At 54.0% G+C, this 230,686-nt stretch carries 184 protein-coding genes and 4 tRNA genes (2 of these 188 cut by a window edge); 98 read left to right on the top strand and 90 right to left on the bottom strand.

Annotation, left to right across the window (positions count from 1 at the left end; all coding sequences use genetic code 11):
- The 3 genes from LA756_RS25315 to LA756_RS25305 form a co-directional block, all read left to right on the top strand.
- Positions 1-286: the 3' portion of a sigma-70 family RNA polymerase sigma factor gene (locus tag LA756_RS25315; RefSeq protein ID WP_224437505.1), read on the top strand. 227 nt of this gene lie to the left of the window's left edge; the window shows 286 of its 513 coding nt (coding positions 228-513); its start codon lies beyond the left edge, outside the window; it ends in the stop codon at positions 284-286.
- Complete coding sequence (locus LA756_RS25310) at positions 283-1,845, top strand: LamG-like jellyroll fold domain-containing protein (RefSeq protein WP_224437504.1); 1,563 nt, start codon at positions 283-285, stop codon at positions 1,843-1,845. The genes LA756_RS25315 and LA756_RS25310 overlap by 4 nt, the downstream gene beginning before the upstream one ends.
- A gap of 186 nt (positions 1,846-2,031) precedes the next feature.
- Positions 2,032-6,951 (top strand): c-type cytochrome, encoded by a 4,920-nt coding sequence (locus tag LA756_RS25305; protein ID WP_224437503.1) that lies wholly within the window; start codon positions 2,032-2,034, stop codon positions 6,949-6,951.
- 292 nt (positions 6,952-7,243) lie between these two features.
- Here LA756_RS25305 and LA756_RS25300 read toward each other — a convergent pair whose 3' ends face one another.
- Complete coding sequence (locus LA756_RS25300; RefSeq protein WP_224437502.1) at positions 7,244-9,193, bottom strand: glycoside hydrolase family 32 protein; 1,950 nt, start codon at positions 9,191-9,193, stop codon at positions 7,244-7,246.
- Positions 9,194-9,491: 298 nt separating this feature from the next.
- A complete protein-coding gene (locus LA756_RS25295) occupies positions 9,492-10,940 on the bottom strand; it encodes a Gfo/Idh/MocA family protein (RefSeq protein ID WP_224437501.1) in 1,449 nt (482 codons plus the stop codon).
- A 261-nt stretch (positions 10,941-11,201) separates the two neighbouring features.
- On the opposite strand from LA756_RS25295, the gene LA756_RS25290 reads away from it, so the two are divergent.
- From LA756_RS25290 to LA756_RS25280, 3 genes are read left to right on the top strand one after another with little or no spacing between them, the layout of a single operon-like run.
- Positions 11,202-13,643: a DUF1592 domain-containing protein gene (locus LA756_RS25290; protein WP_224437500.1), complete on the top strand. Its 2,442-nt coding sequence runs from the start codon at positions 11,202-11,204 to the stop codon at positions 13,641-13,643.
- A gap of 3 nt (positions 13,644-13,646) precedes the next feature.
- Positions 13,647-15,041, top strand: coding sequence for a DUF1552 domain-containing protein (locus LA756_RS25285; protein WP_224437499.1), 1,395 nt, complete (start codon positions 13,647-13,649; stop codon positions 15,039-15,041).
- 3 nt (positions 15,042-15,044) lie between these two features.
- The gene (locus LA756_RS25280) at positions 15,045-16,181 is read left to right on the top strand and encodes a hypothetical protein (RefSeq protein ID WP_224437498.1); all 1,137 of its coding nucleotides are present in this window, start codon (positions 15,045-15,047) and stop codon (positions 16,179-16,181) included.
- A 130-nt stretch (positions 16,182-16,311) separates the two neighbouring features.
- On the opposite strand, the gene LA756_RS25275 is transcribed toward LA756_RS25280, so the two are convergent.
- Together LA756_RS25275 and LA756_RS25270 are read right to left on the bottom strand one after the other, a co-directional pair.
- Complete coding sequence (locus LA756_RS25275; RefSeq protein ID WP_224437497.1) at positions 16,312-16,752, bottom strand: carboxypeptidase-like regulatory domain-containing protein; 441 nt, start codon at positions 16,750-16,752, stop codon at positions 16,312-16,314.
- Between the two features lie 34 nt (positions 16,753-16,786).
- The gene (locus LA756_RS25270) at positions 16,787-17,764 is read right to left on the bottom strand and encodes a DUF1559 domain-containing protein (protein WP_224437496.1); all 978 of its coding nucleotides are present in this window, start codon (positions 17,762-17,764) and stop codon (positions 16,787-16,789) included.
- A 262-nt stretch (positions 17,765-18,026) separates the two neighbouring features.
- On the opposite strand from LA756_RS25270, the gene LA756_RS25265 reads away from it, so the two are divergent.
- Positions 18,027-19,541 (top strand): metallophosphoesterase, encoded by a 1,515-nt coding sequence (locus LA756_RS25265; protein WP_224437495.1) that lies wholly within the window; start codon positions 18,027-18,029, stop codon positions 19,539-19,541.
- A gap of 5 nt (positions 19,542-19,546) precedes the next feature.
- On the opposite strand, the gene LA756_RS25260 is transcribed toward LA756_RS25265, so the two are convergent.
- Both LA756_RS25260 and LA756_RS25255 read right to left on the bottom strand, forming a co-directional pair.
- Complete coding sequence (locus LA756_RS25260; RefSeq protein ID WP_224437494.1) at positions 19,547-22,036, bottom strand: molybdopterin-dependent oxidoreductase; 2,490 nt, start codon at positions 22,034-22,036, stop codon at positions 19,547-19,549.
- A 179-nt stretch (positions 22,037-22,215) separates the two neighbouring features.
- Complete coding sequence (locus LA756_RS25255) at positions 22,216-23,358, bottom strand: aminotransferase class V-fold PLP-dependent enzyme (protein ID WP_224437493.1); 1,143 nt, start codon at positions 23,356-23,358, stop codon at positions 22,216-22,218.
- Positions 23,359-23,640: 282 nt separating this feature from the next.
- Between LA756_RS25255 and LA756_RS25250 the strand changes: the two genes are divergently transcribed.
- From LA756_RS25250 to LA756_RS25220, 7 genes are all read left to right on the top strand, one after another.
- The gene (locus tag LA756_RS25250) at positions 23,641-24,168 is read left to right on the top strand and encodes a sigma-70 family RNA polymerase sigma factor (protein WP_224437492.1); all 528 of its coding nucleotides are present in this window, start codon (positions 23,641-23,643) and stop codon (positions 24,166-24,168) included.
- Positions 24,165-25,826 carry a LamG-like jellyroll fold domain-containing protein gene (locus tag LA756_RS25245; protein ID WP_224437491.1) on the top strand — a complete coding sequence of 554 codons (1,662 nt, stop codon included), beginning with the start codon at positions 24,165-24,167 and terminating at the stop codon, positions 25,824-25,826. The genes LA756_RS25250 and LA756_RS25245 overlap by 4 nt, the downstream gene beginning before the upstream one ends.
- Entirely contained in the window at positions 25,813-28,710 is a 2,898-nt protein-coding gene (locus LA756_RS25240; protein WP_224437490.1) for a DUF1553 domain-containing protein, read from the top strand. Before LA756_RS25245 ends, LA756_RS25240 begins: the two co-directional genes overlap by 14 nt.
- A 30-nt stretch (positions 28,711-28,740) precedes the next feature.
- Positions 28,741-30,147 (top strand): DUF1501 domain-containing protein, encoded by a 1,407-nt coding sequence (locus LA756_RS25235; protein ID WP_224437489.1) that lies wholly within the window; start codon positions 28,741-28,743, stop codon positions 30,145-30,147.
- A gap of 308 nt (positions 30,148-30,455) precedes the next feature.
- Positions 30,456-31,424 (top strand): DUF1559 domain-containing protein, encoded by a 969-nt coding sequence (locus tag LA756_RS25230; RefSeq protein WP_224437488.1) that lies wholly within the window; start codon positions 30,456-30,458, stop codon positions 31,422-31,424.
- 119 nt (positions 31,425-31,543) lie between these two features.
- Positions 31,544-31,972: a carboxypeptidase-like regulatory domain-containing protein gene (locus LA756_RS25225; protein WP_224437487.1), complete on the top strand. Its 429-nt coding sequence runs from the start codon at positions 31,544-31,546 to the stop codon at positions 31,970-31,972.
- Between the two features lie 86 nt (positions 31,973-32,058).
- On the top strand, positions 32,059-32,868 hold the full coding sequence (locus tag LA756_RS25220; RefSeq protein WP_224437486.1) for an AraC family transcriptional regulator: 810 nt from the start codon (positions 32,059-32,061) through the stop codon (positions 32,866-32,868).
- A gap of 91 nt (positions 32,869-32,959) precedes the next feature.
- Here LA756_RS25220 and LA756_RS25215 read toward each other — a convergent pair whose 3' ends face one another.
- The 6 genes from LA756_RS25215 to LA756_RS25190 all read right to left on the bottom strand — a co-directional run bounded on the left by LA756_RS25215 (position 32,960) and on the right by LA756_RS25190 (position 39,149).
- The gene (locus LA756_RS25215) at positions 32,960-33,355 is read right to left on the bottom strand and encodes a hypothetical protein (protein WP_224437485.1); all 396 of its coding nucleotides are present in this window, start codon (positions 33,353-33,355) and stop codon (positions 32,960-32,962) included.
- A 92-nt stretch (positions 33,356-33,447) separates the two neighbouring features.
- The gene (locus LA756_RS25210; RefSeq protein ID WP_224437484.1) at positions 33,448-34,353 is read right to left on the bottom strand and encodes a DUF1559 domain-containing protein; all 906 of its coding nucleotides are present in this window, start codon (positions 34,351-34,353) and stop codon (positions 33,448-33,450) included.
- Positions 34,354-34,990: 637 nt separating this feature from the next.
- Positions 34,991-35,962 carry a DUF1559 domain-containing protein gene (locus tag LA756_RS25205; RefSeq protein WP_224437483.1) on the bottom strand — a complete coding sequence of 324 codons (972 nt, stop codon included), beginning with the start codon at positions 35,960-35,962 and terminating at the stop codon, positions 34,991-34,993.
- Positions 35,963-36,088: 126 nt separating this feature from the next.
- Positions 36,089-36,493: a carboxypeptidase-like regulatory domain-containing protein gene (locus tag LA756_RS25200; RefSeq protein WP_224437482.1), complete on the bottom strand. Its 405-nt coding sequence runs from the start codon at positions 36,491-36,493 to the stop codon at positions 36,089-36,091.
- Between the two features lie 167 nt (positions 36,494-36,660).
- Positions 36,661-38,031, bottom strand: coding sequence for a tetratricopeptide repeat protein (locus LA756_RS25195; protein WP_224437481.1), 1,371 nt, complete (start codon positions 38,029-38,031; stop codon positions 36,661-36,663).
- Entirely contained in the window at positions 38,028-39,149 is a 1,122-nt protein-coding gene (locus tag LA756_RS25190) for a VCBS repeat-containing protein (protein ID WP_224437480.1), read from the bottom strand. Before LA756_RS25190 ends, LA756_RS25195 begins: the two co-directional genes overlap by 4 nt.
- Before the next feature lie 344 nt (positions 39,150-39,493).
- Between LA756_RS25190 and LA756_RS25185 the strand changes: the two genes are divergently transcribed.
- Positions 39,494-39,733 carry a transposase gene (locus LA756_RS25185; protein ID WP_261362062.1) on the top strand — a complete coding sequence of 80 codons (240 nt, stop codon included), beginning with the start codon at positions 39,494-39,496 and terminating at the stop codon, positions 39,731-39,733.
- Positions 39,734-39,837: 104 nt separating this feature from the next.
- Here the strand turns inward: LA756_RS25185 and LA756_RS27385 are convergent, their stop codons facing one another.
- The 5 genes from LA756_RS27385 to LA756_RS25160 all read right to left on the bottom strand — a co-directional run bounded on the left by LA756_RS27385 (position 39,838) and on the right by LA756_RS25160 (position 42,375).
- Positions 39,838-40,242: a DUF4279 domain-containing protein gene (locus LA756_RS27385; protein ID WP_224437479.1), complete on the bottom strand. Its 405-nt coding sequence runs from the start codon at positions 40,240-40,242 to the stop codon at positions 39,838-39,840.
- A 306-nt stretch (positions 40,243-40,548) separates the two neighbouring features.
- A tRNA-Asn gene (locus tag LA756_RS25175) sits at positions 40,549-40,621 on the bottom strand.
- 162 nt (positions 40,622-40,783) lie between these two features.
- Positions 40,784-41,206 (bottom strand): ATP-binding protein, encoded by a 423-nt coding sequence (locus LA756_RS25170; protein WP_224437478.1) that lies wholly within the window; start codon positions 41,204-41,206, stop codon positions 40,784-40,786.
- 162 nt (positions 41,207-41,368) lie between these two features.
- Positions 41,369-41,728 carry an STAS domain-containing protein gene (locus LA756_RS25165; RefSeq protein WP_224437477.1) on the bottom strand — a complete coding sequence of 120 codons (360 nt, stop codon included), beginning with the start codon at positions 41,726-41,728 and terminating at the stop codon, positions 41,369-41,371.
- 197 nt (positions 41,729-41,925) lie between these two features.
- Complete coding sequence (locus LA756_RS25160; protein ID WP_224437476.1) at positions 41,926-42,375, bottom strand: hypothetical protein; 450 nt, start codon at positions 42,373-42,375, stop codon at positions 41,926-41,928.
- Between the two features lie 193 nt (positions 42,376-42,568).
- On the opposite strand from LA756_RS25160, the gene LA756_RS25155 reads away from it, so the two are divergent.
- On the top strand, positions 42,569-43,546 hold the full coding sequence (locus tag LA756_RS25155; protein WP_224437475.1) for a hypothetical protein: 978 nt from the start codon (positions 42,569-42,571) through the stop codon (positions 43,544-43,546).
- Between the two features lie 27 nt (positions 43,547-43,573).
- On the opposite strand, the gene LA756_RS25150 is transcribed toward LA756_RS25155, so the two are convergent.
- On the bottom strand, positions 43,574-43,939 hold the full coding sequence (locus tag LA756_RS25150; RefSeq protein ID WP_224437474.1) for a hypothetical protein: 366 nt from the start codon (positions 43,937-43,939) through the stop codon (positions 43,574-43,576).
- Between the two features lie 257 nt (positions 43,940-44,196).
- On the opposite strand from LA756_RS25150, the gene LA756_RS25145 reads away from it, so the two are divergent.
- Together LA756_RS25145 and LA756_RS25140 are read left to right on the top strand one after the other, a co-directional pair.
- Positions 44,197-44,592 carry a response regulator gene (locus LA756_RS25145; protein ID WP_224437473.1) on the top strand — a complete coding sequence of 132 codons (396 nt, stop codon included), beginning with the start codon at positions 44,197-44,199 and terminating at the stop codon, positions 44,590-44,592.
- A 203-nt stretch (positions 44,593-44,795) separates the two neighbouring features.
- Entirely contained in the window at positions 44,796-48,644 is a 3,849-nt protein-coding gene (locus LA756_RS25140) for an MFS transporter (protein WP_224437472.1), read from the top strand.
- Here the strand turns inward: LA756_RS25140 and LA756_RS25135 are convergent.
- Positions 48,641-49,714 (bottom strand): hypothetical protein, encoded by a 1,074-nt coding sequence (locus LA756_RS25135; RefSeq protein WP_224437471.1) that lies wholly within the window; start codon positions 49,712-49,714, stop codon positions 48,641-48,643. The two genes, LA756_RS25140 and LA756_RS25135, sit on opposite strands and share 4 nt — an antisense overlap.
- A gap of 171 nt (positions 49,715-49,885) precedes the next feature.
- On the opposite strand from LA756_RS25135, the gene LA756_RS25130 reads away from it, so the two are divergent.
- Positions 49,886-51,106 carry a HEAT repeat domain-containing protein gene (locus LA756_RS25130; protein WP_224437470.1) on the top strand — a complete coding sequence of 407 codons (1,221 nt, stop codon included), beginning with the start codon at positions 49,886-49,888 and terminating at the stop codon, positions 51,104-51,106.
- 18 nt (positions 51,107-51,124) lie between these two features.
- Here the strand turns inward: LA756_RS25130 and LA756_RS25125 are convergent, their stop codons facing one another.
- Together LA756_RS25125 and LA756_RS25120 are read right to left on the bottom strand one after the other, a co-directional pair.
- The gene (locus LA756_RS25125) at positions 51,125-51,427 is read right to left on the bottom strand and encodes a hypothetical protein (protein ID WP_224437469.1); all 303 of its coding nucleotides are present in this window, start codon (positions 51,425-51,427) and stop codon (positions 51,125-51,127) included.
- Positions 51,428-51,913: 486 nt separating this feature from the next.
- Positions 51,914-51,995, bottom strand: a tRNA-Leu gene (locus LA756_RS25120).
- Between the two features lie 196 nt (positions 51,996-52,191).
- On the opposite strand from LA756_RS25120, the gene LA756_RS25115 reads away from it, so the two are divergent.
- From LA756_RS25115 to LA756_RS25070, 10 genes are all read left to right on the top strand, one after another.
- Positions 52,192-52,857 carry an HAD family phosphatase gene (locus LA756_RS25115; RefSeq protein WP_224437468.1) on the top strand — a complete coding sequence of 222 codons (666 nt, stop codon included), beginning with the start codon at positions 52,192-52,194 and terminating at the stop codon, positions 52,855-52,857.
- Between the two features lie 145 nt (positions 52,858-53,002).
- Entirely contained in the window at positions 53,003-53,776 is a 774-nt protein-coding gene (locus LA756_RS25110) for a hypothetical protein (protein WP_224437467.1), read from the top strand.
- 190 nt (positions 53,777-53,966) lie between these two features.
- Positions 53,967-54,212: a hypothetical protein gene (locus LA756_RS25105; protein ID WP_224437466.1), complete on the top strand. Its 246-nt coding sequence runs from the start codon at positions 53,967-53,969 to the stop codon at positions 54,210-54,212.
- Positions 54,213-54,651: 439 nt separating this feature from the next.
- Entirely contained in the window at positions 54,652-56,412 is a 1,761-nt protein-coding gene (locus LA756_RS25100; protein ID WP_224437465.1) for an Nramp family divalent metal transporter, read from the top strand.
- Positions 56,413-56,603: 191 nt separating this feature from the next.
- On the top strand, positions 56,604-57,827 hold the full coding sequence (locus LA756_RS25095; RefSeq protein ID WP_224437464.1) for a glycosyltransferase family 4 protein: 1,224 nt from the start codon (positions 56,604-56,606) through the stop codon (positions 57,825-57,827).
- A gap of 48 nt (positions 57,828-57,875) precedes the next feature.
- Positions 57,876-60,716 carry a PD-(D/E)XK nuclease family protein gene (locus LA756_RS25090; RefSeq protein WP_224437463.1) on the top strand — a complete coding sequence of 947 codons (2,841 nt, stop codon included), beginning with the start codon at positions 57,876-57,878 and terminating at the stop codon, positions 60,714-60,716.
- Positions 60,713-63,877: an exodeoxyribonuclease V subunit beta gene (locus tag LA756_RS25085; RefSeq protein ID WP_224437462.1), complete on the top strand. Its 3,165-nt coding sequence runs from the start codon at positions 60,713-60,715 to the stop codon at positions 63,875-63,877. Before LA756_RS25090 ends, LA756_RS25085 begins: the two co-directional genes overlap by 4 nt.
- Positions 63,874-65,133 carry a DNA repair exonuclease gene (locus tag LA756_RS25080; RefSeq protein WP_224437461.1) on the top strand — a complete coding sequence of 420 codons (1,260 nt, stop codon included), beginning with the start codon at positions 63,874-63,876 and terminating at the stop codon, positions 65,131-65,133. The genes LA756_RS25085 and LA756_RS25080 overlap by 4 nt, the downstream gene beginning before the upstream one ends.
- A complete protein-coding gene (locus tag LA756_RS25075; protein WP_224437460.1) occupies positions 65,130-68,681 on the top strand; it encodes an AAA family ATPase in 3,552 nt (1,183 codons plus the stop codon). The genes LA756_RS25080 and LA756_RS25075 overlap by 4 nt, the downstream gene beginning before the upstream one ends.
- 1 nt (position 68,682) lies before the next feature.
- Positions 68,683-69,096, top strand: a complete 414-nt coding sequence (locus LA756_RS25070; protein ID WP_224437459.1) for a gamma-glutamylcyclotransferase — start codon at positions 68,683-68,685, stop codon at positions 69,094-69,096.
- On the opposite strand, the gene LA756_RS25065 is transcribed toward LA756_RS25070, so the two are convergent.
- The 5 genes from LA756_RS25065 to LA756_RS25045 all read right to left on the bottom strand — a co-directional run bounded on the left by LA756_RS25065 (position 69,081) and on the right by LA756_RS25045 (position 74,899).
- Positions 69,081-70,103, bottom strand: coding sequence for a YafY family protein (locus LA756_RS25065; protein WP_224437458.1), 1,023 nt, complete (start codon positions 70,101-70,103; stop codon positions 69,081-69,083). The two genes, LA756_RS25070 and LA756_RS25065, sit on opposite strands and share 16 nt — an antisense overlap.
- Positions 70,104-70,219: 116 nt before the next feature.
- A complete protein-coding gene (locus LA756_RS25060; protein WP_224437457.1) occupies positions 70,220-71,605 on the bottom strand; it encodes an excinuclease ABC subunit UvrC in 1,386 nt (461 codons plus the stop codon).
- 92 nt (positions 71,606-71,697) lie between these two features.
- Positions 71,698-72,540: an arsenite methyltransferase gene (arsM, locus tag LA756_RS25055; RefSeq protein ID WP_224437456.1), complete on the bottom strand. Its 843-nt coding sequence runs from the start codon at positions 72,538-72,540 to the stop codon at positions 71,698-71,700.
- Positions 72,541-72,647: 107 nt separating this feature from the next.
- Positions 72,648-72,932, bottom strand: coding sequence for a helix-turn-helix transcriptional regulator (locus LA756_RS25050; protein ID WP_224440435.1), 285 nt, complete (start codon positions 72,930-72,932; stop codon positions 72,648-72,650).
- Between the two features lie 149 nt (positions 72,933-73,081).
- On the bottom strand, positions 73,082-74,899 hold the full coding sequence (locus tag LA756_RS25045) for a phospho-sugar mutase (protein ID WP_224437455.1): 1,818 nt from the start codon (positions 74,897-74,899) through the stop codon (positions 73,082-73,084).
- A 268-nt stretch (positions 74,900-75,167) separates the two neighbouring features.
- On the opposite strand from LA756_RS25045, the gene LA756_RS25040 reads away from it, so the two are divergent.
- Positions 75,168-76,463 carry a phosphoglucosamine mutase gene (locus LA756_RS25040; protein WP_261362061.1) on the top strand — a complete coding sequence of 432 codons (1,296 nt, stop codon included), beginning with the start codon at positions 75,168-75,170 and terminating at the stop codon, positions 76,461-76,463.
- 19 nt (positions 76,464-76,482) lie between these two features.
- On the opposite strand, the gene LA756_RS25035 is transcribed toward LA756_RS25040, so the two are convergent.
- The gene (locus tag LA756_RS25035; protein WP_224437453.1) at positions 76,483-76,995 is read right to left on the bottom strand and encodes a hypothetical protein; all 513 of its coding nucleotides are present in this window, start codon (positions 76,993-76,995) and stop codon (positions 76,483-76,485) included.
- 434 nt (positions 76,996-77,429) lie between these two features.
- Between LA756_RS25035 and LA756_RS25030 the strand changes: the two genes are divergently transcribed.
- Both LA756_RS25030 and LA756_RS25025 read left to right on the top strand, forming a co-directional pair.
- Positions 77,430-78,389, top strand: a complete 960-nt coding sequence (locus LA756_RS25030) for a DUF1559 domain-containing protein (RefSeq protein ID WP_224437452.1) — start codon at positions 77,430-77,432, stop codon at positions 78,387-78,389.
- A gap of 102 nt (positions 78,390-78,491) precedes the next feature.
- Positions 78,492-78,917 (top strand): hypothetical protein, encoded by a 426-nt coding sequence (locus tag LA756_RS25025; protein ID WP_224437451.1) that lies wholly within the window; start codon positions 78,492-78,494, stop codon positions 78,915-78,917.
- A gap of 47 nt (positions 78,918-78,964) precedes the next feature.
- Here the strand turns inward: LA756_RS25025 and LA756_RS25020 are convergent, their stop codons facing one another.
- From LA756_RS25020 to LA756_RS25005, 4 genes are all read right to left on the bottom strand, one after another.
- A complete protein-coding gene (locus LA756_RS25020) occupies positions 78,965-79,591 on the bottom strand; it encodes a hypothetical protein (protein WP_224437450.1) in 627 nt (208 codons plus the stop codon).
- Positions 79,592-79,826: 235 nt separating this feature from the next.
- Positions 79,827-80,555 (bottom strand): hypothetical protein, encoded by a 729-nt coding sequence (locus LA756_RS25015; RefSeq protein ID WP_224437449.1) that lies wholly within the window; start codon positions 80,553-80,555, stop codon positions 79,827-79,829.
- A gap of 114 nt (positions 80,556-80,669) precedes the next feature.
- Complete coding sequence (gene serS, locus LA756_RS25010; protein WP_224437448.1) at positions 80,670-81,950, bottom strand: serine--tRNA ligase; 1,281 nt, start codon at positions 81,948-81,950, stop codon at positions 80,670-80,672.
- An 81-nt stretch (positions 81,951-82,031) separates the two neighbouring features.
- The gene (locus LA756_RS25005) at positions 82,032-83,402 is read right to left on the bottom strand and encodes a dipeptidase (RefSeq protein ID WP_224437447.1); all 1,371 of its coding nucleotides are present in this window, start codon (positions 83,400-83,402) and stop codon (positions 82,032-82,034) included.
- Between the two features lie 230 nt (positions 83,403-83,632).
- On the opposite strand from LA756_RS25005, the gene LA756_RS25000 reads away from it, so the two are divergent.
- From LA756_RS25000 to LA756_RS24965, 8 genes are all read left to right on the top strand, one after another.
- The gene (locus LA756_RS25000) at positions 83,633-83,947 is read left to right on the top strand and encodes an ATP-dependent Clp protease adaptor ClpS (protein WP_224437446.1); all 315 of its coding nucleotides are present in this window, start codon (positions 83,633-83,635) and stop codon (positions 83,945-83,947) included.
- Positions 83,948-84,014: 67 nt separating this feature from the next.
- Entirely contained in the window at positions 84,015-85,295 is a 1,281-nt protein-coding gene (mtaB, locus tag LA756_RS24995) for a tRNA (N(6)-L-threonylcarbamoyladenosine(37)-C(2))-methylthiotransferase MtaB (RefSeq protein ID WP_224437445.1), read from the top strand.
- Positions 85,296-85,483: 188 nt separating this feature from the next.
- Positions 85,484-86,437, top strand: coding sequence for a chemotaxis protein (locus LA756_RS24990; protein ID WP_224437444.1), 954 nt, complete (start codon positions 85,484-85,486; stop codon positions 86,435-86,437).
- Between the two features lie 187 nt (positions 86,438-86,624).
- Entirely contained in the window at positions 86,625-87,743 is a 1,119-nt protein-coding gene (locus tag LA756_RS24985) for a hypothetical protein (protein WP_224437443.1), read from the top strand.
- Positions 87,744-87,883: 140 nt separating this feature from the next.
- Positions 87,884-88,525, top strand: a complete 642-nt coding sequence (gene rdgB / locus LA756_RS24980; protein WP_224437442.1) for an RdgB/HAM1 family non-canonical purine NTP pyrophosphatase — start codon at positions 87,884-87,886, stop codon at positions 88,523-88,525.
- A 132-nt stretch (positions 88,526-88,657) separates the two neighbouring features.
- On the top strand, positions 88,658-90,013 hold the full coding sequence (locus LA756_RS24975) for a M20 family metallopeptidase (RefSeq protein WP_224437441.1): 1,356 nt from the start codon (positions 88,658-88,660) through the stop codon (positions 90,011-90,013).
- The gene (locus tag LA756_RS24970) at positions 90,013-90,384 is read left to right on the top strand and encodes a hypothetical protein (protein ID WP_224437440.1); all 372 of its coding nucleotides are present in this window, start codon (positions 90,013-90,015) and stop codon (positions 90,382-90,384) included. Before LA756_RS24975 ends, LA756_RS24970 begins: the two co-directional genes overlap by 1 nt.
- 50 nt (positions 90,385-90,434) lie before the next feature.
- Positions 90,435-90,947: a hypothetical protein gene (locus tag LA756_RS24965; RefSeq protein WP_224437439.1), complete on the top strand. Its 513-nt coding sequence runs from the start codon at positions 90,435-90,437 to the stop codon at positions 90,945-90,947.
- On the opposite strand, the gene LA756_RS24960 is transcribed toward LA756_RS24965, so the two are convergent.
- Genes LA756_RS24960 through LA756_RS24940 form a run of 5 tightly spaced genes read right to left on the bottom strand, consistent with a single transcriptional unit; the run spans position 90,944 to position 97,169 of the window.
- On the bottom strand, positions 90,944-91,963 hold the full coding sequence (locus LA756_RS24960; RefSeq protein ID WP_224437438.1) for an ABC transporter ATP-binding protein: 1,020 nt from the start codon (positions 91,961-91,963) through the stop codon (positions 90,944-90,946). The two genes, LA756_RS24965 and LA756_RS24960, sit on opposite strands and share 4 nt — an antisense overlap.
- Before the next feature lie 24 nt (positions 91,964-91,987).
- Positions 91,988-93,046: an ABC transporter ATP-binding protein gene (locus tag LA756_RS24955; protein WP_224437437.1), complete on the bottom strand. Its 1,059-nt coding sequence runs from the start codon at positions 93,044-93,046 to the stop codon at positions 91,988-91,990.
- A 10-nt stretch (positions 93,047-93,056) separates the two neighbouring features.
- On the bottom strand, positions 93,057-94,229 hold the full coding sequence (locus LA756_RS24950) for an ABC transporter permease (RefSeq protein WP_224437436.1): 1,173 nt from the start codon (positions 94,227-94,229) through the stop codon (positions 93,057-93,059).
- Positions 94,230-94,254: 25 nt separating this feature from the next.
- Positions 94,255-95,178: an ABC transporter permease gene (locus tag LA756_RS24945; protein ID WP_224437435.1), complete on the bottom strand. Its 924-nt coding sequence runs from the start codon at positions 95,176-95,178 to the stop codon at positions 94,255-94,257.
- Positions 95,175-97,169 (bottom strand): peptide ABC transporter substrate-binding protein, encoded by a 1,995-nt coding sequence (locus LA756_RS24940; protein ID WP_224437434.1) that lies wholly within the window; start codon positions 97,167-97,169, stop codon positions 95,175-95,177. The genes LA756_RS24945 and LA756_RS24940 overlap by 4 nt, the downstream gene beginning before the upstream one ends.
- 499 nt (positions 97,170-97,668) lie before the next feature.
- On the opposite strand from LA756_RS24940, the gene LA756_RS24935 reads away from it, so the two are divergent.
- A complete protein-coding gene (locus tag LA756_RS24935; protein WP_224437433.1) occupies positions 97,669-98,154 on the top strand; it encodes a helix-turn-helix transcriptional regulator in 486 nt (161 codons plus the stop codon).
- A gap of 93 nt (positions 98,155-98,247) precedes the next feature.
- Here the strand turns inward: LA756_RS24935 and LA756_RS24930 are convergent, their stop codons facing one another.
- Complete coding sequence (locus LA756_RS24930; protein WP_224437432.1) at positions 98,248-98,850, bottom strand: TlpA disulfide reductase family protein; 603 nt, start codon at positions 98,848-98,850, stop codon at positions 98,248-98,250.
- Positions 98,851-98,974: 124 nt separating this feature from the next.
- On the opposite strand from LA756_RS24930, the gene LA756_RS24925 reads away from it, so the two are divergent.
- The 3 genes from LA756_RS24925 to LA756_RS24915 all read left to right on the top strand — a co-directional run bounded on the left by LA756_RS24925 (position 98,975) and on the right by LA756_RS24915 (position 101,207).
- Positions 98,975-99,478 carry an RNA methyltransferase gene (locus tag LA756_RS24925; protein ID WP_224437431.1) on the top strand — a complete coding sequence of 168 codons (504 nt, stop codon included), beginning with the start codon at positions 98,975-98,977 and terminating at the stop codon, positions 99,476-99,478.
- A gap of 167 nt (positions 99,479-99,645) precedes the next feature.
- Positions 99,646-101,064: an ABC transporter substrate-binding protein gene (locus LA756_RS24920; protein WP_224437430.1), complete on the top strand. Its 1,419-nt coding sequence runs from the start codon at positions 99,646-99,648 to the stop codon at positions 101,062-101,064.
- 70 nt (positions 101,065-101,134) lie between these two features.
- Positions 101,135-101,207: transfer RNA gene (locus LA756_RS24915), tRNA-Ala, on the top strand.
- A gap of 69 nt (positions 101,208-101,276) precedes the next feature.
- On the opposite strand, the gene LA756_RS24910 is transcribed toward LA756_RS24915, so the two are convergent.
- From LA756_RS24910 to LA756_RS24900, 3 genes are all read right to left on the bottom strand, one after another.
- A complete protein-coding gene (locus tag LA756_RS24910; protein ID WP_224437429.1) occupies positions 101,277-103,916 on the bottom strand; it encodes a M1 family aminopeptidase in 2,640 nt (879 codons plus the stop codon).
- 98 nt (positions 103,917-104,014) lie between these two features.
- Positions 104,015-105,433 (bottom strand): sigma-54 dependent transcriptional regulator, encoded by a 1,419-nt coding sequence (locus LA756_RS24905; RefSeq protein WP_224437428.1) that lies wholly within the window; start codon positions 105,431-105,433, stop codon positions 104,015-104,017.
- Between the two features lie 6 nt (positions 105,434-105,439).
- A complete protein-coding gene (locus LA756_RS24900; RefSeq protein WP_224437427.1) occupies positions 105,440-106,849 on the bottom strand; it encodes a HAMP domain-containing sensor histidine kinase in 1,410 nt (469 codons plus the stop codon).
- A 290-nt stretch (positions 106,850-107,139) separates the two neighbouring features.
- Here LA756_RS24900 and LA756_RS24895 point away from each other — a divergent pair, with 290 nt between their 5' ends.
- Positions 107,140-108,291: a VCBS repeat-containing protein gene (locus LA756_RS24895; protein ID WP_224437426.1), complete on the top strand. Its 1,152-nt coding sequence runs from the start codon at positions 107,140-107,142 to the stop codon at positions 108,289-108,291.
- Between the two features lie 69 nt (positions 108,292-108,360).
- Here the strand turns inward: LA756_RS24895 and LA756_RS24890 are convergent, their stop codons facing one another.
- The 3 genes from LA756_RS24890 to LA756_RS24880 all read right to left on the bottom strand — a co-directional run bounded on the left by LA756_RS24890 (position 108,361) and on the right by LA756_RS24880 (position 111,896).
- Positions 108,361-110,202 carry a UbiD family decarboxylase gene (locus LA756_RS24890; protein WP_224437425.1) on the bottom strand — a complete coding sequence of 614 codons (1,842 nt, stop codon included), beginning with the start codon at positions 110,200-110,202 and terminating at the stop codon, positions 108,361-108,363.
- Between the two features lie 354 nt (positions 110,203-110,556).
- Positions 110,557-111,045 (bottom strand): peptidylprolyl isomerase, encoded by a 489-nt coding sequence (locus LA756_RS24885; protein WP_224437424.1) that lies wholly within the window; start codon positions 111,043-111,045, stop codon positions 110,557-110,559.
- Between the two features lie 221 nt (positions 111,046-111,266).
- Complete coding sequence (locus tag LA756_RS24880; RefSeq protein ID WP_224437423.1) at positions 111,267-111,896, bottom strand: PHB depolymerase family esterase; 630 nt, start codon at positions 111,894-111,896, stop codon at positions 111,267-111,269.
- A 652-nt stretch (positions 111,897-112,548) separates the two neighbouring features.
- On the opposite strand from LA756_RS24880, the gene LA756_RS24875 reads away from it, so the two are divergent.
- A complete protein-coding gene (locus LA756_RS24875; RefSeq protein ID WP_224437422.1) occupies positions 112,549-113,832 on the top strand; it encodes a hypothetical protein in 1,284 nt (427 codons plus the stop codon).
- Positions 113,833-114,003: 171 nt separating this feature from the next.
- Here the strand turns inward: LA756_RS24875 and LA756_RS24870 are convergent, their stop codons facing one another.
- Both LA756_RS24870 and LA756_RS24865 read right to left on the bottom strand, forming a co-directional pair.
- On the bottom strand, positions 114,004-115,467 hold the full coding sequence (locus LA756_RS24870; RefSeq protein WP_224437421.1) for a DUF1501 domain-containing protein: 1,464 nt from the start codon (positions 115,465-115,467) through the stop codon (positions 114,004-114,006).
- 32 nt (positions 115,468-115,499) lie between these two features.
- A complete protein-coding gene (locus LA756_RS24865; protein ID WP_224437420.1) occupies positions 115,500-118,595 on the bottom strand; it encodes a PSD1 and planctomycete cytochrome C domain-containing protein in 3,096 nt (1,031 codons plus the stop codon).
- Positions 118,596-118,619: 24 nt separating this feature from the next.
- Here LA756_RS24865 and LA756_RS24860 point away from each other — a divergent pair, with 24 nt between their 5' ends.
- Positions 118,620-118,760, top strand: coding sequence for a hypothetical protein (locus LA756_RS24860; RefSeq protein ID WP_224437419.1), 141 nt, complete (start codon positions 118,620-118,622; stop codon positions 118,758-118,760).
- 64 nt (positions 118,761-118,824) lie between these two features.
- Here LA756_RS24860 and LA756_RS24855 read toward each other — a convergent pair whose 3' ends face one another.
- Entirely contained in the window at positions 118,825-120,417 is a 1,593-nt protein-coding gene (locus tag LA756_RS24855) for a C25 family cysteine peptidase (RefSeq protein ID WP_224437418.1), read from the bottom strand.
- Positions 120,418-120,640: 223 nt separating this feature from the next.
- On the opposite strand from LA756_RS24855, the gene LA756_RS24850 reads away from it, so the two are divergent.
- The 13 genes from LA756_RS24850 to fliM all read left to right on the top strand — a co-directional run bounded on the left by LA756_RS24850 (position 120,641) and on the right by fliM (position 135,128).
- Positions 120,641-121,951: an adenylosuccinate synthase gene (locus tag LA756_RS24850; protein ID WP_224437417.1), complete on the top strand. Its 1,311-nt coding sequence runs from the start codon at positions 120,641-120,643 to the stop codon at positions 121,949-121,951.
- A gap of 186 nt (positions 121,952-122,137) precedes the next feature.
- Positions 122,138-122,851 carry an isoprenyl transferase gene (locus tag LA756_RS24845; protein ID WP_315858366.1) on the top strand — a complete coding sequence of 238 codons (714 nt, stop codon included), beginning with the start codon at positions 122,138-122,140 and terminating at the stop codon, positions 122,849-122,851.
- Positions 122,833-123,750, top strand: a complete 918-nt coding sequence (locus LA756_RS24840) for a phosphatidate cytidylyltransferase (RefSeq protein ID WP_224437415.1) — start codon at positions 122,833-122,835, stop codon at positions 123,748-123,750. Before LA756_RS24845 ends, LA756_RS24840 begins: the two co-directional genes overlap by 19 nt.
- A gap of 183 nt (positions 123,751-123,933) precedes the next feature.
- Positions 123,934-124,896: a PhoH family protein gene (locus LA756_RS24835; protein WP_224437414.1), complete on the top strand. Its 963-nt coding sequence runs from the start codon at positions 123,934-123,936 to the stop codon at positions 124,894-124,896.
- Positions 124,897-125,079: 183 nt separating this feature from the next.
- A complete protein-coding gene (locus LA756_RS24830) occupies positions 125,080-127,185 on the top strand; it encodes an HD family phosphohydrolase (protein ID WP_224437413.1) in 2,106 nt (701 codons plus the stop codon).
- 10 nt (positions 127,186-127,195) lie between these two features.
- Positions 127,196-127,678 carry an rRNA maturation RNase YbeY gene (gene ybeY / locus LA756_RS24825; protein WP_224437412.1) on the top strand — a complete coding sequence of 161 codons (483 nt, stop codon included), beginning with the start codon at positions 127,196-127,198 and terminating at the stop codon, positions 127,676-127,678.
- 3 nt (positions 127,679-127,681) lie between these two features.
- Complete coding sequence (locus LA756_RS24820; RefSeq protein ID WP_224440434.1) at positions 127,682-128,977, top strand: hemolysin family protein; 1,296 nt, start codon at positions 127,682-127,684, stop codon at positions 128,975-128,977.
- A gap of 35 nt (positions 128,978-129,012) precedes the next feature.
- Complete coding sequence (gene recO / locus LA756_RS24815) at positions 129,013-129,765, top strand: DNA repair protein RecO (RefSeq protein WP_224437411.1); 753 nt, start codon at positions 129,013-129,015, stop codon at positions 129,763-129,765.
- Positions 129,766-129,804: 39 nt separating this feature from the next.
- Positions 129,805-131,091 carry an outer membrane protein assembly factor BamD gene (gene bamD, locus LA756_RS24810; protein ID WP_224437410.1) on the top strand — a complete coding sequence of 429 codons (1,287 nt, stop codon included), beginning with the start codon at positions 129,805-129,807 and terminating at the stop codon, positions 131,089-131,091.
- Positions 131,092-131,113: 22 nt separating this feature from the next.
- On the top strand, positions 131,114-131,665 hold the full coding sequence (gene lptE, locus LA756_RS24805; protein WP_224437409.1) for an LPS assembly lipoprotein LptE: 552 nt from the start codon (positions 131,114-131,116) through the stop codon (positions 131,663-131,665).
- 44 nt (positions 131,666-131,709) lie between these two features.
- Positions 131,710-132,627, top strand: coding sequence for a dihydropteroate synthase (gene folP, locus LA756_RS24800; protein ID WP_224437408.1), 918 nt, complete (start codon positions 131,710-131,712; stop codon positions 132,625-132,627).
- A gap of 152 nt (positions 132,628-132,779) precedes the next feature.
- Entirely contained in the window at positions 132,780-134,054 is a 1,275-nt protein-coding gene (locus LA756_RS24795; protein ID WP_224437407.1) for a glutamate-5-semialdehyde dehydrogenase, read from the top strand.
- A 42-nt stretch (positions 134,055-134,096) separates the two neighbouring features.
- Complete coding sequence (fliM, locus tag LA756_RS24790) at positions 134,097-135,128, top strand: flagellar motor switch protein FliM (protein WP_224437406.1); 1,032 nt, start codon at positions 134,097-134,099, stop codon at positions 135,126-135,128.
- 317 nt (positions 135,129-135,445) lie between these two features.
- Here the strand turns inward: fliM and LA756_RS24785 are convergent, their stop codons facing one another.
- The 4 genes from LA756_RS24785 to LA756_RS24770 are packed head-to-tail and all read right to left on the bottom strand — an operon-like array spanning position 135,446 to position 139,766.
- A complete protein-coding gene (locus LA756_RS24785; RefSeq protein WP_224437405.1) occupies positions 135,446-136,696 on the bottom strand; it encodes a hypothetical protein in 1,251 nt (416 codons plus the stop codon).
- A 14-nt stretch (positions 136,697-136,710) separates the two neighbouring features.
- Positions 136,711-137,616, bottom strand: a complete 906-nt coding sequence (locus LA756_RS24780) for a hypothetical protein (RefSeq protein WP_224437404.1) — start codon at positions 137,614-137,616, stop codon at positions 136,711-136,713.
- Positions 137,613-138,830, bottom strand: a complete 1,218-nt coding sequence (locus LA756_RS24775) for a formylglycine-generating enzyme family protein (protein ID WP_224437403.1) — start codon at positions 138,828-138,830, stop codon at positions 137,613-137,615. The genes LA756_RS24780 and LA756_RS24775 overlap by 4 nt, the downstream gene beginning before the upstream one ends.
- Before the next feature lie 42 nt (positions 138,831-138,872).
- Positions 138,873-139,766 carry a hypothetical protein gene (locus LA756_RS24770; RefSeq protein WP_224437402.1) on the bottom strand — a complete coding sequence of 298 codons (894 nt, stop codon included), beginning with the start codon at positions 139,764-139,766 and terminating at the stop codon, positions 138,873-138,875.
- A gap of 412 nt (positions 139,767-140,178) precedes the next feature.
- Between LA756_RS24770 and LA756_RS24765 the strand changes: the two genes are divergently transcribed.
- From LA756_RS24765 to LA756_RS24755, 3 genes are all read left to right on the top strand, one after another.
- Positions 140,179-140,604 (top strand): hypothetical protein, encoded by a 426-nt coding sequence (locus LA756_RS24765; RefSeq protein ID WP_224437401.1) that lies wholly within the window; start codon positions 140,179-140,181, stop codon positions 140,602-140,604.
- Positions 140,605-140,765: 161 nt separating this feature from the next.
- The gene (locus LA756_RS24760; protein WP_224437400.1) at positions 140,766-141,146 is read left to right on the top strand and encodes a hypothetical protein; all 381 of its coding nucleotides are present in this window, start codon (positions 140,766-140,768) and stop codon (positions 141,144-141,146) included.
- A gap of 79 nt (positions 141,147-141,225) precedes the next feature.
- Positions 141,226-142,353 carry an aminopeptidase gene (locus LA756_RS24755; protein WP_224437399.1) on the top strand — a complete coding sequence of 376 codons (1,128 nt, stop codon included), beginning with the start codon at positions 141,226-141,228 and terminating at the stop codon, positions 142,351-142,353.
- A gap of 6 nt (positions 142,354-142,359) precedes the next feature.
- Here the strand turns inward: LA756_RS24755 and LA756_RS24750 are convergent, their stop codons facing one another.
- The gene (locus tag LA756_RS24750) at positions 142,360-143,376 is read right to left on the bottom strand and encodes a sugar nucleotide-binding protein (RefSeq protein WP_224437398.1); all 1,017 of its coding nucleotides are present in this window, start codon (positions 143,374-143,376) and stop codon (positions 142,360-142,362) included.
- A 368-nt stretch (positions 143,377-143,744) separates the two neighbouring features.
- Between LA756_RS24750 and LA756_RS24745 the strand changes: the two genes are divergently transcribed.
- A complete protein-coding gene (locus LA756_RS24745; RefSeq protein WP_224437397.1) occupies positions 143,745-145,430 on the top strand; it encodes an HD-GYP domain-containing protein in 1,686 nt (561 codons plus the stop codon).
- On the opposite strand, the gene LA756_RS24740 is transcribed toward LA756_RS24745, so the two are convergent.
- The 3 genes from LA756_RS24740 to LA756_RS24730 all read right to left on the bottom strand — a co-directional run bounded on the left by LA756_RS24740 (position 145,427) and on the right by LA756_RS24730 (position 147,992).
- Positions 145,427-146,326 (bottom strand): folate-binding protein YgfZ, encoded by a 900-nt coding sequence (locus LA756_RS24740; protein WP_224437396.1) that lies wholly within the window; start codon positions 146,324-146,326, stop codon positions 145,427-145,429. The two genes, LA756_RS24745 and LA756_RS24740, sit on opposite strands and share 4 nt — an antisense overlap.
- Positions 146,327-146,349: 23 nt before the next feature.
- The gene (locus LA756_RS24735; protein ID WP_224437395.1) at positions 146,350-147,582 is read right to left on the bottom strand and encodes a hypothetical protein; all 1,233 of its coding nucleotides are present in this window, start codon (positions 147,580-147,582) and stop codon (positions 146,350-146,352) included.
- An 80-nt stretch (positions 147,583-147,662) separates the two neighbouring features.
- Positions 147,663-147,992 carry an Hpt domain-containing protein gene (locus LA756_RS24730; protein ID WP_224437394.1) on the bottom strand — a complete coding sequence of 110 codons (330 nt, stop codon included), beginning with the start codon at positions 147,990-147,992 and terminating at the stop codon, positions 147,663-147,665.
- A 418-nt stretch (positions 147,993-148,410) separates the two neighbouring features.
- On the opposite strand from LA756_RS24730, the gene LA756_RS24725 reads away from it, so the two are divergent.
- Positions 148,411-148,935, top strand: a complete 525-nt coding sequence (locus LA756_RS24725) for a hypothetical protein (protein WP_224437393.1) — start codon at positions 148,411-148,413, stop codon at positions 148,933-148,935.
- Positions 148,936-149,056: 121 nt separating this feature from the next.
- On the opposite strand, the gene LA756_RS24720 is transcribed toward LA756_RS24725, so the two are convergent.
- Positions 149,057-151,021 carry a fructose-bisphosphatase class III gene (locus tag LA756_RS24720; protein WP_224437392.1) on the bottom strand — a complete coding sequence of 655 codons (1,965 nt, stop codon included), beginning with the start codon at positions 151,019-151,021 and terminating at the stop codon, positions 149,057-149,059.
- Positions 151,022-151,231: 210 nt separating this feature from the next.
- Between LA756_RS24720 and LA756_RS24715 the strand changes: the two genes are divergently transcribed.
- A complete protein-coding gene (locus LA756_RS24715; protein WP_224437391.1) occupies positions 151,232-152,149 on the top strand; it encodes an SGNH/GDSL hydrolase family protein in 918 nt (305 codons plus the stop codon).
- A gap of 222 nt (positions 152,150-152,371) precedes the next feature.
- Positions 152,372-154,123: a DUF1598 domain-containing protein gene (locus tag LA756_RS24710; RefSeq protein ID WP_224437390.1), complete on the top strand. Its 1,752-nt coding sequence runs from the start codon at positions 152,372-152,374 to the stop codon at positions 154,121-154,123.
- A 15-nt stretch (positions 154,124-154,138) separates the two neighbouring features.
- Here the strand turns inward: LA756_RS24710 and LA756_RS24705 are convergent, their stop codons facing one another.
- Complete coding sequence (locus LA756_RS24705; RefSeq protein WP_224437389.1) at positions 154,139-155,248, bottom strand: FAD:protein FMN transferase; 1,110 nt, start codon at positions 155,246-155,248, stop codon at positions 154,139-154,141.
- Positions 155,249-155,357: 109 nt separating this feature from the next.
- On the opposite strand from LA756_RS24705, the gene LA756_RS24700 reads away from it, so the two are divergent.
- The gene (locus LA756_RS24700) at positions 155,358-156,323 is read left to right on the top strand and encodes a cytochrome c (RefSeq protein ID WP_224437388.1); all 966 of its coding nucleotides are present in this window, start codon (positions 155,358-155,360) and stop codon (positions 156,321-156,323) included.
- Here the strand turns inward: LA756_RS24700 and LA756_RS24695 are convergent.
- On the bottom strand, positions 156,320-157,639 hold the full coding sequence (locus LA756_RS24695) for a hypothetical protein (protein ID WP_224437387.1): 1,320 nt from the start codon (positions 157,637-157,639) through the stop codon (positions 156,320-156,322). The genes LA756_RS24700 and LA756_RS24695 overlap by 4 nt on opposite strands.
- 65 nt (positions 157,640-157,704) lie before the next feature.
- A complete protein-coding gene (locus tag LA756_RS24690) occupies positions 157,705-158,253 on the bottom strand; it encodes an ATP-dependent Clp protease proteolytic subunit (protein ID WP_224437386.1) in 549 nt (182 codons plus the stop codon).
- 268 nt (positions 158,254-158,521) lie between these two features.
- On the opposite strand from LA756_RS24690, the gene LA756_RS24685 reads away from it, so the two are divergent.
- The 7 genes from LA756_RS24685 to LA756_RS24655 all read left to right on the top strand — a co-directional run bounded on the left by LA756_RS24685 (position 158,522) and on the right by LA756_RS24655 (position 165,454).
- A complete protein-coding gene (locus LA756_RS24685) occupies positions 158,522-159,088 on the top strand; it encodes a hypothetical protein (RefSeq protein ID WP_224437385.1) in 567 nt (188 codons plus the stop codon).
- Positions 159,089-159,312: 224 nt separating this feature from the next.
- Positions 159,313-160,812: a hypothetical protein gene (locus tag LA756_RS24680; protein WP_224437384.1), complete on the top strand. Its 1,500-nt coding sequence runs from the start codon at positions 159,313-159,315 to the stop codon at positions 160,810-160,812.
- A 123-nt stretch (positions 160,813-160,935) separates the two neighbouring features.
- On the top strand, positions 160,936-161,577 hold the full coding sequence (locus LA756_RS24675; RefSeq protein ID WP_224437383.1) for a hypothetical protein: 642 nt from the start codon (positions 160,936-160,938) through the stop codon (positions 161,575-161,577).
- 446 nt (positions 161,578-162,023) lie between these two features.
- Positions 162,024-162,551: a hypothetical protein gene (locus LA756_RS24670; RefSeq protein WP_224437382.1), complete on the top strand. Its 528-nt coding sequence runs from the start codon at positions 162,024-162,026 to the stop codon at positions 162,549-162,551.
- A gap of 267 nt (positions 162,552-162,818) precedes the next feature.
- Positions 162,819-163,487 (top strand): hypothetical protein, encoded by a 669-nt coding sequence (locus LA756_RS24665; RefSeq protein WP_224437381.1) that lies wholly within the window; start codon positions 162,819-162,821, stop codon positions 163,485-163,487.
- Positions 163,468-164,502, top strand: a complete 1,035-nt coding sequence (locus LA756_RS24660; protein WP_224437380.1) for a hypothetical protein — start codon at positions 163,468-163,470, stop codon at positions 164,500-164,502. The genes LA756_RS24665 and LA756_RS24660 overlap by 20 nt, the downstream gene beginning before the upstream one ends.
- 43 nt (positions 164,503-164,545) lie before the next feature.
- Entirely contained in the window at positions 164,546-165,454 is a 909-nt protein-coding gene (locus LA756_RS24655) for a sugar phosphate isomerase/epimerase (RefSeq protein WP_224437379.1), read from the top strand.
- Here the strand turns inward: LA756_RS24655 and polX are convergent.
- The 5 genes from polX to LA756_RS24630 form a co-directional block, all read right to left on the bottom strand.
- Positions 165,451-167,187 carry a DNA polymerase/3'-5' exonuclease PolX gene (gene polX, locus LA756_RS24650; protein WP_224437378.1) on the bottom strand — a complete coding sequence of 579 codons (1,737 nt, stop codon included), beginning with the start codon at positions 167,185-167,187 and terminating at the stop codon, positions 165,451-165,453. The two genes, LA756_RS24655 and polX, sit on opposite strands and share 4 nt — an antisense overlap.
- A 146-nt stretch (positions 167,188-167,333) precedes the next feature.
- Complete coding sequence (locus LA756_RS24645; protein ID WP_224437377.1) at positions 167,334-168,443, bottom strand: hypothetical protein; 1,110 nt, start codon at positions 168,441-168,443, stop codon at positions 167,334-167,336.
- 234 nt (positions 168,444-168,677) lie between these two features.
- Entirely contained in the window at positions 168,678-169,286 is a 609-nt protein-coding gene (locus tag LA756_RS24640; RefSeq protein ID WP_224437376.1) for a hypothetical protein, read from the bottom strand.
- Entirely contained in the window at positions 169,273-169,713 is a 441-nt protein-coding gene (locus LA756_RS24635) for a hypothetical protein (protein WP_224437375.1), read from the bottom strand. Before LA756_RS24635 ends, LA756_RS24640 begins: the two co-directional genes overlap by 14 nt.
- Positions 169,710-171,023: a hypothetical protein gene (locus LA756_RS24630; protein WP_224437374.1), complete on the bottom strand. Its 1,314-nt coding sequence runs from the start codon at positions 171,021-171,023 to the stop codon at positions 169,710-169,712. The genes LA756_RS24635 and LA756_RS24630 overlap by 4 nt, the downstream gene beginning before the upstream one ends.
- A 147-nt stretch (positions 171,024-171,170) precedes the next feature.
- Here LA756_RS24630 and LA756_RS24625 point away from each other — a divergent pair, with 147 nt between their 5' ends.
- The gene (locus LA756_RS24625; RefSeq protein ID WP_224437373.1) at positions 171,171-172,433 is read left to right on the top strand and encodes a PQQ-binding-like beta-propeller repeat protein; all 1,263 of its coding nucleotides are present in this window, start codon (positions 171,171-171,173) and stop codon (positions 172,431-172,433) included.
- A gap of 49 nt (positions 172,434-172,482) precedes the next feature.
- Here LA756_RS24625 and LA756_RS24620 read toward each other — a convergent pair whose 3' ends face one another.
- Entirely contained in the window at positions 172,483-172,767 is a 285-nt protein-coding gene (locus tag LA756_RS24620; protein WP_105354087.1) for a DNA-directed RNA polymerase subunit alpha C-terminal domain-containing protein, read from the bottom strand.
- A 252-nt stretch (positions 172,768-173,019) separates the two neighbouring features.
- On the opposite strand from LA756_RS24620, the gene LA756_RS24615 reads away from it, so the two are divergent.
- The 3 genes from LA756_RS24615 to LA756_RS24605 all read left to right on the top strand — a co-directional run bounded on the left by LA756_RS24615 (position 173,020) and on the right by LA756_RS24605 (position 178,520).
- The gene (locus LA756_RS24615) at positions 173,020-175,311 is read left to right on the top strand and encodes an ATP-dependent helicase (protein ID WP_224437372.1); all 2,292 of its coding nucleotides are present in this window, start codon (positions 173,020-173,022) and stop codon (positions 175,309-175,311) included.
- Between the two features lie 9 nt (positions 175,312-175,320).
- The gene (locus LA756_RS24610) at positions 175,321-176,775 is read left to right on the top strand and encodes an NADH:flavin oxidoreductase (protein ID WP_224437371.1); all 1,455 of its coding nucleotides are present in this window, start codon (positions 175,321-175,323) and stop codon (positions 176,773-176,775) included.
- A gap of 236 nt (positions 176,776-177,011) precedes the next feature.
- Positions 177,012-178,520 carry an FHA domain-containing protein gene (locus LA756_RS24605; RefSeq protein ID WP_224437370.1) on the top strand — a complete coding sequence of 503 codons (1,509 nt, stop codon included), beginning with the start codon at positions 177,012-177,014 and terminating at the stop codon, positions 178,518-178,520.
- Between the two features lie 7 nt (positions 178,521-178,527).
- On the opposite strand, the gene tadA is transcribed toward LA756_RS24605, so the two are convergent.
- A complete protein-coding gene (gene tadA, locus LA756_RS24600) occupies positions 178,528-178,977 on the bottom strand; it encodes a tRNA adenosine(34) deaminase TadA (protein ID WP_224440433.1) in 450 nt (149 codons plus the stop codon).
- A gap of 142 nt (positions 178,978-179,119) precedes the next feature.
- Positions 179,120-180,127, bottom strand: coding sequence for a DUF1559 domain-containing protein (locus tag LA756_RS24595; protein ID WP_261362060.1), 1,008 nt, complete (start codon positions 180,125-180,127; stop codon positions 179,120-179,122).
- Between the two features lie 262 nt (positions 180,128-180,389).
- Between LA756_RS24595 and LA756_RS24585 the strand changes: the two genes are divergently transcribed.
- The 4 genes from LA756_RS24585 to LA756_RS24570 all read left to right on the top strand — a co-directional run bounded on the left by LA756_RS24585 (position 180,390) and on the right by LA756_RS24570 (position 183,671).
- Positions 180,390-180,695 (top strand): hypothetical protein, encoded by a 306-nt coding sequence (locus LA756_RS24585; protein ID WP_224437369.1) that lies wholly within the window; start codon positions 180,390-180,392, stop codon positions 180,693-180,695.
- On the top strand, positions 180,695-181,837 hold the full coding sequence (locus tag LA756_RS24580) for a cysteine desulfurase family protein (protein WP_224437368.1): 1,143 nt from the start codon (positions 180,695-180,697) through the stop codon (positions 181,835-181,837). The genes LA756_RS24585 and LA756_RS24580 overlap by 1 nt, the downstream gene beginning before the upstream one ends.
- 524 nt (positions 181,838-182,361) lie before the next feature.
- The gene (locus LA756_RS24575; RefSeq protein ID WP_224437367.1) at positions 182,362-182,553 is read left to right on the top strand and encodes a hypothetical protein; all 192 of its coding nucleotides are present in this window, start codon (positions 182,362-182,364) and stop codon (positions 182,551-182,553) included.
- A 602-nt stretch (positions 182,554-183,155) separates the two neighbouring features.
- Positions 183,156-183,671, top strand: a complete 516-nt coding sequence (locus LA756_RS24570) for a hypothetical protein (protein WP_224437366.1) — start codon at positions 183,156-183,158, stop codon at positions 183,669-183,671.
- A 132-nt stretch (positions 183,672-183,803) separates the two neighbouring features.
- Here LA756_RS24570 and LA756_RS24565 read toward each other — a convergent pair whose 3' ends face one another.
- From LA756_RS24565 to pilM, 7 genes are all read right to left on the bottom strand, one after another.
- Positions 183,804-185,003, bottom strand: a complete 1,200-nt coding sequence (locus LA756_RS24565; protein ID WP_224437365.1) for an AI-2E family transporter — start codon at positions 185,001-185,003, stop codon at positions 183,804-183,806.
- A gap of 204 nt (positions 185,004-185,207) precedes the next feature.
- The gene (locus tag LA756_RS24560; protein ID WP_224437364.1) at positions 185,208-185,675 is read right to left on the bottom strand and encodes a DUF423 domain-containing protein; all 468 of its coding nucleotides are present in this window, start codon (positions 185,673-185,675) and stop codon (positions 185,208-185,210) included.
- Between the two features lie 55 nt (positions 185,676-185,730).
- Entirely contained in the window at positions 185,731-186,144 is a 414-nt protein-coding gene (locus LA756_RS24555; protein ID WP_224437363.1) for a four helix bundle protein, read from the bottom strand.
- A 100-nt stretch (positions 186,145-186,244) separates the two neighbouring features.
- Positions 186,245-190,315 carry a general secretion pathway protein GspD gene (locus LA756_RS24550; RefSeq protein WP_224437362.1) on the bottom strand — a complete coding sequence of 1,357 codons (4,071 nt, stop codon included), beginning with the start codon at positions 190,313-190,315 and terminating at the stop codon, positions 186,245-186,247.
- Between the two features lie 459 nt (positions 190,316-190,774).
- Positions 190,775-192,973, bottom strand: coding sequence for a hypothetical protein (locus tag LA756_RS24545; protein WP_224437361.1), 2,199 nt, complete (start codon positions 192,971-192,973; stop codon positions 190,775-190,777).
- A 68-nt stretch (positions 192,974-193,041) separates the two neighbouring features.
- Positions 193,042-194,733, bottom strand: coding sequence for a hypothetical protein (locus LA756_RS24540; RefSeq protein ID WP_224437360.1), 1,692 nt, complete (start codon positions 194,731-194,733; stop codon positions 193,042-193,044).
- Positions 194,734-194,736: 3 nt separating this feature from the next.
- A complete protein-coding gene (gene pilM / locus LA756_RS24535) occupies positions 194,737-197,061 on the bottom strand; it encodes a pilus assembly protein PilM (protein ID WP_224437359.1) in 2,325 nt (774 codons plus the stop codon).
- A gap of 475 nt (positions 197,062-197,536) precedes the next feature.
- On the opposite strand from pilM, the gene LA756_RS24530 reads away from it, so the two are divergent.
- Both LA756_RS24530 and LA756_RS24525 read left to right on the top strand, forming a co-directional pair.
- Positions 197,537-200,350, top strand: coding sequence for a hypothetical protein (locus LA756_RS24530; RefSeq protein WP_224437358.1), 2,814 nt, complete (start codon positions 197,537-197,539; stop codon positions 200,348-200,350).
- Between the two features lie 162 nt (positions 200,351-200,512).
- The gene (locus tag LA756_RS24525) at positions 200,513-201,004 is read left to right on the top strand and encodes a ferritin-like domain-containing protein (RefSeq protein ID WP_224437357.1); all 492 of its coding nucleotides are present in this window, start codon (positions 200,513-200,515) and stop codon (positions 201,002-201,004) included.
- 72 nt (positions 201,005-201,076) lie between these two features.
- Here LA756_RS24525 and LA756_RS24520 read toward each other — a convergent pair whose 3' ends face one another.
- Complete coding sequence (locus tag LA756_RS24520; protein ID WP_224437356.1) at positions 201,077-201,361, bottom strand: hypothetical protein; 285 nt, start codon at positions 201,359-201,361, stop codon at positions 201,077-201,079.
- Positions 201,362-201,682: 321 nt separating this feature from the next.
- Between LA756_RS24520 and LA756_RS24515 the strand changes: the two genes are divergently transcribed.
- The 4 genes from LA756_RS24515 to LA756_RS24500 all read left to right on the top strand — a co-directional run bounded on the left by LA756_RS24515 (position 201,683) and on the right by LA756_RS24500 (position 206,707).
- Complete coding sequence (locus tag LA756_RS24515; RefSeq protein ID WP_224437355.1) at positions 201,683-203,980, top strand: TolC family protein; 2,298 nt, start codon at positions 201,683-201,685, stop codon at positions 203,978-203,980.
- A complete protein-coding gene (locus LA756_RS24510) occupies positions 203,907-204,908 on the top strand; it encodes a YafY family protein (RefSeq protein WP_224437354.1) in 1,002 nt (333 codons plus the stop codon). Before LA756_RS24515 ends, LA756_RS24510 begins: the two co-directional genes overlap by 74 nt.
- A 93-nt stretch (positions 204,909-205,001) precedes the next feature.
- Complete coding sequence (tmk, locus tag LA756_RS24505; RefSeq protein WP_224437353.1) at positions 205,002-205,643, top strand: dTMP kinase; 642 nt, start codon at positions 205,002-205,004, stop codon at positions 205,641-205,643.
- A complete protein-coding gene (locus tag LA756_RS24500; RefSeq protein ID WP_224437352.1) occupies positions 205,640-206,707 on the top strand; it encodes a DNA polymerase III subunit delta' in 1,068 nt (355 codons plus the stop codon). The genes tmk and LA756_RS24500 overlap by 4 nt, the downstream gene beginning before the upstream one ends.
- 174 nt (positions 206,708-206,881) lie before the next feature.
- Here LA756_RS24500 and rpsI read toward each other — a convergent pair whose 3' ends face one another.
- Entirely contained in the window at positions 206,882-207,229 is a 348-nt protein-coding gene (gene rpsI, locus LA756_RS24495; RefSeq protein WP_261362124.1) for a 30S ribosomal protein S9, read from the bottom strand.
- Positions 207,230-207,485: 256 nt separating this feature from the next.
- The gene (gene rplM, locus LA756_RS24490; RefSeq protein WP_224437351.1) at positions 207,486-207,947 is read right to left on the bottom strand and encodes a 50S ribosomal protein L13; all 462 of its coding nucleotides are present in this window, start codon (positions 207,945-207,947) and stop codon (positions 207,486-207,488) included.
- Positions 207,948-208,472: 525 nt separating this feature from the next.
- On the opposite strand from rplM, the gene LA756_RS24485 reads away from it, so the two are divergent.
- The 3 genes from LA756_RS24485 to LA756_RS24475 all read left to right on the top strand — a co-directional run bounded on the left by LA756_RS24485 (position 208,473) and on the right by LA756_RS24475 (position 211,644).
- Positions 208,473-209,681: a Re/Si-specific NAD(P)(+) transhydrogenase subunit alpha gene (locus LA756_RS24485; RefSeq protein WP_224437350.1), complete on the top strand. Its 1,209-nt coding sequence runs from the start codon at positions 208,473-208,475 to the stop codon at positions 209,679-209,681.
- Positions 209,682-209,904: 223 nt separating this feature from the next.
- A complete protein-coding gene (locus LA756_RS27380) occupies positions 209,905-210,162 on the top strand; it encodes an NAD(P) transhydrogenase subunit alpha (RefSeq protein WP_369123657.1) in 258 nt (85 codons plus the stop codon).
- Between the two features lie 75 nt (positions 210,163-210,237).
- On the top strand, positions 210,238-211,644 hold the full coding sequence (locus LA756_RS24475) for an NAD(P)(+) transhydrogenase (Re/Si-specific) subunit beta (protein WP_224437348.1): 1,407 nt from the start codon (positions 210,238-210,240) through the stop codon (positions 211,642-211,644).
- Positions 211,645-211,672: 28 nt separating this feature from the next.
- Here the strand turns inward: LA756_RS24475 and LA756_RS24470 are convergent, their stop codons facing one another.
- Positions 211,673-212,173: a hypothetical protein gene (locus LA756_RS24470; protein WP_224437347.1), complete on the bottom strand. Its 501-nt coding sequence runs from the start codon at positions 212,171-212,173 to the stop codon at positions 211,673-211,675.
- A gap of 214 nt (positions 212,174-212,387) precedes the next feature.
- On the opposite strand from LA756_RS24470, the gene LA756_RS24465 reads away from it, so the two are divergent.
- Both LA756_RS24465 and LA756_RS24460 read left to right on the top strand, forming a co-directional pair.
- Positions 212,388-214,094 carry a PP2C family protein-serine/threonine phosphatase gene (locus tag LA756_RS24465; RefSeq protein WP_224437346.1) on the top strand — a complete coding sequence of 569 codons (1,707 nt, stop codon included), beginning with the start codon at positions 212,388-212,390 and terminating at the stop codon, positions 214,092-214,094.
- 93 nt (positions 214,095-214,187) lie between these two features.
- Positions 214,188-214,272, top strand: a tRNA-Leu gene (locus LA756_RS24460).
- 51 nt (positions 214,273-214,323) lie between these two features.
- On the opposite strand, the gene LA756_RS24455 is transcribed toward LA756_RS24460, so the two are convergent.
- Complete coding sequence (locus tag LA756_RS24455) at positions 214,324-214,596, bottom strand: hypothetical protein (RefSeq protein WP_224437345.1); 273 nt, start codon at positions 214,594-214,596, stop codon at positions 214,324-214,326.
- Positions 214,597-214,708: 112 nt separating this feature from the next.
- Entirely contained in the window at positions 214,709-215,989 is a 1,281-nt protein-coding gene (locus tag LA756_RS24450) for a beta-ketoacyl synthase (RefSeq protein ID WP_224437344.1), read from the bottom strand.
- A gap of 334 nt (positions 215,990-216,323) precedes the next feature.
- On the opposite strand from LA756_RS24450, the gene LA756_RS24445 reads away from it, so the two are divergent.
- Together LA756_RS24445 and LA756_RS24440 are read left to right on the top strand one after the other, a co-directional pair.
- Entirely contained in the window at positions 216,324-216,806 is a 483-nt protein-coding gene (locus LA756_RS24445; RefSeq protein WP_224437343.1) for a division/cell wall cluster transcriptional repressor MraZ, read from the top strand.
- A 379-nt stretch (positions 216,807-217,185) separates the two neighbouring features.
- Positions 217,186-218,253 (top strand): DUF1559 domain-containing protein, encoded by a 1,068-nt coding sequence (locus LA756_RS24440; RefSeq protein WP_224437342.1) that lies wholly within the window; start codon positions 217,186-217,188, stop codon positions 218,251-218,253.
- Between the two features lie 243 nt (positions 218,254-218,496).
- Here LA756_RS24440 and LA756_RS24435 read toward each other — a convergent pair whose 3' ends face one another.
- The 3 genes from LA756_RS24435 to kdsB form a co-directional block, all read right to left on the bottom strand.
- A complete protein-coding gene (locus tag LA756_RS24435) occupies positions 218,497-218,907 on the bottom strand; it encodes a DUF1844 domain-containing protein (protein WP_224437341.1) in 411 nt (136 codons plus the stop codon).
- 78 nt (positions 218,908-218,985) lie between these two features.
- Positions 218,986-220,647 (bottom strand): CTP synthase, encoded by a 1,662-nt coding sequence (locus tag LA756_RS24430; protein WP_224437340.1) that lies wholly within the window; start codon positions 220,645-220,647, stop codon positions 218,986-218,988.
- A 184-nt stretch (positions 220,648-220,831) separates the two neighbouring features.
- Positions 220,832-221,605, bottom strand: a complete 774-nt coding sequence (gene kdsB / locus LA756_RS24425) for a 3-deoxy-manno-octulosonate cytidylyltransferase (protein ID WP_224437339.1) — start codon at positions 221,603-221,605, stop codon at positions 220,832-220,834.
- Between the two features lie 198 nt (positions 221,606-221,803).
- On the opposite strand from kdsB, the gene glmS reads away from it, so the two are divergent.
- Complete coding sequence (gene glmS / locus LA756_RS24420; protein WP_224437338.1) at positions 221,804-223,669, top strand: glutamine--fructose-6-phosphate transaminase (isomerizing); 1,866 nt, start codon at positions 221,804-221,806, stop codon at positions 223,667-223,669.
- Between the two features lie 13 nt (positions 223,670-223,682).
- Here glmS and LA756_RS24415 read toward each other — a convergent pair whose 3' ends face one another.
- The 7 genes from LA756_RS24415 to LA756_RS24385 form a co-directional block, all read right to left on the bottom strand.
- Positions 223,683-224,183: a DUF423 domain-containing protein gene (locus LA756_RS24415; protein ID WP_224437337.1), complete on the bottom strand. Its 501-nt coding sequence runs from the start codon at positions 224,181-224,183 to the stop codon at positions 223,683-223,685.
- A 10-nt stretch (positions 224,184-224,193) separates the two neighbouring features.
- Positions 224,194-224,571 (bottom strand): hypothetical protein, encoded by a 378-nt coding sequence (locus LA756_RS24410; protein ID WP_224437336.1) that lies wholly within the window; start codon positions 224,569-224,571, stop codon positions 224,194-224,196.
- 153 nt (positions 224,572-224,724) lie between these two features.
- Positions 224,725-225,696: a DUF1559 domain-containing protein gene (locus LA756_RS24405; protein ID WP_224437335.1), complete on the bottom strand. Its 972-nt coding sequence runs from the start codon at positions 225,694-225,696 to the stop codon at positions 224,725-224,727.
- A gap of 368 nt (positions 225,697-226,064) precedes the next feature.
- Positions 226,065-226,448, bottom strand: coding sequence for a hypothetical protein (locus LA756_RS24400; RefSeq protein WP_224437334.1), 384 nt, complete (start codon positions 226,446-226,448; stop codon positions 226,065-226,067).
- 40 nt (positions 226,449-226,488) lie between these two features.
- Positions 226,489-227,475 carry a DUF1559 domain-containing protein gene (locus tag LA756_RS24395; RefSeq protein WP_224437333.1) on the bottom strand — a complete coding sequence of 329 codons (987 nt, stop codon included), beginning with the start codon at positions 227,473-227,475 and terminating at the stop codon, positions 226,489-226,491.
- Between the two features lie 123 nt (positions 227,476-227,598).
- Complete coding sequence (locus LA756_RS24390) at positions 227,599-227,946, bottom strand: hypothetical protein (RefSeq protein WP_224437332.1); 348 nt, start codon at positions 227,944-227,946, stop codon at positions 227,599-227,601.
- A complete protein-coding gene (locus LA756_RS24385) occupies positions 227,936-228,955 on the bottom strand; it encodes a DUF1559 domain-containing protein (protein ID WP_261362059.1) in 1,020 nt (339 codons plus the stop codon). The genes LA756_RS24390 and LA756_RS24385 overlap by 11 nt, the downstream gene beginning before the upstream one ends.
- 240 nt (positions 228,956-229,195) lie before the next feature.
- Here LA756_RS24385 and LA756_RS24380 point away from each other — a divergent pair, with 240 nt between their 5' ends.
- A complete protein-coding gene (locus LA756_RS24380; RefSeq protein WP_224437331.1) occupies positions 229,196-230,395 on the top strand; it encodes a helix-turn-helix domain-containing protein in 1,200 nt (399 codons plus the stop codon).
- Here the strand turns inward: LA756_RS24380 and LA756_RS24375 are convergent.
- On the bottom strand, positions 230,392-230,686 hold the 3' portion of the coding sequence (locus tag LA756_RS24375) for a sugar phosphate isomerase/epimerase (RefSeq protein WP_224437330.1). It continues 689 nt past the right edge of the window; 295 of the gene's 984 nt are visible here — the last part of the coding sequence; the start codon falls outside the window, past its right edge; its stop codon occupies positions 230,392-230,394. The two genes, LA756_RS24380 and LA756_RS24375, sit on opposite strands and share 4 nt — an antisense overlap.

Here is a 230,686-nt window from a genome sequence, read left to right as displayed (position 1 = left end):
CGACCGCTTACTTTTGGACGACGATTTAGTCGCACTGATTGCCTCGGAAGCGGAAGACGATGCCACCGAGGTCGTTCAAGAGCAACGCCAAGCCATCCGCGCCTGTTTAGATAAGTTTCCGACCGAACACCGTAAGCTTTTGCTCGCCCCGTATACCCGCGACGAAGCCGTCAAAGAAATGGCAGAAGCGGCCGGCAAAACGGCCAACAGTTTATATAAGCGTTTAGGCAGACTTCGCGTCAAACTTCACGATTGCGTTCGCCTCCAATTGGCGGCTACCTCATGAGTCATTCATCGAATCAGCAAATTCACGAAGCAATCGAGCGTTACTTTCTCGATCCCAATTCGCTTACCCGCCAGGAACAAGCCGACTTGATCGATGCGCTGCGGGAAGATGCCGAGGCCCGAGCTCGGTTCCGACGCGCTGCTCAGATCGATGCCCAACTTCGTTACGAATCAAGCGGTGAAGAACCTCCAGTCGTTCCGCCACCGCATCGCTCGCCGGTATCGTCCCCGCTTTCCCGCTGGACGCTCGCGATTGCCGCAACTTTGTTAATAGCAGCATCGGTCGCGTATTGGAATTGGCCGCAAGCGAAGCCGATCGACTCCGATCCGATTGCCGGACCTACCCCGGAAGAGATTGCCCCAGACGTAACGCCAGCGACATCAACGGCGATTGCCATGCTGGATGTCGGCCACAATCAACACTTCGCGGAAGGCCTTGGCCCGGCAGGCAACGAGTTCTTCCCCGGCGATTACCATCTGACGGAAGGAGCTGTAACGCTCGACTTCCAAAATGGAGTGGCTGTTTCGGTGGAAAGCCCTGCGAAGTTCTCGATCATCGACGGCATGCATATGGAACTGCAAACCGGACGGGCCCGCGCCATCGTTCCGGAAACAGGGCATGGTTTTGTCATCGCCACACCGACGATGGAAGTCGAAGACCTCGGCACCGAGTTCGGTGTGTTTGTCGACGAACAACAAAACCAAGAGCTGCACGTTTTCGCCGGCGAAGTTCGCTTGAAACAGCCCAATCAAGCCTCAGAACTGCTCACCGAGAACTCGGCGTTGGCCTGGAATGCGGAGAGCCAACGACGTTCGATTTCGCCTGACGATCGCGCCTTTGCGACCAGCACGTCGATCGGTTATCGCCGCTGGCTCGATCATAGCCGCATGCTGCGTAGCGATCCTTCCGCCCTCTTTTACTTCGACTTTGAAACCGACTCGCGTGATAGCACCCAAGTCGTCAACCTGGCCGAATCGACGGTCGTGCCGGATGGCTTTCTCAATGGCGGCATCTGGGCCACCGGACGTTGGCCTGAGAAAGGGGCGTTGCTGTTTGAAAACCGCGGCGATCGTATCGAGCTCGACATTCCTGGCACCTATCACCAGGTCACCATCATGGGCTGGGTGCAGATGAATCGCTTCGATTACGCACTGCAGTCGTTGTTCAACACCATCAACTACGACCCCGGCGAACATCACTGGAACCTGCAACGGAATGGAGCTTACCGCATCGGTGTGAATTCGGAATATAACCACACCGCTCCGAAATCGATCCCGCAATTTCAGTGGACGCACGTTGCTGCGCAGCTCGACAGCGTGGCAAAAGAGTCGGTCTATTACATGAACGGCGAAGAGATCGCTCGGTACAACTGGAGCACCGGACGCGCCATTCGATACGGACCGAGCAGCATCGGCGCTTATGGTTACACCAACCGTCACGGCAAGATTGTCTTCGAGCGTGAACTGCGCGGCCGCATCGATGAATTTGGCTTATTCGGCCGCATTTTGTCCGCTTCAGAAATTCGTGAAGCGTACGAGGCTGGTAGAAACTTTCAATAGTTATTTAAGTCGTTTCGCCTGCGGAGCCATCAATCTCGAAAAATAAATGTACGATTTGACGTCATGCCTAGGCGTCGCCGGACACTATAGTTAGTTTAGTAGAAAACCCGCGCTTCTCATCTTCGATCTCCCACAGAATTACCCACCTCCGGAACAGAACAGTCGAACCTCGATAATTAGGATCCTATGCGAAACTTCATCCTGCCAGTTGTTGTCGGTCTCGCGTTGGCTTGGACCGGCCACATACAAGCTCAGTCGTTGAAATTGGAAAAGGGAGATCATATCTCCATCATCGGCAATAATACGGCCGATCGAATGCAACACCATGGTTGGCTGGAAACCTACATCCACGCGTTGCATCCGGAACATGATCTGACGTTCCGCAATTTGGCGTTCCCCGGCGACGAACTGAAACTGCGTCCCCGCGAGGACAACTTCGGCAGCCCTGATCAGTGGCTCGCGAAGAACGAAACCGACGTCGTCTTCGGCTTCTTTGGTTACAACGAAGCATTGAAGGGACCAGAGTCGGTCGACCTCTTCAAGAAGGATCTCGCCGAAACCATCGACGGCATGCAGGCCCAGAAGTACAACGGCGAATCAGCTCCGCAGGTCGTCATGTTCTCGCCAATCGCGCACGAGAATCTGTACAACCGCCATCTGCCGGATGGATCGAAGAACAACCCAAATCTGGCTTTGTATACCGAAGCGATGCAGCAAGTCTGCCAGGAAAAGGGCGTCTTGTTCGTCGACCTCTTCACGCCTTCGCAAAAGCTGTACGCCGACGCTGAAAAGCCGCTCACCATGAATGGCGTTCACCTGTTGGACCACGGCAACAAAGCAATCGCCCAAGTCATCATTCCGCAGCTGTTCGGCCAAGAGGCTCCTGCCGATTCGGATGCAATCGCCAAGCTTCGCGATGTCGTACTCGACAAGAACTACTATTGGTTCAGTCGATATCGCGTGGTCGACGGTTACAACGTCTTCGGTGGCCGCTCGAAACTGGCCTGGTTCGGGCAGTCGAATGCTGACGTCATGCTGCGTGAAATGGAAATCTTCGACGTCATGACCGCCAACCGCGACAAGCGGGTTTGGGCCGCTGCCCAAGGGGGCGATCTGGAAGTCAAAGACGACAACATCCCCGAAGAACTGATTGTGAAGTCGAACCGCGAAGGGGATATGGCCGACGGAAGTTTCTCGTACCGAACCGCCGAAGAAGGCCTTGAAAAACTGAAGCTGCACCAAGACTTGGAAGCGAATATCTTTGCTTCCGAAGAGATGTTCCCCGAACTGATCAACCCTGTGCAACTGGCCGTCGATCCTAACGGGCACATGTACGCTTCGGTCTGGCCAAGCTACCCACACTGGAACCCCACCGAACCACGTCTCGATCGGATAGTTTGCCTGCCGGACGATAACGGCGACGGTGTCGCGGATCGCTGTGTGGTCTTCGCCGACGAACTGAACAGCGTGACCGGTTTCGAGTTCTGGGGAGGCGGGATGCTTGTCGCCGCGCTGCCGGAACTATGGTTCCTGAAAGATACCGACGGCGACCTCAAAGCCGACGTAAAGATCCGCGTTCTGCAAGGGCTTTCCAGTGCCGACTCGCACCATTCGGCCAACGCTATGGTGCTCGGCCCCGATGGTTGGCTCTATTGGTCTCGCGGTGTCTTTAACGTCGCCACCATGGAAACCCCAACGCAAACTTACCGATCTACTCGGACCGGCGTCCATCGTTTCAATCCTCGTACGTTCGAGATGGAATTCCACTTCCCGATCGGTCCGAATCCGCACGGTGACGTCTTCGATCAATGGGGTTACCAGTTCGCCAACGATGGCACGTCCGGCACCGGATCGTACGTCAACATCGGCAAAGGGATCGGCAATAAACAATGGTTCGATAAGCGTGTTCGTCCCGTCGCTGCGACCGGATTGATCGCCAGCAGCCACTTCCCGGAACATCTGCAAGACAACTTCCTGATCTGTAACTGCATCGGTTTCCTCGGCGTGTTGAATCACGAGATCGAGTACAACGGAGCCGACATCCGTGCCAAGGAAGTCGAACCCATCCTGGTCTCGTCCGATCCCAACTTCCGACCGAGCGACGTCGAAATCGGTGCCGATGGTGCCCTGTATGTCGCCGACTGGGCCAATGCTTTGATCGGGCACATGCAGCACAACATGCGTGACCCGAACCGCGATCACCAGCATGGACGCATCTTCCGCGTCACGGCCAAGGATCGTCCACTGTTGACTCCCGTTCGCTTGAAAGACAAGCCGCTGCCGGAAGTCCTCAGCGCGTTCTACGCCAAGGACAACGCCACACGATATCGTGCTCGTATCGAACTGAGCGGGCGCGATTCGGAAGAAGTTCAGTCCGCGATCGCAACGTTCGTGGCCGACAAAGACGTGCAAAACCCAGCCGACGCCATGGCAATGCTCAATTGCTTGTGGGTGTTGGAAGAACATCGTCTGCCGAACATCGAACTGGTCAAAACGGTGGCTAAAGCAAGCGAACCACGCGTGCGTGCTGCCGCCATCCGAACGCTCGGCCACTGGGCCGATTCGATCGAAGGCTGGGAGCCCGTGTTGCTCGACGCCGCCCAAGACGACTCGCCGCTTGTCCGAGCTGAAGCGATCAAGTCGGCCGTTGCGTTTACCGGTCCTGCTGCAGCCGAAGCAGTCTTCGAGGCCGCTTCGCACGAGATGGATCCTGAACTGACCAAAGTTCTGCAGTACGCTCAAAGCCAGATCAACGTCGACAACATGTTGGCCGAAGCCATTCGCTCTGGCCGGAAGCTTTCCCCTGCCGCGACCAGCTACGCGCTGCAGAAGGCCAGCTCCGATCTGCTGCTGAAAATGGATCGCACTCCAGCCGTCTATGAAGCGATTCTCACGCGTGGGGGTATCGCCACCAAGCCGCGGATGGAAGCGATCGCCGCGTTGGCTTCCACCAACAATCGTTCCTCGCTGGACGAATTGGTCACGTGGATTTCGACCGCCGAAGGGAAGAACCTGCCGAGCTTGAACGATCTGGCTCGTCTGCTTCCGCAAACTGGCAAAGCTGACTTGGCCAAGTCGCACTCGCAGTTGGCCAAGCTGGCTTCGACGACCAGTTCCCCTGTCGTTCGCCGCGCCGTTTACACCGCGTGGATTCAAAGCGGCGGAGCGGAAGCGGCCTGGCAACATGCGACGCAGTCCCCTGCCCTGCTGGCCGATCTGCTAAACAGCACCCGTTCGACCAACAAGTCGGCCGAAGCGGCTTCGCTGTATGCCAAGATTCGCCCGCTGATGTTCGAGCTGCCTTCGAACCTGCGTCCGGAAAGTGGTTCAACGGTCACCGAAGGGCCTGCCGTGGCGTTCGACTACTACGAACCAGCTCCGGCCAAGAACGTGGCCATCGAAACGTTGAACGCAACCAAGGCGACGTTCTCTGGCCGTATGGACAACTTCAACAAGTACGTTCCCAAGGGCAAGCAGGATGTCTTCGCGACGAAGCAAACCGCTTCGATCATGATCCCTGCCGCTGGCGAATATACCTTCTTCATTACGTCCGACGATGGTTCGCGGATGTATGTCGATGGCAACTTGCTGATCAACAACGACGGCCTGCACGGCATGGTCGAAAAGAACGGCAAAGCCAGCCTCACCGCAGGTCCGCATGAAATCGTCGTCACCTATTTCGATAATGGTGGCAACGATGGACTACGAGTCATGTGGGCAGGCCCAGGTATCAAGAAGCAGGCCATCCCCGCTTCGGTGCTTCGCGCCGCGGGGAACGTCGACCTTCGTATCGCCGCCATTCAAGCCATCTCGGCATGGCCTGGTCACGAAGAGCCGAAAGCGGCTGACTTCGCCAAGCTGACCACGATCGAGCCGCTACAGTCGGCCGGTCTGACCGCACTGACGACATTGTCGCCGAAGCTGGTTGCCGAAACGCTTCCCGCCGACAGTCAGGCCACCGTGCTGACGACGCTGCTTGCCAAAGCCAGCGAAGCTTCGCCGGTTGAAAAGCAAACCAAGCAGTACGCCAAGCTGCTTAGCCTCGGCGAAGCACTTGTCGCCAAAAGCATGGCCGAGAACAGTGGTTCGCTCAATCGCCAACTGGTCGATCTGCGGAACAGCATTCCTGTGAAGGCCGATCCGAAGGTCATGGCAATGGGCAAGGAAATTTTCCTTCGCGAAAGCCACTGTGCCACGTGCCATCAACCCCATGGCCAAGGGATGCCGAATCTTTACCCACCGATCGATGGCAGCCTCTGGACGACTGGTTCGGAAGATCGCCTGATCTCGATGGTACTGGACGGCATGCACGGCACCATCGAAGTGAAAGGGAAGACTTACAGCAGCCCTCCACTGCCACCGATGACCGGTTTCCGTCAGCTGCTCAACGACGAGGAAATTGCCGCCGTGCTGACTTACGTGCGGAACTCGTGGTCGAACCGAGCGAAGCCAGTCGAAGCGTCGCAAGTCGCGAAAATCCGTGCGATCGATCGCGGTGACGCAACGTTCTGGCACGTCAACGACTTGATGGCCAAGTACCCGCTGGAAGATGGCCGCAAGCCGATCGAAGCGACCGGCGACAGCTGGGTACCGAAGTTCGTCAAGCAGTGGACGTTTGAAGATCTCGATCCGAAGAAGGTCGCCGCCAAGAAGCGAAATTTCGTCGTCGGTCAGGTCTACTTCAATCGCCTCGGTTGTGCCCAGTGTCATAAAATCGGAGAAGTGGGTGGCGACTTCGGCCCCGATCTGACCCGGTTAGGCAAAAAGAAGGCCACCGCCGAGCATGTCTTGGAATCGATCGCCGATCCGGCCAAGAAGATCGACGACAAGTACAAGATGCAAACCGTCCTGACGATCGACGGCAAAGTGATTTCCGGAATGGCAATTGCCGATCGACCAGATCGCCTAGTCCTGATCACCGATCCGGAACAGCCAGACAAACCAGTCACGATCATGAAGGAAGATATCGAAGAACGGTCCAACACCGCTTCGACAATCATGCCTGGCGGAATGCTGAACTGGCTGACCGAAGAAGAGATCTACGACCTGACCGCCTTCGTCCTTGCTGGCGGAGACGAAAAGGACAAGCTGTTCCAAGACAAGTAACCCTTGCCCGAACAGCCCCGATCCAACGCAAATCCCTGCCGCAGCCCAAGCTCGGCAGGGATTTTTTATGTGGGCGATCGAAATTGATTCGTTTCAGATCGCAGGAGGTTTTAGCCACAGAGGACACAGAGATCACCGAGGGAAGAGTGTTGGATCAATCGTTTGTCGAATGGTGGCTAACAAAAACGAATCGGGTAGCCCGGTTTGCTTGCAAACTGGGGAGGCGAAGCCGAACGGAGGTCTTAGCGTACGGCTAACGTTGCTTGGAAACCTCTCGTCGCATCGGTTCGTCCTACCAGGCCGAGTTCAAACGGTGGACTTCCAGCGAGTCAATCTTCACCACTCCGGGCGACTTGATCGACAGCGTCGTTTGCTTCGGATCGATCTCAGCGTTGAACGTGGCAACGTACTCGCCATCGTTGGTGAAGAGCTCGATCGATGCGCGATCGACTAAAACGCGAAGCTTCACCACGCCGTCGACAACAGGAGCTGGCACTTGATGTCCCTGGTAATCGACCTGGCCGTCTTGGAACATCAGCTGCTGCCCACGCAGATCGATCAGCAGTTGGGTCTTCGCGTCAGCCTCGAAAGCGATTTGAAAATCGATCAGCTCAGCCTGGAAGTTCTCCAGCTTCGCGGCGGCGGCTTGCACGTCGGTTCGCTCAAGCGTGAGTCCTTCGCCGTACAGCTTTTCAATCTCTTCGATCGGCCAACGAAACAGCTTGACGCCGTCGGCAGTGGTCTTTAGCTGCATCGTTTGCGGAAAGCTCATCTGCTGATGAAACGGCATATTTTCGCGACGAAACGGAACGTTTTCGCCCCGCATCCACCCGATGATTACCGCCCGATCATCCGGGCTGTTGTTGAACGTCTGCGCGGCATAAAAGTTGGGGCCATAGTCGCCACGATGAACCACTTTGTCGGTGGTGAACTGCTTGCCGTCGAAGTCGCCCACTTCGTATTCAAAACTGGCATCGTACAAAACCCACTTTTTGTTGTTTTCGTCGCCGTCGATCGGCAGCTCGATCAAGTCCATGCATTCGAAGACCCAGTTACGATCAAACTGGCTGACTTCCGTCCAGGTCTTCAGATCGTCTGAGTTAAAGAAGAGCACGCGGCCAGGCTCTGCTCGCTTGACCCACAACACCATCACCCATTTTTGCGAAGGTTCGTGCCAGAAGATTTTGGGATCGCGTTCGCCGTCGTCGTACCCCTGATTCGGGACAACCGCTTTCCCTTCGTCCCACAGCGTGAACGTCCGGCCCTTGTCGTTGCTGTAGGCAAGTGCCTGATAAAACGGACTGCGTGCGAAGGTAAACGCAGCGACCAACGTCTTGTTATCCCCCTGCTGAACGCCGAGGCTGTTGTTGTGATCGACCACCGCAGTGCCAGAGAAAATGGTCCCTTCGTCATAAGGCAAGATCGCATGTGGCAGCTGCTTCCAGTGCACCATATCCTTGCTGACGGCGTGCCCCCAAGTCATGTTTCCCCAAACGGTATCGACAGGGTTGTGCTGAAAGTATAGGTGATATTCACCGTCCAAATAGACCATACCGTTAGGATCGTTGAGCCAGTTTCGCAGCGAAGTGAAGTGAAATTGCGGCCGATAAGTTTGGTCGTAGCCGACCTCTTCGTACGACGCGAATGTCTTGAGGTTTGGCCCTTTGAAGATATCTTCGGCAGGTCGTCCCTGCTTTTCGTCGCTGGCTCGGATGTCGTCCACGTTGATGTGTCCCCATCCCCCGGTGCGTTGATCGACGATCTGCAAAACGCCAGACTTTCCTTGCATGTCTTGCACATCCCAGTAAACACGTTGCAGGCGTTCCGATCCGCCAGGCTTCCGATTGGGCCCAGTCGCCGTGCGAACGACTTGCCCATCGACCAGCAGATTCAAACAGGTCTCTTCCTCGTAGCCACCGCCACCAATCAGAAAGGTGATGTAGCGACGATTCAGCTTAATGGCTGGCGAAGTCAACGTACCGGTCGATTTGTCGCCCTCAAAAAAGCTGTTGACCAACCGCTTTCCTTGAAAGCCGCTGACCGCCATCTGACCAGGCAAGCTACCCATTGCAGGTTGCGTGCCGAACGCGTTGCCTTCGACGGTCCAGTCACCATAAGAAGCTTGCTCGAAGTCGGCGAGGATCAAGTCGCTTCGCTCAGCATCCTTCGCAAAGACCAAACCGACAGGAAGCAGCCCTGCCAAGAGACCAATAAGAGCAAACCAGTAGCAAGAGCGAGGCATCGATGAACCTGGGGCTGAGGGGGAGAGAGAATGGCCGAAAGAAGGCCATTCATTTCAAGCGACGGCAGAAATCGCTTTAGCGACTTCAATTATAACGAAGTATGCGCACAGTCTACAACAACTTTACGCGACTTATTCACCAAACGATCGCCCACGTACCCAAAGCATCCATCAAATCGAGGGGGCCTGACTCGAAAACAAGGGCCGACCGTTTTCCGTTGGCAGCATAACAAAACAAACGCCGAAGGATACCTTCGGCGTTTGCGAGTTGTCGAATTGTTCGGAAATCTCAAGCGACTTAAACTTTTGCCGCATCGGGAATCTCAAATCCCTTGCGGTTTTTGTCTTTCAGCAATGCATTGGCAGCTTCCGCATGATCGCCGGTGTGGCGTTCCGACTTCGGATCGAACGTTAGCATTGGCCCAACAGTGTACTTGGCACTGTCTTTCACGCCGACGCCCTTATCCATGATTTCGTGAAGACGACCGAAGTGTTCTGCCGCGTCCGCGTTGTCACCGAACTTGCCCGCTTTGGCGTTGAACGGAACCTCTTCGCCCAAGCGGTACGAGTTGTTCATCAGGTGTCCCAGGACGCATGCGTAATGGGCATCCTTCACGTTACCGTTGGCCATGGCCGGATCGTTCGCTCGCACCGCGGCAATGAAGCTACCCCAGTTGCCGCCGGGGGTGACGTCGCCGTGGCCGGTACTGACTTTTTCACCCTTGTCGCTGCCTTTGGGATAGTACATACCACGCACGATTCGACCACCATCTTCGAAGTAATATTCGTTTTCGATCTGACGTTCGTATCCTTTGTAGTTCACGTTTCGCACGTTGAAGAAGACATACTGGCCATTGGGATACTCGGCCATGGCGAACATTGTGTTCGGTGTTTCGCCTTGGTCGTCCCATTGGAAGCGGCCGCCGATTGCCATCGCGCGAACGGGATGGGTTTGATCTTTATCGATCGCCCAGCGAGCGACATCGAGTTGGTGCGTGCCCTGGTTGTTGAGGTCGCCGTTGCCGGTTTTCCAGAACCAGTGCCAGTTGTACGGATGGTAGTTGCCGTGGAATTCAGCGATATCGGCAGGACCGCGCCACAGATCCCAATCCAGTTGCTCTGGCGGCTGCGAGACCGACTTGTCTCCGATGCCGCCGCGTGGCTTGCAGCAGTAGCCGTACGAGATTTTCAGCTTGCCCCATTTGCCAGATTGAATCGCTTCATGCAAACCGGCAATCTTGGAATCGCTTCGTCGCTGCGTACCATGTTGCACGACGACGCCATACTTATCTTGTGCCGCGACCGCGACACGCCCTTCGGCGACGTCATGACTCATCGGCTTTTCGACATAAACATGCTTGCCCGCTTGCGCCGCTTGGATGGTCATCAGCGAATGCCAGTGGTTCGGTGTGGCAATCGAAATGGCATCGAGATTAGGATCGTCCAACGCTTCGCGATAGTCGCGGACGCCTTTGACTTTGAACTTGCCGTCCACTTTGTCTTGGACCGCTTTAACCGTTTTCGCGAGAACTTTTTCATCCGGATCGATCAGGTAAGCGATCTCGACGTTATCTTGCCCCAACCAACCATCGATGTGATTGCGACCACGGCCATTGAGACCTGCGACGGCAATACGGACGCGATCATTCGCCCCTTGCACGGCCCCAGAAGCGGCAGTTCCCGTCAGGATCAGTCCAGCACCAGCAGCGGTCGACTGAAGAAACGTTCGACGATTGAAAGACGACATGGAATGCTCCATTGAAGAGAAATGTTGGCAGGTCGTTCATGCGTGCAAGCATGTTCAAAGTAAGTGAGACGTATTCTGACGGTTTCATGTACGCCCGTCAAATTTCATGATCTGCGCATTAGCATATACCCAAGGGTAAAATTAGCCCGAATAGCATGTTTTTCGATTGACGCATCACCAAAAATCGATCTAACATAAGGGCTCCCCACCTTTTGGGAGCATGCGTGCTTCCTCTCAGCCCTCCTTTACCCCTGCCGCGTGATGATGATTCGACAGCTCGCCTGTGTCGCTTTCTCGCTATGGATCTGCAGTTTCGCACTGCGTTCACTCGTCGCGGCCGAAGCGTCGCCTCCCAACTTTCGCGATTCCGTAGGTCCTTACATCCAAAAGAATTGCGTTCACTGCCATGGCCCCGATTCGCAGCAAGGGGACTTTCGCGTCGATACGCTTTCGGAAGATGTCGGCGGTGGCGATTCGGTCAATCGCTGGCGCGAAGTGATGGAGAAGATCAACAGCGGCGAGATGCCCCCGGAAGACGAGCCCAATCGTCCCTCGGCCGAGGAAGGGGCGAAGATCGTGGAATGGCTGGCCGCTCGAATCGAGGAAGGTCGATCGGCGCGAATGGCCAAGCGTCAGCCAGTTTCGTTTCACCGACTAACACGTACCGAATATGCCAACACGGTGGAAGACCTGCTTGGCGTTCGTTACGGTGTTGCCGACCCCGGCGGTCTCAACGAAGACGCCGAGTACCACGGCTTCGATCGGATAGGCTCGGTCCTTTCGCTGTCCGCATCGCACATCGAAAAGTACTACGCTGCGGCCCAGGAAGTTCTCGATCAGGCCTATCCCGACAAGCCTGTCGAAAGCACCATCCTTCGCAAAACGGCCCTCGATCTCCGCGGCGGTCCCAGCAACGAGCAACGCAAGGAACTGGAAGAGCAAGGACTCGCCGATAAAGTCCGCGTCGACATGTGGCCTGGCCATCGCCTGCAAGGGGGTCGCCCTGGGCCCAAGGGAGAGATGATTAACAACGGCGGCTACTTCAAAGTCCGCATTAAAGCCAGCGGCATGAAACCGCCCGGGGGTAGAGCCCCTCACCTGACGCTCTATGCGGAGAAAATCGATCGACTCATTTTCGAGCAAGACATCCTTGCTCCCGAAGACGAACCGATTGTTGTCGAACATATGTGCTATCTTCCACCTCGCACGACATCGTTCGATCTTACCAACGATGTGCCTGGCCCTTCCAATTTACCTCGCTCTGGTCGCTCCGGAAGAACGCCCTTCTTCAGCCTCAAAGAAGGACGCATTCCTTGGCAAATCAAACTGACGGACGAAGAAGGTGTACCGCTTTATCCCTTCCTGATCATCGATTGGGTTGAATGGGAAGGTCCCATCATTCCCGATGATGTCCGAGCCAAGCGAGCCCTCTTCATGCCCGACGATGCGGCACCGCGTGAGGAAGTACGAGCATCCCTGGCCAGGTTCTGCGAGGCTGCGTTCCGACGGCCTGTCGCTACCGATGAAGTCGATCGTTATTTCGCGATTGCCGCAGCGGAGCTTGAGTCAGGCACTAAGATGCGCGACGCCCTGAAAACCGCGATGCTGGCAGTGATGTGCTCGAAAGACTTCTTGTTCCTAGTGGAAGGCAATGCGAATGAACCGGTCACGACGCTGAACGACTTCGAGATCGCCAATCGCTTGTCGTACATGCTTTGGAGCACGATGCCGGATGACGAGTTGTTTTCGTTGGCAAAAGCAGGAAAGCTTCGTGACAAAGCAGTTCTTAAGCAGCAATTCGATCGCATGCTGCACGACCCTCGTGCCGAAAAGTTCAGTTCCGAGTTCCCTCGACAATGGTTGCAGCTCCACAAGCTTGGCATGTTTCCGCCCGATAAGACGCTCTATCCGGATTACGATTCGCACTTAGAGCGAAGCATGCAAGGCGAAACGACGGCCTTCTTCGCAGAGGTGTTGAATCAAAACCTGAGCTTGGGTGAGTTCCTCGATTCCGACTGGACGATGGTCAATCCACGTCTGGCAATGCACTACGAAATTTCTGACATCGAAAAAGACGAGTTCCAACGCGTTTCACTTGACGAGGAAGACCATCGAGGCGGACTTCTAACGCAAGCGGCCATTCTTTCGCTTACGTCGGATGGCACGCGGCACCGCCCTGTCCATCGAGGCGTGTGGGTGATGGAATCAATTTTTGGAAAATCGCCTCCTCCCCCGCCAGCGAATGTTGATCCGATCGAACCGAACCCGGTTGATTCTCCCAAAGCGACCATTCGCATGAAGCTGGAAGCCCACAAGCATGACGCCAACTGCGCGGCTTGTCATCGCAAAATCGATCCCCTGGGATTGGCCTTCGATAACTTCGACGCAATCGGCCGTTGGCGAACCGAAGAGGTCGTCCAGAAAGGAACTGGGGCGAACCCCAAAGTTGACGCCAGCGGAGTTCTTCCGGACGGGCGAACGTTTGCGGGGCCGAAGGAATTTCGTCAGCTGCTGAGTTCCAATGTGGATCAATTCAACGATACGTTTATCAAGAAGCTTGCCACCTATACGCTTCGTCGCACCATGACGGTGGACGATCGAGAAGATCTCGAAGCGATCGCTGCCGAAAGTCAGGCCAGCGACTACCGCGTGCGAGATCTTCTAGAAACGTTTGTTCTGTCGGACCTTTTTCAGAAACGGTGACCCATGGCCTACTTCAACTCACGACGATGGAAGATCAACCGCCGACACGTCCTGCGGGGCCTGGGTGCCAGCATGGCGTTGCCACTTCTTCAATGCATGGATCCCAGTCAACTTCTGGCCGAACAAAAAGCGGTCGAAGCCGATGGCAACGCCAAGCCGAAGCGAGCCGTTTTCATTTACGTCCCCAATGGCGTGAATACGCTGACATGGCAGATTCAAAATGCCGGGGCCGAATATGAATTGTCTGGTCCGATGAAATCGCTGGAAGAGCATCGTCAACAGATCACGCCGATCAGTGGACTGCACCATCCCAACGGTTTGGGGCAGGCTCACGAATGCGACAAGATCTGGCTTACCTCGGCAAAGATCAGCCAAGAGGGCGGAGCGTTTCGCAATTCGGTTTCAGCCGATCAACTGATGGCGGAAGCCACGTCGCGACATACGCGTTTTCCTTCGTTAGAACTGGCCGTCACCGGAGGGACGCTGGCCTGGTCGCGTGACGGGATCCCTTTGCCAGCCGAGCGACGCCCGAAAGCGATCTTCGATCGATTGTTCGGCGAAGAAAAAGGTGGCCTCGAAGTCGCCAAGAAGAACCTTAATCGCCGAGGGAGCGTGATCGATGCCATCCTGGAAGATGCCAAAGACTTCCGTGGTAAGATCGGCACCGAAGATCGCAACAAGCTGGACGAGTATCTGCACGCAGTTCGTGACGTCGAGCTTCGTACGCAGCGTTCGTACGATTGGCTGGAAATTCCCAAGCCAGAAGTCGCCGCGGAAACCAAAGCGAAACTGACACGCAACATTCCCAACACCGACGCTGGCGACTTATATCGCACGATTTACGACTTAATGGTCCTGGCGCTGCGTACCGACATGACGCGCGTGATTACCTGCATGAGCGGCAGCGAAAGCAACGGTCTAGCCATTCCTGAGATTGGTGTGGCCCAGACGCGTCACGAGCTTTCGCATCACAATGGTGACCCAGAACAGTTGCGTCGTTTGACCGAAACCGACACGTTCCTTGTTCAGCAATTCTCGTACTTCCTGAATCGTTTGAAGTCTTACCAGGAAGATAACGAAACATTGCTCGACCGTACCATGGTTCTCTTTGGCAGCGGCATGGCTTACGGCCACAGTCACGGAAATGCCAACTTACCAATGGTTCTCGCTGGCGGATCATCGATGGGCTTCCAGCATGGAAAGCATATCGACTTCAATCTGCCGAGCCTCGGTCAATACAACATGGACGAAGCGAAGAAGCATTACCAGGTTTGCTCACGCCCCGTCGACAGCGATGCATTGCTGAGCAACTTGCTGCTGACGATGGTCCAGCGAATGGATGTCCCTGTCGATCGATTCGGCGATAGCCATCGTGTCATGAACGAGTTGTTGGGGTAATTAATGCGATACGTAAAATTAGCTTCGGTATTGCTGCTGGCGTGCGTCGCTTCGCCAGCATTCGCCCAACAAGACTTTCGCACCGATGCCAACAACGACGAAAAGCTTCCCTGGTTTCAAACCGTTCCCGGAGAGTTTCCACCGGAAGGTTCCGCCCATTACTTCTCGGGTGAACTAGTCGGGAAGGATCATATCCATCGAACGGCGACGCTTCGCGTATCGCGTACCGATGCCCAGCGACGCAGCCACTGGGACTTGCCAATCAACATACGGCTCCTTCCTTATGGCTCGCTCTCTTACCATGGTGCGCCTGCGGCGTTGAAGGACATTCCTATCGGAACGCATTTGCATGGCTGGTTCTACGTCAAAGACGAAGGGGAAGAAACGCGTTCTATCTTCTACAACCGCAAAAGCATCGAATCCGATTTCACGAAGGCATTTCGGCTGGAAGATGACTTCTCGTACTACCAAAACAAGAAGCAACTATGGACGGTCGATCGTATCGATCTTGATTCGATGAAACTAACTCTTACGAGTGCCCCCAAGGATCAAAGCGACAGCGAAACTATCGAGCTCGATTTGAATCCGGCAACTCGTGTTTATCTTGGCAAGCAAATTGGTACGCTGAACGATTTAGCACCGGGCCAGAAGGTTTTGTTCAACCTGACTTGGGCGACACTCTACGGGATTGGACGTTGTACGGACTTGTGGCTCGATGAAGAAAGCCGCCAAGTCGCCTCGGGTCAGCAGTTGGCTCAACATCGCCTTCACCAGAAAGACCGAGGCCTGGCTGGTATTATCGACGCCGTTGATAACCAGAAACGCATTCTTACCGTCACACTTTTTGGTGGAGTCGATCCGGCGCTGTTAGACGACCTCCAAGTGAAAGCTTCGGCCGCTGTCGTTGTTAGCGAACCGACGTTGCAAATTTACGATCAAGTCAACGATCGCAAATCTGGCCCGATTCTAAGCAAGACCGATGTCGCTCCTAAGCCGGGGAGCAGCGGAGTGCAAATCCAAGTTCAACCGTCGCTGCTGCTGGAAGGTTATCGACCTGGGCGGATCGTCCGCATTTTTCCTTCCAGCTGGCCAGTCCAAACGCTTCCGGAAGAAGAAACATTGTGGCCAGAACGTGACTAAGCTTTCGAGGTTTAGTCACCCAATGCTCTACTCGGCTTGTTGTACAACGATTAGCTTATCAACGAGAAAAGCCCCGACAATGCGAGGCTTTTCTTCTATTTTGTCTGTGTGGGGAATCACCGCGTAACAGCTACGGCTGCATCTCGATATCGAAGCTATTCTCACCTGCTCCGATGGAAACCGACAACGGTGTCGTCTGATGCGAACGATACTTCTTCGGGATGTTGTCCATCTCTTTCAAAACCATCCCAGGCTCAGAGTTCGGAGGGGGATTGGGGTCGGTAATTTCAGGAGGAAAGACGACGACCTTATATTCGCCCGGTGGCAAGCCTCCCTTATGCGTCGTGGCCAGGTATGTGCCATCCGCTTGAATCTCGGTATCAATCCGCACGCCTGTTTCATAGTTCACGATCGAAACCATCCCGTCATCAAGCGGTGTTCCTTTGTAGGAAACCGTACCAGACAACTTACCCGCGGGATCTGCAGGATCGTTGCACCCCAGAGCCCCCGCAAGAAAAGCGATTCCCAGCAGGGCTCCGATCCATCCTTGTGATAATCCATTGAATTTCATTGGTCTTCAAAACCTTTCAGGAGAAGCGGATAAGTTACGGAATCGTAACGACATTACCGTCGTCTCGATTGGCAAGGTTTCGAAGCAATGCCAGTTGGGTCGTCTCTGGCAAAAAGTGAACGCTTCCGTCGAGGAACAAGAACTGAGCGCCACCAGGATGCTCTGAATTGATTGGGTTATTACAGCGATCGTTCCCCATCGTGGCACCGTTGTAGGTGTTTGTTCCAATCGGCGAAACAATTGTTGTGAAGTTGTAACAGCGACGACTGTGGTCGTGCCCGCTGTACCAGGTATCGGCACCGTTGGGTGATGTCGCATAATTCTTGCCCATCTGGAAACCGCTGTTTCGGCTATTGCGAGCGTCGACAATCGCGCCGCTGCTGTTAAATGTCCGTCCCGAACTCTCGCCGATAAGTAACGTATTGGACGTGCCATCTGTCGCGTCACGGAAACCATGTACCGTATTGGGAACTAGCATGCCCCCACCGCACACAAGCCCCATTTGTGTGTTATTCGGATCGCATGTTGAGTGGCCTTCAGCGCCAGCGATCGGAATGTAGTCGGCGATCACAATGTCGGTCCCTTGCTGATTGGTCACATCCGGCAAAGCGCTCGACGGACAATTGATCCATACCGGATTGAAATCGGCAAATGCTGCACGCGTTGCCGCGGAACTGGTGCTCGTGCTACCCAGCCAGAACCATTGCATCGCAGGAATTCGATCGTAGACATTGCCTGCTTCCATATACGGCAAAATATGAACCCAGGACGAGTTGCCATGTCCAGTCAATCGAAGTGACCCCGGCGGCAACGTGTTGACCGTATCGTGATAGTTATGAAAAGCCAGCCCGACCTGCTTTAGGTTGTTCGAGCACTGCATACGACGAGCAGCCTCACGAGCTTGTTGTACGGCCGGCAATAACAGTGCGATAAGCACTCCGATAATGGCAATCACCACCAGGAGTTCTACTAGGGTGAAACCTCGCTTGAGGTAAGAAAAGCGATAAGACACGGAACCTCTCCCGACAATGAAGCGCCTAGATTTTTGCGATTTTTGTTAATATATTTCAACCAACCTCCTGTTTCAATCCGTAACAAAGCCCCAAAGGTATGCTATCCTCCATAATGCCTTTTGGTCTGGTAACTGAAGTTTCGGATTGTATGCCTACCCTGAGGCACAAGCCGGCCGTCCGATCACCGTGGTATCGATACGCTATATTTTGAAGAATCGCCGGATCGCGCGAAAAGCTTCTCGCGAAACTTCAAGATGTGAAATGACCGATACAAAGTCTGCTGCCATGTTTGCTCGAATTGTCTTCTCGCTTTTCGCCTGTCTTACTGTTCTGCCAACGCTGGCGATTGCGGAAGAATTCCTGGTCGTCTCAGACATTCACTTCAAGCCGTTTGCCGACTTGAACCAGAAGCAGTTTCGAGTGCTGCAAGATCTTCCTGCCGAGCACTGGCCGGAGTTTTTGCTGAAACGAAACGACACACCCAGCCGTCCAGGCAGCGACAGCAATTTTGCTCTCATGAGTTCTGCGTTAGATGCAGCGAAGAAGAGAGTGCCTGATCCAGCGTTTATTCTTTATCCAGGCGACTTTATTGCCCACCATTGGCAAGAGGATTACGACCAACTTGCGGATGAATCGATCGCCGAGAATCCGAAGGCGTATCGCGAATTCACTATGACGGCCATCGAAGTGATCGCCATCGAATTCAAAAAACGTTTTCCGAAGACTCCAGTGATCGCAACACTTGGGAACGATGACTCATTTTGTGGCGACTACTGGATCCAACCCAATGGTGATTTTCTGACCCGTTTCGCCCAGACCTGGCATCCGATGCTTGACGACGCTCTTTCGCAGGAAGCGTTTGAAATGACGTTCAACAAGCTAGGCGTCTATCAGGTCGATATTCCCAAGCTTTCGGCTGACCGCGTGATTGTGCTGAACACGGTGCTCTGGTCAGGCAGCTACTGTACGAATTACTTCTCGCCAAAGAAAAGCAATTGCTGCGAATGCACTAACGGGGGAACTAATCCAGGACACCAGCAGTTGGATTGGCTCGAAGCTGAATTGAAACGAGCTCGAAAACAAAATCGACGTGTTTGGCTACTGATGCATGTTCCCCCAGGCTTGGATAGCTACGCCGAGGAAAAAGCCAACGGGCATAGCTTGGCGGCAGAGATGTGGAAACAAGAGTTCATGACGCGCTACCTGCAATTGATCGAAGAGTATGAGGACATCCTGCATGCTTCGTTCACAGGACACACTCACATGGATGATTACCGTATCGATCAAATTAATGATCATCCAGTCCTACTTCACAAGATTGCTCCGGCAGTGAGCCCGATCTTTGGAAACAATCCTGCTTTTCAAGTCTTTCAAGTTAACCAACAATCGTCCGTCATCGAGAACTGGGAGACGTGTTATCTTCCACTAAGCTCTGTTAAATCGCAGCCAAAATGGCAGCGCGAGTACGACGGTCAGGCGACCTACCAAGTCAATGCACTAACGGCAACGGAGATGACGAAGCTCTTTCGAGATATGCGAGAAAACCCTTCATCGCTTCAAGCATCTGCCTTTCGAAAGCTTTATAGTGTGAGTGCCAATTCGATCGCCTCAAAAGACTTGCCGATATATCTATGCACGGTTTTGAATGCAACGTATGCACAATTCGCTAGGTGCCTGACCGAACATCAACTCGCAAAGCCTACCCAAGCGAAAGAACCGGTCGAGGTTCGCCTGCGTGCCGAATCGCATTCCCAGAAGGCTGCTCAGCAAAACTAAAGTGCTTAGGCTGGACGAACACGACACGCAAAGCACTTGTACGCTTGCTGTCCACTAAGGGTGTCGTAGTGGGAATCGTCTGTTAAATGATTGGCAACTTCGTAGCGAGGAACCCCAAAGACATCGCCCACATCCTGGGAAGGGCCGAAGGTATTGGGAACGAAAATCGTATCAGCGCGAATCCCTTCCCAGAGCAATACCGTTCCGTGGACTGTCCCATGTGGACTTTCGACGGCAATGCGATCTCCCTGCGAAATATCGAGCGCCGCGGCAACGGACGGATGAAGCTGAATCAATCGAACTCCATTGAGCTGTTTTCCGGTTCGTGTCCATTGCGTCATGCCTGCGAAGTGAACCACGCTCGGACGACCGATGATTCCCATCAACGGGTACGCTTCGTGAAGCTTCGTATTGTCGGCGTTTTCGAGCACAGACATTTCGGTCGTAGCATGCCGATGAATGGGATTCACGATCAAACGCTTTCTCTTCGTCAATACAGGATGGTGTCCTGTCACTTCTGGATGAGTGTAGAACTTCGGCAAGGCGTGATGCCCACTCGGAGCAAGCTCGCGTTCGATCGCTTCGGTGTAAACTTCGATCTTTCCAGACGGGGTAAGAAAGCGTTTTCCAGGATGCCCCAACGATGTTGCGGCTTCGTACCATGCAGGGCTATCTGAATACAGCGTACTGACACCGGGATGTGACTCCGCCGGACATGGCCATTGCAATGGCGTGTCGCGGGAACGCATTCGGCTAGCCGTCATTCCGCCCATGCCCGGCGTGTTTTCGACAAACGTTTGCCAAAGGTTTTCATAGTTTCTCCATTCACCAGGAAAGGCTTCGGTCCAGTACGAAGCATCGTGCCTGGTATCCCGTTTGGCAATCTCATGTGCTAAGTCGATCCAAATTTCCCAATCGGGCTTAGATTGTCCCACGCGCGATGCGGCTGCATTCTGCCATCGAATCGCACGATCATCGCGACGCATATAGACGCCATCCATTTCAAGACCGCTACAAACAGGGAGAATGATATCGGCATACCAGGCACTCTCTTCCATGAACAAGCCGGTGTAGACGAAAAACTCGAGCTGCTCGAACGCGGCATGCACTTTGGAAGTACTGGAACTCGAAAGCAGCGGGTTGCCCATCACGATAAGAGCGCGCATGCGATAGGGACGGTCGTGCAAGATCGACTCTGCAAACCAGTCTGGTCCGACAGGCATCGCTGGCACTTCTGTGGGTGGCGTCGGAGTCGACATAGGAGGCAAGTTTAGCCCGCCTGGCCAAGTGTTGTGCATGAAGTTGCAGCCTCCGCCTGGCACCCCCACGTTGCCAGTTATTGCGGCCAGAATCGCTAGAACTCGATACGTATCGAATGCGCTAAGTTGATGAGAGATCCCCGCATTGCAGAAAATCGCTGCAGGTTTGGCCTTCGCGTACTGCTCCGCCAAAGCGCAGATTGCGTCTTCTGGTATGTCGCAAACATCGGCCGCCCACGAGGTCGTGTATCCCTGCACGCGGACATGACTGACCAATTGGTCAAACCCTAACACCCATGACTTCACGAATTTTTTATCGTAGAGATTGTGATCGATGATATGCCGGATCATTCCCCAAACCAGTGCCATGTCGGTATGAGGTTTAGGTGCCAGATGTGTATCGGCGAACGATGTCGTCGGCGTGGTTCGAGGATCAACTACTACCAACTGAGCATTACTTTTATCCCGCTGGCGAAGAAGATGGGCAAACGTAACGGGATGCGTTTCAGCTTGATTCGTCCCAAAGAAAAGGAACATTTCGGAACTGCCGAGATCTTCTTTTCCTGTCGATTCGTCGACACCATATCCGTTGGTAAAATTTCCTAATCCAAATGTCATTGCCAAAGCGTTGCCGCCGGCATCGTTGCATACTGGGCCAACGTCGGTATCGTTCGGGCTCCCCAGCATTTGAAACATTCGATGAATCAGCGAGCCAACCCCTCGAGGCAATCGTCCCGAAGTTCGACTCACGATCGTGTGTGCTGCTCCTTCGTCTCTCAATGAAATCAACTTGTCGGCAATCGCCTCTAGTGCTTCTTGCCAACTGATAGCCTCGAATCGGGAAGTACGATCTCCCTTCTTACCAGCTACTCGACGAAGCGGCGTTTGCAATCTTCGCTCGTTGTAAAGCAGTTCGGTCATCATCGGACCTTTGACACACAGCACGCCATTCTGAACCGGATCCGACTGGACGCCTTGGATGTCGATGACTTGTCCCGCTTTCACGTGGACGTCTAATCCACACAACGAATTGCAGAATTGGCAAGCCGATCGGACAACAGAATCAGCCTGAAGCGCTGGCGATGCGACCGTAAAGTCATACTCGAGGCTTGGCTGTCGAATGGCTTCGGGCTCTTCGGCATTGACGGCGTGTCCGATCGCTCCAAGCCCGGCGGCACCGACAAACGTTCGCTTCAGCCAGTCACGGCGATTTGTATTGAATGAGGGATTGCTCATTCGGGAATGTCCTTTTGCAGGGCAGATTGCAACTCGCTCTTACATTCTTACATACATCAGAATATAGAGCGACAGGCTTACCTACGCAAGGATTTCTATGCGGAAGCCTTATCCAGCTTTGCCGACTCTAAAGATGAATTGACCGCAAGGAACAGATGGAAGCCGCTCGAATCCTTCACCTAGCGTAGATCGGCAAGGGCTTGCACCAGCGTCTGAATATCTTTCTCGGTGGTATAGGCATGGGCAGAAACCCGAATAAATGTGCGGTCTTGCCACCGAATTACAGGAACTTCGATCTGGTGCTGATCGTAGAGCTCCGCTTTCAGTTGGGCGGCATCACGTTGTTTTGCTGTGATATCGATCAACCCCATCTGGAAGAAGTAGGAATCAGGATGCACCCGTTTGATCCCCTCAATTTCAGACGATAACGAGACTGCCTGTCGCACTAAGTCTCGTGCTCGCTGCCGAGCTTCCTCAGTAAAGTGAGCTTTCTGCCAGTCCATGGCGGCGGTTACGGAAAGGTAGGCAGACGGATCGTGCGTGCCCAGCCATTCGTGATATTCGAGGAATTCGTTTTCCCGATGAAACGTCTTCTCAGGGCCCCATCCCCAACCAACAACCAATGGTTCGATCATCGCTTGACGATCTTCGCGAACATAGAACAAGCCAGATCCTTTGGGAGCACACATCCACTTGTGACAAGTGGCCGTGTAAAAATCGGCACCGATTTCATGTAGGTTGATATCGATCTGCCCAGGCGCATGGGCCCCGTCGATCATCGTTAGAATGCCAGCTTCCTGCGCACGTTGGCAAATCTCTTTTACTGGTAATGCCAGCGCCGTCGCAGATGTGATGTGACTGATAAAAATCAGCTTCGTATTCTTTGTCACACCTTTCCAAAAGGTATCAACGATTGCTTCGTTCGATTCCACTGGTAAAGGAATTGCTTGTTCGACAACTCGAAAACCTTTCTTTTCGGCGGCAAATTGAAATGCAAAGCGGCACGCTCCGTACTCATGGTCGGTGATCAACACCTCGTCACCGGAAGAGAGTGGCAAGCAGCGTGCGATCGTGTTCGCCGCAAACGTGGGATTCGGCACAAAGGCAACTTCAGTGGCCGTTGCCCCAAGGTACTCCGCAAGCCGTTTTCGAGCATCGGCGAGCAATCCTGGCAGTTCGCGTTGCAGAAAACGAACCGGTTGTCGCTCTAATCTCATCTGCCATTTCTGGTACTCCTCGATCACCGTTCGTGGACAAGCACCAAACGAACCATGATTGAGAAAGACGACCTCGGGATCGAGAACGAATTCGTTGCTTATCATTCCACGTGACAACCAAAATGCGAAGCGTCGGGCTAAATCTCCAATACCTATAAAGCCACTGTCCTATTTATCATTCCGCGCGGAAAGAGGGGGCAAACAAACTTCGACGTCGGGAAACCGAAAGCCACTTGGTGCATTTGCGTCACACGATTGTCCATCTCCGCCATGCTTACCGAGCTTTTACCTACTCACTTCCTATTACACTGAGAACGAACGCATTTTTTCGCTTTTTTCTGTAACCAGGCACGTTCGTCCGGTAAATACCGTTGGAAAGGACAATCCATGGCGGAATTAAGCCCTACCGAGCAATTCATTCAGTTGCTTACCGAAAATCAGAATCGGCTTTACAGCTACATCTTTTCACTGATTGGAGATCGAAGTCACACAGCCGATGTCCTACAGGAAACGAACTTGGTCCTGTGGCGAAAGATTGATCAATTTGATCCACGCAAGCCATTTCTTCCGTGGGCATTTTCGATCGCTCGTTTTCAAGTGCTGGCCAATCTTCGTGATCGCAAACGAGACCGCATGTTGCTCGACTCCGAATTGGTCGAGTCGTTGTCCGGCGAAGCTGAAGCGATGGCGGGCCAGATTGATTCAATCCGAGAGGCACTGGGACGATGCCTCCAGACGTTGAGTTCTACGAATCGCCAACTGATCCAGCGCCGATATTTCGAGGCCAAAAGCTTAGACGAGATGGCAGAAGACTCGAATCGTTCTTCTGGCGCAATCAAAGTCGCGTTGCTCCGAGTCCGCAAACGCTTGGCCGAGTGCATTCAACACCGATTGACTGCTGAAGGAAACGCATGAATAACGAATTCACCGAACTCGAATCACTGCTGATGGAATGGGAGGCCGGTACCCTTTCCGATGCGGAGACAACTCGGCTTCAAGCGATTCTGAAAGAAAGCCCAGAAGCCAGAAACTATTACCTGCAATGGCAAGCACTGTCGGCCGCGTTTGATGTCGAGTCGGATGCGGTACCTTCCAGCGACATCGATCTAATTGGCCATTCGCTTCCTGTCTCACGGAATCGATTCGTCGTCAAGACGTGGGCGACATTCGCTACGTTTTCCTTGGCTGCTTCTATTTTAGTAGCCGCACTTATAACTTGGTCCATCTTCTCTTCGGGCAACGGCAGTGGTGACAAACACGCTCCGATCGCGAATCAAACTCCTGGTACGGAACGTAAACCTACCCAAGAGGTCACTTCGCAAGGAGTTGCCCTGCTAACACGACTGGTCGACCCGGCTTGGCCGAATTCTAACGCAACTCAGCAAGTAGGCGATGCCCTGAACCCGGGCCCTTTTCGTCTCGATCGTGGCATCGCGCAGATCGAGTTCTTTTGCGGTGCGACAATCGTCCTGGAAGGCCCAGCCGATATTGAATTGCAGTCTTCTAAACAAGCTCGCGTTCGACGCGGAAAAATACGAGCAATCGTTCCGCCTGCAGCACGCGGGTTTTCTCTCGATGCTGAAAAGATCACCGTAGTCGACCTCGGAACGGAATTCGGCATGTCGGTCTCTGCAGATTCGGTCGACATCCAAGTCTTTGATGGAGAAGTAGAGCTTCACCCTGAATCGAAGGCCATTCGACGAATCACAACCGGGCAAAGCGTAACGATGGGGAACAGCGGAGATCTCGCAGATACTCCGATGCAGCCAGATAACTTCATCGGAATTGACGACCTGGAGTCACTTAGCGAGCAACAAGACGATCAACGTTATGCCCGTTGGAAAAGTTGGTCCGATGCGGTGCGGAAAGACACGCGTCTGATTACGTACTATACCTTCGATCAACTCGATGCCTGGCAGCGACGTTTACCGTGCAGCTTGGAGCCTGTGAACCGTGACTTGGATGGGGCTATTATCGGAGCCAAAGTGGTCGAAGGACGCTGGCCAAGCAAGAGCTCGCTCGAATTTAAGCAGCCGGGCGATCGCGTCCGCGTCGATATCCCAGGCGAGTTCAATTCACTTACATTCGCATGCTGGACACGCATCGACAGTTTGGATCGGATGTTCAACTCACTGTTCCTCACCGATTCGTACGACATGGGAGAACCTCACTGGCAGATCCTGGATTCAGGCCAACTTTATTTCTCGGTTCGCCCAGTCGATCGGACTGAGAAAACTGGCCCAAAAGACTTCAAAGCAATTTCTCCCTCGTTTTGGAATCCAACGTTGCAAGGGAAGTGGATTCATCTCGCCGTCACATGCGACTGGGACTCACGAACGATCACCCATTTCATCAATGGCCGTGAGTTCAGTCGGCACATCGTGCCTGCGGAACAAATGCCCTTATCCGCACAGATCGGAGCTGCTTCGATCGGAAACTGGGAACTACCGACGCTTTCTGACACAAAGTTCGTCGTACGTAACCTGAACGGCCGTATCGACGAATTCATGATTTTCTCTTCTGCACTAACGCCCGCCGAAATTCAAGACATCTACGACCATGGCAAACCCTAAGACTTTTATATTTCCTGTTGTGCTGACTCTTGCACTGCTCGGAAGTTGGTTATCGCTGAAGTACGCCGTCGCCGCGGAGCTGCCCCCAACCGAACGAGAACAAGCAGAGAAGCTGTTCACCTTGAAGGTACTCCCTGTCTTACAGTCGAAGTGCTTTGGCTGCCATGGGAGCGATGCCGCTCAGGTACGCGGCGACCTCAATCTTCTGACACGCGAAGAGATGCTTGTTGGCGGTGAATCAGGAGAGCCCTCGTTGGTGCCTGGCAAACCAGAAGAAAGCTCGCTGTATCAAGCCGTCCTGTGGAACGGGTACGAAATGCCCCCGAAGGAAAACGACCGACTTAGTGATGCTCAGATTAAAGACTTGCACAGTTGGATTTCTGCCGGAGCCCCTTGGCCGTCACCCGATCGTCAGCAAGCCATTCGCAGTGCCGAATGGAATGACGAAACCAACGAAGAGGGCCAACTTGTTAGAACAAGCGGTGGCACGTCGGAAGAATGGACCAACCGTCGCTATGCACCGGAGGACCTTTGGGCCTTCCAAAAGCTTCACAGTAAGCAGCATCTTCTACCACAAAACCAAACACTCTCGGATGCTATCGATCATTTCATCTCGAAGAAACTAGCTGAGACCAATTTACCTGTTGCTGAGCAGGCGGAACCACGCGATCTGATTGTCCGTGCAACATGGGATCTGATTGGCCTACCCCCGACGCCCGAAGAGATCGATCGCTTCGAGGCAGACTACTCGCAAAATCAGGAGGTTGCGTGGGAAGAACTCATCGATCGCCTTCTTGAAAACCCTCGCTATGGCGAACACTGGGCTCGTCATTGGCTGGACGTGACGCGATATGCCGACACCGGCGGAATGGCTAACGACTATGAGCGGTCCAACATGTGGCGCTACCGAGATTACGTGATTCGCTCCTTCAACGAAGACAAACCGTACGACGAGTTCGTCGTAGAGCAATTGGCCGGCGATGAACTAGCCGACCAGTCTGTACGCAAGCGAAACGAAGGAAACCAAGACAAAGTAAATCGCGCCCAACAGAATGGCAATTACAACGAACAAGAATCGGAATGGATTATCGCCACTGGTTTCCTAAGGCTTGGCGCATGGGATAACGCGATGATCGAAAAAGAAGAAGCGAGACAAATCTATCTCGACGACCTGGTCAACATCACCGGCCAAGCTTTCCTCGGACAGACGATGCGTTGTTGTAAATGCCACGACCATAAGTTCGATCCGTTACCAACACGCGACTATTACCGAATGTACTCAGCATTCTCGACGACCTATATGGCCGAACGAAACGTGCCATTTCTCCCGGAGGAGAATCAAGACCGATTCACCGAGGAAAAACATCATGTTCAGCAGATGTTGGACTTCGCCGTTCAAGAGAAAACCAAGCTTGTTGAGAAACGGGAAGCTGTCGCCAAGCAGTGGTTTCAAGAACGTAACTTACCGTACAAGAATGAATCGGAACGTCGAAATCTACCAGACGAAGAAAAGCCACCGCGACATTGCGGACTGGATCACGTCGAGCAAGGACAACTTAAAGTTCGAGAGCAGGATGAATGGATCTGGACTCGCCGCCTGGAACGTTTCGAGCCTATGGCGCAAAGCGTTTACAACGACTCGGCGTCTCAGTCGGGGGGAACATTTGCCCGTAAACTTCGGATTAAGCGAACCAAGCCAGCCAAATCCAAACTGGCCCAACATATCTTCATTGGCGGATCTCTAACAGCTTTGGGTGACATCGTTCGACCTGGGGTACTGAGTGCCGTTGGACTTCCAACCAATTCTTCCAGCGAAACGCCTTACCTTGTTTCCTCAGAAATAGATGGCCGTCGACTTGAACTAGCCCGGTGGATTGCTCATCCCGAAAACGGCCTCACTTCCCGAGCTATCGCCAATCGCATCTGGCAATATCATTTCGGCCAAGCGATAGCAGCCAATCCCAATAATCTCGGTGCGAAAGGTGGCAAGCCATCGCACCCAGAATTGCTCGATTACTTAGCAGCGGATTTCGTTGACAACGGCTGGACAATCAAGCGTTTGCATCGCGCCATTATGCTCTCGGATGCCTATCAGCGATCATCAACGCCGAACCCATCGGAAGAACTTGCGAAGCTCGACCCCAACAACCAAATGCTTTCCTATTTCCCACGACGACGACTGAGTGCCGAGGAAATTCGGGACGGCATTCTTTCCATTACCGGCGAGTTGGTCCATTGCGACGGCGGATTGCCTGTCATGCCGGAAATCAATATGGAGGTTGCTCTCCAGCCACGGATGATTCAATTCTCGTTGGCGCCTGCGTATCAACCATCTCGAACACCAGAAGAGAGAAACCGCCGGACAATTTACGCCTATCACGTTCGCGGCCAGGCCGATCCGTTCACAGAACTATTCAATCAACCCAATCCCAACGAATCTTGCGAACTGCGAGAATCGGCGGCGGTTACCCCTCAAGTATTCACACTACTCAACAGCGATACCATGATCGATCGATCGATTGCACTGGCTGTTCGCTTGGAATCCATGGAGGACTCCCTAGACGAGCAAATTGACTTAGCGTTTCGTTTAGTTCTCGCTCGCCATGCAACTGAGGATGAACTCCATCGCCTCTCTCGCTACGTTTCCGATATGCAGAACTATCATGCGAAGTCTCAGCCGCAACCAGTCGCCTACCCTCAAGAGATCACGCGATCGTTGGTGGAAGAGTTCTCAGGCGAGCCCTTTGAATACACCGAAATACTGCCTGCGTTTGAAGAATATCAGTATGACACCAAGCCGGCCGACGTCTCTCCAGATACACGAGCATTGGCCGACCTTTGCTTGCTACTTTTCAACACAAACGAATTCATGTACGTCGACTAAGTGAACTGGAACCGCGCGGAAGGTAATCCTATGTATCATCAAAATATCACACGCCGCGAGGCTCTTTGCGGGTTGGGTGCTTCGCTAGGAAGCGTTGCTTTTTCAACGATATTGGCTGGCAACTCGGCGGCATCGACCATTTCGGACTCACCGCTCGCACCTAAAAAGCCCATGCATACGGCTCGCGCGAAGAACGTGATCATGTTGTTCATGGAAGGTGGGCCTGGTCACATGGACACCTTCGATCCTAAGCCGGAGCTAAGCAAACGTCACAAACAAGAATCAAAGCTGACCGGCGGCTTGGAGAAAGGCTTTAAGTTTTTCGTCGGTAGCCCCTTCAAGTTCCGACAAGTTGGCGACAATGGAATCTCCATGTGCGATCAGTGGGAGCACTTGGCCGACCCATTCGTCGTGAACGAGCTTTGCAATTACCGCGGATGCCAGGCCGAATCGCTCAATCACCCCGAAGCTCTTTATCACATGAACACCGGCAGCCGCCTCGGTGGAGATCCTGCGCTCGGGGCTTGGGCAACGTATGGATTAGGAACTGAAAACCAAAACCTGCCTGGCTATGTGGTGATGACTGAACTGGCATTGCCCCAAGGTGGCCCTGGCAACTGGAGCAATGGCTTTCTTCCCCCCAATTACCAAGGGACGCGATTAAGACCAGAAGGATCCCCGATTCTCGACTTAGCCCCTCCTTCTTTCAAAACCCGCGAGCACCAACGACGTGCGTTAAATGAATTGGCAGTTTTAAATTCCAACTATCAACAGTCGCTTAGTGATGACGATAAGCGATTGCTGGCACGCATGGAAAGTTACGAGTTAGCGTTCCGCATGCAATCGGAAGTGCCAGACGTTATCGATCTTGCCGGGGAAACAACGGCAACGCACCAAATGTACGGATTGGACCAGCCGGAAACGAAAGCCTTCGGCAGACAATGCTTGATGGCGCGTCGGCTCGTGGAGAAAGGAGTGCGATTCGTGCAGGTTTTCAGTGGCGGCTGGGATAGTCACGACTACCTAGAACGGGGACACACTTCCCGCATCAAGAGTGTCGACAAACCGATCGCTGCGTTGATTCGCGATCTCAAACAGCGAGGACTTCTGGAGGATACCTTGGTGATTTGGACTGGGGAGTTTGGACGTACGCCTGACAACAACAAACGTGGCGGCGTCTACTCGTTGGGGCGAGGCCACAACAACCAAGCGATGACAATGCTCATGGCCGGCGGTGGAGTTCGACCAGGGGTTGTCGGTGCCACCGATGAACTGGGACGGTCGGCGGTTGAGTGTGTTCATCCGATTCGAGACTTGCACGTCACATTGCTTCATTTGCTCGGGCTCGATGACAACAAGCTCACCTATTTTCACGGAGGACGTTTCAAGCAACTAAGTCAATTCGGTGGACAACTCATACCGGAATTGATCTCGTAGTAACGATTCCTAAATGTCGCGTTTTCACCAAAGCTCGACCAGCTTCGACAATTTTTACCGTTGCAAATATTTTCCTGACTTCTGTTTTCTACGAATGGATACGATGAATTGCGTTGGATCACGATCCAACGCAAAGGACGGCAGCCAGGTTTCATGCTGCCTCAAATTCACCAAAGACCGTTCGCCTCTTCACAATGCCAACAGCCCTTCCGTTTTTCGCGATTGGCGATCTACCGGAATCCCTTTTTCACAATGACTTTTCTATCGCTCTTCTTCGAACTTTCTTCCACTCAGGAGATCTTTCAGACATGCCCATCTCACGTCATCGATCTGCTTTCACCCTCGTAGAACTATTGGTGGTCATTGCCATCATAGGAGTATTGATCGCGTTGCTTTTGCCAGCCGTTCAGCAGGCTCGAGAGGCAGCGCGAAGGATGCAATGTAGTAACAACCTGAAACAACTCGCGCTCGGCTTTCATAACCATCACGACACGTTCGGAGAATTCCCGCCTGCATTTCGAGAAGATATCGACGTTGATAGTAATCAGCCAAACTGGGCCTGGGGGGCGTTTATCTCCCCGTTTATTGAAAACGGCAATGCGACAGATGCCGTCAACTTCCCACAAGGTACCGCACTGCAGGCAATGGATGATACGACCATGCGGGCCGTCTTGGCTCAGCCTGTCGACGCATTTCTCTGCCCTAGCGACACAAGTAGCGGAATCAACGATGTTCGACGAGTTAGTGCCAGTAGTGGTCAGCACTCGACGGCACTTTCTAACTATGTCGGAAACCTGACTCACGAACGGTACAACTACAAAGAGTGGGGAACCGGTTCCTGGCAGTTGCAAACCGGCATGATGGCCGCAGGCACTCAGTTCGGCATGCGTGACGTAACCGACGGAACCTCAAACACAATCCTGTTAGGCGAAAAGGTCTTTGAAAACCTTGGCCCTCAATGTGGAACCAATGGAAGTGGCGTTCCCTACGTTGCTCGAGCCGGCTTGCTTTATGTGGCGCGAGGCTCCGGATCGACCAACTGGCGAAGTGCTAACGACGTCACGTTTAATGGCGACGGCGGAATCAACGATTGCTCTATTTGGGAATTCCCACAAGGTGCCTCAAGCCGACACCCTGGTGGCGTCCAGTTCGCGTTAGTCGATGGATCCGTTCGCTTCGTTGCCGAAACCATCCAGCATGCCAACGATGTTCTGCCAAACTCTACCTATGAATACTTGCTGTCTCGCAACGACGGCCAAGTCTTGGGCGAGTTCTAGTTCGAGGTCAATCCATGGCGAACGGTTGTTGCTGGTTCATGTAATCGGCAGCGAAATTAACTGGCAACAACCGCTTCTTTCTACTCATCTCCCCAACATGTGTTTCGAGGATATTGGCGATGCGAACTCCCTCAATCTCATTGTCCATTCTGATTGGCTTAGCACTTGTAGGTATGACTGGATGTTCCTCTGACTCCAGTCAGTCCGTCGTTCAAGGGATTATCACCCTCGATGGAAAACCACTCCCTGGCGCGAGCGTGACTTTTCAGCCTCAGCCATCCACGCCCGGCCAGACGGCAAGAGGTCGCACTGACGAGTCTGGCAAGTACACCCTGAAAGTACGCAATAAAGAATCTGTCGTGCCTGGCGAATATCGTGTTGAGATTAAAGTCGTCCATGAAATTACAAACCAAGAAGGTATGGTTGTAGGCGAGAAAGAAGACCCCAAGCTAAAAGTCGCTCGCCGATTCAATGACAAGACGGAGCTGATCGCGGATGTCCAGCCTGGTAATGAAAACGAATTTAATTTTGACGTCTCTTTGAAGTAGTCTTCGAGGACCAACGAAGTCCTCGCTATGCGTGGTACTTCATGTCTTACTCGTCTGAAAAACGCCCCAATCAATCGAATCGACCTATGATCCAATCAACCACATCGCGTAGCCCTGAATCGCCAGGCAAACAACTTCCCGACTGGCAACAAATCCAAAGCGACTTCTTCCAACGCATGGGCGGTGATCAGCAGCTACGCCATTTGTTTGAACTTATGCCTGGCACGTTCTTTTTCATGAAAGATGAAAAGAGCCGGATGATCTGCGCCAGCCGAGCGATTCAAAAGCGATTAGGCGTCGACTCAGAAGCCGAAGTTATTGGCCGATCCGACTACGAGTTCTTTCCTCCTTCGATAGCCGACAACTTCGTTCGCGACGATCGCAAAGTCATGGAAACAGGACGAGCGATGGTGAATCATGTCGAGATCTGGTACAGCGAGCAGCGTATTCTCGATTGGTTTGTCACGAACAAGCTTCCGGTTCTCGACAAATCTGGCCGCCCAATCGGCGTCATGGGAACCGTCCACAGCTACGAAGGCAAAAAGCAAGAATTGCTGCCATTTTCTCGAGTCAGTGCCGCGATAGAACACATACGCCAGCACTTTCGCCGCACGATCGCTATTAGTGAATTGGCGGAATTGGCCAAACTTTCACCACGACAACTGCAACGTGCATTTCGTGAGACCATGGGAACCGGCATACACGAATTCATTCTTAAGACGCGTGTCGAAAGTGCTTGCCACGAACTACAGACAACCGAGACTCCGATCTCAGAAGTAGCCAAGCAACATGGCTTTTGCGATCAAAGCGCGTTCACAAAGACCTTTCGACGCATTACCGGAGTGACGCCTGCTCGTTTCCGTAAAGAATCAGCTTTACGAAAATCGATTCGGTAATCGATACTAACTCGACAGTACCTAATAAAAAAACCTCGCATTGAGTCTATGCCGAATGCGAGGTTTCTCAATTATCTCAATTGAGTGGCGGTTACTTCTTCAGATGAAAGTCGATGTTGTGCTCACCCGCTGCCACCTCCTGCTGCAACGTTGTTTCGCTGTTGTACTTTTTGGGGACGATGGGCTCACGAGCCTCGATCTCTTCCCCTGGAATATTGCTAATCGGAGGTGCTCCTGGAATCTTACGCGTTCCTGTAATCAAAACCTTGTAATTACCGGGTGGGCAAACGACCTCAAACTCACCATTCTCGATGATTCCAACTCCTATCTCCGAGTTACCCTCAATCGGCTCAAAGAAAATCTGTCCCATTTCGACAGGAACTCCGTCCATCGAGACTTGCCCAGAAATGTGAGCGGTAGAAGAGTGGCTGCCACAGCCGACGAGCAGCGAAAGAAACATTGTTCCAACAAGAGCTCCAAAACGCATGGTTAAAATTCCAATGGGGTTTGATGAATCATTCCTACCTTGCAGCGCGGAGATAGGAGTCGAAAGATGACGCCAGCAAGTTGAGAAGTGGCCTAGAAACCGCTCACGGGGTTACCATCGTTCCGGGCACCCAAGTTTCGATAGGTCGTTATATTGACCGTCTCGGCAATGAATCGAACCGATGCGTCAGCCAAAGTGAATTGAACTCCGCCGGGGTGCATGCTACGGGCATACGTTACCGATGTCTGGCCTGAGTCATCCACACAGGGCGAATGAAGTATCGATCCACATCCTCCTCCATAGGCAACATCGGGGGCTGTTGTGTTTGGGCCTTGATAACTACTGAAAGCGATTTCCATATCGTAGCCATTGAAATAATTCGCGGTTAAATCACGCTCAGAACCGGTTAGAACGGCCGGCGATTGCAGCACCTCACCGAACAGCAACGTATTGGAAGTACCGTCTGTGATGTCAGCGAAATCGTTCGCCGAGCGAACGTAGAAGATTCCGTTCAAATTTGTTCCGCCGCCTGCGAAATCTGTTGAGCCAGCGCTAACGACATAATTTCCTTGTAAACCTTGTATGCCCTGCTTTCCTCCGTTCGGATCGGATGGGCATACCATCCCTTCGACAATCGTGGAACGGATTTCGAGTGTGGCCCAGTCCGGCGCAGCATTGGTACCAAAGAACGGCTTGAGGCGGTCATACAAAGCGACCTGTTCGACGAAGGGCAACATCGTTGGATACCACGTGCCACGGTTCGGGTGACTTCGGTTTCCTCGCACGTCGTTGTACTGTGCATAGGGAAATTGCTGAAACGTATCGTGATAGTTATGCATTGCCAGTCCGAGCTGCTTTAGATTATTGCTGCACTGGATTCGACGAGCGGCCTCGCGTGCTTGTTGAACCGCGGGCAAAAGCAAAGCGACTAACACCCCGATAATTGCGATTACCACAAGCAACTCGACGAGCGTAAATCCCAATGGTCGACGACTCATAAACGGACCTCAGATGAATGAAGGAGAATAGTCAGATCAGAGAGAAGCAAAATGCAGGCATCGAGTGGGAAATCCGAGACCATTTGCCCGATTTGCAACCCAACTCATAAAACCTGACTAGCATTCTGTGAAGAGTTCAGAACGCGTCAACAAAAAACAGATAAAACCCAACAAAATGGTTTGGTCCTGTCCGGTATTGGTACAAATGCGACACGCGATTAATTGAAATCAAAGAGAAACTGCTCTTCGTTTTGGTGCCAATAGAATGCTGCTTGTCGCAGCCCGACCAGGCAGCCTCGAATAATCCACCTGAGTATCTTCGCTTGTTACGCTTGCTTCCGTACCTCACATAGGCCTGGGCACTTCAGATTGGGTTGTGCAACAACATCGTCCCCAACGCCATTTCGCATTTGGGACACTAATCGCATAAAACGGCAGACTACCTCAATCTGCCACAGAACAATGATAGATTTGGAACAGGAACCGGCAGACTGGGAGCACGCGGAGAAAGGTAAGTCCAAACCTCTCGCCGAAACCATACACCCAAGAAACGAAAAAACGCCCAGAGCTCTCACTCTCGGCGTTTTGACTGATGAAGATGGACCAACGGGCGGCAAGACTTCCGCTGGTCTTGCGGTTAATACTTGCCCAATACTTCGCCATCGCTTCGATCGCGTAAGCGACGATAAGTTGCCAGTTCGATCGTCTCTTGTAGAAACCGAACCGATCCGTCGCATTGGACCGACATGATCCCTCCGGGATGCGTGCTACTGCTGATCCAGTCGTGCCCCCAAGTAGCACCAGATCGATTGATAAGCATATTTGCGCCCGACCCACCGAAGCTGACAATGTCGTGAGACGTCACTCCGGGATGCCATGTTTGGGCACTGCTAGCATTACGGGCCCCAATCCATAGACCACCGGAAAAATCGCAGACCTGACCTCCACAGTTCGTGGTTCCCGTTTGCTTCGTGGCACAGGCCTCGCCAACCAGCATCGTATTGGACGTCCCATCGGTAATATCACGGAGACCTAATTTAGAATCCGCCCACATTACTCCTTTCTTGTCGCGAGCCGCGTTGTTACCGGCGTTGGTCTTATAGTTTGATTTACCGAAACCTCCGCGGCGGCTGTTCAGAAGCGGCATTGTATCTGAGGGACAACTGTATGCCTCCAATCCGATTCTCGACGAGTCGATCGGGTCGCTCAGGGTGTCGTCATGATTCTTGTCATACCAGTTGAAAGCAAACCCGCCCGTTTCCGTACCAATCTGATCGTGCAATGCACTCTGCTCAATGAAAGGCAGGATCAGCACGTTCCAAGCAAGCCCGTTTCGATTATTGGCCGAATCAACGTCGGTATTCATATCTGGATTTGTGTCAACAAACGCAGGCGGCAGAATGTTGAACGTATCATGATAATTGTGTATTGCCACACCGATCTGTTTTAGATTGTTCGTACAGCTCATTCGACGTGCGGCTTCTCGTGCCTGCTGAACGGCAGGTAGGAGCAAAGCGATCAGCACACCAATAATGGCAATAACGACTAAAAGCTCCACCAAGGTGAAGCCAAGTTTCCTAGACGGAATACATTGTGTTGGGACGTTCATGGGTAATTACCAATGGAAAGCTGGGATGCAGGGTGGGAGTAAACTAAATAAAGTGATGTGTTGAGCGAGACAATCAGGCCCATGTTTCATCCAATGGGCATTCGCCTCACGGTCGTAACCCACATACTATTTGGAGACGAGACTAAAATCGTGGGTGTTTTCCCCCTCCGTCACGTCGACCGTCAAAGTCGTGTCACGGTTGTATTTCGGAGGAATGGGATCGCGGTATCCCGGTCCCGGAGGTGCATCCATAACCGTTTCAATTCGAACCTTGTTGGTACCAACTTCGGCACCCATCACTCCGTCACGATATTTGAGTTCGTAGTGCCCTTGTTCGTCCGTCTTGGCAAACGATACTTGCCCACCTTCCGATTCAAAGGAAACGGAAACATTTGCCAAAGGCTTATCATTCAGGGTGACGGTTCCGCTTACTTCTCCGAGGTTAGGCAGATTGTCATCTCGACTGGCGCAGCCTTGATGGAACATCATCGCAAATAGAAACCAAAGGAAAACAAATGCTGACTTCTGCATGGGGTGAGACTCGTAACGGCAGGGCAAATAACTTTAGACCGCAAGAAGGGTACGGTCGAGCCATACCATAGTACTTCAATCGGAATTACCTGTAAAGTATGAAAAAACCGCCTTGCCTCCGGCAAGTCAGGCCTGATAGACGCATAGTTAGTGATATGCGAGATTTGCTATTCTCTCTGTCTTAGGTAATTGATCTTATCGAGCGCTTTCCCATGCCGTGGATCGAGCTCAGAGCATTTCTGATATGCTTTCGTGGCCTCATCAAGTTGATCTAAATGAAAATACATCTCTCCGAGGTAATACCATGCATCGGCAGAGTCAGGATTGATATCGATCGCTTGTTGAAACTTGGGAATGGCTGAGCGGAGTCGGTTTCGACGATAGTGTTCCAGACCTTGTTTAAATGCCACCTGACTGCGATGGAAGCTCTGCCCTACACTTCCGTGATCGGCAAGCTTCTCGTGAAGCGAAATACTTGGATTCAGCCTTAACGCACGTTGCCAGCATTCAATGGCCTGGGTTGGGTCATTCAACAACAGGTAGGCATCGCCAGCAGCCTCTAAGGTAATCGCGTCAACTCGGCCTTCGGATTTCAATTTCGCCACGAGGTCGAGAACCTCTTGCGGCTGCTGCTTATGGATCATTGCTTGTAACATGGCATCGACAAACGGTTTGGCAGCGAACACGCTTGAATCGCCAATCACGGAAAACACTTCATGAGCAATGACTTCAACCCGGTCCCAGTCTTCATCTTCGCGAGCTTCTGTCAGATCGGTAACACGGGCATCGATTCCGGTCTGAGCGTTTAGCGGAGCGACGTAGTCTGTATTGAAGTTCAGCGAAACGAGATAGGCAGAGCGGTCCACCATTGACTTGGCCTTAAAAGCGGCTCGTCGATCGCCCAGGGCATCTTGGGCACGCTGGTCGAGAAAGTGAAACCCTAGGGAGAACGGAATGTTTGCCAGATTTTCGCGAATCAAAGGCAGCGCCTTTTCGGCATTTCCGGAGCGAATCCATAGCTTTGCCTGCTGATAATCGGCTGCCGGATAGCCTGAATTCTGCTGAAACAGCAGATGGGCCTGTTCTTCATCCTCCATTCGAAGCGAGTTTCGCCCCATGGCATACAAAGCATAGACTTGCATCGCTTGCTCTTCAGGAGTCAGCGCTGCCCCTTGTACGACCTTGCCATAGGCGACATTGCTTTCCTCCATACGGCCAGTCCTATCGAGGCAAAACGCGAAACCGAATTGCGACTTTAGATGGGAACGATCTTCTCGAAGCGATTGCCGAAAGGCCAACTCGGCATGAGAGTAAAATCCCTTTCCCAGCAAACCTTCACCCAAGCGATACCATTGATCAACGCTGCCATCCTGCGCATCATCCGCAAGCACTTCAAGCTGTGGGATGATTGAAGGATCGTTAAGTTGCTCTTTGGGCAACAGCGGAATGGTAGTGGCTACCTCTTGCCGTAAGTAAATGCCTGCTGCCACTAATTCGACCAACACGATAGCAACAAGAATTGTGATAGAAACCCTCATGGCTTAGCCTCAAAGCGATTGAGCCAGGTACTGATTCTCCCCAACTTCCGATGAGGGCGTCGAACATTGAGACTGCCAGCAGCAATGTCAGGCAGTCCATCACCGTCCAGGTCCCCCGTAGCAACAGTTACCAAGTGCAGAGGGGCCGCGGCAATTTGCCAAGTCTTGAAGTTTTGCTGCCCATCATTTTCCAACCAGACAATGCTGGCGTTATTCGGCTCAAGCCAGTTATTGGTCAAGCTCACTAACACAATATCCTCGTTTCCGTCGCCGTTAAGGTCATCCACAGCAGCGGCGTAAGTGCCCCCTAAATCGGATATGCGATGAGGTTCAAACTGCCAATCACCACAGTTTTCAAACCAGTAGCAACCATGGTATGGCTGCGGGTAGGCATCGAAGTCTTCCAGGTTGTCTCCTACCGGTAAAACCAAATCCAAGTCGCCATCCTGATCCAGATCGCATTGAACCAACCCGGCACTTCCCAGGTCAGGATTGATTGTCATCCAGAGTCGTCGTTTTTTAAACTCACCATCTCCTAGGTTCTCCAGGCCCCATAGCTCTTCTTCATCTTGGGTCACAATCGCGGCAATGTCGAGATCGCCATCCTGATCGTAGTCGCCAACCGGTACGTGAATGGTGCCAGGCCCGCTCAGAAGTTCATGATCGCGAAACTTGAAATCTCCCTGGTTTTCCAGCCAAAGCACACTTCCCCGAGAGTACCCAAACACGGCCACCGCAAGATCGAGATCGTCGTCTCCATCGAAGTCTCCAAACTGCACGTCGGCAACACGCCGCACGTCGTCGAGGATCACATGCCGGCGGAATTCCCCGTCGATGTTCTCAAACAATTCGACCCGGCCAATGACATGATCGTCAGGCATGATATTACCTAAAACCGAGACAATAAGGTCATTGTCGTTATCTTGATCGATATCGACGACCGTCGCGTGGGCCGGCGCGGCGACATCGGCAACCAGCGTCGATTCAATCCAGCTGCCATCGTTATCACGTTCAACCAGAAGGACCCGACTTCCGAGGGCATCACATACCAGCAAATCGTTAACTCCATCTCTATTGAAGTCAACGATTTGAACATTTGTGATTTGGGGAAGCCCCATGACTTCCGCCTGAGTAGGCTGGTACTCGAAGGGCAATTCCGAAGGACTGTATGAGTCTATTTTCGAGTAGAGTTCATCAGAATCTAACGGCGTCCTCAGTGATGGCCCCACAAGCACGGCAATTAAAGGAATAGCTAAAGCTAAGAGAATTAAGGCACTAAGACGAAAAAGCATGAGCAAGAGGTGGTCCCGAAAGTATCCAAAATAGCCACATCAATGGAACGAGATGGTGAGCAGCAAAGCGAGGTGAGTCCTGGATTTTGCCAGATCAGCGTAGAGGTAGACAAGCCTAGTACGTCACGGCCTACCGGTCATCCAACACAAACGCTTACGTCGAACGAATCATGCAGACGCTGCAGACGGAATGTCTGGATCACTTCATCGTCTTTGGCGAACAGCACATGGACCACCTGGTGCAGGAGTTCGTAACACACTATCACGAGGAGCGGCCGCACCAGGTTAAAGAGAATGATCTGCTGATTCCGGATGATGTGCCTACGGCTGGCATTCTATCGATCAGCTCCGTCAATTGTCGCGAACGTCTGGGCGGTGTACTGAAACACAATCAACGCCAAGCGGGGTGAAGTCGTTCGCGAAGACTCATCCTCCTCGACAATCAACCTACCCACCGTGCCCCCTGCTGCGCTCATGCTTGCGCCACTGTCCGAAAGTCTTGGCTATCGCAAACTCACTCTGGTACAGCATTGATAATTAGATGGATTGGTAACCGCGATAATCTAGTGATCAATTCGTGCTCGAGGCAACAAGAATTTATAAGACGACCGGGAATTACCGCTAAGTAGCAGATAATATCCATTCTCAAATCACACGATTCATTAAGTGCCAACACTTTGGAATTCTCAAGTATTTCCAATAGTGTTTCTACACACTTATCGAGCCCCATGGGATCCGAAGTCTCGGCATCAAAAAAACAAATTGAGTCTTCGTGAGTTTTACTATTCTTTGATTGTCTACTTATCGGATCTCCCTTGCGAATCGCCTTGCTAGGTACGGCGTTTATCAACGACGAAATATCGTCGACCCGCAAAGTTTCTGAATAGACACGCAATATAGCCCTGTTCTTAGTGCTCATATGACCTAATTCAAATAATCCAAGATATTGCCAATTGAATCTCCAAGACCGCCACCCGGAACCTTCGGGTAACCCGGCAGTTAACCCAAGTAGGCTATCCAAGAGAGAGCGCGAGAGTCTATCCGCCGAGAGTGGCAGATTGTCTTTAACAGCCGCGTCCGTGCGATCGATAGAGAACTCTCCCCGAGCCCCCGCCAAGACGCAACTCGCTACCAGATAACCCCAAACGAAAAAACGCCCAGAGCTCTCACTCTCGGCGTTCGTCGTTAACTGGTTTGTCGGCGGAAAATCCGCCCAAAAGAAAGGCTCCCCCGGCAGGACTCGAACCTGCGACAAGGCGGTTAACAGCCGCCTGCTCTACCAACTGAGCTACAGGGGATCAGAGGAACAGCTAAGTTTACTTTTTTCCTTCGCCCTTTCAAGGGCACCTAAGAGGAAAGTTTTGGGCGTCTTTACTTAGGCTGGTAGGTTTGTATCGATGGAGGCGGGAGCCGAGTCAGAGGTTCGCGGTTTCCACCTGCTTGGCAGCCGAAAATGGTGGTTACGAACGGACTTTTACCATCCGGATCGAGTTTCCCTTTTCGTTGTACTCGACTTCGCTCATGTAGGCTTTGATCAACATGACACCGCGGCCGGACGGGACATCCAGGTTTTCGTCCAGGGTCGGATCCGGAACGGCATCTGGCTTAAAACCAGGCCCTTCGTCGGTAATGTGAATCATGACGCGTTCTTTGCCAACACGCATGTCGACTTCGACGGACTTGTTAGGGTCCTGTTTGTTCCCGTGCTTGATTGCATTAACAATCGCTTCTTCCGCGGCCAAATGAATCCCGAAAGAATCGTGCGAAGCCCATTCAGCGCGGTCCAATTGCGATAGCAGTTCTTTGATAAGACGCTGACCTTCCGCCGTATCGCTAGGAATGGTTTCCTTGTTGGACCACAGCCAGTTGTTGTCGTCGCCCATAACTAAGCGCAATCACGAATGGGAGGAGTATTACCGGAAAAGCCAATCAGAAACGCCTTCTTCCTGACTGATGTCCGCTGGCCGCTAGACACCTCGCCAAAAGACGGGTGATAGCACTAGTTTATCGTTAAATACCAATCGCTGGAAACAACACCATCGTTGTTAACCACGAAAGGCTGCCAATGCATCAGGCACATCATCCTTAATATCAAAGAGCTTATTCAGCCGGGTAATGGCAAATACTTCCATAATCTCCGGTCGAATGTTGCTCATTTTAAGGTGTCCATCTTGCTGTTTGACCTGTTTATCGAGGCTAATCAGCTTGCCCAACGCAGAACTCGATAGGAATTCGACGTGGGAGAAGTTCAGCAAAATGCTTCGCTTCTTATCGACCTCGACCAGATCGCTAAACTCTTGCCCAATCTCTTGAATCTGGACGTCATCCAGGATCTTGCGATCCTTGAACTCGACAACGGTAACGTCCTCCACCTCGGATACTTTGAGGCGTTTATGGTCCGACATTGCTTTTGTTTCCTTTACCTGAAGACTTCGCAGAATTCTAATGCAGCGGGAATTGCGAACACAAAGGAAAAATACGCATTCTGAGAATCTTACAGGCCACGACAGCGCCAGAATCGTCTCAAACGCTAAACCCTATAATACTTTTCACTTACGCACTGTCAACGACAAAAGGAGATGTCAGGCTAGCGTCCTACTGTTTATTCCCCGCGTTTGCCGCTCAGAACGACGTGCTTCATTAGCAGATAATTGCTACCACGGTACTCCGTAACGACCCCGGATACCATCCAAACGAGCTCGCCTGTCGAGGTTTCCTGAGATTGGACAACTCGCTCCATCATCCGATTTTCTAATATTTTGACAACAACTCCATCGTCATCCGGAATGAAGCTAAGCCGGTCGCCGATCCACTCGAACGTACCTTTGGCATCAACAATCTCGGCTCCTTCCCGTAGACGGTGCTTTTTCTCTTGCTGTTGCTGGGCCAGTTTTTCGCGGTCCGTTATCGGAGCGGTTTGTTCTTCAGATTGGGCAGCCGAAGGTGGCACAATCATGGTCGCGTAGGCCACGATTACGACGCCAAAAATCAATAAAACCCCAGGCACATTTCGATTCATCGCCACGACTCTCGCGCTCGTTTTGGAACTCACAGACCCTCTTCCGGAAAAGTGTAGCTCGCAAATCGACGTGTTGCTTTATCTATGCATCATGATGCCCAAAAACATCAGCAATCGCTAACAAAGACATCTCGAGCTATCCCGATGCAACGCATAACCCGCACTTAGAAAACAACTTAGATCGAACTTGACGATCCTCTTCCCTGTGCTGGCATGACGTCTGCAAATGGAAATGGAGCCCTACTCCTTACTCATTGCAGGCAAGAAGACGATCATGCTCGATACCGCGACTTCATTTTCACTTGCCCCATTTTTTGTGGCGTTTTTGTTCGTCCTGGGTGGCTTTATGACGTTGGCGTCGGGGCATTTGATGGCACAAGACCTCAGCTCATCTGCCATCGTGGAATTGACCACCGCCAGCGGACGCACCTTTCGAGGGTCGATTTCCCCAAAAAGCGATTTCAGCACTGTACATGTTGTCACATCACGTGGTTCGATGTCGATCTCAAGACCGATTGCCTGGACAGCGATTCGCGAACTAACCATCAACGAATCGCCAGCATCGTTTGAGAAACTGGCAACGCTGATTGCGAGAGTTCAGCAAGACGACAACAGCAAAGAACCAACGCCTGGCTATCTAGTAGTCGGCCCTGCTTCCAAACCTGTTTTCAGCGAGCGTCCAGAACCTCGGCAAGAGATAAAGCCGCAGAGTGCTCCGGTTAGCAATCTTTCCGCCTGGGCGACGTTCAAGAACTGGGACCGCAATCCGTCTGTGGATGGACTTGAAGTGACATTCAATGCGGAAGATGCCCAAGGTCTTCCGACGACCGTTCGCGGTCATTTGGAGGCGGAACTATACGCGTTCCAAAGTGCCACGTTCGACACTGTTCCGCATGGACAAGGGGCGCGATTCATCAAGATTGGAAGCTGGAGCATTCCACTCGACAAGACGTTTGCTCGTTACGATTCTCGTGTGGCACGACTTCCCTACCAATCGAATTCGCCTGCGAACGACGGTAGTATCTCCCCGTTAGGAACGCTTGTCGTAAAGTTGGTCGTCCCCGGGCAAGGTACGTTTACGACCAGCATGGAAGACGTTCGTTTACGACCCTACAGTGCGATTCGCGATGCCAATGAATTGCGGGGGAATCCTCGTTATCCAGCAAGCGAAAACCCTCGCTACGCTCCCTATGTAACTCCGTAGGGTTGGCGCAATAGTGCTGCAATGCAGCTAACCAGGCTTGGGCATCGCCAAGCTGTGCAGCACGAGAACCGCTCCCATCGAGATTAAAGCCCAACCGAGCCACTGGGGTGGCTTGATGGTCTTCTTTGCGGAAACGACGTTGGCATCTTCAGCTGCAGCGACGAAAGCGGTCGGGACATCACTCGGTTCCGCTTTTTTGGCGGCAAAGCGTTTGGCCAGGAAGTGACTCGCCTCTTGCGTTAAAGTGACCGAGTCGACCATTCGAAATTGAATGCCGAGGGCCAGCAGAACGACCCCGATCATGAAATATTGATTGCGATTGATTTCCACGGTCAGCTCCGCTGATTCGTTGAAACTCTTAGGTTGGGTGTAAATGACGGAAGGACCCGTCACATCTTTTCTTCGTGATGAAACGTCCGGCCAGTTCAACGATTCCTCTAACGGACAGATCCTTGCTGCTATGCCTAATGCTTCGACTGTAGGGGTCTTTCGGTTTGATGCGGTCAAACCAGTTCCTACCCCCATTTGTCAGCTGAAATGTTCACTTAGATGCGCTGCATATCGAATTCTGCAACCTATCCATGAATGGAACCTGAGGGGCGAGACTCCTCAGGAAGACGAAACATAGTTATCTCACCTGGGAAGAAATTATGAGCACATCCACACCATCCCGCGGTCGGGCACTTGTTTGCGATGACTCGATGTTGATGCGAAAACTCGTGATTGATTCGCTTACCGAAGACGGTTGGACGATCGTCGGCGAAGCACAAAACGGCCAAGAAGCGGTCGAGAAATACCAGGAACTGAAGCCAGATGTCGTCACACTCGATATCGTGATGCCCGAACACGATGGCATTTTCGGCCTGGAACAGATCATGAATTTCGATCCAGACGCGAAAGTTGTCATGGTCAGTGCGTTAAACCAAACGTCGCTCGTAGCGGAATCGGTGCGAAAAGGAGCTCAAGACTTCATGGTCAAGCCGTTCCTGCCTGAACAACTGCAGGAAACGATGCGACGCCTCGTCGATGCAAATCTGCCTACCTAAAGCGAGCCAGACGGGAAAGTCCCTCAAACATCTCAAGTCGATTTCCCGAAAACTCTTACGTGTCTGCCATGCGTGAGAAGAAAATACGCGTAGAAAGCGTTGGCAATTGATGCCGATAGCAGGCTTGTGGCGTTGGTTAAACGCCGCAAATCCGCTAGTCTTACGGAATTGCAATCATCGCAAGCATCGCGCGGAATAGACGTATGGCCCCTGGCGTCCATGAACCCACCATCCGAGAACACGACGACGAACTGAACAGTCTGACGTCGACGAGCTTTATCGGCCTGGTTTTGACGCAATTCTTTGGTGCCGCGAACGATAACATTTTTCGTTGGTTCGCCATTGGCATCGGAAAAGAACAGCAACCAGAGCATGTCGGTACCATCCTAATGGCAGGAACGGCCTGTATGGTCGCTCCTTACCTGATTTTTGCGCCGCACGCAGCTTTTTTCGCCGACCGTTATAGCAAGCGAAGCGTGATCGTGGCTTGCAAGATCGCGGAAATCGTGATCATGATCCTCGGCATCATGCTGGCTTGGAGCGGGCAACTGTTCTGGCTCTTCAGCGTCGTGTTTTTCCTCGGTGCCCAAAGTGCGATGTACGGCCCAGCCAAACTGGGGGCCATTCCCGAGATTCTCAAGACAAAGCATATCTCGTCGGCAAATGGCATAATCGGTCTGGCTACCGTCGTTGCGACGGCACTAGGGACCGTGGTCGGTAATCTCCTGAGCGACTGGACCCACCAGGGAGAGACCAACTTATGGTTGGCCGGCCTGATCATGGTCGGGTTCGCTATCGTCGGTATCGGGACCAGTTTGTGGATTCAGAAACTTCCGGTAAATCAGCCGGGGCTTAAGTTTCCCTGGAACCCATTTCGCAGCGTGGTCAAAGACCTGAAGGCTTTAAAAGTCAACAGCGGCATTTTCTACGTTGCGATGGGCAGCGCATTCTTTTGGACGCTGGCCGCATTGGCTCAGTTGAACATCGATCAATTCGCTGCCGAAAGTGGTACGACGACTCAGGCCGACGTGGGCCCTTTGCTTGCGGTGCTTGTCGTGGGGACTGCAGTGGGGTGCATTCTTGCCGGCTATTGGTCGCAAGGGCACGTCGAGATGGGAATTCTCCCCCTGGGCGCAACTGGTCTGGCCGTCTGTTCGTTTTTATTGTTCCTCTGTCCATCCCCCATCGTCGGTGCTGATGGCAACTGGAACTTTGTTTTCTTTATTGCCAGCGTTCTTTTGTTCTTAATGGGTACGTCGGCGGGCCTCTTTGAAGTTCCCCTTGCATCGTTCCTGCAGCACCGTGCGCCTGCGGAAAAACGTGGCACCATTCTGGCTGCGACCAACTTCCTCACGTTCGGCGGCATTCTTTTGGTCTCGGTGATCTTCTCGATTCTGCGAACGCCAGTTTACGAGGGAGATGTCCGCAACATCGATCAAATCGCCCAACTGGAAGTTTCTCCTGAGTTTGCTGAGGAAGTTACCGAACGCTCTACGCAGTTCCGAAACGACATCGTCGCTGGCCGCAAAAACAAAACACCACTAGAAATCGCCGATGGCATTTCCTCGAGCGACGCAGAAAAGACGTACGCGTTTGCCTCGCTTTTGATGACGCAATTGCACCAAGCGTTCGTCGATCAAAATCCGATCGATCGAAGCGAAATCATCGACAAATACCCTGACCACAAACAGCTTGTGGCGGAAATCTATTTTCAAGCCACCAACTTACCGCTGCTCAGTTCGCGGCAGATTTTCCTGCTGTGCAGCGTGGTGACCATTCCGATTTTGTTTTACATCCTTTATCTGCTTCCGCAGAACTCGCTGCGGTTCCTTGTTTGGCTGGCAAGCGAAACGTTCTACCGCATTCGGGTCCACGATCGCGAAAACCTGCCGGCAGAAGGGGGAGCCCTTCTCGTTTCCAACCACGTATCGTGGCTAGATGGTGTGCTACTGATGCTGACAAGCAGTCGCCCAGTTCGAATGCTTGTTTGGGGCGGCAATTTTAAGAGCGAATGGTTCCGGAAATTTGTCGAGTACCACGGGGCCATCTTGATCGATAAGGGGCCTAAGGGAATTCAACGGGCTCTGCAAAGAGGGCGAGAAGCGATCGAAAACGGCGAACTCGTCTGTGTGTTCGCGGAAGGCGGAATTACGCGTAGCGGTCAGATCCAGGGCTTCAAACCTGGGCTCCTGAAGATGGTCGACGGGACATCAGCTCCGGTTGTCCCGGTCTTTATTGACGAGTTGTGGGGAAGTATCTTTTCTTTTAGCGAAGGAAAATTCTTCTGGAAAATTCCTCGCACCTGGCAAACCCCTATCTCCATTCACTTTGGCGAACCGATCGAGCCTCCCTACGGGATTCACGTCATTCGCCAGGCAGTGCAACAACTAGGAGCAGTCGCCTTTCAGCGACGCGTAGATCGAGTGATTCCTCCAGCCAAGACAATGCTCCGAATCTGTAAGAGACGCCTATTCAAATCAAAAGTGGCGGACTCGACTGGTGCCGATCTGTCCGGCGGCATCTTCCTGACACGCATCCTTGTGCTTTATCGCCTGCTGAATCGACACGTTCTGAAGCCACGAAAAGATGAGCCATATGTGGGCGTTCTGCTGCCACCTTCGGTAGGTGGCGCGGCGACGAATGCTGCTTTGGCACTCGATCGTCGTATCGCGGTCAACTTGAACTACACGACCGACAACGACGTGATGAACTACTGCATTAAAAAGTGTGGTATCAAGTCGGTGCTAACGAGTCGTAAGTTTATGGAACGTTTCGACTGGGATCTCGACTGCGACGTCGTTTACCTCGAAGACCTCAAAGATAAGCCGACTGCTTGGGACAAAATCAGCAGCCTGTTTGCCGCGTTTGTCGTGCCGAGCTGGATCCTTGATCGTGCGTACGGCTTGAACAAGATTGGCCCGAACGACACGCTCACGGTTATCTTTACCTCCGGTTCGACAGGCACTCCCAAGGGCGTTCAACTTACCCACGCGAACGTCTCGTCTAACGTTCAAGCGATCGAGCAAGTTGTTCACCTCAATCGCAAAGACGTGATCATCGGCATCTTGCCGTTCTTCCACTCCTTTGGATATACGGTCACGCTTTGGACACTGCTGGGCATCGACGTGAAGTCTGCCTATCACTTCAGCCCGCTTGAACCGAAAGTCATCGGCAAGCTGACCAAGAAGCATGGTGGAACAGCAATTCTCACCACCCCTACCTTCCTGCGAAGCTACATCCGCAAAGTGGAAGCGGACGACTTCAAGACGCTGGAAATTGTCGTGGCCGGGGCCGAGAAACTTCCTATCGACTTGTGTCAAAGCTATGAAGAAAAGTTCGGTGTTCGTCCCGTCGAAGGATACGGATGCACGGAACTTTCCCCATTGGTTTCCGTCAACATCCCGCCGGCACGTTCGATCGATAACTTTCAGATCGACCGCAAAGAAGGAACCGTCGGTCGCCCCATTCCGAATGTCGCCGCGAAGATCCTGGATCTCGATACCGGCGAAGAAAAAGGTGTGAACGAACCAGGCATGCTCTGGATCAACGGCCCCAACGTGATGAAGGGCTATCTCGACATGCCAGAAGAAACGGAAGCCGTGCTTCATGACGGTTGGTACAAGACCGGCGACGTTGCGATGATCGACGAAGACGGCTTCCTGAAGATCACCGGACGAATGAGCCGCTTCTCGAAGATCGGCGGCGAAATGATTCCGCACGTCCGTATCGAGGAAGTCATCCTGGAAATCCTAGGGCCAAGCGAAAGCGAAGACCTTACGGTTGCCGTCACCGCTGTCGAGCACCCGACCAAGGGAGAACGGATTATTGTTGTCCACACGGCCTTGGACAAAAAGCCGGAAGAGATTCGCCAACAGATGAAACAAGCTGGCTTGCCGAACCTTTACATTCCGTCGGCAGACAGCTTCATGGAAGTCGACAAGATTCCAATTCTCGGAACCGGCAAGCTTGACCTGCGAGGGCTAAAGGAGACTGCCAACGCTCAATTTTCCGCAAGCGGATCCGAGGCAACTTCTCAAACCGAATCGAACTAACGTCGTAGTTCTGCAAATCGCTTGCGGGGCACAGGCCCTAATGCGACCGATGAATCACCTTCGGTCTGCGGTTCGACAGCGACACGCTCCAATGGCTTCGCGGCTAGCGTTTGATTGCCGCTAGGCAACAATGCCGGCTCGCTCACGGTAGCTGCTGCCAACGGAAGTGGTTCTTCTTCACCCTGCTGCGTTAACTGCTGCTGAAGCCCGCGGTCGGCGATCACTTTGCGTTGATAAACGCGTGTCACAACATCGCTAAATTGCTTTCGCACGGTCGGATCGACCTTCTCTAGCCGACCTGCCAGATTGTGCATTCCGGTAACATTGTCTTGGGCATTCTTCGAGATCTTGCCAATGAAAGAAGACGTTTCCGCGAAGTTGAAATCGGCCGTCTTGCCGATCAGTGGATGCAACGTTCGAGCCAGGAAGTCAGCTCCACGGCTCTCGAATTTGACAAATACATCCAGCCGATTGGAAACAAATGATTTACCTTCGGCCGCATTCGTATAACCAGACTGCAAGACAAGCACACAGTTGGCCATGATTCGTTTTGGTGCCAACGGACCTTCGTAATACCCTTGAGCAAAGAAGATATTCGTTTGCCCATCGGCATAGATGATGTCCACATTGCTGACGGTGCCGGCGCCGTCGTTGGCATGGAACGAGGTGGGACTTCTGCGCTGCACTTGAACGTTGGTGATTCCCATTAGCTCCCAGATATTCACGACCACTTCCGGATAGCTGACCAGGAAAGCGTAAAGCTCAGGGTCGCAGTCAATCACTTGAACTGGCAGGCGACGGAAGATGCTCGGATCTTTCACCACTTCCGAAACACGGTTTTGGTCTTGTTGTCGCAATTGCCGGAATGGAATCTGCCGCAGCGCATCTTGCTTTTCTTCCCGGCTGAAGCTGACCAGTTCCGCCTCGGGAGAAACCGTCGCTTCTTGAGCAAAAGCCGGCGATGCCAGCATCAGCAACAGGGTACAGAGGAATGCTGAAACGGCGCACGAAAAACGTGGCGAAACTCGGGGAAGGCAGGTTGGATGGTTTGATTGTCGAAAAATCGGCATGCAAGCATTCCCCCTTGGCGTTGCGATGGCTGAGATGGCCTTACCCTTAATTCGGTTGAATCGCTATGATCGCCACAATCATTCTCAGATTCCTAAACCGAACGCCCTGCTAGCACTGAATCACTTGCCGTAAAAACGCAGATTGGTGCGTACCCTAGCCGAGCCCTTCCCATGTCTATAGTGCCGGAAAACCCGACCCGTCCCATCCGAAGCGTTGTTATTCTGGCAGGCGCAATCTTGCTAGCAATCGGCGTCGGTAGTTTTTGGACAAAGACTTATTGGATCCCTGATCGCTTTGAGACACTGATGCTCGATGCGCCGGAATCAGAAATTTCGGAGCGTATGGGCCACGCATTCGATCATTCTCAGGCACCCTTTCAAGATCTCGCCAAGTGGATGGCATCGGATCGGGCAGTCATTGCTATCGAGGCTTCGCATCTAGCTGAAAGCAAAATCGAACTTTGGAAAACCCAACCAGCATCTCAGATAGCACCACAAGTAATGACATTTTTAGATGCCTTACAGCATCATATCGATCAATATCCACAAGCAACGCGTCATCGCATTCATCAGATGACCCAAGAGATAGCCGGCTGGAATCTGGGAAATGCCACTGCTGAACGTGGACAAATCTTACTAGCCTTAGAAGATCTCATTCGACGCACGAAGAGTTCCGTTCCCATCAACGCTACGGCAGCCAACGATGCGATGCTAAGTGAACATTTAGCAGCTACCGATCAGAACATTATCTCTTCGCACGATCTCACCGCCCAGGTCACTGCGGAGTTCAATTCGCATCACAAAATCGAGCTAAACAATGGGTTGCCATGGACTACAACAGGACTTCCGAGCCTGACACCATCGCAGAACAATAAACCAATCGAATCGAATACCATCGTGCATAACGATTCAGAGGTACTTCCTGCCAACCGACGCGTATCAATCGGGCAGCCTCTGAAACTTCCTACACTAATCGACAATCCCAAGCAGCTTAATAGCGAGATTCGGCCTCCCCATAAGACAATCGATTTCAGCCGGCTCACGACTTTGGAAGTCATGTGGAAGCTGCATGCCCAGTCGACACAAATTACAGATCTGGCACGTCAAACGTTGATCGAACGCAGGTTCAACGAGGACGACTTGGCATTAGCGGCCCAACTCACTAATCCAGATGTTGCCATACGATTGCAACTGGTACAGCGGCTACCATCGTTGCCAAGAGCCGATCGAAAAGACTGGCTCTACTACATGACCAAAGATCCCGACGCGGATGTCCGGTACGGAGCCGCGGCGGCCCTGCTTACTTCGACCGATCCGCGACTTTTAAGACGTTTAAGAGCGGACATGGCAACAGATCCCAGTCCGCGAGTGCAAGCCTTAATTACTAGATGAAAGGCTTTTGGAAGTTGACTAGTGAGTCAGCTTCGAGAGCATTTCCATGGCCTGCTTGGCACGGCCAACGCCACCTAAGCTATCCACAAATTCTTTTGCCGTAATAAGATCTTCGGCTGTAATCTTACCGGTCTTGGTTGGTCCCTGAGCTTTTCGCTTGTCCATCGATTTGATGGTGCTCACATATTGGGGAGTCACATCCTTGTATCCAGACTTCTTCAAAGCGTCTGCAACCACCGAAGGCGAAGCCTCTGGGTTCTCTTGTTGATAGTTGCGAATAGCATCTGCTTTGGAAGGTTTGTTGGTAGCGCGTTTTGCCATACTAGTTACTTTTCTGTTTGAACGCTGGTTCAACTGTTTGGATATGCCTTGCCCAAGGCCCACATTCAAGTCTATACGCCGACTGATAGATCGTCGACGATTGAATATCAGATTGCCGTTAAACCGCAATTGACGGATCTTCGACTCTGTTACTACGGTCAGCTAATTCTTAGTGGAAACCGCTGAGCCATTGGTAATCCGTCAATATACAGCTACATCAATTATGGAATAGCCGCTCTATAAGCAGCAGCTCGGCAATTCCTACAGAAACCGCACAATACTTGCAAGTTCTTGCGTAACATTGAAGTAACATGCTCCTACGTGGTTAATACCGTTTAGTTGCATGCGGGGGTAAAGCTAGAAAAGTTTGAAAAGCGCAAAGTGATACTCGCGCCTGTTGAAAATTACTTTGCCATCACCAGAACCTACCCCAACGGGGGTAGCAGATGCTTTCGGATAAACTGCATCTGATGCGATTAAAGAAAGTGGGGATGACAGGAATCGAACCTGCACTCCTTGCGGAACTAGATCCTAAATCTAGCGCGTCTGCCAGTTTCGCCACATCCCCTGGCTTATCAATGCTCGTTAATTTCCGAGCACTGCGAGTGAAGATCAGAAGTATATCACGACCTCCCTACCGTTGGCAACGTGGCCCCCTCTTGGGCAGTTGCCATAAAGATGCGAAAACCGAATGGTAAAGGAAACCGCCTGGTCACCCCATTTACCTGACCCCATATCGCTCGCTTCTAACTGCTTAATTTGCCATGCCTGAATTGAATGCCATTGTCTTCGATATGGATGGGACCATCCTCAACACGGAGATGCTTTATCCCAAAGTTTCTACCGAAATCCTTCGCCGGCGGGGTCTCCAGCTCACCCAGCCACTAACCGATGCCATGATGGGTCGTCCAGCTCCGGTCGCTTTTCAAGTGATGATCGACTGGCACGACTTAGCCGATTCCATCGAAGCTCTGTCGGCTGAGTCGGAGGAAATTTTCGCCGACATCCTGGAAACGTCACTCGGCCTCATGCCTGGCTTTACGGAACTGTTCAAATCGATTGTCGAAGCCGACTATCCCATTGCTGTCTGCACGAGTGCTCGGCGCGACACGGCAATCGACTTATTAGGCCGGTTTAATATTACGCCGGATCTACAATTTGTAATTGGTGGCGACGAGGTCGAACATGGCAAACCTCATCCCGAAATCTATCTAACCGCAGCCGAGCGCCTCGGGTTTACTCCCCATCAACTGGTCGTTTTCGAGGACAGCCAAACGGGCTGCAAAGCGGCAATCGACGCTGGTACGCATGCCATTGCCGTACCTGGCGACCATAGTCGCAAACATGCCTTCGATGGGGCTCAATTTGTTGCCGATACGCTGCACGATCGTCGCATCTACGAACTACTGGAAATCCCATTGCCAACCTAATCTATTTCGCGTCGATAGTACGTGAAATCAAGATTCTGCCGAAGTCGATTGACGAAACGGAAAGCCCCCCTTTAAACTGCAGGGGTGCATCCCCCATTACGCACAGTGTCGGACACTGCCCTCCCCCGCAAAAAGGATTGACGCGATGAAAAATCTCGCCATCGTCCAAATCGACGACGAAATCGCTTTGGCTCCCGGTACCCCTACCAGTTCCGGAATTCTTCCCAGCAAACTGGCGGCCCGAAAACTGAATTCGGCTCCTCTCGTCGAATGGCTCGTCCGTCGTATTTCCGAAGCGGAATTAGTGGACGGAATTGTGGTCGTCATGCCGGACACTCAGGCCTATCACGACTTGGCCGGTTTGATTCCGCTGGACATTCCTTGCCATTTCAGCAAGAAGGAAACCCCGCTTGCTCGCCTGGCCGATGCTTCGAAGGTTTATCCGTCGGAGGCTATTGTTCGCGTTCCTTTGGAAACGCCGTTCTGCGATCCGATCCTGATCGATCAGCTCCTCATCACCGCCCAACGTCACGGCGAAAAGGACTACATCGGCTACAACCTCGAAGATGGCTGCCCAGCTTCGCAGTCTTCGATCGGTCTGTTCTCGGAATGGATTCGTTCATCCGCGTTGGCCAAAGCCAATGCCGAAGTCAAAGCGAATGAAGACGCCTATCGTGTGGACACTTCGTTTCTCAACTACCCCGAAATGTTCTCGCTGGAAATGCTTCCCGTTCCCGATTCGCTGAACCGAGGCGATCTCCGCTTCTCGGTCTCCAACGACGAAGACTGGGAAGAGCTGCTCGCCATTGTCGATGCATTGGGTGCCGACGCTCTGCAGTGGCAAGACGTCGTGCGAATCATCGATACCCAGCCGACCATCCGGAATCGTATGGCCCAGCGCAACAACTTGGTGGCCTAAACCTGCCCCACACAATCAGTTGGCAACCTAAGGGACGTTACGGCGTCCCTTTTTGTTTGCTAGCACTCTAAGACCGCAAAACCGGAGCAATCGTCAAATTCGACTCAATTTACCACGCCTCTCCGGACGATGATGATTCTGACACCGTAACTCCCCGGACGATTGGCTCCCTATGCAAGGCTGCGATGCCATGAAAAAGCTGCTTACCCTACTCGCCTCGATCTCGCTGTTGGCCAACGTCGGCTGCTCGATGTGCAGTCACCCGTTCGACTACAACTACGCGGCCTACGACGAAGCCCAAATGAGCGGTCATCGCGCTGGCTCGGCCTTCGCTCCTTACAGCACCCAATCGGTCATTACCGAGTCGGCCCCGGTCGAAGTCGAGGGGGAAGTGATCGAAGAGGAAGTCATTTATTACGATGAATCGCAGTCGTAGATAGACTCGACGGCCATTGTATCAGGCTGTCCAAGGCACTCTGAAAAGTTTCTGAACCAGTGCGTAATTCCCGAGAGTTACGCACTTTGCGTTTGCGCGGAAGGCACTGCGTAACTTTGAACGCCTCTATTTTTCGCAATTCAGACGCGCAAACTATCGCTCGAAACGACCTTCAAACGTTCTCGACAGCGCATAAGTGACAAACAATTGCCGTACACTTGGACAATACTTCCTTACAATTTCTCTTGTCCCAGCGAAAACGGTCCGTTTCTGAAAATAAAGGGCTCGCATCGCGTATAAAATTACGGCGAACATTCTCACGTTCGTCCGTCGTTCACGAAGACGGCCGCTTCTTTTCAAGCCCGTCAAAATGGGGTAGCTTGTAGCCCGACTCTTCCGTCATCCCCCTGCGATCCCATCCCCTCAACTTCATTGCCCCATGAGCGAAGCTACGCCTCCGTCCGGTGCCGCGCCGGATGATTCCTCGACCGACGACATCGTCACCACCGTCGATCCACCGACCACTTTCTTCAAGACACTCTCCTGGCTTGGTCCTGGTCTGATTGTCGCTGGTTCGATCGTTGGCTCTGGCGAACTGATCGCGACCACAAAGACCGGCGCCGAAGCAGGCTTCGCGCTGCTTTGGCTGGTCATCCTCGGCTGCATCATCAAAGTGTTCGTGCAAGTCGAGTTCGGCCGTTATACGATCACCTCTGGTAAGACAGCCCTCGATGGGCTCAACGAAATCCCTGGTCCGGCCGTTTCGTTTCGGGCCTGGGGTCAACGGTATCGCGTGAACTGGTTGATGATCTACTGGCTGCTGATGACGCTGGCCAGTCTTGCACAGCTGGGCGGTATCGTCGGAAGTGTCGGTCAAGCTCTGCAAATCAGCATTCCCCTGACCGAAAAGGGACGCACTTATAACGAGTTCGCCAAAGCCCAAGCCGACATTCAAGTGCAGGAAACATTGGCACGCCTGGCAACTGATCGAGGAGACGACGACGCGTTGGCACTCGCCCAGGGACGACTCGAAAAGCTGGAGTCTGGCCTCAGCCCAGAAGCAGTTCGTTACTTGGAACTGCGGCGACAAGTGCAAACCGACCAAGCCGCGTTGGCAGAAGCCTCCGACGAATCGGCCGCCGAGCCGATTGCCACGCGTATTGAAACGGCCCGCGACGAACTGAGCCAAATCAAGTCGTCCGTTGTCAGTCTCGACGACAAGATCTGGGCAGGCATCATCGCGATCATCACTTCGATGCTGCTCTACGTGGGTCGATACCACTTCATTCAAAACTTCTCGACAGTGCTCGTGGCTGGCTTCACGCTGATTACCATTGGCAATCTGTTCGCGTTGCAGTTCTCGCCAGACTGGGCCATCTCTGGCAGCGAAGTTTTAAAAGGGCTTAGCTTTACGTTGCCTGACCCGACCATCGCTGGTACCACTCCGGTGATCACCGCGCTGGCAACGTTCGGCATCATTGGTGTCGGATCGGCGGAACTGATCGCTTACCCCTACTGGTGCGTCGAAAAAGGTTATGCTCGCTTCACCGGCAAACGAGACGAAAGCGACGGCTGGGCCCGGCGTGCAACCGGTTGGCTACGCGTGATGCAGTGGGACGCGTGGGGTTCGATGCTGGTCTACACGTTCGCGACGATCGCGTTTTACCTGTTGGGGGCGGCCATTCTGGGACGCACCGGAATGAATCCGCAGGAGTCCGACTTGATTCGCACGCTGAGCGTCATGTACGAGCCGGTCTTCGGCAGCGTCGCTCCGACGTTGTTTTTGTTCGGCGCGTTTGCGGTGTTGTACTCGACGTTCTTTGTCGCCAACGCGGGTCACGCACGCGTCGATGCCGATGGTGTGCGACTGTTTGGCTTCATTCGGCCGACGAAAACGGCGCTGCACAAAACAGTCTCCGCGTTCAACATCGCGTTTCCTCTGTTTTGCTTCACAGTCTACGCGTTCATTCCGAAGCCTGCCCAGTTGGTGCTGCTGAGCGGGGTGATGCAGGCAATCATGTTGCCGATGCTTTCGATCGCGGCCCTTTATTACCGCTACCTCCGCATTGATCCACGTTTGCGGCCTGGCCTGCTGTGGGACGTAGGGCTGTGGGTCTCGTCGTTTGGCATGCTGATCGCCGGAGGATACTTGTTCTACGCGAAGTTCCCAGAAATCGGCGCGTTGTTCGGTTTGGGCTAAGCAACTGTCGACAATGGCTGGTCCGGGTTTGTAAACCCGCACCACCCCATGTTGGGTTTCGACGGTCGCATAATCGTTACGACCGTTACATTGGTTGCAACGAAACAGTCGGCTTGGATCGATTGTCACGACCGACCGCGTGAGGGAAACCTAGGCTTGAGAAACCGCACTCAAGCTTTGAAGGCCCTCGCATGTCGAACGTGATTGTTCCGCCCGCTTCCCTGTCACACCAAACCGATTCTTCCGCCGTTACCGCTGGTCATGCGAAGGTGGTCCACGTGATCAATGGCGAGCATTATTCCGGGGCCGAACGTGTGCAAGATCTGCTCGGCAAGTGCCTGCCTCATTATGGCTACGATGCCAGTTTCGTTTGCGTTAAGCCTGGAAAATTCACTGAGGCTCGGGCGGACGGAAAGAGTCCTATTTTCGATCTACCGATGCGTCATCGCTTTGACTTGTGGCAAGCGAAGAAACTTGCCGACCTGGTCAAACAGGAACAGTTCGAGGTGATTCATGCGCATACTCCACGGACCGCAATGCTGGCGATGGGGGCTTCCTATTTAACCAGCGTTCCGCTGGTGTATCACGTGCATAGTCCCACCGCGCGCGATTCGACACGCAAGTGGCAGAACTGGATGAATCAAAAGATCGAGCAAACTTCGATCGCCAAAGCAACTCAGCTGGTTTGCGTTTCGCACAGTCTCGCAGGCCACATGCGAACGCTCGGCGTGGGTGAAGACCGGATTTCCGTCGTTCACAACGGTGTGCCGACAGTGGCCGACGTGCCGCAGCGCGAGTTGCCATTCGGTATGTGGACGCTCGGAACGGTGGCTCTGTTCCGTCCTCGCAAGGGTCTGGAAGTATTGCTGCAAGCGATAGCTCAGCTGCGCGAGCGAGGGCATCAAGTTCATCTTCGTGCGGTCGGTCCGTTTGAAACGCCTGAATACGAAGCCGCCATCCACGAGCAAGTTCGCCAGTTGAAACTGGAAGACGCCATCGATTGGGTCGGCTTCACGCGGGACGTGAATGCTCAGTTCCAAAAGATGGATCTGTTCGTCCTGCCTAGCCTGTTCGGCGAAGGCCTGCCGATGGTGGTGCTGGAAGCGATGGCGGCGGGAACGCCCGTGGTGGCGACCGATGTGGAAGGCGTCACCGAAGCGATCGTCGACGGGCAAAGTGGAATTATCGCACGCCCCAACGACGCCGAGCATCTGGCTCAGCGGATCGAGGCCGTTTTGACCGGCCGTGAAGATTGGCGAGCCATACGCGAAACGGCACTCGTCGAGCATGCCCAGTCGTTCTCGGACGAAGCCATGGCCCGGGGCGTCGCCGAGGTTTACGACCAGATTCTCGGCAAAGCGTCTGCTGCAACGTCGCCAAGTGACCAACCGTGTCACGCCGTCGGACGAGAATAGGAAAGTATCGCCAACTGGGTGGGGTGACTTCTCCTCTGGAGCGAGGAGTTGTATCCTACCAATGGCTTGAACTTTCCCTTCCCCATGGACGGCCCGATGGTGATTTCACGCGAATTTGTTTCCTGGGACCGCCCCATCCTGCATTCAGCGGCTGATTGGCTGATTCAGTCGGCGACGGTCTCGCCGGAAGACCTACCTCTGGTCGATCTTTCCGACTGTATGGTTGTCGTGCCGGGTGGTTTGGCTGGTCGCCGATTGGTCGAAATTCTTGTCCAAAAAGTCGAAGCAGCCGGACAATCTTTAATTCCGCCGCAAGTCATCACCGTCGGTTTGCTGCCGGAACATCTGTACGAAGCCAAGCTGCCGTTTGCGTCGGAATTAACGCAGCAGTTTGCCTGGGGGGAAACGCTGCGAAGTTTTGGCCCCGAACCGCTCAAGCCGCTGATCCCCTTCCCCCCGGAAGTGACCGACTTCGGTACCTGGCGAGACTACGGCGATTCAGTTCGTCGGGTTTATCGGGAACTGGTTTCCGAAGCACTCGACTTCACCGAAGTCGCGCAGAAGGCTCACTCGCTGGAAGGTTTTACCGAGCAAGACCGCTGGGATGTGCTCGCGAAGCTACAGAGTGCCTACCTGGCACGGCTCGACAAACTGGAAATGTGGGACAAACAGTCGGCGCGGCTGTACGCCATTAAGAATAACGAATGCCACAGCGATGCCCACATTGTGCTGTTGGCCACCGTCGACTTGAACCGCGCGACGCGGCAGATGCTCGATCAAGTCGCTGGCAAAGCAGGCCGAGTCACCGCGATTGTCGGTGCGCCTGCGCAATGGGAAAACCACTTTGACGAGTATGGCTGCCTGAAAGCGGATGCATGGACCGACGAGGCGATCGATCTCGAATGGCAGTCGGTCGCAATTGTCGACGGTCCAACGCAGCAAGCCGATCAAGCGGCGGGGCTGATCGCGGAAGTCGCACACGATTACTCGGCAAAGGATATTATTGTCGGCCTGCCGGACGAACACCTGCTGGGGGAAGTTCGCCGCATCTTTCACGAGCATGGCTTGAAGGTTCGCTTCGGTCCGGGGCATTCGGTAGTAGGTACGCTACCGTTTCGTTTGATCGAAACCGTCATCGAGCTTTCGCAGACGCGGCAATACCATGCCTTGGCTTCGGCGCTGCGGCACCCGGACTTGTTCCAGACACTGCAGTTCGCGAAGCCCGGGGTCGAAAAGCTCGATAACTGGTTCAATAACCGCTTGCCTGATGTGGTCGACAGCTCCCTTCAAAATGAAGAGATGGCGGAAGCAATCACCAAGCTGGCCGCCCTCGCGGCGCCATTCAGCGGCGAAAAGCGTTCGTTGCCGGAATGGGCCGATCAGGTTCGACAGCTTTTGCTCAGCGTTTATGGCACGCAAACAATCGATTTAGATACCTCCGCCAACTTTCAATTGGCCCGACCGCTGCAAGCGATCAACGATGCGATGGCCCAGTGGAGCGAGATCCCGGAATCGCTTTCGCAGCCGTGCGGGGCGTCGGAGATGTTCCGCGTGCTGCGAAACCAATTAGGTTCGGCAATGATTCCCGCCGAGCATGATGCCGAAGCGGTCGAAGCACTCGGTTGGCTCGAACTGCCGCTGATGGATGCCCCTGTCTGCGTGGTGACCAGCTTCAACGACGGCTTGATCCCCAGTTCGAACTCGGCCGACTTGTTCCTGCCGAATTCCTTGCGAAATTTGTTGGGGCTGGAAGACGACTCGTTGCGTTACGCGCGTGATGCCTACCAGGTTCAAGTCATTCAGCATACGCGTCAGAAAGTGCAGTGGGTTGTTCCCAAGCGAAGTGCCGACGGCGATCCGCTCGCCCCCAGCCGGTTACTGTTCACCGGCAGCACCGACGACTTGGCCCAGCGAGTGCAGAAGTTCTTCGGCACGCCGGAAGACCCTCTCAACGCCGCGAAAGTAGCCAGCGAGGAATCGCAAGACCACCAACAACGAATCGTGATCCCACAGCCAGGCGATCTTGATATCGTCGAAATGCCTCCCTGGGATCGGTTCTCGGCCACTCGAATCAATCAATACTTGAAGTGCCCTTACCGTTTCTTTTTGCGTTACGTGCTGGGCCTTCGTGGCGAAGACGACTGGGCCACCGAACTGGATGGCGGAGCGTTCGGTAACCTGGCACACGACACGCTGCAAGAGTTCGGCACGAGCGACGTGAAGAACTCGACCGACGAGAAAGTCATCTTCGACTTCCTTTCCGCCACCCTCACAGACTTGGCCGAGAAACGTTATGGCAAAAGTCCCCTTGCGACGATCAAGCTGCAGATTGAGCAGCTAAGACTGAGACTCCGGGCCTTCGCGACCGGACAAGCCCAGCACCGGCAAAACGGCTGGGTCATTCATCGCTGCGAAGCGGAAGTCACCGAGCCCTATCCGACCATCGAAGTCGACGGTGTCGAGATCGAACTGGAGGGGCGTATCGACCGCATCGACCACAATCCGGAAACCGGCGATTGGGCCGTTTGGGATTATAAAACAGGCGACAGCGTGAGCGATCCGGAGAAAGACCATCAAACCGGCCCACGCGATGCCAAGGAATGGGTCAGCGTGCAGTTGCCGTTTTATCGTCACCTGGTGAAAAGTGTCGGCGTGCGGGGAGAAGTTTCGCTCGGGTATATTACGCTGCCCAAGCTGGGCGAAGAAGTTCGCTTTCGACAAGCGAAGTGGAAAGAGGCCGATCTCGACGAAGCGGACGCCACCATCCGGCGTGTCATTCGCGACATCCGTTCCGGTAAGTTTTTCCCGCCTGCTGCGGTTCGTTACGAAGATGAATTCTCGCGAATCTGCCAAGATTCGGTCCTCGGAAAATGGGAGCCCGCCACATGAACACCAGCCTGACTCCCTTTCCCAATACGCTCATTCGTGCTTCGGCCGGAAGTGGTAAGACCTATCGTCTTTCCAGTCGCTACCTCGGGATTGTCGCCCACAGTGGTCGACCGGATGAAATCCTCGCGACAACGTTCACGCGCAAAGCGGCCGGGGAAATTCTCGACCGAATCATGATGCGTTTGGCCGTCGCCGCCGCCGATCCGGCCAAGCTTGCAGAGTTGAACGCTTCGCTCGAAGGGCAGCCGCTGACCAAGGAAGACTGCTTGCGAACGCTGCATAAAATTCCGCAGCAGATGCATCGCCTGCAAGTCAAAACGCTCGACAGCCACTTCATTCGCCTGGCTCAGTGCTTCAGCTTTGAATTGGGTTTGCCACCTGATTGGACCATCATCGACGACGTCGACGACCAACGTTTACGGATGGATGCCGTTAACCGCGTGTTAGCTCATCCGGAAACGAAGGAAGTGATCCAGCTGCTGCATTTGCTGAGCAAAGGTAGCTCAGAGCGGAGCGTTTCGCGATTGGTGATGAACCTGGTAAACGAGTTGTACGGCATCTATCTCGAGTCGGACGAGTCGTCGTGGCAGGTCTTATCGATGGCGGCGCCGCCGAAGGAAAAGGAAGTTGAAGAAGCGATTGAAATGCTCGACAGCTATCCGCCGGAACCGAGAGCCCTCAAGAAGGCAATCGTCGCCGATGTCGAGCGATTCCGCGGTCAGCAGTGGGCAAAGTTCCTCGACACCGGCTTGCCGCCGAAGATTATCGCCGGGGCGGACACCTATTTCCGCAAGCCGATTCCGGACGATGTGACGAAGGTGTATCAAACGCTTGTGCGTTACGTGCAAGGAATTCTCATCGGTCGAACCGTCGATCAAAACCGCGGGGCCTATCAACTGCTCGACCGTTTTCACACGCACTACGAACGGCTCAAGTGGCAGCAGCGAGGGTACCGTTTCGAGGACGTGACCCGCAAACTGAGCGAAGCCCTCGAAAACAGTAGCGAAGTGCAGAACCAGTTTCGTTTGGATCGTAAGATTGAACATCTGCTGCTCGACGAATTTCAAGACACCTCGCCGGTGCAATGGGAAGTGATTCGTCCTGTGGCTCAGAAGATTGCCGATCAGCCGAAAGATCGTTCAATCCTTTGCGTCGGGGACATGAAACAGGCCATCTATGCCTGGCGTGGAGGCGTGGCCGAGATTTTCGATGCCGTGCAGAACTCGCTGCCAGGCATCCATCCGGAAGACATGGACCGCAGCTATCGGTCGTCGCCGCTGATCATGGATACCGTCAACCGGATCTTCGGCAACCTCAGTGCGTTTCCTGCCGCGGGAAAAATGCGAAACGGGATCGATCATTGGCTCAAATTCTTTCATCCGCACGAGACGGCCCGAACCGAACTGCCAGGCCACATCACCCTGGAAACGGCTGCGAACGATGCTGCAGGAAAACCGTGCGACGATAAAGTGATCGCACTGACCGCTCGTCGCGTCGCCGAGTTGCATCGCTCGGCCCCGCACATTTCTATTGGTGTGTTGGTTCGCCGCAACGCGACAATCGCTTCGATGATTTATCTTCTGCGCGAGCTCGATGTGATGGCGAGTGAAGAAGGGGGTAACCCGCTTACCGACTCGGCCGCCGTCCAGTTGATGCTGTCGCTGGTGCAGTGGATCGATCACCCGGGGAATACGGCCGCTCGTTTTCATGTAGCGGAGTCGCCGCTGAAAGCGTTGCTCGGCAAGCTACCCAAAAGCGACTCGGAGTGGGAAGCGGTGGCCAATCAGCTTCGCCGCGAACTGCTCGTTGACGGCTACGGCGCCGCCATCAGCCGCTGGGCGAAGTTGCTCCACTCGCAGTGCACTCCGCGGGAACTTCGCCGCCTGGAACAGCTGCAGCGTTTGGCGTTTGCCTATCAATCGAAGGCGACACTGAGGGCGCAGGACTTCGTCCGTTTCATCGAATCGCAGCGAGTCGATGACTCGTCGAGTGCCGCCGTCCGCGTGATGAACATTCACCAATCGAAGGGGCTCGAGTTCGACGCGGTCTTTCTGCCGGAACTTGATAACCGAATTCCTCCCCAGACCGACAGCTTCGTGATTCGCCGCGACGATCAGATTGGCCCGATCAGCGGAGTAACCCATTACGTTTCGGAGTCGCTGCAGCCGATGCTGCCGACCGCCGTGCAAGGGATGTTCGAGGAAACACAGCAGAAGAACGTTGTCGAGTCGCTTTGCGTTTTGTATGTAGCGTTGACGCGAGCGGTGCATGGACTGCACATGGTCATCAAGCCCCGGCCGCAGCCGAAAAGTGGCGGCGACGGCCCCTCGAAGTCGTTCTCGGGCATCATTTTGAACGGCCTGACCGATATCCCTTATCCGCTGGAGCAACAGCTTTTGTACAGCCAAGGGAATCCGGCCTGGTTTGAATCGGTCGAGAAAAAAGCAACCGAGCAAGAGGGAGGTAAGTCGACCGCCGAGACCCGATTGCCCATTCAACTAAAGCCAACCGACGTCGACGCATTGGGCGAGTTTGTCTCGCCATCATCGCTGGAAGGAGGTCGACTTCGCCGCGTGAAGGACCTGCTGAAGGAAGAGACCGTATCGGCTGGCATGCAGTATGGCTCGGCCATGCATCACTGGATGGAGTCGGTAACCTGGCAGAAAACATTCCATGCCGATCGCGATACGATGATAGCCTCGGCGCGAACTTTGTACGGCGACTTTGCGTACGGCAATGCGTTCGATCACTTTCAAAGCGTGCTGCAATCAGACGCCGCGATTGAACTACTGGGTCAACAGACGTACCTCGGCAAGCCATGGTGGGACAATGCCCAGCCAGATGATACGGTAAGTGTTCACGGTGAGTTCCCTTTCGCAATCACGCATCAAGGGAGCGTGCTGCGAGGTTCAATCGACCGCCTGGCGTTGGTCAAGCGAGACGGCCAGGTCATCGCCGCCGACGTGATCGATTTCAAAACCGATACCTTCGATGACGCCAAACAGCTGAAAGATAAAGTCCGGCACTATCGTCCCCAAGTCGATGCCTATCGTGGGGCGGTGGCCCAGATATTCAAGCTTCCCGCAGCGGCCATTCGCGGCACGTTGTTCTTCGTGCATAAGCCGCAGACGATCTGCTGGCGGGAGGAAGGAAACGAATGACGAAATTCATCCACACAGCCGATCTGCACATCGACAGTCCCTTACGCGGGCTGGCCGTACGTGACGAAGCGATGATGCGCCGCGTGCAACGGGCCACGCGAACGGCCCTCGAGCGCGTCATCGATTTGGCGCTGAAAGAACAAGTCGCGTTCGTCGTCATCGCAGGCGATTTGTTCGACGGCGATTGGAAAGACATGCACTCTGGCCAGTGGGCAGCCGGACAGTTTCGCCGCTTGGCCGATGCCAACATCGGCGTCTATTACATTCGTGGCAATCACGACGCGGTCAGTCAGATTCAGCGGAAGATTCGCTGGCCGGACAACGTTGTCGAACTTCCACACGACGAACCAGCGACGATCGTGCTAGAGGATCATGGAGTTGCAATGCATGGCCAAGGGTTCGCCGATCGCGAAGTCACCATCGACCTGGCGGCCAGGTACCCACAGCGAGTCAATGGCATGTTCAATCTCGGCATGCTGCATACCAGCTTGACCGGTAGCGAGCAGCATGACACCTACGCCCCGACGACCATCGAAACACTGCGTGCCCGCGGGTACGACTACTGGGCACTCGGCCACATTCATCTTCGCAATGCCGATCCCCTTTCGACCGAACCGTATGTCGCCTACAGCGGCAACCCTCAAGGCCGACACATCCGCGAGCCTGGAGCGAAGGGATGCTTGATCGGTGAAATCGATGGCGAACATCTGCAGAACGTGACGTTCCACGCCACCGACTCGCTGCGATGGCAAGAGCTGGTCCTCGACGTGACCGGTGAGAAAAGCCTCGACAGCGTTATCGCCAAAGCAGGCGACGTCATCCGCACGGGGCATCATCAGCACGAAGGCCTCGGCTCGGCGTTTCGATTGACTTTTCGTGGGTCGACCCAAGTCCATGAGGAACTTTCCGACTTGATCAAACGAGGGGAGGTTCTGCAGGAACTGCACAGCGCCGCCGAATCGATCGACGACGAAATCTGGATCGAAAAGATTCGCTTTGAAACACAGCCACACGACCAAGCCGTGCTGCATGATGCCCATGACTTATGGGGCTCGATCGCTCAGCAGTTCGACAAAGTCCAAGATAACCCTGACGCACTGAAGCAGCTGGAAGAACTGGTCAAACCGGTGCTCGACAAAGTCAGTGCCCAGCATATTTCCCTGACCGACGATGGCACGCTCGACGAGCGAATGCCGCAATGGATGGCAGCGGCCGAGCAGCTTCTGCGTAGCCGACTGGGGGCAAACAACGCATGAAATTACGCAACCTCGATCTCGAAAACTACGGCATCCATGTCGAGCAAAGCTTTCCGTTTCAGCCGAATAGTTTGCAGCTGATCTACGGCCGCAACGAGGCAGGCAAGTCGACGCTGCTGCAAGCGGTCCGCGAGCTTCTCTTTGGCTTTCAGCATGCCAAAAGCAATCCGTTCGCGCCGGACTCGACCAAAAAGAAGATGAAAGCGACGGCCCGGTTCGTCCTGACCGATGGGCAAGAGATCGAAATCGTTCGTCGGCAAGGCAACAAAAACACCTTGTCGGGACAATACCTCGACAGCGATACCGAGATCGACGAAGAGCATTGGCAACAGCTGATCAGCGGGGCCGATCAGCGGATGTACGAGCATGTCTTTGGGTTCTCGCTGAAAGAGTTGGCCACCGGCGAAGAGAGCTTAAAGGAAGCGAATCTCGACGAAGCCCTTTTCGGCGGCGGACTTGGTCGCCTGCACGACTACAAGCAACTGCTGAAAAACATCGACGAAGAAACAGAAAGCCTGTTCAAAGTTCGTGGTCAAAAGCAAAAGATCAACGCCATCCTTTCAGACATCAAATCACTCAAGCAAGAGCTTAAGGAATCTTCGCTGCGTCCGGCCGAATACGAAGAGTGGTTGACCGAAGCGCGGCGCTGCGAGGAAGAGCTAACGCATCTGAACGCGTCGCTTGATAAAGTCTATCGTCGGCAACAACACCTCGACCGTCTCAAGAAGGCCCATCCACTTTGGATCGAGCGACAGTCGAAGCAGAAACAACTGGCTCAGCTGGAAGCGCCCGAGTCGTTCCCCGCCGATGCCTTAGAAGAACTAACGCAAACGAGACGCCAAGCCGCGAAGCTGAACACGGAGGTCGAAACGCTCGCCGAAGATCTTCGCCAGCTGGATGAAGAGATCGGCGGGATCACGTTCAATGAAGCGGTCATCGAGTCAAGCGAAGCGATTCGTTCGCTACTGTTTGGCATCAAAGAAATGCAAGGCTTCCGCCGCGATCTCCCGTTGCGGCAACAGGAACGCCAGCGTGATCTGGACGAAGCGGCGGCCATTTTGCGGAGGATCGATCCGAAGTTGAAGCTCGACCAGATCGACAAGTTCGAGCTGACGTTGGCCCAGCGAAATAAGATCCAGCAGCTGACCAAAACGTATCAGCGGCTGACGACCGAGATTGCTTCGCACCAACCGGAAGTGGCTCGGCTCGATCGCGAGATTCGTGAACTAGAAGCGGCCATCGATCAGCTTCCACCATCGTCTGCCGAAATGATAGAAAAGCTGGAAGCCAGCCTCGATCCTCTGCGTCAGGCAATCGCTCGCAAGGGAGAACTACAAGCCCAACAACGCCGTCTCGAAACCGATTTGCAGCAAATGCGTGTCGCGATTGATGCTGTCGCCGGTCGATCGCTCGATTTGACATCGCCACTGCCGATTCCGCTCGAACCGACAATTCGTCGTTTCGATGGCGAGCTGCAAACGCTCGATCAACAAATTCGGACTGCCCAGCAGTCGGTCCGCGAAACAGCCGATGAATGTAGCGCTAAACGAGAAGAACTGCGGCGGCTCGAACAAAGTGCTCAGCTGGTATCTGAAGAGGAATTGAAATCGGCTCGCACCGCTCGCGATACCTCTTGGCAAGCGATTCGCGCCAAGTTGCTTGGGGAAGAACAACTTCAGTCTCCGGCCGAGGAAACGACGCACGCCCAACAGTTCGAGCAACAGCTTCACCAGTCCGACCACCTCGCGGATCAGCGGCACCAGTACGCCCAGATGCTTGCCGACCAGCAGTCGATGCAAGCGACGCTTCGTTCGCTGGAAGAACGTCTGGCTGTCCGAGAGAAGCAGTCTGATCAGCTAAAAGAACAACGTGATTCTTTATGGCAGGCCTGGTCCGACGAATGGAAACCAGCGGATATCGTTCCGAAGTCGCCGCAAGAGATGTTGCCTTGGCGAACAGATTATCTTTCCTTGGTCGAAACTCAAGCCGAAATCGTTCGACAACGCGAAGAGATCGAACCGCTCGATCATCGCATCGAAAGCACGCTACAGCTTCTCACAAAGCAAGAGCTTGTCGATCCAGACACGTCGGCAGAAGAAGCAGCCGCTTGGATCGAGTCCTTCCTTAAACGCACCCACACGGAACAGCAGCGACGCGATCAACTGACCAACAAATTGCAGTTGAATCAGGAGACCAGGGCCGCGACGTTCGCTCAGAATGAAACCCGCGAGCAGCAGCTGGCTTCCATCCAAGCCGAGGCCACCGAAATTCTGTCGGTATTCGAAGCCATCGGCGGGGTCGATCTGGAAACCGCGACCGACTTGATTCAAGCCGTCGAAAAAGTGCAAACCAAGTTGGCCAGCGCCGCGGGAATGCAGCAGCGAATCGCCGACATGGAAGTGGGGCTCGCTCAGTTCGCCGATCAAGTGGAAGCGGTTGTCACCGCGACCGGAGAGTCTGTGGAAGACCTTTCTCCTGAGGCATCCGCCCAACGCCTCGGCACGCTTCTCTCTGATGCGGAGAACTTAAAAGGCCGTCGCAAAGAACTGGAAATCAAGCGTACCGAGCGTGCTCGATCGCTGGAGACAAGCCAGAAGGAGCTCGCCGAAATCGAAGCGAGGCTGGCCCAATGGCGATCGCATATCGATGCGACCGATGACGATCAGCTGGAAGTGGTTTCGCGAATTGTTCGCGAGCAAAAACAGTTGCAGCAAGAACTTGCGGTGCTGGAAAACAACTTGGCGATCGTCCGCGAATCGGAACCGGCAGACGCTTTCGAGAAAGCGCTGAGCGAGTTAGACGTCGACGGTTTGACGCTCGATCTTTCTTCGGCGACCAATGAATTTGCGGAAACTAAAGAACAACAAGGGCGGGTCAATCAGCGGCTCGGCGAGTTCAAGCACAAACTTCGCGATGTTGACCAAACCAGCCGCGCGGTAATGGCCCAAGGCAAGATCGAAGCGTTTCAAGCCGAGCTTTCCGATTGTCTCGATCGACTGGGACCGCTGTTGATCGCCCGCGAGATGCTGGACCGTGCGATGTTGGCATTTCGCGAAGAGAACTCCGGCCAGCTACTTTCGATCATCACAACGTTGCTCGAGCAGATGACCGAAGGACGCTATACGAAGGTGGAGCACGATCCCGACAAGGAAGGGGGACTGATCTTGAGCGGCCCGAACGACTTGCGGCGGAAACCGGCCGAGCTAAGTACCGGGACGCGGGAACAGCTTTACCTTGCCATTCGCCTGGCATACATTCAGCATTACTGCGAAGGGGCTCAGCCGCTCCCGGTTTTGATGGATGACATCTTGGTCAATTTCGATGACGCTCGACAGCTGGCCACGCTGAAAGTGTTGATGCAGTTCAGTGAGCGAATCCAGATTATCATGCTGACATGCCATGAACCGTTGATCGAAAAAGTTCAATCGCTGAGCGATGCGATTGAAGTAACCCGGATCGACGGTCAGGCCGTCGCCGAGGCTTCCCCAAAGCCAAAGACAAAACGTAAGAAGTCGCCCGACAAATCCTCGACGCCAAGCTTGTTTTAATATGTCCGACGAATTGGTAGCCTTTTTTGCCTATGGCACGCTCAAGCGGGGCGAAGTCCGTGAAAACTGTTGGCCCTGTCGACCGGTTGCGGTGCTGCGTGGATCGACGCCAGGCTCACTGTGGCAAGTGGCCGACTACCCAGGACTGAAGCTGGAAGGAGACACACGCGTACTGGGCGAGATTTGGTTGTTCAAAGCGAAGCAGGAACAACGCGTGCTCGATGTACTCGACGAAGTCGAAGGTTATCCTTCGCTGTACACGCGGGAAGCGGTCGACTGCGAAACGCTCGATGGACAACCGATCACAGCAACAACGTACGTCTTCAACAAACCAATCCTGCCCAACTACGAGGCCGTCCCTGCGGATAACCAAGGAATGGTCAACTGGACAGGAAATTCTCAGCGTTTCGCGTAGACTTCGGCCATCTTTTCGACGCGTGCTTTGATCGCTTCCCGGGTCGATTTCGGAGCGAGCACTTCTGCTTCCGGTCCCAATGCTAACACGCGGGGAATGATTTCCAGTTCGTGGGCTGCTTTCACCGTGAGCGTGATGCTGCCGTCGTCGTGGCGATCGATCTTTTGTTCCGGGTGCCATGGGTCTTCGATCACCCAATTGGCGGCTACTGCGGAGACTTTGATTTTAAAGTCCATCGATTCATGAGCCGCGAAGATTCCGATCGATCCACCGAGATGCTCTTCAAGATCGAAGTCTTTCGGCACTTTGAAATAGTCGTCGGTCACTTCCGCCTTTTTGAATCGGTCGAGCTTCCAGTGACGAATGCGGTCAGGATCGTCCTCGGGCAGTTCGTTGGCTGCCGCGACAATGTAGATACTGCCTTGATGAAATACGATGCCGTACGGTTCGAGCCGACGTTGACTCGGCGAAGGTTGTCCCGGCTTTTGATAGGCGACTTCCACGACACGATGTTGATGGATGGCGCGGTTTAAGTTCTTCAGCGTTCCTTCCTGGGCGGAATAGTTCTTCGACGCGAGCCCAGTAACGTACAGCACCTGGCGATATTTGCGGTAATGGTCCCACGTTCCTTCCGGAAGTTGCTCTTGGATTTTCGACCAGAACGATTCGACGCCGACCCAAAATGGTGTGCCGGAAAGGGGCAACAGCAAGTCCCGTCCGAGCGAAAGAGCAATCAACTCGGTGGCGGTGGCGGTGATCTTGTGCATCCCGCGACCGCTGGCCCCTAGCTTCCAGACGCGGCCGCGGCCAGAGTCGTGCACGTCGATATCGAGCCCTGCTGCTTGCAGCGATTCAATATCGCGGCGAACGGTGCGTGTGTGCAGCGAAGAAAGCCCCAGTTCGTCGACCAGCGAATCACGGATCTCTTCCAACAAGCAGCCGTAGCGGTACCGTTCGAGGATCTGCAGAATCTTGTGCTGTCGAATGAGTTGCTCGTTGCGTGCCATGCTGTTTGCCTCCGTGCCAAATCGGTGAACCGCAGTTTTCCAAGTGTACCCAACCGCATCGGCCGATGCCATTCACCACTCGTTTGCTGCTTGAAAAGTGAGAGCGAGCCAAATAGCTACTTGTTGAACGTTCGCTTTTCGCGAAGCAGATGATGATAGTGCTGGGCAAAGCGATGCGATTCGTCGCGTACGTACTGCAGCAGTCTTAACGCAAACGAATGACGGCTCAGCCGGATTGGTTCGGTTTGGCCAGGGCGGAAAATTTCTTCCTCCCGCTTAGCCAACGAGATGACGGTCGGCGGTTCAATTCTCAGATCGCGAAACGCAGCCATCGCGGCATTCAACTGCCCCTTACCACCGTCGATCAGCAAGATATCGGGAAAGACCTCGGAACTATCGCTTAGGCGTTTAAAACGTCGCGCGACAACTTCGTGAATGCTACGAAAGTCGTCGATGCCATCGACACCGCGAATCTTGAAGCGGCGGTATCCAGGCTTGAAGGGTAGGCCGTCGAGAAACTGCACGAGGCTCGCCACGGTATCGTTGCCGCCGAGATGGGCGATATCGACCCCTTCGATCGTTCGTGGTGTTTCCGCCAAACCGAGCACTTTCCGTAGCCCAGCGAGCCCCTTCTTGGGATCAACGTAAAAGACTTCCGGCTGAGCGTGTGTTTCCAGTTCGCCTCGCTCGTCAAGCCGTTCGAGCATCGTGATTTCGTCACGCAGCTTGGCCGCTTTTTCAAACTCGAGCTTCTTCGAGGCCTCCAGCATTTCGTCCTGCAGCTGCTTTACGAGCCGGGTACGATTGCCTTCCAAAAACATCTGCAGGCGGCGAATGTCTTTGCGGTACTCCTCCTTGCTGATTCGCAAATTACAAGGAGCCGTGCATTGATCGATGCTGGCCAACAGACAAGGACGAAACCATTTCCAGCGTTCGTCGTTTTCGTCGATATCCAAGTCGCACGTACGAAACTTGAAGATCCGCTGCAATACCTGGATCGCGCCGCGTAGGGCACTCGCACTGGTGAATGGCCCGTACAGTTTGGCGTTCTTATCTTGCGGTTCCCGGGTAAATTCGACTCGGGGAAAATCCTCCCGTTGCGTGATCATCAAATAAGGGAACGTTTTGTCGTCTTTTTGCTCTTTGTTGTATTTCGGCTGGACATCTTTGATCAGCCGCGACTCGGCCAGCAGGGCGTCGACTTCACTTTCCGTTTCCAGGAAGTCGGCGTCAGCGATTTCGTTGACCCAGTACCCTGTGCGTTGATCGACGGCCGCTTCCGCCAAAAAGTAGCTGCTGGCACGCGAGCGCAGATTCTTCGCTTTGCCAACGTAGATAACGCGGCCCTTGTCGTCCTTGAAAATATAAACGCCGGAAGTAGTCGGAAATTTACGGACTTTGTCCGCAGTCACCGTAAACGCTACATGCTCTGCCGGTCGGCCTTCGGTTGGCGTCGGTTCGGGGGAGTCGGAAGGTGTTCCTTCTTCGAGATTCTCTGCCATGATCCACAAGGGCTAGGGTGTACAAGATTCCATCACTTGATTTTAACCCGAGCCCTGATTTTGGACAGTCCGAACCTGATCTCGACGAGCGATTACGAAGCCTTCTTCGTTGCGTGTACCCGCACACTGGCCGCATATTGGTTGACGTCGAACTTCTTCAGCACGTCTGCCAAGCCATCGTGCAGCGATGCGTCGCTTTTCTCCTCTTCCGAAGAACCACAGCAGCTACTACCACTATCGGCGGCTTGGGCATAGGCGTTTAAGTCCGAACCTGTATCGGTGACGGTTACCGCGTCGAACCCTGCTTCGGCAAGCTTGGCATGGTATTCATCCACCAAGATTGCTCCTGAGATACAGCCGACGTATGCCTCAAAGCTTCCCTTTACCTCTTCAGGTAATGCCTGCTTAAGAGCGATATCGCTGATCGCGACGCGACCGCCAGGTTTCAGAATCCGCAGGACTTCACGAAAGACGGCAGGCTTATCATCGACCAAGTTAATCACGCAATTGCTGATCACACAGTCAACCGAATTGTCAGCTAAGGGAATCTGATCGATTGTCGCGTGATGGAACTCAACGTTGGTGAGGCCAGCTTTTTCGGCGCTTTCCCGCGCCCGCTGCAGCATCTCTTCGGTCATGTCGATACCAATCGACTTGCCCGTTTCGCCGACTTTATTCGCAGCGAGAAATACATCCATACCGCCGCCGCAGCCCAAGTCAACGACAACTTCCCCTTCTTTCACGCCTGCCAACGCCAAAGGATTTCCGCACGATAAGCCCATGTTGGCCTGGCTTGGTAGAAGTTCTAGCTCTTCCTGGGAATAGCCAAACGCCATCGCGACGGAACGCACGGCTTCCGACTCATTAGAGAGCTGGCTTTTGGCAACCGAGGCGTACTGCTCGCGGACGTTGTTGGTGTTGCACGAATCACTCATGATGGGGCTTTCATTTCTAATGGTTCGGAGAAACGCGGGAATGTGAAGCGTTCCATCCCCTTAAATCGAATATCGTCGATCAACGATTTTGAATCGCAAAAAATAGGCTACAGTCGAGCGACAAACGCCTTCAACTGCTTGAGCCGTTTGGGGTCGATGCAGTAGCAAACCTTGGGACCATCAATTTCGCCCTGCACGAGGCCTGACTCTTTCAAGATTTTCAAATGCTGCGAAACGGTCGACTGAGCCAAAGGAAGCTGGTCAACGATCTCGCCGCAGACGCAAGACTTTCTGGCAAGCAAGTAACGCACAATCTGTACACGAGCCGGGTGAGCGATCGCCCACGCTAAATTCGCGAAGTCTTCGGCGGTCGGGTCGGTTTTGGCAGGGATTACTTTAGTACGCACAGCAAAGCTCTTCAAACGTTAATCGTCGATACACGATAAATCTATCGCTTGACTCAGTAGAGGTCAAGCAACAAAAAGACCAGCACCAAGATTGGCGCCGGTCTTTTGGCGAGTGAATTTTCAGCCGAAATTACTTAGACACTGTCGGCGAAAGCTTTGAGGTCTTTCTCGAAAGCATCAAGCCGCTCGGTCATTTCTTCCTGGGCAGCGTCCAGCAGCGAGAGCTGTTCGGCAGCGACGTACGTGAACATATAGAACTTCACCTTGGGTTCGGTTCCCGACGGACGCACGGCGACGTAGTTGTCGTCTTCCAGGTCCAAAATCACCATGTTCCCCTTAGGACCATTCAAGGGCGAAGTCTTGCCGTCGGTGGTGGTGATGGTGTCGCTCAAGTAATCACGCACTTGAAGCAGCTTCAAACCGCCGACGCTTTGAGGTGGTTCCTGCCGGAACTTACCCATCAGCTTTTGCATGTTGGCCATGCCTTCGCTGCCAGGCATCTTTTGATTGAGCAGACGTTCGGCATGGTAGCCATGTTGCCACCAAAGCGACTCAAGCTTTTCGTGCAGCGACTTGCCTTCCTTCTTGCAATTGGCTGCCAACTCGGCGAGCAGCATCGCAGCCACAGCAGCGTCTTTATCGCGTGCATACTGGCCAACGAGGTATCCGTGCGATTCCTCGCAACCGAAGAGGAACTTGTCCGGTCCTTCTTCGTCCATCGTGCCGCCGATCCATTTGAAACCGACCTGCAAATTGCCACAGGTTTTCACGCCATAGCTATCAGCAATGCGGCGAGCCATCTCGGTGGTGACCAACGTTTTGACGATGTAATGTTCCGGAGTCAGGCCACCACCTTTTTTCCGTTCGGAAAGAACGTGATCGCACAGCAGTGCTGCGATTTGATTACCGGTGAAGGTGCCCCAATCGCCCTTGGTATCCATCGTTTTGGGAGCCGCACAACCGACTCGATCACAGTCAGGATCGGTCGCGAGGATCAGTTCGGTCCCGTCTTGTTTTGCTTGTTCGATGATAGCATCGAATACCGCTGGGTTTTCCGGATTCGAGACATGCTCTGGCACGTTGGGAAAGTCGCCATTGGGCTCTTCATGCGGACCAAAGATCGAAATGTCGTTGAAGTTATCGGCCTTCAACGCTGGCATCACGGCCGAAGCCCCAACGCCATGCAGTGGCGAATAAAGAATCTTCAAGTCGCGAGGGCCATCGAACTTCTGCTGAGCCACGTTGCTGATGAACGCTTCGTCTGTTTCCTGAGTACAGATGACCACTTTGCCATCGTTGACGGCGGCGTCGAATTCAACACCCAGCGGAATTTCCTGGACGTTCATCACGTTGTCGATGATCTTTTTGTCGTGCGGAGGCATGACCTGACCGCCGGTCGACCAGTAAACCTTGACGGCGTTATCGCTCGGAGGATTGTGGCTTGCAGTCACCATGATGCCGCACGAGCATTTCTTATAACGAACGAGAAACGATAGTTCTGGCGTGCTGCGATAATCGTCCAGGAAGTAAACGGTGAATCCGTTAGAAACCATGATTCGGGCACAAAGCTCAGCAAACTCGCGCGAACGGTGACGCGTATCGTAGGCGATCGCACAGGAATGATCCCCTTCGACGCTGCTCTTCACGTACTCGGCAAGTCCTTGGGCACTTTCGCCAATGGTACGTTCGTTGATCGCGTTCGAGCCGATCGGGTACATTTTGCCACGACGTCCGCCGGTACCGAAGGGGATGATCGTCCAGAAAGCGTCGTCCAGTTCCTTCCACTTGCCGGAACTGATGTGCTCGGCCACCTGAGAGGCGTAGCGGGCATAGCGGTCTTCAGTCAGCCAGATTTCGATGTTATCGGCAGCAGAGGCCGTGATCTTCGCGTCGGCCGTGGCCTGCTTGACTTGTTCGAGAAGTGCCGTGGTATCGATATCGCTGCCGCTCATGAATCATCCCCATTGTTAGGTCTACCAGAATAACTCGATTTTAAAGGAACCCCCGTGCTGCCATCAATTGGGGCGGATGGCTGGGCATGAATTCTTCACTTTCAGGCGGTGCCGAAGAAATCGATCGCGGCAAGCTGGCCTATTTTGTTTTATAGTAGGGAAGCTCGCTCTTTCGCCGAACGATCTGCCCATAACACCTTTGCCGAGTCGACCTAGCAAGATGCAACAACCGATCATCAGCGTGTCCGGATTACGCGGAATTTTAGGATTGAGCCTTTCGCCGGAGACGATCAGCCGATATGTCGCGGCATTTGTCGAACAACTGCCTGAGGGAAGCATCTTGCTATCCCGCGACGGTCGCCCCAGCGGCTGGGCGATTGGCGACATCGTAAAAGGAACGATCAATCTGCTTGGTCGGGATGTGATTGACGTTGGTATCGCGGCGACCCCCTCAGTGGGTATCTTGCTGCGGGAAAATCGCTGCACTGGCGGTATCCAAATTTCCGCCAGCCACAATCCTCCGGAATATAACGGCATTAAGCTGATGGGAGCCGACGGGCGAGTTATTTCGGCCGAAAAGGGTGCCCAGGTCAAAGATGCCTACCAAAGCCAACCGATCACATGGGCGCCATGGGACGAGATTGGTTCGAGCACTCCTTGCCAAGACACGACGTCCGCCCACATCGAAAAAGTCTTCGCCACGATTTCGCCGGAACCGATTGCGAAGAAGAAATTCAAAGTCTTACTGGACAGCAACGGTGGGTCTGGCAGCATCGTCGGCGTGAAACTGCTTGAACAGTTGGGCTGCGAAGTGGAACTGATCGGCGGCGATCCAAACGGCCATTTTCTTCATCCAGCGGAACCGACCGAAACAAACTTGAAATCGATTTCTGAACTGGTTGCAGGCGGGAAGTTCGACGTCGCATTCTGCCAAGACCCTGATGCCGACCGCTTGGCCGTGATTGACGAAAAAGGGCGTTACATCGGCGAAGAGTACACCGTGGCTTTGTGTCTGCAAAACGTGCTGGCCAAACGAAAAGGAAACGTCGTCATCAATGGTGCCACTAGCCGCATGAACGAAGAGGTGGCCAAATCGTTTAAATGCTCGATGTTCCGTTCGGCAGTGGGTGAAGCGAATGTCACGCAAGAGATGATGCTACGCGACGCGGTCTTCGGCGGCGAAGGCAACGGCGGGCCGATCGACCCCCAAGTCGGCTACATTCGGGACAGCTTCGTCGGTATGGCCAACATTTTGGAACTGATGACCAAAAAGAAAAAGCCCATCAGCAAACTAGCCGATGCCCTGCCCCGCTACGAAATCGTTAAACATAAAGTCGAAATGAGCCCGGAAGAACTGGCCGCAGGGTTCGACCGCCTCAAGCATCACTACGCCGACGCCGATCTGAACGAAGAGGATGGGCTTCGCTTTACCTGGAAAGACCGCTGGCTGATCGCCCGAGCCAGTAACACCGAACCGATCATCCGCGTGATTGCCGAATCGAAGTCGTTCGATGAAAGCGAAGATATGTGCATCGCGGCGACACGAACGCTGCGAGGCATTTAGACTCACACGTTGGCATGCGTTACTCTTCGACTTTTTCCGCCGTGTAGATGATGCAGGTTTGACTTCCGGTCATCGCATTAGGACGGTCGAGGCCGGTATCGGGGATGCATATTTCCAGCCGGTTGCCTTCGAGCTGATAGATGGCGAGTTTCGCCTGTCCACTCTTGGTGAAGTCGATCTGCGATGGTGTCGCGTTCCGATCCACGTGAGTTATATCTCCCAGGAAGATGACACCACCATTGTCGGATGTCAGCTCGGCACTGCCATTCTGGAAGTTTAGATAGGTCCCTGGCAATTCGATGGGACCGGCCCCTTTGGTGGTCGAAACGACTTTCCATTTCCCTTCGAGCTCTTCCACCGTTTGGCCACTAGGCGAACTTTCCGCTGGCCTTTCTCCCGACGAAGTGTCCGACATGGTGTGACTTTCAGCGTCTCCCGATGCAGGGTCGATTTCACTGGTCACAGCATCGCAGCCAATTGATACCACACCCAACGTTAGCAGTGCAAACGTCACTAAACGAAACCGTTTCATCTCACGTTACCTCGCGTCCGCAGAGCAATGTCGTCGTAAATCGTGCTGAGATCACAATGTCGCGGCTATCTTAGCGGGCCGCATTGACTTGGGCAAAAATTAATAAACTGCCAGGTCAATACGGCCACCGCAAAGATTCTCATCACCTCTGACTAAATCAGTATTCAGGGGATGTCTATCACGAGAAATTACGTCTCTTAGGGTTCTGATTAAGCTCCGTATATTTCGATTCCAAATTACGCGATTTTCATTTTGTCACGCGGCCATTGCAAAAAAGAAACACATCTCAATTTGGCCTTCAACCCTTCCGCTGTAACAGTAGAATCGGTTAGCTACTCCAGAATTTTCCTAACACTGCCTCACCGATTTCTGATCGGTAGTGTTTTCGAGAAGCCACATTGCTATTCAACTTTTCCAACTAGGGAGTCCTCTTCATGCTTCGTTTCCGTTCCCAGAAAAAGGGGTTCACGCTTGTTGAACTTCTCGTGGTAATTGCCATTATCGGCGTTCTGATCGCGTTGTTGCTGCCAGCCGTTCAACAGGCGCGTGAAGCAGCTCGACGAATGCAGTGCACCAACAACCTGAAACAGTGGACGCTGGCCACGCATATGCACATCGATACCTACAGCGATTGGTTCCCGCTGGGTGGCATGAACGGTACCGACAACCCCACCAAAGTTCAAAACGGTAATTCGTATCACCGTATTACTTGGGCCGTTCAGCTTTGGCCATTCATTGAACAATCGAACTTGTACGATCAGTACGATTTAAACAAGCCGTTCTACCAATCGCCGAACATCGAAACGCTTCGTGTCCCTGTCGATGGATACTACTGCCCTTCCGATAAAGTGGGAGCAACCCAAGACAAGAGCGATCAGTACTGGCGCGTCATGGGGAATTATGTCGGCAACATGGGAAATGCACATTTGCACCATACCAGTGCAGACGCTGCGGCCTGGAAAGGCTCGCCATTCCGTATCCGCCACGTCTCGCGTTTAAGCGAAGTGACCGACGGGACATCCAACACGGCTTGTTTCTCTGAAATCTTGATTGCCTCGCCGGATGCGTTGGACGACACGCGTGGGGATATGCTGAACAACGAAGGCAGCCCTGGCTTCATGTCGCTGCTAACGCCCAACTCTTCGAGCCCCGACCTTTGCCGTCAGTGCAAAGCGTCCACGATGGATCCAACTTCGGCCGACTTCCGCCGCATGCCATGCTCGACGGTCGGTCAAAACCACGAATCGTACATCGCCGCACGAAGCAATCACCCAGGCGGCGTGATGGTCAGCATGTGTGACGGTTCGGTCCGCTTCGTTTCGGAAACGGTCAACCAATCGGTCTGGGAAGGCTTGCTGTCGACGTTTGGCGGCGAAGTGGTCGAAACTCCTTAGTCTTGGCCTGTTGTTTGCAATCAAGTGAACAGCCACGTGATCTGCCGCACGTGGCTGTTGCTTTGCCCACCGACTCTTATGCTTATCTCCTGGAGACAATTCATGCGTTACCCTGCGTTAGCCATTATCGGAATCCTTAGCAGCACAATGCTGCTTACTGGCTGCGGCTCTGGATCGAAGTCTGGCGAAGTCGAAGTCAAAGGAACGGCAACCATCGACGGCGAACCGATTCCCAACGGATCGATCTCGTTCATTGCTGCTGACAAGTCCGCCCCAACCGGTGGTGGCGTCATTAAAGATGGCCAGTTCACCGCTTTCACGATGCCAGGTCCCAAGAAAGTGCTGGTGGTCGGCAACAAAGTGGTTGGTCAGGAAAAGCTGTACGACACGCCCGATAGCCCAACACGTGACAAGCTGGAAAGCATCGTCCCGCCGCAGTATCAGGCAGAACGAACTACGCCGCTGGAAGTAACTATCGAAGGCCCACAAGACGATCTCAAGCTGGAATTGAACAGCAAAGCGAAGTAGTTCCGCTACGTAGTCCTTACTCAGGCATTGCAGATGTCACTCCTGTCCTACCCAACAGGAATGTATCGGCGGAATTTCCAGACAGTGCTTAGCACCAGGAAAACAAGAAAGCCGATTCCGCGGATGGGTAAATTGGCAAACCATGGCGGCTTCGTCCCTTCGGTGACGTTGCCGTTTTCATCTTCGGTGTAATGAATCACGCTGAAGCAATGGGGACAAGCGTCTCCCAATTCCAAGTCAGCCGGCAACTCGCCATCGCAACCGCTGCAGAAATAGACCAGCGAGTCGGAGTAATCGTACCGCGGCGGAATATAGGCTTCTGCGCCATCTTCCTCTTCGGGAGCTTCACTTGCGACCGGCGGCTCCGACGCGACACTCTCCGGCATTTCTGGCTCACTCAGACTTTCCTCTTCTGGCAATGGCGAAGCTTCGGTCGCCTTGGTTTGCTCGCGAAGGAATGCTTGATCTGACTCGGAAAAGACCGCGAACGGAATGCTGACTTTTTCTCCGCCGACAAGCAGAACCACCTGATCGTCGGCCGTCACTTCGACCAATTCGCCAGGGACTTGATTGCCTCGATTATCGATCCAATTTCGTGTCTCACCTGCTCGTACGACCACAGATACGGCAAGCACGAAGAACCAACTCGCTACGAAAGATCGGCGAAGAACCATCGGCATGTTCCGTTAGCAAAGGAACGATGAGGAGTTCGATCTTGTCAGGACGACGCGGCAAGATCATTAGGCTATTAACAACCTATGCCACGAATGGAGGGGGCGACGGAAAGTTGCCTAAAAGTGGCAATCAACTTTGACATCAACCACGCTTGATCGAATGCCGGAATCGCTTGAGCATGGAGTTCCTTTTGACCTTTATTGCGGAACGTGAAGTGGCCCAGCGTAGTATTGGCTACGGCTGAACTCGATCAATGACAGCTTTTACCCTTTCCGCAGGAACCGCATAGGAACGGCTTTCGTCACCAAAGCGGGAACCAATCAAGACGACGCCAGCGTAGAGCCCATCGATGAACAGGGGCGTTCCTTCCGGTAATGCTTTGTCCAGAACGAGCAATCCCTCATGCTCAAATGGCTCGAGCTTTGGTCTCTTGAGCGTGAACGTTTGATCGATCGCGATGACGTTGGCGACCTTCGCTTCGACCGCGTAACGGGACGCCGGAGGAATCGCATCTACTCGCGACCCGACATCCGCACGAGCGATCTTGCGAAGTGTGAAGTCGGTCAGTTCGCGATCGGTTTCGTAGACGAAAAGATCACGATTCGATGCCTGCTTGGAATAGTCCACCGCAACGTTCGGTACACCGGATTGCTCGACGTGGATTCGATCGATGGCTGGCGGAGTTCCATCCGGCACAATGGCAGACGTACTCGCGGTAATACCGAATGTCTTTCCATTCCTATTCACCAGCAGAGAGGGAACCGCACGCCGCGAGTGGTCTTTATAAAAGACGAACACGAGAGGAGCGATCGACTTTTCCGCTGCCGACTCCGGCCGCTGAGGCTGTATGGCTTGCCAGTTCCGTGAATCGTCGGCAGGCAATGGGGCTGGTTTTGATGGATGCATGACATCCGATTGCCCCATCGCACCGCACAACAAAAGAACAATGGCCGAACATGACATGGCGTCGATCCTCCTTGGTTCGTGTGTCGATCCCTGCAGCGGAAATCCCGCATGCAGGCAATTTTGACACGCTTCCGTTGGAAGACCAAGAAGAATTGTCGCTGCGTGCGAAGTTTAACGCGGGCCGATCTTGTCGATTCCCATGTAGGGCCGCAAGACTTCGGGGACTTCAATACTTCCGTCGGCTTGCTGGTAGTTTTCCATCACGGCGATCAAACCGCGGCTCAGCGCGATCGCGGTGCCGTTCAACGTATGGGCGAAGTGGGTTCCCTTCTCTCCCTTCACTTTGTAGCGGATGTTCAAACGGCGTGCCTGATAGTCGGTGCAGTTCGAAGTACTGGTCACCTCGCCCCATTCACCGGCATCGCCGCGGCCTGGCATCCAAGCTTCGAGGTCGAACTTGCGATAAGCAGGCCCGCCCAGATCGCCGGTCGCCGTATCGACCACGCGGTACGGGATCTTCAAGCCATCGAAGATCCTGCATTCTAAGTCGCGGAACTTGTTGAGCGTTGCTTCGCTATCTTCCGGCAGCGTGAACGCGAACATTTCTACCTTGGTGAACTGATGCACGCGGTAAAGACCTCGCGACGCTCGTCCAGCGGCGCCTGCTTCGGTGCGGTAACAGTGACTGATCCCGCAAAACAACTGCGGCATGCTTTCCGCTTCGAGCGTCTTGCCGGCATACATACCGCCCAAGGTGATCTCGGCCGTCGCGACCAGGTTCAAGTCGGTGTTTTCGATGCTGTAGATCTGCGTTTCAGGGCCACGCGGAATGAAGCCAACCCCATGCAAGATTTCGGTACGTGCCATGTCAGGAGTGATCGTGGGCACGAACCCTTCCTTCACCAGCAGGCCAAGAACGTACTGCTGCAGCGCGAGTTCCAAGAGGACCGCTTCGTTCTTCAAATAATAGAAGCCAGCCCCGGCGACTTGGGCCCCTGCTTCGAAGTCGATCAAATCGAGCTTTTCACCCAATTCGACATGATCAAGAACAGGGAAGTCGAACGAGCGTGGCTCGGTCGCGCCACGTTGAATTTCCAGATTGCTCTTATCGTCCTCGCCAATCGGAGCGTCAGGGTGCGATAGGTTAGGAATTACCCGAAGGATTTCAACGATCTGCTCTTCCAACTTGTCGACTTCGCTCGAAGCGTCGTCCTTCAGTTGGCGAAGACGTTTTCCCTCGGCAATGATCCCAGGGCGTTCATCTGGCGAAGCTTTTCCGATGCTCTTGTTGATTTCGTTGGCTTGTCGGTTGAACTCTTCCGCTTCCTGCTGCTTGGCTTTGCGAGCCGTTTCCAGCGATACGATGGAATCGACGTCTGCTTGAACCCCGCGATCTACGCAGTTTTTCTTAACGAGTTCGACGTTTTCGACAACAAACTTCCGGTCGAGCATGGGTAGAGGTCTTTTGGGTTGATGTATCGATTCTCTTAAGCAGCGATCGGACCGGCGACACGCAGGCCCTATGTCTGCTTTCTACTTTTCGATCTTGGCGATTTCCGCCCACAGTTGGGCACTTGCGGCAATACCACGTTGGAAGTCGGCCAGGTTGAATTTCTCGTTCGGGCTGTGGGTGTTATCGTCATCCAGTCCCCAGCCCAACAGCAGAACATCCGACTTCAATTGATCCGCAAATTGGGCAACGATTGGAATCGAGCCCCCTTCACGAATCAAAACAGGGGCGTTGCCGAAGCCTTGTTCAATGGCGGCACTTGCTGCTTGGATATAAGGGCTGTCGGTCGCAACCACGAAGCCAGGTGCGCCATGGTATTCAATCAATTCCATCTTGATGCCGGAGGGGCAGATCTTCTCGAGATGCTCGCGAAGTGCCTTGCCGATCTTCTGAGGACATTGATCCGGCACCAAACGGCAACTGAACTTGGCAGATGCTTCGCCCGGCAAGACAGTCTTCGCGCCCTCTCCCTGGTAACCGCTTGTCAGCCCATTGATATCCAACGTTGGTCGAGCCCACCGACGTTCGAGCGTCGTGTAGCCTTCTTCACCATGGACAGCGTCGATGCCCAATTGTTCTTTGAATTTCTCTTCATCGAACGGAAGTTCGGCAAAGTTTCCTCGCTCGTCCCCTGTCATCGGTCTGACATCGTCATAAAAGCCAGGGATATGAATCCAGCCATGCTCGTCGATCAACGTGTTGAGCATGCTGCACAAAGCATTGGCCGGGTTACGAACACTGCCGCCGAACGAACCACTGTGCAAATCACGGTTCGGGCCGGTCAGCTTCAGCTCGAAGTAGGCGATCCCCTTCAAACCGTAGGTAATCGCCGGTTGGCCGGGGGCGAATTGGCTGCTGTCGCTGATCACGACGACATCGTTGGCCAGCAGTTTTTTGTTTTGTTCGATAAAGGGGCCGAGATTCGCGCTGCCGATTTCCTCTTCCCCTTCGATGAGGAATTTGACCTGAATTGGCAACTCGCCGGCAGTCTTCATCCAAGCCAATGCTCCCAAAACATGAGTCAGCATCTGGCCTTTGTCGTCGGTCGCACCGCGAGCCACGATGTTGCCGTCTCGCAGGGTCGGCTCAAACGGAGGGGTAGTCCACAAGTTCAGCGGATCTGGCGGTTGGACGTCATAATGCCCATAGACGAGGGCTACCGGTTTGCCTGGCACCGGTGGGCTCTCGGCATAAACAATCGGATGCCCCTCGGTAGGGATCACCTTGGTCTCGAAGTTCAACTCGCGAAAGCGGCTGGCGACCCACTCGGAAGCGGCCTTAACGTCATCTTTATGTCGACTATCGGTACTGACGCTGGGAATACGGAGCAGCTCTTTGAGCGATTCGACAAAGGCTTCGCTGTTCTCGTCTAGAAAAGTTTTCAGATCCGGCATGGCTTATCCAATTGGACTCAGACGCTTGGTGCTTTGGCTTTTGAAACGCCAAAATTATCTTCCGACCCTCAAAGCCGTACAATATAATACGACTCGCAGTAAATGGACATTGCACCCATGCCGCAAGCGACCAAAACAGGGACGCTACGACGGCTAGGAACCTGGTAATTTTCGAGAAGTAGACAGTGGGCGACTCTAATACGTCTGTAGCGGAACCTTCGGAATCGACTGTGGTTACGACCAAGCCGGCACCTAAGAAGAAGCAAAAACCAAAGCGTCAGCCTCGTTACCACGTCGTGTTGTGGAACGATGACGACCACACGTACGAGTACGTCATCTTGATGATGCACGAACTGTTCGGGCACGCCGTGGAAAAGGGGTTCGAGATCGCCAAGACGGTCGACTCGGACGGCCGAGCCATCTGTTTAACCACCACGAAAGAGCACGCCGAACTGAAACGCGATCAGATTCACGCGTACGGTAAGGACGATTTGATCGCTCGTTGCCGTGGCTCGATGTCTTCCACGATCGAGCCTGAGTGTTAAAATCGGGGATTCCTGGTAAGTCTCCGCCTTCGACAGGGTGCCACCACATCCTGCAGACCATCTGCTGATGAGCGATCTCAAGCTGAAGACCCTCACCCTGGGGTGCAAGGTCAATCAATACGAAACCGAACTGGTCCGCGAAGGACTTGCGCGCGGCGGTTATCGAGATGCGGAGACCACCGAATCGGCCGACGTTTGCGTGGTGAATACGTGCACGGTGACCAATGAAGGGGACTCGAAAAGTCGCCAAGCCATTCGCCGCCTAGCCAAAGATAACCCCAACTCACGCATTGTCGTGATGGGCTGTTATGCGACTCGGGCCCCGGAAGAACTGAAGCAGCTTCCCAACGTGTCCGAGGTGGTCACCGATAAGCGGGAAATTCCTGATCTGCTGGGTCGCATGGGCGTCATCGACATTCCAGACGGCATTTCCAGGTTTGGTGATCGGCATCGGGCTTACGTCAAAGTACAAGATGGTTGTCTGCTGCGATGCAGTTTCTGCATCATCCCTTACGTTCGCCCAGAAATGTATAGCCGACCGTCGCAAGAGATTGTGGACGAAGTGGCTCGCCTGGCGTCGAACGGTTTCCGCGAGATCGTGCTCACAGGAATTCACCTGGGACACTACGGTGTCGATCTCAACAAAGGAAAGCCGAAAGCTGATTGGGTTCGTCTGGCCCAGCTGATGGAGCAGCTTTCGCAGATTGATGCTGATTTCCGCATTCGACTTTCCAGCATCGAAGCAACCGAAGTCACCAAGGAACTGATTTCGGTGATGGCCCAGTATCCCGACAAAATCTGTCCCCACCTGCACATCTCGATGCAAAGCGGTTCCGATTCCGTTTTGCGTCGAATGAAACGCCGCTGGGGAAGCCAGCGATTTATCGATCGCTGCAAACTGCTGCAAGACTCCATCGACAAGCCTTCGATTTCCACTGACATCATCGTCGGTTTCCCTGGCGAGACCGAAGAAGAGTTTCAAGAGACCTGTCGTGTTTCGGAAACGGTTGGTTTCTCGAAGATTCATATCTTCCCGTTCAGCCCTCGCAAAGGAACGCCTGCGGCTGAGATGCCTGACCAGATACCTGGCGATGTGAAGTCTGACCGACGTGCTCGGTTGGCGGCAGTCGAAGATCAAACGCGTGAGGCGTACTACCGTAGCTTGGTCGGCGACACGCTCGATGTCTTGATTGAAGCGGAAGATCGTCACGATCCGAATTACGCAACGGGAACCTCCTGCCGTTACGCTCAAGTAATGGTCGATCGCTCCCAGGTCGAAATTGGCCAGCGTTATCAGGTTAAGATCGACCGGGCAGAATCGCAGCGGGTTTTCGGTACGCTCGTATAAGCATTCCCCGGGACGGCCCTGCTCTCCCCCTTCTTTCGCGATACGTCTCTGGGGTAAATCGCCCCGATAATTGGACCAATCGTCACATCTCCGCGCGCACTCTTTTTGCTCCCGATCGAGTGCTAGCATTGCCGATCTAGGCAGTGTTGAATTTCATTCTGAGATACTAGGTCGATTGGGCAGCGGCTATGACGGCACAAAACGGGAAACTGGGTATCAACACTGGAATTCTCCTCGAAGCGGGTACCAACGAGGCAGAAATCTTGGTGTTTGAAGTCGCGGGACAAACCTTTGGCGTGAACGTTGCCAAAGTGAAAGAAGTCCTTGGTGTCACCAAAGTGACAGGCTTGCCAGAAGGCCATCCTTCCATCGAAGGGGTCGTTCGTATTCGCCAAGATGTTGTCACGCTGATTCACCTGGGACATTTCTTGTATGGAGACATCCCCGAAGCGGTTTCGCGCGAAGGTGATTGTCTTTTGCTGCTGGAGTTCAATCAGCGTCCTCTCGCATTCCGTGTCAGCCGCGTACATCGAATTTATCGCGTCAGTTGGAAAGCGACACGCCCTCTGCCGGTTACCGCCGGCATGAACGCACCGATCACCAGCGTCGTGTTGATCGACGGAAAGCTTGTTCAGATTCTCGATTTTGAATCGATTGGTGCCGAAGTGGCAGGCATCACGGACGAATCGACCACCGAAGCGAGCGTCACCCGTATCGATGCCCCGGATATTCCCGTCGTGTTCGCCGAAGACTCGCGGATGATTTCGGAGATGATTCGAGATCACCTGCAAGATGCCGGCTTCACGAATATCCATGGCTTTGTCGACGGACAAGCAGCTTGGGATTACCTGGAATCGCTCTCCGAAGATGAATCAGGCGAGACGATCCGCAACAAAGTGGGCATTTTGATTACCGATGTCGAGATGCCACGTATGGATGGGTTCAGCCTGGCAAAGAACGTACGAATGCACCCAGTACTTAGCCAGATTCCGGTCATCATCTTTTCGTCGCTGGTCTCGAAAGATAATCAAAAGAAAGGGGCCCAAGTTGGTGTCGACGTTCAAGTCTCTAAGCCTCGCTACGGCGAGCTGCTGGAGAAGACGCGTCAGCTTGTAGGACTTTCCGAGATGGTAGAAGCCTAAAGGATTTCGGCATCACGCCGCGCGAGTTGCTAGCACGGCGAATACGAATTCTGAGATTCGTCAAATTTTGCCTCAAGATTCCCCTTGTCGCGACCGAGCCAGTCTTGCTACTGTTCCCCGACTATTGCCGGTCCAGGAAGGGCCCGGTGTCGATGCTTTTGTTGTCACATGAGGGGAACAAGCAAGGATGTTTGTCCACACCAATTTGCGTTTGGCCATGGCGTTCGCCCTGGTCGCCGCCGTTACCACGACGACCTGGGCCGCTCCTCCATGGTCTAGCCTGATTCCATTTCAGCGCGTGGAAGCCAATGCCGAAAAGTCTTACGAACTAACCGAAGATGACGGTCCCTGGCTGATCATGGCAACCAGCTTCACAGGAGCTGGAGCCGAAAAAGACGCGAAAGATCTCGTTCTCGAGCTTCGCAAAGATTACGGCCTGAAGGCTTACACCTACCAGCAAAAGTACGACTACACCGACTCCGTGGTCGGCAAGGGATACGATCGCTACGGCGGCCCGAAGAAGATGCGTTACATGAACGACGTCAGCTATACCAGCTACGCCGTCATGGTCGGCGACTTCCAAGCTTACGATGAAAGTGGCGCCGAAAGCACGCTGAAGAAGATCAAGACCGCCAAGCCTAAGGTTTTCAAAACCGGCTACAGTGTCAAAAACGACACGATCAAAACTCTGCGTGAACGACTTCGCGAAGCAATCAGCTCGGAAGAAGACCAAGACAAAGGCCCCATGGGTCATGCCTTCGTGACACGCAATCCTCTTCTACCGGAAGAGTACTTCCGCCCTAAAGGTGTCGACGAGTTGGTTCTCGGCATGAACAAGGACACCCCGTACAGCCTGCTGAACTGTCCCGGCAAGTACACCGTCCGCGTCGCTACGTTCCGCGGTGCCGTGGAAATCGATCAGGAAAAGATCGAAGAGATCGAACGAAAGAACATTGTCAGCGGAAGTCGCTTGGCCGTCGCCGCTGAAAAAGCAGAGAAGCTGGCCGCCGGACTTCGCAAGCAAGGCGTCGAAGCTTACTCGTTCCACGATCGAGCCGAAAGCATCGTTACCGTTGGCTCGTTCCAATCGGTCGGCACTCCACGACGTGACGGTAAGATTGAAATCAACCCACAAGTCAAGCACATCATCGATGGCTACAAAGGGGGCAATGGTGCACCAAGCACTGCGACCACCGCGCCTACGTTCAAGCCGAAGTCGCTTAACGGAATTATCTTCGACGTGCAGCCGATTCCTGTCGAAGTCCCCAAAGTCAGCATTGCCGCCGACTACGTGCCTCGTCGATAGGTTCGGCGGACAAGACGTCGACATCTGATCCAACCCCATTAGGTTCCACGTTCCGCGTGGAACCTTTTTTGTGCGCACGTTTCTCGTTACGATGGCCCAAAGTATTTCGCCCAAAGGTTTATTCAACACACAATTCCATCATGACCGCGAAACGCCAGATGGTGCTCGGCACCTACAACCAGAAGAAGCGTAGCGAACTACAGAAATTATTGACCCCGCTGGATATCGAACTGAAGACGCTTCAAGAGTTTCCCAATGCCATCGAGGTGGTCGAAGATGGGACTTCATTTGCGGAAAACGCCGCCAAGAAAGCAACTCAACAGGCGCAAACGCTCGGCGAATGGGTGCTTGCCGAGGATAGCGGTCTATGTGTCGACGCACTAAAGGGCGCACCGGGGATCTACTCGGCTCGGTTCTCCGGCGAGGACGCCACGGACGAAAAGAACAACGATCTACTGCTTGAGAAACTAGAAGGAGTTCCCGCCGAAAAACGTGGGGCTCATTACGTTTGCCATATCGTTTTGTCCGATCCGCAGGGAGTCGTCGTCCTGCAGACCGAAGACAAGTGCCACGGTCGAATTACCACCCAACGGCGTGGATCTGGTGGCTTCGGCTATGACCCCCTGTTTGAGATCCGAGAGTATCACCATACCTTCGGCGAGATGGGTCCGGCCGTGAAAAGCTTGATCAGCCATCGAGCAAAAGCAACGCGCAGCTTCGTCTCGAAACTGAAAGCCATGCTTAGCGAAAACGAGGCTCTTCTGTCCCAAGAAATAAAATAAGCAGACGCCGTTGGATGAAACGCGGACGTCTGCTCGAATAAAATTAGACCGTGCTATAATCTATTTGAGTAAGATAAGCATTCTGCTAATTCGTGCAAGACTTAAATCGGTCTAATTTCTGAGAATTTGCCAATGAGTCGGTTTCGAGAATTTGGGCAAGTCGTCGCGGCACTATTCCTGATCAGCGGGTTCGGTATTTCCCCCGCCACTCTTCAGGCAGAGCCCCCCACGCAGAAATCAGATCCGGTCAAAGCTTGGACCAGCCAACAACTGGAACCGCTGATCGAAGTTTATCGAGACTTCCACGCGAATCCAGAATTGTCGTTCGAGGAAAAAGAAACCGCTCAGCGTTTGGGCGGACTCCTTGAGCAAGCAGGATACGACGTCACTCCAGGCATCGGCGGCCATGGATTGGTGGCCATTCTCAAAAATGGTGATGGTCCAACCGTTATGCTGCGGACCGATCTCGACGGTCTTCCGGTCACTGAAGCTACCGAGTTGATCTATGCTTCCCAGAAAGAAGTGACCTTGGAGGATGGCACCAAAAGTGGTGTGATGCATGCCTGCGGTCACGATATTCACATGACCAACGTCGTAGGTGCGGCACGCTATATGGCGTCGCATCGAGATCAATGGCACGGCACGCTGATGATCATCGGTCAGCCTGCGGAGGAAAAGGGGGAAGGTGCCAAAGCGATGCTGGCCGACGGTCTATTCGATCGTTTTCAGAAACCTGACTACGCGATCGCATTGCATGTCGATCCGAATTTACCGACAGGAACCGTCGGCTATCGCAGTGGCTACGCCATGGCAAACGTCGATAGCGTCGACATCTTCGTCCAAGGTAAAGGAGGCCATGGAGCTCATCCCGATGCTACCGTCGACCCCATCGTTCAAGCTGCTCAACTGATTCTCGACCTGCAAACCATTGTCAGCCGAGAAGTCATTCCGACAGAGCCGGCCGTGATCACCGTCGGGGCGATCCATGGCGGGACAAAGCACAACGTTATCGGCAACGAATGCCATCTGCAGCTCACCGTGCGAAGCTATGGCGAGAAAGTTCGTCGCCAATTGCTCGAAGCGATTCAGCGAAAAGCGAAAGCGGTTGCGATCAGCTATCGTGCTCCGGAGCCCAAGATATTGATCAGCGAAGGGACGCCAAGCCTCTTCAACGATAAAGAACTCACGTGGCGCATCGTGCGTAATTTCAACCGAACCTTCGGCGACGATAAAGTCGTTCCCGTCGATCCTTCGATGGGTGGCGAAGACTTCAGCCGTTACGGAATCGCAGGCGTTCCCATCTTTATGTACCGCCTCGGTTCGGTCGATGCCAAGCGTTTGGCGCGCTTCGAGCAACTGGGGCAAGAGCCCCCTTCCCTGCACTCGCCGCTGTACTATCCAGACGCGGAAGCGTGCCTGCAAACCGGCGTCACGGCGACGGTAATCGCGCTGCTCGAACTCTTTGAAAAGAAGCCGGAAGCGAAGTAATGCATCGCCGGACGCTGCTGGCATTGGCTGCTATCTATGCAGTCCTTTTGGGATTCGTTTGCTGGGGACTTATCGAAACTCGGGCGTGGGTACTACAAACCTATGGAACCGCAGAAGCGACCGAGAATTGGAACGATTTCCGCCAAGCGTTGACGCAAGGGGAAGATTCCATCCCTTCGCCGGTCAAACGACCCGATCAACGGAGCGACGAACCACCTATCAAGATTCTTTTTTCCGAGAACTTTCTGGCGATCGTCATCTGGAGTGCCGTTATTTTAAGTATCCTATACTGGAGCGTGGGAATAATGATTGCCGGTGCAATGCGAACACCTAGTCATCCTCCCGCGTCACTTGATGACGACGCCCCATGAAGTAAGCACCAAGATCCCTTTTATCATCAAGGACCGTTGATCGGCGAAATATGGCTCCATCCAGTCGGGAATTCGAGACACAGTCGCCGGAGCTATCCTTGGTGCGGCTACCGATCCGCGACGATCACATCGCGCAAGCGGCAACGCTCGTGCTGATTCTTGTGTTGGCGTTTCTCACGTATTCTGGAACGGTCAGTATTTGGATTGCCATGCTGGTGGTACTCGCCTGCCTGGCTGCATCGTGGAAGATGTTCGTTCCAATCCGTATCGATCTGGGCCCCCGCGGGATCATCCAGAACTCGTTTCTAGGTAGTCGCAAAACCCCTTGGCGAGAGATCACGCGATACGAAGTTCACGATCAAGGCGTCATTCTTTACCTGACGCAAGACGACTCCCCCTTGGCCGGTTTTGCCTCAATCGATTTGGCATGTCGGCAGATGAAGCCGGAAGTAGAAGCGATCGTCCGCTTCTATATGGAATCGCGGAGACTACGCACCGGCTCGTCCATTGTGCAGATGGCACAAGACATCTCGAAGTCGAAGTCACGTTCGCAAGCAGGTTAGCTGCTCGCGGAACCTTCGACGGTCATCTCTCCGGAAAAGAAGCACGCGGCCGGATGAGGCGTTCCTTCCAGAGGCGGCACGCTCGAGGTGCACTTTTCAGGTTGAACGATCGGGCAACGATCGGCGAATGGACAGCCGGGGTAAAACGTATCTGGCGAAGGAACTTCCCCCTGCAAAACAATCCGCTGACGCTTTCGTTCGATATCAGGATCGGGAACCGGAATCGCTGAAAGCAAAGCCTGCGTGTAAGGGTGCATCGGTCGCTGGAACAGTTCTCGCGATTCCGAAAGCTCGACGATTCGCCCCAAATACATCACGCCAATTCGGTGCGAGATATGTCGCACGACGCTCAAGTCGTGAGCAATAAAGACATACGCGACCCCCAACTTCTGCTGAAGATCCATCAGCAGATTGATCACTTGGGCCTGAATCGAAACGTCGAGCGCCGAGATCGGTTCGTCACAGACAATCACTTTTGGACGAGCTGCCAGTGCCCGCGCGATACCGATTCGTTGCCGCTGGCCGCCGGAAAATTCGTGCGGATAGCGATTCACAAATCGTGGGTTTAGCCCCACGACATCCATCAGACGCATCACTTCCAGCTTGCGATCAATGCCTGACTTCAGTCCAAAAATCGACAACGGTTCGCCGATAATTGTCCCCACTGTCATGCGAGGATTGAGCGACGCGTAGGGATCTTGAAAGATCATTTGCAAGTCGCTGCGATGCTGCCGCATACTGGCCGGCGAGAGATGATCGATCTGCTTGCCGTTTAAATGGATCGTCCCATCGGTTGGCTTGACCAGGTTCATAATGGCCCGCGCGGTGGTCGACTTTCCGCAACCACTTTCCCCCACCAGGCCAAACGTCTCGCCAGGCTTAACGTCGAACGAAACGCCATCGACAGCGCGCACGACTTCCGTCTTCGAAGCGAACCAATTGCCGCGACGAACCGGAAAGTGAACTTTCAAGTCGCGGACTTCGAGAACGGGAGAGGCGTCTAATAACTGAGTCATAGAGGCAATAGCTGGGATAAGACGTTAGGAATTGGCAGTTTGTGGAACCGGCGGATCGAGCTTGGTCACATCACGAATGCATGCATGTAGTGTGCCGGTGTCGACTTGAACAAGTGGCGGGTCGATGCTCAGGCATTCGTCCACGTGGTAAGGGCAGCGCGGATAAAACGAGCAGCCGACGATGGGCTCGCTCATGTCTGGTGGCTGCCCGCTGACAGGGCGAAGCTCGGCTCCCACTTCTTCATCGATTCGTGGAATCGAATTCAAAAGTCCAAGGGTATAAGGGTGACGCGGATCAGCGAACAGATCGTGAACTTTTGCCTGTTCGACTTTTCGACCTGCGTACATGACCAACACGTCGGTTGCCATGTTAGCGATCACGCCCAAGTCGTGCGTGATCATGACAATCGCCGTGTTATGCTCTTGCTGAAGTTCTTGCATCAGCTCCAGGATTTGGGCCTGGATGGTGACGTCGAGCGCGGTTGTCGGTTCGTCGGCAATCAAGATTTCTGGATTGCAGGAGAGTGCCATGGCGATGACGACCCGCTGTCGCATCCCACCCGAAAATTCGTGCGGGTAATTGAATACGCGACGCTTCGCCCCGGGAATGCCAACTTTATCGAGCATTTCGACTGCTCGATCGAGTGCTTCCGGGTAAGACAGCCCTAAGTGCTTCCGGGTAACCTCAGTCAGTTGCTCATCAATGGTGAGAAACGGATTGAGAGTCGTCATCGGATCTTGAAAGATCATGGCGATGCGGTTCCCGCGAATGCCCGCGAGCTGCTTATCGCTCATCTTCAAAAGATCTTGGCCGTTATACATCGCCGAGCCGCTGGTGATCTTGCCAGGCGGCTGAGGAATCAGCCCCAACATGGCGAGATTCGTCACCGATTTCCCCGAGCCAGATTCCCCGACGATGCCCAGCGTTTCGCCGGCACGCAAATCGAAGTCGACACCGCGGACCGCTTTGAACGTTCCATCTTCGGTACGAAACTCGACTGCCAGGTCTCGGACTTCCAGCAAGACTTTGCCGCTGCCGGATGGCTGCTGGGGGGTGGTCGCGTTGGTTGTTTCTACAGTCACGAAGTTATCCCTATCGATTCTTCATTCGCGGGTCGAGTGCATCACGCAAGCCATCTCCCAGAAAGTTCAAGGAGTAGAGCGTCGATGCCAACGCCAAGGCAGGAAACACGACCAACCACCAATAGATCTTCACCGGCGTGATCACACGGAGGCCTTCTTCCGCAAGCACACCCCAGCTAACCGCCGGGGCTTCAACACCAAGTCCCAGGAACGACAGGAACGCCTCAAAGAGCATCACCGCAGGTATCGTCAGCGTCAGATAAACGATGACGATACTCATTACGTTTGGCACTAAGTGCAGAAAGACAATCCGCAAACCACTCGCCCCAACCGTCCGTGCGGCATCGACGAATTGTTCGTTCTTCAAACTGATGATTTGACCACGCACGACGCGAGCCATCGTCAGCCAATAGACCGCCCCAATGACGATATACAGAATCACGATTCGGCTGATGCCGTAGCTTTCCAGCCACTGCTTCATCTCGTCTTCGCTCAGAATCGTGATCAGAAAGAGGACCAGGAAAATAAAGGGCACCGAATACATGATGTCGACAATCCGCATCATGAAGTCGTCGATCCATCCGCCAGAATAACCTGCAATGGCACCGTAGCTCACCCCAATGATCAACGAGACAAGCGTTGCGACCAAACCGACGATCAACGACACCCGAGCCCCGTAAAACAAGCGAGACAATAAATCGCGGCCGAGTAAATCGGTACCGCAAAGACTCGGCAAGCAATAATCCCCGAAGATGACCAGCCGCGTATTAAGCAGCAGCATGTCGAAGCCTGTCGGATCGGTCCACAGTTCGCCGACGCGACGCTCGAACTCTTCCCCTTCGAGATGACTCAAATGCAAACTGACAGGTACCGTTACCTTTTCACCATCCTCGTTCGCTCGGATCGTGGTCGAAGAAAACTGCGGTGGCAAAGCGAATCGGTTGGCCAGGTCTTGCTCGCGCGGCGACTGCAGCGGGAACAGTGGCGTGAACGTGGCAGCCAACGCCAGCAGTACCAAAAAGGAGAGTGCCGTCATTGAAACCCAGTCGCGGCGGAGGCGTCGCCAGGCGTCTTGCCACAGCGAGATACCACGAATCGACTTCGCCTCGTTGTACATCGCCTGATACTTTTCGATCGGCGGCAACGCGGCGGCGTAGGGATCGTTCTTGTCGAGGGAATCCAAGGATCTAGGCCTTCGCAGCGAGGGATTACTTGTCCAACTTCACGCGTGGATCGATCAACCCATACGAGAGGTCGACCAGCGTGTTCATCGAGAACAACAGAAACGTATAGATCATCACTACGGCCAAACTAACCGGATGGTCTTTCTGCTGAACCGCTTCAATGAAATGGCTTCCGAGTCCGGGGATAAAGAAGATGCGTTCCAGCACCAGCGACCCCGTCAAAATACCAGCCGTCGCAGGCCCCAGGAATGAAACCACCGGCAAAATGGCTCCTCGGAAAGCATGCTTCAAAACCACCGTGGCCGGCATCAAGCCTTTGGCGTAGGCCGTTCGGATATAGTCCTGCCCGAGCACTTCCAACATACCGGTTCGCGTTAGGCGAGAGATGTACGCGGCAAACGGCGCCGAAAGACAAAGCGACGGCAGTACCAAGTTGATGGGACGTCCCCATCCGGCTGCGGGAAACAAGTTCAACCCGAACACGAAAATCATGATCGCGAATCCTGCGAGCACAAAGTTGGGAATCGCAATCCCCAGCGTAGCGATCATCCGGAACGTGACATCAATCAGCGATTGTCTTCGCAGCGCGGAAATGATGCCGGTCGAAAAACCGATCAGCATTGCAAAGCTTAAACCAAGCAGCCCAAGCGAGATCGAGATCGGCAGACCTTCCGAAATGATGTCGAGCACCGACTTGTCGATCAGCTTCATGCTTGGCCCTGGATTGAACGCCAAGTAATTGCCCATCGTACGGAAGTAACGTTCGTGCAAAGGCTTGTCGAGTTCGTAGTAGGCCTCCAAGTTTCGCTTGATCGCTTCCGGGAGCTGGCGTTCGCTCAGCAATGCCCCTTCCGGCGAGACCGTCCACATCAAAAAGAAGCTAATGGTGAAGACGACCCACATCGTGATCACCATCCACACTAATCGCTTGCCCAAAAAGCGGATCACTCCAAGCCCTCCCACTCGCGAATCTTGTCGCGTTGTTCTTCGTCAATCTCAAGGATGTGCAGGGGATGGAGGTCCTGCAGATTGGGATAAAAGTTCTTCACGTAGGGTCGTACCATGTTGATCGAAACATAGAAGTAGATCGGCAAAATTGGCATCTCTTCCACTAAGATCGATTCCGCCTCACGAAGCATCTCGAACCGTTTCTCTGGGTCGGCTTCTCGGCGGGCTTCGTCGATAAGTTTATCGTACTTGGCGTTGCTCCAGCCGGTCTCGTTATTTTCGCCGCCGGTAAGGAACATATCGAGAAACGTGTTCGGATCAGGGTAGTCGCCAATCCAACCAGCTCGACAAACGTCGTAGTTCATTTCCCGCTGCTCGGTCAGGTAAACGCCCCATTCGACGTTTCGCAGCTGAACATCGATATGCAGATTCTTCTTCCACTGCTGCTGGATCACTTCGGCAATTTGCTTATGCCCTTCAGACGTGTTGTAAAGAATCTGAATCGGCCGCATCTTCTTGCCACCCAACGCTTCCTCAAGAAGCTTTCGGGCCGCTTCCGGATCGTACGATGCCGTCGGAGGTCCTTGGTAGCCTGTGATCCCGGGAGGCACCAACGAACCGGCGGGAACTTGTCCGCCGCGCGTTACATGTTCGACGATCTCTTGCTTGTTGATCGCCATGTTCAATGCCTGGCGAACTTTGGGATTATCCAACGGTGGTCGAGTGGTGTTCACACGATAAAAGTAGGTCGCCAACTGCTCGGTGATTTGCAGGTCATCACTCTCCTCTTCGCGACCAGGCTCTTTCTTTTTCTCTTGGTCACGAATCTTGAGGTCATCCAGAACCGAGTTCGGGATATCGGTGGCCCATTCCATTTGTCCACTCATGAACATATTCAGCTGGGTCGTATTCGATTGAACAGCCAACGCATCGATCGTTTCCAGTTTGACATCATCCGCCCCCCAGTACATCGGATTCTTCACCAGACGAATTCGATCGCGGATACGACGCTCTTTCATCTGGTAGGGGCCGCAGGTGACGATGTTCTCTGGCTTCGTCCAATCTGGATAGCCGAACGTTTCAATGCACGTTCGATTCACCGCATGCATCGGATAGAACGAAGCAAGCTCCAAAAAGTAAGGCGTCGGCGATTCCAGCTCGACTTCCAACGTCATCTCGTCAGGAGCTTTAATTCCCACTTCACCGAAGTGGAGCAAAACATGTTTGGCCAACTCCGCTTTGGGAAACTTCTTTAACGCCTCTTCCGGCAGACCTTCCTGGTAGAAGACTCGCTGGGTGGCGTTTCCGTCCCAGTCAGGCTTTCCGTCGACATCTGGTACACAATCGACGGTATAGACATGCATTGCGCCGTCCGATTCGCCATGGCCGTCGTCGCTTTCTTCCGCACCATCTTTGGGGAAGCTATCGATCTTTTTCAGAATGCCTGAGACGATCGTCCCTCGCGGGTACATTTGGGCGTCATCTTTTCGATCCGCGATTTCCACTTCAACGCGGTCTCCCGCGGCCAATTCGCCTGGGTTGGTGTACTTCTTCGCATTCTTGATATACCACAGCTGATAGGCGTACTGCGAACCTGACTCTGGGTGCAGGAAACGCTGCCATGAGAAGGTCCAATCGTAAGCCGTTACCGGCTCGCCATTGGTCCACTTGGCTCCCTCTCGCATGTGGAAGGTATACGTCTTTAAGTCTTCCGAGACATCGTGCGACTCCGCCATTCCTGGCAGCGGGATCATCTCGTCTGGATCGTTAGGGTCGGGCATCTTGCGATACAGCCCCTCGAAGATCGCATCGATGATTCGCCCTTCGGGGGCCCCGGTACTTTTGGCAGGATCGACCGATTGAGGCTCGGTGCCATTAGAAAAAGTGAAATCAGCGGGGGGGAGTGACCCCATCCGGAGCGCGAAGAAAAGAGCGACTACGAAGATTAGTGGAAAGAAGTAAGGAAACAATCCTCGTAGTGACCATTTCATTCGGTGATTTCTCACTCATTCGAGCTGGATTCAGTGGTAGCAAGGGTAGATTATGATCCACGAACCCAATCGTATCAAATTCCGCAGGATGTGACGATATGCTGATCACAAACGGCTCATGTCGCCGGAAAGGCGCAAGATAGAAGCAGTGTTTTCGATAGAAATGTTGCAGTTTCATTCGAATTGTTCGATACTCCGAGAATGAGCGAACCGCTTCGCCGCATCAACCGTACGTTGGGGCGAGGCTCGATTGCGGTAAGAGAGCCGTTAGCGCTTGGTTCACCTGCCAGCTTTTGGATTCGCTCTGCGCCACTCGATTTAACTTTACGCGTCTTCGTTGGAAACCTGCCTTTCTCCGTTCCGCCGTCGTTGGGCGAGCGAGAGTTAAGCATTGGCCGCGTCAAGCTATCTCCTAGGGCGTGACTTATCCAGTTTTTGGGGCCAGTTCACTTAACTTTTCAGTAGGGGCCCAAGCCTTACTACACGGAGAAGATCTGCCATGATGTTCTTGGCTACTCCAGCCAATGGACACTCGTTGTCCAAAGGGTACTACTCGGACAACGATAGTCCCTCGCATGTTTCGGAGCCTGCCCTCGCAGGCAAAGCCGTTTCCCCTTATGAAGCACTGAACGAAGACGTTGCTCGTCAACTCGTTCAGTTGTTCAAGCTGCTTGCCGATGAAACTCGGCTCAAGATTCTCAGCTATTTGCTGCAAGCTGGCGAATTGAACGTTCGCTCGCTATGCGATTTGCTCGATCAAAGCCAGCCAGCGGTCAGCCATCACTTGGCCCTGCTGAAAACGTGCGGCTTGATCGAATCGCGACGCGACGGCAAGAACAATTTCTATCGCGTCATTCCGGAACAGTTCGGCCGTTTCGCCGAAGTCTTGTTCCGTAAAGTACCTGGGCTCGAAGACGACAAGATCGACTTCGGTGAAGCGATGGTACGACTGGAAACGGAACCGCAAACGGTTGCGATTCACTAAGCTCCTTCACTCCTCAATATGAGGCTCGCAAGAAGGCTGCCTGAACGTGTCCTCGGGCAGCCTTCTTTTATTTCTTGACGGTGAAGCCACCAACTACTTCTGCTTCACCAATTCCGCGACCAGCGGGCTAATGTCGTCATCGTAAGTGAAACCCTCCTCTTCGCTGGCAGCTTCTTCGTTATCAAACCGTTTGGCCAGTTTGCCATCGCGGCCATAAACGTAAACCGCTGGAGGTGCCGCCAGGTCTAGTTTCTTCAGCATCGTTTCTGAATCGTCCGCGGCAATCACATTGTCAAACGTCGCCCCGACAAACTGAAGGATTGGCATCACTTTGTCTTTGTACGTCTCGGGACCTTCATCGGGCAGTCCGATGTAATCCAAGCTGACCGTAATACATTTCACATCATCTGGAGAGTGGGCCGCGTAAAGCTGCACGAGGCCTGGCAGTTCTTTAATACAGGGAGGGCAATCGGTCGACCAATAATCGACAACAACCACTTTACCTCGGTACGACTCGACGAGCATTTGAATGCCTGCGTGGTCCATTACCTTGGTCGTTACTTCCGTAGGGGTTTCCTCCTCAGCAACTTCAACCACCGGCCCTGGAGCAACGGGAGGAGTCATCGCTGGCTGCGAACCTTTTTCGCAACCTATACCCACCACTAACATGCCGAGCCATAACCAACGCATATTCATGTTCCGCCCCGCTCCCTTAATTTAGGTGTACGCATTACGATATCCGAAAGGATCTTCCGCAACTCGTTTGTATCGCAGTCGAAGGGGCCCAAGCAACAGGGGCGCCGTTTTAAGCCAACTTGCCATGGATTCCGATTTCGAGCATCTCCGGCACAAACCACCTACCGCTTTGGATCAGCCTCGCGAACTGATCGTGGCATGTTGTCCGATGCGCAGTAACGTGAATGTCTCGCGAATTGTCAGAGCCGCCTCCTGCTGCGCTATCAGCAAAGTGGTTGTCTGCGGCAACGTAAAAATCGATCCCAAGATCGCTCGCGACGGCGCCGAGAAACTCCCGATCTCGCGTCATCGCAGCTTGCCGCCGGTCTTAAGAGACCTAAAGAAAGAGGGCTACACCCTCGTCGGACTGGAACAGACAACCAACTCGCAGAACATTCACCACTTCCCGTTCGTACGCAAAACCGTACTCGTCATCGGGAACGAACGGCTCGGAATCACCGACGACATCCTGCCGCTGCTGGACGCCACCGTCGAGATTCCTGTCTATGGAATGCCATTCAGCTACAATGCTGCGACGGCGACTTGCATGGCACTGTACGAGTTCTGTCGGCAATTCCCCGAAGGATAGCTGCGAAACGGTATTACGACGCCAGCGATAACGTGGTTCGCGATTCTGCTCTACTTTCTTAAGGTTCGCCGCAACGCGGCCTCAAGCGATTGTCGGCTTCGCGCAATACGACTACGATGCGGGTTCGCAAACATGCCGTGACTCCTTGATGGTCGTAAGAAGATCTCATGACATTTCGCACTTCCCTTCTGCTTCTCCTCGCATTCGGCACTTTCCTGGGCTGCAACAATACAGCCGAAAAGGAACCTACCCAAGTCAAAACGCCTCCCCTTTCCGTCACCATCGTAGGTGAGGAAGGTCTAGCGGAAGTCATCCGAAGAGAACTTTCCGCACGGTCCGAAGAAGAGATTGTCGTCGATGTCGTCACGGAAGAAGTGCTGCTGAACCAAAAACGATTTACAAACGATCTTCTGATCTACCCACCAGCTTTGATGGGCGAATTGATCGAGCGAGATTGGATTGTCCCCGTTCCGTCGGCAACACTGGGCAACGAGGCACTGCAACTGAATGACATTACCCTCGGAATTCTTCAAACCGAAACACGCTGGGGAGCCAAACCGTATGCGTTGCCGCTCGGTAGCCCTGTCCTAATGCTGATGGTCCGTACCGACTTACTGCAGCAGCTTGATTTAGAAGTCCCCACCACTTGGCAGGAATACGCCGACGCGGTCGATAAGATTCAGAAAAGCAACCTGCTAAACCAAAGCGACACGATCGCGGCCGCGACGTTGGAACCGCTCGACAGTGCTTATCTACCAAGCCTTTGGCTGGCACGCAGTGCCGCTTATGTCAAACATGGCGAGAATCTGTCGACCTACTTCGACTTTGCCACCGGCAAGGCCCGCATCAACCTGCCATGCTTTACCAAAGCAGCCCAAGAACTGGCAGCAACCGCTAAAACGATCCCCAACGAATACAATTCGCTTGACCCGAAAGCTTCGGCCGAAGCATTTCTTTCCGGCAAGTCCTTCATGGCGATCGGCTGGATCAACAAGCATACGATCGTGCCTGACTCGGTGCCGGAAGACATTCTTTTCGCTCCCCTTCCTGGCTCGACGGAAACGTACCAGACGCCTGAAAACCAGTGGATTCCACGTCAGGGCAACCAGGCCGAATCGATCCCCCTGCTATCCACTTCCGGCATGGTCGGTTCCGTCTCGGCTCTTTCCGGGCAAACGATCAATGCCGCAAACCTATTGGCGGAACTGACCGGCCCCGAGATGATCAGCCTGATTTCACCTGCTTCCCAGCGAACCACTTTGTGCCGCGTCTCCTCTTTACCAATGGCGGAAGCGTGGATGCCAACCGGCCTGCCTGGCACGGCCCTGCGGCAATACGCTCAGGTCAGCATCGAACGGCTCCAAGCTCCGCACCACCTCTCGGCGATCCGCATCCCCAATCGGGAGGCCTACCGAGACGTCGTCCGTGAGGCATTGCAGAAAACGATGCAGGCCAATGGTAACGACATTGAACCAATCTGGCTGGAAGCGGCCCAGGCCTGGGATAAACTGTCAGAAGAGTCAGGCTCAGAAGCCCACATCAAAGCATTCCGCAACAGCCAAGGCATCGGCGAAAACGCCTTTTAACCAACACGAATCACCAGGCAAACTTCCTGGACGACCCCAGAATCGCCACCTAAAATAAATTCAACCTTCAGGGGCTGTAGCTCAGCTGGGAGAGCGCTGCGTTCGCAATGCAGAGGTCGTCGGTTCAATCCCGATCAGCTCCACTTTACAAAAAAAGACGTTGGCCAAATTAAGCCAACGTCTTTTTCTATTTCAATGGATCAAACTTAGATCTAACCTTCAGTAGCCTCCAGCTTCTTCTCCAACTCCTCTAGCTTCTTTTGCAGCGAGTCGTTCGACTTTTCGAGGTCTTGCATTTGCTTGCGGAGCTCGATTAGCTCTTTGGGCTGGGCCGTTTCGTCTTTCGTTAGGGCTGCCAAGGCGGAGCTTGCTGCTTTGGACAGTTCTTCGTTGAGCGAAGCGTCGGCGTAGGACTGGAGGATCGGTCGGGCCTCTTCTGCGTCGAGCTTACCCAACGCTTCGATGGCACCTTTTTGAATTTCTGGACGAGCATCGTTCAAGTGAGGGGCAATCAGCTTGAGCGAAGCCAGCTTCTCGTCGTCGCCGCTTAGCGTTGCGAGTGCTTTGAGGAGCTTGGAAAGTCCCCGCATCGTGTACTGTGGTGCGTTGTCTTCCAACTGAGCCGAAAGCAATGTCACGTACTGCGACGAGCCACTCTTCTGCATCGCGTCGACGGCGGCTTCTGCGATTTCATTGCGGAACGATTCTTTTTTGATCGAAGCTCGCAAGTAATCGGAAACCGATTCGTCGGAGTACTTCGCCAAGCCATCGATCCACGCGGCGACAATCGCAGGGTTCTGTTCGGCCTGGGCCGCTTTCAGAAGTTCGTCCAGCTGTTCCGGTTGATACTCCCCAACGATCGCTTTTACCAAAGCTAAGCGGACACGGGCATCTTTCGGCGTTGCCGTTTTGCGAAGGGCTTCACGCGACTCGGTCGAGTTGATCTTACCGAGAGCTTCCGCCGCTTCAACTTGCACGCCGTAAAACGAATCGTTTTCAAGTGCCTTTTGAATCGCTTCAATCGCTTTGTGCGACTTCTTCTTGGCTAATGCTTCGATGGCCAAGATACGTCCGGTGGCACGCTCGGCGTTTTCCAGTTCGCTGATCCACAAGTCTTCTGGCTTGTCGAAGTCGACTTTGGTCAACAGCGTGTACTCTGGATCGAATTGCACCATTTCGGGCTTGGCTGGCAGCGAGACGTAGAAGTCATGCTTGGCTTCGGTGATGTCTTCAGTGTGCAGCACCATTTCGCCGTCGCATAAAAATGCAAACGTGGCGGGGAAGTTGAATAACATCACGTCGTCGTCCACTTTGTGTGTTTGCTCCAACGTGATCTGAGCAAGCGACAACTTTGGATCGAAGCGGTAGCGAATCTTCAAGTCAGGGTGTCGGGCATGATATACCCACTGATCGAAGAAGCGATCGAACGTGCGGCCACTGGTTTCTTCAATCGCGGCTTGCAATTCCGGCGTGGTGACGGTCGTCAGACCGTGCTCTTTCAAATAGCTTTGAATCGCTTCTCGGAAGAGCTCTTCCCCCATCTGGCTGCGGAGCATATGCAGCACCCAGCTTCCCTTGGGATACGCGCGGTAGTCGAACTGATCGCCAGCGTTGCGGTATTTCTTCCAGACAATCGGACGCTTGTCGTTCGCTCCACGTGGCAGCACGCGGTTTGTGGCGTCTCGGTAAAGTCCATACAACGTCGCGTCGCGGCCGAACTTTTCCCCTTCATACAAATGGGTGTAGTACGTCGCGAAACCTTCGTTAAGCCACAAATGGCTCCAGTCTTCGCACGTTACATAGTCGCCGAACCACTGGTGAGCCAGTTCGTGGGCGTCGAGACCGCGTGACGAACGGATGTTCTCGGTCGCTGGAGTGAAGATCGTATTGTGCGTCAGCGTGGTGATCGTCGTGTTTTCCATTCCCCCGGCAATGAAGTCACGAATAGTTACTTGATCGTATTTATGCCACGGGTAAGCGACACCGATTTCCTTTTGGTAAAACGCCATGATCGAAGCCGTGTCTTGGAACGAACCAGCGGCATGCTGCGAAAGAGTCGGCTGACTGTAGAAGCCAAGCGGAATGTTTCCCGCGCGATCTTCCAGCTTGTCGAAGTAGCCAGCGACTACGCAGATCAAGTAGTTCACGTGCGGCTTCTCTTGCAGCCAATGCACCGACTTCAGCTTCGTTTCCGGGTCGATGCTTTCTCCCAGGTTTCGCCCGTTGGATACGACCGTCATATCGGACGGCACATGGCAGATCACCTCGGTGGTCGACTTTTCATTCGGGTAATCGAAACAAGGGAACCATTGCCGCGCGTAGTGCGATTCGCCTTGCGTCCAGCAGTGGGTATCTTCTTCAGGGTACCCCATCTCGGCGGTACGGAAATAGAAACCACCTTGCGGTTGGCAATGATGCTCAATCGTAACCCAGCTTTCTTGACCGACCGGAATTGGCTCTGCAAACGCAATCGTCAAGTCAGAGCTGGTACTGTCGAACTGATCTACTGGAGTCGAGGCTTCCACGCTTGTGATCGAAAGATCGACCGCGTCCAGCTTCAACACGTCGAGCGGCTTGCGAAGTGGCACAAACCGGATGGTTGTGCTTCCACCCACGGTTCGCTTTTTGAAGTCTGGCGTGATATCCAACTTGATGTGCTGAACATCTACTTTGCGAACTGGGGCGTAATGAGGACCGTCGCCCCCAAGATCGACGCCAAATCCCAGCCGTGCGGCGTGCGACTCGCAGTAGCGACAAGTACAGAAGGCCTCTTCGGCCCAAGCCAACGAGCTGTTCACCACCGAAACCAAGCAAGCGGCGGCGAACAATGCGATCAGAGAAAGTGATTTCATAGCGAAGTAATCAGCCGGTTAAATTCGTCGAGCGGCCAGCGATACGAGGTCTCTGGCATGCTCAAACATGCGCATTTTCGTAAACGGTTGATTCCAGCCTAATCATCTTTCTGGTCAGGGGAAAGGAGTCCGTACTGTTCGCACTTCTTTTTTACGGTGGTTCGATGGATACCTAAAATTCGAGCAATTGCCAAATATTGCCCGTCGCATTGGTCGAGAAGCTCTTTGAGCATCTCTTTTTCCGCCAAGGATTGAAATCGAGCCCACAAATTTTCCGATTCGCCGTTTTTCAGCTCTTCTTTGGTCCAATCTCGAATGTCGTCGGCTAGTTTTTCCGCGGAACCCCCATCCTGAGAGTCACGATCGAACCACGCTTTTTCGACCGGAGGGGGCAAATGATCGACTTCAATCGTCCCGCTACGAGCCAAAATCTGGGCATGCTCCACCGCATTTCTCAGCTCACGAACGTTGCCGTACCAGGGACGCTTCTTCAATTCTTCCAGGGCGGCCGAAGCAATCCGTAACGGCTGTTGGTACTCCTTTTCCAGCAAATGCAGGAAGTGCTGAACCAGCGGCGGAATGTCTTCCCGGCGTTCCCGGAGCGGTGGCAGATCGATGCGAAACGTATTCAAGCGAAACAGCAAGTCATGCCGAAACGTCCCTAGCTTGACGCAAGCCGAGAGGTCTTGATGCGAAGCACACACGATGCGGAAGTCGGTCTTTTCGCCTACCGATCCGCCGACAGGAACCACTTCCCGCTGCTCTAATGCCCGCAGCAATTTGGCTTGGGTCGGTAGCGGAATCTCGGCAACTTCGTCCAGAAACAGCGTGCCACCACTGGCTTGTTGCAAAAAGCCCGGCTTGTCTTGAATCGCATGCGTGAACGCTCCCCGGACATGGCCAAACAGTTCGCTTTCAATCAGCGAGGGGGCCAGCGACGCGATATTCACCGCCACAAACGGCTTTTCATAGCGAGGGCCATATCGATGAATGGCCTGGGCGACGAGCTCTTTCCCGGTACCGCTTTCTCCTTGAATCACAATCGGCGCGACACTGCTGGCTGCCAATGCAATTCGCTTGAATACTTCTTGCATGGCCAGCGAAGTCCCGACCAAGTCGGCCGAGACCGTTTCAGGGCGAACCTCGATCTTTTCCGACTGCTGAGCCAATGCCCGATCGATGACCGTTTGAATGTCTTCAACAGAGAATGGTTTGACGAGGTAATCGAACGTCCCTTGCCGAACCGCTTCGACGGCCACCTCCAAGTCGCCAAACGCCGTGATTAATACGACCGGAGTACCAGGGGCGATCTCTTTGACTTTCGGCAACGCCTCTAGACCTGACATGCCAGGCAAACGGACATCCAGGAACATCAAGTCAGGCCGACTCTCTTCCAACAAGTCGAGTCCTTGTTCGGCGGTTGAAGCGACACGAACTTCGTGCCCAAGCTTGGTGCCCAGTTTTTCGATGGCCCAGCAAACGCTCGATTCGTCGTCAATTACGTGAATATTTGCCATGAACGACTATTCAGACTCTGCGCGAGGAAGGGTGATATGAAAGCACGTTTTCCCATCGACTCGGTACCACTCAATCGTTCCCCCGTGCAGTTCGACAATCTCGCGGACCACCGGAAGCCCTAGCCCGGTTCCTTCCTGTTTGGTCGTCACCAAAGGCTCGAACAGCTGATCCGCGACGTCTTCTGACGGGCCCATTCCCTCGTCGCATACTCGGATTGTAATCCATTTTTCGTTTTCGTGCGTGACCGCCTCGATCGTCAAATCGTCCTTTCGGCTCCCCTTCTCTGCTACGTACCCTGGTACCGCGTGGGCTGTTTGCAACGCTTCGATCCCGTTGAGCAGCAAGTTCATCAGGCACGTTTGCAGCAAAACAAAATCACCGGTAATCGTCATCCCCGCCGGTAGATTGACGGACTGCCGAATCGCCAGCTGATGATGCTGGGCCTGAGGTTCGACCATCGAAACGGTATTCTCGATCAGCTGCGGGACGTCGATCTCGCGATGCTCGATACCCTGTTTCCGCCCCAATCGCAGCATTGACTGCACCATGTGTTCCACCATCGCCATCTGCCGCTGGGCAACTTGAAGGCTCTCGCAATCAGGCTGGCTGCAATCCAAACGATGCAGCCCCAATGCCAACTGCCCACCGGTCATCGCATTGCGAATTTGATGCGAGAAGCCAGCGCCGATCTGCCCGAGAACCTGAGCACGTTCCATGGTGCGTACTTTGGTTTCGTACGACTCCAACTGCTGTGACATGCGATTGATCGCCAGCGAAAGATCGCGAAGTTCGTCGTCGGTCTTTCCTGGCGGCACTTCCACGAAGTCTCCTTCCGCAATCCGGTCGACCTGTTTTTGCAGCCGCGTTACGGGGCGTGTGATCCGTACCGTCAGAAACGAAGCAACCAACAACATTGGTCCAACCGCAGTCAGACCGAGCAGCATTAGGGGCCAGAAAGACTGCGCGACGCGGCGATCGTAATTTGCTTTCGGGTATAGCAAATGGACCGTTACTTCGCCGCTGCCAGAAAACCGCGAAGTTGTCGTGCTGTGGAAATAACTTTGCCCGGCCAGTTGAATCACTTCACTCAGATCGACCACGCCTGGGGCGTCATCTTTCAAGAGTGTCAGCAGTTCCTCCGGGGTGATTTCGGTCGTCGAACGAATCAGCTCCCCTTGCCGATCGGTCACCGCCAACTGTGTTCCGGTAAGTCCTTGAATTTGCTCCAGCACCGGCTGCGACAGTGGAAAACGTACCTCGGTCAGTTGCTGATTGATCGCCGCCAGGCGCGCTTCGACCTCCTCGCCGGTTTCCGTTTGGGCGTACCACAGATTCAACAGCGAAAGCGCAAAGACCGTCACTAACGTCCAAAGCGTCAGCGGAAGAGTGACTTGATAGATTAACGGCCAACGCATGGATAAATCGGAGTAGAGTGTTCAGTTTTCGGTGTTCGGTTTTTATTTAGAAAGAGCAAGAGGTGTACTTTCACTTAGGATTCACCCTCCTGCTGAATACTGAATACGGAACACCACCAACTACCAGTATACTCTACCCCGGGAAAAATCAGGGATTCGTTTGTCCGGTTGATAACTGCTTCCCTGGAATCCATACTCAATATTACCGAACACGCGGCGTTATCCTTTTCGCCCTGTTCCTTTTCATCACGCCCCTTCCCCCCAAGACTTCCTACCCCTGGAAATTTGCCATGCGTCGACTGTTGAGCCTATCCCTGTTGCTTGCGTTGCCCTGCTTGAGCTTTGCTGCCGCTCCGGAGAACTTCACCGTGAAAGTCCTTGGGGTCGATGCCAACGAAGGCTGCGACATCGCCGACTTCGATGGCGACGGCAAGTTGGACGTCATCGCTGGACGCAACTGGTATCGCAACGGCGATTGGCTTCCTCGTCCGGTTCGCATGTTTGAAGACAAAGGGGGCTACGTGCATTCCAACGGCGATTTCGCCCAAGACGTCAACGGCGATGGCCATGTCGACGTGATCGCCGGGGACTTTTTCCAAGGGAAAGTCAACTGGTACGAGAACCCTGGTTCCCCTGCGAACTTGCAAGGTTATCTCTGGAAAGAGCACAACCTGATCGATACCAAGCTGACGACCAACGAAGCGACGATCATGGTCGACTTGGACGGCGATGGTATCGAAGAATGGGTCACGAATCAGTGGAACCCTAAGAACCCACTGTTGGCCTGCCGCTTTACGAAGGGAGACAATGGCGAGCCACAGCTGACTTCCTTCAAGATCGGCGGTCAGAACGGGCACGGCATCGGCGTTGGCGATATCAACAACGATGGCCGTTTGGATATCCTCGTCGGCCAAGGCTGGTACGAAGGCCCCGAAGGTGGTCCCTGGTCGAGCGAGTGGGCGTTTCATGCCGATTGGAACGAACACCTCCCCTGCCCGATGCTCGTTACGGACGTCAATGGTGACGGCAAAAACGACATTATCGCCAGCAAAGCGCATGGCTTTGGGCTTTGGGTTTGGCTGGCTACCGGAACCGATAAGGACGGCAAGCTGACGTTCGAACAAAAGATGATCGACGACACCTTCAGCCAGGCCCACTGTCTTCATCTGGCTGATTTAAACGGCGACGGCCAAGACGACCTGATCACCGGCAAACGCGTGCGTGCCCACAACGGCAACGACCCCGGCGGCAAAGAACCACCGGTGCTGAACTACTATACCTGGGACAAAGAACTGAACTTCACCCAACAGACCATCAACCGAGGCGAAGTCGGCATCGGCCTTCAAATCCGCACCGCCGACATCGACGGCGATGGAGACATTGATGTCGTAGTCGCCGGAAAAGACGGCACACAGATTTTGTTCAATCCGTTGAAGGACTAAGCAAATCGTTCCGCCTCGCGAAGATGCCTAACCGGGCTACCCAATTCGGTCTTCCTGGGGAACAAGACATTACAGATATTTCGCCAGCGGGCCTCCCTTGGCGGCCAGGGCGTCGACTTTGGCGGTTACCTCGGGGTCTTCGATCAGCGGCGGGGCGTTCCAGGGTTTGATTCGGGCGTCGATGATTAGCGAGCCTTCGCAGCCCCAATGTTTTTGTCGGGTAAAGCTGCCGATGCCGTGGATGTCGGCGGCTGGATTGCTTCGCGTGAACGTGACCCACAACAGGTTGTTTAGCGTCTGGGCAGTGAACTCGCTTTCATCGGCGATGATCACCAGCGGGAACGTATTGATCGAATCGCTCGGCGAATAGAACGCGGCGAAACGCTCGATCGATGGTTCGACTTCCTGGCGTGCCGTTTCGTACTTCGGGCCACTGACGACCAGCACGCCTGGCATGGCGATTTTTGGTGTGCGGAAACCATCCGGCAAGTTCAAGTTGCCTGGGATTTCGGTTGGCAACTCGCGCTGCGGTGGACCGACTGCGGCAATGATCGCCTTCGAACCATGGTTGAATTCGCCGCTCGAATAGTCGAGCGTATCAATCGTTGTCTCGGTCAGGAAATGAATGTCACGCCGCCAATCGACACGCCGCAGCATATGGAGCAGAAAGGGGCAGATCTCGTGCAAATCCATGCTCGGATCGTCTTGCTCGGCCGCGATGAACAGATATTTGGCCAGCGACATTTGTCCTTGCCCCAGAATCGCCGCCGCTTGCGTCATCAATTCTTTCGGTCGCCGCCGCTCTTCGTACGGGACATACCGTTCGCTGCCGATCGCCAACAGCAACGGATGCACTCCGGCCGCATCGACCGCGTGCACTTCTTTGATGCCTGGAAGCACCGTCGGAATGACCGGCCCGGTGATCTCGTGAATCAGTTCGCCGAACGTCGTGTCTTCCTGCGGCGGACGTCCCACGACCGTAAACGGCCAAATCGCCCCGTCGCGGTGATAAACCTTCTCGACACGCATCGTCGGAAAAAGATGCTTCAGGCTGTAATAACCCAGGTGATCGCCAAACGGCCCTTCCAGCTTTTCTTCCCCAGCATGAATCGTTCCGCTGATGCAGAAGTCCGCCTCGGCATAGATCGGCAGTTTCGATCGCGAAGTCGCCATTGGTATTCGGTGCCCTGCGAGTGCGCCTGCGAAGCCAAGTTCTGAAAGCCCTTCCGGCAACGGCATCACCGCGGCAAGCGTCATCGCCGGATTGCCGCCGACAAAGATATTGACTCGCAGCGGTTCCCCTTGGGAGATCGCGGCGGAATGATGCACACCGATGCCGCGATGAATTTGATAGTGCAGCCCTACTTCGCCGGTCGGGTCGAACTCGTTGCCTGCGATCTGTACGCGATACATGCCGAGGTTGGAATGAGCCAGGCCACCGGTTTGCTGGTCTTCCGTAAAAACTTGCGGCAGCGTTACGTAAGGGCCGCCATCGTCAGGCCATGAAACAAGCTTCGGTAAGTCGGTCAGCTTGATCTCGTTCTGAAAGATCGGTCCGCTGCGGACCTTCTTCGGCAGCATCGAAAGTGCCCCCAACGGCGCCGTGGCATATCGCATGGGAGCTTTGAACAGCTGATTCGGATCGATCTTCAGTTCGATCAACCGCTTAACGGTTTCCAGCGTATCGCGAAAGATAAACCTGGCTCGCTCCATCGATCCGAACAAGTTACCGACCATCGGAAAGCGGCAATCTTTCACGTTCGTGAAAAGAACAGCCGGTCCACCGTTGAGGTAAACACGTCGCTGAATCTCGGCGATTTCTAAATGAGCGTCGACGTCGTTTTCAAGAACAACGAGGTGCCCATTTCGTTGCAAGTCGTCGACGCAAGCGCGGAGCGTTCGATAGCCCATAAGTGGTGATCGGTGCTTGAGGGAAGGAAGACGCGAACGCGAGCCCGCTCGACTCGCAATCCAAGGAGGTTACCGCGAAGCCTCCCCGTTCGCAACAAGCCCCAACCTTCGAGTTAGGTTGAAACAGCGTAAGCTATAGAGGTCATCACCAGGTTGCCCCGAACACTGAAACCTTGATTCGGCTTCGCGGGTTACCCAATTTCGATTCCCACTAGATACGCAGGATGGCTACCAGCCATCTTTGACGGACAGCCATCTTATACGGCACGAAGATGGCTATCGCCTCAAAAAGCGTAGCCATTCTGCGAGAATCTGCATTTGCTGAGAACATCTTCCCAGCTTTATTCGCAGCGACTAGTCGTGATCGTGGGCACTTCCAGGGCCGTGGGCGTGGCCATGCTCGATTTCTTCCGGGGTCGCTTCGCGGACATCGACCACGGTGATCTCGAAGTGCAAGTCTTCACCAGCCAGTTCATGATTACCGTCGACGACAACCATGTCGTCTTGGATTTCGATGACGGTGACTAAGACCTGATCGTCTTCCGTTTCCAGAACAAACTGCGTCCCTTCTTCCACGTCGCCCAACTCGGCGAACTGGCTCTTTTCGAGTTCCCAGAAGAGATCTTCGTCGATGGTGCCGTAACCTTCTGCGGCTGGAATCACGACTTCGAACGATTCGCCCGAATTGCGGTCATCGAGAGCTTTTTCCATCCCGGAAATCAAATTGCCGACGCCGTGCAGATAGGCCAACGGATCGGACGCGTCTGCCGAATCGAGCAGATTCCCTTCCGAATCCTTCAACGTGTAGGCAATGGAAACAACCGTATTCTTGGCAACTTTCATCGATACTTCCCAGGCAATGGCTCACGGGCCCAACGAAATTACGGGGCGATAGCCTCAGCATACTGCGTGCAGGGGTCAGGCTCAATCTCGGCTTAGAGGAAAGTGAATGGTTCCCCAGAAAAGAATTGGCTACGATCTGGAAAGAAGTCCAATTCTACGCTTGCAAACGCAAAGCTTCGCCGCGTGATATCACCAAGTGCATTGAGGCCGTCAGAAGTAAACTACCGCGAAGCGTGGGATAGAAATTTGGCGATTGCGTCGTTCTGGGAAGTCGCCCAGGCATGGCCGATGTTGGGAACCGAAATGAATTGAGTCGGCACTCCTGCGGCTTGATAACGCTGGTGAGCCTGGCGGATGGCATCGTGGGCAGGATCGTCTTGCCCCGCGATTAGCAGGACCGGCACGTTCAGTTCATTGCCGGGCATCGTGGAAGGTGGTGGACCGGATTGCGCGACGACGGCGGTGATCGTCGTGCTTCGCTTCGCGGCCAACCACTGAGCAAACGTCGCCCCGTGCGACATACCGATCACATAAATACGACTATCATCGATATTATATTGACGCGATATATTGTCGACGATGGTATCGAACCGCTGTAAGTCTCGATCGTCAGCGGCGTCTGGGACTTCTTTCCGTGGAACCTGCCATAGCTTTCCTGCTGCGTCCGGATAGACGACGATTGCTCCCTGCTTTGCGGCAAAATGATCGAGCTGCGAATAGGCGGCCATCGATTCGGCCGAATCACCGATGCCATGCCAGGCAACGATCAGCGGTGCGTTCGAGGACGTCCGCGTGGGGATCGCCATGCGGCAAGCGAAAGTATCTGCCCCGGTAGCGAACGAAGTTTCCACGATTTGAAACTCCGGCTCGTCTTGGCAACCTGCCAGAACCAATAGCGCCAGGACTGTGATCGTTTGCCAATGCATCGAGAGTTTTAGGGCGTGAAGCGTGCGATTAGCGAAGCCGCGCGCTCATTGTACGAAAGTATTGACCAAGCGTACAACAATTATTCGCGACCTCTTGATGTTCTATACATGGGCGCGTCTCGCTTCTGCACGCAATCTGACCGTGGCATTTTGGCAATCGCTAACGCAGCGCATGACGCGGGCGATAAAGGAAATCATTTTCGTTGTAGGTTGGACACAAACTTCTTAGCATTCTCTTACAAGTTATTTACAGTCGAATCCGTATACGATTCGCAAAGCCCACCCCACCCGAGTGGTCACAAAGTGCTCACCGGAAGCTGTGGCGATTGTTCTGCTTAGGACGATTAGCGCGGCGTCGAAGGAGCAAAATGTGAGAAGTTGACTGTCAGGTAAAGAGATTCACTGGCTCTTTACATAACGGTCAGGCTGTGTCGGTTATTTGGGTGATGGGTGCGGCCTGCTAGTAAACCTTTGGGAATCGCTGGCGGATGACTTTTCCGAACACGTCATGCATTTCGATAACATAAGTGCTCGCGAAGAGCACGGACGTTGCCATTTATACACGGAGGAGTTTCATATGCCGATTAATGAACGTTATGGGGATGATTCGGACTTTGGTTGGGCCACGCACAACCCGGGAATCATCGGTGGATTCTGTCTAGTTCTAGGAATCACGTTGGGTGTGGGGATCACCCAGTTTTGGCTACAACAGGATGTCGTCAAACAACTTGCTGAAGTTCGTAAGGAAGTCAAAGCGACGCACCATCCCCTCAATCAGCTCACAGGTTTTCAAGACGTAACGAATCGAACCAACTCGCTGTTGTCTCGATTGGAAGAACAAAGCAGCAAGCTTTACAAGGCCGGTCAAACGGTGCAGCGTTCGGACAACCTGCACGACGAAATCGCTCGCTTGTCGGCGAAGCTTGTTTCGGCCGAAGCGACCGCTAAGAAGCTGAGCACGCTGCAAAGCGACTTGGACAAAGCCAACTTGAAGCTTGTCGCCGCTCAGCAAAAAGTGAACGAGCTTGAATCGCTCGCCGCTCGACTTGGCCGCAATGGCGCTGACATCTATCAAGCCCAAGATGCTTTGGCTTCGCTGGAACTTGTGCAGCAGCAGCTGATTAACCAGCAATGCTTGATGCCGGAACTGACCGCCACGGTCGATTCGCACTGGCAATTGCAAAACGCCATTTGCGACCTCGCTGCTCAGTCGGGCGCCACTGGTCGTGCGATCGATTCGCTGGCAATCAATCAAGATCGCGTCCAACAGTTGGCCGTCGACACCGAGCAGTCGAACCTGGTTCTCGCAAACGTTCAGTCGATTCTGCACGACCAGAAATCGATGGACTTGCAAGTCAAGAAACTGGCCGACACGCTCGACGCTGCCACGCAGCTTTCCTACGAAGCGATTCGTTTGAACACTCGCATCAAAGATGTGCGTAACCAAACGACTTCGGCAACGAAGAACATGGACGAAATGGCCTGGCTCGTTGACTTCCTGAACTCGCAGGAAGACAAGATCGCCAAAGCCCAAGAGAACTTGCACAAGATCGACGAGATCGAAAACCAAGTGGTTCGCCTGGACGACTGCGTCCCAGCTTTGGTCGAAAACGTTGACCTGGTGACGGGTTTGAACAAGACGATGGTTGCGGTCCTGGGCAGTTCGGCTGACCTTCGATCGGAACTTGCCGAGATCGTACTGATGCAACCTGCGGTGGAACAATTGGCCACGCAGTTCCGTCAGATGACCACTCCGCAAGACTCCGGCAAGTTGGTCAACGCGAAGGATCGTGCCAAGCAGATGATCGAAGCTTCCAAGCCGGAAGTCGAGATCCCGATGTACATCAGCCGAGCCAAGTAAGCTCGGCGGTGCATCCGCCCCAAGTGCGATAAGCCGCCGACAACCGTGGCTTAAACAATGGGACGTTCGCTTGCCGCCCGTGGCAAACCGTGGCTCTCCTCTTCTCGGTAAGCGAACAAGCCCAGAAAAAATGTCGGCGGCTTTGACCGGAATCGAAAATTCCGGCCAACGCTATAGAAGCAACTCTTTGACCGGGTGCCGTTCTTCAACCCCGGTCAGTTTGACGTCGAGTCCCTGGAACGGAACCGACAACTTTCGATGGTCGATGCCCAAGCAGTGCAAGATCGTCGCGTTCATGTCCGAAATGTGGACTGGATCTTTGACAATATTATAACTGAAATCATCCGTTTCGCCGTGAACGAGACCTGGCTTGATTCCCCCGCCAGCCATCCAAACGGTGAAGCAGCGAGGATGGTGATCGCGGCCGTAATTCTCTTTGGACAATCCCCCTTGGCTATAGATCGTACGCCCAAATTCACCACCCCATACGACCAACGTGTCGTCTAACATGCCTCGCATTTTCAGGTCTTGAATCAACGCCCATGCAGCTTGATCGACATCTTTGGCCTGAGCCGGAAGATCGCGGGCCACATTGCCATGCTGGTCCCATCCGCGATGGAAGATCTGCACGAAACGCACATCTCGTTCAACCATCCGTCGGGCAAGTAAACAACTTGCGGCAAACGAGCCAGGCTTGCTGACCTCGGGTCCGTACATATCGAGCGTAGCTTGAGTTTCCTTCGAGAGATCGACCAACTCCGGCACCGAAGACTGCATTCGGAATGCCATCTCGTACTGCGAAATACGAGACTGCGTTTCAGGATCGCCAGAGAGCCGATACGTTTCCTGATTGATCTTCGAGACGCTATCGAGCATTCGCCGACGCAGCGAACCATCGATCCCCTCCGGGTTGGAGAGAAACAGAATCGGATCGCCTGACTTGCGAAGTGTCACCGCCGAATGCTTCGACGGTAGGAAACCGGCACCCCATAGTCGATTGTAAAGTGCCTGAGCTTGCTGACGTCCGCTCCAATTTGGAGTCATCACGACAAAAGTCGGCAAGTTGGCGTTCATTGAACCGAGGCCGTAGCTTAACCACGATCCAAGACTTGGCCGACCAGGCAATTGGTTACCGGTACAGATGTATGTGATGGCCGGATCGTGGTTGATGGCTTCGGTATGAACCGATTTCACGATCGCGATGTCGTCCACCATCTTCGCATGGTACGGCAGCAATTCGCTGACCATCGTGCCATTTTCGCCGTGGGGCGAAAACTTGAACTTGGAAGGAGCAATCGGAAAACGGCTTTGCCCGGACGTCATCGTGGTCAGACGTTGCCCTTGCCGAATCGATTCCGGCAAATCCTTGTCGTACCACTCGGCCATTTTCGGCTTGTAGTCGAACAAGTCCATCTGACATGGAGCACCCGCCATGAAAAGGTAAATAGCCCGTTTTGCCTTCGGTGCGAAATGCGGAAGCGTGGGCAATCCGCCAATCCCAGAACTCGGCAGCTTGGCCGCTTCGGCAGGCAGATTGGTCATCGAAGCCAACGCTGCAGCGCCCAGCCCAAGAGCTCCTTTTTGGAAGAAGTGCCGGCGTGTGATTGCTTGGATATATTCGCTATGAGGATCCATTACGGTGGTCCTTGGAGGAATTCAAAGTGGGCTTACCGCTGAGTGACAACTTCGTCGAGGTTGAGGATCGTATTGCAAACGATCGCCCAAGCTGCGAGCTCGGCTGGTGTTTCGTCTTCGCCAACCAGCTTGGTGGCAGCTTCCGGATTTTTCTGGAAGTAGGTCAAGCTATCGAAGTAAAGCGATTCCAGTTCTTTCTGCTGCACTTCGTTCTCGGGATTCAACAACGTCAGCGAAACCAGGTAGGTCACTTTGGATGTAGGATCGGAACCTCCTTCATCCATGGTCCGCTTCGCCAGTGCTACCGCAGCTTCCACGTACTGTGGATCGTTTAGTAGCAACAACGCCTGAAGCGGTGTATTCGTTCGTTCACGACGAACCGTGCAAGACTCACGATTCGGGGCGTCGAAGGTGCTCATTTGCGGCGCTAATGCGGTTCGTTTAATAAACGTGTATAGCGTTCGTCGATGAACTTTCTCGTGCCCTTCGTCAGCTTTGAACTGCACCGTGTTGCTGCCGGAGTATCCGACCGCTTTCCACAGACCATCTGGCTGTGGTGGCTTCACCGATGGGCCGCCGATTTTGTCGACCAGCAATCCACTCATGGCCAACGCCTGATCGCGAAGTGCTTCGGCATCCAAACGGAAGCGGGGGCCACGAGCAAGCAAACGATTCTCGGGGTCCTTACTTACCAGTTCAGGCGTCAACTGCGACGACTGCTGGAACGCGGAAGTCATCACCATCCGCTTCATCAACTTCTTGATATCCCAACCACTTTCGCGGAACTCGATCGCCAAATTATCCAGCAGTTTGGGATGGCTCGGAACACTGCCCTGCGAACCGAAGTCCTCGGAGGTCTTTACCAGGCCGACTCCGAAGACGTGCTGCCAATATCGATTCACGGCAACACGAGCCGTCAGCGGATGACTCGTGTCGAGCAACCACATGGCAAGTCCGAGTCGATCCTTTGGCATTTCTTCCGTCATCGGCGGCAGAAAGCCAGGGACGTCCCGAGTAACTTCCTCGCCAATTTGATCGTATTCGCCACGTTCCAAGATATGAGCGGCGACCGGCTTAGCAGCTTCTTTGTAGACAAGCGTAGTGGGCGAAGTCTTACGAATCTCGGCCTGGCGGTCGGTCATCGATTTCAATTCACCGCGAAGCTTATCGAATGTTTCCTGCGTGTCTTGGCAAACGTATTCGAGGAAGTAATTGCGAAGCTTGCCGTTTTCTTCTTCGGTTCGTTTGTCCGCATCCTTTTTCAAGATCGCGGTGACAGGCTTGTTTTCGGGATCTAGAGATGCTGGCGACTTCGTGGCGAATTCTGTCCAAGCAGCGAGCGACTTGAACTCTGGCTTTTTGCCATACTTCGTCACGTAGCCGGCGTTATCCCAGTAGACCGTACCGTCCCACTGCGTGAATGCCCAACCGTTAATCTTGGCCCCTTCTTTCAAGCCAATCTGTTCGATCGGTACTTCAAGGCGAACCCACTTCCCAGTCTCAGGCAAGTCACCGATACGATGCTTCGTTTTGCCGTTGTTGCCATACGGAATACGGTCTTCACCCCAGTAGGCCCGTTGATCCCAATCGCCGTCATTCCACTGGAACATCACTTCCTTGGGAGGGTTTTCAGGGTCGAGATAAACGTAACCGAAAAGCGTATCCCCTTTGTAAACGGTGATCGGTTGATCGGTACCGATAAAGTAGACCTGCTGATTCCCTTCGGCGGTACGCTTGGCGGATTTTTCACCGCTGAAGACTGGCTCCGGCTTCGTGACCCAGCCATAGTTACCACTGACGGTCGCTTTACCTGGGATTTCGTCGTCGAGCCAGATGATTTCTTCTGGCTCAATTTCGGGATTATCGACCTCTACTCCTGGATCTTCATACTCGACTTTGGCGAGAGTTGACTTAATTTCCTCGCGTTTTTCAGCCAGTTTTGTGTCGAGTTCTGCAAGCTCCTGGACAGCTTCCTTCGAGTAAACCATGGGAGCATGATCTTTGACATTCCCATCCATCGGGTTGCCATCGATGCTGTTGAAAAACGCGTACATCGCGTAGAAGTCTTTTTGCTTCAGCGGGTCGTACTTATGGTCGTGACAGCGGGTGCAGTCCATGGTCAGTCCCATGAAGACTGTCCCTGTCGTGACAACGCGATCGTTCACGTTTCGCATCTTCACTTCGGCTTTAATCGAACCGCCTTCATTCGTCGTGACATTACAGCGATTAAACCCTGAAGCGACTTGCTGCCCCCAAGATGGATTCGGCAACAAATCGCCCGCCAGTTGTTCCGTAAGAAAGACATCGTACGGCTTGTTGTCGTTCAACGATTGAATCACCCAATCGCGATACATCCACATTTCGCGGAAGTTATCCAAGTGCAAGCCATGCGTGTCAGCGTAACGAGCGGCATCGAGCCAATGCCGAGCCATGTGCTCGCCATATTGCGGCGAAGCCAGTAAGCGATCGACCAATTTCTCGTACGCTTCCGGCGAATCGTCTTTCAAATAAGCATCGACCTCTTCCGGTGTCGGCGGAAGACCAGTGAGCGTGAACGTAACGCGGCGAATCAAGGAAAGCTTGTCGGCTGGTTTGCTGGGAGTCAGCCCTTCCTTTTTGAGACGGCTGGCCAGAAATCGATCGATCTCGGTTTGGTTCCATTCAGGGAAGTCGGTTTCTGGCACATCTGATTTTTCAGGAACGACAAACGACCAATGCGATTGAAACTTGGCTCCTCGCTCGATCCACAGCTTGATCTTGGCGATCTCATCCGGGTTCAAACTCTTGTTCGAGTCTGGTGGAGGCATCTGCATCGACGCGTCCTTCGTGAGGATTCGAGCCAGCATTTCGCTTTCGTCTGGCTTGCCTGGCACGATGGGGATCATGCCGGAATCAGCTTCCCCCAGAACGCTTTCGGCCAAATCGAACCGAACGCCCCCCTCGCGATGATTCTCATCAGGACCATGGCACGAGTAGCACCGATCCGACAGCAGCGGGCGAATATCTTGGTTGAAATCAATCTCAGCGGACTCTTCCGCGAAAGCAATCTGAGGAATTACCATCAACGCGGAACAAACCGCGAAGTAACGCATCGATCGCACGATGCTACAAAACCGTAGCGAAGTCATGAGAACATCCCAAGGAAGGGGAGGTTGGCAAGGTGGCGGGAAAGCGAGATCGCAGCCAACACGTCGAGTGCCGACTGGCATACCGAGCAAGCAATGCCCGATTTGCAAATCACTCTACACTTATCTTACACCATCGATCAAGAGTTTGAAGAAATGATTTCTTAGAAACTACAGCGAAGACGTACTGTATCAGTGAAGTGCCTAGATAAATGCCTGGAAAACCGGGGATTTATTCGCTCGAGGCTTCTTCGGCGAGTCGAATTGGTTGAATCGAGATATCTTGGGACCCCAACCCAACTTGCGAATCGCCCTCGACCCAAACCCTCACATGGCATGGGCCATGGCAATCCTCGGGAATCTCCAGCGAAGCCGAGAACTCGCTCTCGATACCTTCCAAGTCGATTACCTGCCAAAGCCGATCGTTGGCCGATTGATAGACATCGGTGTACTGCGAAAGCAGATCGTGCCGTGGATCGTACGTCGATCGCTTCTGCAGCGGGACAACACAGCCATCGCGACGGCAAACCAGTTCAATGTGCACTTTGCCCGGAACGGATGTCTTGCCGACAACTTCGATCGTACCACCAGGTTCTGCCGATTTAGGAAGCGTAAGCTCTACCGGTGATGCATGCGGCAATCGCAGTAGCGGATCTCCGAGCAAGTTGAATAATGCCAAATGCTCGGCGCGTTCCTCATTCAACAACTCTGGTTTCGGACTGATCAAGCTGGCCATCGTGTCGAGCATCTTACGGTTGCCAGTTTTGCCTTGGAGTCGAACCGACTCCCGCTTAGCTTGCAAAATCAAACCGCCGAGCGTGGGCTGTTTTTCTTGAAAATACTGCTGCAGCATTTCGGTCCCCATCACGCTCATTGCGTATGGCATCGTTACCCGGGAACCGGCGTAAACCGCGACAGGACCACCTTCAGCGCGATGCAGCTGTTCGCCGAGGCAATCGCGCGGAGCATCGAAAGCCCCGGTATAACACGAAAGAAATATGGCAATCGGATTGGACGTTTCATTCCTTAATGCAAGCGTATCTTTCGTAGAAAGAATCGGAAACGCGTCGTTTGGTACACGGACGTAATCGAGGTGTTCGACATGGCCATGCCCCATGTAGACCCAAAACAATCCCCCATCGTTAAGCTGACGAACCACTTCGTCGCGGAACTCCCGTGGATCAGGACAATAGATACTTTGCCAGCTTCCCTGGGCCACTACGGCATCGAAGTGCGGGGGAATTTCGTCAGTAAGAAACTTCTTCGTAACCGTTTCCATCATCGTATCAACGACTGAACCAAAGCCCCCAAGCCCAGCCACGAAATGCAAACGCCGCTGCCAATCTCCACTGGCAAGCTTGGTTTCATAGGCAATCGTTTTGGCAATGATCGCTTCGAGTTGCTCTTTGTTTTGAACCGAAAACCGCCCGACGGCAATATCCGGCACTTGATCGTCGTTTAAGTCGGCGTAGTAGTTGTCGGTCGGGATCTCAGGCTCGGAACCGAAGTGAACGTTGACGACCGCTTTCTGATAATGAACAGGAATACCGACGCCATCTGACTGGTCGCTAATTACGTCTCCCACAAGTAAGACCTGACTCAGCGGGCCCTTCTCCGACGCCTCGCGAATCGAGGCCCGGATTTTTTCCTTTGAAGATGTTTCGGTAACTACCCCAATTCGATGCCCTTGATTCATCCGGTATTCGAACCAGGGACGCATGGTTTCGACATAGCTTTCCGGACAAACGACCAGCGTATCGAAACCTTCCTCAGGAGCAGCTCCCGGCAAGGCCATCAGCAATGTCAAAACAAAAATGGACGACATTTCGGCGGGTACTAAGGTGGGAAAGAAGGAAAAAGGGCTGAAATCGGGCCAAACGTCAAAATTGCCCGACATTGGGGAGTGTATCGGTTTGCCCCGCGAGAATGAAGTCGAATTCCCCCAGAATGGCGCCACACCGCATTGGTGCCTCGTTGACCATCTCCCCCGCTTCGCGCTACACTAGTTGGGTTCGTCCGGATTTAATTGCTATCACTGGAGAAGGTTTGTGGCTGGTTCGTGTGTTATTGGTTTGCAGTGGGGTGACGAGGCCAAAGGGAAACTCGTCGATCTTTTGACCCAGCAACACGATATCGTCGCCCGATTTTTGGGCGGTGCGAATGCCGGCCATACGGTGGTGGACGGAGAAAACGTCTACAAGTTGCACCATATTCCCAGCGGTATCTTGCGCAGCGATGTATTGAACGTCATCACCGCCGGCGTGGTCATCAACCCGCCAATCCTACTAGGCGAGATGGACGGGCTGACCGATCGCGGCGTGACGATCGACAACATGAAATTGAGCGATCGTTCGCATATCATCTTCCCTTGGCACATTGCCGAAGACCGCGCGATGAACCAGGGAACCGCCGACGGCGAGAATATCGGCACGACCCTCCGCGGCATCGGCCCTTGCTATCGCGACAAAGTTGGCCGCAGCTACGCAATTCGCCTTGGCGATATGATGCGACCGAACTTCAAAGACAAAGTCTTTATGATCTGCGAAAAGAAGAATCGCACGATCGCCAGCATGTATGAAGACGGCCAATTCGAGCCACTCGATCCCGCGAAAATCTACGAAGAATTCGCCGGTTATGCCGAACGCCTTCGTCCGTTTGTGTGCGATTCGACCGACGTGCTGCTGAACGCTGTCGACGATCAAAAGACGATCCTGTTCGAAGGTGCCCAAGGCGCCTTACTCGACGTCGACCATGGTACCTATCCGTTTGTGACCAGCAGCAACAGTTCTGGCGTGGGTGCATCGGCAGGGGCCGGCGTTCCTGCGAAGCACATCGATCAAGTGATCGGCGTGGCAAAAGCTTACAGTACTCGCGTCGGTGGGGGTCCCTTCCCCACGGAACTTCATGACGAAATCGGCGAGAAGATCCGCAAACGAGGCAACGAGTTTGGTACCACCACCGGCCGGCCTCGCCGAACCGGTTGGTTCGACGCTGTTGCTGTTCGTTACACGGCTCGAATCAGCGGTATCGATGTCCTTTCGTTGATGATGCTGGACGTTCTTTCGACGTTTGACGAACTCAAAGTTTGTGTGGCCTACGAACTGGACGGCGAGCAAATTACGCGATTCCCTTCACATGTCGACGATCTTCGCAACGTGAAGCCTGTTTACGAAACGCTGCCAGGCTGGAAGGAAGAAATCACCGAAGCACGTTCGCTGGACGATCTGCCTGAAAACGCTCTGGCCTACGTCCGCCGCATCGAACAGCTCGTTGGATTTCCTGTTGGCGTCGTTTCCGTTGGTCCCGATCGCAAGCAAACGATCTTCACCAAAGACGTTCTGAAGTTGGCTGCCACCTAAAACGTTCGGCCAAACCCGCGTTGAAATGCAAGCGGAAGACGAGTCATAATAGGGTCTCGAGCATACGAGACCCCGATTCTGTCCCTAACGGCCCCTACGAGCGACGTGTCCAAAACGGCAACGACAGCGCGACATCCTATCGAAGACCTTCCCCAGGAGCGTTTTCCCAAGCACATCGCCGTCATCATGGATGGCAACGGACGCTGGGCGCAACGCCAGGGACTTCCACGGATTGAAGGGCACCGTCGTGGTGTGCATTCGGTCCGGGCCACCGTAGAAGAATGTGCCCGACTGAAGATCAGCCAGTTGACGCTGTACTGTCTTTCTAGTGAAAACTGGAAACGTCCTCAGCACGAGCTCGACTTCCTGATGCACCTGCTCGAGCAGTACATGATCGAAGAACGCTCGACGATCATGAAACAGAACGTCCGCGTGAAGATCATTGGCCGTCGTGATGGAATTCCCGATCAGGTCCAGCGCGAGATGGACAAGACCATCGAGCTAAGCTCAAAAAATACCGGCACGACGCTCTGCCTGGCTATCAACTACGGCGGACGCGCCGAGATGGTCGACGCGGTTCGATGCATTGCCCAAAGCGTAAAGAACGGCAGCCTGTCCGCCGACGATGTCACGGAAGAGACCATCGCCGATCATCTTTATACGCGGGGAATGCCTGATCCTGATTTGATGATTCGCACAGCCGGAGAAATGCGGATTAGCAACTTCCTGCTGTGGCAAATCAGTTACTCCGAACTTTGGGTAACCGACTTATGCTGGCCGGAGTTTCGCGAAGAAACGCTGCGTGATGCGATCGAAAACTTTGCGTCACGCGACCGCCGGTTTGGCGGACTTACCAATCAAGACTCCTCAGGAGGCGACACGTGCTCAAGTGGCGATTGATTGGATCGATTGCCATAATTCTGCCTCTCTGCGGACTTTCTTGGCTCGACTATGAATACAACTTTGGCAGACCCGGTTTGTGGCTGCTGCCACTCGTTCTTCTGCTAGGCGTTTTAGCTGCAGAAGAAATCCTGGATCTGCTTCGCGCCAAGCAGTTGCATCCCATTGGCTGGTCATGCCATCTCGGTTCTTTCCTTGTGCTTCTCGCGGCAAGCTTGCCGATTTGGTGGCCAGGCTCAACCATTCCGTCCTTAATCGAACAGGCGAAATGGATTCTGTATACGCTTGCGTTTGGGGCGGTGCTCGCGATCCTGGGAGAAATGCGCCGGTACGAAAAGCCAGGGCATTCGATGATCCATTTAGGATTGACGATCTTCGCGATTTATTACGTCGGTGGCCTGCTCAGCTTCATCATTCGTTTGAGGCTTGTCGGAGACGATACCGATGTGGCGAACGCACTCGGCATGTTTGCTCTGTTGTCGATGATTGTCGTCGTGAAGATCTCTGATATCGGTGCCTATTTTATTGGTTCGAACTTCGGACGTACGAAACTTGTCCCACGCCTATCGCCTGGCAAAACGCTGGAAGGTACCCTCGGCGGCCTCGCGGCTTCGTGTCTGGGTAGCTACGTCATGTTCGAGTGGGTGGGACCGTGGATGATCGGCGGCCCCGTCGGAGGCATCCCATTTGGCTGGCTCCTCTTTGCTTTGCTGGTTTCGCCGGCTGGCATGCTGGGCGATCTGGCAGAGTCGATGTTTAAGCGGGACATGGAGACGAAAGACTCCAGTAAATGGCTGATTGGCCTCGGCGGAGTTCTCGACGTTCTCGACTCGATGCTGCTCGGAGCTCCGGTCGCACTTCTGTGCTGGGAACTCGGTATTGTCGGTCCTAGTCGTTAAGTTATGCAAAATGCGTAGAATCCACCGGCTGCCTGCCAATTAACGACAAATAGTTAACTCTTTACCCTATAACACGTTACAATTCGCCTGAAGACATTGATCATTCCCAGGCGAGAAACATTGTCTATATTTTGACGTAGGAATCCTTCTTCCCAGGATAAGGCAATAGGTATTGCCCAATCGATGTACGAAGCGACGATCAAATTTTTGGACCACGCATCGGTCCTTCAACTTTTCGGCAGCCGTGATCAGCACCTTAGGCGTATCCGTGATTCGCTGAACGTAACGATTACGCATCGCGACGAGCGCGTCAGCATTTCTGGCGAAGAACGCAACGTCGTCAAAGCCATGAAAGTGGTTGAAGACCTGCGTCATCGCTTGGAACGCAATGGTGCGTTGTTGAAGGAAGATCTGGACGAGGCTTTGGCCGAAATCAACGGCGGGCCCATTCCTCGCAAAACCATTCCGATCTCCACTTTTCAGAAGGGTGGAGCGGTCAAGCCCCGCACCCCTGGCCAGGCCACCTACGTTGAAGCAATTCGCAATCACAACATGGTGTTCGCGCTCGGTCCTGCGGGGACCGGTAAAACCTATCTGGCCGTTGCCATGGCGGTCGAAGCGTTACTAGAAAACCGGATCGGTAAGATCGTGCTCGTACGACCGGCCGTTGAAGCTGGCGAACAGCTCGGCTTCCTGCCAGGCACGCTGTATGAAAAGATCAATCCATATTTGCGGCCCATGCTCGATTCGCTCACGGAAATGATGGAGCCGAATCTGATTACCCAGTACATGGCGACCGATGTTATCGAAGTGGTCCCGTTGGCGTTCATGCGTGGTCGTACGTTAAAGAATGCATTCATAATTCTGGACGAAGCCCAGAATACGACCAGCGCTCAGATGAAAATGTTCCTCACGCGAATGGGTAAAGATTCGCGGATGGTCATCAGCGGTGACATCACCCAGAACGATTTGCCACCTCGCGTGCGAAGTGGTTTGACAGATGCCCTGTATCGCCTTCGCAATATCGAAGGAATCGCTCGCGTCGAGTTAAGCAACGCAGATATCCAGCGTCACCCGCTGGTCCAAAAGATCGTGGATGCCTACGAAACGGACTCGGACAACGAGCCCGCAAGCGAAGGCAACTAAATCATGGCTCAGCCAGGCAAGACGAAAAAACGTGCCAAACACGTTGCAACACTAGAGCTTCCCCCGGGAACGTTCCGCAGGTTTATCTCGGAGCTATCGCATCCCGACAAGCTTCTTTATCTCGCATGCGCGCTTTTCGCGGCGGTCGCCCTTTGGCTCGTAACGGGAGCCTGGAACCCGGCGATGCAATATCGACCTGGGTTTGTTCCTCCAGCAGAGATCCATCCTCGCGTTCAGTTTTCGGTGCTCGATCCACTAGCGACCGCCAAAGCAGAACGAGATGCCGAGAACGAAGCCAAGTCGGTTTACCAAAACGATCCTTCACGACTCGATCAGCTTCGCGCCAAGCTGCAGTCGATCATTGTTCAATTGACGACTGCCAAGCAGTTCGACGCAGAAGTCGAACGACTCTGGAACGAGTTCTTTCCCATTGCAGACGACGAAGTAGCTCCGCTCAGCCCGATGGAAAGGGAGGAGCAATTCCAGAAGCTTAAATCGCTGTTCGCTCGCGAAGGCATGCTAAATGCTTTTGAACAACGTATAGAGGCCGCCCTCAAGCCGTACGCGTCGCGCGGGATCATGTCGCCGGAGCAGCTAGAAGAAAAGCAGGGGCAAGCCGCCAGCATTATCGTTGTAACGCCAGGGCCGAATGCCAACCAGCAAATCATTTCCCAAAACGATGTCCTCAAAGCCCAAGTCCTCGAGAAGATTCGTAAGAGCCTTCAATTGGAGCTCGAAGAATTGGCCAAAGGGGAGAACATCAAATTCCTTGTCGAGGCCGTTGACTATTGGGTCGAAAAAAACCTGCCTGGCACGCTGACGATTGATAAAGTCGCCACTTCGAAAGAACGTGAAAAAGCGGTGGCTGCCGTCGATCCGGTTATGCATATCTATTCAACCAAAGACGCGGTCGTACTCCCAGGCAAGCCGCTGGATGGACCTGCGATCGACCTACTGCACGCAGAACACCGCGCCTATATTGATCAGCGAAACTTCTTCTCCAAGACGATCTATTCGCTTGCGATCCTTGGCATGTATTACGCCTTGGGGGCCCTTTGTGCCATTTATCTGGTGTTCAAATGCCCCACGATCTTGCGAGATCTCAACGAGTACCTACTTTTCCTGATTCCTGTCTGCTCGGCGATTGCACTCGGGTATTGGTTTGACGATCGTTGGCAGGCAGAATTGATTCCGGCGATGCTCTTAGCGATGACAATTTCCATTGTGTATCGCCAGGAGTTTGCCCTTTTAGTCACCGCATGCGTTAGCTTGGCGATCGTGCTTACCAGCGGAACCGGGCTAATTGCATTCGTAACAATCACTGCCACTTGCAGTGCCGCAACGCTATCGATGAATCGAATTCGTAGCCGCAACAAGCTGATCTATGTCGGCATGTGGGCCGGTGTCGTGGCGTTTACAACGAAGTATGGTGTGAGCATTGTTTCCGGTCAGCCGGCAACGATGGCTCTTCTTCAAGCGGCCGCATGGCAAGGGGTCTACGCGTTAGGCTCTGGTTTTCTGATGACCGGCTTGCTGCCATTTGTGGAGAAGGCTTATGGAATCCTGACCGATATCAGCCTTTTGGAACTAGGCGATGCGGCTCATCCGTTGTTACAGAAGCTCGCTCAACGTGCTCCCGGAACTTACAACCACTCCATTACGGTTGCTTCGATCGCAGAGTCTGCCGCCGATGCGATCGGCGCGAACGGTCTCTTGGTCCGCGTCGGGGCGTACTTTCATGACATTGGCAAAATGATGAAGCCAGAGTACTTCATCGAGAATCAAAACGCTTCGGACAATCGTCACGAAGGCTTGAACCCCGCCATCAGCACGCTCGTCATCATTGCTCACGTGAAAGATGGTGCCGACCTTGCACGCCAAAACCGGCTTCCGCGAGCCATCATCGATTTCATTGAGCAGCATCACGGGACGACGCTTGTCGAGTATTTTTACCGCGTCGCGAGTGCCAAAGTCGAATCGAATCCCGACGAACGCGAGGTCGATGAAACGATCTATCGCTATCCAGGGCCCAAGCCGCAAACCAAAGAAGCTGCGGTTCTAATGATTTGTGACGCGGTTGAAAGTGCTTGCCGCACTTTGGTGGAACCAACTTCCGCTAGAATTGAAGCTCTTGTCGAAGAGCTTTCCATGAAACGTCTGCTGGACGGTCAATTTGATGAGTGCGGCCTGACGCTTCGCGAACTGCGTCAGATCCAATCGAGCGTGACGAAAAGCCTGACCGCGGTCTATCATGGCCGCGTGAAGTATCCAAGTTCGCAGCCTGCGTAAAGCGAGACTGATGTCCTCCGAATACGAAATCAATTTATCCAATCGCCAAAACCAGTTTTCGGTACCGATGGAACTGTTCGAGCAAGCAGTCCAAGAGGTTTTCTCTGGCGAAGGTTTTCCACGCGGCGAAGTTGGCATTGCCGTCGTCGACAATACCGAAATTCACGAGTTCAACAATCGGTTCCTGCAGCACGACTACCCGACCGACGTCATTACCTTTCCGATGGATGATGACGATGGGTTTCTTTCTGGCGAGATCATGATCAGCGCCGAGTATGCCGCGGAAGAAGCTCAGCAGCATGGCTGGACCGCCGAGCATGAAATGACGTTATACGTCGTTCATGGCTGCTTGCATTTGACCGGCTACGATGATCATTCCGACGAAGATCGTGCCGAGATGCGTCGGTTGGAAAAGCATTACCTGGCCAAGTTGGGCATCGAGTATGCCGCTCAAGCTTCCGAAACAAGTTCCCCTAATTCAGGAGCGACCTAGGTGATGGGACCGACGCTGTTCGTCTGGCTTTCTACCTCCAGTCTGCTGGTACTGATCCTGTCATCGATCGCTTCTACGATTCTGCCTGATATGCTTTGGCACGACTTGGAAGAGTTTTGCGAAAAGCGAGACCGACCTCGTCTGTTCAGCACGATCCATGAAAATCATGAACTTGCTGCTCTTGCAGCGCAGGCCTTGCAAGTGCTCAGCTTGGCAATCTTTCTAATTTCAAGCCAAGCTTGGCTTCTCGGATTTCGTGAAGAATCATTGCTGGACACCGTAACTTTCATCGGCGATGTCGTTGGCGTAACGCTTGTTTTGATGACGGCAATGGTCTGGCTTCCCTGGGCAGTTGCAGAACACTTCGGCCCCGCTTTCATTTATTTCACATGGCCGGTTTGGGCTGCAGTCAGCACGGTCTTTTATCCTGTTACGTACGGGGTCGACTTCCTGGGTGGCGTAATGAAGCGGGCCGCAGGCATCGAAGATGAACCTGCCGACGAGGAAGAAGAGTTTGAAGAAGAGATCCGCACGATTGTCACTGAAGCAATTCGCGAAGGGCATATTGAAGAAGATGCCCGAGAAATGATCGAAGGGGTGATGGATCTCGACGATACCGAAACCACCAGCATTATGACGCCACGTAGCGAAATCGACTCGCTTGCGGCAACGACGCCTTGGTGGGAAATCGTCGAGTTTATCTCGAAGACGGGACGTACTCGCATTCCGATATGGGATGGCACTCGTGACAATTTCGCGGGCCTATTGTACGTCAAAGACTTGTTGCCGGAACTTGCTCGACCGGAATCGACTCGCAAGTCGCTACTGGAGCTAGCTCGCCCCGTCATTCATGTTCCACAAAGTATGACGGTCAGTGAACTGCTGAAATATTTTCTCCGCAAGCGAACCCACTTGGCTTTGGTAGTCGACGAGTATCATGCTGTCACCGGATTGGTAACCATCGAAGACGTGTTGGAAGAGATCGTTGGTGAAATTGTCGACGAACATGACATCGACGAAACGGACAACGGGATCATTCAGGTTTCTGACGAAGAAGCGGACGTCACCGGGAAAGCACATGTCGAGGACATCAACGAAATCCTGGGCATGGAACTCCCGGAAGAAGACGACTACGATACCATCGGCGGTTTGGTGATTCACGAAATGAAACGCATCCCCAAACCGGGCGAACAGCTTCAAGTGGGAGATGTTTCCATTCAGGTCGTCGCCTCTGACCGTCGTCGAATTCATCAGCTTCGCCTGGTCCGATCACGGCAAAACAAAGTCCAGCCGGCATAGTTGCCAGCATTTCACCGTAGAAAACTCTTGATCGTATGTCGGCGGAAAAGTCGCTAGCAATCGTCATTCGCACCGTCGACTTCAGCGAGACTTCCTCGATCGTCACGCTCTTTACCGAGGATTTCGGCAAGATCACGGCGCTAGCAAAGGGGTGCAAGCGTCCCAAAAGCTCGTTCGAGTCTGCTCTTGACGTTTTGACCGTAAGTCGAATAGTCTTCCTCCACAAAAAAAGCGACAGCCTGGACTTGTTGACCGAAGCGAAGGTCGAACGAAGATTTCGAGCTGGGCAGAAGAGTGTCGAACATTTGTATGCCGGTTACTACGTGGCCGAGCTGTTAACGCAGATGACCGACCACTCCGATCCCCATCCGGAAGTCTTTCACTTGGCCGAGGAAATATTAGATCGGTTGAATAACCTTCAGGATGTCGCGCCTTTGGTGTTGCGGTTCGAGATGATGCTGCTCCGCTATTTGGGACAACTGCCGGAACTGACCCATTGTGTCGAAACTGGCGAACCGATCCCGGAGCGGGGACGTACTCCCTTTGGACTACTCGCCGGTGGCGTACTGTCGAGAAGAGCACGAAGTGGTCATCGTCAAGTCATCGATGTGGCGGTCGATTCACTTCACCTTTTGTCAATTTACGCCGCAGAAGACGAGCGATGGCAATCAACGGAAATTCCATCACGCTTGGCCATGGAGGTCCGAGCACTCGTCAATCGATACCTCAGCCATACCCTGGGCAAGACACCCAGATTGCGAGAATTCCTCCGAATTCTTTCGATCTGAACAACGGGTTGGACCACGCATAGGGCAAGGAAGTCCTCGATGATGAAAACCACCACGATCGTCACCTTCGGCATTCTGTCGGCTACGTCAGCGATAGGTTGCATGAACTTCGGCCAGCGCGATCCTGTTCCTCCGCCAGGGGCTTACAACCCTATGACGAGCGAAATCTCGCAGGTCAGCTACGAAGAAGAATCCGTCCAACGGGGCCAATCGCCCGACTCGGAACAGGTCTCTGAAAAGTCGTGGTGGGACCCAACTGGGGTTGGTGCCAAGACAATGGAGCTCACTGGCAATGCTTCAGAAAATCGAGCGTTGGCGAAAAAGCTCTTCTCGCAAGCGGAAGCCCTCTACGAGCAAGGCATGGCATCCGATGGTGCCGACAAACGAGCCAAACTGAACGAAGCGGCTGGCATGTTTGAACGTGCAGGCACCTATCATCAGGAGTCGACGTTGGAAGAAGACGCGTTGATGTATGCCGGCGAATGCTACTTCTTCCTCGACAACTATCCTGACGCCACGAAACAGTACGACCAGTTGGTCAAAAAGTACCCCAACACCAAGCACCTCGATGCCGTCGGCAATCGACGATTCAAGCTTGCTCGCTACTGGCTCGATCGCCACACGCAAGAACGATCATGGGCGATTCAACCGAACCTGACTGACGAACAGTTGCCACTTTTCGATCGTTTCGGCAATGCGATCAAACTGTTTGACTTGATCCGCTTAGACGACCCGACCGGCGAGTTGGCCGACGATGCTACACTTGCGGCGGCCAATGCTCATTTCCGTGAAGCCAATTTTGAATCGGCCGACCGATTCTATACCGACCTCCGCGAAAACTTCCCAACCAGCGAGCATCAGTTCACCGCTCACTATCTGGGTGTGGTAACGAAAATGAAAGTCTACCAAGGTGCCGAATACGACGGCAAACCACTGGAAGAGGCGGAAAAGCTGCTGACTCGAATCAAGCGCCAGTTCCCTGATAAAACGCAAGAGAACATGGAAGTCATCGAGAAGCTCGACTTCGACATTCGCGCCGCTCAGGCAGAGCGAATGTGGTTCAAAGCAGCCTTTTACGATCGACGACGCGAATACCAAGGGGCTCATCACTACTACAGTGAAATCATCAAAAAGTTCCCTTCCTCGAACATGGCAGACGCGGCCAAAGAACGAATTGCTGAAATCAAAGATTTCCCTGGTTCGCCCGCACCACCGGCCGAGTTCCTGTATAGCTGGCTAGATCGCAAGAAGGACTTGCCACAAGCTGCAGCGACACCGATCGAGAACATTGCCACGCGTCCTGATGGCGATACCGAAACCCGTTAGGTTCGCAATACGAAAACATTTGATGCACGATCTGCGAAATCCAACTCGACTCATCCTGCTTTCAGCAGCTTTCATCGCGCTCGTCAGTCAGATCGGGTGCGTTCATTACCAGATCGGCAATCGCAGTCTCTACCGGCCTGATATCCGTACGGTTCACGTTCCAATATTCCGGTCAGGAAGTTTTCGACCTGACTTGGGTGAACGAATTACCGAGGCAGTTGTCAAAGAAATCGAATCGACAACTCCCTTCAAAGTGGTGGATGCGCAGTCGGCAGACAGTGTTTTGCGAGGCAGCTTGGTCGTCGACGACAAGTTCGTACAAGGGGTCAACGGAAACGACGATCCGCGTATTCTACAGGAGAGCTTCCAGATTCAGTACGAATGGATCGACCAGCGAGGTCAACTCGTTCGTCAGCCGGCGGCTCTGGGAACTGCTCCAGTGCTGATGAACGAAACCATTACGGCCACGGGAATTCTGTACCCCGAGCCAGGCCAATCGATGGTCACTGCCCAGCAGGAAGCGATCGACGAATTCGCCCGCCAGGTGGTTCGCCACATGCAGGCCCCCTGGTAGAAAGCCGGGTTTGCACGCCCCCCTCTTTTGGTACACTTTCTGCCATGAGATCGACTCCGCATAGCACGACCCTCGCCCAGCGTTATCCCTATCGCGCGTTGACGTGGCAGCTTCGTACGCAGGTTTTGCGTTTCGATCGTACGCCGATGCTGATGGGCATATTGAACGTGACTCCCGACAGCTTTTCAGACGGGGGTAAGTGGATTGATAAAAATGCCGCCGTCGATCGAGCCCTGCAGATGGAAGCGGAAGGAGCGTCCATTCTCGACATCGGTGGTGAAAGCACACGGCCCTATTCCGATCCTGTCTCGGAGGAAGAGGAAATTCGCCGCGTTGCTCCAGTGATTCAAGCCTTGTCGGAATCGCTTCAGATTCCGATTTCCATCGACACCACAAAAGCGGCCGTTGCCAAGGAAGCAATCGCAGCTGGTGCCGAGATTATCAACGACGTCAGCGGACTTGAATTCGATCCAGCGATGGTCCCTCTTGCCGTTGATACAGGCGTCGGCGTTTGTGCCATGCACATGCAGGGCACTCCGCAAACGATGCAAGATAACCCCGAGTACGACGACGTCGTGCTCGATATCTTCGACTACCTACAAAACCGTTACCGTCAACTTCGGTATGCGGGGATCGATCGCAGCAAAATTTGCCTCGATCCAGGAATTGGCTTCGGCAAGACCCATCAGCACAATCTTGATCTGATGGCTCAATGTGACGAATTCCACACCCTGGGTTGCCCTTTGCTCGTCGGACATTCTCGAAAAGGCTTTCTGGCGAAAATCCTTGGCGATAAGGATAAGGACCGTACTGCGGCGACTGTGGGAGCCACGTTGGCGTTGGCTCGACTTGGCGTTCAGATCATCCGAGTGCATGAAATCAAGTCGACCAAGGAAGCTTTAGACGCGTTTGTCGCTTGCGGAGGCGTCGATGGCGTCCCCCATGAATTGCCAGAAGCTTAACCGGCGCAGCCTCTTCGCTGCCTGCAAACGTTTATCTGACAACAACTTAAGCGATCTTCTCCGTCATCTCAAAACGAACCTTTCGCATTGACCCCGCGTCCCGTTCTGGGGATAATCCCACGTTGGACGAAATGTTTCTCAAGGTTTGACTAATGGCGATTGCTGACGATCTCGACTTAACGACTTACTGCCGCGAAACGGCGGAAAAAGCCCAAGCTGCTTCCCGCGTTCTGGCCACCGTTTCTGGACAGGCCAAGAACGATTGGCTTCGCGCCTCGGCGGATGCCCTTCGTGCGAGCTACCCGGCCATCGCCGAAGCCAATGAGAAAGACATCGCAAACGCTCCGCAGTATGGTTTGACCGACGCACAAATCGATCGCCTGCGACTTACCCAGGATCGCGTTGAAGGCATTGCCTCCGCCCTGGAAGAAATCGCGATGTTCCCCGATCCAATCGGAGCGACCATCGAATCGTCCGTTCGCCCGAACGGTTTGGCCATTCAGAAGATCCAGGTTCCACTGGGCGTCGTCTTCTTCATTTACGAGTCGCGTCCTAATGTGACTGCCGATGCGGCCGCCATTTGTGTCAAAAGTGGCAACGCTGTGATCCTGCGTGGCGGCAAGGAAGCGATTTATTCTTCCCAGGCTATCGTGCGAATCCTGCAAGACAAAGCAACAGACTTCGGCATTCCCGCCGACGCTCTGCAATTGGTTTCGACGACCGATCGTGCGGCAGTGGGTCATTTTCTGAAGCTCGATCAATTCATCGACGTCGCCATTCCGCGTGGCGGCGAAGGACTGATTCGCCGCGTTTGCGACGAAGCCACGATGCCGGTCATCAAGCACTTCGCGGGCAACTGCCACGTGTACGTCGACCAAGCGGCCGATCTGGACATGGCCGTTTCGATCACCGTGAACAGCAAGTGCCATCGCTACGGTGTTTGTAATGCGGCCGAATCACTGGTCGTTCACCAGGCCGTCGCGGATGACTTCCTGCCACGAATTGCCGAGGCGTTCGCAAAGGAAGGGGTCGAAATGCGTGGGGACGACGCGACTTGTGCGATCGTATCCACCGCTACCGCAGCAACCGACGACGACTTTTACACCGAGTACCTCGGTCCGACGATTTCGGTGAAAGTTGTTGATGACATCGATCAAGCGATCGCCCACATTAACCAGCACAGCTCGAAACACACCGAGTCGATCATCACGGAAAACCTCGCCGCGAGTCGAAAATTCTCGGCTCAGATCGACAGTTCGGCCGTCATGGTCAACGCAAGTACGCGTTTCAACGATGGCGGCGAGTTCGGTCTGGGGGCCGAAATCGGCATCAGTACCGACAAGTTCCACGCTCGCGGGCCATGTGGCATCGAAGCGTTGACTAGCTACAAATATATCGTCATGGGGGAAGGTCACGTACGGAAGTAAGCGTCCTTCGTGATCGGTCTTGGTGAATCAAAGGAGTGATTCATGGCTGACAACGTTCTAAGCCAGGCAGAAGTCGAAAGCCTTCTCAACGCGATGGAAACCAGCGCGGAGCCCGCTGCTGGTGCCCCGTCCGCGGCGGCTGCCGAAGCGGCTCCTGCTCGCTCGATGCGTGGTCGCGAAAAAATCACGCCGTACGATTTCAAACGCCCTGAACGTGTCGGCAAAGACCAGATGCGTGCCCTGCAGTCGATGCACGAGGGCTTCAGCCGCAACTTCGGAGCGGCGCTATCGGCGCTTCTGCGATCGATTGTCGAAGTCAAACTGACGAGCGTCGATCAGCTGACTTACAGCGAATTCGTTTTCAGTCTCGAAAACCCCAGCTGCTTCAATCTGCTCGTTGCCGAACCACTGGAAGGGAACTTGATCCTTGATATCAACCCTTCCATCCTTTACCCGATCATCGATCGTTTGCTCGGTGGTGGTAAGGAAAGTACGCCTGCTTCGCGTCGGCCACTGACCGAAATCGAACTGACGCTTGTCTCGCGTATCTCCGACCTCTTCCTCGCCGAATTGAAAGAGGCGTGGGAAAACGTTTTACCGCTCGACCTCCGCGTCGTACGCGTCGAAAGCAATCCTCAGCTTGTTCAAATTGTGCCGCCGAACGAAGTCGTTGTGCTGGTCAGCTTCGAGCTGGCGATCGGCGATGTTCGCGGGATGATCAACCTATGTATCCCGTTCAACTCGATCGAACGGATCAGCAATAAGCTGACCGCCAACACCTGGTTTGCTTACGGCAGTAGCGAAGCAACTCCAGAATCGAAGGCTTCGCTTGGCGTTCATCTCGACAAAGCGCAAGTCGAACTCGACGTCATCCTGGCCGAAACCAACATCACCATGGAAGAGCTGCTCGATCTTCGCGTGGGAGACGTCATCACGACCGAAAAAGATGCTCGTACGCCGCTTCAGGTCAACGTCAACGGCACTCCAACGTTCCAGGCATTCGCCGGAGCCTTCAAGGGGCGGAAGGCTATTCAGATCGAACGCAGCTATGAACGAAAGCCGCCGAAGCCTTAGTTTTGCGGCCTCTTAAGAGACTCGCTTGGCATTATATCACACTGTCCAAGCGAACTCGGAAAACCTCGTTTTTCCCGAGGTTTATCGCTTCTTTCCGCTGCGTGAAAAAGGCAAGTCGGAGATCACGCCCTTATTTTTGTACCGGACCAGGGCGATAACCACGCAGATACCGACACCATAACGTCAACACTTCTGTATTTTTACCAAATACTTTTTGTACGCTTGGTCAATACTTCGTTACAATAGTGCGCGTTGGCAAGCTTTTGACATGGGGCAAGAATTTAAGGGGCACGAAAGCGGCACAGCGTCAGCCTTCGTCAGGGCGTCGCGCGAAGAATCAAACTTAGAATTTCAACCGCGATTGCTTCCTTCGATCCTGGGGCATGACTTCGCTGCTTGGAAAGATGCACGAAATGTCGCGCGCAGTCCTGACGCAACGATTCCAGCTTCCGATCTGGCTGGGCACACCACGTGGCGTTCAATCGCTCCAGGGCAGTCACGTCGCCATCCAATGCCCTCTCGACCAATTGCAGCAGTTCGTCACGGTCGGTGTTATCTTCCGGTACAACGACGGGTGCAGCGGCTTCTTTCGCTTCGGCGTTCCCCTTCTTTCGCTTGGCCGACATCGCGACTCGCAACCGATTTCCGATCGCGGACAAATCTTCCAGGCGCGTTGAAAGGGGAATCTCACTAATCATGCGGGCCGTCTCGTCAGGCTCGCGATGACATAGTGCGACTTGCACCCACGTGGCCCACGGATGTCGCGAGGCTTCCGGCGTGCGTGGTGGAAGATCGAACTGAAACGCACTGCAGCCTTCCTGTCGTGCGGCCTTCTTTTGCTCGTCCTTATTGTTGGCCAGGCCAATCAAGCGGAACTCGCGACGGGGCGAATAACGCAGCCTTGTCGAGAACGAGAACTTCGGACGAATCGAAACCGGCAGCAAGTTGAAGAAGACCGTCAGAAAACGATCGTTATAGCTGCCGGTGAACATCAACTTTTCGGACGTCATTGCTTGATGCGTCCACGCCACGAGCGTTTGTTGCTGCAGTGGCGAATCGAAAAACCGGATCAGTCCTGCGTCGACAGGACCGCCGGAGGGGAGCATGGAGAGCGTCGGTAAGTCGGTCGGCAATTTCGCGCCTGGTCGCAGATCGTGGATGGCGAGTGCTGCGGAAAGAACGCGAAACGGATCATTATGGAAGCGGGCAAACGCGTCGGCTTTCAAAACGAAACAGTGCGTGTAGACCTGGCGGCCACCTCGTCCGCTATATTCGGCCAAACCAAGCATCGTGCGCGAGATGCAGAACTTGCCATCGCCCAAGGGATGGAAGTTCAAACTGACGTCGGTAGGATCGTCCACGATCATCGAATCGTGGGCAGGCCCCCAGACGGCCAGTTGTCGGGCATCTTCGCTGCTGATCCCGGGACTCCAGGCGACCAACTGGTAGCCATCTTTCTGCGACGTACGGGCCGACGTGAAGATGGCTTGTTCGACAGAAACAGTACCAACGGGACGAGGATCTTGCGAGGGACGAGGTTGAAGATCTTTAGGCGAGAGAGGAGACATGGTTGAGCACCAAGTTATACTTTGCGGACAAGCCACTCGAACGGTTCAACAATTCCGCGCGGCTCGATCCGCAGCGGTACCGCAGTCATTCCTTCGCCTGGTTCTTCGCGGAAACCGACCGATCCTGCGACGCCGGAAGCGAAGAATCCATAGTTCGTGAAACGCTGCTGCACTTGTTGCCACAAGTTGGGCGTCTTCTCGCGTGCGTACAATTCGGGATTGTCAAAACAAGGTTCGCAGCGATCCGCTTTGGAATAAACAATCGCCACCGGTCGATTACTCTTACCGCGTGTGCGACGATTGTCTTGCTCGCTGAGATAAGTGATCAGCTTCATTAGGAAGTAATTCTGTTCAGCCCCGCCTCGTTCAATCCGATCGGTATCGGCCAGCAGGATAACGGCGGAACATTTTTCCAGGAACGAGTGAATCGCAGGATAGGCGTTGGGATGATCGATTTCTTCTAAAATCGCTTCCCCGGCCATGTCCGGCATGATCAGTTCCATGGGGTTCTTTTTCGAGTTGATCTTGGCCTGGCAGTGCACCCAGTTCCAACGATCTGGCTCGTTAGGAGTCTTCTCTGGGAAGCGGCAATTCGACATTGCCATCATGGTGCGCTGCTGGAGCGTGATCGAAAACGCACCACGAGCGAGCACTTGGACTCGGCTGTTTTGTCGCGTCAGCATATCGAGCAGCATGCCGAGATAAACGGTCTTACCAGCGGCAGCCGTCCCGAGCACCGCCACCATTTGGGGACGAACGCCCTGGGTGCGTGCTTGATGCGAAAGAGCGAGCGGAGCGGCACAGTGACGACACAGTTCCGTGTTGTAGTTGTTGTCGACCCCACAGATATAGCAAGGCAACGGGACCGCGCACTCGGCGAGTCGATACGAATCCATGGCTACGAGGACACGCTTGGTCATGGGCTTACCTCAGCAAGTTCTTGGTGGTCGACCTGGGCGGGGGCCTGTTCGGCTTGCATCGCTTCGTCAGGAATCAAATCGCAAATACCAATGGCACATCGAAAACCGATGTTTCGTTTTCGAGCAACCGCTTTATCGCCACTTTGGAAGTCGCACGTGGCCTGCGTTTCAAAGTACGTGTCGAACGCACCGCCGCGGATACTTCGCATCGAAGCGTCCAGCACCAGCGGCGAGGAACTCGACTGCCAGGCACCGAAGCGGCTGGAGGTCCATTCCCAAACGTTACCGATCAATTGGTTCGCGCCACCGACGCTCATTCCTTCGTCGTACTTGTCGACAGGAACGGTCGAATCGTGCCCGGCTCCCCATAGGTTGCACTTGTTTTGATCGAACGCTTCGCCCCAAGGGAACTTGCGTTGAATCGGGCGAGCTCCTGGTAGTGGAACCGGCCAGCTGCCTGACTTGACCCATTCCGGATCGGTTGGCAATCGTTTACCGACCCAGCGAGCGTAGGCGGCCGCTTCGTACCAGCACACGCCCACGACAGGATGCTTGGCTTGTCCAGAAACAAACTTGCCATGTTTCCAGAAGCGGGGCCCTGGTGCCCCTGTCAGATCGACAAAGTCGAGCAGTGCGGGGACGATTTCGGGATCCCACAGCGAGATCTGTTCGTAACCACCTGCTTCGACAAAGCGATGATATTGTTCGTTGGTGACTTGAAATCGATCGAGATAGAAACCTTCGACTTGGACGATGCGGCCATCCAAATGATCCGGCAGATCTGGCGAATCGTTGGCTCCTTTACCGACGATGGTTTCACCGCCGGGGACGAGGGTCATTTCATCGTCGAGCAGGGCCTGGGCGCGATCGAGTAGTTTCGGCGGAATGCTTTGAGCAATTTGTGGACGCAAAAGAAGTGCGTAGCGTCCCTGGTCGATCATTTGCCGGGCCAGCGACTGAGAATCGTTGGCTTGAGATTTCTGAGAGGCGGTCGTCGAAGATTTGGCCGGAGCCGATTCGCGAGAGGTTTCCGCGGCGCCGTGCGAAGAGGAGAACTTTTGCTGGAAGTGTCGGTAGCCTGCGAATCCGCCACCCAACAGGAGGCCGAGCGTGACAGCTACCATCGCCCAAAGCAAACTTCCGAAGAGCCAAGTGAGCGCTGCCAGTACGACGACGCTGGCTACACCTACTCCTCCTACTACATAGCGATTCATGGTTGTGTCCTGAAAAGCAAACGATGAGAAAAGGGATTCGCCTTACTGGCGTTGGCCACGGCGTTTGTTGACGTCGCGTTGTAACTTGGCGAACTGGGCCATCACGGAATCGACGACGGTGTTGTTGTTATTGGCGCGATACTCGACTTCGTCTCGGCAGACGGTGGCCGTATCGCTGATGACCGACGTATCGGCGAACGACTGTGTTTGGGTAACTGCCGCGGGGGCAGGTGCCGACGAGCCACGTTCGATCATGGAACGCATGGCTTGCATCTCTTCGGCCCAAACTGTTTTTTGCTGGTTGAGCTCTTTGCGCTGTTGATCGATCGTTTCGGTCAACTGCATAGCGCGGCCGCGAGCTTGATGCAGTTCCCCTTCGAGGGCCTGATTCTTTTCGACGAGCGAGTCCATGTCGGAATCGTCACGCACGATGGTGTGGGCTTCGTCACGACGCATCAGTTCCAACTTGGTGGCGGCCAGATCGCGACGCAATTGTTCTACTTCGGACAACAACTGGACATCCGCTTCGGAGTCGTTGCGCGAATTTTGCAATTGCTGTTCCAGTTCGGCGATACGTTGCTGGCTCGCGGGGTCGCTGGATTGCCCTTGGGAACTTGCTGTGAGCTGACTGCGCAGCTGCTCGATCTGAGCATTGGCTTTCTTCAGTTCTTCTTCGCGCTGCACGACTTGTTGCGACAGCCGGAGGTTTTCCTCGGCGGCTTGTGTCGAGACTTGGGAGGATTGGTCGATTTCTCGACGTGCCCTCATGAGTTCGGATGCGCGCGATTCTACCTCTTGCCCGAGGTTGGCGATCTCTTGCAGCAGCTGGTCGATGAACTTTTCCAGTTCGCCGTTATGCTGGCGAAGCTGCATGAGTGCCTGATCGAGCGGCGTATAGTCGGGGCTCGCTACGGGAGCCATTGCGTGAGCATTCACGTCAACCCTGCCTTCCGCCAATCGTTGGAGGGGAATTGACTGGAAACCGTTGCCCTGGTGAAAGGCCTCTTCAAGTTCCGAGTCAAAGGAATTAGGTATTGAAAGGGAAACGCGGGTTTTCCCTGGGAAATAGGTGGTAGGAAGCTGCTCTGGTTCAGCAACCGCCATTGAAAACGTAGGTCGAAACCACCCTGGAGGCAAAAGAATCCACAGAAATTGCCGCGCATCGGATAGCAAATCCGCGGTTACACAGGCTTATCCAGGCGGAAAACTCGGGAAAAACTCCCCAGTTGCTCATTCAACAAGAGATGTTAGGCTGGAGTATAGTGTTTGCGCTCGCTGGGAATTGCGAGCACCGCGTGCGAAGGATCCTCGCGCTTTTTTCCTTCCGGAATTTCGGAGTCTGCCAACGATGACCATCCTCACCAAGACCATCCCTGCCCTGTTCGCCGTTGCTATCTTGCTGGTATCGGTCGGCCAGGCAACCGCCGCCAACAAGCACATTGAACTAACTTGCTGTGCTCCGGAACCGCCGACTCCTTGCTGCTACGAGCCTTGTTTCAACTACAAGAATCACCGTTTGTTCGTGAAGAAGGCCTGCCCTTGTGCGTGTGGCCCGCCGGTGGAAGCTTACCTGCAAGTGATCGATCCTCGCTGTAACTGCTTTGTGGACGTTCCCGTTTGCCTGCCAAGCTGCTGCACCGGAGTTCCTAAGATCGACAGCCGCTGCGGAATGTTCCATCGTGGTATCGTCGAGTACGAGTGGTGCTGCGGATTCAAGATCAAGTTCGTGTTCAAGAAGCATGGCAAGATCGACGTCCACTATTACGGACTGTAGTCTTGCCCCCTGATCGATGCAGAAGGACGCCTTGAAATGAAAGGCGTCCTTTTTTTATGCGCGAAGCCAACTTCGCGTAGGGGCTCATATCGTTGACCGTTTGGCCGCTGGGCTGCATACTGAAGGCAAGCAACATCCCCCTCAGTAAGTGTAGGCCCGACGTGTCGAAGAAGCGGCGTAGCCATAAGAAGCTGTCCCGCCCCGAGGCTCATTCGCCTCAAAGCGAACCCCAGGCAATCGAATCGCTGACTGTCTTTTGGGGATTGTGCATCTTTGCCACGCTGGTTCTGGTAGTTGTGTTTCTGCTTCTACGAGGTTCGGTGATCATCTTTCAAACGGCGGAAGGTAACAGCAACACGCTGACCGGATTCGCCGACTTGCTGCTCTTCTCGGCGATTGTCACCGGAAGCGTAGGAGGCGTTTTGACTCCGATCGTGCAATCTCAAAGAAAGCGACGCGCTCCCAAGTCGCTCCAAATGGCTGCGGTCGTCATTGCGGTGGTCCCGTGGGTGTTGCTGGCAATTCTTGTCGCGCGGTCTTGAATTGCCTCGATTAGAGTTCGCGGTGCGCTAAGCATCTGCCCAGTTTCTCGAAGATAAAAAACCGAAAGGATCGGTCTGCATGGACCCACGTCTGGAAAAGCTTGCTCAAGTCCTTGTTCAATACTCCGCCAAAGTCGAGCCCGGCCAATTGGTGCGCATCAGCGGTTCCACCGTCACCGAGCCCCTGATTGTTGCCGTTTATCGTGAAGTCGTGCGTGCTGGTGCCCATCCGGAAGTCAGCGTTGTGCCGGACGAATGCAAGCGGATCATGCTCGAAGAAGGTTCCGACGAGCAGCTTTCGTACGAGAGCCCACTTTTACTGCACTCCGTCGACACGATCGATTGTTCGATCGGTTTGTGGGGCCAGAAAAACACCAAGGCCTTATCGACCATTCCGCCCCAGAAGAGCACGCTGCAAAGCCAGGCCCGCAAGACGTACTTCAAGAAGTTCCTCGGCCGCGCCGCCGAAGGAACCCTGAACTGGGTCGGCACGCAGTTCCCCTGCGATTCGTCCGCCCAGGATGCCGAGATGTCGCTTTCGGAATATGAAGACTTTGTCTTCCGTGGCGGCTTTCTGAACGAAGACGATCCTGTCGCGCTTTGGAAAAAGCTGAGCGTCCAGCAGCAGCGGCTTGCCGACTTCCTGATGACGAAGAACGAGATCCGTTTCATCACCCCGCAAGGAACCGACTTGACGCTGGGTATCGAAGGCCGCAAGTGGATCAACTGCGATGGACACGAGAACTTCCCCGACGGCGAAGTCTTCACCGGCCCCGTTGAGACCGCCACCCAAGGCATCGTGAAATACAGCTTTCCCGCCGTTCATGGCGGCCGCGAGTCGGACGGTATCGAGTTGACTTTCAAGGATGGACGTGTCGTCGATGCGAAAGCCGCTAAAGGGGAAGAATTCCTGTTGGCGATGCTCGATCAAGACGAAGGGGCCCGTGTGCTCGGTGAAATCGCGATCGGTACGAACTACGCGATTCAGCAGTACTCGAAGAACACGCTCTTCGACGAAAAGATCGGCGGGACGTTCCATGCTGCCGTCGGTGCCGCGTACCCAGAATCTGGCGGTACCAACGAGTCTGGTCTGCACTGGGACATGGTGTGCGATCTTCGCCAAGGCGGTCAGATCTTTGTCGACGGTGAACTGATCAGCGAGAACGGTCGCTTCCTGAATCCTGAATTCCCCCAGCCGCTAACGTAGGCATCGCTATTTAAACGGCGGCCGGACGATACCTTCGCTGCGAAGCGGATTGCAATACAAAATCCGCTTCAGCAGTTCGGGGTCGCCTGGCTGATCGCTCGGGCGGTCATAGTGCCACTCGCGGTGCGTGGGGATGTAACGTTCGTCGTACGGCCAGCTATGAAACGGCCCAAAGCCAAGATGATCGCTCAATTTCTCGGAATTCATCGCCACGTTGCCGGCTCGGGGCGGGATCGGTCCCGCTTCAATCCGCATGCAGCCCATCAGTAAATCGGGATCGTAACCACCGACCCGATTCACGATCTGGGCGATCTCGTACAAGCTCAACCGTACAGGCCCGCCGGCGTGGAAGATGCCTGGCATGTCGCGGCTGAGAATCTCTTCAAACGCCAGATTCATACAATCGGTATAAGTCGGTGTGCGGACTTCGTCGAAGTACAACGTTGCTGGACGGTTCTTCTGAAACCGTGACTGAATCCAGTCGATCGCCCCGGCGTGTCCGTTAAAGCTGACCCCCATCGGGAGCGAAATCCGCAAGATGGTTGCGTCCGGACGCATTAACGAAACGAGGCTTTCCGCGGCAGCCATCGTTTTGCCATACACCGTGACGGGGTCGGTCGAGTCGGTTTCGACCATGTTCCCTTCGCCTGAGGCTCCGCTGAACACTAAATCGATGGAAAGATGCACCAACCGAGTATCGGTTCCTTCCAGGATATGCAGCAGGTTTCGGGTCCCTTCCAAGTTGATTCGCCACGCCATGGCGGGATCTAATTCGCAGGACTTCAGCGCACAACTTCCGGCACAGTGCAGTACCGACTTGAACTGATACTCGTCGAACAATCGCTTCAGGGAATCGATATCTTCCATATCGCACGCAACGATATGCTCTCCTTCCAACCGCCAATTATCGGTTGGCCGCAGCCCCACGACTTGCCCCGGAAACTTATGCCCCAGGTGGTAAAGCGCGTTGTATCCCGGAACACCAGGGACACCTGTTATCAAGATAGGAAGACCAATAGACATAGATATCAAAGGGCTGTTTGCGCAAAACACGCAACGCCATCAGCGTCGTCAATCGCAGAATTGAAATCGCGAAATGGAACTAGGAAGCAAAAAGTCAGGCCAAGTCTGGCTAAACCGGAGCAGGAACAAAAGGGATAACCCGCATATTAAGAATTTCTCTCCGATTCGATAGCCCTAGTTTGGTCGGGCCGAGAACAGTGTGGGGGGATAGCGACCAACCGTTTCGAGCAACACGTCACGTAATTGGCGAGTTCTCTCGCAGTTCCTTGGTAATCGCAAACACTTATTCGCTTGTGACCTAGATTTAAAAAAGGCGTGTAAGAACTGCCCGCGGATTGTCTGTTGAAACAGTAGTTAGGAATTTACTTATGTCGTTGCCCCCAACCGCAATTTCGCTTGCTGCGAATCCGGTAGGAACTTTTGTGCCAGCGGTACGTCACCGGCTGAAACAAATGGGTACCGAGTTACGGACTTACTTCGGAACGTCATTTTGTTTTCGGGATGGCAACAGCGGGGAAATCCTTTTGGCTCCGGAAGGCCCTTTCCATGGTGACGAAGCGTTGATGGCTTCGCTGTGCCCTGGCTTGGCCCGTGAGAATACCCCTGCAATCGTCGCCGAAGAGCTAGGCTGCGCCTTGTTGGCGATTCCGCTGCGTGACGGTTCGCAGACTTATCTTGCGACGGCGCCATTCCGTTTAGCAGTTACCGGCGGCCTCACGCCTGACTTCGGTCGCATGGGACAAGTTCTTTCCAGTTCGCCTGGCGACGCCAAACGATGGTTCCATTCTCAGTCCGAGTGGACGATCAACGCACTGGAACGTTTGGCCGCGGTTGCCGTCGGAAAGATGAGTTCCGACACGGAGATCGATCGCCTTACGGAAGAAATCGATAAAGTCTCGGACAGCCTCTCGACCACCTACGAAGAAATCAGCCTGCTGTACGGCCTGACCCAGAACCTTCGCATTTCAAGCAGCGACTGCCAATTGGGCGATCTGGCACTGAACTGGTTGCTGGAAGTGCTTCCTTGCCGCGGGCTGTCGATCGTCTATCAACAGCCTGGTCGGTCGGAACAAGCCACCGAATCGGCAACCGGATATCCTTCGCAAATCCTTTGCTCTGGCGAATGTGTCGCCGACTCGCAGATGCTCTCGCAGATCATCTCGCAGTTTAACTTAAACGATAAGCGTTCGGCGTTTGTTGCGAACCAGCGAATTACCGAGCGACCAGATTGGCCCTGTCCTGAGATCCGCCAGATTATCGCGGTTCCACTGGTCGAAAGCGAAAACATCTTTGGCTGGTTGTTTGCCGTCAATCACAACGAAGACAAAGGCTTCGGCACCGTGGAAGCCAGCCTGCTGAGCAGTGTCGGTACGATCCTCGGCATTCATAGCGGCAATATCGAACTGTACCGACGTCAGTCCGAATTTGTGACGAGCGTCGTGCGTGCATTGACGTCGGCGATCGATGCGAAAGATCCTTACACTTGCGGTCATAGCGACCGCGTGGCCCGACTGGCCGTTCGCCTGGCTCAGCAAATGGGTCTCGATAACGAAACGCTCAATTTGCTTTATATGGCAGGCCTGCTGCACGATGTCGGTAAGATTGGCATCGACGACAGCGTGCTTCGTAAGCCAGGTCGCCTGACCGATGACGAATACGAACACATCAAATTGCACCCAGAACTGGGCTGCAATATTCTTTCCGGTCTGAAGCAACTGGAAGCCGTTTTGCCGGTCGTTCTGCATCATCACGAGCAGTGGGACGGAAATGGTTATCCGCATAAACTGGCCGGCGAAACGATTCCGAAGCTGGCTCGCATTACGGCGGTTGCCGACGCCTACGACGCCATGTCGAGCGATCGTCCTTACCGCAAAGGGATGCCAGAAGATCGCGTGAACGAGATCTTCCGCGAAGGTTCCGGTACGCAGTGGGACCCCGAAGTGATCGAAGCGTTCTTTGCCGCTCGCGACGACATCCGCGAGATCATGAGCGAAGAACGAGCCGGAATCGGCTTCGACGTCAGTAGCTGGATCACTTCCCTGCAGGAAGGCTAAGCGATTACGTCAATCGTTCCGAGCTCGGTTTCCAACTGAGTGCCAGGGGCATTCATGCCACGCTTGAGCATTGCGATACCGATCCATTGGCTGTCGATATCGGCCAGCGACGTGAGCCGTCCGACCTCTTTGCCGTCGACCACAATCGAAGCCGGCAGCTCTGGAGGAGCACCCTCCCCTGCCCAGCGAACAGGCACAATCTTCTTGTTAACGTGCCCCATCGCATCGATGCGTGCGATTGTCTCTTGGCCGAGGTAGCAACCTTTGGTGAAGCTGATCGCTTGATCGTCGCGATTGACTTCCTGTCCGAGGTGATCCGCACCAAAATCAACGCCATGCCGTGGGAAGCGATTTTGAATTCGTAAACGTTCCAGCTGTTCTTCGCACGCTTCGAATCCGCTGAGCAGCGACGCGACACCCTCCCCTGAAACTTCGTAGGCTGGTTCGCCGAGAAGAGTGGTGTGGAATACATCGAACGGCTTGCCTTCCGCGGTTGCCGACAGAACTTGAAGTGGCTGCGGTGCCGCTTCCAGACCTAACGTTTGCTTGAGCCAATTGGCGGCGTCTGATCCCCAGACGAGAACGGCATCGGTGTTGCCGCTGCGGTCGGTGACTTCGACATCTTCGATCATCGCATACTTCTGCAGATGCGGCAGCAGATCGTCCTTCTGCGGTCCCATTCCCAGAAAACGAATACGATCTTCCTGCTTCACTAAAAAGCCATGCGCGAGGATCTTTCCCTGGATCGTCGGGACGAAAGCTTCGCACGCGTGGTCGACTTCCAGCTTGACGACATCGTTGGAGCAAAGCCCCTGCAGAAATCTTTCGTGACTGGGGCCAGAGACTTCCAAGCGACTGATCAGCGGAGAAGGTGCCCAGGCAAGGGTGATACTCATACGATCCGATCTTTCATCTACATTTACGAAGGCTGCGTCGTATCGGCCAGGCTCACGGACATATTCTGTGCGTCGTGCACGATGACGACATCTTGGTAGTGCTCGCAAATTCGTTTGCACTCGTCGTCCGATTCGACCGGAATCAGATCGAGCTGATCCAGAATTTCTTCCGAGAGCAGGCTGCGGAAGTAAACTTTGCACTGCGATAATGTCTTAGCGAACTGCAACGCGATGGCCGCATCTTCGTGCCGGGACTTGCGCATTTCGGTCTCGAAGTCGGTGAACTCGAGCGACTCTGCCATTTGAGCCATTGCCGCCCCGGGACGTTTGCGGATTTCGGTCGCCAAGACGATCGCTCCGCCAGGTCGGACGAGATGTTCGACGTTGGCAAGTGCTCGAGCGGCATTCTCCCACGTTTGCCCCAGTTGACCACCGGTCAGCAGGGCAATCACCGCCCCGGCAAGCTGCGGAACGTTGGGTTGCCACTGCTCGGCCATACGCTGCGAAGCAATCGTTTGAACCGCTTCCGCTTCGCCATAAATCACGTCAGCGAATCCGCCTCCGCGACCTGGCAGGATAAGACAGTTCACCGCGATGCCGAGCAGCTGCCGGATTTCTTCGATCTCGGCCATGCGACGGCGACGACGCTGAACTCGCGTGACATGCAGTGGCGAATTCCACCGTTTTTGCGAGTCGATGTCCGAGTAAGTCGGGTAGAGCGAACCGTACGGCCCAAAGTTACGAAAACCACCTTCGGCACGTGCCAGCCCGACAGGAACAACGACGTCGGCGTCGCACAGATATCGATTGAGGATGATTGCGCGGCTTTCCTGGGTCGACGTCAGAAACGAGTTCGCCTTTTGATCTTGCGGCTGATGCAAGATGACTTCGCCGTTTTCGCCAAGGATGCTCGCGGTTTGCTTGACCGCTTCAACCACGGCCGGAATGGCACCGTGCGGCAAGAGAAACTGATAACTTCGATCGGTCAGCTCGGCCGCTTGAATGTACTGGATAGCCCCGGCCACGAACGGTTCGACATCTTCAATCTCTTCGCCAAAGGCAAACAAGACGATGTCGCCGGGCACCGAGGCCTGGCTAAGATCGGGGAAGCTTTGCGGACTGCCTAGAGCGGCAGCGACGCAGTGCGGGAAATCGGACGCGGCAAGACAGTCGGACTGTAGGTCGGCCAGGACCAGCTGCGGTGCAATATCACACTGCGCGGTCGCATTGTCGCCGAAGGGGGTCGATAACGGCATCGATACCTGATGATTCGGGAAACGTCGATAGATTCCCGAATCATAGGACTTCTAATACCGCATGGTCAACGGGATGCGGACTAGTCTGGCGTTCCTGCACGCATACGCAGACACATGCTTACCAGGTCTTGCAGGCCACGCTGGATCGACTCGGCCGGAGCACTTTCGCGGCACGCATGTTCCAACGTCGCGGCAATCGAGGTGACCTCGCCGAAGCCGTAACTTCCGGCAGCCCCTTTCATTTGATGCGCGATCCGCCCGAGTTGCTCCCAATCGGAGGTCTCGGCGGCGTCGAGCATGCTTTGCACGCGATTAGGAATCTCGTCGACAAACATTTCGACCAGTTCGCCCAGATCTTCGTCGTTGCCGAATTCGGAATAAATCAATGGCTGCTGATTGGTCATAGTCATTGGTTTCTGCCCACACAACTTTCTATATGAGGAAGGAAGTCCCTACTCAATGGAGATGACTTAAATGGCAACAGCAACAAACTTGACTGCTGTTCCTTATTAACCGTGGGTTTCGAACCCACGATTGGAGCCTGTTCCGAGGCCAATTTGCGGTGCTCTACGGTGGCAGTGATAGCACAGCCGCGCGATCCGTTACGACCGGAACTGTAAAGATACTCCGACTACACAATTTGGGCATTTTGCTAGAGGGTTCCGAATTGGGTTGTCGATAGCGAGTGATAGTTCCTTTCCGAGGAAAGTCACTTGCTAGGCGACGCGCTAGCTCTGGGGTTTGTTTTCCCGGTGTGTGCACAGCGACGAGCCTCGCAAGAGTTTGTTTTTTCTGGTGGTAAATTTGAGTCAAGTTGGAGTCCTCTCGATGAATGCCCGTTTTGCTTTCCCTGCGTTGTTGGTTGTCGGTCTGCTTTTTGCCGCTGCCTCCACCGCTGAAGCCGGTATGTTCGGCTTCTCGTCGCACGGCTGTGGCTGTGCCCCTGAACCTTCTTGTTGTGCTCCAGAGCCTACTTGTTGTGCTCCGGAACCTTCGTGCTGTGATCCTTGCGGTCACAAGTGTGGTTTGTTCCACCACCTGAAGCACAAGTTCAAGAGCTGCTGCAAGCCACTTTGCTGTGCTCCAGAACCAAGCTGCTGTGCTCCTGAGCCAACTTGCTGTGCTCCTGAGCCAACTTGCTGTGCTCCTGAGCCAACTTGCTGTGCTCCAGAGCCAACCTGCTGCGCTCCAGAACCTTCCTGCTGCGATCCTTGTGCCAAGAAGTGTGGTCTTTTCCACCACCTGAAGCACAAGTTCCGCAAGTGCTGCCAGCCATCGTGCTGTGCACCAGAACCGAGCTGCTGTGCTCCAGAGCCAACCTGCTGTGCACCTGAACCGACTTGCTGTGGCTAGTCGGTAACGGTTGCGACCAGCGGTTGCGATCGACCTAAAGAAAAAAGCAGCCAGATGCTTCCCGAGGGAACGCTGGCTGCTTTTTCTGTTTCTTGCCGCGGCAAAGCTCTCGCCGCGATGCCTAAGAGTTGACGACGGGACGCTCGTGCAGGCGGTTGGTCTGATACGCTTCAATCAGACGCTCGAGCATTTCGATACGAAAACCAATTCGCTGGCCGCGTTCCGTATCGCGAGTACTGCGTGGCGAATCGTACATCCGAATGTTCTGAACTTTGGGGATGATATCGACCCCGTCACGAATCGCCACTTCGACCGATTCGAAGTGGGAGTGCTGAGCCAAGACGATCCGATCGGTTTCGAGCACTAGCGTATAGCCATGGTCGCCGTACGCTTCGGAAAACGCCCCATCAATAGTGATCGCTTTGCCGCTGCGTTTTAAGGGTGACTCGCCCGCTTCGACTTTTACCGGCACATGGCCGTTCACGATCAAGCCGCTTTCGGCATGCATGCCAAATTCGGCAAGCACTCGGTCGCAAAACCCGGTCTCGTGAATCAGCGTGAAATAGGCATCTTTCGTCTCGTGATGCGGCTTTTTATCAGCAATGAAGTCTCGTTCGAGGGTCGCAATTCGATCCTTACCGAACAGCGGCGAGCGTGGACCGCTCCACAAATACCACAGAAAATCGAGATCTTCCGGTTCAGAATCGACCACCGCTCGACGCACAACCGCTTCGATGGCCTCGAACATCTCGCGACCGGCCAACGATTTGCCGTCGATCGTGATCGGCAGGAAGTTTCCTTCCGAATCGACGGGAACGCAGCCATGGAAGATTAAGCACTCGTCCCGTTTCAAATACATCGAGCCATGCCCGACCATAAACCGCATTTGCTCACGTAGCTTTTGACTGTTGAGGAACGAGTTCCTTAACCGAGTCAGGCAGGCCTCTTCTTCCTCGCTCAGTTGATACGGGTTTTCGGGATCGACCGTCGGGAAATAGGTATCACGCAAGGAATAGGTATGGCCATCGATCTCGATGGTTCCTTCCTGGTGGTTGATGCGGTGCATCAATCGCCGGTGGCCAAGATCCCACTGAGGGTTCCGCTCGATCATCTGCCCTTCGAGCTTAAACTGCATGATCGCGGCCGCCTTTTGCATGCGTGCAACCACTTCGTTGGGGCGCATCCCCTGCCCTTTCGGCATGAAATACTCGGCAGGATCGTCGGCATAGACGGTGCGTGCTAAGTGTTCGAGCGGAGTCAGTGGAACGCTATAACCTTCGTCAAGTTGGCCGATCCGGCGATACCGCAGCGAGACCCTGAGGACGGTACACAGGGCCGCTTCATGACCCAGCGACGCGGCCAGCCATAGAACATCGTGATTGCCCCAGATGAATTCGACATTTGGCTGCAGGCGGAGGTAATCCATGACCCGATCGCCGCGGGGACCACGATCCCACAGATCGCCGGCAATGATCAATTCGTCCACCGCCAGGTTACGAATCAGGCGGCCGAGTAAATGAATCAAGTGCAACGCTCGATCGCGCCGGACTAGTTCATCGAGAATTGCCCCGATAAACTCTGGCCCCCGTTCGGTCGAAGGGGCATGCATCATCTCGAGCAGCAATTCACGGTATTCTGGCGGAAAGACGTTCGTCGCCAGGCGAAGGCTGAAGTTCGAGACCAAATAGCGCAACACTTCTAACTGCGGCATCAGCATCTGCAGTGCGTAGGCGCGAATCTCTTCCGGACTCGTCAACGTTTCGCCGACCCGTTTGGTGACTTCAGCCGGATAAAACGTAAGCGTGAGGAACTCTTCCATCTCCGCTTCGGTCATCGTCTCGGCGAACATTTCTTCGACCAAAGGGCGAAGCGTGCCAGAGGCATTGTTGATGACGTGCTGCAGTTTCTTATCTTCGCCGTGGATGTCGCTGATGACATGCACAACCCCTTTGGGCAACGTCTGCACGGCGGCCAGGCGAGCGGACTCGGCGATGGCTGCATCGACGTTGGGAAACTGCAGCGCGAGCAGTTCGAGAATGGAAAGATCTGCCTTAGGACGCTTAAAAGAATGCGATGTCGTTTGCACGGTTGAATTGGCGTCTGAATAATGGATGCGCGATTTCCGAACCATCCATTGGGTTGCGGCTGCCCCAAAACCTGGGAGATGCTTCCCGAAAGGAAAAAGCTGCAGGTAGTTTACGAATATTGCCGGCCGCGTGCAAACTTGTTGGACGAGCCCTGCCCGTTCCATCACAATGATGAAGTCCCGCGATCCCACCTTGATAGAAAGCTCCTCATGAAAACCTCCCCGCCGGTTGTTTGCCTCATCTTCTTTCTGCTTCTTCCCTCGGTTTATGGTGCGGAATCGAAAGCTTCTGCCGTTGAACGTCTCGCCGGTAAGCGGGTCGTGTTTCTGGGAGATAGCATCACCCAAGCTGGCGGCTATGTGACGTTTTTCGATTACTATCTCGAGAAGCTTTATCCCCAACAAAGCTTCGAGATCTACGGACTGGGGCTGGCCAGCGAAACGTTGTCAGGCCTCAGCGAAGACAACCATGCCGGTGGCAAGTTCCCTCGGCCTTGCTTGTTCGAGCGGTTACCGCGCCTGCTCGAGCGTGTGAAGCCAGGGATCGTGTTCGCTTGCTACGGAATCAACGATGGCATCTACCAACCGCTTGATGCGGAACGGTTCGCGGCGTTTCAAGATGGCGTGCAGCGATTGATTTCCCAGTGCAAGATGGCCGGGGTGCAGCAGATCTATTTGGTCACTCCACCCATCTACGATATGGAAGCGAAGGCAGGCGAGTTTAACTACGACGACGTGATGACCAAGTATGCCGCGTGGGAGAAGTCGCTCGATATCGACGGCGTAGAAGTGATCGATCTACATACTGCCATGCGGAAGGCCCGCGATGCGAGGACCGAGCCGTTCTCGAAAGATCGCGTTCATCCAGGGGCGGAAGGGCACTTGTTGATGGCCCAAACCATTTTGACTTCCCTGGGAGTCTCGCTTCCAGAAGAATCGCTTACGGAGATCAAAGCGGATCCTCTTTACCAACAAGTCGACAAGCTTCGTCGACATCGCTCGTCTCGCTGGATGAATCACATTGGATATACCCGGGAAAAGAAAGTAGAACCGCAGGCACTGGGTGATGCCCCTGAGGTCGCCACGTCGCTGCAATCCGACATCGACGAGCTTCGTCGCGGGAAGTAGCTGAAGAGGGACACCGGGCCCCATCGATCGGCGAACGGCGATGGGTGTAGATGGGTGATTTCGTGGAAAAGATACCGCCAAACGGGGCTGATCAGGCAATTGCTCCCGAATTAGCGTCAATCTGACCGCCCAGAGGAACTAATCGCTTGACGAAACTCGCAAAAGAAGTGAACCTAAACTCTCACGGAACATAGAGAAGTCACTTTTCTGGAGAAGTCTCCCGTGCTCAATCTCATCCGAGCGGGGATCTTGGCGAGTTTTGCGCTCGTTATTGCTATCCAAAATCCATCTCTTACCTGCGCCGATGGCACTGAAAAAGCCGCCACGAAGCAGTCGCTTTCGCGCGTCCGCTCGTTCAGCGAAGTGGGCGAATTCACGCGTGCCTTCGAAGAGCTTTCGCAGGTCACCGACCCATCGCTGCGAGACGACGGGCACAAGATGATTGCCGACATTCAAATGAAAGCCGGCCTAATTCATGCCGCCGTCGAAACCGCGTCGTATATCGAAAGCGATCAAACGCGTTCCGACGTACTAACGCAGGCCTCCCAGCAGCGTAGCCAAACGACCGGCGCCAGGGGTGGCGGGATTACGCCTGACTTCGATCAGCTAATCGACTTAATCACCACCACCGTCGAACCCGAAACCTGGGAAGAACTCGGCGGTGCCGGGGCGATCTCACCGTTCCCGACTGGGGTTTATGTCGACTCTGAAGGAACGCTGAAGCGCGTGACAACGCTTACCAACGACACGCTTCTTTCCGAAGTCCACGACGCGGCCAAGATTGCGACCGCGAACCAGAACGTTTCGAACAATTCGCCGCTGAGAAAAGTCTCGCTCACGCGATTGGAAAAAGAATCGCAGCTGCTATGGGCCGTTGGGCGCGAGCCAGACGACACGATGAAGAACCTAGCGGGGATTTACGAGGTCAAGTATTTGCTCGTCTATCCTGAAACGGGCGAGATTGTCATTGCCGGTCCTGCAGGCCCATGGCAACCCAATGCAGAAGGACGCCCAGTCAATCAAGCGACGGGACATCCGGTTCTCCAACTGGACGACTTCGTCGTGCTGCTTCGCAACGCGATCGACAACCAAGGTAAATTCGGCTGCGCGATCACGCCGACGCAAGAAGGCCTGAAGAAAGCGCAAGCCTATCTCGACTCCACGTCCGACAAACCACTGCATCCACGTCAACGCGACCATTGGCTGGAAGGTTTACGAGACGCCGTTGGCCCACAAGAGATCACCGTTCATGGGGTTAGCCCTGAAACGCGTGTCGGCCAAATCATCGTCGAAGCCGACTATCACATGAAGCGAATCGGTATGGGTCTGGAAGAGGGCACAGCCGGAGTGCCGAGTTACCTGGACATGGTTACGATTCCGCCGGGCGGTACGGCTCCACCGATGGACGTTCTACGTTGGTGGTTCACGCTCGACTATCGCAGTGTGAACGTCAACGAAGGTCGTAATGCTTTCCAACTCGCCGGTCCTGGTGTGAAAGTTCTCAGCGAGAACGAAATGCTGGACGACCAAGGCAAGCGAATCCACACCAACAAAAGTACCGCCGAAAACGCGACGTTTGCTCGTAATTTCTCGCAGAACTACGATGCGTTATCGGTGAAGTACCCGATCTACGCCGAAATGAAAAACATCTTCGACTTGGCGATGATTTGCTCGTTGATCGAACAAGAGCGAGTCGCCGATCAAGCCGACTGGGGCATGACTCACTTCGGTCCGAAAGGGAACTATCAAGTCACCACCGGCCCGGTTCCAAGCGTTGTCGACACGATCATGAACATGCGTGTCATCAACAAAAAGCACATCATAGCCGGCGTGAGCGGAGGCGTCAGCTTCGACCCTACCGCCATGCTGACCGACGACGCCATGAAAGTCGACGACTACGGTCTCATGAAAGCAGACCGAGCAGCGAGTGTTGTCCCTAAAGATATCAAGCACCACGATTGGTGGTGGGACTAGTCCTTCTATTCGGAGCTAGTCGACTCGGGGTGCGGGAGCGAGCATGAACCGTTCTTCCATTCCGCCGAGCATGATCGTTTCCACCGAGCCTCGGCGTTTGCCTGCTTGAACGAGCAAAACCGAAATGTCGGGGTAATTCGACAGGAAAGCTTCGGTTTCCTCCGGGCCCATTACGTAGCATGCGGTTGCCAATGCGTCCGCCAACGCAGCACTCGGAGCGATGACCGTTGCCGACAAAACTTGGGTGGCTGGTCGTCCGCTGCGGGGATCAAGCACGTGGCCGTACTTCTTCCCTTCGTGGATGAAAACCTGAAATGCGGCCCCGGATGTCCCCAGCGCCTCGTTCTTCAGGTGAACCGTTCCGATTCGTCGATCTGGACGCAACGGATGAGGAACGCCCACTTCCCAGCCTTCGCGCCCGGTTCCATCGTGTCGCGTTCCATTGGCTAAAACGCTGCTCGTACCGCCATGCACTAGAAAGTCTTCCACTTCGGCGTCCAGCAAATGTTCTCGGCACCTATCCAGCGCGTACCCTTTGCCGATACTGCCTAGGTTCAGCTCCACGCCTTCCTGAGTGAAGAATAGGGTTTGGTTCTCAGCGTCGAGTTCCAGCTTGTTGCTGCCAACGGACTGCATCGCTTCAACCAGGTCGTTTTCGTCGGGCACTTTTCCTTCGCGGTCGAAGAACCCCCACACTTTGGATAACGGTCCAGCCGTAATATCAAAAGCTCCGTGCGTATCGCGAAACAGCTGGACGGAAAGCTGAAGCAACGCGAACAGTCGCGGTTCAACTTTCTGGGGACGGAGATAGGCGGTCGCTCCCAACATGCAGATCTCGCTGTCATAGCGATAAGCGGAAAGCTGCTGCTCTAGCTGCGTCACAAGATCGAGCGCGCCGACGGCCGCTTCGGTTTCGCTGCCAGGCCCCATGGCGTTCAAGTAAACCTCGAACTGGCACGCCATCGCCTTCCTGGTAAGCTCGATCAAGTAGGCCCCTGGAGCGGTTGAAGAAGGAACCTGAACACCCGATTTTGGGGCTTCTTCCGCCTCCGCTTCGCTTTGAGAGCGTATTTTTCCTCGCAAAAAATTGCGGCGGCTGGCCAGTCTTTCCTCTTCAGACGTCACGATTCATCCCGGAAGTAGCCCAGACGGGGCGTAAGTGTCGAAAATCTGTCCCTGTTTCCAGTTCAGGGTTATACTAATTGTGAACGCTATTCCCCAGGAGGCAACATCGATGCGTCAATTGGTTCTCGCCCTTGCAATTGGAACTCTCGGCAGCCTAGTCACCGCTTCGTCGGTCGTCGCTCAAGATTCGGATCGCCGCGCGAAGCCACCAACATTCAATGGGGCCACAACCAACATCATCTTCTTCAAAGATGTTTTCGCCGAAGCCTTGGAAGGGGAACGCCCTGCGATCTTAAGCGAAAACCGTCAGGCTCCTGCTATGGCATCCAATGGTGGCGGTGGCGGAATGGCATCTCCCGCGGCCTCGGGGGGTGGGGAAGCTGGCGAATGGGCCGACATCATCTCCCCCACAACGATCCAGGACGAAGTTAAACGCCTGAACAACCAGCTATTGGAAACAGTTCAGAACGTCCGGAAGTTCAATGGTGGAGGCTTCGAGGAAGCTCGCCGCGACTTTACCGAACTGGCCATGCTGTTTGAAATCATCGACGAGCACGACGGTGACGTCCGCTGGAAAGAATTCGCGTTGACCGCTCGCGACGGTTTTGCCCGGGCCGGGTTCAACTCGAAAGTTGGCACCGACAACTCTTTCAAAGAAGCCAAGCTTCGTGCGGAAGATCTCGAACAGTTGGTACGTGGCGGATCGCTAGATGTTCGCGAAGCCGATCCCAAAGCAACCTGGGAAGAAATCGCCGATCGCCCGCCACTGATGCAGCGTCTGGAAATCGCTTATCAAAAACGTTTGAAACCGATGACCGCGAGCGCCTCAGAGTTCAACGACAACATCGAAGACATTCTGCATGAAGCCGAAATCGTCGCGGCGATTGGCCACGCGATGCAAAAGGAAGGCTTCGAGTACTACGACGACGAAGACTACGTGACGTTTTGTCAGCAGATGCAAGATGCCGCGTTACGTGTCGTTAAAGCGGTGAAAGAAAACAACGCCGACGAGGCACGCAAAGCGACCGGTGACGTCGGTCAGGCCTGCACGCTTTGTCACGAGAGCTACCGTTAGTCTTCTTGGAACTTCGGGATGACCAAATCTGGGATCTCGCCTGGCAACCCAGCAAAGCTGGCTACGACTTGGTTCGGATCGTCTTGAATAACAATCGGTTGGCCCGAGAAATCGCTGACCGGTATCTCCTTGGGCGGATGCCCGTTTGCCGTCTGAACGGCGGCCAGCCATACCATCATGCGTGATTTGTCTTTGGCGATATCGGCATGCTGTGCATGCATCCCGCTAAGGAGGAAGTCGCCTGAAACGGTTGGGTACGTTCCCGAGTTCGCCGCAACATTCAGTGCGTCGGTAATGGCGGCCAGCTTTTGGGCCCGCTGATGGTACGGCTGCGAAGAGAAATCGACGATCTTCTTCATCGCGTCCAAATAAAAGGCCTGATCGGTGGTCAGATTCTTCATGATCTTCGAGGACAGCTTGGCGAATTCGCCATTGGCCATCATGGCATCGTATTCCTCGCGGGTTAGAAGCGAAGCGAGATGCCCAGCTCGAATCATTTCCAAAAACTGCAGTCCGCTCGCACGATCGGCGATCCAAAGCTGCTTGTCCTCAGGCCAGCCTTGCATGGTTTGCTTGAGCACTGTCTCCAGTGTGCGCAGTTGCTTTGCCGAAAATTCGGGATGCTTGAGCAGTGCTCGGAGCGTTATGAGCGTTTCTTCGCGAATGGCAATCGCCGTGTTCCGAGCCGGAAGGAAGGGTACCTGATTCAACTGATCGGCATAGGCGAGTGCGTATGCGGCGGCTGTCACGGCTTCGCTCATGTTGTTTTGACTCGCCTGCCTGGCTGCCTCCAATAGTTCGGCCCGGGCCAAGCAGTGCATTGTGGAGGTCCAACTCGGATCGGCGAGAATGCCTTCTTCCAGATGAACTGGAAACCGAGCTTTCGGTTGCAGCAGCACGTTGCGACCAGCTTTCCGCTGGGTATCCCACTCGGCGAGGAAGTCTTGCCCTTGCGTCGAAACTAACAAGTCGCGTCCAGGCGACTTAGGGTTCCACCAATGCGCACTGTCGATCAACGCGTCTTCGACATACTTCGGATCGCTCCCGCGGAGAAACTTGGTGACCATCTCTCCGCTCACAGCGTCGGTTCGATCTCGATACGCATCGGCCACTTGGGGTGGTAGTGCCTGCTGAGCTTTTAAACGCTCAAGTTCCCCTTTGATCCGCGGGTCGTTCACCGTTTGCGAGAGCTTCAACTCTCCGAAATCGGCCGGCGTCGCCGCATCGCCGTAGGGATCTGCCGGAGGTGACGATCCGCAGCCAACGGAAAACACAAAAGAGGTTAACAAGAGCAGTACGACAGTGCAGCGAAGCATGGGGAGGGTTATCCGGAAAAGCCCGAGAAGTGGAGTCTCAGCTATCGTACCGAGATCAGGATGAATCAGAAAAGCTCGATTAACTCGGCCAGCCCAGTCGCAGCAAGTTCGTTCCCAGTGACGAACCGCCCAGGATGGGTCCACTCGGCGATCAATTCCTGCTTCGTGCCGAACAAGCTTGCCAGCATCGAATCCATCTCGGAATTCAAGTGATGGTAGTGCCGAACCCACTCAGCTGCTTCGGTCACGGGGATATTCTCGTCGCTCTGCCAACGCATGGGATGAAACAGCATCACGCTCCATGGCGTTACATACCGTTTTTTACATGCCGCGAAGGGCCAAATGGCGGCAGAAGAACACTCGCCGATCACGATACCAGTCGCGTTGATCTTCCGTAGCCGTAGCAGCGTTACCAAACCGATGGCCGCATACGAGCTTCCGCCAGGGGAATCGAAGTAAAGCGTGCATTCGCCTTCGAGGGGGACTTCCAAGATTTTCTCGTAAATCTCGGTACACGATTCCCCGAACTCGCCAGAGATGACAATCTCAGACGGGCCGGTTTCTTCTTCATGCTCGGAGTCGGGGGAAGTGTCCGGTTTGGCAGGCTTGGCCATGAGGATTGCTCGCTGCGTTACGTTGGCGTGCGGATCGGCGGTATCAAATATTCCGTTTATGATAACGCAAGCAACTATCGCGGTAAGTGACCGACGATCCTCGGCACGTTCAGGGCACAATTTCCGAACTGAATCGTTAGATTCGTCGTAAAATTCTGCAGTCTGCCACCGTCAAACTGGCAAGATGGATGAATTGACCCACTTTTACGGATATCATGAGAGATACCCTCTCGTTGAAATTCGCCCCCATTTGCAGGAGCTACACGTGATGAAACGTTTTTCCCCGGTCGCTATCGGCCTGGTTCTTTTGACTGCCTTTGCCGTTGTCGCCGAGGACAAGCCGGCCGAGAAAAAGGCCTCCGAAACGATCTCCTTCGGGGAAGGCCATCTGGAAATGGATGCCCCTGAAGGCTGGAAGTCGGTCAAGCCACGCGTTGGCATTATCGACGTCGAAATGCAAGTTCCTGCTGCCAAAGGGGACGAAACGGCTGGCCGTGTCACGCTGATGGGGGCCGGAGGGAGCATCGATGCGAACATCGACCGCTGGAAAGGCCAGTTCGTGAAAATGACCAAGGAAGCTTCGGTCAAAGAAGTCACGATCGCCGACCAGAAAGTACACATCGTCGAACTCGTGGGTGACTTCAAAGACCAGCGTGGCCCTTTCGCCCCAGCTGAAGTCAAAGAAGGCTACACCATGCTGGCCGCGATTATCACTACCGACAAGCTAGGCAACTACTTCCTGAAGTTCTACGGTCCATCGACAACCGTCGATGCGAACAAAGAAAAGTTCATGGAAATGGTGAAGAGCCTGAAAGTGAAAAAGGCGGCGTCCTAATTCCCTAAGAAGCAGCCAAGGGAGGCGATTCTTTCCGTTCGCCTCCCTTTTTTATGCGCACTTAATTAACGCCTGGCGCGAAATCGTAGGAAATCGAGTCCCTGATCGTCCCCGTCTGTAGCCAGGGCTATATTAGTGTGGAGTAAAACGGCGAAGACTCGATCGATTGCCAGGTTTTCGTCGACGTTAACGATTTTGTCGATTCTTCCCCGACGCGGACATCCATGAAGATTCATCAGTTCCTGGAACACTACGGTATTCAATCGAACCCATTCGCCGTTGAGGACGCCCAGACCGACACCGTCTTCAAAAGTGGCTGCATCGATACCACCTATCACCCTGCCTGGCAGAAAGTATTTGGCGACCCGCAAGATCCTTCCACCTCGATTGTGTTTGGTGAAAAAGGAGCCGGAAAAACGGCTATGCGGCTACAAATCGTCGACCACATTGCCCGCTATAACCGAGAAAACCCGACACAACAGGTTTACGTCATCGAGTACGACGACTTCAATCCGTACCTCGATCGATTCCGCGAACACCAAATCGGACGTAGTCGCCGCCCTGATCGAACGTTAAAGCGTTGGATGCTGTGGGATCACATGGACGCCATCCTGATGATTGGCGTGACCAGTTTGATCGACCGCATCTTGAGCACCCGCAACAGCATGGCCACCCCAGGCTGCGACATCAGCGACAGTAGCGTTGCGAAACTCGATAAAAACCAGGCTCGCGACTTGCTTCTTCTAGCCGCTTGTTACGACGAATCGACCACCGAAACGTTCAAATCCCGCTGGGCTGCGCTGCGTAAAAAGCTGAACGTCTGGTCGCTGCAATCGTGGGGAGCGTTTTCAATCGGCGTGGTCACCTCGGTGGTGCTCGTGGCCGTGATTGCTTCGCTGCTGATCGGTCGCGGCGATCTGGTCGGCCCATGGTGGCTCTACCTGATCGCGTTTATCGCTGGCTGGATGCCATGGCTTATCAAAGCAACCCGAGCCGTGTGGAAGGCTCACCGAATCTATCGAAATGTGAAAGTGAGCAATCACGAACGTATTCCACTCGCTCGCACGTTGATGACGTTTCCGATGAGCGAGCTTTCTTCGCAGCCGTTGCCGATGCACCCTCGCACCGACGATCGCTATGCGATGCTGAACAAGTTCAACGGCATTCTGCGATCCCTGGATGTGACTGGGATTATTGTGATTGTCGACCGAGTGGACGAACCCCATCTAATCAACGGCTCACCGGAACTGATGCGTCTGCTGCTTTGGCCGATGCTCGACAACAAATTCCTCAAGCAATCAGGCATCGGCGTGAAACTGCTGCTGCCAATTGAACTGCAGCAGTTCGTTGAACGCGAGAACAAAGAGTTCTATCAACGAGCACGTCTCGACAAGCAGAACATGATTCCGTCGCTGCAGTGGACAAGCGAAGCACTGTACGACGTCGCAAGTGCTCGCGTGCAGGCAGTCTCCAACGGCGAGGCCCCTTCCCTGCAGGACATGTTTGACGAAAGTATCTCGAAACAACGTATTTTCGAGGCATTTCGCCAGCTTCGCGTGCCGCGACATTTGTTCAAGTTCCTGTATCGTTTGCTGGTTGCCCATTGCAACAACTACACCGACCAGGATCCGAGCTACAAGATTTCCAGCCAGACGTTCGAGTCGACTTTGGCGGTGTACCTTCGCGAACAAGACGCGTTTGATCGCGGACTTGGGGCCGGTTAGTAATTGACCAAAAATCGACGTTGACACTTCTTCCCTGTTTTGGGAAATTCCCAACTGTTCTCCGTTAAAGCCGGGCAGCAAATGGCTGCCGCGGTGCGAATTATCAGTAAGGAATTAAGCGTCATGCACGGAAGCAAGTACGCGTGGTTGTTACTGGCTGCGACCATTCTTGTTGGTTGCAATCAATCGAACAATCCATCCGATACGGCCCAGAACAGCACGTCTCCTGAAGCGACCGACGAAAACATCGTCGTCGAGAAAATTCAGGACGATGTCCAAAAGGCAGTCCAAAACCCGAAAGCGGTAGTGGACTTGTTCCTGATCTCGTTACGCCAAGGCGATGCAGCCACGACAAGCCGTCTGCTCACGACCAAAGCACGCTTGGAAACCGCCAAGCACGACATGGTGGTTCGTCCGCCAGGAAGTGCAACAGCTAAGTTTGTCGTCGGTCAAACGATCTACACGACAGAAGCACGAGACATTTGTCACGTTGAGTCGAACTGGACCGACGTCGATGACGCTGGCCGACGTCAGACATACGAAATTGTCTGGATCCTTCGCAAAGAACCCTCCGGATGGGCGGTTGCCGGCATGGCTACCGAATTATTTTCGGGAGAAGCTCCCCTCGTGATGAATTTCGAGGACCCACTGGACATGCTGGCTCAACAACAGCGAGCTGAGCTGGAATTGACGCGTCGTGGAAACGCTGCCGGTGAAAACTCACAGGTAATGCCTGCCTCGCATTCTTCGACACTTAACCGCTAAACCATCAATAGCGGCTAATAAGACAACCTAGTGCCTTGCAATGGTGCGAAAATGCACGTTATTGCAAGGCATTTTCTATTTCTTGTGCTAAGTTTCCACGGATAACCGAATCGGGTTTGCGGTCAAGCACGTGTGATTTCCGGTTGTGAGGGGTGTGCGGAAAATCTTCTCTAAACACTCTAAATCCCCTTCGCACTGCTTGACTTGGCTTCCAGGCTTGGTAATTTTACGGCCTATGCTTTGTAACGCATAAATTCCGCGTAATCACCACAGATTCACAACAGGGTAATCTGGGAATGGTTCGCGGGGTTTCCGATGATCCTAACAAGTCATCGGGTAATGTCCTCCGACGTTTTGCCGTCGTGGTCGGGGGATCACGTCGGACGGCGTCTTCGTGTTTTACTCCCGTGCACTTCGGTAAGTGAAGTAGTTTGGAGGATTCTCAAATGAATCGTGTTTTCACTCTCGGTATCGCGATCTTTTTCGCGGTCGTCGGTATGGCTTTGATCGGTGGCGAGCGTCAAGCTGACGCTGGCTTCGGTTGCCATGGTTGTTTCGGTGGTCATCACAAGTCCTGTGGTGGTCTTTTCGGTCATCGTAAGGCTTCGTGCTGTGCACCAGAGCCTACCTGCTGTGCTCCAGAACCAGCTTGCTGCGAACCAGAACCAGCATGCTGTGGTCGTAAGCACAAGAAGCATTGCGGTGGTGGTCTGTTCGCACGTTTGAAGGCTCGCCGTAGCTGCTGTGCACCAGAACCAACCTGCTGTGCACCAGAACCTACTTGCTGCGCTCCTGAGCCAACCTGCTGTGCTCCGGAACCCGTTGCTTGTGGTGGTTGTGACACCGGTTGCACCTCGTGTGCTCCAGAACCAACTTGTGCTGCTCCTGAAGCCGCTCCGGCTCCAGCACCAGTGCCAGCTGAAGCTGCTTCCCCTTCGGAAGAAGCTCCTCCAGCACCACCAGCTGAAGCCTAATTTGGCTTTAGCTCTCTCTTAGTGGACCAGGCCTGCGGACACTAAGGGAAAGTCTGCTGATGGCTTGCGGGATTTGCCCTGTTGCCCGCGATCCTCAGAGGATTCAAAAAAGACCCGGTTTTCCTCACCAGGAACTCCGGGTCTTTTTATTTGCCTATTTGCATGGCCGAATGAGCCACAATTTGTGGAAGTCGTTCGAACCACCTTCTGTCACGAACTACAATCAAAGAAGTAGTCCTACCTGACGTTTACTCTAAGAGCGTTTGCATGCCTTCGACTAAGCCTCCTGCCGGAGAATCCCCCGACTTTGCCGGCCTCAGCCCGAAAACTCGCAGCGTTATTTCGCTAGTTCTGTTTGTCTATTTGTTTGGGCTATGGGTCGTCGTTTCCAGCTCGCTCGGAGGTGGCTATTCGTCGCTGCTGCATGAGAAGCTGTTAAATTTGTTCCAGCTTTATACCGAGCCGCTCAATCTTGAAGTGCGAGCCTCGCCATATAGCGTTTATTCCGGCACCCCGACCGACTACGAACACTTCTTCCGCGTTGAAGCCACGTCTCCCGAAGGTGAGCCGCAAACCTACACAGTGCCAGGCCCCATGCTGGGTTCCGGTCTGAAAGACCCTTACCGCTACGAACGGCTCGCGAAGATCGTCGGCATGCAGGCCGAGATTAACGACGACACGTTGCCAGCGGAAATTACCAAAGGGATCGGCCAATATTTCCTTCGCCAGACCGGCAGTCCCAAAGTGTCCATCAGTTGTATCCGACGACGTCCTCAGCCGATGGAACTGCAAATCGACGGTCAGGTTTTCCACGAGAACCCAAGAGATCCTTCCTACGAGACAGAGTTGTACCGCGCCACGGTCCTCCTCGATTCGGAAGGTTCATTCCAGCTGATCAAAGAAATGGCGACCGAACATGTCGCGCCGGTCGAGTAATACAGGAACCCCACGCGTGCTTGGCAATTATTTCACTCGGTTCTCCGATACCATCTCTGAAAGCTGGAATCGATTCTGGTTTCAGAAAGACAGCCCCAAAGCGGTCAGCGTTTTGCGTATCGTGGCTGGCGTTGTCGCGTTGATTTATGCATTGTCGTTTACATCGGAACTCGCGATCTGGTTCGCCGATGGCGGCATCATGCCGATCGATCGCACCAATCGATTGATCGGTGCGGACGACCCGACAGTTCCTGTCTATCAATGGTCGCTGTTCAAGCTGGCCCACTCCGCCACCCAGCTGTACGTGCTGCATGCCATCGCAATTGTATCGATCTTGCTATTCACCATCGGTTTTCAAGCACGGTTTACGGCAGTCGCTGCGACAATTTTCGTGCTATCGTACGCCGAAAGAGCCCCGATGCTGATGGGATTGCTCGAACCGCTGCTCTGCCCTGTAATGATCTATTTGTGCTTGGCTCCTTGCGGAGCTTACTATTCGGTCGATGCCTGGCTGCGAGCTCGAAAAGGGGACACCGAAGCGATTCCTCCTTCTTTTGGTGCTCATATCGCCGTTCGCTTGATCCAAGTTCACCTCGTCGCGTTTTACTGGATGATGGCGTTCGCCAAGCTTGGCAACCCGGTCTGGTGGAATGGCGAAGCGATGTGGTGGCTGATCGCTCAGCCAGAGAACCGTTTGATTGATCTGACATTCCTGCGTGCTTCCGAAGGCACTCGGCTGATCGTCTTCGGTTGGACGCACATGGTGGTCTTTTTCGAACTCGCGTTCGGACTATTGATTTGGTTCCGAATCTGGCGTCCCCTGCTGACCGCCTTGGCTGTACTGCACTGGACAGGGCTAGGACTAGTTACTGGGCATTGGGAATTTGCTATCCTGATGATCGGTCTGAGCTTCGCGTTCTCTCCCTGGGAATCGCTGGCCCTGCCCTCCCCTGCCGAGAGCGAGTCGACGTCGAAATCAGATCGCTCTGCCGAACCTGCCAACGCTGGAGCCTAGAAGTTCCCGGCGAAAACCAACCTCCCGCGAAGGAGCCTCCTCGATGAAGTCTCACGGAACCATTTCGCGCCGCCAGCTGATGCTTGGCACGTCCTGTCTCGCTGCTGCCGGTATGTTGCCGGGAACTTTGCCAGCCGCGGAGCCCATTGCCGATCGCAAGGCACCGAAATTCAAGCTGAGCTTGGCCGCTTATAGCTACCGCAAGCTGCTGCAAGATGCCAACTCTGGCGTGACGCTGAAGACGTTCATCGATGACTGCGCCAAGATGCAGCTCGACGGAACCGAGCTGACATCCTATTACTTCCCCAAAGATGTGACGCCGGGATATTTGTATGACTTGAAGTCGCACGCATTCCGCCAAGGGCTTAGCGTTTCCGGAACAGCAATCGGAAACGACTTTGGACATCCGCCTGGGGAAAAACGCGACGAGCAAATCCAACTCACCAAGACATGGATTGAAAACGCGGCGATGCTTGGGGCTCCGGTCATTCGCGTTTTTGCCGGGCATCAAAAGAAGGGCGTTTCCGCGGAAGAAACACACAAATTGATGGTCGAAGGCTTGAATGAAGTCTGCGACTATGCCGGAAAACATGGCGTCTTCCTGGCCTTGGAAAATCATGGTGGTCCCACGGCCACGGCTGCTGGACTGCTGAAGCTTGTTCAAGCTGTCGATAGCGAGTGGTTTGGCGTGAATCTAGATTCTGGCAACTTCCACAGCGATGACATCTATGGCGAGCTCGCGCAAGTGGCTCCCTACGCACTGAATGCGCAAATCAAAGTGGTGGTCTCTGGCCCTGATAAAAAGAAGGTCCCGACCGACTTCAAACGAGTCTTCGACATCCTCAGCGAAGCCAACTATCGTGGCTTCGTCGTACTGGAATATGAAGAGAACGAAAATCCACGCGAAGAGTGCCCGAAGTTCATCGAGACACTACGTGAAGCGATGGGTTAAGTTCGGCCAAGTAGCTTTTGAATCTCTTTCCAAGGACGCGTGTTCACGACGTCCTCCTTGGTTAACCCTGCTCGACGTGCCTGCATAATTCCGTAACGCATCACTTCGAGCCCTTCGATCTTGTGGCCGTCGCTGTTGATTCCGATTGGAATGCCGCGTTGTTTTGCGGCGTGACACTGAATGTCATTCAAGTCGAGCCGCGCCGGGTTGGCATTCAGCTCCACGAACTTGCGGTTCTCCTTGGCACACTGCAGCACCGCCTCCAAGTCGACTTCATACGGTTCGCGCCGGTTGAGCAGCCTTCCCGTTGGGTGTGCAACGATGCAGATATTGGGGTTTTCTAGAGCCCCAATAATTCGGTCAGTAATCTGCTCTTTCGGTTGGTTTTGCCCGTAGTGAACACTGGCAATAATCCAATCTCCTTGCGAAAGGACATCGTCCGGCAGATCCATGCCCCCCTTCTCAAGAATGTCGCATTCAAGCCCTTTGAGGATCTGAATCTGACCGTCGTATTTCTTGTTCAGCTGATCGATCGTCTTCCACTGATCTAGCAGCCGCTCGGCATTCAAACCGTTGGCCATGCTGACACGTTTGGAGTGGTCGGTAATCGCGATGTACTTATACCCTTTTGCAATGGCAGCTTCGATCATTTCCTCCAACGTGTTCACACCGTCGGTTGCGTCGGTATGCATATGCATATCGCCAACAATATCTTCCACGGTGATCAATGCCGGAAAGCCACCAGACTCCGCGAGCTTGAACTCTTCGCGGTTCTCACGCAATTCTGGCGGAAACCATGGTAAATCGAGGGCCCCATACACATCCTCTTCGGTCTCTCCGGCAACGTACGTTTCGTCTCCGTTCTCTTCGACTTTGAACACGCCATATTCGTTGACTTTCAACCCAAGCTGCTTGGCGATCCCTCGAATCTTAACGTTGTGTTCTTTCGATCCAGTAAAGTACTGCATCGCTGCACCGTAGCTTTTCGCTGGTACGACGCGTAAGTCGACCTGCATGTTGTTGACCAGGCGGATCGACATCTTCGTATCGCCTCGAGCAATAACCTCTTCCAGCTCCGGGAACTCCCCGAGACGATCCATTGCCGCGGTAGCGGAATCGGCAACGGTCAAAATATCGATATCTCCCACGGTTTCCTTGCCGCGGCGATAACTGCCAGCGAACGTTAATCTGTCGATTCCTGCAACACTTTCCAGATGTTCTCGCAGCCGAGCGACTAACTGGTCCGCTTTCGCCCAATAAACTCGCTGCTCAGCCGTCGCGGCGAGATCGATGCCATTAAGAATGGTCTGCTCGGTTTTTGCTCCGAAACCCTTTAACGCTCGTACACGCTCCTGCTGACAGGCCTCGCGCAGGTCTTCCAACGTGGCGATGCCCAACTCTTTGTAGATGACGGCCGCCTTTTTTGGACCTAGGCCTGGGATTCGCAACATGGCGAGAACCGACTGCGGAATCTTGCTTTGCAGCTCTTCTAGCTGAGGCAGCTTTCCGGTTTCGACAAGCACCTGGCATTTGTCGGCGAGATCTTTGCCGATTCCTTCCAAGTCGGTCAGCTTTTGCGACTTGTCTTCCAAGAGGTCGCTAATCTGTTGCGAGAGGCCTTCAATCGTCCGCGACGCGTTTCGGTAGGCTCGAATTCGAAATGAGTTGGCACCTTGGAATTCGAGAAGATCTGCCAGCATATCGAACTTGGCAGCAATTTGAGCGTTGTTCATGGCGTCCGCCAAAGAAAGTGATTCGTGTGTCCTCCTTCAGCGTAGCGACTGCCATTCGATTCGATCAACTCCCCCACCGCGCATGAAAAAGGAGCCCTCGATTCGAGAGCTCCTTTTCATTGAAAATATTCTATCGCTGAAAGCGACTATTTATCCAGTGAGTACCAGCCGTCGTTGTTCGCTTGGATTGAAGCCTTGGGCGGCGAATAGGTGTTGCGTGGTGGCTGGGTTGCCATTTGGTAGCTTGCCGGAATCACAGGCGTCCGCTGATCCAAACCGGCCGTCTTGTCGCGTGGATCAAGCAGGCGAGGTGCTTCGTTGGACGAGCCCGAGTTGGAAAACTGAGGATCTGGAATCGGCGTGACCGGAGCCACTTTCCACTGGCCACTTGGAGCCGGAGCGGTCGACGATGGCGTAATCGTTGCCGAAGGAGCTGGTCGCTGGCTAGTCACCGGCTGCGGCATGTAACGATTGATCGGAGCCGCACTTGTCGAGCTTTCGATCGTCACGCCACCCGAGCTGTTCAGCGAAGGACCTTCCATTTCTGGTCGCAGCGCCGGACGCGTATCGGCAGGCTGATTTGGCTGCGTAGTTGGTGGCCCTAAATACTGCTGCGGTTGGGGACTTGGCTGAGTCGAGTACTGCGAGCTCGGAGCCGAATAGGTCGAACCCTGAGGAGCTGCCTGAAATTGTTGCTGTGGCTGCTGGTACTGGGCCGCTGGCTGATCGTTGCGTGGCATCCACTCGCCTGGCTGGGGCGAAGTGATCGTACCACTCGGTGCCGATGTAGCGGGGACCGAGTAACCGTTGGAAGCACAACCGCAACTCGACGATGCAGGCACCGACGCTGCGCCGAACGCAGGAACGCGCTGAACTTGGTATCGATTGGTCGTGCAGCCTTGATAGCCGACGACAGGCACCCCTGCCGAATTCGGTTGGTAAACCGGAACAGGGCGATAAACGGTCGTTGGAATACGTTGAACCTGCGAGTTGTAGTTCATCGCCGGCGCGTAGCCAACGGTCGTCACTCCGGTACCAGGAGGACAAGAACCATACACCGACGGCTGATAGTTTGCCTGAACGGTGGGATATGCAGGATAGTTGGTCGTGATCACCGGGGGCGCAACGGGATAGGCTTCGTCGTTACCCCATAGCCAGTCGGTCAGCCAACAAGCCTGGGCAGCGCTAGGGTTGTTAAAGACAGTCAAGCTGCAAACAACCAACGTAAGAACGGTCTTGATCGGCGAAGCAGTCATCCGGGAAATATCCTTCCGGTTGAAAACGCATCAGGTCGTCGATCCTTCGAACCTCCAAAAGTCGGGCCTCCATAGCCTCGCATCGATAAAAAGGGACGGTGAAGAATAGATCACAGGCTTGAGTCAGAACAGAAAAAATCGCAACGATTTTCCCAACTTCGCCTGCTCACGGCGTCGCAAGTGCCAATCGGCGAAGCGACGTCGACCAGAAAAAGCGTTCCGATCAGCGAAAGATTAGCAGCCTGGTAGCACCGTCTGGCCGGATGATTGATAAATTCCGTGCGATTCGCACCAGTGATATAACCGGAAGAAGTACGCACGTATATCGCCAGGCTCTTCTTCCCAAAGCTCTTCCAGGGACTTTTCGTAAGGCGTTGTGTCGCAGGCAAAAAGCATTCTTGCGAGCTCCAATGCAAGCGTTTGCTTTGCTTCGGTTCGCAGTAACACAGGAATGCCGCACTCGGCATGGCACGTCACCAACAGCCGGGCCCCTTTGTGCTGGCAGCGCCAGCGTATCCATCGTTGTCGCCAGAAAGAAAGCTGCTCGAATCCGTCGATCACCAAAATCGAACTTACGTCGAGTGTGCCAATCGGAATCGGCTCACGCTTTCGCGATGCTGTCAGTCGGACACGTTGCTCGTTCAAGCCAATCTCTGCCCAATGCTTCGAAAGGCTTTCCAGCAGCGTCGACTTTCCACTTCCATGCGGCCCGACAATAGATCGCTGCGTGCCTGGATTCCGCATCGTTTGCAAAATGAAATCGAGCGTGTCGTTATCCGGAAAAATAAACGGTATCGCCCCAGGACGCGTGAATCGTGTGGAAAACGGATTACGCTGCATCATCGGCTCGTTTCCTGCTGGAAGCTTTCGCCGAAATGGCAACCGCCGGAGAAAGCTCGCCGAGACGGAATGGAACTTCTTCCATGAATTCGCGGCCTTGCTGCATGAACACACGCACACGAATCGCCCAGCGTATCTTGACGATTAGTCCCTGGTAAGACAGTGGACTGCGCGGCAAACGCGTTTGGAATTTGCGACGTTTTGTTAAGTCGGCATCGTTCCGGTCGAGCGGAAGCAAACGGCGGAAATCATGCGTGGCGAGATCCTCTTCCCCAGTTCCTTCGGTGTACCAAAGCACAGATGCCTCGATGGCTTGTACTTCTGACGGACGAATTCCGGTAATCTCGAAACTGGCGATCAGTTCTTCGTCAGGAAGGTAAACGCGACTTGGCCGGTCAAGTGTGATCTCAATTTTTGGATTCGGGCTCATCGCACCATCTCCACGTCGGCCGGATAGACGACAATCGGAAAACTGCGAGTCAGTCGCGTGGAATGCTCGGCGTTGATATGCACCAGCAGTTTCCAATGAATCGCATTGTGATCCGACTTGAAACTATGCATACACCCTTCAGGAACTTTCAACTGGTAATCGGCCTCGAACGGCAGACCGGGCTTGATCTCAAAACCTTTAGCGACTGCGACCTCTTCTTCCACCACGCGCTTGACTTCGCTGCGTACGTCGGTCCCTTGCAGGAACGTGGCGGCCTCTTCACAGATCAGCGAGATCCGCAACTGCTTCACTTTCATCTTACCTGCCTGGGTAACGAAGACGCGGTATTCCTTTCCAGGATAAAGGGGATGGTTGGATATTTCCAAACCAGTCGGCCCGACGCGCGTATGAGCGGTCACTTCCCTCAGAAACTGCGAAATCGCCGCCAATGCGATACCGATCGTCGGCAACGAAACGATTGTCAGCATCCAATCAGGTTTTCCGGCAATATGATTTCCCAACGCGGCAATAAAGAAAACGCCAGCCATGCCGCTCCAAAGCAGGCTGAAAATCAACGTCGCCAAGAGCCACCAGCCCGGCGAGACTTCAATCGGCAAGCGAAATGCCAGACGGACACCGGGACTGTTCGTTAAGTTGGCATCGTTTGGAATCGACGGATAGGTCGCTGGGGGCATCGCTTCGCGAATGAGATCTAGCGTCTTCGCTTTCTTCGCGATCGCAGCACGGCGTTCAACGGATGTGCCCATCAAGAGCAGCGTATAAATCAAACCAATCCCGCCGATGACAATAAACGAGATCAGCACGAGAAAGATGACCCATAACCCCCACGCTGGTGTGCGAGCCAAAATGACGCTTTGTCCAGGACTATCTGGATCGTACCAACAAGGGTAAATCCAGCCTGGCTCGTAGCCATCAAGCCGATTCCACGCCGCTTCTTCGGTCGAATACTCCGTCGGCGAGCGTCGCAGTGTCCAGTGCGAGTACTGACGATCAGGAAGTTCCAGTACGACAAGAGCTTCCGGTTGATAACGCGGGTAGTCATCGGTACCTGTCTGAACCACGCGTGTCTCGTGGATAGTGCATTCCCCTTCCACGTAGGCAACTTCCGGGAACATGGTCCGAATCGGCCAGGTCTCCAGAACCGTCGATGCCATGGTCATTGCCGTGAAGATGACACCAAAAAAGAAGAGCGCAGAGAAGAAAAAGGTCTCGCCAACACTGGCGACGACACGCGAAACGGTTCGGCGGGAACCGCGTTTTTTCTCCCAGATGCGAAACCAGCGAGGCATACTGTCTCTTTGGAAACCAACGAAGCGACAAGTCGAGCTGTTCTCGAGCAGGAGCAGCCGATTGGCTCGAGACCGTCCTGCGCGATACCATGCTAAATATAACTGGATTCAACACTTCGCGGCACCGACTCCCCTCAGGTTTCTCTCATGATTACTCGCCGATTCTGCTGGAATTTCCTCGGGGTAGCTGTCGCCATGGCAATTATCCCCAGCATTGCCATGTCTGGCGATTGGCCTCAAATTCTGGGCCCCAACCGAAATGGGCACGCCGAAGAGGAAAAGCTGCTGGATAAATGGCCAGAAAAAGGGCCTGACGAAATTTGGAAAAAGAATCTCGGTACTGGATACGCTGGACCTGCCGTTGCGGATGGCGTCGTCTATCTATTTCACCGGGAAAGCCGATCGGAACTTCTCGAGGCTGTCGAACTCAAAACGGGCAAGAAGATTTGGACCCGCGATATGCGAGCCTCGTATCAACCGTCCATTAACCCGGACGATGGCCCCCGCTGCGTTCCCGTGGTAACCAAAGATGCGGTGATTGTATACGGAGCCGCTGGAATCCTCCGAAGCGTAGATCGCGAAAGTGGTAAACTCCGCTGGGAAGTAGATCTGGCTGGCCACTTCGCCGCCCCGGACGGATATTTTGGTGCGGGAAGTACTCCGATTGTTTTCGACAAGTCTGTCCTCGTGAATGTCGGTGGACGCAATGGCGCCGGGATCGTCGCCGTCAGTCTGGAAGATGGTCAGTTTCAGTGGAAGTCGACCAATGACGCAGCCAGCTATTCATCTCCAGTAATGGCCAATATTGCCGATCGCCCCTACGCCGTGTTCGTGACGCGTCTGCAAACCGCCATCGTCGATCCGTTCACTGGTAACCCAATTTATGGATTCCCATTCGGCGCTCGGGGACCAACCGTCAATGCCGCAACTCCGATCGTCTCCGGCGATAAGCTTTTCGTTACCGCCAGTTATGGTGTCGGAGCCAAATTGGTACAGCTCGATAAAAATCAGTTCAAACCGATTTGGGAGAACGACGATTCTCTTTCGAGTCAGTACAACACGCCGGTGCTCGTAGGCGACTATTTATATGGGATACATGGACGGGAAGATCTCGGTACGCCGGAACTTCGCTGCGTAGAATTCGCCACAGGAAAAGTGATGTGGTCGGAAACGTTACCAGGCACGGCTCATCTGATTCACGCCGATGGAAAGATGATTGCGGTAACCAACGAAGGAACCGCGATCTTGTTTCTGCCCGATGAAAAGAAATTCAGTGAGATCAGCCGCTTCCGCGCAAGCAACGACATCGTTCGTGCGTTGCCTGCGCTGAGCGGTGGTTATTTGTTGGTTCGCGAAACGGGCACGCGGGGAGGACCGATTCGCTGTTTTCAGATTGGTAAAACTCCGTAGTCGCTGCGACAGAGCTACCAGTTTTGCGGTGAAGCAAATGGAGTACTCGTTAAACGGCAGCAGCCGTGGCACGAGCGAGTTGGCGGGTGTGACGATAGAACCCAACGCCTTCCAGCGCCGAGTAGACCTCGTCGAGGGTCTTTTCGCCGAAGTTGGAGATGCTCAACAAATCGGCTGGTGTGCAGTTCAACAGATCGCGAACGGTGAAGATGCCCTTTTCCTCAAGGCAATTCGTAGTGCGGACAGTCAATCCGATTTCCGCAGTACTCATTTCCAGCTTGGCCAACAAATCGTCGTGCTGTTGGTCCGCCGAATTTAGAGGAATTCGTGGCATGGGTTCCCTCCCTATCGCAAAAGAAAAAGTAAAAATGGTCATGGTTCATCCCTAGAACCACTAGTCACAGTCGCTCGAAACCTGGCTTCGAAAATGGGTCCTCGCCAAGGGTCTCGCGACGCGATCGCGTTTACTATACTCATTTCTTTAGAATTGAATACCAGTTTCGGAAAAATTTACTGAAACTACCTACTCGGTGCTAGCGATGACAGCACGCCCCGAGTGGCTAGCATCGATGACATAGGTTGATGGATGACCGATCACTTATTTGAAGGCCTGACAGAAAGTCAACGCGAGGCGGTTGCGCATGTCGATGGGCCAATTCTTGTGCTCGCGGGACCTGGCAGTGGTAAGACCCGCGTGGTGACGCATCGCATTGCCTACATGCTGAAAAGTGGTGTTTATTCGTCTCAGATCGTCGCATTGACGTTCACGAATAAAGCGGCCGAAGAGATGCGTTCGCGCGTCGAACGCCTCGCCCCGGAAAGCACCGTTTGGGTCAGCACGTTCCATCGCTTTTGCGCTCGGTTGCTACGCGCTTATTCCAACCTAGTCGGACTCGAACCAAACTACACCATTTACGACACATCCGACTCGCTACAGATCTTGAAGCGAGCCATGCAGACCGAGGAAATCTCGACGTCGCACGCCACGCCGGAGAAAGTTTCGCGCGCGATCAGTTGGGCGAAGAACAACATGGTTCTTCCCGAGCGTTATGAGGCCAATTCCTCGAACGCAATCAGTTCGATCGTGCGGGACGTCTATCCCGAATACCAACGTCAGCTCCGCGCTGCGAACGCAGTTGACTTTGACGACATGCTGATGCTCGTCGCCCAGATGCTGCAAGAGAATCCTGATCTTCGGGCCGCGCTCGACGAACGATTCCGCTACATCCTTGTCGATGAATATCAGGACACCAACCTGGTTCAGTATCTCTTGGTGCGTTCGTTGTCGCAGCAGCACCCGAACTTGGGTGTTACTGGCGATCCTGACCAATCGATCTATGGCTGGCGGGGAGCCAATCTAAATAACATTCTTGATTTCGAGAAAGACTTCGAGCACGTCAAAGTGGTGCGGTTGGAACAGAACTTCCGCAGCACGCCGAACATCCTTTCGGTCGCCGATCACTTGATCGAACACAACAAGCGGCGAAAGAAGAAATCGCTGTTTACCGATCGCGAGTCTGGTCAGCCGGTCCGACTTTTGACCTACGTTACCAGTCACGAAGAAGCCCAAGCCATCGCGACTCGGATCGCGGCCCAAGTCGCCCAAGGCAAACGACGACCACGTGACTTTGCCCTGTTTTATCGAGTCAACGCACTCTCCAGAGCTTACGAAGAAGCTTTGCGACAACAGGGCATTCCATACATGATTGTCAGCGGTGTCGAGTTTTATCAGCGGAAGGAGATTAAGGATGTCCTGGCCTATGCCATGCTGCTGAACAACCCTCGCGACGACGTTGCCTTTACACGAATCGTCAACACTCCGACGCGTGGCATCGGCAAGACAACGATCCTTAAACTTCAAGTACACGCACTCGATAATGGTATCTCGATGATGGATGCCGCACGCGAGGCTGGCGTCATCGATACGCTCAACAAACGTGCCGCTGTTGCCGTCGCAAAGTTTGTCTCGCTGTTCGATCGGCTGTCGCTGAAGATCAACGAACCTGTCGAAGAAATTCTCGGGGCCATTCTCAGCGAAACCGGCTACCGTGCTCAGTTTGAAAACTCGGACGACGAAGATGACGTTTCCCGACTGGAGAACATCGACGAACTCCTTTCTTCGGCCCGCGAGTTTGACTTCCAGCATCCCGAGGATGGCACGCTTGAGCAGTACCTGGAAGACAAAGCACTCGTCAATGAAACGGATGAATTCGATACGGCACTTGATCGCGTCACGCTAATGACGCTTCACGCTGCGAAAGGGCTCGAGTTTCCGCATGTGTTCATCGTGGCCATCGAAGAAGGACTTCTTCCGCACGAACGTTCGAAGGACTCGGATGCTCAGTTGGAAGAGGAGCGACGGTTATTGTTCGTGGGGATTACCAGGGCCCAGGAAGAACTAGAACTCAGCACTGCCAACCAACGCGATTTCCGCGGCCGTCGAATGATGACGGTGCCAAGTAAGTTCCTCTTCGAGCTTCCACGCGATGAAATGGACTTTCAGGCAGCACTGGGGAGGCAGGCCCCACCCGCGGACGATTGGGAAGACATTCACGATATTCCGCCGGACGAGTTCGATCAGGTTGGCGAATCGGGCGATTTTTCTGAAGACTCGCCAAGTAATTCTCTCCCCGCGTCGTCTAAAATGCTGATGACCGCAGCCGATATGGTGAAGGGACCGAATTCGGCGAAACCTAAGTCCGATCCGGATCAATTTCATCAATCCATGGCGGTCCTGCATCCGACATACGGATTGGGCAAGATCATTGCCATGAGCGGCGAAGGGGCGAAACGAACGGCTACCGTTCAGTTCGTCACCGGCGAACAAAAGAAGTTCGTCCTCGCCTTTTCCGAACTTCGACCTGCCTCTAAGAACTGAGCTTATTGCATGAGTAATCGATACATCAAAGTCGCGCAGCTGAAAACGGTCGAGACCTTTCGGGATCGGCTTGCGGAACTTGGGCTGAGCTTACCTTGCGATGATTCGATTCTGACGCGTGAGCAACATTCGCCAATGGGCGAAACCATCGATGCCGGTGGGTTCAAAATTGGCAATCGTTGGTGTATTCATCCGATGGAAGGATGGGACGCCAACACCGATGGATCCCCCACCGAGTTTACCATTCGACGCTGGGAAAACTTCGGCCGCAGCGGTGCGAAGCTGATTTGGGGTGGCGAAGCAGCAGCTGTTCAAGAAGATGGCCGCGCGAATCCTAATCAGACGTTGGGTACGGAGTCGAATCGCTTTGGACTCGAGAAACTTTACGATGCGCTGATCAACACTCATCGCGCTGAAATTGGCGATTCGTCAGATTTGATGGTGGGCTTGCAGCTAACGCACTCTGGTCGCTTCAGCCGTCCCAATCAAAAGCACATCGCCGAGCCACGTATCGCTTACCATCATCCGATACTGGACGCCAAAGTCGGGATCGATCCCGACGACGATCGCGCCGTTTGGACCGATGACGAGATCCATGAACTGATCGAAAACTACGTTCAATCGGCCAAGATCGCCCAGCAACTTGGTTTCCACTTTGTCGACGTGAAGTGTTGCCACGGCTATCTACTGCATGAATTCTTGAGTGCTCGCTCTCGCCCTGGGCAGTTCGGCGGCGACTTCGAGGGCCGCTCGCGACTTCTGCTGACCATCATTCGTCGCATTAAACAGGAATGCCCGGGCCTGATGATTGGCGTTCGGATGAGCGTTTTTGACATGGTACCATTCCACGCAGGCCTGGAAGCAGGCGAGCCGGTTCCGTTCGATGAACTACTTCCTTATCAATACGGTTTTGGCGTGAGTGCCGAAAACCCGTTGGAAATGGACCTCGACGAACCGATTCGATTAATTCGCCTGCTGCATCAGGAAGGCGTGTTCTCCGTGAACCTTTCGGCCGGCAGCCCTTATTACAATCCGCACATTCAACGCCCTGCGATCTTCCCACCGAGCGATGGCTATCCGCCGCCGGAAGATCCGTTGGTGGGCGTTGTTCGCCAAATTGAAGCAGTTCGCGATTGCAAAAAAGCGGTTCCTGAAATGCTGCTTGTCGGAACCGGCTATACCTACCTGCAGGAATACATTCCGCATGTTGCCCAAGCGGTTGTTCGCGAAGGTTGGGTCGACAGCGTTGGCTTAGGCCGCATGGTGCTCTCGCTGCCGGAGCTTCCTCAAGTAACGCTGGAAGAAGGACAGATGCCACGCAAAAAGATCTGCCGAACGTTCAGCGACTGCACATCAGCCCCTCGAAATGGGATTGTTTCCGGCTGTTATCCGCTCGATCCATACTACAAAAAGCTTCCCGAGGCCAAGCAGCTTAAGGAAGTTAAAGCGGCAGCGACTCGATAGTTTCGGTTAAAAGCGACCGAAATTACTCTGCGGATCGGTCGAGCGTTCCAGTGACATCACTGGTCAGATCAACTTTTCCGAATCTTTCCTCGGCTGAAATAGTGTTGCGAGTAACGCGCACGACTATACTCAACGGTAGTCGTTGATTCGTTTACTCAGGGGGAAGCAAGTACGTCACCAGAATTCGCTGCGGAATCACCTCTTTCGAGGCTCCAGCAGGCGATTCTCGTACGTGCTTGAGTAATATCTATCGAGCCATGCGTGCCTATCTGACCGTTCAGGAAGGTCCTGCCCAAGGGGAAATTGTCACCGCCGAACAAGGCCTCATGCTGCGAGTCGGTCGTCAAGCGAATGCTGATTTGACGATTGCTGACGATCGCGCATTGTCAGGCCTGCACTTTGCCCTGCTTTGCGATAACTCGAATTGCCGCATTCGAGATCTGAACAGCCGAAACGGCACATTCGTCAACGGCATTCGAGTTAATCTGGTCGAACTTCACGATCGTGACATTATCCGGGCCGGAAACTCCGAGTTTCAGGTCCGCTTCGATGGCGAAATCAACACAACCGTTGTCGATCCGTTGATGTATCCCGAGATGCAAAAACTTCGCCAACGAGACGCAGCGAATGGTGCCACGGCAATGCCATTCGCTTCAGCTCAACCGGTTGACCCTCGGGCTATCGAATCGACGGGCGATATCGGCAGCAATCTCGAAGAACTCGCACGGCGACTTAACGCAGACCAAGAGGCATCGTCCGCGACAACAAGTGAAACGATCGACGCCACGCGTTCCGATTCAGTACGTATCCATCGTTTGAACGTGACGTTTGAAGACGCTTCCGGCAAACGCCACATTTGGTTGAGCCCTGGGCAGACAGTGATTGTCGGTCGAAATCAGATGGCTGACGTAACCGTCGTGGGTGATGGTTCGATTTCCGGTATCCACTTTGGACTCGATTGCGAAAGCAAACGCTGTCGCTTGCGTGACCTTCAAAGTCAGAACGGCACGCGATTGAATGACCTGCAAGTTCCCTACGCTACCATTTACACCGGCGACACATTTATTGCCGGCCAAACGACATTTCATGTTTCGATCGATGGTGGCACCGACGCGCCGGATGCGACACTTCGCACTTGGGTCTTCGAGGATCTCGTGCGTCGAAAATTTGCGACGTTTCATGCCCAAGCAGTCGGTACAGATCATCACCTGGTCGACTCTGTCGGTACCGAACCAATACCAATTGAATTCTTACGCCGTCTAGCTCGCCATCGCGATCTTGGCGTCGTGCTAAATACCGACGGCATAGACGCCAAACCATGGCAAGCCGCAGCGGACCACGCGTTTACTGACTCGGATTCAAATGTTCAGGTTTTGCACATCGCCGATGTCGAAAACGTGATCGCCGAGATCCGTGACGCGTGGGACAAAAACCACGCCACTTTTCTCTTTTTGAAAGAAGGTCAGCAAGACGCCCTCGCGAAACAGCCTGAGGCGATCGCCTGGTACCAGGAACAAACGCCGGCAACTGCCGCCAATGGTTTGAAAGTTACGGACTGGGTGCATTGGCTATGCGACTACAGCGATCAAATTACTAAGCGGCTGCCGGAGATCGAAGCGATTTTGATCTCTCACCCTGATCCCAAGCGATGGCGGATTCTGTGCGAAACCAATTTCATCAGCCAACTGAATCGTCTCGGCTATTTGCCATCGAAACCGTCCGTGCCGGACGATGCGGCAAATTAATCGGAATCTACTTTTTTCCTTCGGCCCGGCGTTTCCGGAAGAACTCTGTCAGTATCTGGCCGCAGCGATCCTGCAAGATTCCGCCCACCACCTCGCAGCGATGATTCAGGCGAGAATCTCCTAGCATTTGATACAACGACTGAACGGCTCCGGCCTTGGGATCGTTGGCACCATAAACGACGACCGGAATTCTGGCCTGAAGGATTGCTCCCGCACACATCGGACATGGCTCGAGCGTGACGTATAAGATGCAGTCTTCCAGTCGCCATCCGCCAACCGCTTCGGCAGCTTGAGTGATCGCAATCATTTCCGCATGAGCAGTGGGATCGCGTAGCATCTCACGTTGGTTGTGAGCGGCCGCGATGATACTACCCTCGCGCACAATCACCGCGCCGACAGGCACCTCCTCAATTCGTGCGGCCTGTTCCGCTTGCTGCAGGGCCATCTGCATGAACATCTGATGCAGTTGAGGCAGGTCGAATTGCCCTTGGATATCAGAATCGATCACTCGCTCGCTTTCCGAGAAACAAAAAAGGCATCCTTCCACAATAGGAAGGATGCCCTTGAATGTACTTGAGTTTGGCGAGATCGTCACGACCTTACGGCAGATCATCTTCGCTGAGCGACTTCTGCTGCCAATTGCCGGACGTCGTGTTCCCATTGCCAAAGTATGGCGAAGCACCACCTTTGAGACGAGAATCGCGCCCGTCACTGGTCAGAATGCGTCCGTAGACATTGGAATCCATGTCGGTCTGAACGACTTTGACGGAGCCATCCACAAACGAAGTCAACACGGTGTCGCCGTGATAGCTGGATGGCAGAAAGTTGCCCCCCAGCGGCGTGCTGAGTTCGCCCAGCGAAATAGGACCACCAGCGGTGGCAAATGCATCATTCCAAAGAAGTGCTGCGTCATCTTCGCTGATTTCTTCATTCCACTTCACACCGGCACCAGCAGTACCAAACGCAGGAATACGAACTCGTTCGCTCAGCAACAGCGTGTTCGACATACCATCTTTGAACTTCGAGCTAGTGATTTTGACTTCGTCTTGCCCCCACAGGTTGCTGTAGTCACTCCAGGCACCGTTTTCAGGAAGATCGAGAGGATCGGAAGTGTCGGCCAGGTTGTTCGAGAAACCGCCATTGGGATAGTAGCTGACTGGATTCGTTTCGGCGGGATCGAGAGGATCGCTAGGACAAACCAACGTCTGAATGATAATGCCATCGAGGACGACTGGATCGTAAGCAACGATCGAATTCGATGGATCACCAGCAATGTACGATTCCGCCAAGTCTTGGCGATCGATTTCGCTCAGCAACGGAACCACCCAACCGACGATTTCGTACGCTTGGTAGCTGCCTTTAGCACCCGACGTATTCGCAACGGCTTTCGACCACGAACGATGCGGAGGCATTTCGTTACGGGGATGCGAATTCATCTTCGTCTGCACAGCTATGCCGAGCTGCTTCATGTTGTTCATGCAGTCCGCGCGTCGGGCTGCTTCTCGCGCCATATTGACCGCTGGGAGCAGAAGCCCTGCCAAAATTCCAATAATGGCGATCACGACTAGCAATTCCACCAGTGTGAAGCCGTGTCGGCGGTTGATCATGTCCGGAAATCCTTAATGCGTGAGAAGTCACTGACGAGCGTTATTTTCAGGTGCATGGCCAGCCCTAAGTATCACCCATTCCTGTGCAAATGTCGAGTACTTTGTCAACGGAGGGGGCGCGACGCAAACTGGCTCTAGGTAACGGTTTTACAGGATTCATCAACCATTTCGGATTCGCAGGCTGCGGAAAGTTTTTTGCAAAGGCTCCCTTTTCCACACCGACACTCTATTTCTAGATGCATCCCGGCGCGGGATCTTGTTGGTGGTCTTTGACTTAGGTACGACCGTGAATCCCGAGAAGAATATCTGGCTCGATCTGCTCGAACGTTGGCCTAAAGATGTACCTCACAAAGGGGTCATCATGACCGAGCTCAACGAGTCAATTCCTTTCGTGGGCTTCGCTTACGACGACAACATGGTGGTCGTCCAGCGGCAAACGCCTGATGCCATCGGGGCTCGCCAGGTCATTATCCCTTTTACATCAATCAGCTACCTCAAAATTACGGCCATCGTTCTTCCTAAGTCCTTTGCAGACTTCGGGTTTAAGGGATCGATGCCGAAAGTCTGATGAAGTCTATCTTCCTCGATTACAACGCGACGACTCCGATCGCTCCGAGCGTTCAGGAAGCGATGTTACCCTTTATGGCAGAGTACTTTGCGTCGCCTGATGCCATGTATGCGCGAAGTCGGGCTATTGATGAGGCCTTGGAAGATGCTCGCGGTCAGGTGGCTCACCTGCTTGGCGTAACCTCTGATGAGATCGTGTTTTGCGCCACGGGTACAGAAAGCTGCAACTTGGCTATTCAAGGGGCAGTCAGTGAATATCTGGCTCAAAGAGAGCGTTGCCACATCATTGTTTCGGCCATTGAACATGCTGCGGTCATGCAAACCGTAACTCATTGCGTACGACTGGGTTGCGATGCGACGACTGTTCCCGTTGACGAGAACGGGCAAGTGATGCTCGACGCGTTTGCGGCTGCCATTCGTCCAGATACGAAACTAGTCTCAATCATGCTTGCCAACGATGAGACAGGCGTGCTGCAGCCGGTCCAGGAATTGGCCGAAATATGCAAGGATAAAGGGATCCTATTTCATACGGATGCTTGCCAGGCCGCCGGAAAGATTCACATTAGCCCTCAGCAGCTGGGGGTCGATTTGCTAAGCATATCGGCGCATAAATTCTATGGGCCGAAAGGGGCAGCAGCTCTTTATGTAAAGAACGGCACCTCAATCCAGCCTTTGATTCACGGTAGTGGTGCGGAACATTCCTTGCGAGGTGGTGCTGAAAATGTCATGGCTTGGGTCGGCATGGGCAAAGCTGCGAACCTGGTCGGACGAAGCATTGATGCTGCGGCGGAGAAACTAACACTACTTACGCGGCAGTTTTCGCGAAGATTAATGGAGGCGATTCCGGAACCGATTGTCATTCATGGTTCACGTGCCGAGCGACTTCCTAACACTCTTTGCGTTAACTTCCCCTTTGTTTCCGGACAAAAGCTGCTTCAGCGCGTTCCAGAGATATGTGCCTTTACTTCGTGCGGCGATAGTGTCGGTGGTGGAAACGCTTCCGTTGTGCTCGCGGCGATGGGGGCTTCCGACAAGGAAAAGGAAGGAACCATTCGGCTAAGCTTGGGCTGGTACACTTCTGAAGAAGAAGTCGATCAGGCCGCCGACTTGTTGATTCATGCATGGGAATCATTGCGGCAATAAACGCGCTAATCATCGTCCCATTTAATGATTGACGCGTGTACACTTCTGCAATACTCTTTCAATACTACTCGTAAACTACCTTACAATAAGTCAGCAATCGTTCTGCATCTTCTGCTGACTCGATCAACACAGCGGCTAAGGTGGTTCTCCCTGCCCTTCCCCTCACCCCTTTCTTTGCATTTTGCCCCAAATCAATCTTTACGGGATAAGCCGTAAAGAAATCGGTCATCGTTGATCGAAGAACGATTGATGAGGTTGCCACTTATGTGGGGCTGAGTCAGATGGGGTCCGCCCTAATGACGTACTTAAGCTTGGCACTCCAACTTTTCACGATTTGGGATTCCCCCCAATTTCGATGGATGCCTGCGTGTGCGTTCCGGTAGCGTTCCTGTTAGCGCAAGTATTTTCCGCTAATTTAGAGAGCACTCCCAAGATCACCCCGTTTGACGCGAATCCTCTTCCGGGCAAACAAGCAAGGAAGACGAGGCCCCTTCGCCTGCCAGTAACGAAATGAGGCTTCCAAAATGATTGTCAAAGCACAAGGTTTCCAGATCGATACCGACTCCATTTGCTTCTCGCTGATGTACCGCTGTATGCAGTGCAACAGCATCGTCAATGGATCGAAAGATAACGACGGCTGCATCACTTGCGAAAAGTGCCACAGCCAACTCGAAGATGACGACGAAGTCGCCTATCGCCTCGATGGGGATGACTAGTCTCGCGAAATAGCCGGAACAAGTAACAACGCCATGTTGTTCTGATCCAAATGGGCAGGGCAGCTTCGATCGTTAGTGGGCAGCCTCTCGGGGAACGATCGAAGCCGTCCTCTCGTTGTGGAACGCGAGAAGTCTAACCCACCGATCTTCAATCATCTATCGATATCCCGCGATCAACCAGGCGGAGATTTTCTGTCTCCCTCTTTCACCCAACTGTCCTGTCGAAACATGTCGGTTGCGGCCCAGGCTATTTCTCTTGCGATCTGCTTTCTCGCACTTGGTCGGTGAGCTTTGCATTGAGGCCGCAATGTTCAGGCGAGCGATGCGTTTGCCCGAATCGTCGGCCGACGTAATTCCAATGACCGACTACCGAACTTCACTCGGTCGATTTCTTTGACGCGACTCCCGCGCCCTCTACCATGCCTCACATGACGGATGCCTAATACCATCATTTACGTAACGGCGTCTACTTATCCTGCGAACACATAACATCATTTCTTGATAGGTCGCAACCACACTACTTTGTCTCTTCATGCATGGATGGAATAACAATGCATCCATCTATTGCTCGTTACCATTTCCACCCCATAAGGAACGACTTGATGAATGTAAGTGCAGGCGGAATCACAAACCAACGGTCTCTTCTACGATCACGCAGCAGCGTAACGTTGTTGCTCAGCTGCATGGCGGTGCTGCTGGCGAGTGGCTGGTGTAGCGAAGCGTTTGCCCAATCTGGCACGCCAACTTCTGAAACCACTTTCACCGACCCCCGTTATCTTCTTGACCCTCAGCCGATGAATGACTTCAACATTCGAACGACGGCAACGACAGCCAACCTGGAAGTCCAACTCCAGCAATACTTCGAGCAATGGAGTGGTAACCTACATGGGTACGCTGTTTACAATCGATATGTGACGTTTACGGTCGAAGGGATAGGTTCCTACTCTGTTCCTACCAACGTGCAAGGCAGAGCTTCGCTGTACCTCACCAATCTTCCACTTAACGTGACTGAGTGGGACTGTTCCGTCATCTTCCCTGGAGGTGGTGCGCCTTACAACGGCGTGGTACTCGATGGTTGCTCGGCAACGTTTCAGCTTACGCGGAGCGACCCGTTTTAGCAGTTGATGCTTTTAGCCACATCACCGAGTTTCCTAGTTATCAAGCATATCAATGCTCATGGGTACTAACGAATAAGCGTCCTTCCCCAGGACTTAGCGTTAGTACCCATTTGCTGCATTGAATAGCACGCGCTAAGCTTGTGCTTCTGCCGAGGCGGAATCGGGTGAATCGCCGCTGCTGAAGTTGAACGACTGCATGCTCAGGCCGTCGATTCTTCCGGCCAAGAGATCGGCCAAAGGTTTGGTCATCTCGAACTTGGCAAACAAGATCTTCATTACCGCGGTCATTGGAACGGCCAGGAACATGCCGATCATGCCCCAGACAAGCGACCAGAACATCAACGCCAACAGAATCGCAATCGGGTGAACGTCGAACGAATCGCCCATCATGCGTGGTTCGATAACGTTGCCGCTGATGATCTGCACGGCCGAAGAGAGCGAAATGACCAGGACCATTTTCCAAAGTGCCATTTCCGGATCGAGCAAGATCAGCGGCAACGGCAACAAGCAAGCGAAAATCGGTCCGATGTTTGGAATGAAGTTAAACAGGAACGCCAGCAGGGCAAAGACGGCCGCCAACGGAATTCCGAACAGCCAAAGTACGAACCCGAACGCGAGGCCTGTGAAAAACGAGATCAACGATTTCGTCAAAATGTACTCGCGGATTTTCTGATCGATCTCTTTCCAGGTATCCTCCGGCAACGTGGCATCGGAACTTCCTAGTAGCAAAAAGAACAGAAAGATGACGACCATCGTTCCTGTCTGCAGCAAGTACCACGTCCAGCCAACCATATGCTGAAGTGCGGCTGTCGAAAAGTTGTGGATAAACTCCGAAAACCCGTCCTTTTGAGACGTTTGTTGTTCGAGGCTGCCCGCTTCTTGCACCGCCGCTCCTTCGACATCTGGCTCGGAACCATTCTGGGCCGTATCGGTCGAACTGTTGGACCACGACGTGATGCTTTGCATGGCCAACTCGGGCTTCATCACAAACTCAGGTATCCAGGCCTGCCAGGCCTTGGCACCTTCGACATACTTCTTTCCATCTTCACGAAGCTGTGCGACGGAGACCCAGATAATGCTCCACAACACAAAGACCAGGGCGAAGCCGATCATCGAAGCGATCAACACGGCAACGAGCCGCGTGGTGGAAAGGCGATCTTGAATTCCGGAAAGGACCGGGGTCAGTCCGCTGACGATAAAGATCGCCATGACGAAGGGAATCAAAACGGACTGCAGCCAGTAAAGCGTCCACAACGCAAGCACCCCAACCCCAATGGCCAGGCATATGGTTTGTCGCCGTATGTCTGTTTCAATGACATCAAATCGAGACATGAGATGCTTTCTTAGGGGGAGTTTTCAGTTTTCGGTGTTCAGTTTTCAGTAAGAGGGGAGCTTCCGCTCCCATAGATAAGTCCCCTCGCCCCTTGGGGAGAGGGTTAGGGTGAGGGGGCGACACTACGGAAAACGCAAACATCATAATGGAACGGCAGTTCCTTCCTGCTGAAAACAGAAATTCGAAAACGGAACTCTCTTTGTTTATTCCAAATCTTCTTTGTCGACCAATGGTTCGAACAATAGAACGGTTATCAGAAACAGGATCCATCCCAAAATCATGATCGAACCGCCGATAGGGACGATCATCGTGAATTGAGTCATGCCGAGGGCGGAGATCAAATAGAGCGTTCCACTGAAAAGCTTCACACCGACGACCATGGCCAATGCGGCGATTAAGCCGATGACTTGACCTCTGGCGGAAACGGCCATGGTGAGCCCCAGCCCGATCATCGCGAGTCCGTGGTACATGTGGTACTTCACCCCGGTCTCGTACTGCGAAAGCCGCTTAGCCGCTTCCGCGTTGGGGGCCGGATCGGAAAGCTCTCCTTCGGCAGGCTCGCCACTGGACGTTGCTTCCACGATCATGTCACGAACCATATGCTCCATCGCTCCCGCCACGACCGCGGTAAGGGCAAACAGAACGCCTAGAAACAAGACAAATTTGGACATTGTTAGTTTTCAGTTTTCAGTGTTCGGTTTTCAGTAAGAGATTGTGCCAGACTGGTTAGCATACGGGAAATCGTTTTAGCTCTGACACGAATCTTGTTTGGTCTTTGTGAGAGATCACCCCCACACGTGCGGCAATGTAACATTGGGTTCTCAACTCAGCAGCCGAGCCTTGGGCGATCTTCAGGAAGCGGATGAAGTCTTTCCCGCCCCGTTCGGAACCTTCGGCAATGTTGCTGGCCACGGACACAGCCGACTTCTGCATTTGATCTCGGAGTGCGAAGTCGCGACAGGCCTGTAATGACGCATAGATCTCGACAGCTAGTTTGCAGGATCGTTTCCAAACTTCAAGGTCTTCAAACGACTGGTAAGCCAATTCGTCTTTCCTCCCTCTTACTGAAAACGGAACACTGAAAACTGAACACTTCGATCGGCACGTCAACTTCCAAGGCCAGCACGGAGCAAACCCCATTGTATTCCAACCCCCGAGCAGCGCGCAAAAAATACCGCCGTGGAAGTCCGAAGACATTCCACGGCGGCAGGAGGTCATAGCTTGATTGCCGACTGTGGCGTTAGTTGGTGAAGCCGAGTTTGGCTTCTTCTTCCTCTTGGATGATGATTCGAGGAGTCACCATCATCATGAGGCTTTGGGTTTCGCGGCCGATACCCACATTACGGAACAGTCGGTTGATGTACGGCAGCTTACTGAAGACCGGAATACCGCGTTCGCGACGTTCTTCGCTCAGACGCTTAATACCACCCAAGAGCACCGTACCGCCGTCCGGCACACTCACCGTCGTGCTCACTGTCACGAAGGAGAACTGCGGCAGCTGAATCGTGGTACCGGAAGTGGTTTCTTCCTCTTCATCTTCGGTCGAACCGCCATCCGGAGCGTCAGGATCGGTCACCGTCGAGTCGGTACGACTGCTGGTCGTTCCTTCAAAGGTGAACTCTTCGACGTTTCCGATACGGCTGAAGAATGGTACCAGCGTCAGGCGGACAAAGCGACGGTCTGGCGAGACAACCGCTTGAACGCTGAGCGAAGTACCTTCGTTGAGAACCACAATGACCGGCTGCTGTGCGGCGGCAAAGTCACCCACGACAGGGACCACGCTCGTGACGAACGGGGTTTGCGTGGTATCCGACACGAATGCCGTTTGACCGTTGAACAGCGTAACCTTAGGAGCTTGCATCACGTTCGATCGCAAGTCACCCTGGGCGGCCTGCATCACGAAGTAAGCTTCGATGTCCGACAGCATGGCGAAGCCAAACTGAGCACCTGCCGGTTGGATAAGACCACCGACCGCAGGAACCGTGTTAGCAAACATCTGCTGTGTGAACTGAAGGTCCAAGTCTTCCGTGAACACAGGGCCGTTCACAGGATCGTACTCGTTCAAACCGACCGTCACACTAGGGCTACCGGTTGGGCTTGGGCCGTCCGAGTTATCGTTGAGCTCGAAGTCGAAGTCGACACCGATACGCTCGAAGAAGTTGTCGGTCAGCGTGATGAAGCGAACTTCGATGGTGACCTGAAGGTCTTGCAGACGTCGCAGCTGAGCCAAGAGGTCGGCGAGTCGGTCGTGCACTTCCTGAGTCTGGCTGACAACCAGGCTAAGGTTCGTAGCGAATGGAGCGACCGAACCAGGACCCCCCAGTTCTTCCCACGATTCTGGTTCCACCGTCGTTGTGATCAGTTCGATCAGCGAGTCGAAGTCAGGCTGAACGCCACCACCGAAGCCACCGGCTCCGCCGACACCGCCACCAGGACCGAAGCCCATGTTGCCTTGAGCTTGACCGCTGACAGGAGGACCACCGCCGGACAAGCCAGGGATGAATCCGTTAGGAACCTGAGCCAAAGCACTCGAGCTGCTGAGGTCTTCCCCTTGAGCGAACAGCGACATCGGGTTGGTTCCGCCCATGGTACCTGCTGGCGAACCGGCAAGACCTTGGCTTTCGTAGGCAGCCTTAATGGCACCTGGCAAACCCATGTTGTAGCTCGGAACAAAGTTCGGAATCGGCAGCACCAAGTCAGCGACGTTGTAAACCTTCTGGTAAACGTTGCGGCTGCGGAACGATTCGCTGGTGATGACCAGGGCTTCGTCGCGAATCACATAGCTGAGCCGCAGTGGCTGCAGAATGTGATTCAAAGCACTGTCCAAGCGAACCGCTTGCTGCATGTTAATGGTGATTTCGGTGTCGTAAGTCACCCCTTCTGCCTGCAGGCCGCGTGGATCAAGCATCACGTTGATACCGACCATGCTGCCGAGGGTTTCCATGACGCTTTGCAGCGACTGCTTGTTGAACTTGACGTCGACTTTGGTCTTGAGAGCCTTGCGAATCTCGACTTCGTCTTCCGAGATCTGCGAGTTCTCTGCCAACCAGCGACGACGACGTTCGGTCATGTCAGCCCATTCTTTGGCGTCACCGAACCGGATTGGGTTCGAGTCGTTGAACGGGATGGCCGAGTTTTCGACATCTTGCAGCGTTGCCCAGACGGCTTCTTCCTTCTGGTCCTGCAACGCAAGGTTCTGATAGGTGCGGCGAGCGAACTTCGATTTCCAGATCAGCGTTTGGACGACCGGGTTTTCCGGATCCATTTCGCGGGCCTGGCGAGCGAGCACTTCCGCTTCTTGCCATCGCTGTTGGTCCATCAGTTCGTTGAACTGCTCGACCATTTCAGCCAACTTGTTGTCGACTTCCAGCTTGTAATCGCGTTCGTCTTTGATCTCTTTCTTCAGAGCGGCATTTCGCTCGTCGAGTTCGATCTGCGACTTGTTCATGTCGATGTAGGTTTCCAGCGATTCGATGCTACGATCGACGCGGGAGAGAAGCTGCTTCTTACCGACGGCGTCGATGGCCGACTCGTCAACCGTCTTGCGAACGGTCTTCAGCTTGTCCAAAGCACCCTTCGGATCGACTTCTCGCATGGCATCGGCTTGCGACTGTCCGCGAGTCACTTCCGCGATCATCTGACGCAGAAGGACCTGCTGACGAGCGTCGATTTCCGCCAGTGGCGAAGGATTGCTCGTTTGAGCGACACCGCTGGTCACAGGATTGGTTTGGTACTGCAGGAAGTCTTGCAGACGCTGGCGAGCACCTGGTTCGAGTTGGTTTTCGTACTTCCAAGCTTCCTCGAACAACTTGCGAGCCTTCATTTTGTCACCAGCAGCCAAGGCTTGTTCGCCTTCCTGCAAGTAACGCATGCCGGCTTGACCGGTCGCACCCTGCTGAGCCGAAGCTGGCATGTTGCGGGTATCGTCGTTCTGAGGATTGTAGAGACCTTGAGCGACTGGGAATCCAGCACCACCTTGGCTCTGCGTTCCGCTGGCATGACGAACTGGGCTGGAAGCCTTGGCTCGTTGAATTTCCAGCATCAACAGGTCAGGGCGAAGGTCGCCTTGTTGGTAGCTTCCGTTGCCGAGCGTGCTGGCTTGCTTGGTGAACGCTTCGGCAGTGCCGATGTCGCCACGATCCAAAGCTGCTTTCGCTTGCACGAGGATGGCTTGTTCTTTCGCACGGGCGTTTCCTGCAATGTTGTCAGGAACCTGCGGCGAGGCCTGCTGACCGCCCGACTGACCGCTACGACGACGAGTGATCTCCGTCATCAATCGGTCAGGCGTCACGCGTGCACGCTGGAAGTCGAGGTTCATCGACTGCACCTGGCGAGTCATTTGCTCGGCCAGATCGTATTGGCCGTAAAGCATCAGGCCTTCGGCTTGTTGCAGCAGAACTTCACCAAACTGATAGGCCGACTGAGGACCAACCGGCGAAGCGGAAACCTGATTGACTTTGCGGATCAAGTAGTCAACATTCTCAGGCGAATCTTGGTGAGCCGGATAAACCAGACCCAAGCCATTCACCTGGCGAACGAGCTTCTCGGAGAGTGCCACATTCCCGCGAGCCAGTTCGAGGCGAGCCTGAAGCAGCATTCGGCGAGCCGTTTCGGCGTTGCCTTGGGCGCCGCTGGCAGCCATGTAAGGATTTGCCGTCGTCGATGGTTCCGGCGTTTCGCTCACGCTTGGCAAGCGAGTTGGCGTGGTGGCCTGCGGTGCGGCAGCGACATCGCCACCGAGCATTGCCCCTTGAACGCCCGCTTGTTCCAGATCGCGGCGGAAAGCCATCACCGAGTAACCGGCCGACTGAAAGTTAGGACCGGCTTTGGCGGCTTGTTGATAGTAGTTCAACGCCGACATCGTCTGGCCGCTTTCCAGGGCTGCTTTGCCCCGAGCCAGAGCTTCAGCAGCCATTTGCTGCTGCATGTCAGGTGACTGACCGAGCAACTTCTGGCCGACGTAGTCGGGATTGCTTTTGGCACCCTGCAGATCGGCAAGATCCTGGGCAGCCTTTTCAGGCGTGTCGCGGAACTTGCTGAAGGCGGGATCGCCAGGAGCATTGAATGACTTGGCTTGCTCGATCAGCGAGCCAGCACGTTGGTAGTCTCCAGCACGCATCGCGGCGCGAGCGTTCCGAAGCACCTCTTCCTGCTTTTGCTGATCGTACAGCGAACCCTGCTGTTGACCGGTCGCCGTCATGGTCGTGACGAGCTCAATCTCGGTCAACGGGTTAGCGACGACCCCTTTTCCAGTGCTGAAGCACAGCACGGCAATGAGACCGGCTGTAAGCACACGCGTGGCCAAATTCAACGCGACTCTCCTTGTCTGAACTTGTGGCAGCCTGCGATCCATGTGTTTTGGGATCGTCCGAGAATGATTCATGGTGTTCCTATCCTTCCCCCACGCCGACACGTTTCTGACAAGGGAACATCCACCAACGGTCCCAAACGGGTCCTTTGGCAGTGTCCACGCGTCGCGCGCACTGGTGAATCTGCATCCTTGCATTTCTAGGTGAGGCGGTTAAATACCGGTTCCAAAAATATGGGTCAATACCGGTTTGTGGTATTGCCCAACTATTTTCTGAAAACTGATCGGTCGCGCTGCTAGCACAGGTTTTCTCCTAGGCTCATGGCGCAAAATCGCCGGCGAGTACGGTACTGGGAACCGAGAAATGGCTCAATAGATATTTGGGACGGTTTCGTAAGAAAAAAGGGCGTTCCGAAGAACGCCCTTTTCATTCAATGATCTTTACCAGAGGAAGCAACGTGGCTATTCGCCTCGTCCGCGGCCACGGCGGCCACGACCTTCGCCGCCGCCATACTCTTCGTAGCCACCTTCCATCATGAGTTCGTCCGGAGATCGACCGCCACGCGGCTTTTTGACTTCCGGTTTCGAGAAGTTGAACTTAGCGAACTTCTTCACTTCGTCGATTTCCGACTTGATGTGAATGTTCCCCGCGTCGTCGAGCACCAAGATTTCGCCAGGCACTTTCAGCTTCTCGTTTTCTTCAGTGGTAAATCGACCCACGGTGTCTTGGCCACCCCGAATATCGAGCACGGTGTACCCTGTCTTCAGTGTGTACTCTTGATCCCTCTTATCCGCATCGAGCGGATAAGGTTTGCGGAACTGGTACGTGCCAGGATCGAGGACCCACAAGTCACCCTTGTATTCGACCGACGAGCCGCGGGTAACGTCCTGCAGTTCCTTGGTCACCAAGGCTTTGACATCTTCCTTCGGATCCCACTTCATCGCGAGCACTTTCGCGGTTGGATCGGAAGTTCGCAGCACTTTGCTACGATCGCTTCGGCTGACCACCGTTCGGCCGGCATCGACCGAACCAGCGACCACGTCCGAACTGGAAGGAACACGGACCGCTGGGCTTGCTTCGCTGAACTCAGTGGTTCTCCAGAACTGGAACTGTGGTCCAGTCTGCGTGTTCCCCTGACCTCGCATTTCTCGCATGCCGCCCTGCTGGGTCTGCATGGCCTTCATGATCTTGTCACGTTCTGGCTTCAGACGCGTGAGAACGGTCGATTCCAAAGCACGTGCAGGAGGTGCTTCCTGGTAGTTCTGAGGATTGTTGGGATCCTCGAGCCACAGCTGCACGCGGTATTGGTACGTTTTGTTCGGCATCACCGAAGTATCGTAGAAGCGGAACATTTTGTTCTCAGCATCGAATGCCGAAGAACCATACATACCGCCGCCACCTTCCATACCGCGAGGGCTCATGCCGCCACCGCCACGCGAGTTGGTTCGCTTTCGCATCATGCCTGGTGGTGGCGTCAACATGTCTTGATTCGTTCGACCACCCATCATGCCAGGCATCATTCCAGGTCGACCATACATGTTGCCTTCCATGCCACCCATTCCGCCCATGCCGTTGGGGTCCATGAATCCAGGGATATCGCCTGGCATGTCACCACCAACTTCGGGCATCATCTGCTGATTCATTTCGTCGCCCATCATCTGCCCTTCGTTACCGTACTGATCGCGCGGTTCGTATTCAGGGACAGACGAATGACGGCCCCAGTCGCCTGGGTTGAAAAGAAGGATCGGTGGCATTGGGAAGCTGAGAACCGGGTCGAGATACTCAGGCGGAGCCACTTCGTCCGGCATAAACGCCCAGCGATAGCGAGCCACGGCACGCTGCTGATTCACATTGATCGACTTTTCCCATTCGCCCCACGAACCATCTGGGTTCTGCTCGCGACGTTCGACCGCGAAGTGAACGTAGCGTGGATAGTCGCGGCCTTCCATGTAGTTCGCACGATCCTTGAACGCAGCGTCGTACAAATCTAACTGCTTCTTCAATGGTGCCAGACCGGTGATGGCAACAAAGTACTTGCCTTCGATCTTGCTACCGGAAGCGCCACGCGGCGAACCTAATTCCAATGCTTGTTCTGGAGTCAACGTCGGTGGAGCGTCGGGATCGGCCATGCCCATTTCGCCGCCATAGCCACCGCCGGAGTAGATATCGTATCCACCCCCTTCCGGCATCATCCCAGGCATGCCCATGCCTTCGCCGCGCATTTGGCCCCCCTGCCCAACTTGATTAGGGCTAAGATATGCCAGCGGTGCGAAGCCAGGAGTGACTTCCAGGTCGGTGACGGTCAAGAGAGTTGGATCGGGCCGCTTCTCGATGCTTTCCTTGTGACGCACACGAAAGCTGGAAGGCGTTTCGTAGGGGTTCAGCGGAATCGGCTTGCTCGCACGAACGGCCGCCGTTTGATATTCCGGAGCGACCCAACGCTCGGTTTCGACTTGATCCCAAGTCGCCTTCTTCATGTTTTCTTCGGCCTTGCGAGCTTGATCTTCAAGATCGCCTGGCTTGGTAGTGATCGACTGCTGCTGCGTCCCAAAGTAGACGAACGCAGCCACCATAGCGATGGCCAATCCGAAGACGATCTTTTCGATATGCAGGATCAATTTGGTTTTGATCCCACCGCTTTGTAGATCTAGCTTCTTCATGATGGTGTCATCCTTATTCTGTTCCGTGCCGTCCGAGTGTGAGAAAAGAAGAGTAGGTGCGCCACCGCTTAACGTGTCGTTGCGGTTACGCTGGCGGTTTCGGTCGCATCCTCGTCTGGCGAACTACCGTCTTCAGGTTTGGCACTGCCATCCGGCCAAAGCAAATCGCGATTGACCGGGTTGTAAATGTAAATGATGCCGTAGACTTCAACTGGCGCGTCGAAGATCTTTTCGGCTTGGTCGAGGGCCTGGCTATCTTGGCCGCCCATGCCAGGGCCACCCATTTCCATGCCGCCCATTCCGCCCATGCCTCCGAGGCCACCGCCGCCCATTTCAAAGCCGCCCATGCCGCCTCCCATGCCGCCTCCCATTCCTCCGTCCATGCCGCCACCGACACCGGAGGTTTGAGGATTCACGCGAACCTGACGCACTTCGATCATCAAGTCGGCATTGCCGCATTCGACAAGCAGCTTATCGATCTCGCGTTGGTCCATCAGCAGACGCAGACGCACGGGCAAACGCTTCGCAACCGAGAGGTAGTAATTTTCCTGGGTTGGTTCGGTCGTCGCAGCACGAAGGTCTTCGACCATCAGCTTCTTGTAGTCTTTGTCGACGTAACGGTAATCGCCGGGATCCATTTCCATCCCTTCCATGCCCATGCCATCGGGCCCCATCCCCATGCCATCCATGCCCATACCGTCCATTCCCTCCATGCCCATGCCGTCCATACCCATCCCGTCCATGCCCATGCCATCCATTCCCATTCCGTCCATGCCCATGCCATCGGCAGCAGCAAGCGGGGAACGAGGCGTGACCACTTTGGAACGAATCGGCATCACTTCACGACCGAACTCGATCGTATCGATACCTTTGATGGTGGCTTGGTGGGCACTGCTGATTTCGCCATTGGTCTTGGCGATCACATTCATGATGTTCTCGAGCACCCACAGGTTTTCCTGGGCGTAAAGCACTTCCTTAGTCGTTGGAACGTTTCGTCCACCGGCTCCGGCTGCTCCGTTGGGACCACCCAAGCCATCTCCGCCCATGTTGCCGGCGTTGTTGCCGGACCAGTCGAAGCTTTTGGACTGAATGTTGGTCTGATTTGCTGGATTCCACATCACTAGTGGTGGCTTCTCCAGTTGGTTCTGTCCGCCGAGGCCCATTCCGGGACCGCCTCCTTCGAAGCCGCCCATCCCAAGTCCGCCACCCTCGAATCCACCGAGGCCGAAATTGTCGCCACCGCCGCCCCCCATTCCATTACTGGAAGGTGCCCAGCGGGCATGAATGATCTCGGCAAGCTTAGGCAGTTCTTCCTTGATATAGTCGCGGTAAAGTTCCCGAAGACGAACCGGCAGTTCTTTGTCTTCTTCGGTCAACGCTTCGATCGGACGGCCCAGAAGAATTCCGTTAACGGCGTCCGAAAAATTCGTTCGGCCGACGTTCAATTCGGATGGCCAAGTGAGAACTTTCTGCTGAGCTTCCCACTTCTTTTGCCAGGCCTGATCGATGTCGTCGCGATACTGCGTCAACCAGGTACTCATCTCTTCTTCGTACTGGGTGTTGGGATGGTTTTGCGTCGTGGCAATCTGACGCGCCGAGCTTAGACGCGTTTCGATTTCTGATTTTCGCGAAGCATATTCTTCATCCAGCGAACTGGTAGACATGTACCATCCACCGACGCCGACCAGAAGAATAATGACGGCGCAGACCCAGAAGTAATACTTCTTCAAAAACGCAATGACAGGTCGTATTTTGTCCATGGTTTAGAAGTTCTCCATTTCTGCATTCGCAGCTTGTTCTTCCGCTTCCGCTAGTTCCGCAGCACGTCGCAATTCCTCTCGTTTCGAGAGAGGGGATTCACGCCAGCAGAACTGGACGGTGAACCGATAAACCTTGACTTTAATGGTGGGTGGTTCCATTGGCTGTGAAGGATCCATAGGATCGCCTCCCATGCCAGGACCGAAACCGCCGTACTCATCCATTCCACCTTGACCACCGAGTGCTGGCGGTTCGTACTTTGGATTTGGAATTTGCACGGTCCGAGGAACTTCGTCCATGGCGATGATCGGATGGGAGATACCCAATTCCTTCATCGTCACAAGCTCAGGCTCGTTGTTCTCGTTAATCAGTTCGACGCTACCCCGATCGAGTTGATCGATCAGCGTATTACGCACGTATTGGGCACCCATGTTTTCACGAGCGGCAGGACTGTTGTGGAAGTGATAGCCGGTGATCTGTACGACCCAGCCACTTTCTTCTTCCCCTGGCCCCGCGAGTTCGTCTTCGGGATCGGCTTCACCTTCGATCTCGTCCAAGTTGACTTCCGCCTCTTCTTCAGCAGCGGTTCCTTCGACAGATCCTTCTTCGACGACCGTCTCTTCCGCAGTGGCACTTGCCGCCGCAGGATTTGTGGCGGCTTCCGCTGCCGCTTCTTCGGCAAGATCTTCATCGATCGCCGGAGAAGCTTCCTCCCCTTCTTCTAGACGACGCAGAATGACTTTGCGATTTTCCAAAGTCACCGCATATTTGGTTTTCACCGCATCGGTGTACCACATTGAAAGATCAGGGAAGTACTGCGACTCGATCGCTTCAACCTGAAGATCAGGTCGCTGATCGATCGGTTTTTCGGAAACGCGGCCAGGAGCGACGTCTGGATCCTTTGGCAATGCGGTGGTGATTGCCTTCATCAGTTCTGGCCAAAGGCGACGGTTTTCTTCGTTGCCAACGACATACCGGCCAATCATCTCGAGATTTTCCTTCTCGGTCATCAGCTGGGTGTCTGTCGATTTAAAGTTATTGCTGGTCGATTCGACCTGGGTCACCTTTCTGACGGCGTCTTCAAACTCAGGAATGTGAGCCGAATTGTAAGCCTGCCAGTGGAAGCCGAAATTCAACGCACAAGCCAACAGCAAGCTGGCCACCGCGGCAACCGCCCATGGCTTCTTCTGGCGAACGATTCGATCGACCAAAATTTCCTGCGGCAACAAATTCGTACGCAGGGCCGACTTCTTCAAGCCTTGCAGACACAGACCATAGCATGTCGCAAACGACAGCATGTTTTCACGGAAGCTCGGAGCCGACGTGACTTCGGTCCCTGTCAGCTTTTGATAGCCATCCAATTCAACGACGTCGTAACCGAGGTTTTTACCCAGGTAAGGAACCAAACCTGGGAGTTTCATCCCGTTACCAATCGGGATAATTCGCGAGATCTTGGCTTTGCGATCCAGCGTTTGGAAGAAGCCAATCGAACGCTGAATTTCCGTGACCAGGTCGTTAAAGACCGGACGCATGGCCTGGAAGACGAGCTTGGCGTTTTCCGCTTCGGAAGCGTGTCGCTTCAGATGTTCCGCTTTGGCGAACGTCAGCTTTAATTCTTTCGTCAGCTGCTTGGTGAAGTGGTTACCACCGATCGGCAAGCTACGCTGCCAGACGCGGAAACCGTTGGTGATCACCAAGTCGGTTGTTTCGGTCCCCATCGAGACAATCACGTACGAATTGGGCTGATTCGTCGGATCGTACTCTTCTTTAAGCGGGTTGATGGTCAGCTGGTCGTTCGCCACAAAGTTGTAGAGCGAAATCGGAGTAAGCTGAACGACGTCGACGTCGATTCCGGTATCGAGATAGGGCTGCAGCGATCGGAAGATCTGGTCGCGTTTCATTGCGAAGATACCGATCTCGGTTTCGAGCGAGATGCCATCTTCTTCATGCGAGCCAGGCATCGGCTGAAAATCCCAGATCACGTCTTCCAACGGGAAAGGAATTTGCTGCTTGGCTTCGTACTTCACAATGTCAGCAATACGCTTTGCTTCAACGGGCGGAGCCTTGAAGAAACGTGCCAGACCGGCTTGGCCTGGGACCGAGATGCTGATTGTGTCGTTGCGGATATCGTTTCGCGAAAGGAATTCTCGCAAAGCGTCCTTAATCAATCCTTCGGATCCGGCTCCGGCCTGATTCAAAGGATTGGGATATTCGATGAAGTCGAATGCTTCGGCGACCATCCAAAATCCGTCTTCGTGCATACGGCATTTGAGGGCCTTGAGCGCACTTTGACCGATGTCGATGCCCCATACGGCTTTACCAACAGCCATCTCTGTTCCTCACAGCAATCGTTGCGTCGCGCACCGTGCTTGTTGGCAAGAAACAGCCAGAATTACTCCGGCAATTACGTCCAACGAATAACGCACACTCCGCAGATCGCAGGTTTAAGACAAGCAAACTAAAGGAGAAGGGTGTTTGCCACGAAGGTAAATCTCCATCACCTTAATGACAACGATTTCATTCTAGTGTGAACTTCTCCAGAATGTCAACGAAAATGCAATTTCCACCGTTTTATGTAAACCACTACCTCACAACAAGATAGGGCTCAAAAAGCCTACCCGACATGGGGGCCGACAGTCGCGGCAAACCGATCCCGTCGCTGCCTCCCCTGCTCCTCACCATCGCAGAAGCCCCTAATAATAAGGTCTGATTTGGCGAAGCCCCGTCAATACACTATACCTTATAACTTATTATTTGGTAATCACTTGCGTTCATTCGCCCCCTATTGCCCCAGGTCAACGGACGATGATTCAGGAAATCGCGATTCTACTCCCTTGCCACAGCTTCGAAGACTTCCCCACATACCACACGGGGGACGAAGCCCAAAGCTTGCTCGCCAACTGGACAGCGATGTGGCACCCAGCTTTTTTGGCAGCCGCAGGGAAAAATCCGCAGTGGCATCGCGTTGACTCTCCGCCCGAGAACTTGGACGGCCTGGCTTTACTGATTCCTTCGATCTGCAAATCAGAGCTTCCCGCTGGCTTTTCTCAGCGTGCCAAGGAATCTGGTGCGGCGCTGGTCAAAGGTTTGACCGACCGCCAAGAGATCGTCACCAAACTGCTCGATCGCCTAGGCGAAGTCCATGAGGTAGCTCGGCAGCTAGCACCTGACTTTTATGCGCTGGGATACTGTTACCTCCAAGTTGAGCTCCTCACGCGGCAGATGCGTTATTCGAGCAGCTTGGACGAGATCTATTTCGAGAACAAAACGATCGAAGCTGCTAAAGCGGCCGCCGAAGGCAAGCTGGACGAAGCAAAATCGAACCTTCAGGCCTGTTTCGATGTGCTCCTTGAAGAACGCAATCAATATTATGCGGTCGATGCCAGCTTGCTCGACTTTACGTTGGTCGCGGAATCGACGCTTAATGAATCTCTTCTTGCGGAAGTGAATGACCAGCTGCCCACGAATTTATGGATCAGCGGTTCGCTGGCCAAGAAGATCTCTGACGAGCAGCCTGAACTGAAAGCTGCCATTGCTAGCAAGATTGAAGCCAAGCAACTTGGGTTAGTGGGTGGAGAGCTGGTCGAAGGGCCGCTCAACTTGCTCGATCCAGAATCGTTGCTCGAGAACTTTCATCGCGGGCACACTGCCTACGAGCAAGCGTTTGGTGGGGCTCCCAAGGTTTTCGGCCGCCGCCGATTCGGTATGACAGCGTTTCTGCCACAGGTCCTGAAAGGACTGGGATATATCGGTGCGGTCCATGCCACACTCGATGAAGGGAAGCTGCCTGTCAGCAATCAAGGGAAAGCACAATGGGAAGGGGTCGACGGTTCGACGATCGATACGCTGGCCAAGTTTCCGCTGGATGCGACCAAGCCGGAAACGTTTCTCTCTCTGTTTTCCAAACTAGGCGAAGCGATGGATGGTGAGCATGTCGCAACACTCGCATTCGCACATTGGCCTCAGATGACGTCGCCTTGGTACGAAGATCTCCGCACAATCGCTCGCTACGGAAACAGCCTGGGCGAGTTTGTTACCGTCGAGCATTACTTCGAAGTGACCGACACGGCAACCTATCACGGCAACTTCAAGCCAGAAGATTACCGCACGCCGTGGCTGAAACAGTCGATTGTTCGTCGGCAGGAAGGTCCAGTCTCTCAGCATGCCCAGCGAGAACGCTACAACGCCCAGCTCGAATCGGCACAAAAACTGGAGGCGCTGTCGCAGCTGATCTCCGGCACGCCTTCCTCGATCAAGCCACACGAGCATGTGCGATCCATCCAAGACCCAGCCAACCCTCAGCCTGACCGATCGACCGAAGCGGAAGCTCTCGTCGATCAGGCGAGCAAAAAGGTGGCCGAAGCGTTGCCGCGAGTAGATCAGTCGGACCAACGGGCATATTTGGTGCTCAACACATCGAATTCGGCCGCGACACGAGGCGTATTTCTTTCGCAGCTATCCGATTTACCGGTCAACGAAGCTCCAGTGATTACGAGCGGACATGACAGCACGCGAAAGTTTGCCGCGATTAATGTTCCCGGCAGCGGCTATGCATGGATCACGGGTGATGCCAAGGCAAACCCTGGCAAGCAGAAGACAATGCTAGACGGCCATGTCCTGCGTAACGAGTACATGGAAGTTCATATTCACCCCGAAACAGGCGGCATCAAGTCAATCTACGATTACAAAACCCGAGGCAATCGCCTTTCGCAGCAGCTTTCCCTACGCATGCCTGGCAAAAAGCAAGCGACCGGGGAACGTTACCTGGGCCCCGATGCTTCGGCCGTCTACAGTCGCATGGAAGTTACGCAGATCGATCCCGCGACCAACTCAGCCGCGCTCGGTGAGATTCGCACGCAAGGGAATCTTATTGGCGAAGAAGGGGAAGTGATGGCCAAATACAAGCAGACGTATCGCCTCTGGCGTGAGTCGCGTGTCTTAGAAATTGAGATCGAACTTGATCCACAAGTCGATCCAAAGTCGCTTCCCTGGGATTCGCATTATTGCTGTCGACTGGCATGGGGCGACGAGTCGGCGTTGACTTATCACGATGTGCAATGGGTTCGTACACGCTGTGGCGGACGACGTATCGAAGCCTCGAATTACGTGGAGATCAATGCTTCGCACGGAAAGACCACACTTTTGACTGGGGGCATCCCTTTCCACCTCCGAAATCACGGGCACATGCTGGATACCATTTTAATCCCGCACGGAGAGTCGCAGCGGAAGTTTCGTTTGGGGATTGGGCTCGACCTACCCTACTCACTTCCGGCCGCGCGGCAGTTTCTATATCAACCGGAACCGATCTTTGAGGCCTCATCCGTTCCGGCCCCTGGCACATCGTCGTGGATGTTTCATCTGGAAGCGAAAAATGTTCAGCTCACCAGCCTAGATACACTGACGGATGAGAGTGGGCAGATTATCGGTTGCAAAACCAAGATACTGGAAACTGAAGGACGAAACGCCAAAGGAGCGATTCGCTGCTTCCGTCGCGTTGCCGAAGCTCACCTGTGTGACTTCAACGGCAACCGCATCTCCAAGTGCGAGATCGATGGCGATCGAATCATCTTCCAACTCGCCCCAGGGCAGTGGTACCCGATCGAAGTGATCTGGGCCTAATCAATCATGGGCTATGGCCAAAGTGCTATCACTTTGGTTGTTAAGCTGGCAGGTTCCTCTTGGTTTTGGCAAGCATTGCCTCGCTTTCATGGCTTGGCACAATGCTTGCAAAGGGCTTGGTTACTCGTTTATTCGATTAACCAAGCTTAGGAGGATTTCCTCATGGCGATGAATACACTCGCTGACGCATTTTACGACGAACTTCGCGACATCTTTCATGCGGAGAAGCAGCTTCTGAAAGCTCTCCCCAAGATGGCGAAAAAGGCCAGCAACGAAAACTTGGCTGAAGCTTTCCGCGAGCATCTAGAAGAAACCAAACAGCACGTCGAACGGGCCGAAAAGGCATTCGAGGAAACCGGCAAAGCGGCCCGAGCCAAGAAGTGCGAGGCCATGGCAGGCTTGATCGAAGAAGCTTCCGAAGAGATGAAGGAAGACGCTGACCCCGAAGTAATGGACGCTATGTTGATCGCTTTGGCGCAGAAGGTCGAGCACTACGAAATTGCCACATACGGCACATTGTGCACATGGGCGAAAGCTCTTGGCTACGAAAACGCCAAACAACTTCTGGGCGAAAACCTGAACGACGAAGAACAGGCTGACAAGAAGCTCTCGAAGTTGGCCAAGAAGGTAAACGTCACCGCGATGGCATCTTAAAAACACACTGCCCCGCTTGCGTACGGTAAGGCCTCGGAAATGCTCCACGTTTCCGGGGCCTTATTGTTTTGCCTACAGCTTTTCTAGCATGACGACAAACAACGCACCCGCCGCATCTTGAATCTGCTCGGCCGTCGCTTGGTCGTAATTTTGTGCAGCTGCATCCAGTGCTGGCACCAACTCGGTCAGCATTCTGGCCACTTTTCGAGGGACTTCTTCGCTAGCAGGGAAGTGATCGCAGAACATCTCGACATGATGCACCATGTCGATCAGATCTTCTGGGGCAAATGGCTGCCCAGACTCTAGGATTTCCAGCAATTCCCCGGCATGCTGCATCAGTTGTTCGGCCGTTTCCATTCTGTTTTCTCGTTGTAGCTACGTAGGGTAACAATGCAGAAAATGCTATCAGTGACAGCCCCAAGAAGTAAAACTTTGCGGGTCACACAATTTTCTCAAAGTTTGACGGTTAGAGCGACGATAACCCTTGTACTGGATTTTCTCTTCTCGGTGCGCATGCGTGCCGGGGCGAACAATCCAGGCCCGGGGGGGCCGAGACAATTGACTTGACGTGGGGTACCAGCGATGGGCTCGACGTCGTCCAAACACTAGCAGCGATTTACTTCCTTCGAAGTGTCGTGCACAAGGACGTGCACGCTACGCATCAGGACTCGGTATCCCATGAAAACCCAGTTCCATCAAGCCTGGATGCTTGTGCTCATTGGCACCATCATTTTCACTGGTTGCCAGCCGACTCAACCGTTTTACTTCAAAGAGTCTGGCGATCTGAGCCTTTACCTCGATAAAGCGACCGACATCGAATATGCCGATGTCGATCATCATCGCTTGTACGAGGTATCGAACGCTGAGGCGCCGTTCACAATCTCCGATCCGTTCGAGATGGATGAATCGAAGATTTGGAACCTCAGCCTCGAGGAAGCCGTTGCTGACTCGCTGAAGAACAGCAAAGCCATCCGCACTGCCGGCGGCAACGCGATCTTCCGCGTAATCCCGAACACGACGCTGACGTCGCAGGCGATCCCGAACAACCTGGTCACACGTAACGATGGCACGCCAACCATCTACGACCCAGCGTTGGTTTCGAGCGATCCTCAGTTCGGTGTCGAAGGTGCTCTCAGCGAATTCGACGCACAGCTGAACGCCAGCTTCAACTGGGACCGTTTGGATCGTCCGCAAAACTTCGCGACCGGCAACCCGTTCTTCCTGTCGGAATTCGGCCAGAACCTGGCCGTTGGAACCGTAGAACTGACCAAGCGTTCTGCAACCGGTACGCAGTGGTTTTTGCGAAACAACACCACCTACGACTACAACAACCGCGGTAGCCTGCTTTATCCAAGCTCGTGGTTGGCCAACGTCGAAATGGAAGCCCGTCACCCACTTCTTCGTGGAAGCGGTGTTCAGGTCAACCGCGTCAACGTGATGCTTGCTCGTATTCGCGAAGACGTCAGCCTGGCCGACTTCGAGACCAATATCCGCAACCTTGTTTCGGATGTGGAAGAAGCTTATTGGCAGCTCTACTTCGCTTACCACAACCTGGAAGCCGCCAAGACCGGCCGCGACAGTGCCCTGGTCACTTGGCGTCGTGTTCACGCGTTGATGGTCAACGGTGCCGAAGGGGGTGAAGCGGAGAAGGAAGCTCAAGCTCGTCAGCAATACTTTGAATTCCGTAGCCGTACCGAAGGTGCATTGCGTGACTTGTACAAAGCAGAAGGTAGCCTCCGATACTTCATGGGCTTAGCCGCTACCGATGGTCGCTTGATCCGACCAACTTCGGAACCAACCGATGCTTGGGTTGCTTTCGACTGGTTCGAGATCCACGACGAAGCATTGTCACGTAGCCCTGAACTGCGTCGCCAAGGCTGGAGAATCAAGCAACGTGAAATCGAATTGATCACCGCTCGCAACCAACTGTTGCCACAATTGGACGTCGTCGGCTTGTACCGCTTCCTTGGTCTGGGCGACCAGCTAATCAGCGGGAACCGAGACGGTAAAAACTTCAACCAGGTCGACAGCAAAGCCTGGGACGTACTCACTGAAGGCAACTACCAGGAATATACCCTGGGCATGGAGTTCTCGATGCCAATCGGATTCCGTCAGGAACTTGCCGGGGTGCGTAATGTACAGCTTCAGATCGCTCGCGAAAAAGCGGTCATGGAAGATATGGAACTGGAAGTCTCGCACCTGCTGACCGACACGATCCGCGACTTGGACTCGAACTACAGCCTGGTGCAAACGAACTTGAACCGATTGATCGCCGCCGACAAAGAAGTCGACTCGGTCCAAGCCGCCTACGATGCCGGCACGGTAACGCTCGACTTGCTGCTGGATGCCCAGCGACGACGCAGCGACGCTCAAATCGCCTACTTCCAGGCCCTGATCGAGTACAACATCGCCATCAAGGACGTCCACATGCGAAAGGGTAGCCTGCTCGATTACAACGGCGTCTACCTGGCAGAAGGCCCATGGCCAGAAAAGGCTTACTTCGATGCTCAGGGTCATGCCCGACGTCGTGCAGCCAGCCACTATGTTGACTACGGCTATACCCGTCCTGCTGTGATCAGCCGCGGCCCTGTCCCACAAGGCAGCCTCAGCCATGGAACGATCGAGGAAGGAACGATCATCTACGAAGGTGACGCTCCGGCCGACGGCGAAGTGATCGGCACGCCGACCCCCGCCAAGATGCCAACCTCGCTGGATGCCGTCAGCTTGGAACCACCAACAGAAACACGAGTCGCCGCCAAACCAGCCCAATCGAAAAGTGAGCTCGATTGGAATAAACTGGGGCTGAACGAACTGGTTTCGGAGGTTCGTCAATCGAAGAGTCCTTCGCAGCCGACGCCTGCCGCCAAGCCGTCGTCGCGACGAGTGGTAAAGTCGGTCTCCCATGAATCTGGCCAAAATCCAACGCCTGCTCAAGCTACTGCAACTGCTTCAGGGTGGCAGGCCGCAAAACGTTAACTCGATGGCCGATGTGTGCGGCGTTAGTCGTCGCACCATCTTTCGAGATCTGGAAACACTGCGAGCGGCCGGCGTGCCGCTCGCTTTCGATTCGAATGGGCAACGTTTCCATATCCCGGAAACATACTTCTTAGCCCCCACAAGCCTGAGTTCGGAAGAAGCTCTCTCCGTGATGGTGCTCTGCCATGAGTTGGGCGATGGGACCGGCCTGCCCTACTATTCTTCTGCTCGACGTGCAGCAACGAAGCTTGAGAACAGCCTTCCCGAGCACATGAAGCAGCAGCTTCGCGAGATCTCTGGCTCGGTCGAAATCAAGCTGAATCCCGTCAATCAACCAGAAGAAGCCCAGTCCGCCTATCAAACCCTCGTCGACGCCTCAGGCCATCGCCACAACGTACGCATCCAGTATCGCAGCATCTTTGACGGGGACGTGATTCAAACGAAGCTCTCCCCTTACAAGCTGCTTTTCAGCCGGCACAGTTGGTACGTCATCGGCCGCAGTTCCATTCACCGTGCCGTTCGAACGTTTAAAGTGAATCGAATCGAACAGATCGAGACGCTCGAAGATACGTTCGAGATCCCTCAGAACTTCCATGTCGATCGCTTCCTGCGAAATGCCTGGCACATGATCCCCGAAGCCGGACCAGATCAGCACATCATCGTCCGCTTCGATCCGCTCGTCGCGCAGAATGTTGCGGAAGTTCAATGGCATAAGACACAGCAAATTCATTGGAACGAAGATGGCAGCATCGATTACGAAGTGACCGTCAGCGGCATCCGCGAAATCAGCTGGTGGATCCTCGGGTACGGCAGCCGAGCGAAAGTCCTGCAACCAGACTCGCTAAAAGACCTGATCGCCGACCATGCTCGCAAAATCCTCGAGAACTACAGCGATTCCGTCCCGTCTTCACTGAACGCTTCCAGCTGACGAATTGTCGTCGCTTTCCCCAAAACCCCCGGAGTTAGCGACTATTTCACGCTATCCTGTACCACGGCGGCACTCTCTCGTACAATCCAAACCATGACACAGACGCAATCAGTTCGCCCGCTATTCATTTCCTTCGACGGAATCGATGGCGCCGGGAAATCGACACAGCGAGACCTGCTTACGGAGTGGCTCAAGGAAAAGGGGCACGAAGTCGTACTTTGCCGTGATCCTGGTACCACCGAAGCCGGCGAACGCGTACGTGACCTGCTACTGCATCGCAAAGAACTCGATCTTCACCCGCGCACGGAAATGCTGCTGTACATGGCAGCAAGGGCCCAATTGGTCGATGACATCATCCGTCCAGCGATTGCCTCCGGCAAAACGGTTTTGTGCGATCGTTACCTCTTAGCGAATATCGCCTATCAAGGTTATGCCTCGGGGCTGGACCTGGAAGATGTGCGTTCGGTGGGCAAAGTCACCGTCGCTCGGGTGATGCCAGACCTAACCATTCTGCTAGATCTACCGGAAGACGTTGCGTTTCCCCGGCTTGGCAAAAACCTGGACCGTATGGAAGCCAAGGGCGTCGCGTTCATGCATCGCGTACGGGAAGGCTTCCTGAAAGAAGCAGAAATCTATCCCCATGTCGCCGTCATCGATGCCACGCAAGAGATCGCGACAATTCAAGCCGCGATTCGAGAGGCCGTGTCGGCAAGACTCAAGGAGATGGCGAAATGAGCTGGGACGACGTGCTAGGGCACGATCGCATCCGGGAGATGTTCGCGACGGCCCTTTCGAAGAATCGCCTGGCCAGTACGTTTTTGTTTGTAGGACCAGCCGCGATCGGCAAGCGGAAGTTTGCCATGATGTTGGCTAAAACACTTCTGTGCCAAAACGTCCCTGCGTACCACATGAACCCATGTGGCAACTGCGAAGACTGCAAACAGGTCAATGCGCTGACGCACCCAGACCTTCTGACGGTCCAAAAGCCCAAAGACAAAACACGCATTCCGGTCGACTTGCTCATTGGCGATAACCAGCACCGTATGGAATCGGGGCTTTGTCACGACATTGCCATGCGACCGTTTCGCGGTCAGCGTAAAGTTGCCATCCTGGATGATGCGGACGACCTGAATCAGGAAGGGGCGAATTGCCTGCTGAAAACGCTGGAAGAACCGCCTGTCGACAGCGTGATCATCTTGATCAGCCAGAGCGAACAGCGTCAGCTCCCGACGATTCGGTCGCGTTGCCAGATCCTTCGCTTTGCTCCGCTGCCGGATGAAATCGTTTCGAAGCTGCTGCTTGAACTTCAATGGGTTGGCGACCAAGCTGAAGCAGACAAACTCGCTAAGCAAAGCAAAGGCAGTCTTGCGAGAGCGGATCAGCTTCGCGACGAGAGCCTTCAGGGGATTGCAGATGTCCTGTTAAGCACGCTTGCCAAACGCGACTTTCACAGCGTTCAAATGGCGAAGGACGTTTCCGACTATCTCACCAAAATGGGAGACGACGCCCCCAAAAAACGTGAAGCGCTCTCTCATTTGATCGAGCTTGCCGCCGACTTCTATCGCAATCAACTCGCTTTCCTAACCAAGCTCGATACGGAAGAAGCTTCTACCAACCCCGAGATTCGTTCGGCCGTGATGGCGATTCCGGCCGGCCTGGATGGCGCAGCGGCCTGTTTGGAACGGTGTGCTGAAGCAGAGATCCAGCTCGATGCCAACGCAAACATCGCCACGTTGGTAGAATCCTGGCTCGACGACCTCGCCACCGCCTCACGAACCGGCTACGTCGAAACGCTCTAACATCCGCGAATTGCTCTGCCGATTCCCAAGATCACCACGCGTTAGAATTACTGCTGCCGTGGCGTCCAGTTCTGTCACTAATAGCCAGCGCGACGGCTAAACAAGAAACAAAAAAAGAGCCTTCGCCCGTAGACGAAGACTCTTTCCAATCGTTCTGAATTGTTGTCTCGGCGATTAACGCTTCGAGAACTGAGTACCACGACGGGCACCGTGCAGACCGTACTTCTTACGTTCCTTCATACGGCTGTCACGCGTGAGGTGACCGTTGTCCTTCAGCTGATGACCGACTTCGGCATCCATGCTGAGGATAGCACGTCCCAAGCCCATGCGGCAGGCACCCGACTGACCCGTTGGGCCGCCGCCGGTGACGACGATGCGGATGTCGATCTTGCCTTCGTAACCGCTGTCACGGATCGGAGCCATGACGGCGTTCTGATCTTGTTCGTGTGGGAAGTATTCGTTCAATTCGCGATCATTGATCGTGATCTTGCCGCTACCCGACTTCACGCGAACGCGAGCCACGCTCGACTTACGACGACCGGTACCGAGGTGTTCGCCCGTCTTTGGGTCGGTTTTTTCAACGTGCTTTACAGGAGCCGGGGTGGCTTCAACTGCTTCCGTTGCGGTGGTGTCCACGGCAGTGGCTTCGGCGCCGGTGCCTTCGTTTTGCACGTCTTCGGTTTGAGGATCCGCAGTCGACATAACTTGCTAACTCTTGACCAGATGTTTCGGAGGAAATCGGAAATGGCCTCGGCGTCCGCGCCTTTGGCCGCTGGAATTACTTACGCTTCTTCTGGCGAACCTGACCCAGGCCTTCCAGCTTTTCCGGGTTCTGTGCTTGATGGCTGTGTTCTGGGCCCACAAAGATCTTCAGCTTGCTGAGCATCTTGTTAGCCAATTTGTTTTTAGGAAGCATGCGACGAACAGCTTCGCGAAGAATTTGATCGGGATGGGCTTCCAATCGCTCTTCGGCCGATTCGCTACGCTGGCCGGTGTAACCGGTGTACCAGGTATAGCGTTTCTGTTCCCACTTATTGCCGGTGAATTTCACCTTCTCGGCATTGACGACAATGACGAAGTCGCCGGTATCAACGTGCGGGGTGTAAGTTGGGCGATGCTTGCCCATCAGACGCACGGCGATGTCGCTGGCCAAACGTCCGACGATTTGATCCTCGCCGTCGACGAGCCACCATTTCTGCTCGACTTGTCCAGGTTTGGCTGAGTAAGTTTTGGTCGTCATCGTTTTGTTAATTTCACTGCTGGGGCTCAAGCCGGCATCCTGCACATCGCCGGGTGGCTCGAACCACAAAAACCGCGTGGCTTTCGTAAGCTAAGTCCCCACAAGGCCTTACACTTACTGCTGGCATCCTGTGGGAAATTAGAAACACGTATCTTACCGCGATGCAACGAACCCCACAAGGGTCAGAAAGGGGCGTCGTCCAGAAAAAGCGGCGGATGCGGAGAGCAGTGTGGACGAGCCTGTGCAAAGAATCGGCTAAAGGTGTCCAGTTTGCACGAATGCGGACGCTGCTCGCTTAAGCCCCGAGACTCCTCTATATAGATACTGTAACGCTACGTTTTGTAAATCGACCGAACCGCGGCATCGCTGAATCTCAGGGTTCACATTGCCTCAATAGTGTGGGACAATTCGCATACGCTCGCGCCTAGCGGAAAGCCGTAAGCCGGTTTAGCAATTCAATTGCTCAACTGACTTGGACTGGATGGATCGAAGATTGACACCAAGTGCTCCGAGGAAAGGCCGACCATGATCGTTGCCGTCGTGCGCGAAAACTTCCCAGGCGAACACCGCGTCGCCCTGGTGCCCAACTCCGTTCTTACGCTGACGAAAGCCGGAGCGACTGTTCTTATCGAAAAGGGCGCCGGAACGGCCGCTGGCTTCCCCGATCAGCAATATGTCGAGAAGGGTGCCGAGCTGATTGAAAGTCGGCAAGAGGCATTCGAGAAGTCGGACGTGCTTTTTCAGGTCCGCAGCTATGGGGCAAACCCTAGTGAAGGGAAAGCCGATCTCGACTTCATGAAACCTGGACAAATTGTCATTGGAATGGCCGATCCGCTTGGCAATCTTTCCGCGATCCAGGAAGTTGCCGCAAAACAGGCCAAACTATTTGCCTTGGAAATGATCCCGCGAATCACCAGGGCTCAAAGCATGGACGTCCTTTCTTCGCAAGCGACCATTGCTGGCTATCGAGCAGTCCTTCTAGCAGCCATCCACTTGCCGAAGATGTACCCAATGTTGATGACCGCTGCTGGTACTCTTTCGCCAGCCAAGGTTTTCGTCATCGGAGCCGGTGTCGCTGGCCTGCAAGCGATTGCGACTGCCAAACGCTTGGGCGCCGTCGTTACCGCTTACGACGTTCGCCCAGAAGCCAAGGAACAAATCGAAAGCCTGGGCGCCAAATGCGTCCAGTTGCAGTTGGAGTCGGAAGGAGCCCAAGACAAAGGAGGCTATGCAAAAGATCTCGGCGAAGAGTTCTACCAGAAACAGCGCGAATTCATGGGCGAGATCTGCGGGGAGAGCGATGTGGTGATTACGACCGCTGCAATCCCCGGCCGTAAGTCACCACTGCTGGTAACGACCGAAGGCATCAAGCGAATGCCGCCAGGCAGCGTGGCCATCGATCTAGCCGCTGAACGGGGAGGCAATATCGAGCCAAGCGAACCAGATCAAACTGTTGAGCTCGATGGCATCCAGATACTTGGTCCCACAAATCTAGCGTCTGAGATCCCTAACCATGCCAGCCAGATGTTTTCCAACAACATCACCAAGTTCCTGATGAACATGGTTAAAGAAGGGCAACTCGACGTAAATATGGAAGATGAAATTGTCTCTGGGACCATCGCGACTAACGACGGTGAAGTCGCTAACGCGAGACTCCGTGAAATGCTCGAGCTTCCACCACTTACTCCAACGGCAAGCGAAACAATCGACGAGGAGAAACCTAGTGAGTCGTAATCTGTTGATTTTGGCGTTGGTTTGTTGTGTAAGCCTGGCATGGGGTCCGGAAGCTATTGCCCAGGACGGTATTCGTGTCACCGATACTTCGGATGAAAAGGAGCCAGAATTGGCCGCCGAAGATGAAATAAATGAGGCAAATCCTGCAGCCTCAGACCAGCGAGACGAGCCAGCAGCAGAAGCGCCGGCGAATTACTCGAAATGGACCGCACTTGTTGCGAGCATTACGATTTTCGTCCTAGCAGTTTTTGTTGGCTTCGAGATCATTACCAAAGTCCCACCCACGCTGCACACGCCGCTGATGTCTGGATCGAACGCGATCTCAGGCATTTCCATCGTGGGGGCATTATTGGCGACCGCACTTGGCGAAAACGGATTCGCTTCGTTCTTAGGCCTGTTGGCCATCATTCTGGCCACGACCAACGTCGTCGGCGGATACATGGTGACTCACCGAATGCTGGCGATGTTCCAGAAGCGATAAGAGAATTGCCCGAATGGATGGCTGGCGAACCAATTGCCGCTAGAGCCCAGACAATAGCAACAAGAAGGAGCAGCTGTGCTCGACTCGCAAATCATTGTTAATCTGGTCTACGTTGTCGCCGCGGTCCTATTTATCTTCGGCCTGAAAATGATGGCCCATCCGCGGACCGCTGTCCGAGGAAACTTGATCAGCAGCATCGCAATGTTTATCGCCGTAGTGGTAACGGCCTACATGATCTTCATGGATGACGATTCGTCATGGGGTGGATGGGTACTGATCGCCATCGGCTTGATTATCGGCGGAGCACTTGGTGCCGTCCTGGCCATCAAAGTTGAAATGACGCAAATGCCGCAACTCGTGGCGTTGTTCAATGGGCTCGGCGGGGCTGCATCGGTATTTGTGGCTGGCGCCGAGCTAATCGGACTCGACGACGCCAAGGCCACCCCGGACGTCATGTTGGCAATTGGCATCTCGGGGCTGATCGGCACGGTCACATTCTGGGGATCGCTCGTTGCTTTCGGGAAACTTCAAGAGATTGATCTCTTCGAGAAACCACTTCCCATTCCCGCACCACAAGCGTTCAATGCCGTACTCGCGGTGGTCCTACTCATCCTGATCATTGTGATGACGGCGACCGGTCTTGGGTGGCCCTACCTGGTGATCTTTCTCTGCGCGACTGCACTTGGCTTTACGCTTGTCATGCCGATCGGCGGTGCGGACATGCCGGTCGTCATCGCACTTCTTAACAGTTACTCCGGTCTTGCTGCTGCTGCAACAGGATTTGTGATCGACAACAATGTGCTGATTATTTCTGGCTCGCTGGTCGGCGCATCGGGAATCATTCTGACGCAAATCATGTGCAAAGCGATGAACCGATCGCTCGTGAACGTCCTGTTCGGCACAATGCAGTCTGGCGGCGGTCCTGCCGGAGCGGACGATGAACTGTACGCAACAGTCCGCTCAACGTCAGCAGATGATATTGCGATGATCCTTGACGCTGCCCAACGTGTCGTTTTTGTTCCAGGCTATGGACTTGCCGTTGCTCAGGCCCAGCATGCCGTTCGCGATCTGGCCAACTTGCTAAAAGATAAAGGAGTCGCCGTCGAATACGCGATTCATCCCGTGGCTGGCCGCATGCCGGGGCATATGAACGTTTTACTCGCCGAAGCCGACGTTCCCTACGATCAGCTAAAAGAGATGGACGAGATCAACCCCACCATGGGTCAAGTCGATGTCGCGATCGTGATTGGAGCGAACGATGTCGTCAATCCTCTGGCAAACACCGATCCCAACAGCCCGATTGCCGGAATGCCAATTATCGAAGTCGATAAGGCCCGCACGGTTGTCGTCATCAAACGAAGCCTCAGCCCAGGCTTCGCAAAGATCCCCAATCCATTGTTCGCAGCCGAGAATGCATTGATGTTTTTCTCCGATGGCAAGAAAGCGGTTCTCGACATCGTGGGAGCGGTCAAAGAGCTTTGAGCAATTTCCGATCAGGCAACAACCGTACTCAACCAGCTGCTTGAAGCTGAAATTCCGCTTCATTCCAATCTGGCAAGATCTCTTGCAGCCCTTCGATCACGCCCCATTGGCTTCCATACCAACGCTCGACCTGAAGCCATTGCTCTGCTGGTATCTCGTGAAGGCACGCCAGCCAGCGACCGGGATGCGATCCCTCAATTGCGGCAACACGTCGACAACCTTCGACATTACGCGGTGCCAATTCACACTCGCTGCAATATTGCCCCCACGTAATCACGCCGACCGAAGCACGAACCGAGATTCGAAACAGCCCATCGCACAACACGTCTGTCATCTCTCTTGTCCCTAGAAGTCGATGACGTGTCGATGGACGCTCGAAAGCGCAGTTGGCACTGGGCTCCCACTTCTCATTTGTCGAGAACCAAACGGCCGGCATTCCCCCTGGTGCCCAGATAGGAACTTGCGGCTTCAGTGTTCCGCTCTCAAACAAAGCATCGATATGCCTTCCGGTCGTGTAATGCCAAAACATGTCCTTCCTCCTAAACAACGCTTGCCTCAAACACTGATCTAATGTTCAGTGGTTCCGTGGACACGTTTGGTCTCCTGTTTTGCGCAGTTCCATGAAAACCAAGTGAAGACGCTGATCAAAAAATGACCTCGCGAATCGTACGGTTCGCCTAACAGGTATATCCGGAACGAGAGTCCGAGAAACTACGAAGACTGGCTAATGTGTAGCGACAAGGGTGACGATTCCAGCTATAGGTGGCGATGGATGCCGCCCCGACGAATTGCTGCTATCGCGGATGATGGCTAAACATTCGTCACCTACGGTCACGGACGAAGGTCAGATTTCAATACTTCAGTACGTGGCCCGTTTAATGCCCCGACCGATTCCCAACTATTTGCGAGTCCACCGCGAAGAATCCCAAGCCAACAAGCCGGCAAAGCAAGAAGCTTATCCAGGCTTGAGCCAAGTCTCGGCAGCGCTGACGTCGCTCACAGGCTTCGGACTATCCCTTCGCGAAGAACGAACCTCCAGCAAGGGAAAACGCATGTCGCAACAATTTGTGACTCGGGGCGGCAAGACAGCACGCATCGAACTTCATGCCATGCAAGACGCTATGGTCTCGGAAGGAAACGATGCGAAGCTCCTGGAAGGATTAGGCGGACTCGCCGGCGGCCTTGAGTTCCTGCTTGCGGAAATTGACCGCCTTCGTGTTGCCGTCCGCCAGCGAGAAGCGGAATTGGCCACGCATATTCCCGTCGTCGCTCATCCTGCAGTCGACCACTTGGCTGATCGACTGGAAGCAGCACTTGCTTCGGCCGTGGAAGCAACAGGAGCCACAGCAGCTGGACTATATGTCCTCGACGATTCCACAAGCGAACTTAAGCTTCGCGTTTCGCACAACCTCCCAGAAAGCCGGTTACTCGATCCACCACGATCGCTGCAAGGAAGCTTGGCAGACCTGGAAGCATTATCCGGAAACGCAGTGGTCCTTGAAGACACAAAACTTCTTCCGCATTGGCCATGCCCAGAAGATGTTCCTTCCGCTGTCTGCATCCCCGTAGCAACTTCTACGACACCGTTGGGAACGCTTTGGGTTTTCGCCGACGAAGAGCGTGATTTTAGCGATCAAGAGACGAACTTGCTGGAGATCATCGCCGGAAAACTGGCCGTTGATCTAGAACGCGATCAACTAATTGCCGAACGCCGATCGTCGCAAAAACTGACGCGTCAAAAAAATCAAATTGCGGATCGCCAAAAAGCTCAGCTTCCCAACGTCAAACCACTTGTGGAAGGCTGGGACGTCTCTGCCTGGACACAGCAAGGCAGCGAAATGGGGGGAGATTTCCACGACTGGGCTGTCATCGAAGACGGAAAACTGGCGATCTTCGTCGGCGATGCGATGGATGATAACTTCGATGCCGTCATGACATCGACAAGCCTCGCAACCGCCGTCAAAGCGAATTGCCGGATTGCTCACACGGCCGAAGTTATGATGGACCGGGTCAATCGTACTTTCTGGGCAGCCTCGGCCGGGGATCACTTCGCTTCTCTAGCGTACTCGATCTTCGATCCGATGCTGGGAACCATGGAAGCCGGCTCCTGTGGGCATGTGCAAGGGTTTGCGTTTAAGCACAATTCGGTCCGCCCGCTTTGGAGCAACTCCTGGCCACTGGGTAGCGGCCCTGAGGTAGAACCGGAACTTGCCAGTGCGATGCTTCAGCCAGGGGAAGCGATGACGATGCTTTCCTCAGGTTTGATTGAAACACTACGAGAACTAGACGGTAAGAACTGGCAAACCAAATTCTGCGATTTGGTCGTCCGGCACATGGATTTGCCCGCCGATCGGATCCTGCGAGCCGTTCAAGAGCGGCTGAATCGGGCAGCGTTACCGATTTCGCTCGACAAAACACTGGTAATCGTTAAACGCAAAGACGACAACTAGTTTACGCGAACTTCATGGGGGCAAATGTGTCCCCCACTTGACCTTTCAAGGGTTTTGCGTAGACTGCTTTGTTTGGCAGAAAGCCAAAATTGTGGGCTCGTGGCGGAATTGGCAGACGCGCTAGGTTGAGGGCCTAGTGTCCGCTTAGGACGTGCTGGTTCGACTCCAGTCGGGCCCACTTAAGTAAAAAGGGTTTGCGAGAAATCGCAGACCCTTTTTTCGTGCGCTGCTAGAAGATCGACGAAGAAGAGGGCTGTGATGATCCAGCCTTGATGACGGCCTGAACGTATTTGGCCACCATGTCTGGCTCGACACCGGAATGCTGGGCGATCTCTCGAATTACCTTCTCAAAATCCTGGCCTGCTTTCAGCCGGTTCAAAATGATCGGCAGATACGATTCGACCTGCTTCACGATACGCTTGGTTAATAGCCCCGTATCGGTGAGCTTGGGCCCCTGCCCTGCTTTCGACTTTTTTAGCGGGGGAAGCTTGAATTCAGCCATGAAGATCTTGCCAACCAGTAGGGATCGTCCGTTTCAATCCCTTACATCTTAACATGGCCAATTGGCGAATTCAGCAGAAGCTACCCAGAACTTCCCACTAGAAATTACTTTCTTAGGCAGCTCGGCGAACATCGTCCGATCGGCGTTCGGGATACGCGAATCCTGATTGCGAGTCATTCCAGCGACGAAGTGCTACCGCCACCAAATGCCCGCCAAAGGCAACAGACAGCTTCAATGCATGCTGAATCTTGAGCTCTCGACCTACCAATGGCACGCAGTCCATATCAACTTCGGGATCGATACTGCGAAGATTGGACGTCGGGGGAACAAATCCGTCACGCAGAGCCAGTGCCGTCATGGCCAACTCGATACTGCCTGAGGCGTTCAGCGAATGCCCTACCATCGACTTGATACTGCTGGCACAAAGCCGGTTAGTAAACGGTCCAAACGCGGCTCGAATTCCGCGAGCCTCATTCACATCGTTCTGCTGCGTTCCAGTGCCGTGGCAGTTGATATAGTCAACGTCGCGCGGTCCGAGATCGCTGGACTTCAGCGTAATTCGCAGCAAGCGTTCCAAGGCATCGCTCTTCATATCGATGCCGGTAACATGATGCGCTTCCGCCAACATGCGACAGCCGAGCACTTCGGAATAGATCTTCGCGCCGCGAGCTAAGGCATGACTGAGTCGCTCGACAACGAACATTGCCGAGCCCTCACCGATGACAAAGCCGCTTCTAGTCTTGTCGAATGGGCGACACGCACGGACCGGGTCAGCATCGTCCGACAAGACTCGCATCTTGCGGAATCCAGCGACAAACAGCGGATCGATCGCTTCGGCACTGCCGGCCAGGGCAATATCGCACTGCCGATCACGAATCGCTCGCACCGCACAGCCTAGTTCCACCAAGCCGCTCGCACACGCGGTCGAATGGGACAATCGCGGACCTTCCAGTCCGAACTGATGGGCCACATGATACGACGGTGTGCAGGGAAAGAATTGTTCGTGTGGAATACCTCCAGCAACCGGCCATGTTGCTCCGGGGAGGTCGACGACATCGAAGATAGAACGGGCATCTCCCATCCCGGCACTGACGGCACATCCGAATCGAGTTCGGTCAATGCTTCCGAAATCGACTTTGGCGTCTTCGAGTGCTTCAGCCGCAGCAATTTCATTGAGTGTAAGAATCTTCAGTCGAGGCTCGAGCCCTTCGGGCAAGTCGACTGGGGCCCCCAGAACCAGATTGTCTTCGATCGGAGCGATTCCCGTCATTCGGCGAATTCCGCACGTTCCGCGCTGAATCGACGACCAGGTCGACTCTCGGTCCTTTCCGACCGACGTGATCAATCCGATTCCGGTAATGACTACCGGATCTTTCGCGTCTTCTTTGGTCACGTTGCGTATTCCAACCGCTCTAGTGCCTTGGTTGCCTCGCCGCTCGATCTCCCTATCCAGCAGGCTTTCGAGGCCATCGTGTGGGAAAGTTACCCAATCCCGGAATTCCGTTCCAGTTCAGTTTTTTGAAGAAGCCAGATGAAGAAACGCGGAGGAAATCGTCATATCCGGAAAGAATTGCCAATTTTCACTCAAGAATGGTTGCCAAACAGGCGACGCCAGGTAAACTCTTTGCTGTGGGAATTTGACCCACAGAGGACATAAACTCATCAGTGATGTGGGAAACTAACCCAAAAGGGCGTTTGGAGGTTTTCCTGATTGAAAACGAAAACGCATGGGGTCGGACGAGTTCATCCTGGGGGAATACAGCCGTACGCTGGACGACCGGTTCCGGTTGTCAATTCCTACGCAGATAACCGATCTGATCGCGCCGAAGGGGGACGACCTGATCCTGGTCAAGGAGCGACCGGGCTGCTTGAGCTTATGGAACGGACCGCAATGGCAAGGAAAGCTGGACGCCGGAGTAAACCTGGTTCACGCCAAGATCGCGGCGGGAAAGCTGGAAAACCGAATTGCGGATGTCCAACTGTTAGGTCGATTGCTTTCCACACGTCAACGCAATGTTGCACTCGCAGGAAAAGGGAGATTGCTGATACCGGAGGGATTTCGGGAATTCTTAGGGGTCGAAGCGGGCGAAGAAGTCTTACTCGTCGGGGCCGCTGTGTGTGTCGAAATCTGGAAGCCAGAAGCGTGGCTTAGCAATCTCGAAGAAAAGATGCCGGAGTTCCGATCGCTACTGGATCAACTCAGCGGCTAACAACAAATCAAATGAAGTCACTTGTTTGCTAGGGAATTGGATCGAACGTCGTTAAACCCTGTTTTGTTCCGTAACGACTCGGATCAATCACAAGATACCAGGGATGGCCTTTCAGGCATGGATGCCTACCTTTAAATTCCCCAGCAAACGACGGCCCCGCGGTTGAGAATAGTCCACTCAACCGCGGGGCTTTTTTTGTGCGCTCACCCAGGGCCGATTCATTTAATTTTCGCGTTACACAAAAATAAATACTTGCACTCCTGTCAGTTTTCTACCTATATTGAGCACTTCATGCCCCTCTCCAGGCAGTGACCACTCAGCACCTTCCCAGTGCCAAGACCTCCTTATTCCTTCCCTTTTCAAATCGAATGGAGCCCCCATGCCTATTCCACTTCACCGGGGCCGCGGCCTGCGCGGATTTACTCTTGTCGAGCTCTTAGTTGTGATTGCCATCATCGGAGTCCTTGTCGCTTTGCTCCTGCCGGCAGTGCAGCAAGCGCGCGAAGCGGCTCGCCGAACGGAGTGCATTAACAATCTGAAGCAACTTGGACTGGCTTTGCACAACTACCACGACACGTTCAACGTTATGCCGCCACTTGCCATTCTTGGAAACGGAAGCGGGAACCCTCAAGCGGCTCGCCATTACACTTGGATCTCTCTAATCCTTCCGCAGTTGGAACAAGGATCACTTCACGACCAGTTCAATTTCGGAGCACCGGCCTGGAACCAAACTTTGCCAGGCGGACTGGGCAACCTTCAAGGAGCCCCGGTCGCTTCAGTGCTCCGCTGCCCATCCGATGGAGATTTTCGCGATACGAGTCAGACCGGTGGCGTATCCGTGACCAATTACGCAGCCTCCGAAGGCTATCACTGGTGGCAGAATGCGAGCATTAGTGCCGACACATTCACCAATTCTCACGGTGTTCCAGGCCTGCCGTCGGAAAGCCAATCTAGAAGTTGGAACGGCGCGTTCACGATTGGCAATCGAATTGATCTTGCCAACTTCCTGGACGGGACCTCTAACACGATCATGGTCGCAGAAGCGAATGCCACAGGGTTCAAGTCAGGCGGCGACCGCTGGAAAGCAGGTACCGGAATTCGTCGCAATGCTTCGACCGAAGCGGTTATTCGCCCTGCCTATGTATTCACGGGGTCGTACGGATTCAGCCGGCGTGCACCTTACAGCGATCCTGAAGGAAATGCTGTCACCGCTGATGGCTGGTTCCGTAGCCCATCGGATAATGTGCCGCATCACTTTACGCCGTCGTACATTTCGTATCGAAACATCAACAACGACTGGCAAGGCCCCAGCAGCATGCATCCCGGCGTTGTCATGTGCCTCATGGGGGACGCCTCCGTAAGTCGCGTCACCGAAGGAATCACCTACTGGAACTGGCTCGGCATGAACGGCCTTGCTGACGGCGTAATTGCCAGCCTGGATAACTAATCAACAACACTCCACCAAGGATATGATTTAACATGCGTCAATTAATCCTAGCGTTTCTTCTTCTCGCCAGTGCGGCACTTGTTGGCTGCGGGGAATCCAAGGCGCCGGAAAACCCCGACACAACCAACCCGGACATGACCTCGGCACCGGAAGCGCCGAAATAACCAAGTCCCATCTCAAGAAAAACCAAAAGCCAAGCGAGTGATTGCTTGGCTTTTCTTATGGCACTTTAAAAGTGGAAACCTATTTTCCAACGGCGACAAACGCCATACGCAGTTGGTGCAACACGCTTTCCAACGCGGCATTCTCTTGTGGATCCAGATTCCCTTTCGTCTTCTCTTCCAGCACGGCCAACAGATCAATCATGTGCTTGGCAACTTCAGGGTGCTTCTCCGCTTTTCCTGTCGCAGGATCAGGGATTTGTCCCATTGCGGAAAACGCCTGAGTCGCGAGCATGGAAATGAGAAGCATGAAGTCCGCCGGAGGAAATTGTCCTGCCCCCGCAGGAGCAGTTTCCACTGTGTCGGAGCTCGGCGACTGCTCGGAAACCTCGGGGGAATCGTCTCCCTTCAGTTTTTCCCGCTCTTGCCGGACCTGCTCCTTCCAATCGCTGTCGACAATGATCTTCTTGTCTGGATCTTGCTCGTCACTCATCGCTGCACCTCCCGTCTGATCTTGCCAAATACCGAAGCCTGAGCGAGGCAAACATGCCAATTTATTCGCTCCGAAGGACTAAGCGTCCGCATGTTCTGAAGAAGGACTTTCACTGGAAAGCTCCTTCTTCGCGTCGCGTCGACGCCGTGCAATCGCAGCTCCGACGAAGCCGGCAAACAATGGATGGGCCTGGATCGGCTTGCTCTTAAATTCAGGATGGAACTGAACCGCAACAAACCAAGGGTGATCCTCGACTTCTAAGATTTCCACCAGAGACTTATCCGGCTTCAACCCGGCGAATTTCATCCCGTTGCTACGGAACTGATCCCGATAGACGTTGTTGAACTCGTAACGATGGCGGTGACGTTCAGAAATTTCGTCTTCGCCATACGCATCGCGAGAATGAGTTCCTTCTTCGAGCGAACAAGGTTGTGTCCCAAGACGCATCGTCCCACCCTTGTCCGTGATATTCTTTTGCTCGTCCAGCAAGCAAATCACAGGATGTGGCGTATGTTTATCAAATTCTGTCGAGTGAGCACCCTCTAACTTTACCACGTTTCGGGCAAACTCAATCGCAGCACACTGCATCCCGAGACAGATCCCGAGAAACGGAATGCCACGTTCGCGAGCATAACGGACCGCTTCCACTTTCCCTTCAATACCACGCTCGCCGAAGCCACCTGGTACGAGGATCCCATCGAAGCCTGCCAACATTCGTTCGGCACCTTCGGTCTCGAGCGTTTCGCTTTGAATGCGGCCGACGCGAATCTGCGACTTGTGATGAATGCCGGCATGATCGATCGATTCGTAAATCGACTTGTAGGCATCCTTATGCTCAGCATACTTTCCGACAACAGCGATGCTGATTTCATGATCAGGATAGCGGAGCGTATGGAGAATCTCTTGCCACGGCGTCAGGTCCACCGAAGAAACCTGGGGCAAGCCAAGCTTGCTGGCAATTAGGTCGTCCAAGTTATTGTCGTGCAAACTGATCGGTACTTCGTAAATTGAGAAGTCCTTATCCTTCTCTTCGATTACCGCTTCAATCGGCACATTACAGAACAATGCGATCTTCTCTCGATCGTCACGACTCAAGTTGCGTTCGGTACGACAAATCAAGATATCTGGCTGAATACCGATTTCTCGCAACTGGCCGACCGAGTGCTGTGTTGGCTTGGTCTTCAGTTCGCCGGCCGCTTTCAAATACGGAACCAGCGTCAGGTGGATAAACAAGCAATTTTCGCGGCCAACGGTCTGCGGAAATTGGCGAATGGCTTCCAGAAACGGTTGGCTCTCGATGTCACCGACCGTGCCACCAATCTCCGTGATGATCACGTCGGTGTCGTCATCACCCAGCTTTCGAATCGCCGACTTGATCTCGTCGGTGATGTGAGGGATGACTTGAACCGTCTTCCCCAGGAACTCGCCTCGTCGCTCCTTGTTGATCACCGACATGTAAATCTGGCCGGTCGTGTAGTTCGAGTCGCGCGTCAGAGGACTGTTCGTGAAACGCTCGTAGTGGCCAAGATCGAGATCGGTCTCGCTACCGTCATCAAGCACGTAAACTTCGCCGTGCTGATAAGGGCTCATCGTCCCGGGGTCGACGTTGATATAGGGGTCAAGCTTCTGCATCTTGACCTTGAGACCGCGTTGCTCGAGGAGCATCCCGACCGACGCACTGGTCAGACCTTTACCGAGTGAACTAACGACGCCGCCGGTAACGAAAATATGTTTTGCCATGAAGTTGAGTGGGCCCGGAGACCTTCCGTGCTTCGGAGCAGAGAGGGACATGCTGCGACGCTCTATCTTGACCGACTCTGGATTTAAAAATCCAAGCCATTAAAGCCGCTTAATGCCCGGCCAACGGGAATTAAACAAGACCTAATGGAAACCAACATCGTGCCGCTAGCGTGAAACCACTATCCTAGCGATTGGACATCTTTTTGACAAACGCCGCATAGTCTTCCGGCGTGTCGATTCCAATGCTTGGTTCGGCGATGGTCCCCACCAAGATGGTCTCTCCCATCTCCAAGACTCGCAGCTGTTCCAGTTTTTCGAGCTGCTCGAGGGGGGAAGGGGGTGCCGTGGCCAAGTTTAAAAGAAAGTCGCGACGGTAGGCATAGATGCCCAAATGCTGAAGAAATGCTGGCTGCTGAGCATTCAGGACGGACTCGTATCCGTCACGTACGTAAGGAATCGGGCTACGACTGAAATAGAGAGCTCGGCCGTTTTCGCCGCAGACCACCTTAACGCACGCGGGATCCCGTAATTTTTCTAACGAACGAATCGGCGTTGCCAACGTCGCCATAGAAACGTCGGGGTTCACTTCCAGCAGGAATCGCACTTTCTCGATCGCATCGGCAGAAATCTCAGGTTCGTCTCCCTGGACATTGATGAAAATATCGACGTCTGGACGTGCTTTGGCGACCTCGGCCACACGATCGGTGCCGCTAGCACATGCCTCGCTGGTCATCACCGACTCTCCACCGAAACGATCCACTGCACCGCGGATCGATTCGTGGTCGGTCGCCACAATCACGCCACTAGTTCCCTGGGCCTTACATGCTGCTTCGTACGTATGCTGGATGAGCGGTTTGCCGGTCTCCGCCAACAAAAGCTTTTGCGGCAATCGAGTCGATTGCAGTCGCGCCGGAATAACGACCAAGCTGTTGAGGGCGAGTGACAGAGCAGGTTTCATGGCGTTTCTGATTCCATTCGGGGAAATATCGCGTGATCCTCACGTTAGCGACTCTCTAGGATAAGCGTTATGCCTCAAATTTCAGAGACCAGTTCCTGCTCCGATCTTCAATCGATCTTCGTGAAAACCAGCGATTTTGCTACGCTTGCCAGCGATAGCATAGACGGATTTATCTCGCCTAGCCGAAGGAAACGGGCCATGTGTGGAATTGTCGGGTACGTTGGAGAACTCAGAGCCGCAGACTTCCTGTTGGAAGGCTTGCGTCGATTGGAGTACCGCGGCTACGACAGCGCCGGCATCGCGGCAATCGATCGCTTGCAGAAGTTTCATATCGTGAAGACGGCCGGTCGTATCGATTCTTTGTCGGATCGGTTGGCAGACGAGATGCCGTCGGGCACAACCGGAATCGGCCACACACGCTGGGCTACTCACGGTCCGGCCACTCAAGCGAATGCCCACCCTCACGCTGGCCCTCATGAAGAAGTTGTCGTCGTCCACAATGGCGTGATCGAAAACTATGCTACCCTGAAAGCGAAGCTACAACAAAAGGGCTATCAATTTAAAAGCGACACCGATACCGAGGTGATCGCATTCATGCTGGAAGATGGATTCAAACAGCTACCTATCGCACCTGGCAAAGTCCCTTCGGATGAAGCTTTGGTCGGACTCGTACAGAAAGTCCTTGCCAAGCTACAAGGAACGTACGGGGTTGGCATTCTTTTCCGTTGTCGTCCCGATCTGGTCATCGCAGCCCGATTGGGTAGCCCGTTGGTGATTGGCGTATCGGAAGATGCTCATTTCCTTGCCAGCGATGCCTCGCCACTGGTGGGCTATACCGACAAAATCGTCTACCTGGCCGACCACCAAGTTGCCCTGCTCAAAGCAGACTCGCTCCAGATCGCCCACCGCGATTTGGGAGAGGTTACTCATAACGTCGAAAAGCTGGAGATTGCCTCGGGAGATGTCGAGCTCGGCGACTTCGAGCACTACATGCTCAAAGAGATCTTCGAGCAACCACAGTCCATCGAGAACGCGATGCGGGGGCGGTTGAACCTCGACAATGCTACGGCCGTGTTTGGTGGATTAAGTCTTTCGCCACAGGAGCTACGCGGGGTCGACCGCATCTTACTGACGGCCTGTGGCACAAGCTGGCATGCAGCGATGGTCGGGGAATACTTAATCGAAGAGATGGCCCGAATCCCTGTGGAAGTGGAATATGCTTCCGAGCTTCGCTATCGTAATCCGCCGGTTCCACGACGAACGCTTGTATTCGGAATTACACAAAGCGGTGAAACGGCCGACACGCTGGCTGCTTTGCGAGAGATGAAACGGAAGGGGCATCCTACCCTGGCCATCTGCAACGTCGTCGGCAGTAGCATTGCCCAGGAAGCGGACGGCGGCATTTACCTGCACGCTGGCCCCGAAGTAGGCGTAGCTTCGACCAAGGCTTACACGTCACAGCTAGTCGTCTTAGCCATGCTCGGACTTTACTTCGGTCGTTTGAATCATTTGAGTTTTGATCAAGGGTATCGCATCATCCGTGCGATGCAGGCTCTGCCGGACGTGGTCCGAAAGGCCCTGACAACCCAGGAACAAGCCCGAAAGATCGCAGAGAAATATCAATCCGCCAATAACTTCCTGTACCTGGGCCGGTACTTTAATTTTCCGACGGCACTGGAAGGCGCATTGAAGCTAAAGGAAATCAGTTACATCCACGCCGAAGGGTATCCGGCCGCAGAGCTGAAGCATGGTCCGATCGCGCTGGTCGACGAGAACACGCCTAGCGTCTTCATCATGCCACAAGGTGTCGTTTACGACAAAGTCATGAGCAACTTGCAGGAAATCAAAGCACGTGGCGGTCCCGTCATTGCAATTGCCAGCGAGGACGACCACGAAATCGAGAACTACGCCGACGACGTTATCCGAATCCCAACGGTTGAAGAATTCCTGCAGCCCATTGTTTCGGTGATCCCACTCCAGTTCATTGCCTATCACATCGCCCTGCTACGCGGCTGCGATGTCGACAAGCCGCGGAATTTGGCGAAGAGTGTGACGGTGGAATAGACCACTGAACAGCTCAAGAGTCTAAGGCAGGGTTCACCGATTTCGGTCTCGCGGAAATTGTCGCGAGCGCAAGCCCACACCATCCCACGAGAAGCAGAACTCCACCAACGGACATCCCCACTTGCAGCGTGGGCATGTCGAGAATCGCTCCTAGCGCGAGACCTCCTCCGTACAGAAGTGTGCCTAACACGAAGCCGCTACCTCCGATAATTTGGCCGTAGCCGCGCGTTCCGACGACCCCCAAAGCGGTGAGCGCCAAAGCATGGTACATCACGTACTGAACACCGTGCTGATAATTCTCCCACCGCAGTTCGTTCTCTTGGCGATCAATGGAGCTGATCTCCATGATCTCAGGCCCAGGATCACCATTGGGCAAAGCCGGACCAGGCACTAACTTCGCTTTCGCGCGAAGCTGCTCGTCCAACTTCAGCTTCACCGTAGGAGCACCAATCGGACCACCTACGATCGCAACCATTCCAAAGATCGCCCCAATAATCAAATTGATTTGCGCCATCGATCTCCCCTTAGCGTCTTCGGCGTGACCGTTTGGTGCTTAGCTCGAAATCTAGTTCTGTCGGCTCGGTGATGTTTGCTTTAAGCCCCGAGTCGGTGGTGATATAGCGCATCGGCACCACCGTCTGGTTGTCTAGAAATCCAGCGACTTGAACAATCTTCTCGCCGGGCAAACAGTCCAATTCATACTCGCCATTAGTCACCGTGGCGCCGCGAACTTCCGGGCTGCCATCGGTTGGCGCGAAGCGAATGTTTCCACTTGTCAGCGGCTTGCCGTCAAGCGTGACCATTCCAGAAATAGGAAATGTCTGTGGCTGCTGCGAACACCCCACCGCTATGGATGTCAGTGCAATTAGCACCAGGCTCGAAATAATCCATTTTGAATTCATTGAAGTATCCCTCGAAAGAGCGTCCACTCTTACAGCGAAGCTCGATTGCCTTCGCTGTCGTATTTGAGCAAACGATCGGTTAATGGCAAAACAAGAAGCGGCGGACCAGGGCGAAGCCCTGGCCCCTAGAGACGTCAAGTCAAATACTCTGCGTTAGAACGCTTCCAGAATGTTGCCATCGCCACGATTGGATAGGTTCTTGAACGTACCAAAGTTGATCGTGTCTGGAATGAATGATACCGATGCGTCGGCACGCGTCAGCATCACGCCACCAGGATGGGCACTTCGAGGGCTAAATGCTGTTTGTGCGCCAGGTGGGCTTTCTGGCATTGGAAACGTCAAACGCCAAGGATTTTGCGTGACCGTCGAGCCAGGGACAAAGTCACCATTGCCAGCGGAAGGCTTGCCATTGATGGAGAAGATAGCGGTATACAGACTCTCCATCGCCCAGCCGTTCCAGTAGTTGCCTAATTTGCATTCAGCCTGCGGACTTTGACGCACCTCACTGAACATAGCCGTGTTGCTCGTTCCATCGGTAATGTCCCGAAACTTGATCGACGACTTAACAAAGAACAAGCCGTTCATGCCCTGGTAGGGGGTCGTCGAACTGACTTCGACTAGCGGCACACCTGTTGAGGTCGGGCCTGAGGAAAAAATCGCGTCGGACGTCGCGTTGGCAACGTAATTTCCCTGGAATCCATCGTTACCGACTTTGCCACCGTTGGGATCTGATGGACAAACAAACCCTTCAACCACGGTATTGCGGATATTCGCAGGCCACGTGTTTGCAGCCGATGTAGCCATCAATGGCCGAACCGCATCGTACATGGCCGACTGTTCGACGAACGGCAAAATCGCTACGAACCAAGTCGATCGATTGGGGTTCTCCGAAGTGTCTTCGTATTGTTGCCCGCTGTATTGGCCATACGGAAAGGACTGGTAAGTATCGTGATAGTTATGCATCGCCAACCCAAGCTGCTTCAGGTGGTTAGTGCACTGAATGCGTCGCGCGGCTTCCCGAGCCTGCTGAACAGCGGGCAGGAGCAAGGCAATCAAAATCCCAATGATGGCTATCACCACCAAAAGCTCCACCAGCGTAAATCCGTTTTTCTTCGTTGTAGACATGATCGAAACCATTCCAGGGATGCGAGAATAAAAGTGAATGAATAGAGCTCAGCTTTGCGTTGCTAACAGAACAAAAGACGCCGTCCAGCGTGTTTCATTCCTGGGGCGTCGCAACTGCCGCATTGCTCACAGGATGCATGAATGGTGGTGGGTAGGTGGACACTTATCATAGCCACGCCGCAATAAAGTTCATTGCGATTTCATGTTTTTGACATTTTCAATTTGTTCCACCTCGAACAGGGCATTCGCTCGTAATTTCTCATCGGAGCAAGGTAGGGAAGACTGTGGCGCGTAGCGCATAAGATAGGGGCGAACGATCGACGCCTCAATTTCGACCGTCCGCCCCCGGTTCCTGTATCAGGGACTCTCTAAGATTTTACGCTGATGTCGAACGTACCGTTCTCCCTGGGGATGTCGGCTTTCATTCGAAACGGCCCCCCTGGCAACGGTCGGCCGTTGGTCAGCGATGTACCTGGTTCGCCTTGACCATCGAACGCTTCGACGACGATCTTCTGGGGACCACCGACGATCCCTTTGCCGTATTCCGTTTCGTACCGACCATCGTGAATTTCGGCGATAGCCATCGGCCCTTTGTTTCCAAGGGTCGCGTCCGGCTCGAACTGAACCGTACCCGCAGGCACTGGCTTTCCATTGAGCAGCACCTCTCCCGAAACTTGATACCGTGGCGGTCCTTCTTGCGGCTGCTGTGTACAGCCGCAAATCAAAAGGACGCCCAGCATGAGATAACGCATGAAGTTCCTTTCCTGCAAATAATGTTCAATGCGACTGCGTTTATTGAGGCGAACCAATGGGCAGTCCATCGGCGCGAACGGCCATTTGCCGATAAGCATTGATGTCCATTACTTCACTCAGGAATTGAACCGATCCATCTCCAAGTACAAACTGGGCTCCGCCGGGATGCTCGCTTCCATACGTCGATGTCACATAGCCGAACGTATTGACCTGGTTGCCGTTCACATCGGGGCCGCTGTTAATTTGACGGACAGCTGCCGACGTTCCCACAAGCAACTGATCGTTCGGCGTCAGGCGGTACCCGGAAGCCCAAGTGGTCATTTCGCAGCAGGTATTCCCTTTCATCGAATAGATGGTTTCCCCCACAATTAAGACGTTCGTGGTGCCATCGGTGATATCCCGAAACTTGGTCTTCGAGTTACGCCAGAACACACCGTTGTTGAAATACACACGTCCACTGTAGCCGGCATGGCCGTTGTATTCGTTTTGTCGAGCTGGCGTCTCGCCACCACCACATACAGCGTGATAGCTTAGCGTTGGGAATCGCCCAGTCGTGAACGAAGGGCAGATGTACTTCGGCATACTGGTCTTCTGAAAGACATGATTGGTATTGGAACTGGTGTCGTAGTTGGAAGCACTGTGGACATCCAGATTTTGATAAAACGCCCAGGCAAACTGCTTGCCGAAGTCGAATGAATCGTGCAGAGCGGACTCTTCCATGTAGGGCAGGATGAGTACCGTCCAAGGTGCCCGAGACATATTGGCATCCCAACTACCGTTGTTGCCAAGATTGTTATCGGAAGCAGGCGTAGTGGCGATCGCGCCCGGTGGAAACGAGCCCAGCGAGTCGTGATAGTTATGCATCGCTAAGCCGATTTGCTTCATGTTGTTCTTGCATTCCATTCGGCGAGCCGCCTCGCGTGCTTGCTGGACCGCAGGCAACAACAGGGCAATCAGCACGCCAATAATGGCAATGACCACGAGTAATTCCACCAACGTAAAACCCGAGTACCGCTTCGAGTTCATGGGTATTTCCTTGTTCATAGGGATCCATTGAGAAGCTGAAAAATGAATAATCAAATGTTCCAAGTCGCGCATGCTGCGTCGACGGTATGCTCTTCTTCTCTGTTCTCTATTCGCCGCTGCTTGTTAACCGGGGCTTGTTTCGCCTAGCTTTTGCAGCATTTCTTCCGCGACTTTGCGACGCTGCGTATCACTTCCGGCTGACTTCAGCTTGAAGTAAAGAGGACGCAGGGGCTCGATCTTTTGAGGGGAGCCACGCATGGCACTTTCAAACGCTGGCTCAGCGCCGAACATTTCTGGCATAGGCGTGCTCGTATCGACGATTTGCTTCAGAAACGACTTAAGCATTCCCGTGCCATCATCCGCCGCGGCACCAGGGTCCGAAGGAAATCCGCCTGACATATTGCAGCCGAATGCCAATGCCGCCAACAAACAGACGGCCAGCCAGTGGGATCGAGAGGAATTAAAAGTCATGGATTTCGCCTCCCGAGCGGGTACCTAGCGCGCCCCACACGCCATAGGCCGAATTACCATTCCAGTTAGGCGTTGCATCTTGATCGCCTGCATCAATGGTTTCGTTGATGAACTGCGCCGAGCCATCCGCGAAAACAACTTGCACGCCGCCAGGATGACGACTGTTGGAAGTCATCATTGCTTCGGTCCAGAAATTTTGCTCGCGTGCACAAGAGGGACCGTTCGGTGGAATAATGGTCGTCACGCCGGTGTAAACAATATTGCCGGGGTGCCAACTGAAACCATGCTTATCAACCAGCGGTTGAAACGTGAGTCCTTCGGCAAACTTGTTTCCCAACCAAACCGTGCTGGCCGTGCAATCGCTTGGCTTCGAGAAGTTGATGATCGCCGTATCACCACGAGCACCTTCCGATGAGGCCCGCATGATTTCCGCCAACGCAATCGTATTGCTCGTCCCATCTTTCAGGTCAGCGATATTGAAGAAGGAATTCCAGCCGAACATGCCACGTGGCTGCTTGTCTTCCCCTTGAGCCCCAGTGGTTTCCATCCAGTGATCGGAAACGACTGTACCGTAGTTGGTCAGACCAAGTTCGCGATGGGTCCGGGTATCGTTATCCGAAGGGCAAAGAAGGCCTGGAATCTGGGCCCGAGAGCCATCAAACTCGGTATTGATGTAGCAATCACCGTTACCGTTGAGCCGTGGTTCCCACAGTTCGTAAACGGCATTTTGCTCGAGAAATGGAGTGAGCGGGACGAAAGCACTGACGCCGCCATACCACGAATCGCAACCCCCGCCGCCCTGCGCTCGCGAGGGAAAAGCTTCGTTTGTGTCGTGATAATTGTGGAGCGCAATCCCTAATTGTTTTAGATTATTAGAACACTGGGACCGCCTCGCGGCTTCCCGTGCTTGCTGGACTGCCGGCAAAAGCAGCGCAATCAGCACACCTATGATGGCAATTACCACCAAGAGCTCAACGAGGGTAAATCCCCTCTTTCTCGTCATTGACATCGAGTATCCACTCCGTGATCGTATTAAATGGAGGATGATCGGCGTCAATGAACCCGGCATTATCCTCCCAGACGCCCCCAGCGTCTCGGTTGCCAAATTCATCACCGCCACAGCGCATGATGGAGTGGATTACTGAGATCTATTGTGTAGATTAGAGATAGTCGCATCATTGCTATTTCCGTTTTTTGTGATTTTCAATTTGTTGCACGTTGCGATCATCACCATCCAAGGCAACTTTGAATGATCGATCACACCAACTTGGTAACGAAAACGATTGCCTTGTTCTTGCCGCGGGGGCACGAGCAGTCTGCTCGCATTACCGCTGGCGCTGTCATGAGTGCGGCCGACTATCCGCATATCACGCTACTTGAGTGGCCATACGACGATTCCCAGCCCGATTTCGACTACGATTTCAACGAAATCGAATTCGACGGAGCGATTATCTGGGCCTACAACGGTTCTCCGTGGGCCAAGCGTTTACTCTCGATGGGCATTCCCGTGGTGAACTGCGGCAGCAACTGGATCCGCCAGGGGGTTCCCTCCGTAGCGTTCGATTGGGAAGCGTTACAAAACGATTTGATTGAGAAATTTACCGCCCTCGGAAGAGAGCATGCGGCGATCGTTTCGCATAACCTGGGTAACGATCCGTTTAAGAATGCTTGGCTGGAACAATTGATCAGCCGGCTTGGCGAGAACAACATCACGACCCAGTTCTTCATCGCGCCTGGTCTGCCAAGCGAAGAACGGCAGCGCATGTTCAAGCCGGCCAGGGAACAGGAAATCATCAAGTTCTTGGAGAAACTCCCGCAGCCGTCGGCCATTTATTGCGACGACGACTATCTCGCGGCGCTGCTTTGTCGTGTTGCTCGGGATCTCGGACTTCGCATCCCGCAAGATGTCGCGGTGATGGGTTTTGGGAACTTCTCGATTTCGCAGGTGGCATCCCCGGCGATTTCATCGATCGAGATTCATGGGCAGATGATCGGTCGACAGGCGTTTAACATGGTCCGCCAGCGACTTGAGACCCCGGAAGCTGAATTCCCACAAGTCCATCACGTTCGACTCGATTTCATCGAACGCGATACTTTCCGCTTCGAGTTGGTCAAAGATGCCGTCGTCGCTCAGGTCAATCGGCTGATCGAACGCGAGGCATGTCAGGGGATCAATGTTGACGAGTTAGCTCGAAGATTGGGCGTCTCACGCAACACGCTCAATCGCCGCTTCCAACAGGAATACGGCATCACGCCTGGCAAAAAGATCCGGGCCATCCGCGTTCAGCAAGCTAAGAAGATGTTGGTGAACTCGGATCACAGCGTTACGAAGGTGGCAGAGCTATGTGGCTTTCCAGAGCCTGCCAACTTCGTGAACTTCTTTCGTCGCGAAGTCGGACAAACGCCTAACGAGTATCGCAACGCAACGCGGCAGTCGGAAGACTCCTAGGCTCGCTTGAAGACTTTACGCAGCAACGCCAGGCTTTCCGGCAATGCTTTGGTATAGTCTTCCATTCCCTCGAATTCGAGCGAAACGTAGCCACGATAATTGTGCTTTCGCAAAATCTCGCCAATGCGTGGATAGTCGAGATCAAGCGTGTACCACTGTCCTCCACCGTAGTACGTCTTCGCTTGCACAAAGACCGTCTGAGGGGCGATCTTTTCCAAACGGGTATAGGGATCCTCAAGGAAGTTCCCCGTGTCGGTACAGATCTGCAGCCATGGCGAATCGACCGCATTG

Source organism: Bremerella sp. TYQ1 (assembly GCF_020150455.1).
GTDB classification, from domain to species: domain Bacteria; phylum Planctomycetota; class Planctomycetia; order Pirellulales; family Pirellulaceae; genus Bremerella; species Bremerella volcania_A.
The sequence above is the reverse complement of the archived record's forward strand: the minus strand, read 5'-3'. Positions and strand labels throughout refer to the sequence as shown.

What these genes read in the sequence shown, in the direction of transcription:
- LA756_RS25310 (WP_224437504.1), top strand. Translation starts at nt 283, where the DNA reads ATGAGTCATTCATCGAATCAGCAAATTCACGAAGCAATCGAGCGTTAC.
- LA756_RS25305 (WP_224437503.1), top strand. Translation starts at nt 2,032, where the DNA reads ATGCGAAACTTCATCCTGCCAGTTGTTGTCGGTCTCGCGTTGGCTTGG.
- LA756_RS25300 (WP_224437502.1), bottom strand. Translation starts at nt 9,193, where the DNA reads ATGCCTCGCTCTTGCTACTGGTTTGCTCTTATTGGTCTCTTGGCAGGG.
- LA756_RS25295 (WP_224437501.1), bottom strand. Translation starts at nt 10,940, where the DNA reads ATGTCGTCTTTCAATCGTCGAACGTTTCTTCAGTCGACCGCTGCTGGT.
- LA756_RS25290 (WP_224437500.1), top strand. Translation starts at nt 11,202, where the DNA reads ATGATGATTCGACAGCTCGCCTGTGTCGCTTTCTCGCTATGGATCTGC.
- LA756_RS25285 (WP_224437499.1), top strand. Translation starts at nt 13,647, where the DNA reads ATGGCCTACTTCAACTCACGACGATGGAAGATCAACCGCCGACACGTC.
- LA756_RS25280 (WP_224437498.1), top strand. Translation starts at nt 15,045, where the DNA reads ATGCGATACGTAAAATTAGCTTCGGTATTGCTGCTGGCGTGCGTCGCT.
- LA756_RS25275 (WP_224437497.1), bottom strand. Translation starts at nt 16,752, where the DNA reads ATGAAATTCAATGGATTATCACAAGGATGGATCGGAGCCCTGCTGGGA.
- LA756_RS25265 (WP_224437495.1), top strand. Translation starts at nt 18,027, where the DNA reads ATGACCGATACAAAGTCTGCTGCCATGTTTGCTCGAATTGTCTTCTCG.
- LA756_RS25260 (WP_224437494.1), bottom strand. Translation starts at nt 22,036, where the DNA reads ATGAGCAATCCCTCATTCAATACAAATCGCCGTGACTGGCTGAAGCGA.
- LA756_RS25255 (WP_224437493.1), bottom strand. Translation starts at nt 23,358, where the DNA reads ATGATAAGCAACGAATTCGTTCTCGATCCCGAGGTCGTCTTTCTCAAT.
- LA756_RS25250 (WP_224437492.1), top strand. Translation starts at nt 23,641, where the DNA reads ATGGCGGAATTAAGCCCTACCGAGCAATTCATTCAGTTGCTTACCGAA.
- LA756_RS25245 (WP_224437491.1), top strand. Translation starts at nt 24,165, where the DNA reads ATGAATAACGAATTCACCGAACTCGAATCACTGCTGATGGAATGGGAG.
- LA756_RS25240 (WP_224437490.1), top strand. Translation starts at nt 25,813, where the DNA reads ATGGCAAACCCTAAGACTTTTATATTTCCTGTTGTGCTGACTCTTGCA.
- LA756_RS25235 (WP_224437489.1), top strand. Translation starts at nt 28,741, where the DNA reads ATGTATCATCAAAATATCACACGCCGCGAGGCTCTTTGCGGGTTGGGT.
- LA756_RS25230 (WP_224437488.1), top strand. Translation starts at nt 30,456, where the DNA reads ATGCCCATCTCACGTCATCGATCTGCTTTCACCCTCGTAGAACTATTG.
- LA756_RS25225 (WP_224437487.1), top strand. Translation starts at nt 31,544, where the DNA reads ATGCGAACTCCCTCAATCTCATTGTCCATTCTGATTGGCTTAGCACTT.
- LA756_RS25220 (WP_224437486.1), top strand. Translation starts at nt 32,059, where the DNA reads ATGATCCAATCAACCACATCGCGTAGCCCTGAATCGCCAGGCAAACAA.
- LA756_RS25215 (WP_224437485.1), bottom strand. Translation starts at nt 33,355, where the DNA reads ATGCGTTTTGGAGCTCTTGTTGGAACAATGTTTCTTTCGCTGCTCGTC.
- LA756_RS25210 (WP_224437484.1), bottom strand. Translation starts at nt 34,353, where the DNA reads ATGAGTCGTCGACCATTGGGATTTACGCTCGTCGAGTTGCTTGTGGTA.
- LA756_RS25205 (WP_224437483.1), bottom strand. Translation starts at nt 35,962, where the DNA reads ATGAACGTCCCAACACAATGTATTCCGTCTAGGAAACTTGGCTTCACC.
- LA756_RS25200 (WP_224437482.1), bottom strand. Translation starts at nt 36,493, where the DNA reads ATGCAGAAGTCAGCATTTGTTTTCCTTTGGTTTCTATTTGCGATGATG.
- LA756_RS25195 (WP_224437481.1), bottom strand. Translation starts at nt 38,031, where the DNA reads ATGAGGGTTTCTATCACAATTCTTGTTGCTATCGTGTTGGTCGAATTA.
- LA756_RS25190 (WP_224437480.1), bottom strand. Translation starts at nt 39,149, where the DNA reads ATGGGGCTTCCCCAAATCACAAATGTTCAAATCGTTGACTTCAATAGA.
- LA756_RS25185 (WP_261362062.1), top strand. Translation starts at nt 39,494, where the DNA reads ATGCAGACGCTGCAGACGGAATGTCTGGATCACTTCATCGTCTTTGGC.
- LA756_RS27385 (WP_224437479.1), bottom strand. Translation starts at nt 40,242, where the DNA reads ATGAGCACTAAGAACAGGGCTATATTGCGTGTCTATTCAGAAACTTTG.
- LA756_RS25170 (WP_224437478.1), bottom strand. Translation starts at nt 41,206, where the DNA reads ATGGGCGACGACAACAACTGGCTGTGGTCCAACAAGGAAACCATTCCT.
- LA756_RS25165 (WP_224437477.1), bottom strand. Translation starts at nt 41,728, where the DNA reads ATGTCGGACCATAAACGCCTCAAAGTATCCGAGGTGGAGGACGTTACC.
- LA756_RS25155 (WP_224437475.1), top strand. Translation starts at nt 42,569, where the DNA reads ATGGAAATGGAGCCCTACTCCTTACTCATTGCAGGCAAGAAGACGATC.
- LA756_RS25145 (WP_224437473.1), top strand. Translation starts at nt 44,197, where the DNA reads ATGAGCACATCCACACCATCCCGCGGTCGGGCACTTGTTTGCGATGAC.
- LA756_RS25140 (WP_224437472.1), top strand. Translation starts at nt 44,796, where the DNA reads ATGGCCCCTGGCGTCCATGAACCCACCATCCGAGAACACGACGACGAA.
- LA756_RS25135 (WP_224437471.1), bottom strand. Translation starts at nt 49,714, where the DNA reads ATGCCGATTTTTCGACAATCAAACCATCCAACCTGCCTTCCCCGAGTT.
- LA756_RS25130 (WP_224437470.1), top strand. Translation starts at nt 49,886, where the DNA reads ATGTCTATAGTGCCGGAAAACCCGACCCGTCCCATCCGAAGCGTTGTT.
- LA756_RS25125 (WP_224437469.1), bottom strand. Translation starts at nt 51,427, where the DNA reads ATGGCAAAACGCGCTACCAACAAACCTTCCAAAGCAGATGCTATTCGC.
- LA756_RS25115 (WP_224437468.1), top strand. Translation starts at nt 52,192, where the DNA reads ATGCCTGAATTGAATGCCATTGTCTTCGATATGGATGGGACCATCCTC.
- LA756_RS25110 (WP_224437467.1), top strand. Translation starts at nt 53,003, where the DNA reads ATGAAAAATCTCGCCATCGTCCAAATCGACGACGAAATCGCTTTGGCT.
- LA756_RS25105 (WP_224437466.1), top strand. Translation starts at nt 53,967, where the DNA reads ATGAAAAAGCTGCTTACCCTACTCGCCTCGATCTCGCTGTTGGCCAAC.
- LA756_RS25100 (WP_224437465.1), top strand. Translation starts at nt 54,652, where the DNA reads ATGAGCGAAGCTACGCCTCCGTCCGGTGCCGCGCCGGATGATTCCTCG.
- LA756_RS25095 (WP_224437464.1), top strand. Translation starts at nt 56,604, where the DNA reads ATGTCGAACGTGATTGTTCCGCCCGCTTCCCTGTCACACCAAACCGAT.
- LA756_RS25085 (WP_224437462.1), top strand. Translation starts at nt 60,713, where the DNA reads ATGAACACCAGCCTGACTCCCTTTCCCAATACGCTCATTCGTGCTTCG.
- LA756_RS25080 (WP_224437461.1), top strand. Translation starts at nt 63,874, where the DNA reads ATGACGAAATTCATCCACACAGCCGATCTGCACATCGACAGTCCCTTA.
- LA756_RS25075 (WP_224437460.1), top strand. Translation starts at nt 65,130, where the DNA reads ATGAAATTACGCAACCTCGATCTCGAAAACTACGGCATCCATGTCGAG.
- LA756_RS25070 (WP_224437459.1), top strand. Translation starts at nt 68,683, where the DNA reads ATGTCCGACGAATTGGTAGCCTTTTTTGCCTATGGCACGCTCAAGCGG.
- LA756_RS25065 (WP_224437458.1), bottom strand. Translation starts at nt 70,103, where the DNA reads ATGGCACGCAACGAGCAACTCATTCGACAGCACAAGATTCTGCAGATC.
- LA756_RS25060 (WP_224437457.1), bottom strand. Translation starts at nt 71,605, where the DNA reads ATGGCAGAGAATCTCGAAGAAGGAACACCTTCCGACTCCCCCGAACCG.
- arsM (WP_224437456.1), bottom strand. Translation starts at nt 72,540, where the DNA reads ATGAGTGATTCGTGCAACACCAACAACGTCCGCGAGCAGTACGCCTCG.
- LA756_RS25045 (WP_224437455.1), bottom strand. Translation starts at nt 74,899, where the DNA reads ATGAGCGGCAGCGATATCGATACCACGGCACTTCTCGAACAAGTCAAG.
- LA756_RS25035 (WP_224437453.1), bottom strand. Translation starts at nt 76,995, where the DNA reads ATGAAACGGTTTCGTTTAGTGACGTTTGCACTGCTAACGTTGGGTGTG.
- LA756_RS25030 (WP_224437452.1), top strand. Translation starts at nt 77,430, where the DNA reads ATGCTTCGTTTCCGTTCCCAGAAAAAGGGGTTCACGCTTGTTGAACTT.
- LA756_RS25025 (WP_224437451.1), top strand. Translation starts at nt 78,492, where the DNA reads ATGCGTTACCCTGCGTTAGCCATTATCGGAATCCTTAGCAGCACAATG.
- LA756_RS25020 (WP_224437450.1), bottom strand. Translation starts at nt 79,591, where the DNA reads ATGGTTCTTCGCCGATCTTTCGTAGCGAGTTGGTTCTTCGTGCTTGCC.
- LA756_RS25015 (WP_224437449.1), bottom strand. Translation starts at nt 80,555, where the DNA reads ATGTCATGTTCGGCCATTGTTCTTTTGTTGTGCGGTGCGATGGGGCAA.
- serS (WP_224437448.1), bottom strand. Translation starts at nt 81,950, where the DNA reads ATGCTCGACCGGAAGTTTGTTGTCGAAAACGTCGAACTCGTTAAGAAA.
- LA756_RS25005 (WP_224437447.1), bottom strand. Translation starts at nt 83,402, where the DNA reads ATGCCGGATCTGAAAACTTTTCTAGACGAGAACAGCGAAGCCTTTGTC.
- mtaB (WP_224437445.1), top strand. Translation starts at nt 84,015, where the DNA reads ATGAGCGATCTCAAGCTGAAGACCCTCACCCTGGGGTGCAAGGTCAAT.
- LA756_RS24990 (WP_224437444.1), top strand. Translation starts at nt 85,484, where the DNA reads ATGACGGCACAAAACGGGAAACTGGGTATCAACACTGGAATTCTCCTC.
- LA756_RS24985 (WP_224437443.1), top strand. Translation starts at nt 86,625, where the DNA reads ATGTTTGTCCACACCAATTTGCGTTTGGCCATGGCGTTCGCCCTGGTC.
- rdgB (WP_224437442.1), top strand. Translation starts at nt 87,884, where the DNA reads ATGACCGCGAAACGCCAGATGGTGCTCGGCACCTACAACCAGAAGAAG.
- LA756_RS24975 (WP_224437441.1), top strand. Translation starts at nt 88,658, where the DNA reads ATGAGTCGGTTTCGAGAATTTGGGCAAGTCGTCGCGGCACTATTCCTG.
- LA756_RS24970 (WP_224437440.1), top strand. Translation starts at nt 90,013, where the DNA reads ATGCATCGCCGGACGCTGCTGGCATTGGCTGCTATCTATGCAGTCCTT.
- LA756_RS24965 (WP_224437439.1), top strand. Translation starts at nt 90,435, where the DNA reads ATGGCTCCATCCAGTCGGGAATTCGAGACACAGTCGCCGGAGCTATCC.
- LA756_RS24960 (WP_224437438.1), bottom strand. Translation starts at nt 91,963, where the DNA reads ATGACTCAGTTATTAGACGCCTCTCCCGTTCTCGAAGTCCGCGACTTG.
- LA756_RS24940 (WP_224437434.1), bottom strand. Translation starts at nt 97,169, where the DNA reads ATGAAATGGTCACTACGAGGATTGTTTCCTTACTTCTTTCCACTAATC.
- LA756_RS24935 (WP_224437433.1), top strand. Translation starts at nt 97,669, where the DNA reads ATGATGTTCTTGGCTACTCCAGCCAATGGACACTCGTTGTCCAAAGGG.
- LA756_RS24930 (WP_224437432.1), bottom strand. Translation starts at nt 98,850, where the DNA reads ATGAATATGCGTTGGTTATGGCTCGGCATGTTAGTGGTGGGTATAGGT.
- LA756_RS24925 (WP_224437431.1), top strand. Translation starts at nt 98,975, where the DNA reads ATGGATTCCGATTTCGAGCATCTCCGGCACAAACCACCTACCGCTTTG.
- LA756_RS24920 (WP_224437430.1), top strand. Translation starts at nt 99,646, where the DNA reads ATGACATTTCGCACTTCCCTTCTGCTTCTCCTCGCATTCGGCACTTTC.
- LA756_RS24910 (WP_224437429.1), bottom strand. Translation starts at nt 103,916, where the DNA reads ATGAAATCACTTTCTCTGATCGCATTGTTCGCCGCCGCTTGCTTGGTT.
- LA756_RS24905 (WP_224437428.1), bottom strand. Translation starts at nt 105,433, where the DNA reads ATGGCAAATATTCACGTAATTGACGACGAATCGAGCGTTTGCTGGGCC.
- LA756_RS24900 (WP_224437427.1), bottom strand. Translation starts at nt 106,849, where the DNA reads ATGCGTTGGCCGTTAATCTATCAAGTCACTCTTCCGCTGACGCTTTGG.
- LA756_RS24895 (WP_224437426.1), top strand. Translation starts at nt 107,140, where the DNA reads ATGCGTCGACTGTTGAGCCTATCCCTGTTGCTTGCGTTGCCCTGCTTG.
- LA756_RS24890 (WP_224437425.1), bottom strand. Translation starts at nt 110,202, where the DNA reads ATGGGCTATCGAACGCTCCGCGCTTGCGTCGACGACTTGCAACGAAAT.
- LA756_RS24885 (WP_224437424.1), bottom strand. Translation starts at nt 111,045, where the DNA reads ATGAAAGTTGCCAAGAATACGGTTGTTTCCATTGCCTACACGTTGAAG.
- LA756_RS24875 (WP_224437422.1), top strand. Translation starts at nt 112,549, where the DNA reads ATGCCGATTAATGAACGTTATGGGGATGATTCGGACTTTGGTTGGGCC.
- LA756_RS24870 (WP_224437421.1), bottom strand. Translation starts at nt 115,467, where the DNA reads ATGGATCCTCATAGCGAATATATCCAAGCAATCACACGCCGGCACTTC.
- LA756_RS24865 (WP_224437420.1), bottom strand. Translation starts at nt 118,595, where the DNA reads ATGACTTCGCTACGGTTTTGTAGCATCGTGCGATCGATGCGTTACTTC.
- LA756_RS24855 (WP_224437418.1), bottom strand. Translation starts at nt 120,417, where the DNA reads ATGTCGTCCATTTTTGTTTTGACATTGCTGATGGCCTTGCCGGGAGCT.
- LA756_RS24845 (WP_315858366.1), top strand. Translation starts at nt 122,138, where the DNA reads ATGGATGGCAACGGACGCTGGGCGCAACGCCAGGGACTTCCACGGATT.
- LA756_RS24835 (WP_224437414.1), top strand. Translation starts at nt 123,934, where the DNA reads ATGTACGAAGCGACGATCAAATTTTTGGACCACGCATCGGTCCTTCAA.
- LA756_RS24830 (WP_224437413.1), top strand. Translation starts at nt 125,080, where the DNA reads ATGCAATATCGACCTGGGTTTGTTCCTCCAGCAGAGATCCATCCTCGC.
- ybeY (WP_224437412.1), top strand. Translation starts at nt 127,196, where the DNA reads ATGTCCTCCGAATACGAAATCAATTTATCCAATCGCCAAAACCAGTTT.
- LA756_RS24820 (WP_224440434.1), top strand. Translation starts at nt 127,682, where the DNA reads ATGGGACCGACGCTGTTCGTCTGGCTTTCTACCTCCAGTCTGCTGGTA.
- recO (WP_224437411.1), top strand. Translation starts at nt 129,013, where the DNA reads ATGTCGGCGGAAAAGTCGCTAGCAATCGTCATTCGCACCGTCGACTTC.
- bamD (WP_224437410.1), top strand. Translation starts at nt 129,805, where the DNA reads ATGATGAAAACCACCACGATCGTCACCTTCGGCATTCTGTCGGCTACG.
- lptE (WP_224437409.1), top strand. Translation starts at nt 131,114, where the DNA reads ATGCACGATCTGCGAAATCCAACTCGACTCATCCTGCTTTCAGCAGCT.
- folP (WP_224437408.1), top strand. Translation starts at nt 131,710, where the DNA reads ATGAGATCGACTCCGCATAGCACGACCCTCGCCCAGCGTTATCCCTAT.
- LA756_RS24795 (WP_224437407.1), top strand. Translation starts at nt 132,780, where the DNA reads ATGGCGATTGCTGACGATCTCGACTTAACGACTTACTGCCGCGAAACG.
- fliM (WP_224437406.1), top strand. Translation starts at nt 134,097, where the DNA reads ATGGCTGACAACGTTCTAAGCCAGGCAGAAGTCGAAAGCCTTCTCAAC.
- LA756_RS24785 (WP_224437405.1), bottom strand. Translation starts at nt 136,696, where the DNA reads ATGTCTCCTCTCTCGCCTAAAGATCTTCAACCTCGTCCCTCGCAAGAT.
- LA756_RS24780 (WP_224437404.1), bottom strand. Translation starts at nt 137,616, where the DNA reads ATGACCAAGCGTGTCCTCGTAGCCATGGATTCGTATCGACTCGCCGAG.
- LA756_RS24775 (WP_224437403.1), bottom strand. Translation starts at nt 138,830, where the DNA reads ATGAATCGCTATGTAGTAGGAGGAGTAGGTGTAGCCAGCGTCGTCGTA.
- LA756_RS24765 (WP_224437401.1), top strand. Translation starts at nt 140,179, where the DNA reads ATGACCATCCTCACCAAGACCATCCCTGCCCTGTTCGCCGTTGCTATC.
- LA756_RS24755 (WP_224437399.1), top strand. Translation starts at nt 141,226, where the DNA reads ATGGACCCACGTCTGGAAAAGCTTGCTCAAGTCCTTGTTCAATACTCC.
- LA756_RS24750 (WP_224437398.1), bottom strand. Translation starts at nt 143,376, where the DNA reads ATGTCTATTGGTCTTCCTATCTTGATAACAGGTGTCCCTGGTGTTCCG.
- LA756_RS24745 (WP_224437397.1), top strand. Translation starts at nt 143,745, where the DNA reads ATGTCGTTGCCCCCAACCGCAATTTCGCTTGCTGCGAATCCGGTAGGA.
- LA756_RS24740 (WP_224437396.1), bottom strand. Translation starts at nt 146,326, where the DNA reads ATGAGTATCACCCTTGCCTGGGCACCTTCTCCGCTGATCAGTCGCTTG.
- LA756_RS24735 (WP_224437395.1), bottom strand. Translation starts at nt 147,582, where the DNA reads ATGCCGTTATCGACCCCCTTCGGCGACAATGCGACCGCGCAGTGTGAT.
- LA756_RS24730 (WP_224437394.1), bottom strand. Translation starts at nt 147,992, where the DNA reads ATGACTATGACCAATCAGCAGCCATTGATTTATTCCGAATTCGGCAAC.
- LA756_RS24725 (WP_224437393.1), top strand. Translation starts at nt 148,411, where the DNA reads ATGAATGCCCGTTTTGCTTTCCCTGCGTTGTTGGTTGTCGGTCTGCTT.
- LA756_RS24715 (WP_224437391.1), top strand. Translation starts at nt 151,232, where the DNA reads ATGAAAACCTCCCCGCCGGTTGTTTGCCTCATCTTCTTTCTGCTTCTT.
- LA756_RS24700 (WP_224437388.1), top strand. Translation starts at nt 155,358, where the DNA reads ATGCGTCAATTGGTTCTCGCCCTTGCAATTGGAACTCTCGGCAGCCTA.
- LA756_RS24695 (WP_224437387.1), bottom strand. Translation starts at nt 157,639, where the DNA reads ATGCTTCGCTGCACTGTCGTACTGCTCTTGTTAACCTCTTTTGTGTTT.
- LA756_RS24690 (WP_224437386.1), bottom strand. Translation starts at nt 158,253, where the DNA reads ATGGCCAAGCCTGCCAAACCGGACACTTCCCCCGACTCCGAGCATGAA.
- LA756_RS24685 (WP_224437385.1), top strand. Translation starts at nt 158,522, where the DNA reads ATGAAACGTTTTTCCCCGGTCGCTATCGGCCTGGTTCTTTTGACTGCC.
- LA756_RS24680 (WP_224437384.1), top strand. Translation starts at nt 159,313, where the DNA reads ATGAAGATTCATCAGTTCCTGGAACACTACGGTATTCAATCGAACCCA.
- LA756_RS24675 (WP_224437383.1), top strand. Translation starts at nt 160,936, where the DNA reads ATGCACGGAAGCAAGTACGCGTGGTTGTTACTGGCTGCGACCATTCTT.
- LA756_RS24670 (WP_224437382.1), top strand. Translation starts at nt 162,024, where the DNA reads ATGAATCGTGTTTTCACTCTCGGTATCGCGATCTTTTTCGCGGTCGTC.
- LA756_RS24665 (WP_224437381.1), top strand. Translation starts at nt 162,819, where the DNA reads ATGCCTTCGACTAAGCCTCCTGCCGGAGAATCCCCCGACTTTGCCGGC.
- LA756_RS24660 (WP_224437380.1), top strand. Translation starts at nt 163,468, where the DNA reads ATGTCGCGCCGGTCGAGTAATACAGGAACCCCACGCGTGCTTGGCAAT.
- LA756_RS24655 (WP_224437379.1), top strand. Translation starts at nt 164,546, where the DNA reads ATGAAGTCTCACGGAACCATTTCGCGCCGCCAGCTGATGCTTGGCACG.
- polX (WP_224437378.1), bottom strand. Translation starts at nt 167,187, where the DNA reads ATGAACAACGCTCAAATTGCTGCCAAGTTCGATATGCTGGCAGATCTT.
- LA756_RS24645 (WP_224437377.1), bottom strand. Translation starts at nt 168,443, where the DNA reads ATGACTGCTTCGCCGATCAAGACCGTTCTTACGTTGGTTGTTTGCAGC.
- LA756_RS24640 (WP_224437376.1), bottom strand. Translation starts at nt 169,286, where the DNA reads ATGATGCAGCGTAATCCGTTTTCCACACGATTCACGCGTCCTGGGGCG.
- LA756_RS24635 (WP_224437375.1), bottom strand. Translation starts at nt 169,713, where the DNA reads ATGAGCCCGAATCCAAAAATTGAGATCACACTTGACCGGCCAAGTCGC.
- LA756_RS24630 (WP_224437374.1), bottom strand. Translation starts at nt 171,023, where the DNA reads ATGCCTCGCTGGTTTCGCATCTGGGAGAAAAAACGCGGTTCCCGCCGA.
- LA756_RS24625 (WP_224437373.1), top strand. Translation starts at nt 171,171, where the DNA reads ATGATTACTCGCCGATTCTGCTGGAATTTCCTCGGGGTAGCTGTCGCC.
- LA756_RS24620 (WP_105354087.1), bottom strand. Translation starts at nt 172,767, where the DNA reads ATGCCACGAATTCCTCTAAATTCGGCGGACCAACAGCACGACGATTTG.
- LA756_RS24615 (WP_224437372.1), top strand. Translation starts at nt 173,020, where the DNA reads ATGACCGATCACTTATTTGAAGGCCTGACAGAAAGTCAACGCGAGGCG.
- LA756_RS24610 (WP_224437371.1), top strand. Translation starts at nt 175,321, where the DNA reads ATGAGTAATCGATACATCAAAGTCGCGCAGCTGAAAACGGTCGAGACC.
- tadA (WP_224440433.1), bottom strand. Translation starts at nt 178,977, where the DNA reads ATGTTCATGCAGATGGCCCTGCAGCAAGCGGAACAGGCCGCACGAATT.
- LA756_RS24595 (WP_261362060.1), bottom strand. Translation starts at nt 180,127, where the DNA reads ATGATCAACCGCCGACACGGCTTCACACTGGTGGAATTGCTAGTCGTG.
- LA756_RS24580 (WP_224437368.1), top strand. Translation starts at nt 180,695, where the DNA reads ATGAAGTCTATCTTCCTCGATTACAACGCGACGACTCCGATCGCTCCG.
- LA756_RS24575 (WP_224437367.1), top strand. Translation starts at nt 182,362, where the DNA reads ATGATTGTCAAAGCACAAGGTTTCCAGATCGATACCGACTCCATTTGC.
- LA756_RS24570 (WP_224437366.1), top strand. Translation starts at nt 183,156, where the DNA reads ATGAATGTAAGTGCAGGCGGAATCACAAACCAACGGTCTCTTCTACGA.
- LA756_RS24565 (WP_224437365.1), bottom strand. Translation starts at nt 185,003, where the DNA reads ATGTCTCGATTTGATGTCATTGAAACAGACATACGGCGACAAACCATA.
- LA756_RS24560 (WP_224437364.1), bottom strand. Translation starts at nt 185,675, where the DNA reads ATGTCCAAATTTGTCTTGTTTCTAGGCGTTCTGTTTGCCCTTACCGCG.
- LA756_RS24555 (WP_224437363.1), bottom strand. Translation starts at nt 186,144, where the DNA reads ATGGGGTTTGCTCCGTGCTGGCCTTGGAAGTTGACGTGCCGATCGAAG.
- LA756_RS24545 (WP_224437361.1), bottom strand. Translation starts at nt 192,973, where the DNA reads ATGAAGAAGCTAGATCTACAAAGCGGTGGGATCAAAACCAAATTGATC.
- LA756_RS24540 (WP_224437360.1), bottom strand. Translation starts at nt 194,733, where the DNA reads ATGGACAAAATACGACCTGTCATTGCGTTTTTGAAGAAGTATTACTTC.
- pilM (WP_224437359.1), bottom strand. Translation starts at nt 197,061, where the DNA reads ATGGCTGTTGGTAAAGCCGTATGGGGCATCGACATCGGTCAAAGTGCG.
- LA756_RS24530 (WP_224437358.1), top strand. Translation starts at nt 197,537, where the DNA reads ATGATTCAGGAAATCGCGATTCTACTCCCTTGCCACAGCTTCGAAGAC.
- LA756_RS24525 (WP_224437357.1), top strand. Translation starts at nt 200,513, where the DNA reads ATGGCGATGAATACACTCGCTGACGCATTTTACGACGAACTTCGCGAC.
- LA756_RS24520 (WP_224437356.1), bottom strand. Translation starts at nt 201,361, where the DNA reads ATGGAAACGGCCGAACAACTGATGCAGCATGCCGGGGAATTGCTGGAA.
- LA756_RS24515 (WP_224437355.1), top strand. Translation starts at nt 201,683, where the DNA reads ATGAAAACCCAGTTCCATCAAGCCTGGATGCTTGTGCTCATTGGCACC.
- LA756_RS24510 (WP_224437354.1), top strand. Translation starts at nt 203,907, where the DNA reads ATGAATCTGGCCAAAATCCAACGCCTGCTCAAGCTACTGCAACTGCTT.
- tmk (WP_224437353.1), top strand. Translation starts at nt 205,002, where the DNA reads ATGACACAGACGCAATCAGTTCGCCCGCTATTCATTTCCTTCGACGGA.
- LA756_RS24500 (WP_224437352.1), top strand. Translation starts at nt 205,640, where the DNA reads ATGAGCTGGGACGACGTGCTAGGGCACGATCGCATCCGGGAGATGTTC.
- rplM (WP_224437351.1), bottom strand. Translation starts at nt 207,947, where the DNA reads ATGACGACCAAAACTTACTCAGCCAAACCTGGACAAGTCGAGCAGAAA.
- LA756_RS24485 (WP_224437350.1), top strand. Translation starts at nt 208,473, where the DNA reads ATGATCGTTGCCGTCGTGCGCGAAAACTTCCCAGGCGAACACCGCGTC.
- LA756_RS24470 (WP_224437347.1), bottom strand. Translation starts at nt 212,173, where the DNA reads ATGTTTTGGCATTACACGACCGGAAGGCATATCGATGCTTTGTTTGAG.
- LA756_RS24455 (WP_224437345.1), bottom strand. Translation starts at nt 214,596, where the DNA reads ATGGCTGAATTCAAGCTTCCCCCGCTAAAAAAGTCGAAAGCAGGGCAG.
- LA756_RS24445 (WP_224437343.1), top strand. Translation starts at nt 216,324, where the DNA reads ATGGGGTCGGACGAGTTCATCCTGGGGGAATACAGCCGTACGCTGGAC.
- LA756_RS24440 (WP_224437342.1), top strand. Translation starts at nt 217,186, where the DNA reads ATGCCTATTCCACTTCACCGGGGCCGCGGCCTGCGCGGATTTACTCTT.
- LA756_RS24435 (WP_224437341.1), bottom strand. Translation starts at nt 218,907, where the DNA reads ATGAGTGACGAGCAAGATCCAGACAAGAAGATCATTGTCGACAGCGAT.
- LA756_RS24430 (WP_224437340.1), bottom strand. Translation starts at nt 220,647, where the DNA reads ATGGCAAAACATATTTTCGTTACCGGCGGCGTCGTTAGTTCACTCGGT.
- kdsB (WP_224437339.1), bottom strand. Translation starts at nt 221,605, where the DNA reads ATGAAACCTGCTCTGTCACTCGCCCTCAACAGCTTGGTCGTTATTCCG.
- glmS (WP_224437338.1), top strand. Translation starts at nt 221,804, where the DNA reads ATGTGTGGAATTGTCGGGTACGTTGGAGAACTCAGAGCCGCAGACTTC.
- LA756_RS24415 (WP_224437337.1), bottom strand. Translation starts at nt 224,183, where the DNA reads ATGGCGCAAATCAATTTGATTATTGGGGCGATCTTTGGAATGGTTGCG.
- LA756_RS24410 (WP_224437336.1), bottom strand. Translation starts at nt 224,571, where the DNA reads ATGAATTCAAAATGGATTATTTCGAGCCTGGTGCTAATTGCACTGACA.
- LA756_RS24405 (WP_224437335.1), bottom strand. Translation starts at nt 225,696, where the DNA reads ATGTCTACAACGAAGAAAAACGGATTTACGCTGGTGGAGCTTTTGGTG.
- LA756_RS24400 (WP_224437334.1), bottom strand. Translation starts at nt 226,448, where the DNA reads ATGCGTTATCTCATGCTGGGCGTCCTTTTGATTTGCGGCTGTACACAG.
- LA756_RS24395 (WP_224437333.1), bottom strand. Translation starts at nt 227,475, where the DNA reads ATGAACTCGAAGCGGTACTCGGGTTTTACGTTGGTGGAATTACTCGTG.
- LA756_RS24390 (WP_224437332.1), bottom strand. Translation starts at nt 227,946, where the DNA reads ATGACTTTTAATTCCTCTCGATCCCACTGGCTGGCCGTCTGTTTGTTG.
- LA756_RS24385 (WP_261362059.1), bottom strand. Translation starts at nt 228,955, where the DNA reads ATGTCAATGACGAGAAAGAGGGGATTTACCCTCGTTGAGCTCTTGGTG.
- LA756_RS24380 (WP_224437331.1), top strand. Translation starts at nt 229,196, where the DNA reads ATGATCGATCACACCAACTTGGTAACGAAAACGATTGCCTTGTTCTTG.